This is a genomic window from Halomarina oriensis (genome assembly GCF_009791395.1).
GTDB classification, from domain to species: Archaea; Halobacteriota; Halobacteria; order Halobacteriales; family Haloarculaceae; genus Halomarina; species Halomarina oriensis.
Genome location: NZ_WSZK01000015.1, coordinates 54,714 through 277,410, shown reverse-complemented (window position 1 = coordinate 277,410; position 222,697 = coordinate 54,714). Strand labels below are relative to the sequence as shown.

Genomic DNA, 222,697 nt, shown 5'->3' with positions numbered 1-222,697 from the left:
TGCGCCCGAACGTCGAGTTCGGTGACCGGCGGGGCCGTCGAGGAGTCGAACGAACCGGTCGGCGAGGGCGTCGCCGGGCGTCTCGGCGTCGATGGTCGCCGCGAGCGGGTCGGTGTGGTCGGTCGTCCGAGCGAGGAGACCGACCTGCCAGCCCTCGCGGGCGAACGCCCGAGCGAGCGCGTCGCCCAGTCGTGGGCCGACGACGGTCGAGCGGGTGTCTTTTTGCTCGGACCGCGAGAACGGCCGGTATGAAGTCGACCGACGGGAGTGAGGCGGCCAAGCGGCGGGCCGCCGAGGCGGCCACGAAGGAGGTAGTCGACGGCATGGTCGTCGGCCTCGGCACCGGGAGCACGACGGCGTACGCTATCCGCGAACTGGGCCGTGCGGTCGACGCCGGCCTGGACGTTCGTGGCATCCCCACCTCGTACCAGTCGCGGTCGCTCGCACGCGAGGTGGGTATCCCGCTGACGACGCTCGACGACGCGACACCGGACGTCGCAATCGACGGGGCCGACCAGTTCGCGGCGGGCGACCTGGTCAAGGGAGGCGGTGCGGCCCACGCCCGCGAGAAGGTGGTCGACGCGAGCGCCGACCGCCTTCTCGTCGTCGCCGACGAGTCGAAACGCGCCGCCCGACTCGACCACCCGGTTCCCGTCGAGGTACTCCCGGACGCTGCCCCGACCGTCGAGGCGGCGGTTCGTGACCTCGGCGGGGACCCGACGCTTCGGGTGGCGACGCGGAAGGACGGCCCCGTCGTCACCGACAACGGCAACGTCGTGCTCGACTGCGCGTTCGGGGCCGTCGACAGCCCCACGGACCTCGCCGGAGGACTGTCGGCGGTTCCGGGCTGTGTCGAACACGGCCTGTTCGTCGGCCTCGCCGACGCCGTCTACGTGGGCGGGGCCGACGAGGAGGTCACCGTCGAGCGGTACTGACCGTCGCGTCGTCCGGGACGGCGATGGCTCTGGGCGGCGGAATAAATGGAGAAAGCTGGTCCGTGAACCGACTTACAGGTCGCGGGGCTGGACCGTCTTGCGGTCGTTCTCGGAGGCGCGTCGGGCTGCGTCGTCGAGCAGCTCCTGCACTTCCTCGTCGAGTGCGTCGTAGAAGTCCGACGCCACGTTCATCTCATCGAGCGCATCCTTGACGGCCGCTTTGACGATTAGGTCTGCCATGCAGTCGGCCGTTCTCGGAGGTCCGTTATAAACTTTCCCAAATATGGGGCCTCTCGCCGGTGCTCCCCGCTTTGTACAGGTTCGATAGAAATGATAGAAACTGATTCGCATGTGAAGTACGATATTTCTTGTGGCCGAGAGTCGAATTCGACGGGTTCGTTGCTCTCGCGCGCGCAGGCGGTGGTATGCGTGACATCCTCGACGCGGTCGCCGCGGGAGACCTGTCGGCGGCCCAAGCGGAAGCACGACTGCGCGGGTACGCGACCACCGACTCGGGTCGGTTCGACGCGGCCCGTGAGCGACGGACCGGTGTCCCCGAGGCGATTCTCGTCGACGGGAAGACGCCGACCGAGGCCGCCGACCTCGCCGCCACGGCCGTCGAGACGACCGGTCGGGCGCTGTGTACCCGCGTCGACTCGGCCAGCGCCGACGCGATTCGGGCTCACATCGACGAGACGCACCCCGATGCGTCGGTCTGCGACGACCGACGCGCCCGGACGCTCGTCGCCCACGCGCCGGCGTTCGAGCGCCCCGCCCTGGACGCCGACGTGGGAGTCGTCGCGGCTGGGACCGCGGACGCGCCGTCGCCGGCGAGGCGGCCGTGACGCTCGAAGAGATGGGCGTGCGGGTCCACCGCGTCTCGGACGTGGGGGTCGCGGGCCTCCACCGGTTGCTCGACGTGCTCGACGACCTCCGGGAGTTCGACGTGCTGGTCGTCGCCGCCGGCCGCGAAGGGGCGCTCCCGACGGTGCTCGCGGGGTTGGTGGACCTCCCGCTCATCGCACTGCCGGTCGCCTCGGGGTACGGCCACGGCGGTGACGGAGAGGCAGCACTCTCGGGGATGCTCCAGTCGTGTGCGCCGGTCACCGTCGTCAACGTCGACGCCGGCTACGCAGCGGGGGTACAGGCGGGGCTGATCGCCCGCCGACTCGACGCGGCCCGGACCGATGACTGACCATTCTTGTCGCCGAAAAGTCAACTGAATACAAGAAGACTATATGAGTCTCGGGCGGCAACTACTCGTGCCGGCATTCCAGCCGGCGTACCATGGCCAAGTGCGACCACTGCAACGCGCACGTCTCGGAGCGCTTTGCGCGAGTATTCGCCGACCAAACCGGTCGAATACACGCCTGCCCGAGCTGTTCGGCGAACGCAGGCATCGCAGAAGTCTCTCGAGACCGCGCACGTGAAAACTGATGGCGACGGACCATCGAACCGTGGTGTGACCACCACGTGAAGCCCTTTGCAGTGACCTGACGCGCGTGACCCACTACGTCTACATCCTGCGGTGTGGCGACGACTCGCTCTACACCGGTTACAGCACCGACGTCGAGCGTCGCCTCCGCGAACACCGCCAAGGGACTGGCGCGAAGTACACCCGCGGGCGCGGGCCCCTCGAACTCGTCTACGTCGAGACCTACGGGTCGCAGTCGGCGGCGATGTCCCGTGAGTACGAGATAAAACAGTTCTCGCGCGTGCACAAGGAGCGACTGCTGGACGGTGCCGACGGTGCCGGCGAGGACGACTCGGCCCCCCAGTGACCGGTTCCGGCCGTACCCTCAGTCGTCGGCGTTCGCCCGTGCCGTGGCGGCCGCCCGCATCTCCGCTTCCTCCGCGACGACGCGACCGAGTTTCTCCACCCGGTCGGCGAGGTTCGGGTCGACGAACGCCCCGTCGTCGTCGAACTCGCGGGACGCCCCGCGGATGCCGACCTGGTGGGGAACCACCCAGCCGTGGACGCCGCGGACGGTGCTACGCATGTGTTCGAGCGTCGCGCCGTAGGAGCCACCGCCCGCCGTCGCCAGCAGACCGACGACGGTGTCCCTGTACTCGTCGAAGCTACAGTAGTCGTGGAAGTTGCGGAACGTCGAGGAGTACGACCCGTGGTAGACCGGCGACCCGAGGACGACGCCGTCGGCCTCGCGGACGAGTCGTGTCAGTTCCTCGCTGTCGCCCTGTTCGTCGATGCTCGGGTGGTACAGCGGGAGGTCGACGTCTCCGAGGTGGAGCAGTTCCGTCTCGGCCCCGGCGTCCTCTGCGGCCGCGAGGGCGTGTTCGAGCGCGAGTCGTGTGGTGCTAGCCTCGCGGCGACTGCCGCTGACGGCGACGACACGTACCATTTACCGTCGATACGCGAGCGCGACGCAAAACGCCGTCGCACTGTGGCAGGTGGGTTTTTGCGACGGGACGGCGAGTGGCCGATATGGACGCCATCTCCTTCGGCACCGACGGCTGGCGCGCGACCCTCGACACCTTCACCGAGGACCGCGTCCGCATCGTCGCGCAGGCCGTCGCCGACCACCTCCGGGCGGCCGAGGCGGGTGAGACGGTCGCCGTCGGCTACGACGCCCGCGAACACTCGCGTGGGTTCGCCGACGCCGTGAGCGAGACGCTCGCCGCCAACGGCTTCGAGGTGCTGCTCTCCGAACGCGACTGCCCGACGCCCGTCCTCGCGTGGACGGTCAAGGACCGCCGACTGGCGGGCGGCGTGATGATAACGGCCAGCCACAACCCGCCGGAGTACAACGGCATCAAGTTCCTCCCCGGCGACGGCGCACCCGCGACGCCCGACGTGACCGACGACGTGGTGAGCCGACTCGCCGAACCGACGGCGACCGAACAGCGTGGCACCGTCCGCGAGGACACGTTCACCACGAGTTACGGCCAGCACGCACTGGCGTTCTCGGGGGCGGACCTCGACGGTCTGCACGTCGCCTACGACGCGATGCACGGCAGCGGCCGCGACGTGACCGACCGTCTACTCGACGCGGCGGGCGCGTCCGTCGAGAGCCTCCGGACCGACCTCGACCCGGCGTTCGGCGGTGGATCGCCGGAACCGAGCGCCGCGAAACTCGGTGACCTCGTGAGTGCGGTCACGTCGGGCGACGCCGAGTTGGGGTTCGCCAACGACGGCGACGCCGACCGGATGGCCGTCGTCACGCCCCAGCGGGGATATCTCGACCCGAACCTGCTGTTCGCCGTCCTCTACGACTACCTGCTCGAATCGGGGTCGGGAGCGGCCGTCCGCACCGTCTCGACGACGGCGCTCATCGACCGCATCGCCGCGGACCACGGCGAGGAGGCCGTCGAGGTCCCCGTCGGGTTCAAGTGGGTCGCCCGGGGGATGGCCGACGCCGACGCGCTCTGTGGCGGCGAGGAGTCCGGCGGGTTCGGCATCACCGAGCACCTCCGGAACAAGGACGGCGTCTGTCTCGCGCTCGTCGTCGCGCAGGCCCACGCCGAGCGCCCGCTCGACGAGCGCGCGGACGCCATCGAAGCGGAGTACGGCGAGATCCACCAGGGTCGGGTCAGCGTCGACTGCCCCGACGACCGGAAGGCGGCCGTGCTCGACTCGCTGGACGGTGACCTCCCCGACACCGTCGCCGGCCAAGCGGTCGACCGGGTCGGCACGAAAGACGGGTTCAAGATATTCCTCGCGGACGGCACGTGGCTCCTGATTCGCCCGAGCGGGACCGAACCGAAACTCCGGGTCTACGCGGAGGCGAACGACGGTGAGCGCGTCGACGAACTCCTCGTGGCCGGCCGAACACTGCTCGAACCGCGTATCTGAGCCGGCTCAGGCCAGCACTCCCCAGACGACGACTGCAACGCCGAAGGCGACGAGAAACCCGCCCATCGTTCGGGCCGTGCGTCGCTGGTCGCGCGCTGCTGAGTCGGGGTCGGACTGCCAGCGTTCGGCTGACGCCCAGCTTCGCGCCTGCATCGGGTTCCGAGCGGACCACACCCCTCCAGCGACACTCACCAGTCCCACGAGCACCCAGAGCAGTTGCATCGCTCGGCGCTTGGACCGGTCTCGTTTTAGTCTTGCGTGTCCTCGGCAGCGTTCGCCGACTCCTCAGCGCCCGACCCGCAGTTCTCCCCAGCGCCGCCCCTCGTCCAGTTCGTCCACGTCGAACCCCAGCGCCTCGTAGAACGGTTCCACCTCGGCGCGGAACTCGGCCGTCAGGCGGTCACAGCCCGTCTCCTCGACACAGCCCTCGACGAGCGCCCGTCCGATGCCCCGACCCCGACGCTGGTGGGTCACGGCGACGGCCTCGACGTGTCGTCGGTCCGGCCGAACCTCCTCGGGACGCGGCGCGACACCCTCGCGGTCGGGCGTGTCGAGGAGGAGGGCACCGACGACCCGCTCCGACGAGTCCTCCCGCTCGCCGACCACCGCGACCCACACCGCCCCCCGCTCGATGCGCTCGCGGACGGTGGCGGCGTCCACCTCCAGCAGCGCACCCTCCAGGACGCGCATCGCCGGGACGTGGTCGTCGGGAGTCGCGCGACGGACCGGCACGTCCTCGCGCACGCTACCCACCCTTGATGAGTCGCAACACCCGCACCTCGCTGGCCTCGACCGGTGCGTCCTCGGGGACGGGGCGGCCGTCGACCAGCACCGTCGCCTCGTGGGGGCTGAGGTCGACGGCGGCGACGAGGTCGCCGTAGGTCGGGTCGGGGAGGTCGACCTCGTGGGCGTCCTCGCCGACGACGTGGACGGTGACGTGCATGGACGTGTTCGGGAGAGCGGCGATTTCAGGCTGTCGCGTTCGAGCCGTTCGGCCCGGAGGCGTCGCGCCGAGGTCCCGGCGAACCCGCTCTCGCGGTAGTTAAGTGAGGCGCGAGACTGGTGTGACTATGAGCGAGAGCGAGGCGGCCGAGGGAGACTCCCGCCCACGCGGGCGCGAGGTGTGGATAGAGAAGTACCGTCCGCAGACGCTCGACGACGTGTTCGGCCAGGAGCACATCGTCGAGCGACTGGAGAGCTACATCGCCAAGGACGACCTGCCGCACCTGCTGTTCGCGGGGCCGGCCGGCGTCGGGAAGACGACGTGTGCGACGGCCATCGCCAAGGAGGTGTACGGCGACGAGTGGCGCGAGAACTTCCTCGAACTCAACGCTTCGGACGAACGCGGTATCGACGTGGTCCGCGACCGCATCAAGAACTTCGCGCGGGTCTCGTTCGGCGGCTTCGACTACCGCGTCATCTTCCTCGACGAGGCCGACGCACTCACGAGCGACGCCCAGTCCGCGCTGCGCCGGACGATGGAGCAGTTCTCGAACAACACCCGCTTCATCCTCTCGTGTAACTACTCCTCGCAGATCATCGACCCCATCCAGTCGCGGTGTGCGGTGTTCCGGTTCGCGCCGTTGTCGGACGACGCCGTCGAGGACCAGATTCGGGCCATCGCGGCCAACGAGGGTATCGAGGTCACCGACGACGGCGTCGACGCGCTCGTCTACGCCGCCGCCGGCGACATGCGAAAGGCCATCAACGGCCTCCAGGCCGCCAGCACGACCGGCGACACCGTCGACGAGGAGGCCGTCTACGCCATCACCTCGACCGCCCGTCCGGAGACGGTCCAGGAGATGGTCCGCAAGGCGCTGGACGGCGACTTCACCGCCGCCCGGTCGCAGTTGGACACTCTCATCACCGAGGAGGGTATCGCCGGCGGGGACATCATCGACCAGCTCCACCGCTCGGTGTGGGAGTTCGGACTGGCGGACCGCGAGGCGGTGCGCGTGATGGACCGCATCGGCGAGGCGGACTACCGCATCACCGTCGGCGCGAACGAGCAGGTCCAGTTGGAGGCGCTGTTGGCGTCGTTGGCGCTGGAACCCGAGGAGTAGTCGGCGCAACGGTTTTTGCTCCGTGTACACGTACACATGTCCTCGAAGAACATCTCGCTCCGTGAGGACGCCTACGAGCGACTCGCCGCGCAGAAACGCGAGGGAGAGAGCTTCAGCGACGTCGTTCTTCGACTGACTGCCGACGACCCCGGCGACTTCTCGAACCTCGTCGGCGCGGACGTCACGCTGGCACTTTCTCCGGAGGAGGTCCCCGATGGTCGAACCGACGCCGACGAGCGACGAGAGCGGCGACTCCGTGAACGTATCGAGAGGCACCGTGACTGAGTTCCTCCTCGATACGAGCGTTCTCGTCGACCTCATCTACGAGGACGAGCAAGCCGTGCGAGGACACGCAGATATCGCCGGGGACGCGGCGACAACCACCACGAGCGTCTACGAACTGGCGAAGTTCTTCGAGGAAGCGCCCGAACTCCTCGCTCGGAAGACCGTGTTCGACCTCTCACCGGCGGACGCGGCCGAAGCGGGCCGACTGTATCGTGAACTCCACGACCGGGGAGCGTTGCTGAGCGAGGTGGACACCCTCATCGCGGGGTCCGCACTGAACCGGAACCTGACGCTCGTCACTCGTGACGACGACTTCGAACGAGTGTCGGCACTCGACCTCGAACTGTTCTGAGCGCCGACCACTGTTCCTCAGTTCAACTGCCAGAACCCGTAGCTGAGGTACGTGGCGAAGCTCACCCACGCGAGGTACGGCACCAGCAAGAGCGCCGCTCGGCGGTCGATACGCCAGAACGCCGTCGCGGTGGTCCCGATGAAGAACAACAGGACGAGGATGACGGCGAGTGCGGGGAGGATGGCCTCCGCGCCGAAGAAGACGAACGACCACGCGAAGTTGAGCGCGAGCTGGACCCCGAACAGTCCGAGTGCGACCTGCTGTGACCGTCCGCTCCCTTCACGCCAGACGAGCCACGCGGCGGCCCCCATCAGCGCGTACAGTGTCGTCCAGACGGGGCCGAACACCCAGTTCGGCGGTGCGAGTTCCGGTTGGTTCAGCGTCGCGTACCACGACTCGACGCCCGTCGCGGTGAACAGCGCGCCGGTGATGCCGACGAGTTCACAGAGCAAGACGGCGGCTCCGAGCGTCAGCAGCGGTCGCTCGCGGGGAAGTCGTGACTGGCTGGCGGTCTCCATGCACAGAACTACGCGAGGCAGGACCAAATCGTTTCTCGCGCCCACACCGGGTCGAACGAGACGACGCGGCGAGCCGGGTGGGTCGCCCGACTACAGTCGTCGTTCGAAGATGGTGCCCGAAGAGCCGACGGTGACGTCCGGGAACTCCCCGCCGAGCGCGACGCCGCCGAGCGTGACGGCGGCGGGCGTCTCTTCCCGTTCCCAACCGTCCCACGTCCGGCGGTAGACGCGACCGCTCCCGCCCACGGCGAGGGCGTTCTCCCTGTCGCGGACGAGCGCGGTGAACCCGCCGTCGGCCACGTCGAGGCGGGTCCAAACCGCCCCGTTGTACCGCAGGATGGAGCCGTCGCCGCCCGCGACGGAGATGTCCTCGGTGCTCCCCGCGCCGACGCCGTAGAGGCCGACGGTGCCTCCCGGGATTCCGACGGTCGACCACGACTCGCCGCCGTCGGTGGTCTCGTACACCTTCGCGTTGGTGTCGACGAAGTACGCCGTCGAGGCGTCGAGCGCGGTGCCGCCCTTGATGGACGACCCGCCACCGGGCTTCTGCACGTCGCTCCAGGTGACGACGCCGGCGCTGTTGGTGCCCTTCAGCACCTCGCCGGAGCCGTTGGCGAGGTAGAGCGTCTCCGCCCCCGCCGGCCCCGCGACGGCGACCGACTCCCACGTCGAGGTCTTGCCCTTCGGCGCGGAGTAGTCGCTGATCGTCCCGGTCGACGTGTCGTAGCGCCCGACCGCCCCCGACGCACCGGCGAACCAGACGTTGCCGCCGTCGCTGGACGCGTCGGCGCAGGTGAGTGCGAACGTGTTGCCGCCGCCGGGGAACGTCGTCACGACGGTCCACCCGCTGTCGCGGCGGGCGAGCACCTCGCCACCGCCGCTGACGGCGTAGGGGCCGTCCGCGCCGATGGCCGCGCCGTTGAGACCGTTGCCGGTCGGCGAGGTGACCTCGGTCCACCCGGCCGCCGAGAGTTGCCCGACGCTCTGGGACTCGTCGTTCACCTCGATGGCGAGGGCGGCGGCATCGCCGCTCGTGACGACGAAGTCGGTGATGGTCCCCGAGAACCGGTAGCTGTCTTCGAGGTTGACACCGCCGACGCTGCCCTCGACGGTACTGCCGGAGACGCTGTCGTCGCCGTCGGCGCGGTCGGCTTTCTGAACGACGCCGTCGACTTCGACCCGGTAGCTCACGTCGCTGCCGTCGGTACTCGAAATCGTCAGGATGTCGCTCGGCGTCGCGGTGTAGTCGCCGCGTTCGAGGATGGTCCCCGACGAGCCGACAGCCACGTCCGGGTACGTTCCCGTGGTGCCGAGCGAGACGCCCGCGAGCGTCGCGGTCACGGGCGTCTCGACGGGTTCCCAGCCGTCGAGCGACAGTTCCCAGACGGTGCCGCCCGCCCCGCAGGTCAGACCGTCGGGTCCGTCGAGCGAGACGTCGCCGAGTTGGTTCCCACCGGCGTAGAGCTTCGTCCAGACCGCACCGTTGTACCGGAACAACGACCCGTCGCCGCCCGCCGCGACGACGTCGTCCGTCGCGGTGGCGTCCACACCGTAGAGACCGACCGACCCACCGTCGATGCCGACGACGGTGAACGAGTCGCCGCCGTTCGTGGTCTCGTACACCTTCGCGTTGGTGTCGACGGCGTAGCCCGTCGTGCTGTCGACGAACGTCACGGCTTTCATCGAGGAGCCACCACCGGGTTTGAACGCCGTCCCCCAGTTCATGCCACCCGCGCTGGTCTTGGTCCCCTTCAGGTACTCCCCGGAGCCGTTGACGAGGTGGACCGTCTCGGAGCCTGCCGCGCCCGTGACCGCGAGGTCCTCCCACGTCGACGTCTTGCCGCCCGGTGCGGAGTAGTCGGTCACCTGCTCGTCGACGACGTCGTACTGGCCGACGACGCCCGACCCGCCACAGAACCAGACGTTCCGACCGTCGTCGCTGACCGCCGCGCCGGTCAGCGGGTTCGACGCCGTCGTCGGCCCGGATTCGAGGACGAACTCCCAGCCGTCGGCCCGCCGAGCGAGGACCTCGCCCCCGTTACCGACCGCGTAGGGGCCTTCGACGGTCTGGACGACCCCATTGAGCGTCTGGCCCGTCGGCGAGGCCGCTTCGGTCCACGGTTCGCTGGCGAGTTGCGAGAGGCTCGACTCGCTCCCGTTGACCGTGACGGTGAGTGCCGCCGGGTCGCCGCTGGTCACTTCGAGGTCGACGATCTCCCCGGAGTAGTCGTACGTGTCGGTGTCGCCGCTCGTGAGCGTCCCCGTCACGGTGTCGACGCTGAACCGACTCGTGCGGTTGGTGACGGTGTCACTCGACTCCACGTCGCCGGCCTGCTCGACGGCACCGTCGACGTCGAGGCGGTACTCCAGCGAGGAATCGGCCGAGAGCGAGACGGTGTTCGGCAGGTCGGCGGTGTACTCACCGCGTTCGACGATGGTGCCCGAATCCCCGACGGCGACCTGCGGGTACTGTCCCGAGTCCCCCGTGGCGACCCCGCGGAGCGTGTTCGTCGTCGGCGTCTCCACGCGATCCCACTTGTTCTTCTTGCGGTCGTAGACGTAGCCGCCTGTCCCACAGCCGAGACCACCCTCCGCGCCCGTCCGGTAGACCGCGAGGACGGTCTCTTCACCGACGTTCTTCCGTTTCCACCCCTTGCCGTCGCCGTCGTTGAGGCGGTAGATGGTGCCGTTGCCACCGGCGACGTCGATGTCACCCTCGTTGCGGACGGCCACGTCGTTCAGGTTGACGCTCGCGCCGTTGATGCCGACCGTCGTCCACGTCCGCCCGCCGTCCTCGGTGCGGTACACCTTCCCCGTCGTGTCAGAGACGTAGCCGGCGTCGTCGGTCCAGAAGTCGATGCCCGGTGCGCTCGACCCGCCACCGGGTTTGACGACGTCCCCCCAGTCCATGCCCCCCGCGCTAGTCTTCGTCCCGGCGAGGAACTCGCCCGACCCGTTGACGAGGTAGACCGTCTCGCTGCCGGCGTCACCGCGGACGGCGACGTTGAGCCACGTCGACGTCTTGCCCATCGGGGCGGAGTAGTCGGTGAGTTGCTCGTCGACGACGTCGTACTGGCCGACGACGCCCGACCCGCCACAGAACCAGACGTTCCGACCGTCGTCGGTCACGTCACAGCCACGGAGCGGGTTCGACTCGACGGTCGGCCCGCGTTCGAGCACCGGTTGCCAGCCGTCCTTTCGTCGGGAGAGCACCAGTCCGCCCGCACCGACGGCGTACGGTCCCTCGCTGGTCATCGCGGCGTCGTACAGCGTCACCCCTACCCCCGACTCGACGACCTGCCACCCGTTTGCCGCCGCCTCGACGGGGTTCACGAGCGTCGCCCCCGCCGCCGCGACGCCTGTCAGCTTCAAGAACGTCCGCCGAGTCTCCCGTGTCTTCTGAGACATTGGGCAGAAAACACCGGATTCACGTTTAAACGTGTGGCATGGATTGGTAAAAACAAAATATGTTTACTGATGACTTTCGTCGAACTTCTCGAATCGGGAGTGACACGACTGCTTCACTGATGGGGGTCGCTGACCACCACGCGAGTCGAAGCGTTCGGGGGTTCGGAACAGTTTTACCCGCCGCTCGGCCAAAACAGGGGTAATGAGCGAACTCGACGAGGAGTACCAGCTTTCGTACTTCGAGGAGGAGGGGTTCACCCGCCAGGAGTGTTCGTCCTGTGGTGCCCACTTCTGGAGTCGTGTCTCCCGTGAGACGTGCGGTGAGCCACCGTGTGCGCAGTACGCGTTCATCGGCGAACCCGCGTTCGACGAGCAGTACACGCTCGAAGAGATGCGCGAGGCGTTCCTCTCGTTTTTCGAGGACCACGACCACCAGCGCATCGACCCGTACCCGGTCGCTGCGAACCGCTGGCGGGACGACGTGCTCCTAACGCAGGCGTCTATCTACGACTTCCAGCCGCTGGTCACCTCGGGTCAGACCCCGCCACCCGCGAACCCGTTGACCATCTCCCAGCCCTGTATCCGGATGCAGGACATCGACAACGTCGGGAAGACGGGCCGTCACACGATGGCCTTCGAGATGATGGCCCACCACGCGTTCAACGCCCGCGAGGACTTGGAGGACCCCGAGCAGTACGCCTACGAGGGAGAGGTCTACTGGAAGGACGAGACGGTCCAGTACTGCGACGAGTTCTTCGAGTCGATGGGTGCGGACATCGAGGACATCGTCTACATCGAGGACCCGTGGGTCGGCGGCGGCAACGCCGGTCCTGCCATCGAGGTCATCTATCGCGGTGCCGAACTCGCCACGCTCGTCTTCATGTCGATGGAGCAGGACCCCGACGGCGAGTACGAGATGAAAGACGGCAACCGCTACTCGCCGATGGACACCTACATCGTCGACACCGGCTACGGTCTCGAACGGTGGACCTGGATGAGCCAGGGGACGCCGACGGTGTACGAGGCGGTCTACCCCGAGATGACCGCGTTCCTCAAGGAGAACGCCGGCGTCGAGTTGAGCGACGAGGACGCCGAACTCGTCCACGAGGCTGCCAAACTCGCGGGTAACCTCGACATCGACGAGGCCGAGGACATGATGGCGGCCCGCGCGGACATCGCCGCCGAACTCGGTGTCGAGCGGGCGTACCTCGAACAGTTGATGGAGCCACTGGAGACCATCTACGCCATCGCCGACCACTCGCGGACGCTGGCGTACATGCTCGGTGACGGCATCGTCCCCTCCAGCGCCGGAACGGGCTATCTCGCCCGCCTCGTGCTTCGTCGGACCAAGCGCCTCGTCGACGACGTGGGCGTGGACGCGCCGCTCGACGAACTCGTCGACATGCAGGCCGAACGACTGGGCTACGAGAACCGCGACACCGTCCGTGACATGGTCCGCACCGAGATGGAGAAGTACCGCGAGACGCTCGAACGCGGCGGTCGTCGCGTCCAGCAACTCGCCGACGAGTACGCCGAGCGCGACGAGGAGATCCCCTTAGAGGAGGTCGTCGAACTGTACGACTCCCACGGCATCCAGCCGGACATGGTCGAGGAGATCGCCGCAGAGCGTGGCGCGTCGGTGACGATTCCCGACGACTTCTACGGACAGGTCGCGGCCCGCCACGGCGGCGGTGACCTCGCGCAGGTCGCAGACGAGACGGACGAACGGGTCGCCGACCTCCCGGACACCGAGCGCCTGTTCTACGACGACCCCGACGGCTCGGAGTTCGAGGCGGTCGTCCTCGACGTCATCGAGCGCGAGGCGGGCTACGACGTCGTGCTCGACCAGACGATGTTCTACCCCGAAGGCGGTGGCCAACCCGCCGACCACGGGACGCTGTCGAGCGACGACACGACCGTCGACGTCGTCGACACGCAGGCCGAGAACGGCGTGGTCCTCCACCGCGTCGAGGAGTCCATCGGGAAGGGGGAGTTCGTCACCGGGCGTCTCGACACGACCCGTCGCCGTCGGCTGATGGCCCACCACACTGCGACCCACGTCGTCGGCTACGCGGCCCGGCAGGTGCTCGGCACGCACATCCGCCAGGCCGGTGCGCAGAAGGGCGTCGACTCCTCGCGTATCGACGTCCAGCACTACGAGCGTCTCGCCCGCGAGGACGTGAAAGCGATCGAGCGGGTCGCAAACCGGGTCGTCACCGAGAACACCAGCGTCACGCAGGAGTGGCCCGACCGCCACGACGCCGAGGCCGAGTACGGCTTCGACCTCTACCAGGGTGGTATCCCACCGGGGACGAACATCCGCCTCATCCACGTCGGCGACGACGTGCAGGCCTGCGCCGGGACGCACGTCACGCGCACGGGCGACATCGGGACGATCAAGATACTCTCGACCGAGCGCATCCAGGACGGTGTCGAGCGAATCACGTTCGCCGCGGGCGAGGCCGCCATCGAGGCGACCCAGCGGACCGAGGACTCGCTGTACGCCGCCGCCGAGGCCCTCGACGTCTCGCCCGCGGAGGTACCCGACACCGCCGAGCGGTTCTTCGAGGAGTGGAAGGCTCGCGGCAAGGAGATAGAGGACCTGACCACCGAACTCGCGGAGGCACGTGCCGCGGCGAGCGAGGGCACGGAGGTGGACCTCGGCGACGTGACCGCCGTCGTCCAGCGCCTCGACGTCGGTGACGACGAACTGCGGGCGACGGCACACGCGCTGGCCGAGGACGGCAAGGTCGCCGTCGTCGCGTCCGGCGTGGAGAACGCTCGGTTCGTCGTCGCCGTCCCCGACGGCGTCGGCGTCAACGCCGGTGAGGTCGTCGGCGAACTGGCCGGTCGCGTCGGTGGTGGCGGCGGTGGTGCGCCCGACTTCGCGGACGGTGGCGGACCGGACGTCGACGCGCTGGACGACGCCCTCGAAGCCGCGCCGGCCATCCTCGAACAGAAACTCGACGCCTGACGGCGTCGGCTCTCGCCTCTTCCGTCCCGTCGTCTCGCTCACTCGCACGGCGAACGTAACGCCGAAAGCACCGCCTCACGCACTGTCCGGTATGCCAGTCGTCGAACGCGAGGACGCGAGGCTGTACTACGAAGTCGGTGAGAGCGGGGCCGCTGCCTCGGAGAGCGAGGCTGTCCCGGACGCCGGACCGGTCGTGTTCGTCGGTGAGGCGGGCTACGCCGCCTGGCAGTGGTCGTGGCAGTACGCGGCGGTCGCCGGTCCGTTCGAGGCCGTCGTCACCGACCTCCGGGGGAGCGGTCGCTCCGAGACGACGGCCGAGTCGTTCGACGTGGCGACGCTCGCGGCCGACCTCGCCGCAGTGCTCGCCGACCACGGCGCACGGCGGGTCCACCTCGTCGGTGCCGGACTCGGTGCGATGGTCGCCCTGGAGTGTGCCCGCGAGTCGGGGCGTGTCCGGAGTCTCGTCGTCTTCGGGTCGGCGCTCTCCGGTGACGCCTTCGACGAGGGGATGCTGTCGGTGCTCGGGAACCGTGGTCCCGACTCGCTCGCGCCGTGTTTCTCCGAGGCGTTCTTCGAGCGCCAGCGTGAGGTCGTCGTGGGCGTCGAGAAGTGGCGCGACGACGACGCTCCCGACGCGGTCCGGGACGCGCAGGTCGCCGCGCTCCGAGCGTACGACTGCGACACGCCGTACGAACTGACGCTCCCGACGCTGGTCTGTCACGGCGCGGCCGACCCGGTCGTCCCGCAGGAGGCGGGTCGTGCCCTCGCCGACGCCCTGCCGAACGGGGAGTTCGTCTCGTTACCGGGTCGGCACCTCGCGCACGTCGAGTCCTCGCGGGTCGCCAACGACGAACTCGTCGGGTTCCTCGGACGGTGACCGCCCCACGGGTCCGTCCATCGGTCCTCGTAGCGGTCGACGACGTGAGGCGCTCACACACGATCCGAGACGGTCCGGTACGTTTTCGTCCACCGACATCCTATTGAAAGAGACTGTGCCGAACCGGTGTTATACGGATATTTCTGACAGTATCCTCGAACATAACGGGCTGCAGTCTGGCGATTTGCTGCTCGGCTCGGCTCGAACTGATAGCGGGGCGATAATCTCTCTCAGTCGACGTGTAACTAACAGTCGATATGTTGTGCGACGAAGTGCATGGACTCGGAAACCATCACAGGTGGGTCGTCCCGACCCGCTATCCCAGAGGTGTATCGATGAGGCGGCTACTCGCCGTACTCATGACCGCGCTGTTGGTCACGTCGGCCGCGGGGGCCGCGATGGTCATCGGCGCACCCGCGATGCAGGACGACGACGACCTGTCGTTCGACGAGGTCGACGACGGTATCCTGCTGACCGGTATCGCATCGGACAGTGAAGACGGTCTCTCACAGATGCGTGTTCGGAGCACGCTCGACGAGGACGTGACGCTCAGCTACCGCGTGGCCGGCTCCGACGAGACCGGCACCGTCACCGCGAAGGCTGGTCAGGATACGTTCTTCAACGTCGAGACGAGCGGTCCGACGACGGTCGTGCTGATGTACGACGGTCAGAACGTCGAGACGAAGAACGCCAACACGCAGAGCGAGAAGGACCTCGGTGAACTGAACGTCGGCACCGTCGACGACGGTATCCTGCTGACGGGTATCTGCTCGGACAGCGAGGACGGTCTCTCGCAGATGCGCGTCCGCAGCAGTCTCGACCAGAACGTCACGCTCGACTACCGCGTGGCTGGCTCCGACGAGACCGGTACGGTCGAAGCCGTCGCCGGTGAGGACGTGTTCTTCAACGTCGAGACGAACGAGGACGGCCCGACGACGGTCGTGCTGATGTACGACGGGCAGAACGTCGAGACGAAGAACGCCAACACGGTCAGCGAGTGTGACCTCGGCGAGGAGAACCCGCCGACGCTCGACGAGGTCAACGACGGCATCCTGCTGACGGGTATCTGCTCGGACAGCGAGGACGGCCTCTCGCAGATGCGCGTCCGCAGTAGCCTCGACCAGAACGTCACGCTCGACTACCGCGTGGCTGGCTCCGACGAGACCGGTACGGTCGAAGCCGTCGCCGGCGAGGACGTGTTCTTCAACGTGAACACGAGCGGTCCGACGACGGTCGTCCTCATGTACGAGGGCGAGAACGTCGAGACGAAGAACGCCAACACGGTCAGCGAGTGTGACCTCGGCGAACCCAACGTGGACACCGAGGACATCACGCTCACCGCCATCTGTACGGACACCGAGGACGACCTGGCGAAGTACCGGGTCACGAACGAGAACGACGTCGCCGTGGACGTCTCCTACGACATCTACGGCACGGACGTGAACGGCACGCTCTCGGTCGACGCGAACTCGACGGCGTTCTTCACCGTCCCGACGGCCGACGACGGGTCGGCGACCGTTCGTCTGTTCTACGAGGACGAACAGATCGACGTGAAGGCCTCGAACACGCAGAGCGACTGCGACCTCGGCATGGAGAACCCTGCCGGTGTCAGCATCGAGTACACCTGCAGCGTCGACGGTGCGGACGCGACCGTCACGAACGACAACGACGTCCCGGTCACCATCGAAGTGACCGGTGACGCGTCGCTGAACCGAACCATCGAAGCCGGCGGCACCGTCTCGTTCGAGAACGTCGCCAACGGCGAGTACAACGTGACGACGCTCGTCGACGGGACGGTCGTCGGTGAGGAGACGGTCGTCATCGACTGCGAAGCGGACGACGGTGACGACGGGATGGACGACGGTGACGACTCCGACGACTCCGACGACGGGATGGACGACGGCGACGACGGCCAGGACGACGGTCAGGACGGCGACGTGGGCGACGGTGAGGACATGCCCGCCTACCAGATCGACGTCGCGGCCGGTGACGTCATCGAGACGCTCGGCGTCGACGGCGACGACGAGGACGACGCGCCCGACTTCTACGGCACGCAGGGTCGCCTGCTCCAGGCCCAGACCGTCCTCGCGGACGGCACGGTCACTGGGAGCCACATGGTGCCCGGTGAGAACGTGACGAAGTCCCTCGCGGGCTGTCACGTCAGCTACACGCCCGTCAGCTACGACGGCGAGAGCGGTGAAGTGACTCTGACGGTCAGCGTCTCGGACGACGCCGACTGTGAGGGTGTCACGCTGACGCTCGCGGGCTACGAACTGCCCGGCGACGACACCACGTTCGTCCGCGCCAACGCGGACGGTCAGGAACTCGTCGCCTACGAGACGGTGACGCTCGACGCCGGTGACTCCGGCACCGTCGTCATCGACCTCGACGGCGAGTCGGAAGCCTGAACGGCGGACAGCGACGATCCGTACTCCCCTTTCTTTCGCGCTCGGCCGACCAGCGACGGCGGTCGCTCGTGGTCGGAACACAACGCACTAACCACGCCGTAGCCTACGCTTACGCGATGGAACGGCCACGTCTCGCGCTGTTGAACGCCGCGTTCGCCGGCGAGAGCACCCGTCGTAACTTCCGTCGGGAACTGGACGCCGACCTGACGGAGTTCTCCCTGCCCGACGGTCAACTCCCGCCCGAATCGCCCGCCGACGGTCCCGTCCCCTACGACGGTGTCGTCGTCACGGGGTCGAAGGCGTCGGCGTACGACGACGAGCAGTGGATTCACGACGCCCGCGAGTGGGTCGCGGCGGCCCACGACCGCGATCTCCCTATCCTCGGGGTCTGTTTCGGCCACCAGTTGCTCGCTAATGCGCTCGGCGGGACCGTCGAGGCGATGGGCGAGCGTGACACCGAGGCCGGCTTCGAAATCGGCTACCGGACCGTCGAGCGAACCGCCGAGACGCCGCTGCTCGCCGGACTGGCCGACGAGTTCACCGTCTTCACCACGCACGGCGACGTGGTCGCCGAACTGCCACCGGGGGCCGAGGTGTTCGCCGAGAACGAGTACGGCGTCCACGGCTTCCGGGTCGGCCACGCCTTCGGGGTCCAGTTCCACCCCGAGTACGACGAGGCGACCGCCCGCGAGGTGACCGAGGGCAAGGGGTTCCTCGGCGAGGAACGTATCGAGCGCGTCCTCGCGGGCATCACGTCCGAGAACTACGCCGCGGCCTGTGAGGCGAAACGACTGTTCGAGAACTTCACCGACTACGTGCGCGAGGTTCGAGTCGATGCGGCCGCGGACCCGGGGTGACGCCGCTCAGACCGTCCGGTTCCGAAGCCGACGGAACGTCGGGTAGAGCCACCTGTGCTCGGCGAGGGCGAGCGTCCGCTGGGTCCCGAGGAGGACGACCACGGCCGCGACGATGACGAGGCCGTCTGCGAGCGTCGACAGCAGGCCCAGCGAGACGATGAGTGTCGTCGCACACGCCGGTGCGTGCCGGAGGTCCGTCCAGACCATCAGCGCGACGGTGAGCGCCAGCGAGACGACCCCGGCCCCGGCGAGGGCGAGCGCCGCTCCCGACAGCGGTGGCTGGTCGGTGACGACGACGTGCCCGGCGGCCAGCGCGTGGTACGAGAACAGTCCCGCGCCGACGCCGATGGCGTGCCCGCCGACGAGTCGGTCGGGCCGACACTCCTCGGCGTCGGGTCTGAGCGCGAGGACGTACGCCGACGGGCCGAGACTGGGGAACAGCGCGCTCGCGCCGCTCACCCACGTCAGGACGCCCAGCACGGCGAGTAGACCGGCGGCGAGGACGCTCGTCCGGAACGCTTCCCGGTGGTCACCGGTCCGCTGGTACATACACGGACGACACGCGCGACCGACAAATGCGCGGTGGAACTGGTCGGGTACGAGCGCTTTTACCGACGCAACCCTCAACACGACTATGCTCGACTACGTGGGACTGGAATCGGACCTCGACGCCGAAGAGCGGATGATCCGCGACACCGCACGCGAGTTCGTCGACGACGAGGTGCGCCCGGACGTGGGCCAGCACTGGATAGAGGGCACCTTCCCGACGGACCTCATCGAGGAGATGGGTGAACTGGGCTTCTACGCACCCAATCTGGAGGGCTACGGCCTGCCCGGCGTCTCCGAGACGGCCTACGGCATCCTGATGCAGGAACTCGAAGCGTGTGACTCGGGACTGCGGTCGATGGCGAGCGTCCAGGGTGCGCTCGTGATGTACCCCATTCACGCGTTCGGCAGCGACGAACAGAAAGAGCAGTGGCTGCCGAAACTCGGCACGGGCGAGGCCGTCGGCTGTTTCGGCCTCACCGAACCCGAACACGGGTCGGACCCCTCCGGCATGGCGACCCACGCCGAGGCGGAGGACGAGGGCTACCTGCTCAACGGCTCGAAGACGTGGATCACCAACTCCCCCATCGCCGACGTCGCTATCGTCTGGGCACGCGACCGCTCGGCCGACGACGACCCGGTACGCGGGTTCCTCGTCGAGACCGACCGCGACGGCGTCTCGACGAACAAGATAGACGAGAAGCTGTCGTTGCGAGCCTCAATCACGGGCGAAATCGGGCTGAACGACGTCTACGTCCCCGCGGAGAACGTCCTGCCCGAGGTGTCGGGGATGAAGGGGCCGCTGTCGTGTCTCACGCAGGCGCGCTACGGCATCGCGTGGGGCGCTATCGGCGCGGCGCGTGACTGCTTCGAGACGGCCCGCCAGTACGCCACCGACCGCGAGCAGTTCGGCGGCCCCATCGCACGATTCCAGCTCCAACAGCGGAAACTCGCCGAGATGGCGACCCAGATTACGACCGCCCAACTGCTCGCCTACCGGCTCGCCGAACTGAAAGAGCGCGGCGAGATGACGCCACAGCACGTCTCGATGGCCAAGCGTAACAACGTCCGGATGGCCCGCGACCAGTCGCGCATCGCCCGCGAGATGCTCGGCGGCAACGGCATCACGGCCGACTACTCGCCGATGCGCCACATGGCGAACCTGGAGACGGTCTACACCTACGAGGGCACCCACGACATCCACACGCTCGTCCTCGGGCAGGACCTGACCGGTATCGCCGCGTTCGAATAGTACCGCTTTACGCCTCGGGTCACGCTTCGCGTGACCACTCGACGCAGAAAGCTACGCTAACGAGGTCGGACGCTCGTTCGCTGCGCTCTCTCGTCCGAGAACTCCCTCGCTCCACTCGGGAATGCGGGTTTTCCGGTTCGTTTCTCAGCCCTCGTTGGACGTATCCAGTCCCAGCGCCGCGTTCAACCCACAGAAGCAGGTCACGGCGTTGAACGCGAGTCCCGCACTGGCGAGGAGCGTCAGCGTCGCGAGTCCACGACGTCCGCGCAGAACCGCGCCGAGCGTCGACACGGCCAACACGGTGGCGAGGACGGCGCGTCCGATGCGGTCGATGCCGCCGACGTTACGGTCGAGTCCCATACACGCCCTCCGGACTGCACCCGCAAAAGCCCGACTCCGGGCACGGTTCCAGTCGAAACGACACCCTTTCTCCTCGATAGGTCTCTGGAGCGGACAGTAGCTACGGCCGACCCGACTCCGAACGAGATAAGTGCCGGACGGTCGTCGGTTCGGTCGTCCTTCCGCGGTCGGAGCGGCCGCGCCGGTCAGCCTCCGACCGTGCCCCCCGCGTCAGGGGAATCGACCATGACACGAGACGTCTCCGATGCGCTCGCACAGCACACCGACCAGTTCACCGTCGACCGGCAACTCCACCGCGTCCCACCGCACGTCACGCACGCGGTGACCGTCGAGGGCCGGCGCGCGGTCTGTAAACGCGCGACCCACGAGTCGGGCGACCCCGCGACGGAGGCCGCCGTACTACGGTTCGTCGCCGAACACACCGCTCTCCCGGTTCCCGAAGTCCTGTGGACCGGCGAGGACCACTTCGTCGCGGGGTGGTGTGACGGCCTCCCCGGCCCGGTCCGCGAGGACGAGGCGTGGGCACGCCTCGCCGGTGCCGGGTTGGCCCGACTCCACGACGATACCGCCGGCCGGTTCGACCGATTCGGCTTCCCGGTAGCGACCGGGGTATCCGGCCGGGGGCTCGCACTCGTCGGTGCCGGGGCCTCGTGGCCCGAGACGGCGGCGCTGTTCCTCGACCGTGAACGGCGCTACCTCGTCGAGAACGGCTACGACGAGGCGGCGACCGTCGCCGAGGAAGCGCTCGTCTTCGCCCGCGACCACCCCGAGGTGTTCGAGACGCCTGCCGACCCGGTGTGCTGTCACGGCAACTGGCTCCCCGACCACGTCGGTGTCGACGACGGGCGGGTGACCGGTGTCGTCGACTTCGAGCACGCGCTGGTCGCCCCGCCCGCGTTCGACGTCTGGCGGGTCGCACTCCCCGTGTTCGGTGGCGAGGGCGGACTCGACCACCGCTTCGAGGCGTTCCGCGAAGGCTACGAGTCCGTCCGGCCGCTCGCCGATCGGTTCGAGGAGCGTGCGCCGACGTTCTCGCTGTTGAACTTCGTCTCGTACTTCCGGTCGCTGTATCTCCAGGACCAGCACGACGCAGCGGCGACGGCACGCCACGCCGAGCGCTTCGCCGGGCACGTCCACGCGACGCTGGGGGCCTTGCGCGAGCGGGTGGACTGACTCACTCGACGGACTCGGCGCGTCTGAACCGGCCCCACCGGTCGCGTCGGTCCGCCGCCCACCGGTAGCCGCGTTCGCGGGCCTCGTCGTAGCCGGGGAGACTCCGGAGCGTCCCCACCGCGACGCTCGTCGGGACGTTCGAGCGGGCGAGCGTCTGCTCGATGGCCTCGCCACAGGAGTAGACGGTCCGACCGACGACGAGGTGGGCACACGCCTCCCAGTCGCCGGGGAGGAGCGCCCGCTGGTCGTCGGTGAGGTCGGAGAAGCCGACGGCCTCGACGGGGGCGACGCGGACGGCCCAGCGAGCACACCACGTGCAGAACCCACAGTCGTCGTCGTAGACGATTTTCGGGGTGCGACGGCGGTCGTTCACACCCGTCGTTACGTCCCGGTCGCTCGAAAACCCACCGCCGAGGGCGTCACCGACGGAGCGGCGCGTGGCTCACGGCCCGCTCGTGAACCGTCCGGTCTCGGCCCCACAGCCCTCACAGACGGTCACCAGTGCGTCCTTCTCCTCGGTCGGTTCGATACCCTGTGGGGTCCGCCCGCCGCAGTTCTCACACGCTCGGAGCACCTCCGTCTCGCCCGATTCGGCGGGCGCACCGAGTGCGAGTGCGACGACTCGCTCCTCTCCGCGGTTCCAGCCCTGCTGGTACTCGTTCGGCTCGAAACGGACGGCCTCACCCTCGCGGACGACCGTCTCGCCGTCTTCCGTCTCGAACGTCGCCTCGCCCGAGACGACGAAGAACACCTCCTCCTGGCCGGCGTGGCGGTGGTAGCCGAACGCGAACGACTCGCCGGGCGCGAGTTCGTAGTAGTTGAGCGCCATGTCCTCGGTACCAAGTTCCTCGCCCAGCGGGCGGCGGACGCTCGCGGGACTCATCCACGAGTCTACCTCCTCGGTTCGGACGTGCTTCATACACCGCCCGTCGGAGTGCGCCGGGATAGCGTTTTCCACGACGATGGCCCGGTCGTCCACCCGTCGGGAGTCTCGCTCACTCACTACCGTCCGTTCCCCCCTGCGTCTCGCTCACCACGAGGGCCTTAAGTGTGCTACCGACCAAACGCCGGCAATGGCTATCGACCCGAACTTCGCCGAGTCGCGCGAACGCTCCTCGGTCGGCGACTGGCTGGACATCGACGCCGACTACGACGTCTGGGGGGAGGTCGACCAACCCGAACGGCTGGGTATCCACGGCACGCACGTCGCCGTCGACTTCGACATCTGTGACGGCTCCGGGCCGTGTCTGGAGAACTGCCCCGTCGACGTGTTCGGGTGGGCCGACACGCCCGGTCACCCGACCAGCGACCGGAAGGCCGCGCCCGTCAACGAGAGTCAGTGTATCGACTGCATGCTCTGTGTCGACATCTGCCCCGTCGACGCCATCGACGTGGACGGCTCGCGGGGCTGAGACGGCCGTTCTGCGGTGGCGTCGCTGTGGCGGTTGGGTTGTGGTGGCGTAACGGTTCCGCGGTCTGCGTCGTACCGCGAGCCGTGCGGGACCGTGGTCGCTGTCGCTCCCTGCCTCCCGACTCGTTTCACTCGTCGGGACCGGAGGCCCCGCTGGGAACCGGCGGCTTCACCGCCGGTGACGAGACGCGAAGCGTCGAGCGAGCGGGCCGGCTGAACCTCCGAAGGGAGGTGTCGCCAGAAACCTTCGATTTCTGGCTGCTAACCGGAACGGCTCTGCCGTTCTGATGATGAGAAAGTGCTTTCCGTCCAGGGTCTACCAGGGAGCCGCTGCCGGCCAGTGGCCGGCAGCACGCGACTGCAGCAAAACGTGGGCGTCTATCTATCGAGTCGGTCGGTCTGGAGATCGTCCTTGAGGTCGTCGAGCCACCCGTCGTTTTTCAGTTCGTCCATTCGTCTCCGGAAGTGTGAACCACAGAGGCCGACTTTGACACCGCCGCGCTCGACGGAGATGTCTGCGGGGTCGTCGCAGTAGTGGCACTGCATACGCTCGCTACGAGCGGAAGCTACTGAAGAGTTGCGGGTGGGGGGACTATCGCCGCTGTCGACGGACGGATGTAGTCACAGCGAGACCGCGTTCCGAAAGGCGCGGTACTCGTCGCGGTCGAGGCCGGCTCGGCCGAGCACCTCGTCGTGGGCGTCGCTGCCGCCGGTGACGGTGAGGCCGTACTCCTCGATGGCCCGCTCGACGGGACGCAGGTCGACCTCGCGGCCGTAGTCGTAGTGGTACTCCACGGCGTCGAGACGGTCACAGAGCGCGAGCGCGGCCTCGGGGTCGCCGTAGCGGAGCGGGTGAGCCAGCCCGACCAGTCCACACGCCTCCGAGAGCAGGTCGACGCCACGCTCGAAGGAGGGGACGGCGCGGGCGACGTAACAGGGGCCGTCGTCGCCGATGAGGTGGTCGAACGCGCCCTCGTAGTCGTAGGGGGCGTCGCTCTCGGCGACGGCGCGGGCGACGTGGGGGCGGCCGACGCCGGGCTCGAAGGCGACGTCCAGGTCCACGCCCGTCTCCGCCTCGACGAGTGCGACGGTCTTTCGGGCGCGCTCGATTCGGTCGGCCTGGATGCGGTCGGTCTCCGCTCCGAGCGACGCGGTGTCGGTGACCGCGTAGCCCAGCAGGTCGACCTCCTGGTCGCCCGCGTCGACACGTAGTTCGATACCGTGGACGACGGTGACGCCGTCGACGTGCGTGACCGGTGTGTTCAGGTCCGGATGCGTTCGGTCGTGGTCGGTGACGGCGACGACACGAACGTCGTACTCGCGGGCGGCGGCGACCAGCGTCTCCAGCGTGAACTGCCCGTCGGAGTTCGTGGTGTGGGTGTGGAGGTCTGCGACGACCATACGCCGTGTCGGCGAAGCGGCGTCTTCACGCCACCGACTCGTCGCGCTCGGGACGCATCCGAGGGGTCCGTCCGCACGACGACCTCTAGGTCCTAGTACTATCGACCATGATTTATGGTGAACGTTTATGATGGTCGTCGTGGTGTCCTGGAGTATGCGTCCATTCACAGACGCGACCAACCGCTTCGACGCTCACAGCTATCCGGCGACGGCTCAGGACCTCATCGAGGAGTACGGCGAGATGGTCCTCGACCTCCCGAACGGCTCCGAGACGGTCGCCGAGGCGCTCGCACCGATGGAGGCGACGACGTTCCAGGACGCCGAATCCGCCCGTCTCGCGCTGTACAGTTCGGTGTCCAGCAAGGCTATCGGCCGCCGGTTCTACTCCGACCGCGACCCGACGGTGGTGGGTGAGACCGGTCCCGACCAGGTGAGCTTCTAACTCGGGTCCCGAACGAGCAGTTCGACGGCTCTGGTCGGGGTTCTGCCCGCTCGTCTCGCGTCCCGAGAGCCATCGTCACACTGCGTCGACTCCTCCCGTCGTCACACCACGTGACGACGCACCCGTTCGGCGGCGAGTGTCGACACCACTCGTACGCGATGACTGTCGTTCTGTCGGACCGGCGGCGACGGAGCTATTGTGCAGTGTTAGCAAGGGATAGTATGTCGAGCGGACTGGCCGACTCACGCGAGCGTGGCGGGAGGGTACTGAGCGACCGACTGGAACGGACCGTCGTCGCCTGCGAGTGTGGGTTCACCGACGCCCTGCTCCACGGTGAGTGGCGGGCGAGAGCCGACCGAGCACCACGCTCGGGGCATCTGCGCTACCACCTCACGTGTCCGGACTGTGCGACCGAGACGGTCGTCGAGTTGAACCTGTAGCGTCCCGGTCAGACCCAGCGGACGGCGCCGCTCAGGTCGATAGGCGTGTCGCCGTGTCGGTACGCCTCGACGGAGCCGTTCGGACGCATCCGGTAGACGACGGCGGGGCTGTGCGGGAGCGGCGGTTTCTCCGCGCGGATGGTGTTCCACTGGTCGTCGCGGAACGACGAGCAGTCGATACACAGCAGCGCCTCGGGGTGGGCGTCGAGCTGGTCGTCGGTCTTCGCGTCGGCCGTCGCCCGCAACGCCGCGATAGGCGTGTCGGCGACACGACGGGAGGGTGGTCGAGGACGCGTCACCTCGACGAGCGTGTCGGTACGGCGCGGGAGCTCGTGTCGCGGCACGTCGCGGACGCCGTCGCCGACGACGAAATCCAGCGCGTGGCCGCTCTGCAGGTCGATTTCGGGGACGAACTCGTTGTCCGAGTCGGCGAGCAGTTTCGCGGCGTGGAACTCCGCCATCGCCGCGCTCATCCGCGTGAGGTCGACCCGTGGGCTGGTGCCGAGTTTCCCGGCCATCACCTCCCGGTCGGCGTCGAGCGTGCCGGCGGCGAACAGCGACTCGTAGAACCGCAACACCCGGTCGCGGTCGGCGTCGGGGAACCCCGCGGCGTGGTCACGGAAGAACGACCGCGTGCTCTCGCGGCCGTCCTTCGAGAAGAACACCGGGAGGAAGTACCACGCGAGGTGGCGACGTTCGGCGAGCCAGGGGTCCTGTTCGGCGAGGTCGGCGAGCAGTTCGCGCTGTGCCCACCGGGCGACGCCGTAGGGGGCCTCGTCCCAGCCGACCTTGTCGGTCCGCCAGAGCACCTCGGGGGTCTCGGTGTTGCCGAGCCAGTACGCCTCGGGGCGTTCACCCTCCTCGGTGTACCACGCGAACAGCGCCACGTCGCCGTTGTCCATGTCGAGGCGACCCCCCGAGAACCGGTCGGGCGGCGGCGCACGTGTCGTCCCGAACGTCGCTCCGAACCGTTCGTCGAGCGGCGAGAGGAGCACCTGACGGACCCGCCGCTCGGACCACGCTTCGGTCGACCGACGGAATCGCAGTGGACCTGCCACGTGCGTCGGTTCGCCCGAGGCCGGTTAGCAGTTCCGACACACCCGCCGTACCGGACGCCACCGTTACCACTGGAAGGACTCACTGTCCTCTGATTTCCACAGTCGATGTTTCACGAAATTATCCGTTACATTGATACTCAGTAGTTCGCAAGGGTAGGTATACCATGTCAATGGGAGCCTATGACGAAGACGAACACGAGCGCCGTGAGGCGAAGACGGCGTCGGTCGACGCGGATTTCGACGACGAACGCGTCGAGTATCGCGGCACGCTGGAGTACGACTCCGGCGAATCCGCGGAAGCGTTGCTCGACCAGTTCAAGCGGATGAAGTCCCAGTAACTCGGAGTCGACAGTTCTCACGCCCTCGACCGGTGAGCGACGGCGTCCCTCGCGGCGGGCGCTCGTGTCCCCGACCGGCGTCTCACTCCCTCGCCGTCGCGTTCACACCGGTGTCCGTCGCCTCGTCGACTTCGGCTCTGGTCGTCACGAGCACGGCCGAGAGGCCCGCGACCAGCCAGACGGCCACGACGTGCCCGACGATGACCGCGACGATGACGGTCTGGTCCCGGACGAACGGGACGAGCACGAGCTGGGCCGTCGCGAACCCGACGACCTCGAGGTCGGCCCGCCGGAGGACGCGCGCGGTCCCCTCGTCGAACCGGTAGCGGACCGACCGCCACAGTGCGACGACGGCCGCCCACCACGCGGTGCCGATGCGGTAACAGACGTCCCAGAGGACGAGCAGCGTCAGGTAGACGGCGACGACCGGCGGTTCGGTCCCGAAGAGTCGGTCGACCAGCGACGGCGTCTCGGGCGTGCCGGCCGTGAAGAGATAGGTGACCAGCGCGATGAACGCCAGCACCGCCAGCACCACCTCGATGCTGGAGCCGAACAGCAGTCGCTGGTAGGCGTCGGGGAGCCGTTCGGACCTGACGAGGTCCGAGATGCGGAGCATCTCGACGCTCCCCAGCGTGGCGACGACGACGGCGGCGGTCCCCGCCAGCAACGTCTCGGTCGGGAAGTCGTAGACCCACCAGATCAGGGTGATGCCCACCTGGAAGAGGACGAGCTGGAGGCCGATGGCGAACGGCCGCGAGACGTCGATGCCCGGCAGCGCGGTCACGATGGACTCGTAGACCCACGTCTCGCCGAACTCGAGCCGTCCCATTCAGTCCGCTCCGCGCGGTTCGGCGCGTTCGGTGGCGTGTTCGACGCCGACCCGTTCGTCCCGTCCGAGTGCCCGTCTGACCGCCTCGTCGAACGAGGTGGGCGTCACGTCGACGACGGTCCGGATGCGGGTGTCGTCGACGACCACCGGGTTGCGCATCCCGTCGACCAGCGGGCGGGCGACGCTCATCTCCGCGTCCGTCGTCAGCGCCAGCCAGTACGAGGAGAGCCGTGGGGTGAGCACCGGAACCGGGACGATGAACGGTCGTCGCCCGGTCGTCACCTCCGCGGTTCGCTCGATGAGTTCACGGTAGGTCAGCACCTCCGGCCCGCCGATCTGGTAGGTGTTGTCCGCCGTCGCCTCGCTGGCGAGGACGCCGACGAGGTACGCGACCACGTCGTCGATGGCGATGGGCTGACACTCGGTGTCGACCCACTTCGGCGTCACCATCACGGGGAGGCGCTCGGCCAACTGCCGGACGATTTCGAAACTCGCCGACCCGTCGCCGACGACGATGGCCGCCCGGAGGACGGTGAGGTCGGCCTCGCCCTCGCCGAGGACCCGTTCGACCTCGCGGCGCGACTTGAGGTGCGCCGAGAGGCGGTCGCGGTCGTCGCCGAGACCGCTGAGGTAGACGACCCGCGAGAGGGCCGCCGCGTTCGCGGCGTCGACGAAGTGACGTGCGGCGAGCCGGTCGCGCTCCTCGAACTCCTCGCCGGCCTGCATCGAGTGGACGAGGTAGTACGCCGCCTCCACGTCCGCCAGCGCGTGCTCGAAGCTTCCGACCTCCAGCAGGTCGCCCTGCTTCACCGTGACGCCGTCGGGGGGGGTCGTACTCGCTGGGCGTGCGCACCAGTGTGACCACGTCGTGGCCCGCCTCGACCAGTGCCGGAACGAGGCGACTGCCGACGAACCCGCTCGCTCCAGTGACGAGAACTCGCATACCGGACGTAGGGGCGGCGGCCGCTTACTCCTTGGCCTCCCGGTGGTCGCGGCGACGAACGACGTCCTGTTCGGTGTCGGTCCGCGCGTCCCGTTCAGCCCTGCCGGAACGCGTCGGTCGGGGGGGTGGGCGTCGGTCGCGCGTGGCGGGCGCGGGCGGCCGCCCGGCCCGTCCCTTCGGGGTCGTCGACGGGGTACGACTCACCCGACAGCGGCAGGTCGAAGTAGCTCTCGGCGTCGACCGACGAGAGGTCGGGGTCGGCCGCGAGCGTCAGGAACGTCTCCTCGAAGCCCACCCGCGAGGCTTCGACCTTCAGCCCGTAGGCACGCGACCCCACGGCGTCGGTCTGGCCCGACACCTCGTAGAGCATCCCCGCCGCGTTCGTCCGCGGACAGAGCGCGTCGAGATACGACCCCCACAGCGTCGCGTAGCCGTAGCGCGTCACCGTGTCGAACTCGTCCCACGGCTCGGTGACGGTGGCGAGTCTGTCGGCGACCAGTCTGTTGAGGCTCAGCGAGCGGTCGCTCGTCTCCTTGCCGATGAACGGGTTGACGCTGTCCTCGATGGGCCCTTCACCGTCGTAGAACGGGGCCTGATCGAGGTAGTCCTCGCCGAACGCCGCCATGACGCTCATGATGGAGGGTTCGAGCGGGTCGGTGTCGGGGACGGAGGGGATGCCCTGGTGGTGGTGGGTGATGGCGTAGTCCGGGTCCGCTCGGAGGAACGACTCGGTCACGGCGCGCACCTCCGGGGCCAGTCGGAGTCCGCTCGACCGGAGCGTGTAGCCCTCGTAGGGCAGGTCGAGTCGGTACTGGCCGTCGCCTCCGGTCCAGTACTCCTCGGGGAAGAACTCGCGGGGCGCGTTGCCCTTCCCGTGGCCCTTCTTCTCGCCCTTGCCGTTCCCCTTTCCGTGGCCTTTCCCACCGCTGTTGCCCGGTGTGCGACCCAGGTCGTCGAGGATGTTGAAGTCGCGGTTCATGTCGTAGCCGAGCGGCGGGTCCGGCGCGGGCAACTCGTCGGTGCCGCTCTCGGCGTAGTGGTAGTACGGTTCGTACCGCGAATCGTCCTCGTCCCACCTCTGGGTGTTCTGACGACGGGTGATACGGTCGAAGTCGCCGTCCTCGTCCGCGTCCCAGCCGAACATCGCGCCGTCGGGGTTGACGCGCGGGACGACGGTGATGGTGAGGTTCCGCAGGACGTCCTCGTAGCGGTCGGGTTCGGCGACTATCTGCTGGAGCAGTTTGACGATGGCGTCCGTCCCGGCCGGTTCGTCGCCGTGAATCTGCGTGATGAGGTGGACGTTCGTCTCCCCCTCACCCACGGTGACCTCCCACAGCGGGTCACGGAGGCCCGCCGACCGGCCGATGCGCCGGAGGGAGACGAGGTGGCTGGTGCGGTTCAGCAGTCGAAGCTGCTGGGAGAGCTGTCGGTTCGTGAGGTAGGCGTTCGGGTTCGGTATCTCGGCGTCTCGAGCGCTGACGACCGGAACTCCGGCGGCCGCCACCGCGAGTCCGGTCGTCGTGAGGAACTGTCGTCGTTTCATATGTTAGTCGTCACCACTGTTCGTGGAGACGACCACAGTTCTCACCTCTCCGCAATCAACCTACTTATACTACGGGATACGTGAAATTAATCTCCCTCGTCCGAACTCCGCGACAGTTGTAACTGTGTTGATAGTGGGCCGGTCGCGTCGTCACCGAGTCGCGTTCGTGTCGCCGTCGTCCCCCCGTCCGTCGTCCGGGCCGCCGGGGAGTGGGAGGCGTGCGGTCTCGTTCCACGTCCGCTGGTCGACGACGACCAACTCGCTGTGGCCGGCGACGTAGAGGTGGTCGCCGATGTAGACGGCGCGTCGCGGCCGGTCGACGTCGACGTCCGCGACCCGGTCGAGCGAGTAGTCGAACACGTGCCCGCCGTGTTCGGTGGGGAGGAAGAACACCTCCTTGCGGGCGTCGAGCAGGAACGCGTGGTGGTTGTGGGCGGCCGCCGACCAGCGGGCGTCGAGCACGCGTTCGTGAGCGATGGTCGGGTCGGTGGGGTCCCTGGAGTCGAAGACGACGAGTTTGACGCGGCCGTCCTCCTGGCCGACGCCGAGCACCTGGTCGTCACCGAGCGGGTGGAGGTACGTCGAGACGCCGGGCAGTTTCAACGCCCCCTCGACGGTCGGATTCCGTGGGTCCGAGAGGTCGAGCACGTGGTACGGGTCGACCTGCCGGAACGTGACGACGTAGCCGCGGTCACCGTCGAACCGGACGCTGTAGATGCGTTCGTTCACACCCATGCCGGTCACCTCGCCGGTCCGCTCCAGGGTCTCGCTGTCGAGGACGTAGAGGTCGTTCTCGGTCTCGACGTCGCTCCACGGAGCGACGCTCCCCCCGACCGTCGTGGCGACGCGGAGGTGGCCGTCGTGTTCGCCGATAGCGAACTGGTCGAGCGGTTCTCCCGGCACCGACCCGGTCGCCTCCACGGAGAGGTCGTCGGTCGAGACGCGGACGAGGTGGGTGGTCGTCAGCGAGCGTTTCCGGTCGTCGAGGAACTGCTCGTAGCCCTCGGCGATGGCTCGCTGTTTCGTGTGGCGGATCTCGGGTGAGAGGCCGCGGAGCCAGCCGTCGAGGGTGGCCTGCACCTCGACGGCGCGGGCCTGCGGCGAAAGGTCGTAGCCCTCGACCGTCTCCAGTCGGTCGACGACGGGGGCGGGCAGTTCCGAACGCCCGTCGGCCAGCAGGTACTCCAGCATCGCCTCGCGCCCGTCGGTCCGTTCGGTGTAGGTGACGTAGAGCGCGTCGTGGGTCATCGAGACGACCGACCGGTAGGAGCCGACGAACGAGACGCGCTCGCCGATGGCTCCCTCGTGTGGGTCGAGCGTGGTCACGGTGTAGGTGGTGTCGACGGGCATCGGGGCACGCGGGTGGAGCACGTCCGTGCAGGCCACGTCCGCCCCCTCGACGGGTTCGACGGGACACGCCTGCGGTGCCGTCGAGAGCACGAGGAACAGTCGCCCCTCGGTCATTCGGCTGGTCCGGACCTGGGCGTCGAGCGCCCGTTCCCACGCCTGCGTGGGGTTCTCCGGGTCGCTCACGTCGTAGCCCGCGACGCGTTGGTGGCCGACGACGACGAGCGTCTCCCCGACCAGGAACAGTCGGCCGCCCTCGGGGACGTTGGCGACGTGGGCCGGCGAGTCCGCGGGCAACGCGGCGACGACCTGCGTCGCGTCGCCGCGCGTCCCGCTGTAGTAGATGTACCTGCCGTCCGTCTCGATGACGTCCGCCTCGTCGATGCCCTCGACCTGGACGTTCGTCGAGGAGTGGGCGGGCGCGCCGGCGCTGGCGGCACCGTCCGCCTCGGCACGGGGGGCGCTCGCACTGGCGCTCTCGGTCAGCTCGGCCCCGGCGGCAGTGTCGACGACCGCACCGTCGCCGCCCCCGGCGACGCCACCGACCCCGACACCGTAGTAGCCGCCCCGACTCCTCCCGTCGGCGAGGTAGGCGGCGTAAGAGTCGTCCGAGTCGGAGGTGACCAGCGAGAGCGGTTCGTCGGTGTCCGTCCCCGGTTCGGGAGCGGTCAGCGAGTCGGTCAGTGCGGGGCCGACGACAGCCGTCACGCCGGCCGTCGCCACGACCAGCGCGGCGACCAGGACGACGGTGATGGAGGTACGCATACCACCGACCACGTGGTGTGATACCGTACCGGTTCCGTAGTCTCAAACGGCGGTTTGAGGCCGGCTCGACCGACGAGAGACGTGTCGGGGCCGTCCGTCGAACCAGAGGGAAAGGGGAGGTCGGTGCGCCGAGGGGACACCGACGGGAGGAGGAGACGGCACGGGGACCGTCGGAGAGGGGAAGACCCGCCGAGGGAAGACGGGCCGACTCCGGGGAGTCGCTCGCAGCCAGGCGGTTCCGCCGCCCGGCGACGGGCGACCACGGGGACCGGTCGCGGCCGGGACCGGCTGAGGGGACTGGGCGGCTCGTCCGGCGGACGACCGGCAACTACGGCTACACGGGCTACTGATAAACTGCTGACGGAGGTTCAAACGCGTGTTTGACCGACCACTCATACCGGCGCGGTGTCTGCTGTCCGTATGGGCAAGCAGACGTGTGACGGCTGTGGTCGACGCGTGCGGGTCGCCGGTGGCATCGCCAACCTCTGGTCGTTCGACCCCGGCCCGAGCGAGGGGCTGGCGCTGGAACTGGCCGACGGTTCGGAGTGGTTCCTCTGTTTCGACTGTATCGACCGCCTCCCCGACGACCGGGACGTGACCGCGGGCGACGTCGAGGCGCTCGCGGGAGAGTGACCCGACGACCCCGTCGGGCCACCCGTTCCGTGACCGATGCGATTATTCCCGTCGCGTCGCAGGACCGACCGTGAAGCCGTCCCGCATCGTCGAGGAGTTCCCCGCGCCCTCGTTTCGCGGTACGCAGGAGCGAGCGCTCGCGGACATCCGTGCGGCGTTCGAGGCGGGCAACGACGTGGTCCTCGTCCGTGCGCCGACCGGGAGCGGGAAGTCACTGCTCGCCCGCGCCATCGCCGGGTGTGCCCGCCGTGCGGGCGAGGACGACGCCGCCAAACCGGTCGGGGCGTACTACACCACGCCGCAGGTCTCCCAGTTGGACGACGCGCGGCGACGACCTGCTGGACGACCTCTCGGTGGTCCGCGGGAAGGGCAACTACTCGTGTCTCCTGCCGGGCGAGACGACGACGGCCGTCGACCAGGCCCCGTGTGCCCGCGAACGGGGGTTCGACTGCCCGGTCAAACACCGCTGTCCGTACTTCTCGGACCGGGACATCGCCTCCAACCGGGACATCGCGGCGATGACGCTCGCGTACTTCATGCAGATGGCCGGGTCGGAGGTGTTCGGCCAGCGTGACGTCGTCGTGATAGACGAGGCCCACGGCCTCGCGGAGTGGGCCGAGATGTACGCGACCATCGAACTCGGCCCGGCGACGGTGCCGATGTGGGAGACGAAACCGGCCCCCGAAATCGAGGACACCGAGGACGCCGCCACGTACGCCGACGGCCTCGTGACGGTCTGCAAGCGGCGTCAGACCGAACTCCGGAGTCAGGTCGAACTGAGCGAGGAGGAGGTCGCCGAGCGGGACCGCATCGCCGAACTCGTCCGCGAACTCCAGTGGTTCGTTGAGGACGCGCGTGACCCCGAGAGCGCGACGACGTGGGTCGTCGACCAGCACGACGGGGCGGGGTCGAAAGTCGTCGTCAAACCGATGGACCCCGAGCGCTACCTGAAACACACCGTCTGGGACCGTGGCACGAAGTTCGCGCTCCTGTCGGCGACCATCCTGAACAAGGACGCCTTCTGTCGCTCGTCGGGCCTGGACCCCTCGCGGGTCGCGCTGGTCGACGTCGAACACACGTTCCCGGTCGAGAACCGACCGCTCTACGACACGACACAGGGGAAGATGACTTACGACCACCGCGAGGAGACGCTTCCCAACATCGCCCGACTCGTCGTCCGTCTCATGCAGCGCCACCCCGACGAGAAGGGACTCGTCCACGCCCACTCCTACGCCATCGCCGAGGAGTTGGTGCGACTGCTCAACGACTTCGGCGTCGGTGACCGGGTACGGACCCACGACGCCGCGGGACGGGACGCGGCGCTCGACTCGTGGAAACGCTCGGACGGCGCGGACCTGTTCGTCTCGGTCAAGATGGAGGAGGCCCTGGACCTGAACTACGACCTCGCTCGCTGGCAGGTGCTCTGTAAAGCGCCGTACCCCAACACGCGGGACTCGCGGGTCGCTCAGCGCCTCGAAGACGGCCAGTGGGCGTGGTACTACCGCGCGGCCCTGCGAACCGTCATCCAGGCGTGCGGTCGCGTGGTGCGCGCGCCCGACGACAGTGGGGCGACGTACCTCGCGGACTCGTCGTTGCTGGACCTGTTCGAGCGTGCCAGGAGCGACATGCCGCCGTGGTTCGCCGAGCAGGTCGACCTGATGAGCGAACCGACCCTGCCGGCGTTCGACCCGGCGGCAGCCGTCGGCGACGACGGTGGTGACGGCGGGTCGGGCGGCGGTCGTCGCAACCGCTCGCGCTCCCGACAACGGTCGCTCGACGACCACCCGCTGGGCGACGTCTGGCAGTAGCGGTCTCTCACCGACGAACGGTCGCACTCAGGCGGCCGTGGTGAGGCGCTCCGGGTCGTAGTGGAGGTCCGCCCAGTACGTCTCGTCGCGGTAGCGGACGAGGTACTCGGCGTCGACCGTCCCCTCGCGGCCGTGGGAGTCGACGGGCGACTCCTCGCGGAACCGGTCGAGCAGCGACTCGAACCCGGCCGACTCGCTGTCGCTGCTGTAGCCGTCCTCGACGGCCGTCTCGACGACGTCCCGTTCGGCCGACGAGAGGTCGTCGAGGACGAACCGGTGGTCGGTACGGACGCGGTCGAGCAGCGCCTCGCGGTCCGCGGCGATTTCGGTCGCCTCGTAGCGATAGACGGTCAGGGTCGTCGGGTCGGTCTCGACGGCCGTCGGATAGGCCGTCCCGTCGTAGCGAACCGCCTCGTACCCGCCGTCGACGAGTACCGACCGCTCGCGCTCGGTCTCGGTGTAGGTTCCACCGACGCCGACGTCGTAGCCCTCGTCCTCGCGGCGCTCGGTTCGGGGCGGGAACAGTCCGGAGAGCAGCGAGCGGTCGCGCTCGGAGAGGGCCTCGTAGGCGACGGTTCGGCGGCCGCTCGCGTCGCCGTCGTAGTCGACCTCGACCGTGACCGCGGTTCCCGGTCGTTCGCCCGTCTCCGCCCACGAGACGGCGTAGAACGACGACTCGTACTCGACGGGCAGGTCCCGGTGGAAGGGTGGGTGACGCCCGACCCGCGTCGCCGTCCCGTCGGCGACGGTTTCGGCGACGAGTTCGCGGTCACGGTCGCTCAGTTCGTCACCGCCGGCGCTGACCCGGTCGAGCAGTTCGGCGTCCGTGACGGCCGTCATCCGGAGGGAGGAGGCGGGGCGGGAACACCCGGCGAGGGCACCGACGAGGAGGGTCGCGCCGGTCGCGAGGAAGGTCCGTCTGCGCATGTCGGGTCGAACCTGTCGCTCGGTATGAGTCTTCTGGTGGCCGACCGCGAGAGGCGCTACAGCAGGCTGATGAACCCGACGATGCTGGACGAGAGCATCAGCAGCGCCATCAGCAGCGCGAAGAGACGAGCACGGTCCATACCGTCGCAAGCGGACGAACGTTCAAACCGGTTTCGACGCCGGAGTAAGAGTTTTGTGTACGTCAGTCATTAGCACGCACATGGACGTAGACCCGTTCGTCAGGTTCGACGAAGCGGTGGAGGAGCGACTCGCCACGATTCGCGGTCGGGAACGCGTCGAGGACCCGGAGACGGAGCCGTAGCGAATCGAGGTGTCGGCGAGTCGAGAAGGGGGACTCCAGTGCGGCCGGCGAGTTCGTTCTGCCGGCCGCGAAACCAGCGACCGGAGAGCTACTGCGTCGCGTCCTCGGGAAGGACGTGGAGACCGGCTCGGCTCTTGAACACGGTCACGGTGTCGGCGTCGGTGTCGAGATAGGAGGGCCGTGCGACGGTCTTCGTCTCGAACGTGTCGGGGTCGAGCACCTGCACCGCGTGGTCGTCCTCGACGGCGACGAGCGTGGTCTCCCGGCCGTCCGAGACGTGGCCGAGTCGCCGCGCGTCGGGGGCGACGCCCTCCTCGCTGGACGCCTCGTAGTGCTCGCCGGTGGTGAGGTAGTCGCCCTTGAGGTTGCCGTGGGCCGAGCGAACGAGGACGGGGTCGTCGCCGTCGGGTTCGACGATGGTCCCGGCGGGGTAGGGGGGAAGGCGGACGGCGTAGGTCACCCGGTACACCTCGTTGCCGTCCTCGTCCTCGGTGACGAGGGTGCGGGAGTCGGTGATTGACCCGCCGAACCGGCGGCGGACACGCTCGGCGATGGCCCGACCCATCTGACTCGTCGAGATTTTGATGTCGACACCCTCCTTGCCCTCGTCGATCTTCGAGATGAACGCGTTGCGGTCGCCCTTCTCCTCGCGTCTCTCGATGTACTCCTCGGCCATCTGGATGGACTGCTTGACCTCCTCGTCGGTCGGGTTGCGTTCTGCGGCCCGGACCTGGACGACGGAGGCGAAGTAGTCGCCGGCGATGCGCGAACAGCGGGTACAGGTCTCCCGAGCGAACCGGACCTGGACCTCGGCGTCCTCCTCCTGGACCGTCCCGCGAACGAGTCCCGAGAAGTGACAGTGCATCACGATGGTGTTCTGGTCGACCTGTTCGGGGTCGACGAGCCACGACACCTCCTCGGCGTCGACGTGGACGCCCAGCGCCTCGCGGGTCTCCTCGACGGCGACGTCGGTGTAGTCCTCCGCGCCGATGTCGACCCAGCGGTTGCCCCGGTAGACGGCACCACAGCGGGCACAGATGCGAACACGCAGTTCGTCGTCGACGTCGACGAGGTCGAAGTTCTCGAAGTAGCACGCGTCACAGAGGTTCGCGTCCCGACCGGTCGGGTTGCCGGGACGGGGGCCCGTCTCCTCGACGGGGTCGCCACAGCTCGGGCAGAACTCGCCCGACGTACGTGAACTCATTGCCGGGAGTAGCGCGTTCGGACGGTTAACTCCCGCGTCACGTGGTCGCGGCGACTCGGCCGGCACGGGACCGGTGGGCCCGCTCGCGTCGTCGCGTCCACCGTCGCCGAACCGCCGGAACCATGTGGGGTGTGCGCGTGGCTCTGGCATGGACAGGGACGTCGATACGTTCGGGTCGCGTCGGTCGACCGTCTACGCCACGAACGGCGTGGTCGCAACGAGTCAGCCGTTAGCTGCACAGGCCGGCGTGCGAGTGCTTGAGGAGGGCGGGAACGCCTTCGACGCCGCCGTCGCCACGGCCGCCGCACTGAACGTCACCGAACCGACCTCCACGGGACTCGGCGGGGACGTGTTCGCGCTGTATCGTACCGCCGACGGCGAGGTGGGCGGGATGCGCTCGTGTGGCGGTGCGCCACGCGAGGCGACCCGGCAGAAGGTCCGCGAGGCCGTCGCCAGCGAGGCCGACGACACCGCCCCGGAAGACGCCGAGATGCCGTTCACCGGGCCGCACACCGTCACGGTGCCGGGGACCGCCCGTGGGTGGGAGGCGACCGTCGACCGCTTCGGGAACCGGACGCTCGCCGAGGCGCTCGAACCGGCTATCCGGTACGCCACCGAGGGCTATCCGGTCAGCGAGGTCATCGCCAGCCACTGGACCGGCGCGGAAGAACTGTTCGAGTCGGACCACGCTCGGGACGCCTACCTCGTCGACGGCGAACGAGCACCGGAGGCGGGCGAGGTGACGACGCTCGACCGACTCGGGGCCTCGATGCGAGCCATCGCCGAGGAGGGTGCGGACGTGGTCTACGAGGGCCGAATCGGTGAGGCCATCGTCGAGGAGGTCCAGCGCGAGGGCGGCTTTCTGACGATGGACGACCTCCGAGCGTTCGAACCGGAGTTCGTCGACCCCGTCTCGACCACCTACAACGGCGCCGAGGTGTTCGAACTCCCGCCGAACAACCAGGGACTCATCGCGCTCGAAGCGCTGAACATCGCCAGCGAGTTGGACGCCGCCGAGATGGAGGGCGTAGAGCGCTACCACCGTTTCGCCGAGGCGACGAAACGGGCGTTCCACGACGGCCACCGCTACATCACCGACCCGGCGTACGAGGAGATGCCGCCGCTCGCTTCGAAGGAGTGGGCGAAGAAGCGTGCCGCGGACGTGACCGACGAGTCGAGCGACGTCTCGTTCGGCGTGCCCGACTCCCACGCCGAGGACGCCGACACCGTCCTGTTGTGTGTCGCCGACGACGAGGGCAACGTCGTCTCCTACATCAACTCCCGGTTCGCCGGGTTCGGCTCCGGCCTCGTGGCGGGTGACACCGGCATCGCCCTCCAGAACCGCGGGGCGTCGTTCTCGCTGGACGACGACCACCCGAACCGACTGGAACCGGAGAAACGTCCGTTCCACACGTTGATTCCGGGCCTGCTGAAGTTCGACGAGGACGACTGGGCCGCCTTCGGCGTGATGGGCGGGTTCATGCAGCCACAGGGTCACCTCCAGGTCGTCACGAACGTCGTCGACGAGGGGATGACGCCACAGGAGGCACTCGACGCTCCACGCTGGCGATACCGGGAGTCCGGGCGACTCGCGGTGGAGACACGGGTCCCCGGCGAGATACAGAACGGGTTAGTCCGCCGGGGCCACGACGTGCAGGTACTCCCACCGGTGCTGTTCGGGGGGGCACAGTTCGCCCGGAACCGGGACGGCGTCCTGTCGGCCGCGACCGAGCCACGCAAGGACGGGAACGCGACCGGATTCTAACCAGAACCGCCGTTTCTGATAATTACTGATTCGTGGTCCGTATCGGCAGCTCGTTGTCCGGCTGTGATAGAATCTCCGAGGTGGCTGATGGTTGTTAAATGAGATGAAAGTTGGTTTTTATCAATCGAAGGGTATATGTGGGGCCAACAGTTTGTGTGACCAATGCCATCTGGTAACGAGGAATCCGATGGTGTCAGGCAGGTTTGGCTCCCAAACCGTCGCAACATGCTCAAGATGCTCGGCATCGGCGGTGCCGCGGCACTCGCAGGCTGTTCCAGCGGCGACCCCAACGACGGGGACTCGACTGGCACTCCAGCACAGACCGAAGACACCAACACCGACAGCACGGAGGGCGACAGTCCCGACACGTCCGAGGCGCCTCAGACCACGACGACGACGGAGGCCTCCCGTGAGGTCAGCGGCGACTACGTCACCGGGCGTGGGACCGACGCTGTCTCGCTGAACCTGCTCGGTGCGGCCGCCGCGGACGGCGAGTCCGGCGACCGAATCGGTTCGATTCTGGACGGCGCGTACGGTGTCACCCCCGACCTCGAAGTGTTCCCGCTCTGGGCGGACATCTCGACGGAGGACGGCAAGACGTACACCGTCGAACTCCGCGACAACCTCCAGTGGGGTGGCGACTACGGCCAGATGACGGCCGAGGACTGGGTCTACATGATTCAGGAGGTCTTCCAGGCGGAGGACAACTGGACGGGCTACCCCAACCAGAGCGACTGGCAGCGCCAGGACGAGTGGATTCCCGTCGAGCAGACCGGTGAGTTGACCTTCGAGATTCAGCTTCCGCAGGTCGACCCGGCGTTCCCGCTCAAACCCGTCATGTGGGGCCAGACGGCGATGCCGAAGGGCCTCATCGAGAAGTACCGTGGCGACAGCGACGGCGAGGGCCTCGCACAGGACGAGGACGTCCAGACGATGGCCTACGCCGGCAACCTCGGTCCGTACTCCCTCGAAAGCTGGGAGCGCGAGTCCCAGTTCGTCGGGACGCGCAACGAGGACTACTACATGCGCGAGGCCGAGAACGTGCCCGAAGCGTGGCAGGGTGCCCCGTACTTCAACAGCTACACGTTCCAGGTCATCCCCGAGCAGAGCACCCGACTCAGTGCGCTCCGGACGGGCGAGATCACGTCGACTGGCATCCCGACGACGCAGGTCCAGCAGTTCGAGCAGGAGGAGAGCGTCGAGATCAACGTCGCCCCGCAGGCGTACATGACCTCGATGATCTACAACCAGCGGGTCAACGGCAACTTCTACGAGGTCTTCCGACAGAAGGAGTCCCGTCAGGCGCTCGCTCGCGCGGTCAACAAAGAGACCATCGCCAACGACATCCTGAGCGGCTACGCGACCATCGCGCACACCTTCCAGCCGAAGTTCTCGAAGTGGTACTCGGACGAGACGGTCGTCCAGACCGGTGTCGGCGACGAGTACGGCGCGGAGCTCGCCCGCGAGATGCTCGAACCGACCCTCGAAGGGACGTCGTACTCCTACGACGGCGACCGCATCGTCGACGGCAACGGCGAGCAGGTGACGCTCAACCTCGTCTACGCACAGGGGAGCGACACCACCGAGGACATGAACCGCTTCATCGCCCAGGAGTACGACAAGATCGGTCTCAACGTCGAACTCCAGGGCCTCCAGTTCAACTCGATGCTGGAGAACTACGTCTCCAACAGTCCGTCCAACAACCCGGACTTCAGCGGTGAACCGGAGTACGCGGCCGGCCCGTACAACGGCGGCAACCGCGACCAGTCGGTCAGTCCGGAGCAGTGGGACATCATGACCGGTATCGTGTTCAACACGTACCCGCGGACCCCCTCGCAGACGCGCGACTTCGTCATCAAGCAGGGCGGTATCAACTACTACGGCTACGAACCGGAAGCCGACTTCGCGAGCCTCTACGAGGAGGCCTCCACGGCCGTCGACGAGTCGACGCGCCAGGAGATCTACGCGGAGATCTTCGGGCTGGAGTCCGAGGAACAGCCGTTCAACTTCCTCAACATGGGCGTCGCCATCGGCGGGTACCAGAACAACGTTCAGGGCCCCAAACCCGAGTTCGGTAGCGGGTGGGACTCGAACATCTGGTACTTCCAGCAGGGCTGAACGGCGGCCCACACCCGTATCGGCTGACGAGCACCAATCTACATATTTACTGACATCAAGGAATGAGGTGGTACGTTATTCGGCGTGTCGCGTGGGCGGCAGTGGTCGCGTTCGTCATCCTGACGATCACGTTCCTGTTCCTCGAGATCACGCCAGACCAGCAGGTAGCACAGCTACAGTTCCAGGCCGCACAGAGCGGCGGCGACCCGGAGGCCGCGCTCGATGCGTACGAGCAGCGCCGAGGACTGAACCAACCACTCTGGGACCGGTACACGGAGTACGTGACGAACTACGTCCAGGGTAACTGGGGCTGGTCCGACACTCGTTCGGAGCCGGTGCTCGACGCCATCGTCGCGTCGCTCCCGTACTCCATCATGTACTCCGCACCGTCCATCGTCATCTCGACGGTCGTAGGGATGGGTATCGGGCTCTACTCGGCGCTCAACCAGTACACGAAGACCGACTACGCCGCGACGTTCGTGGCGTTCTTCGGTATCAGTATCCCGAACTTCTGGTTCGGTATCATGCTGTTGCTCATCTTCGGTGAGACGCTGGGCTGGTTCCCGATCATCTTCCAGACCTCCATCGCGGACACACAGACGTTCTCGTTGGCGAACCTTCGACAGCTGTTCTTGCCCATCGTCGTCCTCTCGACGGGGGCCATCGCGGGTAACATGCGCTACGCCCGTGCCGAGGCGCTGGAGTACGTCCGTGCGGAGTTCGTCAAGACCGCTCGCGCGAAGGGTGCGACCGGGTGGCGGATGCTCTCCCGACACATCCTGCGGCCGACGCTCGTGCCGCTGTCGACGCTGCTGGTCGGCGACCTGCTGGGACTGCTCCTGGCGTCGTCGCTGCTCGTCGAGGTGGTGTTCGGGATTCCCGGCGTCGGCCGGTTGAGCTACGACGCCATCATCAACCAGGACACCGACCTCGTGCTGGGGACGGTGTTCATCCCGGTGTTCATCTCCGTCGTCGGCAACCTGCTCCAGGACATCGCCTACACGGTGCTGGACCCGCGTATCAGCTACGGTGACCGATGATGGCGGCGGACACCGACAACACACGACGGGGTTCGAGCCGATTCGAGGACATCGACTGGAACGAGGTCGAACAGCGCTCGGGTAGTCGACCGCTGCTGACGACCATCAAGCTCGGGTCGTTCGCCCTGTTCGGCCTCCTCGCGCTGTACGACGCCATCCGGAACGGACCGTTCGCGGAGTGGCTACTAGAGTACATCAGCGGCGGTCCGCAGGCCGAGTACACGGTCCTCGGCATCGAGGTTGCGACCGGTGCGCCCACGTTCGACTTCGGGTCGTTCGTCTGGGACGTCACGGGCGTCGACTGGCTGTTCGTGGCGACGCTGATGGTGATGTTCTGGTACGCCGTGGTGCCGCTCGCGCGGAACCCGCGGATGACCCGGTACTACTGGCGGCAGTTCCGCAAGAACCGTGCCGCGGTCATCAGCATGGTCTACCTCGTCGTCATCTTCCTGGTGGGGACCATCGTGCCGCTGTTCATCAGCGTCCCGACGTCGAACTTCCAGGCACAACTCCTGCCGCCGGTGTTCACCACCGTCAGCACGGCGGCCGGCGGCGACTGTCTCGTGCAGGTCACCGACAGCGTCTGTCGGGGGACGATGGCGCACCCGCTGGGGACGACCCGCGACGGGCGTGACATCCTGAAACTCGTCATCTTCGGGATGCGCGTCTCGATGCAGATCGGCCTCATCGCCACGCTGATGAACATCGTCATCGCGACGGCCATCGGCGCGTCGGCGGCGTACATGGGCGGGTGGGTCGACGAACTGCTGATGCGCTACGTCGACATCCAGTTGACGTTCCCGCAGTTCTTCCTGTTCCTCCTGCTCTCGTACCTCTTCGAGCCCAGTCTGTTCTTGCTCATCATGATCTTCGGGCTGTTCGGCTGGGGTGGTATCTCGCGTATCGTGCGTTCGGAGGCGCTCCAGCGGACCGAAGAGGAGTACTTCAAGGCGGCACAGAGCGCGGGCGCGAGTCCGCTGTACGTCGTGCGTCGACACGTCGTCCCGAACGTCTCGAACAGCATCATCACCGCAGCGACGCTCGCCATCCCGGGGCTCATCCTCGCGGAGGCGGCGTTCGCGTTCCTCGGCCTGAGCGACCCGACGATTCCGTCGTGGGGGACGACCATCTCGGCCGGGCGAAACTACCTCGGTACGGCGTGGTGGGTGGCGACGATTCCAGGGCTGTTCCTGTTTTTCACCATCCTCGCGTTCAACTTCATCGGCGACGCGCTCCGAGACGCGCTCGACCCACGACAAGAGTGATTTCACATGAGTGACCCACTGATATCCGTCAAGAACCTCCACACGCAGTTCCACACGGACGACGGAACCGTCCGCGCGGTCGACGGCATCGACGTCGACGTCAGCCGTGGCGAGACGGTCTGTATCGTCGGCGAGTCCGGCAGCGGCAAGACCGTCACCAGCGAGTCGATCACGAAGATCCTCCAGATGCCCCCCGGTGACATCCCCATCGGGGAGGTCCAGTTCCGCGACGTCGAGTCGGTCCGCGAACTCGCCGACCAGTTCCCCAAACGGGTGTTCGACGTCCACGAGGACGACGCTCCCGGGACGGCGGGGACCGACGTGCCGCCGGAGGAGGACCGTCCCGGCGACGAGAAGCACTTCGTCATCGTCGAGGAGCGCTCGGGAGACCGGATCTCCCGTGGCTACATCGACATGGTTCGAGCGCCCGACAACGCGCTCCGGAAGATCCGTGGCGGCGACATCGCCCACATCTTCCAGAACCCACAGAGCGCACTCAACCCGGTCTACACCGTCGGGTGGCAGATCGTCGAGGCCGTCCAGCTTCACAGCGACGACGACGACGAGGCGGCCCGCGAGCGGGCCATCGACCTGCTCGACCGTGTCGGTATCCCCGACGCGGCCGCGCGGTTCGACGACTACCCCCACGAGTTCTCCGGCGGGATGAAACAGCGCGTCATCATCGCCATGGCGCTGGCGTCGAACCCCGACGTACTCATCGCCGACGAACCGACGACGGCGCTCGACGTGACCATCCAGGCCCAGATCCTCGACCTCCTCGCGGAGATACAGGAGGACCTCGGGATGGCCATCCTGTTCATCACCCACGACCTCGGGGTCGTCGCCGAGATCGCCGACCGCGTCGTCGTCATGTACGCCGGGAAGGTGATGGAGAGCGGCGAGGTCTTCGACCTCTTCGAGAGTCCGGCCCACCCCTACACGCGGGCACTGCTGGAGTGTCTCCCCGGTCGGGGCGGCGACATGGTCTCCATCGGCGGGTCGCTGCCCAGCGTGACGAACCCACCGGACGGCTGTCGGTTCGCGCCGCGCTGTCCACACGCCGTCGACGACTGCTTCACCGGGGACCAGCCGCCGATGTACTCCGTCGAGGGTGCAGACCAGGAGGTCTCCTGTGTCTTCTACGGCGACGGCTACGACGAGAGCGTCGTCCAGACCGAGTTCGCGGCCGCACAGAACCGGACGGCGCGAACCGACGGTGGACGAACGACCGGCCGTCGTGCTGGGACCGATACAGATGAGTCGGTGCGGTCCGATGGAGGTGACCGATGAGCGCTCGAACACTCCTCGAGGTGAAGGGGCTGAAGAAACACTACCCCATCACACAGGGCGTACTGAAGAAGGAAGTCGGGCGCGTCCGTGCCGTCGACGGCGTCGACTTCAGCGTCTCGCCCGGTGAGACGCTCGGTATCGTCGGCGAGTCGGGGTGTGGGAAGTCGACCGTTGCGACGTCGCTGCTCCGACTCGAAGAGCCGACCGCGGGCGACGTGCTGTTCGAGGGCGAGGACATCACGACGTACGACAAGGCCGAACTCAAACGGTTCCGCCGTCGTGCCCAGATGATCTTCCAGGACCCGACGGCGAGTTTCGACCCGCGGATGTCCATCGGCGAGTCGGTCGGCGAACCACTGCTCATCCACGGTATCTCCGACCGCAACCGTCGACGCGAGATCGTCAAGGACCTGCTCGAACGCGTCGGCCTCTCGGCGGACGACATCGACCGCTACCCCCACGAGTTCTCCGGGGGCCAGAAACAGCGCGTCGCGCTCGCGCGTGCGCTGGTCGTCAACCCCGAACTCATCGTGGCCGACGAGCCGGTGAGTGCGCTCGACGTCTCCATCCAGGCGGACATCCTGAGCCTGATGAACGACATCCAGGCGGAGTTCGACCTCGCCATGCTGTTCATCAGCCACAACCTCGGGGTCATCCGCGAGGTGTGTGACCGCGTCGCCGTGATGTACCTCGGGGAGATCGTCGAAATCGCACCCACCGAGGAGCTGTTCTCGAACCCACAGCATCCGTACACGCGGGCGCTGTTGGGGTCGATTCCACAGCCGGACCCGCGCCAGCGTGGCGAGTCCATCACGCTCTCGGGTGACGTTCCGAGTCCGTCGAACCCGCCCGCTGGCTGTCGGTTCCACACGCGCTGTCCGGACGTCATCCCGCCCGAGGGCTACGAGTTCGAGCAGCGACACTGGCGGTCGGTCCAGGACCTGCGCCAGCGGATGCGCAAGGGACCGCTCGACCTGGAGACGGTCCGGACGGCCCACTCGGACGCGGCCGGGGACGGCCACGTACAGACCGCCGAGGACGGACAGTCCGTCCTCGACGACGAGGGGCTGAAAGCCGGTATCCGCGAGGAGTTCGACATCCCACAACGGCTGTCGGACGACGAGGCCGAGGACGTGCTCGACCGGGCGCTCACCGCGGAGGTGAGCGACGACCACGAGTCGGGTCGTGACCTGCTGGACGAGGAGTTCCAGACGCCGTGTGAACAGACGGCTCCCGAACTCCGGGAGACGAGCGCCGGCTGGGAGGCGGCCTGTCTCCTCCACGACGAACAGCGCCAGCGCGTCGAGCAACCGGCCGACGACTGATACGGCCCGTACCTTTCTTTCGCGTTCCGACCACCGCCCGGCGACGGTGACGTTTAACCCTCCGGTCGCCAATGTTCCCGTATGGAATGGAAACCCGACTGGGGACTGCGTGGGCGGATGGTGCTCACCATGTTCCTGCTCTTCGCCCTCTACATCGCGTTCGTCGGCGCGGTCTCGTACGCCGGTGTCTGGTACGTCCTCCCCGTCGTAGGTGTGTTCCTCGTCGCACAGTTCTTCTTCAGCGACAAACTCGCACTCTACTCGATGGGGGCCAGCGAGGTCAGCGAGGAGGAGTATCCGGAACTGCACGCCATGGTGTCGCGGCTGAGCCAGCAGGCCGACGTCCCCAAGCCGAAGGTCGCGGTGGCGAACTCGCGGGTCCCGAACGCGTTCGCTACGGGCCGGACGCCGAGTAACTCCGCCGTCGCGGTGACGACGGGTATCATGAACACGCTGAACGAGGAGGAGCTAGAGGGCGTGCTCGCCCACGAACTCGCGCACATCAAGAACCGCGACGTGATGGTGATGACCATCGCGTCGTTCCTCTCGACGTGTGCGTTCCTCGTCGTCCGCTTCGGCTGGTGGTTCGGCGGTGGTCGCCGCGAGAACGGTGGCGTCATCGTCGCTATCATCGCCTCGCTGGTCGTCTGGGTGGTCTCGTTCTTCCTCATCCGGGCGCTCAGTCGCTACCGCGAGTTCGCCGCCGACCGTGGCGGGGCGGTCATCACCGGCAACCCCGCGGCGCTCGCCTCGGCCCTGCTGAAGATATCGGGGCAGATGGACAACGTCCCACAGGACGACATGCGCGAGCAGGCGGAGATGAACGCGTTCTTCATCATCCCCATCAAGAGCGGGTTCATCGGACGGGTCTTCAGCACCCACCCGAGCACCGAGAAGCGCGTCGAACGCCTCCGTGCGCTCGAGAAGGAACTGGCCTGACGCGAACTCGCCCGAGTTCGGCGACGGTCCTCTCCTCTCGCTCCCGACCGGCCGGCGAGTCGTGTAGCTCTAAGACACCCCCGGCGCTACCCCGTGTATGGGCATCTTCGACTCCCTCCGTTCGGCGCTGGGTATCAGTGCCGAGGCCGACGCGACGCGGGCGGCCTCCCCGGAGGACCTGTTCGGGATGAGCACGGCGTACATGACCATGGAGGCGGACCTCCGGTACGACTCGACGGGGGAGGCGGCGCTCTGTTTCTCGAACGTCGACTCGACGGCGTTCGCCGAGACGATGGAGGAGGTCGAGGCCATCCTCGACGCCGGGGAGATAGAGACGGGGACGAAAGCCCGGTTCGTCGGCGACAGCCACGGCTACCAGTGGGTCGTCCTCGAGGACGACGACTTCGAGGACCTCGTCACCTCCATCCACTTCGCGGCGGACACGTTCGTCGAGGAGGGGTTCGGGTCGCGCCTGCTCGCCGCGCTGTTCAGTTTCGAGAAGGGGTCGACGGGACCGGGTGCCGGTCCCGGTGACGCCGGGCAGGTCGTCTACTGGGTCTACTCGTTCCGCCGTGGGGCGTACTACCCGTTCGCGCCGACCGGCGGTCACGACCGGGACTCGTCGGTCGAGTTCAAACTGGAGAGCCTCCTCGACGGCGAACTCACCGTCGAAGCGGAGAAAGAGTACTGGTACCCGCTGTGGCCCGAGGGTGACGGCCGACCGTGGGGATGAACGTCGCCCCGTACGACCACGTCCGCGTGACGGGCGACGAGTCGGGGGTCGGTGACGACACGCTCGCGCCAGCCACCTACCGCGTCGTCGGCATCGGCGACGAGCACGTCACGCTCCTCGAAGTCGCCGACACGACGGGCCAGCGGGTCCACACCGGTCGGGTCGAACGCGTCTCCCACGCGGTGTTCGACGCCGCGAAAGCGGTCGACGGGCCGGACTCGGGTGGCCCGCTCGCTCGCGTTCGAAGCGTGGTCGAGGGGTTCGCCCTCACGCTCCGCTACGCACCGCGTCGGATAGCTGGCCGCCCGATACAGACACTGCTCGGTGTCGTGCTGGTCGTCGCCGAAGCCCTCGGTCCCGCAACCGTCGGCGTCTCCGAGTCCGTGCTGACCGTCGCGGGCGTCTTCGGCGTCCTCGCGCTCACCGCGGCCGCGCTGGACATGCCCTGAGCCATCGCGGCCGCCCCGACCCTCTCTCACGGTCTACTTCCACTCGCCGCCACTCTCCGACTGATACGTTCTCGCCTGCGTGACGAATCGCCGCACTATCGTCGGGCGGTTTCACTTTCAGTACGCTGTTAACGAGGGTTTATACCCGGACGGGCGCAAGCCACGTTCATGGCAGGACCAGTAGACCTCGAGAACCTCCCCGGTGTGGGTCCGGCGACAGCGGAGAAGCTCAAGGAGAACGGCTACGACTCGTATCAGGGTATCGCCGTCGCCTCCCCCGGTGAGCTGTCGAACACGGCCGACGTCGGCGAGTCGACCGCCCACGACATCATCCAGGCCGCCCGCGAGGCCGCCGACATCGGCGGGTTCGAGACCGGGTCACAGGTGCTCCAGCGCCGCGAGCGCATCGGGAAACTCGAGTGGCTCATCCCGGAGATCGACGAGATGCTCGGCGGCGGCGTCGAGACGCAGTCCATCACCGAAGTGTACGGCGAGTTCGGGTCCGGCAAGTCCCAGATCACCCACCAGCTCTCGGTGAACGTCCAGCTCCCACCGGAGCAGGGCGGGCTGGGTGGCAGCACCATCTTCATCGACACGGAAGACACGTTCCGGCCCGAGCGCATCGAGGAGATGCTGTTCGGCCTCGACGACGACGTGCTCCAGGCGGCGATGGACGACCGCGAGATCGAGGGGACGCCCGACGACGAGGCGGCCCGCGAGGAGCTTCTCCAGTCGTTCCTCGACAAGATTCACGTCGCAAAGGCGTTCAACTCCAACCACCAGATCCTGCTCGCCGAGAAGGCCCAGGAGATCGCCCGCGACCACGAAGAGGACGAGTACCCCGTCCGTCTGCTCTGTGTCGACTCGCTGACCGCACACTTCCGCGCGGAGTACGTCGGCCGTGGCGAACTCGCTCCCCGTCAGCAGAAACTCAACAAGCACCTCCACGACCTCGACCGCGTCGGGAACCTCTACAACGCGGCCGTCGTCGTCACCAACCAGGTCCAGTCGAACCCCGACGCGTTCTTCGGCGACCCCACGAAGCCCATCGGTGGGAACATCCTGGGCCACAAGTCGACGTTCCGGATGTACCTCCGGAAGTCGAAGGGCAACAAGCGCATCGTCAAACTCGTCGACGCGCCGAACCTCCCCGACGGCGAGGCCGTCATGCGCGTCACCGGCGAGGGGCTGAAACCCGAGTAAGCGTCGCCGCTCCCCATCGGAACCCCCGCCCTCCGCGTTTCTCGTTTCCCTGTTTCGTGTCTCCCACCGGTGCCGACGGTGGCGTAGCGACCGCTGCGTACCGGAACGGACGGTGAGAGAACGGGGGCGGCTACTCCTCGGTCGTCGTCGTGTCGACTTCGAGTTCGCCGGTGTGAATCTTCGCGCCGTCCTGTGCGACGATCTCCGCGAGGACGGCACACTTGATGCGCATCGGTGAGATGTCGACGCCGAGCAGGTCGACGACGTCGTCGCGGTCCATCGCGTCGAGTTCGTCGAGTGTCTTTCCGGGGAGTTCCCGTGTCAGGAGGCTCGCGCTGGCCTGTGAGATGGCACAGCCGTCGCCCTCGAAGGAGACCCGTTCGATGGTCTCACCGTCGTCGTCGAGCCGGACGTGCACCTCGATGGTGTCGCCACACGTCGGGTTCTCGCCTTCGTGGGAGAACGTGGCGTCCGGCAACTCGCCGTAGTTGCGGGGGTTCTTGTAGTGGTCCAGTATCTGCTGCCGATACATGTCCGAGCCGAGTCCCATCGTTGCCGACGCTACGAGAGTCCCGCTGAAAACGGTTCCGGGCGGTCGCTCAGACGCACGTTTCAGTAACGCCGAGATATATCAGTCAGCGAGCGAAACGGTCACTGACTATGACTGTAGGTCCCCGTCACACGACTCGCCCTCACCGACCGATCGCCGTGGAGGGTCGCTGAATGCGCCGGAGAACCGTCCTCGCCGGTCTCGGGTCGCTCGCGGCGCTCGGCACCGTCCCCGGTGGGGCCGTCGCCCGTTCGCAGGACGACGCGTTCGGCCCGGCCGGGCGCGTGGCCGTCACCGGAGCGATGGACACCGCCGTCGGCGACGACGGCGAGACGGTGTACGTCGCCGCCACCGACGGGTTCGCCGTCGTCGACGTCTCCGACCTCGCGTCCCCGACGGTCCTCGCAGAGCGGCGTGACATCCAGGCGGACCACGAGCAGGGGCCGCTCACGGGTGTCTGGGACGTCGAACGCTCCGGGTCGAACGTGCTCGTCGCCGGCCCGGCCGGTGCCGGGGAGACCGAACTCCGCGGCGCGGCGCTGTTCGACGTCTCCACGCCCGACGCGCCCGAACTCGTCTCGTTCCACGAGACCGACCACGCCGTCCACAACGTCGCCCTCGACGGGACGACGGCCTACCTCACCGGTAGCGGCGACGCCAGGGAACCGGTCGTCGTCGTCGAGATGGACGACGGCGGCGACTCGTCGGCGGTGACCGCGTGGTCGCCGGTGGACGCCGACGACCGACTGGCGAACGTCGCCTCGGGCCTCCGGAACTGCCACGACCTGCTGCTCGACGGCGACCGACTGTACGCCTCCTACTGGGAGACGGGAACGTGGGTCCTCGACGTGAGCGACCCGGCCTCGCCGTCGCCCGTCGGGCGCGTCGGCGGCCTCCCTATCGAGAACCTGACGGGCGTCTCCGGCAACGACCGACGACGAGCCATGTTCAACCCGCCGGGGAACGCCCACAACGCCACCGTCAACGGCGACGGCGTGCTCGCGGTGAGTCACGAGGCGTTCGGCGACGGCGTCGAGGGGATGGGTGGCGTCTCGCTGTGGGATATCTCCGACCTGGAGGCGGGACTCGTCGAGGACGGGCCGGGGGTCCCGACGCTGGAGACGAGTCGTCGGCTGACCGTCCTCGCGCCGTCGGCACCGAACCCCGAGGAGGGGCTGACGCTCACGACGGCACACAACTGCACGTTCCGGGGCGACCGACTCTACACCTCGTGGTACACCGACGGTGTCCGGGTGTACGACCTCTCGGACCCCGCAGCGCCGGGGGTGCTCGCGGGGTACGCCGCCCCCACGGAGGCGTCGTTCTTCGATGCCGTGCCGGTCAGCGGCGGGTTCGCCGCACCGAGTATGGGTGTCGCCGGCGCGGACGGCGAGTCGTCCTCACCGGCGGGTCTGTACACGTTCGCCAGTCCCCCGGAGGACGCGTCGACGGACCCGGCGGCGACCCGAACACCGGTGGCGAGCGACCTCTCGGCGTCGCCGCCGACCACGTCCGAGTCGGAGTCGTCGACCGCCGGGAACGGGACGACCGCACCGTCGAGCACCGATGGCTCGACGTCGCCGACCCCGAACGACGCGGCGTCACCACCGACGACGAACGGGAACTCGACCGAGGAGTCGAGCGGGTTCGGGCCGGGGTTCGGTCCGCTGGCGACGCTCGCGGGTGGTACACTGGCGACGTGGCGACTCCTCGCTGCGGACGAACCGGAGGAGTGAGACGGCGGGCGGTCGGGCGTCGTCGCCCGGTCTCGCCGTGACTACGCGAACAGCTGTCTGGCCTCGTCGACGGCGTCGACGAGCACGTCGACCTCCTCGCGGGTGTTGTAGAGGTAGAACGAGGCCCGTGCGGAGGCGGCGACGCCCATCTTCTGGTGGAGCGGCTGGGTGCAGTGGTCGCCGGCGCGGATGGCGACGCCGTAGTCGTTGACGATGGAGGAGAGGTCGTGGGCGTGGACGCCGTCGACGTTGAACGCGACGAGGCCACCACGCTCGTCGCCCGGCGGCCCATAGATTTCGACGTCGTCGAACTCGGTGAGGCGGTCGTAGGCGTACTCGGTGAGCTGTTCCTCGTGGGCCTGGATGCGGTCGAGGCCGACGTCGTCGAGGTAGTCACACGCCGCACCGAGCGCGATGCCGCCGGCGATGTTGGGCGTGCCGGCCTCGAACTTCCAGGGGAGGTCCTCCCAGGTCGAGTCCTCGTAGGTGACCTTCCGAATCATGTCGCCGCCGTAGAGGTACGGCTGCATCTCCTCGAAGACGTGTTCGCGGCCGTAGAGCGCCCCGATGCCCGTGGGACCGCACATCTTGTGCCCCGAGAAGGCGAGGAAGTCCGCACCGAGGTCCGAGACGTCGACCGAGCGATTCGGGACCGACTGGGCGGCGTCGACGAACAGGTAGGCGTCGTGGTCGTGTGCGAGGTCCGCGAGGTCCGCGATGGGGTTGACCGTCCCGAGCGTGTTCGAGACGTGGACGGCGCTGACCATCTGGGTGTCCTCGGTGATCAGCTCCGCGGCGGCGTCCACGTCGAGGTAGCCCTGCTCGTCGACGGGGATGTACCTGACCTCCGCGCCGGTGCGCTTACAGAGCTGTTGCCACGTCACCAGCGAGGCGTGATGTTCCATCTCCGTGAGGACCACCTCGTCGCCGGGGCCGAGTTCCGCGAGGCCCCAGGCGTAGGCGACGAGGTTCATCCCCTCGGTGGTGCCGGGGGTGAAGACGATTTCCTCGCGGCCGCTCGCCCCGACGAACTCCGCGACCCGGTCGTGGGCCTCCTCGTAGGCGACGCTCGCCTCTTGGCTCAGGCTGTGGATGCCGCGGTGGACGTTCGCGTTGTACGAGCGGTAGTAGTCGGCGATGACGTCGACGACGCGGTCGGGTGTCTGGCTGGTCGCCGCGTTGTCGAGGTAGACGAGCGGCGTCTCGTCGCCCGGCCCCTCACCGGGTGTCGTCACGTCGCCACCGACCCGCCGCGAGAGGATGGGGAACTCCTCACGGATGCGCTCGACGTCGAGCGGGGTCGTGTCCTGTGTGCTCATTGCCGGTGTGTCGGTGCCGGGGGAGTAACACACCTTCGGTTAGCGCGGTTCGGAACGAGCGAAGCGAGTGAGAACCGCGCGCAGCGAACGGGGAGCAAAGCGGGACCGAAGGGCCCGCAGGCAGCCAGCAGCGTCGCTGCTGGCGACGAAGCGACCCGTGAGCAGCGCGACGCCGCCAACTAGCGGAGCGCCATCGCTACCGACGTCACACACGAGAGAACGACCGGAGAACGGTTCGATAGTTACATCCGGAGCAACTGGGCGTGTCGCGTCTCGCCGAGGTCGAGGACGGTCGCCTCGTCGACGAACCCGTTCTCGATGGCGAGGTCGACCGCCTCTCGGCCGACGATGTTGGCGACGGCGGCGCGTGCGAGCGCACCGACGACGGCGTCCTCGTCGGCCTCTTCGGCGTCCTCGGCGTAGAACTCTTCCTCGACGGTCAGCGAGAACTCGCCGCTCTCGAACGTCTCGCCGAGCACGTCGGGGTCACACACCGAGACGAGCAGTCCCTCCTGTGTCTCTCGTTCTGTCAGCAGCATCTACTCGACCAGGCGTTGTTCCGCACGTTCGCGTATCTCGTCGGCCTGCTCGGAGAGCCGTTCGGCCTCCTCCTCCTCGCCGAGCTGTTCGAGCGCGGCGGCCTTCTCCTCTAGCACCTCGGGGTTGTCGAACCCGAGACGGATGGCGTTGTCCAGGGAGTCGACGGCCTCCTCGTTGAGGCCGCGTTCGGCGAGGAAGAACCCACGGTTGTACCACGCCTGCCCGAATCGCGGGTCGACCTCGACTGCACGCTCGGCGTGGTCGAGCGCCTGCTCGGTCCGGCCGGCCTCCCACAGCGCGTACGCGAGGTTCGTCTCGGCGGTGGCGGCGTGCTCGGAGTCGTCGTCGAGACGCAGCGCTTCGCGGTACGCGCCGATGGCCTCGTCGTACTCCTCCAGTTCGGCGTGGGCCGCGCCCTTGTTCACCCACGCCTCCTGGGCGATACCGTCGTCGTCGGTGAGCCGGGCGGCGCGTTCGAGCGTCTCGGTCGCCTGCTCGTAGCGCTTGATCTGGATGTACTCCAGGCCCACGTCGACCAGGAGGTCGGTGTCGACGTTCTCGTTGGAGACCTGCCGTTCGTCGAGCATGTCGGTGAGCGCCCGCGAGTCCACGGGGTCGACCTTCGAGAGGTCGACGTCGAGTTCGGGCGGGTCGAGGTCGAACCCCTCGTAGGGGTCGCCGAACCCCTGCCCCTCCGAGTACCGGTGGGGTGGTCGCTCCCCGTCACCCGCGTCCTGCGAATCGCGGTCGGAACCGTCGGTCATGACCGGGTTTGGCGACTGGCAGGGTTAAGGGCTACGCCCCCGAACGTCCCGCCGACCCATGCGTGCGTTCGTCGGCGTCGACTGTGCCCCGGTGAGCGAGGCCGTCGCCGCGGCCCAGGAGCCGTTCCGCGGACTCGACGGTCTCGGACCGACCGACCCCGGCCAGGCCCACGTCACGCTCCAGTTCCTGGGTGACGTCGACGAGACGCTCGCGGAGGCCGCCGACGAGTCGACGGGCGCGGCGAGCGCCACGGACCACGACGGCCCCACCGACGCCGTCCCCGGCCTCGACACGCTCGTTTCGGCGCTCGACTCGGCCGTCGCCGGTTCCGGCGTCTCGCCGTTCGACTGTACGCTCGGGGGCTACGGGACGTTCCCCGAGGGCGACTCCGTCTCGGTGGTCTGGCTGGGCGTCGAGGAGGGCACCGCCGAACTGACGCGCCTCGCTGCGGCCGTCGAGCTAGCCACGACCAGCCTCGGCTTCGCTCCCGACGGCCACGACTTCACCCCACACGTGACGCTCGCCCGGACGGACCACGCCGCCGACAGGGAACAGGTCCGGCGAATCGTCGCCGAGTCCGCTCCCGACTCGGCGCGATTCCGGGTCGACACGGTTCACCTCGTCGAGAGCACGCTCACCCCCGACGGCCCGGTGTACGACTCCGTCGCCCGACTCCCGCTCTGAGCGGTCGTCGCCGCTGAACGGCCGAGCTCGGGGTTTAGGCCCGCCAAAATTATCGAAAGTCTGATACGTTTATGGTCGTCCGCCGCCTACTTCGTTCGTGGTCGAACTCGCCTCCCTCGCGCTCGTCTTCCTCGCCGGACTCGTCACCGCGCTAGCGACGGGTGTCGGGGTGCTGCCGTTCTTCCTCGTCGACTCCGTGTCGGACCGCTGGAACGTCGTGCTGTGGGGGCTGGCGTCGGGTATTATGGTCGCCGCGTCGCTGTTCGGCCTCGTCGGCGAGGGCCTCGCGGAGGCCGAGCCGTGGACGCTGCCCGTCGACCTCGGTCTCTCCGTCGCGGCCCGGACGTGGCTCCCGCTGGTCGTCGGTCTGCTCGCGGGCGTCCTGCTGGTCGTCGTCGCCCACTCGGTCATCGAGGGGGCGGAGGTCGACCCCAAGCAGTACGAGGAGGCCGACTACCGGAAACTCGTGCTCATCCTCGGCGTGCTGACGGTCCACTCCTTTCCCGAGGGTGTCGCCATCGGCGTCTCGTTCGCCGACCTCGGTCTCGGCGAGGGCGGTATCCCGGTTCTCGGTCTCACGGTGCCGCTGCTGGCGGTGTTCATGACTGTCGCCATCTCCGTCCACAACGTCCCCGAGGGACTGGCCATCTCCATCCCGTTGCAGGCGATGGGCGTCTCGCGCTGGCGGATGGTGTGGTGGGCGATATTCTCCAGTCTACCACAGCCAATCGGTGCGGTCGTCGCGTTCTACTTCGTCCGTGTCGCACGGGAGTTCCTCCCGGTGGGCTTCGGGTTCGCCGCGGGGGCGATGATATACCTCGTCCTCTCGGAGTTCGTCCCCGAGGCGCTGGACGTCGGCGAAGGGTTGCCGTCGCGGGGCTACCCGGAACTCGCCGCTGGCGTCACGGCAGGGGTGCTGTTGATGGTCCCACTGACGTTGGTGTGAGGTCGTCACACGCTCCGTCGAGTCCTCCCGGACCGTGAGCGCGTTCGGGCGTCGTCGGTCGGTTCTGCCCCCGTCGCGGGCGGTCGACGACACGCCGAACAAAGGAACAACCATTTATGCACGCCGGCGGAACTCCCTGCCAGTATGAGCAAGAAGTCCAAGGCCAAGAAGAAGCGCTTGGCCAAGCTGGAGCGTCAGAACAGTCGCGTCCCGGCGTGGGTCATCATGAAGACCGACCGCGACACGATGCGAAACCCGAAGCGCCGTCACTGGCGGCGGAGTGACACGGACGAATGAGCGCCAACGACTTCGAGGAGCGCGTCGTCACCGTCCCGCTCCGTGACGTCAAGGCCGAACCGAAGCACAAGCGCGCGGACAAGGCGATGACGCTCGTCCGCGAGCACCTCGCCAAGCAGTTCGCCGTCGAGACGGACGAGGTCCGCCTCGACAGTTCGGTCAACGAGGCCGTCTGGAAGCGTGGTCGGAAGAAACCGCCGAGCAAGCTTCGCGTCCGTGCCGCTCGCTTCGAGGAAGAGGGCGAGCGCATCGTCGAAGTAGAGACGGCATAGGCGTGCTTCGCGCGGCTCTCTTCGGTTCGTCGTACGTCGGCGTCTTCGCGTGTGCGACAGACGACCTGCTACTGGTGAGACCGGACGCCGACGAGGACCTCGTCGACTCGTTCGCCGAGGAACTCGAGGTCACCCCGGTCCCCACGACCATCGGTGGCTCCTCGACCGTCGGCGCACTCGCCGTCGGCAACGAGAACGCCCTGCTGGTCAGCAGTCGCATCGAGGACTACGAACGCGAGCGAATCGAGGACGCGACCGACGTCCCCGTCGAGACGCTCCCCGGTCGTATCAACGCCGCCGGCAACGTCGTCCTCGCCAACGACTACGGCGCGTACGTCCACCCGGACCTCTCTCGGGAGGCCGTCATGACCGTCAAGGACGCGCTTGGCGTGCCCGTCGAGCGCGGTGAGGTCGCCACCGTCCGGACGGTGGGGACGGCCGCCGTGGCGACCGACGACGGCGTGCTCTGTCACCCGAAGGCCGCCGACGGGGAACTCGACTACCTCGAAGAGCTACTGGACGTCCCCGCCGACATCGGCACCATCAACTACGGTGCGCCGCTCGTCGGTTCGGGGCTGGTGGCGAACACCCACGGCTACGTCTGTGGGCAGGAGACGACGGGACCGGAACTCGGTCGCATCGAGGCCGCACTCGGATTCATCGACTGAGACGGCGTCCCACACGTCCTGACCCCGGAAAGGGAACTTTCTTCCCGCTCGCCACCGCATCGTGGCGTATGAGCCAGTTTACTGTGAGCGGCCGGTTCCAGGGCCGCGATGGATGGAAGTCGTTCTCCAAGAGCATCGACGCGATCAACGAGTCGGTCGCTCGCGAGCACACGCTCGCCGAGTTCGGCTCCAAGCACGGCCTGAAGCGTACTCAGGTCGAGATCGGCGACGTGGAGGCCGCAGCATGAGCCTGGGTGGTGGCGGCGGCGGTCAGATGCAGGAGCTGCAACAGCAGATGCAGGCCATCGAGCAGGAGATCGAGTCCCTCGACGAGGAGATCGAGGAGATCCGTCAGGAGAAGACCGGGGTCGACGAGGCCGTCGAAGCCGTCGAGCGCCTCGACTCGGGCGACACCGTGCAGGTCCCGCTGGGCGGTGGCGCGTACGTCCGTGCCGAGGTCGCCGACATCGACGAGATCGTCGTCGAACTGGGTGGCGGCTACGCCGCAGAGCGCGACCAGGCCGGGGCCATCGAGAGCCTCAACCGGCGCAAGGACCTGCTCGACGAGCAGATCGCCGACGTTCAGGAGGAGGTCGCCGAACTCGAAGCCGAGAGCGACCAGCTCGAACAGCAGGCCCAGCAGATGCAACAGCAGCAGATGCAGCAGCTCCAGCAGCAGATGGGCCAGCAGGACGACGGCGACGGCGACGACGAGTAAGCGATGTTCGACGGACTGAAGGAGAAACTCGGCCGGTTCCGCGAGGACGCCGAGGAAGCCGCCGAGGAGGCGGCCGAAGAGGAAGCGCAGGCGGCAGACGGCGCGGCCGACGCTCCGGCCGAGACCGACCCGTCCCCCGAACCGGACGCCGCTGAGGCTGGGAGCGAGTCGGTCGACGACGCTCCGACCGACGAGCGGGCCGTGGCCGACGACCCGGTCACCGACACCGGTTCGGCCGACGGGGGAGCGACCGGCGACTCCGCCGACGCCGACAGCACCGACCAGTCCGTCTCGTCGTCGGAGTCGGGCCCGACCCGTCCGGACGGGCCCGCACAGTCGAGCGAGGACGACCGCGAGAACTTCAAAGCGGGGTTCGGGCAGCGTGCGAAGGCGTTCGCCACCGGTGGCGTCATCATCCGGCCCGAGCATCTCGACGAACCGCTCGAACAGCTGGAGCTGGCGCTCCTCTCCTCGGACGTGGAGATGAGCGTCACCCGGCAGATACTCGAGACCATCCGCGAGGAGGTCGAAGGGACCACACGGGCACAGGTCCAGTCGACCGGACAGGTCGTCGAGTCCGCCCTTCGTGAGGCGCTGGTCGACGTCATCAGCGTCGGCCAGTTCGACTTCGAACAGCGGGTTCGTGACGCGGACAAGCCGATGGTCGTCATCTTCACCGGCGTCAACGGCGTCGGGAAGACGACGAGCATCGCCAAACTCTCGGAGTGGTTCGAGTCGCGTGGACTGTCGTCGGTGCTCGCCAACGGCGACACCTACCGAGCGGGGGCCAACGAACAGCTCCGCGAACACGCCGAGACCCTCGACCGCAAGATCATCACCCACCAGCAGGGCGGCGACCCGGCGGCGGTCATCTACGACGCCGTCGAGTACGCGGAGGCCCACGACGTGGACGTCGTGCTCGGAGACACCGCCGGTCGACTCCACACCTCGAACGACCTGATGGACCAGTTAGAGAAGATCGACCGCGTCGTCGACCCCGACATGACCCTGTTCGTCGACGAGGCCGTCGCCGGGCAGGACGCGACCCAGCGTGCCCGCCAGTTCAACGAGGCGGCCGCCATCGACGGCGCGATTCTGACGAAGGCCGACGCCGACTCCAAGGGCGGGGCGGCCATCTCCATCGCCCACGTCACGGGGAAACCCATCCTCTTTCTGGGGACGGGACAGGGCTACGAGGACCTCGAACGGTTCGACCCCGAGCGCATCGTCGACCGGTTGCTCGGCGAGTAAACCGACACCGGCCTCGTTCGTTCCCGACCGCCGAGCGACCGCTCGGTCACGCCGCCACACCTCACGAGTGCGTCGTGCCGACGTCGACCCGTGTGTCGCCCCGTAGTGCCGCCGGACGACCGATGATTGTGCAGCCCTGTGCGACTTCGATTATCTCCGTCTGCTCTATAGAAGAAATACGAACGTTTATGTAATGAACGAACAGGACTGACGTGTGCAACGACGCACGTTCCTTTCGACGGTTGCGGGGACAGCACTCGGGAGCAAACTCGTGGGGGCCGACGCGGTGGGGCGCGTCGAGGCGGCGACGACGGTTCCGTCGTTGGTGTTCGACTCGACGGCGAGTCTGCTCGACGCCTCGGGCGGGCTGCTAACCGACGACTCGCTGGTCGCGGTGTGGGCGGAGTCGTCGGCGACGAACACGGACGAGGACGGCGACGGGGACGCCGTCTCGTACCCGAGTTCGACGGACGTTCCGCTGGTCGCCGTCGACGGGACCGTCGTCGGCGTCGGCTGTCCGTTCGTCGCGGGGGGCACGAACTGGCAGAACGGCAACGAGGAGTTCCTGCTCAACGTCTGGGACGACCTACTGGGCGGGTCGGGGACGGTCTACTGGGACTCGGGGCACGGCCAGTACTACGACCTCTCGCAGTTCTCGACGTTCGAGGACTACGCCGAGTCGAACGGCTACCTCGTGAAGGGAACCTCGGACCTCGTCGGGAACCTCTCGAACGCCGACGCCGCCGTGGTCACCTCGCCGTCGACGGCGTTCTCGTCGAGCGAACTCGACGCGATGGCGAGTTTCGTCTCCGGCGGGGGCGTTCTCTTCCTCCACGACCAGGCGGACTACTCGAACTACGACGAGACGGCCAACGCCAACGCCGTCGCGCAGGCCGTCGGTGCCGGCTTCCGGTTCAACGACGACCAGGTCGTCGACTCGACGAACAACGCCGGTTCGACGTTCCAGCCGACGACGACGAACTTCAACACCGCGTTCCCCTTTTTCGCCGACCGTGACGGCCTCGAACTGGACAAGTCGAGGACCTACGCCGCACCCGTCACCGACGTCCTCGACGGCGACACGGTGAAGGTCGACCTCGACGGCACCGTCGAGTCCATCCGGGTGCTCGGTATCGACACGCCCGAGAAGTCCGCGAACCAGCAGTACGAGCGGACCCAGGAGTGGGAGGGTATCGAGGACCTGCCGACGCTCGCCGACTACGGCCAGCAGGCGACCGACTACGCGACGGCCCGCCTGTCTGGGGAGACGGTCGACGTCGCCTTCGACCCCGAGGAGCCGACCCGTGACGCGTTCGGCCGTGTCCTGGCGTACCTCTACTACGACGCCGACGGCTCCGGGTCGCGTGACACGCTCTACAACGAGGAGATAGTCACCGACGGCCTCACTCGTGTCTACGACTCGGGCCTCTCGCGGCACGACGCGTTCCGCGCCGAGGAACAGGCCGCCCGCGACGCCGGCCTCGGTCTGTGGGCGGCGTCCGACCCCGCGAGTTCGAGCGAGATTCGCAACCGCGACGTCACCGACCTGTTCTTCCCCACTCCCGCGACGGTACGCACGGACTCGGGTGCGGTCGACGCCTCCCGCGTCCCGGTCAGCGCCGAGTCGACGGCGAGCCAGACCGTCTACAGCGGCGGGCAGTCGTACTCGGGGGACCTGCCGCTGGCGGCCGTCGACGCCGCGGCGAACGTGGCGATGGTCGGGTCGCCGTTCGTCGACGAGTCCTACGAGTCCGCCGAGGGCTACGCCGTCGACACCAGCAGCTACGAGAACTTCGTCTTCCTGACGAACCTGATCGACTCGCTGACCGACCGCACGGGCGACGTCGTCGTCGACGGTGGCCACGGCCAGTTCGGCGCGGACTACGCGCTCTCCGTCGAGGACGCCGCGTACTACAAGCGCTACCTCGAAGGCGTCGGCCTCGGCTTCGAGCAGGTCAACGACGTGGCGAACGCCGACCTCTCCGGGGCGCGGGCGTACGTCGTCACGACGCCACCCGAAGCGTTCACGCGGGCCGAACTCGACGCGCTGACCGCGTTCCGCGACGCCGGCGGTGCGGTCGTCCTGCTCGGCAGCGGGGACGTCTTCTCCGGGCCACGGAGCAACCTCGACGCCGTCGCCAGTGCGCTCGGGTCGGACCTGCGACTCAACGCCGACAGCGTCACCGACGCCTCCAGCAACGTGAACGGCGACTCGTCGGTGCCGGCCACGACGAGTTTCGACGGCTCGTTCCCGCTGTTCTCGGCGTACTCGGACACGAACGACGGCGGCGACACGGGGGGTTCCGGCGACGGCGTCACCGTCACGACGGTCAACTACGACGCCGCCGGCGACGACGGCAGCAACCTGAACGACGAGTACGTCGTCCTCGAGAACACCGGGGGCGCGAGCGTCGACCTCACCGGGTGGACGCTCTCGGACGCCGCCGACCACGTCTACACGTTCCCGACGTTCTCGCTGGATGCGGGTGCGACGGTGACGGTCCACACCGGGAGCGGGAGCGACACCGCGACGGCCCTCTACTGGGGTAACGGCTCGCCGCTCTGGAACAACGGGGGTGACACGGCGACGCTCGCCGACGACACCGGCGCGGTGGTCGACGAGTACACGTACCCCGACGACGAGGGCGGTGACGGTGACTCCGGGTCCGGTGACCTCGCAATCGCCCAGATTCACGAGGACGCGCAGGGTAACGACCGGAACAACATGAACGACGAGTACGTCGTCTTCGAGAACACCGGGACGGCGGCGCTCGACCTGACCGACTGGCAGGTCTCCGACTCGGTCGGCAAGACCTACACCTTCCCGTCGTTCTCGCTCGCGGCGGGTGCGCAGGTGACGCTCCACACCGGCAGCGGGAGCGACACCGCGAGTGACCTCTACTGGTCGGCCAGCGGCCCGGTCTGGAACAACGGCGGCGACACGGTGACCGTCACCGACGACGCGGGGACGACGGTCGTCTCCCGGTCGTACTGAGTCCCGGTCGCGCTCTCGCTCTCCTCTCGACTCGCGGTCTCAGGCGAGTGCCGCGTCACGGAGCAGGTCCGCGACGACGTGTACGTAGACGACGACGGCGTTGTAGACGGCGAGTGCTGGCGAGGACAGCCAGAACAGCACCGTCCGCTCCGCCCACGAGGACGTGCGAGAGCAGTCGCTCTTGATCGATGTCGACGCCCTCGATGTTCGACGAACGCCCACTTCGGGTTCGTCACGGCGTCGACGAGGTGCGACCACCGCCACCGCACGTTTTCCTCCCCGCCGCCGACCGGTCCGTCGCACACGTCGTCTCGCGTCCCCGGCCATCGACGGGTGGGTTCGACGATCCGGCCACTGAGAACCTATCCGCAACGAACGGCGTCGGCCCCCGCTAGTTTTTTGTCGTGGTTTCTCGTGTGCCCTCCTATCCAGACGACACCTGCCGTGACCGAATCCAGCGTGCTCTACGGGACACCGGACCCGACGAGCAACGACGCGGAGACGACCCTCTCGACGCTCCGGGCGGCGCTCGAGGAGCGTACGGTCTCGCCCGTGACGACCGTCGAGGGGTGCCGCGCCGAACTCGACGCCGGCGACGTCGGGGCCGTCGTCGTCACCGACGCGTTCTCGGGGACGACGGCTACCGAACTCCTCGCGCTGGTTCGGGAGACGGACCCGGGGCTCCACACGGTGTGGCTGGCCGCCGACCCGTCGGCCGACGCGGTCGACGCCGCCTACGACGCCGGCGTCACGACCGTCGTCGACCGCCAGAGCGGGTCCGCCGCGCACATCGTCGTGGGGGCGCTCCGGAACGCGCTCGGCGACCCGACGCCGGTCGAGCGGCCGCTTGAGGAGGACCCTCCGGTCGACCCGACGCCCCGTGAGACCACGCCGGCCCACGACTGGTCGGAACACGCGGCCATCCTCGATACCATCAGCGACGGCGTCTACGCGCTCGACAGCGACGAGCGGTTCGTCGCGGTCAACGACGCGTACGCCGAACTCACCGGGTTCAGCCGCGAGGAACTGCTCGGCGAGCGGTCCTCGACGGTGACCGACCGAATCGGTGGGGACGCCATCGACGGCCTCCGGGAGGCGCTCGACGAGACGAGCGACGCCGTCACGTTCGAGGCGGACCTCCCGACCGTCGACGGGCGGGCGGTTCCCATCGAGGCGCGTGTCTCGCCGTTCACCACCGACGCCGGCGACGTCGGCCGGGTGGGAGTCGTCCGGGACGTCTCCGAACGGCGACGGCTCGAACGGGAACTCGACGGCATCCTCGAACGCGTCACGGACGCGTTCTTCGCCATCGACACCGACTGGCGGTTCACCTACGTCAACGAGCGGGCGGCCACGCTCCTCGAACGGCCCGCGTCCGACCTCGTCGGAGCGGTCCTCTGGGAGGCGTTCCCCGAGGCGGTGGGGACGGCGTTCGAGACGGAGTACGAGCGGGCGCGACGTACCGGGGAGTCGGTCACCTTCGAGGAGTACTACCCGCCACTGGAGGCCTGGTTCGAGGTGAACGCGTACCCCTCCGAGACGGGACTGTCCGTGTACTTCCGGGACGTGAGCGACCGGAAGCGTGCGGACCAGCGCCGGGAGGACCGCGTCCGCCAGTTCGAGGCACTCAACGAACGCGCTCAGCGACTCGCGGAGGCGACGACCAGGGAAGCGGTCTGTGAGACGGTCGTCGAGGCGGCGGCGGACGTCCTCGGCCTCCAGCAGTCGTACATCACGCTCTACGACGAGGAGAGCGGCGAACTGACGCTCACCGCCGAGGCCGACGCCACGCTGTCGGGCGCCGCGTCCTCGCTGTTCGCGGACGCGTCGAGCAACCCCGTCTGGGAGGCGTTCATCCAGGGCGAGGAAATCGTCCGACCCGACTTCGACCCGGTGGGCGAGGTCACCGTCGGGAGTCTGGCGGCGTTCCCCCTGGGCGAACACGGGGTCTTCGTGACGCTCTCCCCTCGGCCCGACGCGTTCGAGGAGACCGACCTCCTCGCGGCGGAACTGCTCTGTGCGAACGCTCGCTCGTCGCTCGACCGGGCCGCCCGCGAGGCCGACCTCCGCCAGCAGCGCGACCGCCTCGAAGCGAAGAACGACCGACTCGAACGGGTCAACCGCATCAACCGCGCCATCCGCGAGATAACCAGGGTGCTCGTCCAGGCGGACTCCCACGAGGAGGTCGAACGACTCGTCTGTGAGAAACTGGCGACCATCGACCCGTTCCGGTTCGTCTGGTTCGGTCGTCACGACGGCGCGACCGACGAGGTTCGCCCCGTCGCCTCGGCCGGCGACGGCAAGGGGTATCTGACCGACGTGACGGTGACGGCCGACGACGCGCCGACCGGACGGGGGCCGGCCGGCCGCGCCATCGAGAGCGGGTCGCCGGCCGTCCAGAACAGCATCCTCCGGGCGGCCGAGTTCGAACCGTGGCGCGGGGCAGCGCTCTCGCGTGGGTTCCGGTCGTGTCTCGCGGTCCCGGTCCAGCACCGGGACACCCAGTACGGCATCCTCAGCCTCTACGCCGACACGCCCAACGCGTTCGAGGAGATGGAGGTGACGGTGCTGTCGGAACTCGGCCAGAGCATCGGCTACGCCGTCAACGCCATCGAACGGAAGCAGGCGCTGACCGGCGACCGCTCGGTGGAACTCACCCTCGACCTCCCCGACCTCGACGCGCCGCTGTTCGGGTTCGTCGACGGCAGTGACGGCGAGTTCCACCTGGAGAACGCGGTGCGGCGACTCGACGGCCGGGTCCACCTGTTCTTCACCGCGAGCGGCATCGCTTTCGAGCGAATACGCCCCCACGCCGACGCGTCGCCGACCATCGAGCGGTTGACTCACCTCTCTTCGACCGACGACACCTGCCGGTTCGAGTGTACCGCCCGCGAGTCGACGTTCGTCTCGACGATTTTAGACCGCGGCGCAGTGTTCGAACGCGTCGACGTCGACGACGGCGCGGCGACGGTGACCCTTCGCGTCCCACGGACCACCGACGTCCGCGGCCTCGTGGGGTACCTGGAAGGCCAGTTCGGGCGCGTCGAACTCGTCTCGCGCCACGAGCGCGACGAACCGGTCCGCTCCTCGGAGGCGTTCGAGGGCGAGGTCCGCTCACGACTCACCGACCGCCAGTCCGAGGTGCTCGAAACCGCCTACTCCGCGGGGTTCTTCGAGTGGCCGCGCAAGAGCAACGGCCAGGAGGTGGCCGAACTGCTCGGGGTGACACAGCCGACGGTGAACCGCCACCTCCGTGCGGCCGAGCGGAGCCTGTTCGGACTGCTGTTCGGCGACTGACGCCACCACGAACCGACGTCGAACCTCCGTGTAACTTCTCGGAACGTGATTAGCCGTCCGAATTTACGATAGTTAATTCTTTCACGGCACGACACAATACATCAACTGTGAACTGTTTCGGTCGTGAATTACTACGGTCGAGACAGTATGGACCAGCAGGTGCGAATGGTCGTGGAGTTGGAGCGGTCGAGGGTTCGGCCGAGTGAGGTGGTTGCAGCGGCGCTCGCGCGGGCCAACGGTGTCGATGCGGTCGACCTCGACGTCTGTCTGTTCGAGCACGTCGACCCGAGTGGACTGGACAAACTGTTCGGTGACCTGGGGGGCGACGCGCCGCGGTCGGGCCGGGTGTCGTTCCCGGTCGGGGGCTACCGGGTGACCGTCACACACGACGCCGGCGACGGGGTCACCGCCCGTGTCGAGTCGGTCGGCGAGATACTGGACGAGCGAGCGACCGTCGAGCGAGACGGCGACCGCTGAACCCCCCGACCGAGCGATGCCCATCGACGAGACCGACCTCGACACGCCGGTCGAAATCACGACGACGCTCTACGTCCGACCGACGCCGGAGGGCACCGTCGCTCTGCTGGTCGACCCGACCGAGTCCGACGCCTGGCTGCAGTCGACGCTCGTCGTCGACGTTCGGCGGTGAGCCGGTTCGCTGTCGCTCGGCGGATTCACGAGCACGATGGGAGTCCCGCGAGTGAGCGAAGCGAGTGAGGGGGACTACATCGTGGGAGCGAACGCAGTGAGCGAGCACGATGGGATTCGAACAACGTCGAGACGTGCTCGCTTCGCTGCGCGCGACTCGCCTCGTTCGAATCCCACGTGGTGCGTTCGCGGTTGTTCGCGTCCGCTTACAACACGCTCACGAGCACGATGGGATTCGAACCCATGACCATCGGATTAGAAGTCCGACGCTCTGTCCGACTGAGCTACGTGCCCTATCGGCCGGTCCACGTCGTCGCACAAAAAGCGGTCGGGTTCCCCCCTCGGAACCGATGGGTATTACGGAGCCGTTCCCGTACGGCCGGCAAATGAGAGTCATCGGTACGGTCGGACTGCCGGGGAGCGGGAAGGGCGAGTTCGCCGAAGTCGCTCGTCAACGCGACGTCCCGGTCGTCGTGATGGGCGACGTCATCCGCGCGGAGTGTCGTCGACGCGGCCTCGACCCCGCGGACCACCACGGTGCGGTCGCACAGAAACTACGAGAGGAAGACGGGAAACTCGCCATCGCCGAACGGTCGCTCCCGCTCGTCGAGAAGTCCCTGGCGTGGAACGACACGGTCGTCGTCGACGGCATCCGCTCGGACGTCGAGGCGATGCGGTTCCGCGAGGAGTACGGCGAGGACTTCCTGCTCGTCGGCATCAAAGCCGACTTCGACGACCGCCTCGACCGTGTCGACCTGCGGGCGCGGGACACCAGCGCCGACGACGGCGGGGAGTCGCTGAAGGCCCGCGACGAGCGTGAACTCGGCTTCGGGATGGGGGCGGCGATTCTCCGGGCGGACGTGCTCGTCGACAACGACGGCTCCCTCGAGGCGTTCCACGAGCGAGTCGAAGCCATCCTCGACGGCGATCACGAATGACGGTCTACAGCGTCGACGTGGAAGTTCGCGCACCCGTCGAACCGACCGAGGTGACCGACCGGGTCGCCGACGCGATTCACGAACTGTTCCCGAACGCCGACCTCCGGGAGGAACCGGGCGAACTCGTCGGCGAGGCCCACTCGCTGGACCACTTCTCGGACCTGCTACGCGAGCAGGCCATCCTCGACACCGCCCGGAACACGTTCGAGGACACCCTCGAAGGAGACACGTTCACCTTCCGTCTGAAGAAGCAGGCAGCGTACGTCGGCACGGTCAACTTCGCCGTCGGGAGCGAGGGCGAACTGGGCGACGTCTTCGTCGAGGTGACGGTCCACGACCCCGACGCCGAGACGTACATCGAGTACGTCGCGCCGCCCACCGAGGACGGCGTCCCGATGGACGAACTGGCCGAGCGAGCGGCCCGCGACCCGACGCAGGACGGGGCCGACCGGAACTGATGAGCGACCCGGCCGACCCCGCCGTCCTCTTCGACCTCGACGGGACGCTCCTGCAGTACCCGGCGTACGACACGCTCGTCGCGGCGGCCTTCGAGGACGAACTCGGTCGGACCGACGACCGGTGGGTCACACACTACAGCGAGCGCTTCTTCGCCGCGTTCGGGTCGTTCACGCCCGAACCGTACCGTGTCGCGTTCGTGGAGACCTGCGAGCGGTTCGACTTGGACGCCGACCCGACGGCGCTCGCCGTCACGCTGGTCGACCGGGAGTGTGAACGCTCGTCCGTCCCCGACGGCGTCCGCGGGACGCTCGACACGCTGACCGCCGCCGGCCACCCGCTGGCGGTCTGCTCGAACGGCGTCCGACGCGTCCAGCGGGCGAAACTCGCCGCTCACGACCTGCTCGCCCCGTTCGAGACGGTCGTCACCTCCTACGACGTGGGGGCGCACAAGCCCGCCGCGGACCCCTTCGAGGCGGTCCGGCGGGCCGTCGATGCCGAGACGTACGTGATGGTCGGCGACAGCGACGACGACGTGGAGGGCGCACGAGGGGCCGGGATGACGGCACTCCGTGTGGAGGGGCCGTTCCCGGACGCCGAATCGATTCTCGCCGCTACGGAGTGACGTTAACACTCTTGTCCCCGTGACGATAGCTTCGGTGTATGGTGTCCCGCCGTCAACACGTCGTACAGTCGCTCAGCCTCGCCACGTTCGCTACACTGGCTGGCCTCTTTCTCGACTTCTTCGTCGTCACTCTCCCGATAGTCGGGTTCCTCGTCATCGTCGCATCTCTCCCGTTCGTTACCGAGCGGTTCGGTGAACGGACCGCAACCGCCGTCGCCGCCGGTTCTGTCGGTATCGTCGGCTTGGTCGCGGTGCGGGTCGGCTTTCTCGCCCTCGGGTTCTCGTTGTTCGGAGCGCTCGCCGCGTTCGGTGTCCGGGAAGCAACCGACTCGCTCGTCGCCGGATGGCTGGCGTTCGTGCTCGGTAACTCCCTCGCAGCCGGTTACGAACTCGCCGTCGCAGAGCGCCCGCTGGTCGCCGCCGTCTTCGGTGTGTTCGTCGTACTCGGTGTCCGTGAGTTACTTTCGGCCCGCATCGACTCACCGAGCAAGCCTTCTGCCGACGTCTGAGTCAGTCGACACCGCTGACGAAGATGGCGACCCACTGCCCCCAGTCCCGACTGTCCCGGACCTCCACCGCCGTCACCCACTTCACCCACTGGAAGCCGCGACGGTCGGGGGCGACGAGTCGGAGCGGGAAGCCGTGGCCGTGGGTCAACCGCTCGTCGTCGACGTGCGTGGCGAGGAGCAACTCGCGGGCCTCCTCGACGGGGAACCCGAACCGGTAGCCGGTCACCGAGTGGAACGTCACCCACGTGGCGTCGTCGTTCGTCTCGGCGGCGTCGAGCAGGTCCGCGACCCGGACCCCCCGCCAGTCGCGCTCGACGTACCAGCCGCTGGTGCAGTCGAGCAGCGCTCGCTGGACGGTCGGTGTCGCGCTCGCTTCCTCGCTCGTCAGCGCCGCGTAGTCCGCCCGGAACGGCCGTTCGACGCTGCCGGTGACGTGGAGTCGCCAGTCGTCGGTGTCGACCGGGTCGGGGTCGTCGAGCACCCAACTGGTCACGGGGTAGCGGTTGCCCGACCCGCCTTCGGGTTTCGACCCGGTGAATCGTCGGTCCGCGCCCGCGGTGTCGAGGACGGCCACGACGGCCTGCTGGGCACGCCAGACGAGCGCCCCCGCCAGCGCCAGTCCGGCGTACTGGAGCATCGTCCGTCGGCCCTCCCAGTCCTCGCTGGCGGGCGCACGGGCGCGGGCGAGCACGTGCCAGAGCAGTATCGGGACGACGAGGAGGCCGAGGCCGATGTGGAGGTTGAGCAACGTCCACCCCCAGAGGTCGAGGTTCGCACCGAGCACCCACGCGACGCCCGTCCCGAGGGCGGCCAGCGCGAGGACGGCGAGACCGACCGAGAGCAGGACGCGGCCCGACCCCGACCGGACGCCCGCCGAGACCCGTGGGCGGACGCGCCGGAGTTTCCAGAACAGCAGGACGACGAGCGTCAGTCCGCCCGCGCCGTGGGCGAAGAACACCCAGCCGTCGCGGACGCTCCCGGTGGCGAGGCTCACGACTCCCGAGCAGAGGACGAGCACGAGCACACCGAGGATGCTCCAGTCGACGACGCGCGGGCGGGGTTCGAATCGCACGGCTGTGAGTAGGTGACACGGCGGCTTATGCTCGGCGGCGGGCCGTGCCGTCGCCGGCTTGGCGTTCACTTCGTCCGGGAGTTCCACGCGCCGTCGTAGCGCTCGGTGAGGTCCTCGACGAGGTCCGACAGTTCGTTCGTCCCGAACAGCGCGAGCAACACCGCGCCGACCATGTCGAACACGAGGTCGACGATGGTGTCTTCGAGGCCGTACTGGACGAGGACGGGGTCTGCCCCTACGACGTCGGCGAGTTCACGGGCGGCGAACTCCAGGACCTCCCAGAACACGCCGAGACCGACGGTGAACAGGACGATGAACACGAAGAGGAACCGGTCGGTGAACCGGACGGCGTCGGAGTACTCGTCGAGGGCGCTGACGGCGGCGTAGCCCGCGGCGGCGACCACCGTGGCCGACAGCGTGTGGGTGACGTGGTCCCACCACCACACCTCGCGGTAGAGGCCGGTCATCCCGAGGGTGTGGAGGAAGACGGCCAGCGTCAGCCAGAGCGTGTGCGTCGAGTTCAGCGGGAGCGAGTAGTCGCGTTCGAGCACCGCCGGGAGGAACGTCACGCCGAGGGCGACGACGGCGTTGACGACGATGCCGAGGTTGCCGGCGAGGAGTCCGACGAGCAACAGGACGCCGATAGCGACCTGTAAGAGGCGGCTGATAGCCCGCTGGAGTTCGACTCGTCGCCACTCGGTCGCCATCGAGTGTGGGGTAGGTCGTCTGCGGGCTAAGAGCTATCCCCGTCGATACGGATTTACAGTTCAAGCCCATACGGGCGTCGATGATGGTGATGACCCACGTGCTCGTGGGTATCGTGCTGGGCGTGGTCGCCACGCTGTTCGTTCCGGCGGCCACGCCGGTCGCCGTCCTCGCGGGTGCACTGGGTGGCCTCGCCCCCGACCTCGACCTCTACGTCGGGCATCGCCGAACGCTCCACTTCCCGGTGTACGGGCCGCTCCTCGCCGCCGGAGCGGTCGCCCTCGCGTTCCTCTCACCGTCGGTCGAACTGGTCGCTCTCGCAGTGTTCTTCGCGGCCGTGGGCACGCACGCCGCCATGGACGTCCTCGGTGGCGGCCTCGAACTCAGGCCCTGGCAGGCCACCTCCGAGCGGGCGGTCTACAGCCACTTCCACGGTCGCTGGCTCCGGCCGCGCCGCCTCGTCCCCTACGACGGCGCTCCCGCGGACCTCGCGCTCGCGGCACTGGTCGCGGCCCCCGCGCTGCTGGTCGGCGACGGGCCGGTCGCCCTCGCCGTCGCCGGACTGCTCGCCATCGCCACCGGCTACACGCTGCTCCGTCGTCGCCTCGCGGAGTACTGGGCGCGCCTCGCCCACCTCGTCCCGCCGGCGTTCGTCGAGTACCTGCCCGCCCGGTTCGCGGTAGTCCACCGTACACACGGGTCGCCCCCGAGCGACGACTGAGGGCGGGGACCGGTCGCGCTCCTCCGGCTACCTGCTTCGGCAAGCCGAACGCGGACGACGACTCGCTGTCACCCTCGTGGTATGGCGCTCGACGATATCGACCACCTGAACGACGACCAGAAGGAGTGTCTCGACAACTGTCTGGAGGCGACCCAGGCCTGCGAGTGGTGTGCCGACGAGTGCGCCGGCCACGGCGAGGAGATGGCCGAGTGTATCCGCCTCTGTCGGGACGTCGCCGACGTCGCCAGCACTCACGCCCGGTTCATGGCACGGGACTCGGACTACAGCGGTGACCTCGCGGCGGTCTGTGCGGACGCCTGTGAGGCGTGTGCCGACGAGTGTGAGCGCCACGACCACGACCACTGCCAGACCTGTGCGCGCGTCCTCCGTGAGTGTGCGGAGACGTGTCGCGCGATGGCCTGACCGCGCCGGTCCGACGACGAGCACCGTCCGAACACGGTTCGTCTTTTTGTACCATCACGCCGAACTGAGGGTGTGGACACAGGTGCGTATCGGACGGCGCTTCGGACCGCCGTCGCCGTCGCCCGCGAGGAACAGGTATCGGTGAAAGCGGCGAGCCTCGGCTTCCACGCGTTCAACACGCTCATCCCGCTGGGTCTGTTCCTGGTCGTCGCGCTGTCGCTCGTCGGGGGTCTCGAACAGGCCCTCTCGACGCTCTCCTCGGTGGTGGGCTTCCAGAGCGGGCAGTTGCAGTCGTTGCTCTTCTCGACGACGAGCGCCCAGTCGGGCCGTCTGCGTGCCGTCGTGCTCGCGTTCCTCATCCTCGCCTGGAGCGTCACGCGGACGCTCAACACGACGAACACGGCGTTCGACGAGGTGTACGGCACGCGCGAGCGGGGGTCGTTCCTCCGGCGCGTCGAGGAGGTGGCCATCGCCACGGTGACGACGCCGCTGGCGTTCTCGCTGGGTATCGGCGTCGGCGTCGTGCTGTCACTGCTCGTCCAGGGGACGTTCTGGGCGCTGCTCGCGCCGGTCGTCCTGTTCGTCGCACTGGTCGTCGGCTTCTTCCCGCTGTACTACGTCTTCCCCGGCGTCGACATCTCGCCACGCGAGGCCCTGCCCGGCGCGGTGTTCGCCGCCGGTCTCTGGACGGTTTCGGCGGTGTTCTTCCGCCTGTACGCCACCGTCTCCCAGAGCGTCCACCTCTACGGCGTCGTCGGTGGACTGCTCATCTTCCTCACGTGGCTCTACGTCGGTGGTCTGGCGGTGTTGTTGGGCGTCGTCATCAACGCGGTGCTCGCCGGTCGGGTGGACCCCGACTCGGTGTGGCGGCCGTAGGGCGGACGGACGGGGCCGTCTGGGGCCTCGGTCGCTGTCGCTCCCGCCTCCGACTCGTTTTGTTCGGCCGCCGGACCGAACGGCGAAGCGTGCCGAGCGCCGTGAGTCGGAACGAGCGTAGCGAGCGAGACCACGAGGTTCGAGCGGGGAGGACCCGCCGGCGAGCACGGGGCGGTCCCGTCGTTCAGACGACCACCTGCACGACGGCGAACAGCACGAGCACGCCGAGCACGTCGCAGGTGTTCGTGACGACGGGGATGACCACGTCGTCGGGGTCCAGTTCCAACTGGTAGGCGGCGTAGGCCGTCGTGACGGTGACGAGCACCGCCAGCACCGCGAGGACGGCACCGGAGACGACGGCGACGACGAGCACCGTCGTGAACGTCAGGCCGCTCTCGGTCAGGAGCGACGTGAGGAGCCACGCACCGGCCCCGATGACGGGGAAGACGGTCAGCGACAGCGCGACGGTGGCGATCGCGTTGCCCAGCAGCGTCTCGTCGGCCCCGAACGAGAGCGTCCCGAGGTGGAACGCCGTCGAGAGCCGCGACGCCAGCACGCTCCCGAGGTTTCCCGCAGAGCCGATGGTGACCGGGACGAGTACGAGCAACGACGGGTACTCCAAGAGCGTCTCCTCGAACCCGCCGAGGACGAGGCCGCTGGCGACGGCGACGAGCGTCAACACGAGCAGGATGGGGAGCGTCGCCCGCGTGATGGCCCGGACGGTCCACTCCGTCGCCACGTCAGATCCCTCCGGTGACGAGTTGAACCGACAGCCAGAGGAACAGGACGCCGAAGACGTCGCCCGCAGTCGTGACGATGGGGCCGACGAGCGTGTCGGGGTTCATGCCGCGTCGGAACCCGCCGAACACGACGACGACGACGACGACGGCCAGCACGATACCCGAGAGGAACGCGGCGAGGACGGCGATGCTCGTCAGGGCGAGCAGACTGGTGTGCGGGGCGGCGAGCGCGACGAGCGCTCCCCACGCGACGACGGCGGAGAAGCCGCTGGCGATAACGCCGTTGCCGAGCGCGGCGAGGACGGCCGCGCGGAGTCGTTCGTCGCTCCCACGGAGTCGCGGTTCGACCAGTCCCTGGTGGAGCGCGGTGGCGATGCGTGCGCCGAGCGACCCGTAGACGTTCCCGCGGGTCGCCAGCAGGGCCGGAACGAGTACCAGCAAGCCGGCGACGGCGTCGAACTCGGCGCGCATCCCGCTGAGCGCGACGCCCGCCAGGAGGCCGCCGACGGCGCTCGCGGACAGCGCCGGCAGTCCTTCGCGGTAGGCCTCACGTGCGACGTCGCCGACGGTCATCGGGCGAGTCGATGCGCGCCGGCGACAAAAAGCCGACTGCGGTCGGAACCGCCCGCCGGGACGGGTCGACGAACCGCTCGGGACGATTCGTCAGCCGAAGCAATCGACGCACCGACCACGGAACGACACCGATTTTGTAACCGACACGAACCGTGTCGTATGACGAGTCAGGTCGCTCTCCTCGACGGGAGGGCGCGATGAACTTCCTCCTGACGAACGACGACGGGGTCGAGAGCCCCGGTCTGGCCGCTCTCCGTGCCGCCCTCTCGACGCTCGGCGAGGTGACGGTGGTCGCTCCCGCCACCGACCGGAGCGGCGTCGGCCGTGCCCGCTCGCGGACCGTCGCCGTCTCCGACCGGGAGGACGCCGTCGCGGTCACGGGGACGCCCGCCGACTGTGTCGCCTACGGTCTCCGTGGACTGGACCGGGAGTTCGACCTCGTCGTCTCCGGGTGCAACCACGGCCCGAACGTCGGCGCGTACGTTCTCGGCCGGTCGGGGACGGTCGGTGCCGCGATGGAGGCCGGGTTCCTCGGCGTCCCCGCCGTCGCCGTCTCGGCGTACCACCCCGAGGAGTTCTTCCCGCACCCGCCGCAGGCGTTCGACTTCTCCGGGCCGGCCGACGTGGCCCGCCGGTTGGTCGAACGGGCCTGCGAGGCCGACGTGTTCGAGGGCGTCGACGTGCTCAACCTGAACGCCCCGACGGGCCGCCCCGAGACGATGCCGACGATGCGCGTCACCCGACCCTCCGCCGACTACGACACGACCGTCGAGGCCGACGGCGACGCCCACCACCTCGTCGACACGTTCTGGGCGAGCGCCGACGGCCGCGAGGAGGCGTATCCGGACCTCGACGCCCACGGCGACACCTACCCCGTCGACAGCGACCGGCACGCCATCGTCGAGGGGGCGGTCAGCGTCTCGCCGCTCTCCGGTCCCCACACCGTCGAGGATTCGTCGGTCCTCGCGGACGTGGTGGCGGTGCTCAACGGCGCGTGAAAGCCGGGGACGGTGCGGTCCTTGGTGGACAACGGCGAGTACGCTCGGGGAAACGACGCTCGACGGAAGCACTGGAGCGCGGGAAACGGACGAAGGGCGCAACGGAGAGCATCGACCCGGGCGTACGAGGGCTTCTGCGGCGTTCGGTACTACCGTCACACCGCTGTCGTGGCCCCGCTACAGTAGAACCTCAGTCGCCGAACGGCGGCATCCCGCCCATCCCGCCGCCACCGCCGCCCTGCTGTTCCATCCGTTTCATCATGCGCTGCATGTCGCCGTCGCCCATCCCCTGGAACTGTTTGATCATCCGCTCCATCATCTGGTGCTGTTCGAGCAGTTCCTGGATGCGCTCGGTGCTCTTGCCCGACCCGCGGGCGATGCGTTCGGTGCGTTCGGCGCCGACGACGCGTGGGTTCTCCAACTCCTCTTCGGTCATCGAGTCCATGATGACCTCGAAGTCGAGCATCCGCGACTTCGTGACGTCCATCGCGTCGTCGGGCAACTGGTCCATGAGGCCGCCGCCGAAGCCCGGAATCATGTCCATCACCTGTTCGAGCGGGCCCATGTTGTTCATCGCCTGCATCTGCTTGCGCATGTCGTACAGGGTGAAGTTGCCCTGCATCATGTCCTCGGGGTCCCAGTCGTCCTCGCCGTCGGTGGTCTGCATGGCCCGCTCGACGCGCTCGGCCAACTGCTTGAGGTCGCCCATCCCGAGCAGTCGGGAGATGAAGCCGTTGGGCTCGAAGCGCTCGATGTCTTGGACGGTCTCACCGGTCCCGAGGAACGCGATAGAGGAGTCCGTCTCGTTGATGGCGGCGAGCGCACCACCACCCTGTGCCGTCCCGTCGAGTTTCGTGATGACGACGCCGTCGATACCGACCGCGTCACCGAACGCGCGGGCCTGGTCTTTCGCGCCCTGCCCGATGGCGGCGTCGAGGACGAGCAGGTTGCGGTCGGGGGCCGCGAACCCCTCGATCTCTTTCAGTTCCTCGATGAGTTCCTCGTTCAGGCCGGAGCGCCCGGAGGTGTCGACGATGCGGACGTCGGCGTCTGCGGTCTCCTCGAACCCCTTGCGAACGATTTCGACGGGGTCCTCCTCGTCGGGGTCGCCGTAGAAGTCGACCTCCGCGCGTTCACACATCTGGCGGGACTGCTCGTACGCGCCGGGTCGGAACGTGTCGGTCTGGATGACCGCGGGGCGGAGGCCCTTCGTCGAGAACCACCACGCCATCTTCGCGGCGCTGGTGGTCTTCCCCGACCCCTGAAGCCCCGCGAGGAGGATGGTCTGGGATTCGAGCGGGAGGTCGGTGGAGTCGCCGACCAGTGCGACCATCTCCTCGTAGACGATCTTGAGGACGTGGTCGCGGGCCGTCGTGCCGGCGGGTGGTTCCTCCTCGAGCGCTCGCTCCCGAATCGAGTCCGAGAGGTCCTGCACCAGCGCGATGTCCACGTCGGCCTCGATGAGCGAACGTTGTATCTCCTTGACCACCGCGGCGACGTCCTCCTCCGAGAGGCGGGATTTGCCCTGAAGCTGGTTCAGGGTGCCCCGGAGAGAGCTACCGAGATTGTCGAGTACCATCGTTGAGCGGAGATACGCGACGACGTCGGTAAAGGCTTTGCTCACCGTAGTGGCGCGTCGACCGGCGAACGATGTCTCGACGGTGAAGGGCCCGTCGAGGACCGCTCGTCGGAGAAGTGTGAGACCGACTGCGTCGGAGTGAACGCGCTCCGTGCCGTCGCTGGGCGACGGGCTATCGGGTCATCCTTCGGCCTTGATGACGACCTCCTCGTCGGTGGGGGTGAGGTCCTGCACCGTCTCGAGGTCCCTCGTGTCGACGTAGACGCCGATGGCGACGGCGTCACCCGGTCCCAGCGTGACCCAGTACGAACCGGGGTCGTTGTTCACAGCCGTCTCGTCGTCGTCCGCCGAGAACGGTCCCTCTGCCGAGGGTGAGTACCCGCTGAGCGAGAACCCCTCGTCGGGGTTCTCCAGGACCGGTTCGCCGTCGGTGTCGCCCGTGTAGAAGACGATACGGTCGGAGTGCGTCAGTTCGTCGTCGTCTACGAACACGTTGACGCTCTTGGTCCCGTGGTTCGCTATCTGGAACACCTCGTCGAACCACTGCTGTGCATCGGCGTTCAGACCGGTTCCGGTCACTTCCGCGTTCTCGTCGAAGGTGAGCGTGAGCTGGTCTCCAGGGAGGACGCTCTCGGTGGAGTCGTCGGCGTACTCCCCGTTCTCCAGTGTGTTCGGTGCGGTCAACTGGAGGAACGCGTTCTCGTCGGTCGCTATCTTGAAACTCGCGCCCCGCCGTGCTGCCGTGTGCGTGAACGCGCCGGTACCCATCGCCGCTGCCGCGCCGGCTGCGAGTGAGCCGGCACCGAGTAGGAACTTTCGTCGTTGCATGTGTCTTCTGCCCGCTCGTCGGCGGACGAATCAGACGTTCGGCGCTACCTACGTCGATATACACCGACAGCCCCGCCGACAGAGGACGTGTTCGGTCGGTTCGGGCTCCGATTCGTGGCTCAATACTCGGCCTACGAGTTCGAACGGCCGTCTCTAGCGCTCGGTCACCGCTCGAATAGCGACCCCGTGAACCGAGAAGAGACGGTTTACGGTCGTTCGGACGCACTACCGGTGAAACCAATACGGAGCCATCGAGGATTCGGGCTCGGTATTGACGTTCCGGGAGCCGGCGTGAGTCGGCCTCGGCTGTCAATATCTATACATGTGCGACTCGCCCGGCTCAGACGATGCGTATGACGAGAGCTACCATCGCCGCCCGTGGGGTGGCGGACGACGAGGAACGGCCGTTCGAACGGGAGGCGGTACTCGACGTGTTGAGCAACCGCCGGCGGCGGTACGTCATCCACTACCTGAAGTGGCTGGGTCGGGAGACCGACCTCCGGGACCTCGCCGAACACGTCGCCGCCTGGGAGAACGAGGTCGAGGTGACCCAGTTGGACTACACCGACCGGAAACGTGTCCAGAACGCGCTCCACCAGTTCCACCTGCCGAAGATGAACGACGGCGGGTTCGTGGACTACGACTCCCGGCGCGGAGTCGTGGGACTCTCCCGGCAGACCGCGTCGACGAACTTCTACGTGGACGTACTCCCGCCGTGGACCGTCCCGTGGGGGCTCTACTATCTCGGTCTCTCGGCGCTGTCGTTCGTCTGCTTCGGTGCTGCCGCGGTCGGTCTCCCGCCGTTCACGCTCGTCTCGCCGCTCTCGTGGTCGCTGTTCCTCGGCGTCGTCCTCGCCGTCTCCTCGGTCGGTCACTGCTACGACGACTACTACCGGATGCGACTCGGCGCACGCGAACACCCACCGGAGACCAGAACCTGAGACGACTCTCGACGGGAGCGACGGCGGACGGTCCCGAGAGGGCCGTCCCCGACGCCTGTCGGGACCCGCTCAGGGCTGGGTGAGCGTCACGTCGCCGAAGCCGGCGACGTTCCCGTTGGCCGCACGCTGGACGGCCGCCTCGGCGTCGATGAAGCCAGCCCCGATGTTCGCCGGGTTGTGGCCGTCCACCGCCTCGTACGCGGTCGCTTCGAGCGTGTTCAACACGTCGATGGGTGCGGGCGTTCCGTGGCCCTCCTGCTGGGCGGCGTCGATAAGCAGGGTCGCCGTCCCGCTGACGACCGGACAGGACATGGAGGTGCCCGAGATGGTGGCGTAGTAGAGGTCGGTGTCCCCGCCCTGCACGTTCAGCACGTCCAGCGGCGACATCGTCGAAGTGACCTGGTTGCCCGGCGCGCCGACGCCGTTGCGGTAGAGACCGACCGGTCCGCTGGCGCTCCCCGAATCGTAGTACGCCCGGAGGTTGTCGAGTGCGGTCTCCCGGTCGTAGTTCGCGCCGGTCGACGCCGCACGCCCGCGCGAGGAGAAGTCCGTGACCGCTCGCTGGTCGTCCGTCGCGGCGACCGAGAGCACGTGTGGGGCCTTCGCGTAGTCGTTGAGCGTGTCGTTGCCGGGGCCGCTGTTCCCCGCCGAGAACACCGGCAGGAGACCGGCGTCGAACGTCTCCCACGTCGCGGTCTGGAGCGCCCCGTCGGGGTTGTAGTCGTCCGCGCTGGCCGCGCCGTAGGAGTTCGAGACGACGCTCACCTCGTCGGCGTGGTTCGCCAGCAGGTGGTCGAACGCGGCGGCCGCTTTCAGGATGGAGACCGCCGCCCCCGAGGAGTAGACGGTCAGCGACGCACCGGGGGCCATCCCGGCGTCCTCGCCGTCGGACCGCGTGCCGTCGCCCGCGATGGTGCCGGAGCAGTGGGTCCCGTGGCCGATGTCGTCGGAGTCGAGGCCGCCGACGGGCACCCACAGCGTCGGCTCACCCAGCGGGTTGCCCACCCAGCGGTAGTTGTTCTCGACGGCGTGGTCGAGGTCCGGGTGACTGCCGGCGACGCCGGAGTCGATGACGGCCGTGTGGACCGACGACCCGTCGTAGCCGAGGTCGTTCCGTACGCCGGAGACCCCCGTCACCTCGCGGGCGTCGGCGTTGTGGTAGTCCAACTCGCGGTTGGCCTCGACGTAGCGAACGGCCTCCCACCCGGCCACCTCCTCGATCTGTGGTCCGGTCAACAGCGCGTAGCCGACCGGCAGCACGTCGAGTGCGAGGAAGCCGTCGGTCAGCGAGAGGCGGTCGAGCAGACCCACGTCGGCGTTCGACTCGAAGACGACGAGCGTCTCCTGAAGCGCGTCGCTCGCGGTGTCGAGCGTGTCGTCGACGAGGTCCCCCAACCCGGCGCTCGCCCGGCCGCTCGTGTACGGCAGGGCGACACTCGCCCCGAGTGCGCCCGCCGCCGCCAGCACAGACCGTCTGCTCGCAGTCCGGTCACTCCCGTCGCGGTGCGTGTCATCACGTCCCGTATCGCGTGACATGCGATGGATGACGTACACGTAAGTTAAAAACGAACCGGTATCGGAATAATTCAACCAATGCCGACGAACGAAGAAGCGACTCGCCGGTGGGCCTTGGTCGGCCCGAGTCCGTGACGGTCGTGTCGGCGGGTCGTCTCGTCCGTGTCGACGGACCGCGTGACAATGAGCGTCGGTACTAACATCTCTGGTGTGTCGGGACGTACCACGACCGGGTGGGTCGACGGTTCCGGTCTCCCGGCGTTCAGCGTGGCCGCTCGTCCCCGGTGTCGTCAGCCGTCAGGAACGCCTCGACGAGTTTCCGCTCGGCGATACGGATGTGTTCGTGGAACGTCGGCGTCGAGATGCCAAGTTCCTCTGCCACCTCGCCGCCGGTGTTCGCCCGCGGCGAGTCGAAGAAGCCGAGGTGGTAAGCCGTCGTGAGGACGGTCAGTTGGCGGTCGGTCAACGCGGCCGCCGACTCCACGCCGTCGCTCCGTTCGCGCTCGCGCCGTGCGACCAGTTTCGCACTCGGAAGGCGTTCGCGGACGGCGTCGAGGACGCTCCTGACGTCGGTCCGCTGGGGGAACACCGCGACGAGTCTGAACCCTCCGTCCTCGACGTGGACGCGACTGATGGTCCCGCCGTAGTCCGCGAAGAGACTGCTGAACGAGCCGTCACCGGTCACGCGCACGACGCCGCCGTCGTCGTCGGTTCGGACGACCGAGAGGTCGGTGCCGTCGGGAACCGCCTCGACGACGCCGTCGATGTCGCCGTCGATGCGGTAGAACTGCGAGAGCGACTCGCCGCTCTCGGGGACGGCCCCCCGGAACGACACTGCGGCGTCCACGGTGGTCGCCGCCTGCGGGATGCCGTCGACCTCGTCGACGACCAGTTCCAGTTCGACGACCGTATCGGCGACCAGCGCCCGCCGGCGTTCGGCCGCCCCGATGGCGTAGGCGATGGTCTCCCCGAGTTCGCGGAACACCGCTCGCTCCGTCCCGTCGAAGGCGTCCGAGCGGTCGGCGTAGACACAGAGGACGCCGTAGGTCACCCCCCGGTAGACGAGAGGGACGGCGGCCACCGCCGCCACCTCGTGCCCGCCGAGCGGTTCGACCGTGTCGGTGGCCGACGGGTGTGTCACCTGCATCGACCCCTCGTGGACGGCGACGGTGGCCGCGGCGTCCTCGGCCGTCTGTCGTTCGTCGTCGTCGGTCTCGAACGGCGTGTCGCACTCGCCCGCCCAGGTCCGGGGCACGACCCGGTCGCATCCGGCCTCGTACTCGCCGACCCACGCGAACCGATAGCCCGACTCGGCGGCCAACCGGTCGACCACGGCCCGTTCGACGTCCTCGCGGGTCTGGGCGCGGACGAGGTCCTGGTTGACGTTCCGGATGACCTCGTTGATGCGGTTGAGCGTCTCCAGGGACTCCGCCTGTCGTTCGAGCGTCCGCTCGCGGCGGTAGCGCTCGCTCACGTCGCGCCCGATGCCGGAGACACCGAGGATGTCTCCGTCGGCGTCGGTCAGCGCGGTGCCGGTGAACTCGTAGGGGATGCGCTCGCCGTCTTTCGTCAGGATGTCGCCCTCCTCGGTCGCCCGGCCCTCACCGATGGCACGCTGGATGGCGGTCGCAACCTCGACCACGTCCTCCTCGCTGATGAGGTCGAGCGGGTTCATCTCCGCGAGTTCGGCGTCGGAGTAGCCGGTCACCTCGCGGACGGCGTCGTTCCAGACGAGCAGTCGCATCTCCGTGTCGAACAGGAAGAAGAAGTCCGCCAGCGCGTCCAGCGACTCGTGGACGAGTCGGTCGTAGTCGGTCGGGTCGACGACGTGTCGCACCGCGGCAGCGACGTTCCGCGCGTCCGTCGCCGACCGTTCGGTGAGCGTCACACAGCGGTCGGCACCCGCATCGAGTGCGGCGGCCTGCGCGGACGCTTCCGGGGAGAGCGCGACGACGGGCGTCCGACCCGGCCGACGCCCGCCGATACGGTCCCGGTCGTCGGCGGTCGGTTCCGTTCGGTCGTTCAGTGCGTCCAGTGTCGCCACCACGCAGTCGACGTCACCGTCGCCGTCCACGACGAACTCGCCGTCGGTGAGTCGCGCCACGAGTGCCTCCGACACCGCGCCCCGGACGGCGATGCGGACCTGCCGATTCATCTACCGGTTCTACGAGGGCAAACGCTTGAGGCTTGCGCGTGTCGTCCGGTCGTCCGCTCCCCGGCCCGCAACCGGCGACCGAAGCGTACAGGGCATCCCGGTTCGACCCACGCTACCATGGAGCGATTCGAGGCGTCGGACTATCACGACATCGTGCAGGTGACCGACCCGCGACTCTCGCCGGATGGCGAGCGGGTGGCGTTCGTCCGGAAGGAGCCAACCGACGACGACGAGTACGAGACGACGGTGTACGTCGTCTCGGCCGCCGGCGACGGCCCGCCCCGTCAGTTCACCGCCGAGGAGGGCAGCGACGGCGAACCGCGCTGGTCGCCGTCGGGGGACCGCCTCGCCTTCACGAGCGCACGCGGCGACGCCGACACGCCCCAGTTGTGGGTGCTCCCGACCGACGGCGGTGAGGCCCGGCAGGTGACCGACGTGGTCGGCGGCGTCGGCTCCATCGCGTGGTCGCCCCACGGGGAACACGTCGCGTTCGTCCAACGTGCGACCGCCGAGGAACGCGACAAGGAGTTGGACCTGGACGCGAGCGAGGCCCCCGAGTACGAACGCGAGGCCCCGGACCCGCGGGTCATCGACCGAACCGTCTACCGCGCCGGGACACAGTACTTCGACGGCCTGCGCTCGCATCTCTACACGGTGACGGTGGGCCACGCCGGCGAGGAGTCCGAGGGGGACGTCACCCGCCACACCGACGGCGAGTTCGACTTCTCGGCCCCCGAGTTCGGGGACAGTGACACGCTCTACTACGCGGTCAACCGCGACGAGGACCCCGACGACTCCATCGTCTACGATATCGACGCGCTGGACCTCTCCAGCGGCGAGGCGGAGACACTCGTCCGGACGACGGGGTGGGTGGCGACCATCGCGGCCACCGAAGACGGTCTGGTGGCGTACCCCCGGACGCCCGAGGAGAAGGCCGCCATGCGTCAGACCGAACTGGAGGTAATCGACCGCGAGACGGGCGAGACGGTCACGCCCACCGGCGCACTCGACCGCACCGTCGCGCCCGCCGGGTTCCAGTTCGACGGCGACCTGCTGTACTTCCTGACGCCGGACGAGGGGGCCCTCGTGGCCCGTCGCGCGGCCATCGAGGACGACGCCGACTGCGACGTACTCGTGAGCGAGGGCGAACTCTCGGGGCTGTCCGTGCAGGACGGTCGCGTCGCGTTCACGCGCTCGGAGTGGGACCACCGCGGGGACGTGTTCTCGCTCGTCGATGGGGACACGACGAGACTCAGCGAGGTGAACGCCGACCTGCTCGCCGAGCGTGACGTCCAGGAACCCGAGGAGTTCTGGTTCACGTCTGATGAGAACGACGTGCAGGGCTGGGTGCTGACCCCGCCCGACTACGACCCGGACGAGGAGTACCCGCTCGCCGTCGAGATTCACGGCGGTCCTCACGTCATGTGGTCCACCTCGGGGACGATGTTCCACGAGTTCCAGTTGCTCGCGGCGCGGGGCTACGTCGTCTTCTGGTGCAATCCACGGGGGTCGACGGGCTACGGCGAGGACCACGCGATGGGCATCGACCGGGACTGGGGTGACGTGACGATGCAGGACGTGTTCGCCGGTGCGGACGTCGTCTGCGAGGAGTACGGCGTCGACGAGGACGCCCAGTTCGTCACGGGTGGCTCCTTCGGCGGCTACATGACCGCGTGGATAGTGGGCCACTCCGACCGCTTTGCGGGTGCGGTCGCCCAGCGCGGCGTCTACGACCTCTCGTCGTTCTACGGGTCGACCGACGCGTTCCAACTGATAGAGATGGACTTCTCGACGACGCCGTGGGAGGACCCCGAGTTCCTCTGGGAGCACTCCCCCGTCGCCCACGTCGAGGACGTGACGACGCCGACGCTCGTGATGCACGCCGACGACGACTACCGCGTCCCCGTCAACAACGGCGAGATGCTCTACCTGTTCTTGCGAAAGCAGGGCGTCGACACGCGTCTCGTACGCTACCCGCGCGAGGGCCACGAACTGTCGCGTTCGGGCGAACCGTCGCACGTCGTCGACCGCCTCGAACGCACCGTCCGGTGGTTCGACGGCTACTCCGACCACCACGACGTCGAGCGGGCGCTGGACCGCGGCGACGACGGGCTGAGCAGCGCCGAGGAGTCGGACGCCGAAGACGACGGGGAGTGACGTCCGGCGGTAGACTCACCATGCGCCCGGCCGAACCGTCCGCATGACGCACGTCGCCGTCGACATCGGCGCGCCGGGCGAACGCGAAGCCGAACGTATCTCCAGAGCCATCGTCGAGGAGCGACTCGCCGCGGGGACGCGTCTCTCGGGCGGGCCGAGTCACTACCACTGGGAAGGAACGGTGTACGACGAGGAGTACTGGACGGTCCGGGCGTTCACCGTCGAGGAGCACTTCGAGGCGCTCTGTGACCTCGTTCGGGACCTCCACAGCGACGACCTGCCGGGAATCACCTACTCAGAAATCGGTGGCACCGACGAGTTTCTGGCGTGGATCACCGAGGAGACGCGATAGGCTGGAACCGCGGTCGGGCTACGGACCGTCCTCGCGGCTCCCTGCGGTCACCGCTCGGATTCCCGTGGTTCGGAGTGACCGAAAGGAACGAGAATCTCGCTACTTCCCGAATCCGTCTTCACGGTTCGCTAACACTCACCGCTCAGTAGGCGAGGGTTGAGCGAACCGAAATCCTCGCTCTCCTCACGGCTCACTTCGTTCACCGTTCGGATGTCCCGAGGCGCTCGTTTCACTCGTGCCTCGCTACCCCTCGAACCCGTCCTCGAACCGGAACGTGCCGTTGCGCTGGACCACTTCGCCGTCGACCTCGATGTACGAATCCTCGCTCATGTCGACGATCATGTCGACGTGGACCGCGGACTCGTTGGTCTCCTGTCCCTCCCCCACGCAGGCGTCGTAGGCGCGGCCGACGGCCATGTGGACGGTGTCGCCCATCTTCTCGTCGAACAGCATGTTGTAGGTGAACTGGTCGATGGCGCGGTTCATGCCGATGCCGAGTTCGCCGAGGCGACGCGCCCCCTCGTCGGTGTTGAGGATGTTGTCGAGTACCTCCTCGTTCTTGCCGGCCTCGTACTCGACGATCTCGCCGCCCTCGAAGACGACGCGAACGTCCGTAATCTCGCGGCCCTGCTGGTAGACGGGCTTGTCGAAGAACACCTCGCCCTCGACGCTGTCGGGGACGGGCGCGGTGAACACCTCGCCGCCGGGGAGGTTGGCCTCGCCGAAGTCGTTGAGCGTGTGCATCCCCTCGACGCTCATCGTGACGTCGGTGGTCTCGCCGGAGACGATGCGCACCTCGCTGGCGTCGTCGAGAATCTCGACCATCTCGGCCTGGAACTCGCGGACCTCGTCCCAGTCGCGGTTGATGGCGTCCCAGACGAAGTTCTCGTAGCCGTCGGTGGACATCTCGGCGAGCTGGGCGTTGGCGGCGGCGGGGTACTGCGTGAGACACCAGGTCTTGCCCAGTCGTTCTTCGAGGATGGGCTGGGTGAGCTGGTTGTACGCCTGGTTCGTCTCGGGGTCGACGTCTGCGGTCTGGGTCGCGTTGTCCGAGGCGCGGACGGCGATGTAGACGTCCATCGCCTCGTAGAGCGCCATCACGTGGTCCGGGAAGGCCTCGTCGTCGAACTCGCCGTCGTGGTTACGGAGGTACGCGCGCTTGAAGCGTTCGCCGAGGCGCTCCTGGATGACCAGCGGGTTCGCGCCGACGTCCGCGATGGCCTCGTGAAGCGCCGTCACGAGGTCCTCGCTGACGGGGTGGGCGTCGATGACGACGTTGTCGCCGGCTTCCATCTCGGTGGAGTGCTCGACGACGATCTGTGCGTGTTCCCGAATGCGTGGGTCCATGTGTCGACCTCCTCGGGGGAGTCAAAACGGCTTTCGGAACCGCCGGACCGTCGAGGGTGGCCGTCACGACCCGCCGCCGGACCACGGCGTATTTGCCCACCGGCCCGGTAGCACGGACCATGAGCGAGGAGCGACCCATCGACATGCGGAGTGACACGGTGACCCGACCGAGCGACGCGATGCGCGAGGCCGCACGCGACGCGCCCGTCGGTGACGACGTCTACCGCGAGGACCCGACGGTCAACGACCTCGAATCGCGGGTCGCGGACCTGCTGGGGTTCGAGGCGTCGCTCTACGTCCCCTCGGGGACGATGGGCAACCAGATAGCGGCCCGCGTCCACACCGAGCGCGGCGAGGAGGCCATCGTCGAACGCGAGAGCCACGTCTACAAGTGGGAGTTGGGTGGGTTCGCACAGCACGCGGGGTTGCAGGTTCGCCCCGTCGACGGCGACGACCGCGGTGTGATATCGCCCGCACAGGTCCACGAAGCGTACGTCGAAGCCGACGGACACCGCCCCGGGACGGGACTGGTCTGTCTCGAAGACACCCACAACTCGAAGGGCGGGACGGCCATCGCCCCGACCGATATCGACGCCGTCGCGGACGCGGCCCACGACCTCGGGGTGCCGGTCCACCTCGACGGCGCACGACTCGCCAACGCCTCGGTGGCGCTCGACAGCCCGCTGCATCGACTCACCCACGAGGTCGACTCCACGATGATGTGTCTCTCGAAGGGACTGGGCGCGCCCGTCGGGTCGATGCTCGCCGGGAGCGAGGCGTTCGTCGAGAAGGCTCGGCGGGTGCGCAAACTGTTCGGCGGCGGGATGCGCCAGGCGGGTATCGTCGCCGGGCCGGGACTGCTCGCACTGGAGAACGTCGAGCGACTGGCCGAGGACCACGAACACGCCGCGCTGTTGGCCGAGGGGTTGGAAGCCATCCCCGGCGTCACGCCCTACACGCCGGAGACGAACATCGTGCTGGGAGCGACCGACGACTCCGCCGAGGCGTTCTTAGAGGAGTGTGCGGAGGCGGGCGTGCTCGGTGTCCCGTTCGACGACCACCTCGTCCGGTTCGTCACCCACTGGGACGTCTCGCGCGAGGACGTGGAGACGGCGCTCGACAGACTCCGCGAGCGATAGCCGGGGAGCGACGGGGCGACGTCAGCGACGCTCGTTGACGCCCTCGTTGAACGCCAGGAGGGTCCGGCGGAACATGAAGTAGAGCGCGAGGATGACGGCCATCACGCCGCCCAGGATGATGAGCATCCCCAGACTGACCTCGATGAACATACCTGTGCTCGCACAGTCGTGGCCAAAGGTGTTTCGGGGTCCGCGAGGGGTGTGGCATCCTGTGGCCACCGCCACGGACGGCGAGACGGCGGTTCCGACGCCCATCGACGCCCGCACCGCTTATCGGTCAAACGCCCATTTGAGCCTCGGTCGTGTATAAGCTGTCGGGGCACGTCGTGTCGGATGCAGCTTCGGTCCTCCCCCGGTCCCCGAACCGGACTCAGCCCTCCCTCCCATGCTTTCACCGCTCTCGGAGAGCGGTCACGCTACACCTCGAACCGGGAGAGCTCCGTTCCGTCCGGCTGGACGAGGCGGCCCCGGAGCGGGTCGTGTTCGAGTTCGGCGTGCGCTCGGTGATAGCGGCGCGGTTCGGCGTGGCTGCCGGGGTTCAACACCGGCACGTCGGCGACGGACCGGAAGTCGGGTCGGTGTGAGTGGCCGACGACGACGAGGTCGGCGTTCTCCTGTCTCCCGTAGAGTGCCAGCGACGTGTCGGTGTGTTCGTGGCCGTGGACCATGGCGATACGGAGGTCGCCGAAGTCGACCGTTCGTCGGCGAGGCAGGCGTTCGCGGACGCCCGGTGTGTCGTTGTTCCCGTGGACGCCGTGGAACGACGCTGCCTCCTCCCGGAAGGCGTCGAGGACCGCCTCGGTGTTGAAGTCGCCCGCGTGGAGGACGTGGTCGGCCTCGCGGACGGCGTCGAGCGTACGACCCGTCAGTCGGTGTCCGTCTCGGCCGTGTGTGTCGGAGACCACCGTAATCATACGGCGACTGCGACGGCCCGCTACATCAATCTCCGGTAACTCTTTGCCGTCCCCCCGGAACGGTGAGACGATGGCAAGCAGCAAGTCGGTCGTTCTCGCCGCGCTCATCGCCAACGGGGCGATTGCCGTGATGAAGTTCGGGGGCTACCTCCTCACCCAGAGTCCCTCCATGCTCTCGGAGACGTACCACTCCATCTCCGACACGGGCAACCAGGTGTTCCTCCTGTTCGGCATCCGCTACAGCGGCCGCGAGGCCGACCAGAGCCACCCCTTCGGGTACGGCAAGGCACAGTTCTTCTACTCCTTTCTCGTCGCCGTCCTCCTGTTCGGCATCGCCGGCTGGGAGTCGCTGAAACACGGCTACCACGCCATCATGCACGGTGGCGAGGTGGCGACGGGGAGCGTGACCCTTCCAGTCGTCGGCGCACAGATTCCGAGCGTCTGGGTCAACTACATCGTCCTCACCGGCGCGATTATCTTCGAGACGTGGGCGCTCTACAAGGCGTATCAGGGCCTCTCGAAGCAGATGGTCGAACACGAGTGGGAGACGCTCCGCGAGGCGTTTCGCAAGACCAGCGACGTGACCACCCTCACCGCGTTCACCGAGGACTCCATCGCGCTCGGTGGGGCGGGCATCGCCATGCTGGCTATCTTCCTCTCGCGGTACACGGGCAACCCCGTATACGACGCCATCGGGTCGGTCGTCATCGGCCTGATGCTGATGGGCTTCGCGCTCGCGCTGGCGTGGGAGAACAAGCGGCTGCTCATCGGCGAGTCACTCCCGTCGGACGAGGAGGAGCAGCTTCGCAGTATCATCCGCGAGTGGCAGGGCGTCGAGCACATCGACGAGTTCCGGACGGTCTACTTCGGGCCGGAGGAACTCATCGTCACCGCCGACGTGAGCTTCGACGACAGCCTCGACGTGGAGGGTATCGACGACGCCATCACGGGCATCGAGGACACCATCATCGAGCGCGAACCGCAGGTGCGGAAGGTGTACATCGAACCCGAGGTTTGACCGGGAGTATCGAGTCTCGCTGTACCCCAGTTCGTCGATACAGACCACACGAAGACCCTGCCTGGAATCGTTGTTGAGGCGCCTCCTCGAAAGCCCTCAGCGCGAGTCGTCCCGGTGGGGGGTTTCGAGGTGTTCACACCTTCCTGCCACGACACCCGAACGAGAGAGACCTTCCAAACTGCGAGGGGCGAGGGATTTTAGCGCCGGGCGCACAACTCACTGCCAGTGAGCCAGTCGTCGCCCGAGTACCTCCGATTCTTCCCGTACGGGAGTCCGTACGACCACCAGCGAGAGGCGATGGACTCCATCTCGGGGGCGCTCGACGACGGCCGTGACGTGCTGTTCGAGGGGGCCTGTGGCACGGGCAAGACCCTCGCGGCGCTGGTCCCCGCGCTCGAACACGCCCGGCGGACGGACAAGACGGTGGTCATCACGACGAACGTCCACCAGCAGACCCGCCAGTTCATCGAGGAGGCTCGCGCCATCACCCGCAAAGAACCCATCCGCACCGTCGTCTTCCGAGGCAAGTCCTCGATGTGTCACATCGACGTGGGCTACGAGGAGTGTCAGGCGCTTCGAGATACCACGAAGGAACTCGTGGAGGTCGAACAGGACCGCGCCGAACTGGGCGAGATGAGCGACGAGTTGCTCGACGAAGCCCAGGAGGGCGCGGAGTCGCCCGGTACGGGCGGTGCGGCCGCCGACGAAGCCACCGCCAGCCGACAGGCCGTGATGGACGAGATGACGGCCCTCGAAACCGAACTCGAAGAACTGCGCGAGCAGTCGGTCTGTGAGTACTACCGCAAGAACCTCGTCGCCGACACCGACCCGTTCTACGAGTGGCTGTTCGAGGACGTGCGGACGCCCGACGACATCTACGAACACGCCCACGAGGAGGGGTTCTGTGGCTACGAACTGCTGAAAGAGGGGATGGAGGGCGTCGATCTCGTGGTCTGTAACTACCACCACCTGCTCGACCCGATGATCCGCGAGCAGTTCTTCCGGTGGCTCGGCAGGGACCCCGAGGACGTCGTCGTCGTCTTCGACGAGGCGCACAACGTCGAGGACGCCGCCCGCGACCACGCGACCCGTGCGCTCGCCGAACCGACGCTCGACAGCGCGCTGGCGGAACTCGCAGAGACCGCTGACCCACGCGTCGAACCGGCCGAGAACGTCGTCAGCGCGTTCCGGGAGGCGCTCGTGACCACCTACGAGGAGGCGCTGGCCTACGGCGAACGCGAGGAGGTCGGCGAGGACTGGTACGACCTCTCGATCACCAACGACCGGGGCCGAGACGACCTGACGCTCGCCTTCCTCGACGCCTACACGGGCCAGGGCATCCACGAGGACCTCGACGTGGCGCTGGAACTCGGGAAGGACCTCGACCGGCAGTACCACGAGGCGTACAAGGACGGTGAGACGCGGACCCGCAAGGAGTGTCGCGTCCTCCAGGCGGCGACGTTCGTCGACGACTGGTTGCGCGACTCCGACGAGGAGGGCCAGTACCCCGTCGTCTCCGTGCGGGAACCGGGCCGCTTCGACGCCAACGGAAGCGACGACGATGCCGGGGAACGGGCCGCGGTCGATGCGAACGGAAACGGACAGGCGCAGACCGACGGCGGGACCGCCGAGGACGCCATCTACGGCCGCGCCGAACTGTACACCTGCATCCCGCGTCGTGTCACGGAACCGCTGTTCGACGAACTCCACGCGAGCGTCCTGATGAGCGCGACGCTCCGACCGTTCGACGTGCTCGGCGACGTGCTGGGGCTGTCGGGGGCCGATTTGGGCGAGGCCGGCGACGAGAACGACGACCCGGACACCGACGGGCCGGTCGAGATGGCGTACGGCGCGGTGTTCCCCGAGGAGCGCCGCCGGACGTACGCGGTGGACATCCCGGCGCTGTTCGCCTCGAAACGCGAGGAGCGCGACACGCAGACGCGGGTCGCCTCGGCGCTGGCGGACGCCGTCAAATTCACGCCGGGGAACACGCTCGCGTTCTTCCCCAGCTATCGGGAGGCAGAGCGCTACCACGACCTGCTCGGGACGGCCGGAATCGACGCGACACGCTACCTCGACCGGCCCGGCGAACGCGCCGAGGAGTTGCGCCAGCGGTTCACCGCTGACGACGACGGCGTGCTGTTCACCTCGCTGTGGGGCACCCTCGCCGAGGGGGTGAGCTTCGACGACGACGACGCCCGGACCGTCGTGGTCGTCGGCGTGCCCTACCCCCACCTCGACGACCGGATGAACGCGGTGCAGGACGCCTACGAGACGGCGTTCGACGGGACGGACGTGGGCTGGCAGTACGCCGTCGAGGTGCCGACGGTCCGCAAGACCCGACAGGCGCTCGGGCGGGTCGTGCGCTCGCCGGCGGACTTCGGCGTGCGGATCCTGCTCGACGAGCGCTACACGAAACGCGCTCGCCGCGAGATGAAGAAGTACAGCGTCAAGGAGGCGTTCCCGGCCGAGGAGCGCGTCGAACAGATAGATATCGACCCGTCGAAACTGAAGTTCGCCATGCTCAACTTCTACTCGGATATGGAGGCGTGGGACGGGTCGCCGCCGCGACCGTAGGGGACCGCCGCGACCGGAGCGCCTCGATTAGAGTCCACTACCGCCCGAGCGCCAGTGACGTCACGGGTTCACGCCAGCGGTTCGACCACAGCAGCAGGTCAGAGACCTGCCACTCGACCGGTTCCACCTCGCGCTCACAGAACGACGTACCCGCCCCCGCGTCGCCGCCACGCCCGAGCGTGACGTGCGGGACGTAGTTCTCACTCTCGATGTCGGGAACCGGGTCGAACGACCGACAGAGCCGACGGTGGAGGCGTTCGAGGTCCGGACTCTCGACGCGGAGGTGGACGACGGGGCCGTTCTCGTCGCCGAACGTACCGACGCCCCCGAGTCGTGCGTGGCTGGCCGAGGCTCCCGAGAGCGCCTCCCGCGCCCGTCCAGCCAGTTCCCGGTGGTCGGTCTCGCCCTCGCCGACCCGTTTGACGACCAGCGTGAGCCGGTCGCGCGGTCGACAACCCTCGGGGAGGTCGGCCTGCAGTTCCCGTGCAACCGTCTCGACATCGGCGGGAATCGGGGCGTTCAGACTGTACACCCTCCGAGTGAGTGGACGAACGGACAAGAACGCCCCGAACGTCCGTGTGGGGTGCTCACACGCCAGTGCAGTGCTTGCCGTTCGAGACAGGTTTATGTTGGTCGCGTCGTTTCGGTTTGGTAATGACGACTCACCGCTCTCCCGGCACGCCGGCCGCGGGCGGTGCCCTTCCGCGACGGGTGCGACCGGGCCTCCTGGCCCAGTAACTACATTCTCCCCTCGACCGTCGCCCAGTTTCCAACCGCCCAGCGCCGAGGTTTCGGCGCGTTCGCTGCAATCGCACCCGACACCCGATGTCCAACACCACGAAATCGAAAGTCGCGCTCGCCTTCTCCGGCGGGCTCGACACCACCGTCTGCGTCCCGCTGTTGAAAGAAGAGTACGGCTACGACGAAGTCGTCGGCGTCACCGTCGACGTCGGCCAACCCGCCGAGGAGTTCGACGAGGCCGACGAGACCGCCGAGGCACTCGGCGTCGACACCTTCGTCGTCGACGCGAAAGCCGAGTTCGCGGACCTCTGTTTCGACGCCGTCCGCGCCAACGCCGACTACCAGGGCTACCCGCTCGGGACCGCGCTCGCCCGCCCCGTCATCGCGCAGGCCATCCTCGACGTCGCCATCGAGGAGGGCTGTGACGCCGTCGCCCACGGCTGTACCGGGAAGGGCAACGACCAGTTGCGCTTCGAGGCCGTCTGGCGTGGCTCCGACCTGGAGGTCATCGCGCCAATCCGCGAACTCGGCTTGACCCGTGACTGGGAGGTCGAGTACGCCGCCGAACACGACCTGCCGGTCGACGGCGGGAACGGCGGCGACTGGTCCATCGACACGAACCTCTGGAGTCGCTCGGTCGAGGGCGACGCGCTGGAGGACCCGAACTACGTCCCGCCCGAGGACATCTACGAGTGGACCGCGACTCCTGGAGACGCCGAGACCGAACTCGTCGAACTCACGTTCGAGGAGGGGTATCCAGTCGCGTTGAACGGAGAAGAGATGGACCCTGTCGAACTCACCGAGACGCTCAACGACCTCGCAGGGAAACACGGCGTCGGCCGCACCGACATGATGGAAGACCGCATGCTCGGCCTGAAGGTACGCGAGAACTACGAGCACCCCGCGGCGACCGCACTGCTCACAGCGCACGAGGCACTCGAAGGCCTCGTCCTCACTGCGGAGGAACGCCAGTTCAAACAGCAGGTCGACGCCCAGTGGTCCCAGAAGGCCTACGAGGGCCTCGTGATGGCTCCGCTCGTCGACGCGCTCGAAGGGTTCATCGCCACCACGCAGGAGCGCGTGACGGGCACGGTCACCCTGAAGTTCGAGGGCGGGCAGTGTCGTCCGGTCGGGCGCGACAGCGAGTTCGCCACGTACTCCGAGTCCGCGGCGTCGTTCGACACCGAGACCGTCGACGGCATCGCCCAGGAGGACGCCACGGGCGTCGCGAAGTACCACGGGTTCCAGACGCGTCTGGCGAACAAGGCCAAGGAGGCGACCAAACAGACGACAGAGGCGCTCCCCGACGGTGGCAGTGAACAGTGAGATGACGGGAACGAACGACTCGGACGTGGTCCGCCGCGAGCGCTTCAGCGGCGGCCCCGCTCGGTCGTTCCTCTCGTCGCTCGACGCCGACGTGCGCATCTTCCAGGCCGACCTCGCGGTCGACCGCGCCCACGTCGTCATGCTGGCCGAACAGGACATCGTCACCGACACGGAGGCGGCGACCATCCTCCAGGCGCTCGACGTGGTGGAGGTAGAAGAACACGCCGGTCTCCCCGAGGGCGAGGACATCCACGCGGCCATCGAGACGTCGGTCATCGACCAGGTCGGCCCCGTGGGCGGGAAGATGCACACCGCCCGCTCGCGCAACGACGAGGTGGCGACGTGTATCCGCTACCGCCTGCGCGAGGACCTCGCCGACGCCATCGAGGCGACGCTCGCCTGCCGCGAGGCGTTGCTCGAAGTCGCCACCGAGCACACCGAGACGGTGATGCCCGGCTACACGCACCTCCAGCCAGCCCAGCCAACCACCGTGGCGCACTGGGCGTGTTCGTACCAGCAGGCGCTCGCCCGTGACACGGCACGCCTGTTCGACGCGTACGCCCGTGTCGACCAGTCGCCGCTCGGCGCGGCCGCGTTCGCGGGGACGACGTTCGATATCGACCGCGAGCGCGTCGCCGAACTGCTCGGGTTCGACGGCGTGCTGGACAACGCGACGGACGCCAGCGCGACGCGGGACTTCCTCGTCGAGACGGCGGCGGCACTCGCCACGCTGGCGACGACGCTCTCCGGACTCGCCGAGGACGTCCTCGTCTTCGCCAACAAGGGCCTCGTGGACCTCGCGGACGACTACTCCTCGACCTCCTCGATCATGCCCCAGAAGGTCAACCCCGACACGCTCGAACTCGTGCGGGGGACCGCGGGCGACGCCAGCGCGGGGCTCAACGGCCTGCTGACGACGCTGAAGGGCCTGCCACGCGCGTACAACCGCGACCTGCAACGGGCGACGCCGCACATCTGGGCGAGCGTCGACGCCGTGACGGAGGCGACGGCGGTGGCCGCGGGTGCGGTCGCCACCGCCGACTGGCCCGAGGCGGAACTCGAAGCGGCGGCCGGCGAGGGGTTCTCGACGGCGACGGGTGTCGCCGACCTGCTCGCCGCGTCCGGGATTCCGTTCCGGACGGCTCACGAGGTGCTGGCGCTCGCTGCGGAGGCGGCCGAGGAGGGCGGCACGCCGAGTTTCGACCTCGTGGCCGCGGCCGCCGAGGAGGTGCTCGACGAACCGCTGTCGACGTACGTCTCGGAGGCGGCCGTCAAGACCGCGCTCGACCCCGTCTCGAACGTCGCCGCGCGTGACTCGCTCGGGGGGCCCGCCCCCGAGACGGTCGCCGAACATCTCGACACGGTGTCCGAGGGACTCGCGGACGACGAGACCGCTCTGGAAGACCTCGTGGCGGCGGTCGGCGACGCGAACGACGAACTCCGTGCGGAGGTGACGGCGTATGTCTGACCGGACCGTCCTCGCTCACAGGACCGCTCCGTCCCGAACACCGCGACGGCGGGCCATGCCGCCGGCTTCGGCCGGAACTGAACTACCACACCGATGACACACCGACGACGCATCCGCCGACGAAACCGCTTCCGACGCCGTTAGCGACGGTTCTATAGTTTATTTTCTCTGATAGGTTCGATGGAATTAAGTAGCTGAGCCGCCCAGACGGAGGTACGATGACGACCTGTCCAGAGTGCGGGGCCGACGTGGTCCTGCCCGACGACGTGGAGACCGGCGAGATACTCGACTGCGGGACCTGTGGTGCGGAGTTGGAGGTGCTGTCGACCGACCCCGTCGAGCTCGACGTTGCCCCCGAACTGGAGGAAGACTGGGGGGAGTGACGGTGACACAGGACACACTCCCCGGCACGCTTGCGACCCACGTGAGCGTCGCCGACCGAGCACGTGAGTCGACCCGAAGCGGCGAGACCACCGCAGGGGAGGAGGCGGCGTGAACGTCGGCATCCTCTACTCGCGCATCCGGCGCGACGAGAAGCTGCTGCTCTCGGAACTGCGCGAGCGCGGCCACGAGGTGACGAAAGTCGACGTGCGCGACCAGCAGTTCTCGCTGTCGGACGCGCCCGAGGGACTGACCGACTGCGACGTCGTCGTCGACCGCTGTCTGGCGACGAGTCGGAGCAAGTACGCGACGCGCTTCCTCGACCACTACGACGTGCCCGTCGTCAACAGCGCCGAGACGGCCGCACTCTGTGCGGACAAGGCCGAGACGAGCCTCGCGCTGGAGGCGGCGGGCGTCCCGACGCCCGACACCACGGTGGCGTTCACCACCGACGCCGCCCTCGACGCTATCGAGGGGTACGGCTACCCCTGCGTCCTCAAACCCGTCGTCGGGTCGTGGGGGCGGCTGATGGCGAAACTCGACTCCCGAAGCGCCGCCGAGGCCATCCTCGAACACAAGGCGACGCTCGGCCACTACGAACACAAGGTGTTCTACGTCCAGGAGTTCGTCGAGAAACCCGGCCGCGACATCCGCGTCGTCGCCGCCGACGGCGACCCCATCGCGGGGATGACCCGCTCGTCGGACCACTGGCTCACCAACGCCGCGAAGGGCGCGACGGCAGAACCGTTCGAGGTCGACGACGAGGTGGCGGACCTCGTCGCCCGCGCCAGCGAGGCCGTCGGTGGCGGTCTCCTGGGTGTCGACCTGATGGAGACGGGTGATGGATACACGATTCACGAAGTGAACCACACGGTCGAGTTCAAGGCGCTCGACGACGCCGTCGACGTGGACGTGCCTGCGAAGGTCGTCGACTGGTTGGAGTCGCGCGTCGCCGCGAGTGACGGTGAGGGCGACGACCAGACCGTGGAGGCCACGACGTGACGCTCACCGCGAGCGTCGTCGGGGCCAGCGGGTTCGCCGGCGGCGAACTGCTTCGCCTGCTCGCCGGCCACCCCGAGTTCGACCTCGAACAGGCCACGAGTCGGTCGGCGACGCGCAAGACGGTCGGTCACGCCCACCCCAACCTGCGCGGACTGGACCTGCGCTTTACCGACCCCGCCGACCTCGACTCGGTCGACGTGCTGTTCGCCGCGACGCCCCACGGCGTCTCGATGGAGCGCATCGACGACTTCCGGGACGCCGCCGACACCGTCGTCGACCTCTCTGCTGACTTCCGGTTGAACACCGAAGACCAGTACGACGAGTGGTACGACGGCCACGAGCGTCCCGAACTGCTCGCGGACGCGACGTACGCGCTCCCCGAACTCAACCGCGAGGAGTTGGCCGGCGCGGACCTCATCGCCTCGGGTGGCTGTAACGCCACTGCGACGATGCTCGGTCTGCTCCCGCTCGCGGACGCCGACCTCCTCGGTTCACAGCGCCCCGTCGTGGACGTGAAGGTCGGCTCCTCGGAGGGCGGCGCGGGCGGTGGGGCGGCCGCCTCGCACGCCGAACGCTCCGGTGTGGTGCGGCCGTACGCGCCGACGAGCCACCGCCACGAGGCCGAAATCGAGCAGTTCGTCGGCCGCGTCGCGTTCACCGTCCACGCCGTCGACATGGTGCGCGGCGCGAGCGCGACGTGTCACGTCTTCCCCGACGAACGCGTCACGACGGGTGACCTGTGGGGGGCGTTCCGCGAACGCTACGAGGACGAACCGTTCGTCCGCCTCGTCTCGGGCGGCGGTGGCGTCTATCGCTACCCCGAACCGAAGTCGGTCGCGGGCACGAACTACGCCGAGGTCGGCTTCGAACTCGACCCGAGAAACGGCCGTATCGTCGTGTTCTCGGCCATCGACAACGTGATGAAGGGGTCGGCGGGGCAGGCGGTCCACGCCGCCAACGTCGCACTCGGTATCGAGGAGACGGCCGGTCTCGAATTCCAGGGTCTGCACCCTGTGGGGGCACCGTAACGTGACGGTCGTCGTCAAAATCGGTGGTGCGCGTGCCGTGAACCCCGAGGGCGCGCTGGCCGACGTCGCGGACCTCGTCGAGAGCGGCGAGCGGGTGGTCGTCGTCCACGGCGGTTCGACCGCGGTGGACGACACCCTCGAATCGCTCGGCGAGGACCCGGAGTACGTCGAGACGCCGTCGGGCGTCGTCGGACGGTTCACCGACGAGCGCACGATGGCGGTGTTCTCGATGGTCCTCCCTGGTAAACTCAACACCGACCTCGTCGTCGGCCTCCAGAACGCCGGCGTGAACGCGGTCGGTCTCTCCGGGGTGGACGGTGGCCTGCTCGAAGGCCCCCGGAAGTCCGCCGTACGCGTCGTCGAAGAGGGCAAGCGCAAGATTCGCCGTGGCGACCACTCGGGGACCGTCGAACGGGTCGATTCGGACCTGCTCGACACGCTGCTCGCAGGTGGCTACACGCCCGTCGTGACCGTCCCGATGCTGGCGAAAGATGGAGACCAGTGGCTCGCGGCCAACGCCGACGCCGACCGTGCGGCGGCGGCCGTCGCGGGTGCGCTGGACGCCGACCTCGTCCTCCTGACGGACGTGCCCGGCGTCCTCACGGACCTCGACGACCCCGAGTCGGTCGTCGACGTGGTGGACTCGGCCACCGCGTACGAGACGCTCACCGCCGCCGCCGAGGGGTTCATGACCCGGAAGGTGATGGCCGCGACCGAAGCACTCGAAGATGGCGCGGCGAGCGTCACCATCGGCGATGCGAACGCCGACGCGCCCGTCAGCGGTGCGCTCGACGGCGCGGGGACGACGATTCTCCCTGATGCACTGGTGGACGAGGTGGACGAGTCCGGGACCGTGGAGGCCGGACGGTGAGCAGCTTCGTCTTCTCGGAGAAACCGCTCCGCATCGAGCGTGGCGAGGGCGTCCACCTCTACGACGACTCGGGGACGGCGTTCCTCGACTTCGGAGCCTCCTACGCCGTCACGCCGGCCGGACACTGTCACCCCGACGTGGTCGAGGCGATTCGGGAACAGGCCGGCGAGTTGCTCTACGTCCAGGGGTCGTACCCCGTCGACGTGCGCGACGGCCTCTACGAACGCCTCTCGTCGCTCGGCCCCGGCGACTGCGACCGGGTGTGGCTCTGTAACTCCGGCACCGAAGCGAACGAGGCGGCGCTGAAGTTCGCCCGGAGCGCGACCGGTCGCTCGAAGATAGTCGCCACCACCCGCGGCTTCCACGGCCGGACGATGGGTGCGCTGGCGACGACGTGGAAAGACGAGTACCGCGACCCGTTCGAACCGCTCGCCGGCGGTGTCGAGTTCGTCGAGTACGGCGACAGCGCGGCGATGGCCGAGGCCGTCGACGACGAGACGGCGGGCGTCATCCTCGAACCGATGCAGGGCGAGGGTGGCATCAACCCCGCGCCCGAGGGCTACCTCCAGTCGGTCCGCGAGGCGTGTGACGACCACGGCGCGGCGATGATCCTCGACGAGATACAGACCGGTCTCGGTCGGACGGGGGCGTTCTGGGCGGTCGAACACCACGACGTGACCCCCGACGTCGTCACGACGGCGAAGGGCGTCGCCAGCGGCCTTCCGATGGGTGCGACGCTCTGTCGGGACTGGGTCGCCGAGGATGCCGGCCCACACGGGTCGACGTTCTCGGGCGGTCCCGTCGTCGCCGCCGCCGCGAACGCTACCCTCGACGTGCTGGTCGAGGAGGATTTACCGAATCACGCCGCCGCGATGGGCGACCACCTGCTGACCGAGTTGCAGGCGGCCATCGGCGAGGACGTCCGCGAGGTGCGCGGCGAGGGGTTGATGGTCGGTATCGAGGTCAAGCGCGGTGCGAACCGCCTGCTCCCGAAACTGGCGATGAGCCACCAGTTGCTGGCGCTCCCGGCGGGTCGCTCGGTGTTACGACTCCTCCCACCGCTCGTCGTCGACGAGGAGCACTGCACGCGGGTCGTCGACGCGCTCTCGGAGGTGGTCGGATGACGACCGCGAACGCGACGACGGCGACGGTCTCGGCGCAGGAAGCACGCGACCTGCTGGAGTCGATGGTCGCAACGGCCTCGGTGTCGGGCGACGAGCGCGAAGCGGCGGAACTGCTCGTCGCGTTCTTCGAGGAGCACGGCCGCGAGGCGTGGCTCGACGAGGTCGGTAACGTCCGTGCCCCTGCGGACGATTCGGTGTTGCTCACGTCGCACGTCGACACCGTCCCTGGTGAGATTCCGGTTCGAGTGGAACAGGGCGAGGACGGTCCCGTACTGTGGGGTCGTGGGAGCGTCGACGCGACGGGGCCGCTGGTGGCGATGGCCGTCGCCGCCGTGAACACGGACGTCTCGTTCGTCGGCGTCGTCGGCGAGGAGACGGACTCGCGGGGGGCGCGCCACCTCGTCACCGACCGCGAAGCGCCCGACGCCGTCGTCAACGGCGAACCGTCCGGGTGGAACGGCATCACACTCGGCTATCGGGGCCTCGTGGCGGGACGGTACGTCGCCACCAGCGAGTCGGGCCACACCTCCCGGCCGGAGAACAACGCGATTCAGGACGCCCTCCAGTGGTGGTCGTGCGTCGAGCGCGCGTTCGCGCCAGCGGAGGGCGAGGAGTGGTCACCCGTCTTCGAGCGCGTGACGCCCAAGCCGACGACCGTCGAGGGGGGCACCACCGACGACGGTCTGGCCGTCGAGACGACGATGGCCGTCCAGTTTCGCGTCCCGCCCGCCCTGACGACCGAGGAGGTCCGCGAGCGCGTCGAGCGGGAACTGAACGGCGGGAGCGTCCACTGGCACGACGAGATTCCTCCCGTGATGACCAGTCCCCGGACGGAGGTGGCTCGCGCGTTCCGCGTCGCCATCCGCGAGGCGGGCGGCGACCCCCGTCTCCTGCGGAAGACCGGAACCGCCGACGTGAACCTCTACGCCGAGGCGTGGGACTGCCCGATGGCGACGTACGGCCCCGGCGACTCGGACCTCGACCACGCGCCGGACGAGCGTCTCTCGCTGGCGGAGTTCGACCGCTCGGTGACGGTGCTCGAATCGGTCGCCCGCACCCTCGGAGGTGCCGAATGAGCCTCACGACCGACGAGAGCGGTGACGAGGACGCGGCCGGCCCGCGTCACCTGCTCGACATCGACGACCTCTCGCCCGCGGAGGTGACGGAGATTCTCGACCGCGCGACGTCGCTCAAGACGACCCAGCGGGCGGGCAACACCCACCAGTTCCTCGCCGGTCAGACCCTCGGAATGGTGTTCGAGAAACCGTCGACGCGCACTCGCGTCTCCTTCGAGACGGGGATGACACAGCTCGGCGGGCACGCCGTCTTCCTCGGCCCCGACGACGTCGGCCTCGGCGGCCGCGAACCCGCCAAAGACATCTCGCGGACGCTCTCGCGGTACGTCGACGCCGTGATGGTCCGGACGTTCGACCACGCCAACGTCGTCGAAATCGCGGAGTACGCGACGGTCCCGGTCGTCAACGGCCTCACCGACGCCGCCCACCCCTGTCAGACGCTCGCCGACCTGCTGACCATCCGCGAACGGTTCGGCGACGAGGCACGGGTCGCGTGGGTCGGCGACGGCAACAACGTCGCGCAGTCGTTCGTCGTCGGTGCGGCGCTCGCGGGGTTGGACCTGACCGTGGCGACGCCCGCCGAGTACGGCATCGACGACGCCGTCGTGGAGCGGGCGACCGACCTCGGTGCGACGCCGACGGTGACCGACGACCCCGAAGCGGCCGTCGCGGACGCCGACGTCGTCTACACCGACGTCTGGGTGAGTATGGGTCAGGAGGACCAGCGTGCCGAGAAACTCGCCGTCTTCGAGGACGGCGGGTTCCAACTGAACGAGTCCCTGCTCGCCGGCACCGACGCGGCGGTGATGCACTGTCTCCCCGCCCACCGCGGCGAGGAGGTGACGGACACCGTCATCGAATCGGAGCGCTCGCTCGTCTGGGAGCAAGCCGAGAACCGCCTGCACGCACAGAAGGCGCTGTTGACGTGGCTACTCGACTGAGGAGTGCGGGCCGTAGTCCTCGACGCCGACCCCGTCTCCCTCCCGCCGGTCGAAACGGAGCTCGGTCCGTTACAGGTAGTCGGCGACGGCCACGACAGTTCCGAGCACCGCGCCGTAGGCGACGTGCCAGAGCAGGCTGGGCATTGCGAAGTTCGGGAACGGCGGGTTCGCCGGCGACCCGACCGCGTCCAGCCACACCGGCATCAGCAGGGCGGCGAGGACGACCCACGTGACGACACCCCACGCGACACCACCACCGATGAGGCCACCGACCGACCCGCGAAGGCCCCTCGCGTTCACGATGGCGACGAAGACGAGGCCCAGTACGGCGCCGTGAGAGACGTGGACGATCCACCCCAGCAGTCCGTTCTCGGGCGGCGCGAGCGTGTACAGGCTCGGGATGGCGACCTGGAGGGTCGGCGGGTTCATGAGGCTTATCAGGGCACCCATCACCACCGCGCCGACGATACCGCCGGCGACGCCGGTCACCCATCCGGTGTTCGTTGCTGTGCTGGTCGTCGTGTTGGTCGCTGTCGCTTGACTCATCGCACCAGTGGGGTGACTGCCCGACGGATTAGCGCCACCCCGTGTGCTTGGTTGTGACACACAGACGCACAGACGACTCGGATTTATCCGTGCGGCCGGGACGAACGAACACTGATAGTCGTGGCCGCCGACCGTCCTCTCGATGAGTACTCCGACGACGGTCGAGGCGGGAGAGCACACGACGGACGAACTCCTCGACCGCCTCGAAGCCGGCGAGCGCATCGTCGTCAGCACGACGTTCCTCGGCGACCCGCACGAAGTGACGCTGCGATTCGACGGCGAGACGTACTACTGTGACACGCCGACACGGCTTCACAAGCACACCGCCGCCGACGAGATGCGCCAGTGTATGGTCAACAACGGCTACGCGACCGATACGTAACGTGGCTTTATTCGCCAGTCGCTTCTATCGACCCCTATGGACCCGGACCCGAGTCCGAACCGATTCCGCGAGTTGATGGTGGACGAGGCTCCCCCGTTCGCCGAGGTGCTCGCCTGCGTCTTCGGCATCCAGCGCCACGAGTCCGAGACGTACCTCACGCTACTGGACAACCCCGGCACGACCGTCGCCGAACTCGCCGAGGTGGTCGAGCGCGACCGGTCGAACGTCAACCGGTCGCTGTCGACGCTCCGCGAGAAGGGGCTGGCCGAACGGCGACGACGCCTGCTCGACGGCGGCGGCCACGTCTACCAGTACACCGCGACGCCGCTCGACGAGGCGAAGGTACTGATGCACGAGACGCTCGACGAGTGGTCGGCGTACGTCCACGATCGCATCGACGAGTTCGGCGAGTAGGCTCCGACGCGTCACCGGACCGCCCGGCAGAAGCCGCATCGACCGGCCGCTTTTTGCCCGCGTCGCCCGCAGGAGACCCAATGGCGACACTGGAACTCTCGGAGACGACGCCCGAGGCGGCCGACGACGGCGTCTGGCTGGCCTGTATCGACTGTGGCGAGTCGTTCGCCCCCTTCGACGCGGTGCGCTACACCTGCGACGAGTGCGACGGCCTCCTCGAAGCGCGCTACGAGCACTACCCGACGTTCGCGGACTTCGGCACCGGCGGCGACCACCCCGCCCGCCCGGCTCTCGACGAGTCGACCAGCCTCGGTGTCTGGCGCTACGCGGCCGCCCTCCCGTTCGAGGAGGGCGTCTCGCTCCCGGAGGGCGACACCCCGCTGTACGAGGTGCCGCGACTGGAAGGCGACCTGGGCGTGCGCAACCTCCGCATCAAACACGAGGGGATGAACCCGACGGGCAGTTTCAAGGACCGGGGGATGACCGTCGGCGTTCGCGTCGCTCGGGAACTCGGTGTGGACCGCCTCGCGTGCGCCTCGACCGGGAACACGAGCGCCGCGCTCGCCGCCTACGGCGGTCGAGCGGGGCTGGAAACCCTCGTTCTCCTCCCTTCCGGGAAGGTCGCCGCCGGGAAGGTCGCACAGGCGGCGCTCCACGGTGCACGCATCCTCGAAGTCGACGCCAACTTCGACTCCTGTCTCGACATCGTCCAGAACCTCGCCGCGCGGGGGGAGGCGTACCTGCTCAACTCGCTCAACCCCTTCCGACTGGAGGGACAGAAGACCATCGGCTTCGAGATTCTCGAACGGTTCTACGCGGAGACGGGGCGGTTCCCCGACCGCATCGTCCTGCCGGTCGGCAACGCGGGCAACACCGCCGCGCTCTACAAGGCGTTCCGCGAACTCGTCGAGTCCGGTGCGCTCGCGCCGGGCGACGTCCCGAAGCTCACGGGCGTCCAGGCCGAGGGAGCCGCCCCCATGGTCGAGGCCGTCGAGAACGACGCCGACGAGGTGCGCCGCTGGGAGGCGGTCGAGACCATCGCCACGGCCATCCGCATCGGCAACCCGGTCAACGCGCCGAAGGCGCTGCCGGGCATCCGCGAGACCGGCGGAACCGCGGTGGCCGTCTCGGACGACGAGATAACCGACGCCCAGCGCGCACTCGCCGCCGAAGGTGTCGGCGTCGAACCCGCCAGCGCGGCTAGCGTCGCCGGTCTCCGTCGCCTCCGCGAGGACGGGGTCGTCGACGCGGGCGAGGACGTGGTCTGTCTGACGACGGGCCACCTGCTGAAAGACCCCGACGCGGCGGCGCTCGCCGGGCGGGACCCCGAACCGGTCGCCAACGACACCGACGCGGTGCTCGCACACCTCGACGGCCGTTCGGGGAGCCTCGCGGCACGACTCCGACGTCGCTTGCCGTAGCCGGGGTCGTCACTGACGTTGCAAGCCCTACCCCCTTCCGTGTGTCACGAGTTCTCGAAGGTATGAGCACCGACAGCGACGCCGCGCGGATGGAACTCGAACCGGACGCGCTCCACGAGGACGAGGACGGCCACTGGCTGGAGTGTCCCCGCTGTGGGTCGCCGGCGTACGTCGTCGAAATCCTGCAGGAGGGCCACTGCCGGGGCTACCAGGACGACGCCGAAGCCCGCGAGGACACCGACCGCGAGGTCGGCTGTGACGCCGAGTTGGGACTGGAACTCGTCTGGAACGACGAGGAGTGATCGAGCAGCCGACACCGTCCTCCCGTGAGCGGCCGTGTCGGACTCCCTTCCGGGGTGCGGTCACGACGCCGCGTGGAACCACTCACAGCGACTCTCACTGCATGGCCGACGCTGGCCTCGGCGTCCGGTTTGAACGTTCGGGTGCGCACGTGTCGGGAGGGGGGTCCGGTCCCGGCACGCGGGCGAACCCCTCTCAGCCCTCGTCGTTCAGGTGGAGGTACTGGACCTTGATGATGCGGTCGTCGGCTTCCAGTTCGTCGACGACGTCGGTGGGGACCTCGCTGTCGAGCGAGTAGACGGTCAACGCCTCCCCGCCGATGGTCCCGCGGCCGTTGAACATCCCGGCGATGTTGATGTCGTGGTCGCCGAGGACGGTTCCGATGAGGCCGATGACGCCCGGCTGGTCGTGGTTACGCGCGACGAGCATGTGGCCGTGGGGGATGGCGTCGACGCGGTAGCCGTCGATCTGGACGATACGCGGGTCGTCGCCGGCGAAGAGCGTCCCACAGACGCGTACGTCCTCCTCGCCGTCGGAGACGATGACGCTCACGCGCGACTGGAACACGTCGGACTGGGAGGTCTTCGACTCGGTGACGTCGATGCCACGCTCCTCGGCGATCTGCATCGCGTTGACCGTGTTGACTCGGCTCTGGAGCGGCCGGAAGACGCCGCGGAGTGCGCTGGCGGTGACGAGGTCGACCTCCTCTTCGGCGATGTCGCCGGCGTACTCGACCTCGATGTCGTCGATACGGCCGTCGAAGAGGCCGACGGCGATGCGGCCGGCGGTCTCGGCGAGGTCGATGTACGGGCGGATGCGGGGGAACGCACTCCGGTCGACCGAGGGGGCGTTGAGCGCGTTGACGACCGGTTCCTCCTCGATGGCCGCGACGACCTGGTCGGCGATGCTCGTGGCGACGTTCTCCTGTGCCGCTTCGGTCGACGCGCCGAGGTGGGGCGTGACGACGACGTCCTCGACGTCGAGCAGCGGGGAGTCGGGGTCGAGCGGTTCGTCGGCGAACACGTCGAGCGCCGCGCCCTTGAGGGTCCCGTCGGCGACGGCCGCGGCGAGTGCGGGTTCGTCGACGATGCCGCCGCGAGCGCAGTTGACGAGGTAGCCACCGGCGAGGCGGTCGAGTTCGGCCTCGCCGATGAGGTTCTCCGTCTCGGGGGTCAGCGGCGTGTGGACGGTACAGAAGTCCGCGCGGTCGAGGACCGTCTCCAGGTCGGCCAGTTCCGCGCCCAACTGGTCGGCGCGCGAGGCGCTGATGTAGGGGTCGTAGGCGACGAGGTCCATCCCCACGTTACCGAGTTTCTTGGCGACCTCCTGGCCGACGCGGCCGAGGCCGACGATGCCCAGCGTCTTGCCGTTGAGTTCCGTCCCGAGGAACTCGCCCTTGGCCCACTCGCCGTCGGTGAGGCGGATGTGCGCCTGCGGGATGGAGCGGGCGGCGGCGAACGCCATTGCGACGGTGTGCTCGGCGGCGGCGCGGACGTTCCCCTCGGGGGCGTTGGCGACGACGACGCCGCGGTCGGTGGCGGCGTCGATGTCGATGTTGTCGACGCCGATGCCGGCACGCCCGACGATGACCAGTTCCGGAGCGGCGTCCAGCAGGGCCGCGTCGACCTGGGTCCCCGACCGGACGACCAGCGCGTTCGCGTCGCGTACGAGTCCCTGTAGTCGCTCGCCCTCGGCGTCGTACGCCGTCACCACGTCGAACCCCGCCTCTCCGAGGCGGTCTACCCCCGCGTCGGCGATGGGGTCCGTCACCAGTACCTTCATGCCCCTCACTCACAGGCCCCGAGGATAACCGTTTGCGGCGGCGGCCATCCTTGCACACGCTTGGTTACCACGGACCACGCTCCGCGGTCGCCGGCCGCTCCGTTCTCCGTCGGTTGCGTCACCGGGCGGACGACACCTAATCTGTTAGCCCGTGGTAGTTTATATCAGTAGAAACTACGACGAATCAATGAGCGACGACCCGCCGGCAGTCGCCGAGCACGACCCCGTAGCGGCCGGCCCCTTCGCGCCCGGTGAGGGTGAACTGCTGACGACGCTCGTCACCCTCGTGGAAGCGGAGTGCGGGCGGGGCGATGCGTCGACCCCGCCGCTGGGTGAGACGGTCGACTGGGACGCCCTGGACGGTCTGCTGGACGACGAGACGCGAGCGATGAACATCGCGTCGGTGACGTTCTCGTATCGCGGGCTGCTCGTCAGGGTGACGGGGACCGGCCGAATCGAACTGTACGAGCAGGTCGACTCCCCCACGACGGACTCGACGCCGCCCGACCTCACGTGCGAGGACGTCTCGAACGGGAGGTGAGGACGACGCCCGGGCTCGGACGGTCCGGCGGCCGCGTTCGACAGGAACTGCGTGGACCGTCGGGCGTATGCCCCCTCCATCCGAACGCGGTGTATGCTCGTTGCGTTCGACTTCGACGGCACCCTGTCGGACTCGGAGATGACGGTCCTGCTCGGGCGACGCGTCGGAGCGGCCGAGGAGATGGCCCGCATCACCGAGCGGGCGATGAACGACGAACTCGACTACGCCGAGAGCCTCCGCCAGCGTGTCGCGTTACTGGAGGGTCTCTCGACGGAGAGCGCCGACGGGGCGTTCGGCGACGTCGTGTTGCGCCCGAACGCGGCCGACGTCGTCGCGGCGCTCCGCGAGGCCGGCCACCACGTCGCCATCCTCACTGGCGGGTTCGAGCGCGGTGTCGAGGCCGCCCTCGCCCGCGAGGGAGTCGACGTCGACACCGTCGTCGCCAACCGCGTCCTCGACGCGGACGACACGCTCACCGGCGGGGTCGAGGGCCCGCTCGTCGAGGGGACGAAAGACGACGCGCTTCGCGCCCTCGCCGCGGAGGTGGGCGTCCCGATGGACGAGACGGTCGCCGTCGGCGACGGCGCGAACGACCTGCCGATGCTGGAGGTGGCCGGTCTCGCCGTGGGCTACGACCCGAAACCGGCGGTCGAACCGGCGTGTGACACGGTCGTCACGTCGATGGCCGACCTCCACGACCTGCTGGCCGAGCGGGGACTGCTGTGAGTCGCCCCCCGTCGTTCCGCCGACAGCGGTCCGATACGCTATTCGTCGGGACGGTTCAACGGTGCCTGTGAACCGCCAGTCGTCTCTCCCCGCGTGGGGTGCCGTTCGATGAACTGGGACGCCGACCGAATCCCCGACCAGTCGGGGCGAACCGTCCTCGTCACCGGTGCGAACAGCGGCCTCGGCTTCGAGACCAGCCGTGCGCTCGCGGCCGCGAACGCCCACGTCGTCCTCGCGTGTCGCAGTCTGGACCGCGGCCGTGACGCCCTCGACCGCATCCGCGACGAGACGCCCGACGCCTCGCTCGAACTGCTCGACCTCGACCTGGCGGACCTCGCCTCCGTCCGGTCGTTCGCCGAGCGGTTCGGTCGCCGCCACGACGACCTCGACGTCCTCGTCAACAACGCCGGCATCATGGCGATTCCGCGCCGCGAGACCGCCGACGGCTTCGAGATGCAGTTCGGCGTCAACCACCTCGGCCACTTCGCGCTCACCGGTCTGCTCCTCGACCCGCTGCTCGCGGCCGAGGACGCCCGTGTCGTCACCGTCTCCAGTACCGCCCACACGGGCGGGAAGATGCGCTTCGGCGACCTCCACGGCGAGACCGACTACGGCCCGTGGAGCGCCTACTCACAGAGCAAGCTCGCCAACCTGCTGTTCGCCTACGAACTCCAGCGCCGGTTCGAGGCCACGGACGCCGACGCCAGCAGCGTCGCCGCCCACCCCGGCTACTCCGCGACCGAACTCCAGGCCCGTGGCCCGGAGATGCGTGGCTCTCGCCTCCGGAAGCTGGCGATGGGCCTCCTCAACCGTATCGTCGCACAGGACGCCGAGCAGGGGGCACTCCCACAGCTCTACGCCGCCACCGCGCCCGACGTGGTCGGCGGGGCGTACTACGGCCCGGACGGCTTCATGGAGATGCGCGGCGGGCCGACCCGCGTCGAGTCGACCGACCGTTCGCACGACCGGGACGCCGCCCGCCGCCTCTGGGAGTACTCCGAGAACGCGACCGACGTTAGCTTCGAGTTGGTCCCGACGGAGCAGGACTGAGACGGCCGTCGAGCGCCACCACGGCCACCCGCTGTCCGTCCCGACGGACGCCGCGCGTCTGACGCGTTTTTATCCTCCTCCGTGACGTTCTCCCGAGTATGAATCCCGTCGCGCTCCCCGGTCGCGTCGTCGGGCGTGCCCTCGCGTGGGCCAGCGCGAAGCCGCTCGTCGTCTCCGGTGCGGTGATGGCCATCGCGGCGACGACCGTCCTCTCGATGCGTGTCCGGGAACTGAGCGCTCCCGACGTGACCCTCCGGTCGGTCTCGCCGGCCGTCGTGAGCGCGGTGCTCGTCGCCCATCCCGCGTACGCCGTCGCGGTGCTGGTGGGCGTCGGCGTCGTCGTCTTCTGGCGGTAGTCGTCCAGTCCGCCGGCGAGCGGACCGCGCCGCTCACCCCTGCCCGAAGAGGCTGGCGTGGACCGGCGCGAACCGCGGTCGCTCGTCGGTGGCGTGCTCCGCGCCGTCGTCGCGGACGGACCCGCCTTTCACGCCGTCGCTCAGGAAGTCCCGGAGCGGCGCGTCGAGCGTCTCGGGGTGGGCGAGGAAGGCGTCGTGGCCGTACTCCGAGTCGACGACGTGGTGGGCGACGTCGGTGCCGTTGGCGCGGAACGCTTCGGCGAGGCGTTCGCCCTGCCCGACGGTGAAGTGCCAGTCGCCGGTGTAGGAGAGACAGAGCGCCTCGCCGTCGAACGCGGCGAGCGCGTCGGCCTCGTCGCGGTAGCCCGCCGCGAGGTCGAACTCGTCCATCGCGCGGGTGAGATAGAGGTAGGCGTTGGCGTCGAAGCGCTCGGTGAACCGGTCGGCGTTGTAGTCGAGGTACGACTCGACGTCGCGGTACGGGAAGAACGCCGCGCCGGGGTCACTGGAGAAGTCGGCGCCCTGCCCGGTGTCGCGGGTGGCGCTCCGGCGACCGAACCGGTCGTCCATCGAGTCCTTCGAGAGGTAGGTGACGTGCGCGAGTTGGCGAGCGAGCGCCAGTCCCTCGGTCGGTTCCCGGCCCGTCCCGTAGTAGTCACCCTCCTGCCAGTCGTCGTCCGTGGTGATGGCTCGGCGGGCGATACCGTCGAGCGCGAGCAGTTGCGCGTCGAGGCGTGCGCCGGTGGCGATGGCGACGACCCGTTCGACGCGGTCGGGGTAGCGTCGCGCCCAGTCGAGGACGTTCATCCCGCCGACCGACCCGCCGACGACGGCCGCCAGCGTGTCGATACCGAGGTGGTCGAGGAGTCGGGCCTGCGCCCGCGTCCAGTCGGCGACGGTGACGGGCGGGAAGTCGGTGCCGTAGGGGTCGCCCGTCTCGGGGTTCGTGCTGTTCGGTCCCGACGACCCGTAACACGACCCCGGAACGGTCGCACAGACGACGAACCACTCACGGGTGTCGATGGTCTTGCCGGGGCCGACGACGTCGTGCCACCACGCCGTCGCCTGGTCCGCGGCGGAGGTGTCGTCGCTCGTCTCGGCGTCGGTAGCCGCGGTGCCCGGCGTTCGGGCGACGTTGTGGCTCCCGGTGAGCGCGTGACAGACGAGGACGACGTTCGAGTCGTCGGACGCGCGCTCGCCGTACGTCTCGTAGGTGAGTTCGAGCTCCGGGATGGACTGGCCGCAGTCGAACTCGAAGGAGCCGAGGGCGACGTGCTCGCTCACAGCGCCCCCTCCAGGTCCGCGACGATGTCCTCCGGGTCCTCGATACCGACCGAGAGGCGTACGAGGTCCGGCGTGACGCCGGAGGCGCGCTGTTCGGACTCGGTCAACTGTGCGTGGGTCGTCGACGCGGGGTGGATGACGAGCGTCTTCGCGTCGCCGACGTTCGCGAGGAAGCGGCTCATCTCGACGCCCTCACAGAGGCGCTTGCTCGCCTCGTAGCCGCCGTCGAGACCGAACGCGACGACGCCACCGTAGCCACCGTCGAGGTAGCGCGAGGCGGTGCTGTGCGTCTCGTGGTCTTCGAGGCCGGGGTAGGTGACCCACGCCACGTCGGGGTGGGCGGCCAGCCACTCCGCGACGTGCTGGGCGTTCGCGCAGTGTCGTTCCATCCGGAGGGCGAGCGTCCGGAGGCCCTGCAGGGTGACCCACGCGTCGAACGGCGACTGCTGGTCGCCCAGCGAGCGGGTGGCGCGCTGGCGGGCCGTCTCGACGAACGCACGGTCGCCGTAGCGCTCGGCGAACGAGACGCCGTGGAACGCGGGGTTCTCGCCGCCCACCTCGGGAAACTTCTCGGGGTAGTCGGCCCACGGGAACGACCCGTCCTCGACGAGGACGCCCCCGAGCGTCGTCCCTGCACCGTGAATCCACTTCGTCGTCGACTCCCAGACGAGGTCCGCACCGTGCTCCAGTGGCCGACAGAGCGCGGGCGTGGCGAACGTGTTGTCGACGAACAGGGGGACGCCGTGGTCGTGGGCGACGTCGGCGACGGCGTCGACGTCCGCGGTGACGAGCGAGGGGTTGCCGATGGTCTCCAGGTGGACGTAGGCGGTGTCCTCGTCGATGGCCGCGGCGTACGCGGCGGGGTCGAGCGTGTCGACGAATCGGGCCTCGATGCCGCGCCGACGGGCGGTGTGGCTGAGGTAGGCGTGGGTACCGCCGTAGATGGAGGACGCGGAGACGACGTTGTCGCCCGCGCTGGCGAGGACGAGCGTGGCGGCGTCGAACGCGGCCATACCCGACGCGGTGCACAGCGCCCCCGTACCGTTCTCCAGGTCGGCGAGCCGGCGTTCGAGCGTGGCGACCGTCGGGTTCGAGATACGGCTGTAGACGTCCCCGTCGTCGGCCAGCGCGTACCGGTCGGCGGCGGTGTCGGCGTCGGGGAACTCGTAGGAGGTGGTCTGGTACAGGGGTGTCGCGGCCGCCTCGACCCCCGCCGTGTCACGCCCGCCCGCGTGGACACAGCGGGTCCCGAACCCCCAGCGGGCGGCGGCGTCCCCCGCACCGCCGCTCCCGGTCTCGTCGTGACTCATGTCTATGACGCATACGTCTACGAAAGTAAATAACCGCCAGTTACGGCAACGCTTGCTGTCATGCAGATGGTGCGTCGCCGTCCCGGCGGGTAGTCGAAAGACCGCGGGACTGCCTCAGCCGGTCAGTTCCCCAGCGAACTCGGGTCGACGTCCTCGCCGTTGAGGCGCACCTCGACGTCGCCCTCGTACTCGAAGCTGGTTATCTCCCCGGAGAAGCGGTAGGCGTCACCGCCGCCGTTGAGGAAGCCGCTCGCACTGCTGTCGGAGACCGAGTCCTCGGTCCCCCAGTTCGGGTCGAAGGCGATGTCGCCGCTGACCTCGATGTCGTACGGCGCGAGGTCCTGCGAGCGGAGCAACACGGTGTTGGCGAGTTCGCCACCGCTCGACGAACCCTGCGCTTCGTCGCCACCGTCGTCGGACCCATCGTTCGACGACCCGCTGTCGTCGCTCTCGTTCGCCGAGTCGTCGGCCGACCCGTCGTCGCTGGCGGACGAGGAGTCGCCGCTCGACCCGCCGTCGCTCCCGCCGCTGGCCCCGGTTCCGAGCGAGGCAGCGTCGACACGCTGGCCGTCGAGCAGGACCGTCGGCGAGCCCTCGGTGGTGAACGAGGTGATCTCACCGCTGAACTCGTACTTGTCGGTGCCGCCGGCGAGCACGCCGCTCACCGTCGAGCCGTCGATGCGGTCTTCGCTCCCGAACGACGGGTCGAACGCGACGTCACCGCTGACGGTGAACTCGTAGGGCGACACCGCGCTGTCGGAGAGCTTGAGCGAGTGCATCGTGCCGCCGGAGGAGCCGCCCGAGTCGCTCTCGTCGCCGCCGGCCGACCCACCGTCGCTCGATTCGTCGTCGGACCCGTCGTTCGACGACCCGTCGTCGTCGAACGAGGAGTCGCCGCTCGACCCGCCGTCGCTCCCGCCGTTGGCCCCGCCGCCGAGGGAGTCCGGGTCGACGCGCTGGCCGTCGAGCAGGACCGTCGGCGAGCCCTCGATGGTGAACGAGGTGATCTCGCCGCTGAACTCGTACTTGTCGGTGCCGCCCGCGAGGACGCCTCGACTGGACGACCCGCTGAGGGCGTCTTCGGTCCCGAAGGCGTCGTCGAACGAGAGGTCACCGCTGACGGTGAACTCGTACCGCGAGAGGCTATCGGAGCTCAGCTTGAGCGTCCGCGTCCCGCTCGGGGCGTCGCCACGGCCGTCGTCGCCACCGTCGCTCGATTCGTCGTCGGACCCGTCGTTCGACGACCCGCCGTCGTCGGACGAGGAGCCGTCGTCGCCCGAACTCCCGTCGTCGGTGTCCTCGTCGCCGGTGTCCTCGTCGTCGGACCCGCCGGAGGAACCGCCGGCGCTACCGCCCGCGCCGCTCCCACTGTCGGAGGGGAGCGGACAGCTTCCACTGTTGGAGATGCCCGAGGTGGCCACGCTCGACCCACGCGAGACGACCGCTCGGCCACCGACGTCGATGGTCGAGCGCCGGACCGTACAGCTACTGGCGTTCATCACGACGACACCGTTCCGGGACCCGCCCGTGTCGATACAGCACCCGGAGACGGTCGACCCGTTCCGCTGGTCGATGCCGATGGAGCCGTAGTCCTGACGCGGGTTCGTCCCGTCGTCGGTGAAGCTACAGTTCTCGACGGTGATGGAGCCGGGACCGGGTTCGGCGTAGATCGTGTTGAACCGGGTCGTGTTGCGGAACCGGGAGTCACGGATCGTCACGTCGCTGGCCGACCCGGCGATTCGGAGGAGGCCTCCGGAGTTGTCCGCCGACCGGAGGACGAACTCGCAGTTCTCGACGAGTCCGCCGCTGTAGTCCTGTGCTCCGGACTCCAGCCAGATACCACGGGCGTTGTCGTAGTCCCCGCTGTTCGAGGTGTTGTCCGTGTCGACGACGAACGTCGAGTTCTTGACGTACGACCCGCCCCCGGCGATACGGACCGACGCGATGTCGTTGTTGGCGAAGTAGCAGTTCTCGATGCGAACGTCGCCCGACCCACGGCTGGCGTAGATGCCGTTCTCGCCCGCGTTCTCGACGCGGGAGTTGCGGATGTTCAGCGTCCCCTTGTGGTCCGTCGGGACGAGCATCGCCTGTGTCCCGGAGGGGTAGTTACCGACCGCGCTCTCCCCGACCCGGACGTAGCCGTCGATGGTCGCCTCGCCGCCGCTGTCGTAGACGGCGATGTTCAGCCCACGCTGCTTGTTCCGTGGGTTGTACCCGTCGATCTCGACGTTCCGGATGGTCATGCCGTCGTTCGGCGCGAACGTACACCCGACGCCGGTGTTGCGGTCGTCGGACTGCTGGATGGTGAAGTCGCTGAACAGCCAGTCGCCACCGAACCGAACGACGAGGAACCGGTCGTCGTAGCCGTCCGGGAAGACGAACTGCACGTCCGAGCGGTCGCCGGTCTTCCCGACGATGCCGACGTTCCTGTCGCTGAAGTAGCCGTGTTGCTCCGTGACGAGGTAGTCACCCGCCGGGAACTCGATGAGCGTCCCGCTCCGCCACGCCCGGTCGAGTTTCGAGTCGATCGGTTCGTTCCCGTTCGGGTCCATCCCGAGGTCGTCGACCGCGTCGACGACCCGGTCGAACGAGACGCCGTCTCGCGTCTGTGCGGCCGTAGCCCCCGAGACTCCGACTGCACCGGCCGCCGCTGCCGCCCCGAGCTTCAGATACTGCCGTCGGTCGACCCGACCGAGCAGCCCGTCGTTCACGTCGTTCGATTCGTCCGCTTCATCGGTCGCAGTAGTGTCGCCACTCGCTGGACCGTTACGTCCACTGGTTCGCTCCGACATGTCTCGGGACGACACGGGCCGCGACTAATTTAAATAGATTGTGGTGTCTGTCGCAATATCTGCGAAGACTGTATTGTTGCGAGAACGGTATCCCCCGTCAATTACCTGTTTCAGAAAAAATACGCCGGTGAATTCAATCGTTCGGTAGTGTTCGTTCACAAGTTCAAGCATTTCGTTGCAACCAACGAATGACTGTACGCCGCGGATGTGCTCGGTGAGCGCCGTCGAGCCACCGTTTTGCGCCCGGACTATCTCGCTCGCGTGAGCGTATCCATTCATATCTGAATGGTATCTGCGATCCACCGTCGCCTGCTCGGCTCCCGAATGTCGAAGACGACGCCGTTAGAAGGGCGCAGGCCCTACCCAGTGGCGTGTCCACTCGCCGTGCACGTGTCGTCCTCGCCGCTACCGTCTTCGCCGTGCTGTTCGCGCAGGTACTGCTGTACCCCGGCGTGACGGACCTCGTCGGTGCGCTCGGTGCGACGACCGACCTCGACGCGAGCACGTGGTTCCTCGCCAGCGAGTTCGCCGGGTTCGTCCTCTTCGCGGGCCTCTGGGGGGCGCTCTCGGACCGCCTCGGCCGGCGCATCCCGCTGATAACCGCCGGTGCGCTCGGCGGAGCGGTCGGCTACCTCGTCCTCGCCGCCCTCCCACGGGGAACCGGCTTCGGGACCGTCCTCCTCGTCAGGTTCGTCCAGGGGTCGTTCACCATCGGCGCGTTCTCGCTGGCGATGACGACACTGATGGACCTCGACGGCGGCCACGGCCGCAACATGGGCGCGGCGGGCATCGCCATCGGTCTCGGGACGGCGATGGGCGCTCCGGTCGGTGGTCGCCTGACCGGCGTCGACCCGCTCGCACCCATCGTCGCGGCCGCCCTCCTGCTCGCACTCGCCGGCCTCGTCGTCCTGCTCGTCCGCTCGGACACGCCCCGGCCCGAGACGGGCGACCGTCGGGAGACGCTCCTGGCCGCGTTCGCACTCGTTCGTGACCGTCCCGCCTTCGCCCTCCCGTACGCCTTCGGGTTCATCGACCGCCTCACCGCGGGGTTCTTCGCGCTCGTCGGCACCGTCTACCTCCGCGAGGCGTTCGCGCTCGACGCCGCGACGACGGGCCTCGTGCTGGCGTGTTTCTTCGCGCCGTTCGCCCTGCTCCAGTACCCGATGGGCGTCGTCTCCGACCGTATCGGTCGGCGGATTCCCATCGCGCTCGGCTCGACGCTCTACGGCGTCGTCGTCGTCACCGTGGTGTTCATGCCCACCGTCACACTCGCCGCGCTGGCGCTCGTCGCCACCGGCGTCACGGGCGCGTTCATGGCCCCCGCGACGATGGCGCTCGTGACCGACCTCGCCGGTCCGGACGAGCGAGGCGTCGCCATGGGCGGGTACAACGTCGTCGGGTCGCTGGGCTTCCTCGTCGGCATCGTCGTCGGCGGCGTCCTCGCCAGCGAGTTCGGCTACACCCTCGCGTTCGTCGTCGTCGGTGGCCTCGAAGTCGCGCTGGCGCTGGCGGCGCTCCCGGCGCTCTCACGGCTCGCTCCCGACCCCTCCGGGGCCTCGCGGACGGATGCGGTATGAGAACAGGGATGCTTCGCATCGACCCCGACCTGGCTCGCTTCCCCCGACGGGAAAGGAGCGGTCGCCAGTCGAACCAGTCGGTGTCGTCGACTCGTGTCGCGTTCTCCGACCGCTCTCGGAACCCCGGTGAGCGGCCGGCTTCTCGCGTCGAAAACGACGTCCGGGCTACCCGTTCAGCACGTCCTCGACGGCCGCCACGCCCGCCTCGGGGTCGCAGTCGACGCCGACGTCGCCCAGCGCCTCGCCGACCGTCCGCACGCCGCGGGCGACCTGTTCGGGTGTGAGGTGGCCCATGTTGCTCACCCGGAAGATATCGCCGCCGAGGTGAGCCTGCCCGCCCGAGATGCTGACGTCGCGCTCCGCGACGGCGTCGAAGAACGCCGTCGCGTCGTCGCCACGAATCGCCTCCGGCAGGGCGATGGCGGTGAGCGTGTTCGACAGTTCCGTCGGGCCGTCGGCGTCCGGGAACGCCTCCAGACCGAGCGCGGCGAACCCATCACGAAACGCCTCGGCCTGTCGGCGGTGGCGTTCGATGCGGTCGGACATCCCCTCCTCGTGGATCTCATCGACGGCGACGGCGAGCGCCCGGAACAGCGGGACGGCGCTCGTGAACGGCGTCTGGTGCTGCTCGGCCTTCCGGAGGTGCCACGGCATGTCGGAGTAGAACGGGATGCCCGCGCCGTCGCTGGCTTCCTTCCGCTCGTGAGCGGCCTCGGCCGCACGCTCGGTGACGAAGACGGCGCTGATGCCGGGCGGCGCGGCGAGCGCCTTCTGCCCGTCCGTGATGGCGACGTCGACGTGCCAGTCGTCGATGCGGAACACGTCGCCGCCCACCGAGGTGACGCCGTCGACGGCGAACAGCGTGTCGTACTCCGCGGTCAGTTCGCCGACGGCAGAGACGGGGTTCAGGAGGCCCGTCGACGTCTCGTTGTGGACGACGGTGACGAGCGCCGTCTCGTCGGTGATGGCCGCCTCGACGGCCTCCACGTCGAACGACTGGCCCCACTCGACCTCCACACGGGTGACGGTCGCATAGCGGTCGGCGATGCGGGCGAACCGACGGCCGAACTTCCCGTTGACCAGCGCCACGACCTCGTCGTCGGGACCGACGAGGTTCGAGACGGCCATCTCCATCCCCATCGTCGCCGTCCCGTTGAGGACGAGGGAGGTCCCGTCGCCCGTGGACTCGCCCGAGAGGGTCGAGCGGGTGAATATCTCGTCGAGGCCGTCCTGTGCGCGTTCGTAGATCGCCTCGAACGCCGCCGAGCGATGGGAGACCATCTGGCCGTCCATCGCGGTTCGGACGTCCTCCGAGAGCGGCACCGGGCCCGGATTGAGCAGTAGGAAGTCGTCGTCGGGCATGGTCGGCAGTTGGACGGCCAGCGGATAAACGTCGCCGTCTTCGCAAACCTCGCCTGGGGTTTGGGGAGGCGTTCTCCGCAGTCTGCGTTTCGGAGGGAGAGACAGGAGGTGGTTCTGCCAACACCTCGAAAGCCCCCGTCGTCTCGGGTCGGGGGCCTCGCTGCGCTCCTCGCTCGCTGTGGTGCTTACGTCGTCCCTTCCCCGAGACGACGCAAGCACTGGAGCGAACGGAGTGAGCGAAGCGCGCAGCGAGTTGCAGACAGCGAGAGCACGGGGCTTTCGAGGTGTTCCCGACGGCCGCGCCGGACCCGCCTGTACCCACCGTCCCCCAAACACCCGACCGCGAACAGGCGGACTTTTACCCCCAAATACCAACCCACACGCAATGAGTGCGGACGCTCGGGAGGCTCCCGACAACCCCTACGTGGCGGACCCACCGACGGAGTTCGACCCGGTCGACGACATCGAGGAGGCGACGGCCCGCGAGCAGGCCGAACAGCTCAGGGAGGCCATCCGGTACCACGACGACCGGTACTACCGCGAGGCCGACCCGGTCGTCTCGGACCGGGACTACGACGCCCTGCTCTCGCGGTTGCAGGCCCTCGAAGCGGCGTTCGACCTCGACACGGACGGCTCGCCGACCCAGCGCGTCGGGGGCGAACCGCTCGACGAGTTCGACACCGTCGAGCACGTCGCACCGATGCGCTCCATCGACTCCAGCGGCGACGTCGAGGACGTCCGGGAGTTCGACCGGCGGGTCCACGACAGACTGGGGCTCTCGCAGGCGAGGGGTGACGACGGGAGCGACGACGGTGGGGGCGACGGACAGGCGTCGCTCGACGCCTACGCCGGCGCGAGCGTCGCGTACTTCTGCGAGCCGAAGTTCGACGGCGTGAGCGTCGAAGTCGTCTACGAGGACGGCGAGTTCGTCCGCGCGACGACCCGAGGAGACGGCGAGAAGGGCGACGACATCTCCGCGAACGTCCGGACGATTCGCTCGGTGCCGCTCCGCCTGCGGGGAGACTACCCGGAGTTCCTGGCCGTGCGCGGTGAGATTTTCATGCCCCGCGAGGCGTTCCAGCAGTACAACCGCGAGCGCGTCGAACGCGGTGACGACCCGTTTGCGAACCCGCGCAACGCGACGGCGGGCACCGTGCGACAGTTGGACCCCGCCGTCACCGCCGAGCGCCCGCTGGACTGTTTCTTCTTCGACGTACTCGACTCGACACACCAGTTCGACACCCAGCACGGCCGACAGGACGTGCTGCCGGCGTGGGGGCTGAAGACCAACCACCGGACGGACCTCGTCGACGACATCGAGGGGGCTATCGCCTACCGGAACACGCTGGTCGAGGACCGGGACGACCTCGACTACGAGGTCGACGGCGCGGTGCTCAAGGTCGACGACCTCGACCAGTGTGACCGTCTGGGGAGCACCTCCCGCGCGCCGCGGTGGGCGTACGCCTACAAACTGCCCGCTCGGACCGAGGAGACGACCCTCCGGGACGTCGTCGTGCAGGTCGGCCGGACCGGTCGACTGACACCGGTCGCGCTGCTCGACCCGGTCGACGTCGCGGGCGTGACGGTCTCGCGGGCGAGCCTCCACAACCCCGACCAGATTCGACAGTTGGGCGTCGCCGTCGGCGACCGGGTCCGCATCGAGCGGGCCGGCGACGTCATCCCGTACGTCGCGGAGGTGGTCGAAAAGAACGCCGAGACGGAGCACTTCGCGTTCCCCGACGCCTGTCCGGTCTGTGACTCGCCGGTCGAACACGACGGTCCGCTGGCGTTCTGTACCGGCGGGCTGGGCTGTCCGGCACAGCTCCGGCGGGCCATCGAGCACTACGTCTCGCGCGGTGGGCTGGACATCGAGGGACTGGGCGAGCAGAGACTGGACCGGCTCGTCGAGACGGGGCTCGTCGAGTCCATCCCGGACCTCTACGACCTCGACGTGGCCGACCTCGCCGAACTGGAGGGGTGGGGCGAGCGGAGCGCGGAGAACCTCGTCGCCGAACTGGCGGCCGCCACGGAGCCGCCGCTCGACGACTTCCTGACGGCACTGGGCGTCCCCGAGGTGGGGCCGACGACCGCCCGGTCGCTGGCACGCACCTTCGGCACGCTGGACGCGGTGATGGACGCGACGGAGGAGGACCTCCGCGAGGTGGACGACGTCGGCGAGACGGTCGCCCACGAGATTCGGGAGTTCTTCGCCGCCCCGCGCAACCGGGAGGTCGTCGACGCCCTGCGCGAGCGGGGGGTCTCGCCCGAGACCGTCGACGTCGAGACGGGCGCGGCGCTGGAGGGGTCGACGTTCGTGTTCACGGGGTCGCTGGAGGGGCTGACGCGTGGTGAGGCACAGGACCTCGTCGAACGACACGGCGCGAACGCCACCGCCAGCGTCTCGGGGAACACCGACTACCTCGTCGCGGCCGACGGCGCGGGGCAGTCGAAACTCGACGACGCCGAGGCGAACGACGTCCCCGTCCTCTCACAGGCCGAGTTCGAGGCGCTGCTGGCCGAGGAGTTCGGTATCGACGTCACCGACGAACTCGGTTCGTAGGGCGAACGGGCGACGGACTGCACTCGCCGGACGGGTCGTCACACGGCTTCCAACCGCCGGGGTGGTGTGCCCCGCTCCCGCGAACCGTCCGGTGTCGACGCTCAGGTCACGGCGGCGCTGGCCGCGTGCTCCGAGAAGAAGGTTCGGACGGCCGACGGCTCAGATGTCGACGCTGCGGAACCGCAGGTAGCCGACGGTGACGGGGACCGTCGCCCACAGCACGAGGACGAGGACGGCGAACCAGCCCTCCTGGTAGTACGGCAGGTCGGGCACGGGGCCGTCGTTCAGGAACCGATTGATGCCAGTCAGATACGAACTGAGTGGGCTGAACTGGGCGATGGCCTGGAGGAACTCGGGGTTCGTCTCGGGGAACAGGTGGTCGTCGACGAGGCCGACGAGGAAGCTCCAGAGGAACTGGAACAGGAGGAACGCGCCGAAACTCGCCATGACGGCGACGCTCGTCGAACCGGTCGACGCCGAGATGCCGATACCCAGCGAGACGAACGCCAGCGCGTAGAGCAGCGTGATGGCGAGGTAGACGAGAAACGGCGTCAGTTCGTAGCTCCCGAGGAGCGCGAACGCCACGACGCCGCCGGCGAGGAACCCCGCGAGGATGGCGACGAACACGACGGCGGTTCGACCGATGAGTTTCCCCAGCACCACGTCGGCCCGCGAGTGTGGGAGCGTCAACAGGAGCTTGTGACTGCCCGACTCGCGTTCGCCCGCGATGGCCTTGTAGCCGGTGACCAGCCCGATGAGGGGGACGAGCAGCATCGTCGGGAAGAGCAACGAGACGACGAGCGCCTCGGCGGACGTGACTTCGCCGCCGATGACCTCGACGAGCAGGTACTCCGCGCCGACGATGAACAGGACGAACAGCGCGACGAGCGCCAGCAACCGGCGCGACCGGAGCGCGTCGTTGAAGTCCTTCTTGACGACCGAGCGAACGCCGCTCATCGGCGCTCACTCCGTGGAGGAAAGTACGACTTTCGGACCATACGGCCCGTCTGGACCGTCGGGTGAAAAAGCTACCTCGTGCTCAGAGGTCGGCGTTCCGGAACCGGAGGTAGCCGAGACCGACCGGGACGACGACCCAGGCGACGAGGACGAGGAGGCCGAACCACGGCTCGGTGAACCACGGCGTCGACTGGCCGGTCGCCCCGAGCGAGTCGGCGACGATGCCGTTGGCGTTGCTGAACGCGCTGTTCGGCATGATGACCGAGAGGAACAGCGCCCAGTCGGGGAGGTTCCCGAGCGCCTCCAGCGAGAAGCCGTTGACCGCCCAGACGAGCAGGGTGACGACGATGTCCCAGAGGAACTGGACGACGAGCCAGAAACCGAAGGCGAAGACGGCGGCCCGCGAGGTCGACCCCGTCGCCGTCGACAGACCGAGCGAGATACCGATCCAGGCACACGCGAGGAGGACGGAGAGGCCGGTGAACGTCAGGAAGTCGACGACGCTGAACTCGGCGAACAGCGCGAGGCCGACGACGAGGGCGACGAGGTAGCCGACGAGGATGGCGATGCTGACGACGGCGCTCCGGCCGACGAGTTTTCCGGCGACGACCTCACCACGGGTGTGGGGGAGGCTCAACAGGAGCTTCAGACTGCCCGACTCGCGTTCGCCGGCGATGGTCTTGTAGCCCAGCACGAGGCCGATGACGGGGACGAGGATGCCGGTCGCGGCGCTGAGGAACCCGATGAAGCCGATGCCGGTCGTCTCGCCGAACGCCGAGAAGAACTCGGCGTAGAGGTACGCACCGCCGCCTGCGAAGACGACGAACAGCGCACCGAGTGCCCAGAACCACCGGACTCGGACGGCGTCGCTGAAGTCCTTGCGTGCGACGGCTCCCCAGCTCACCGTCGGGCCTCCGTCTCGGTCGTGTCCTGGGTCGCGGTCGGCGTGGTTCCGTTCCGGAGGCCGTCCCGACCACCCTCGGTGTAGGTGGCGAACAGCTCTTCGAGCGACGCCTTCTCGGTGGCGAAGTCACGCACCTCACAGCCGTTCTCCTCGATGGCTTCGAGGATCCTCGTCTTCGAGGCGTCGCTGATGACGACGACGATGCTGGTGCCGTCGACGCTCACCTCGCTGACGCCGGGGACGTCGCGGACGGCCTCGACGGCGGGTTCGGTCGGTTCGTCGACGGTGACGGTGAGCGTCGACCCGGAGCCGATGTTCGCCCGCAGGTTCTCCATGGAGTCCTCGGCGACGAGTTCGCCGTTGTGGAGGATACCGACGCGGTCACAGATGGCCTCGACCTGTTCGAGGATGTGGCTGGAGAAGAAGACGGTCGTCCCACGGTCGTTCTCCTGCTGGATGATACGGCGCATCTCGCGGGCACCGTTCGGGTCCAGCCCCGTCGACGGCTCGTCGAGGATGAGCAGGTCGGGGTCGCCGACGAGCGCCATCGCCAGCACGAGGCGCTGGGCCATCCCCTTCGAGTAGCCACCGGCCTTGCGGTCGGCGGCTTCGCTGATACCGACACGGTTCAGTAGGTCCTCGGGACGCTCGCCCGTCTCCTTCGAGTCGATGGCGAACTGGACGTGCTGGCGACCGGTCAGCCGTTCGTAGACGTGGTAGGCGTCCGGGAGGACGCCGACGCGCCGTCGAACGGCCTTCGAGTCGGCCTGTGCGTCCATCCCCAGCACCGTCGCCGACCCTTCGGTGGGCCGGATGAAGTCCAGCAGGATGTTGATAGTGGTCGACTTCCCCGCCCCGTTGGGGCCGAGGAAGCCGTAGATTTCCCCCTCCTTGACGGTGAGGTTCAGGTCCTGGAGAGCCGTGACGCCGCCACCGAACCGCTTCGTGACGCCGTCGACATCTATCGCGGGCATACGCGCCAGATTTGTGAAGCTCTCGTGATAATCGTTGCTACTCCGAGAACCGTTGACACCCGTACGACGGCCAGTGTCGGTGTCCGATGGACAGGTCCGGGAGTCGTCCGGGTGCCGTCCCGTTCAGAGGGTGTCGCCGGGGTCGTGGCGCTCGCGGACCCGGTCGACCTCCTCGGCGTACCGTTCCCGGCGCTCCTCGTCGTCGACGGATTCGAGGTCCGCCGGGTCGGCGTCGGTGGCCGCCGTCACGCCCTGGCTCGAGAGGAGGTGTGCCGAGCGTTCGTGGCGCTGGTAGCGCTCCCCGTCGGGCGTCGCGTAGACGAGTGTCACGAGGTTCCGGTCGTCGTAGTCGCGTTCGACGAGCCACACCCGGACCGTCCCCGTGGCCGATTCCGCCGCCTCCCGCTCGCCGTCGTCCTCGGTCATGGTTCGGAGTACCTCCGGGGACGGTTTGTAGCTGTGGCTTCCTCCGCCGCCGCTCACAGCAGGTCCCCCTCGCGGGCGAGCAACAGCGGCAGGAGCGTCCACGCGGTCCGTGGCCCCTCGCCGTTCAGTGCGCGGTCGAGCGCCTCCTCGACCGGCACGCGGTGGACGTCGACGAACTCCGAGTCGTCGAGGTCCTGTCCCACCCGTCTCAGTCCGTCGGCGAAGACGGCCCCACGCGTCGACCGAAGCCACGCCACGGGGTAGTGTTCGGCCAGCACCTCGACGTGCTCGGCCTCGTACCCGGTCTCCTCGCGGAGTTCGCGTCGGCCGGCCGCCGCCAGCGACTCCTCGCGTTCGGCGCTCCCGACGGGACACGTCAGGACCGTCTCCCGGAGTCGGGGTCGGTACTCCTCGACGAACAGCACGTCGCCCTCGTGGCGGGCGACGATGGCCACCGAAGCGCGGTGTTCGACCCAGCCGGCCCCCGCCCGCTCGCCGTCGGGTCGCGTGAGTCGGTCGTAGCCGACCGTGGTCCCGCCGACGCCGAGCGAGCGTGAGGACTCGACGACCCAGTCGCCGACTCCTCCCGGTTCGCCGGGGGCTTCCTCGTCCATACCCGGCGTGAGGGGTGCGTCGCGCAAATCGGTTCGGCCCGGAGGAGCCACCGACCGCCACCGCACACGGTACGCTCTTACCCCTTCGGCCCGTGCCTCGAAACGGATGGACGGGACCGCGGTGCGCACACGTGCCGGTGCCCTCCCACGGGAACCGGGCGTCTATCAGTTCCTCGACGACGACGGGACGGTCCTCTACGTCGGCAAAGCCGTCGAGCTACGCGACCGGGTGCGCTCCTACGCGGACCCGCGCTCGGCCCGGATTCGCCGGATGGTCGAGCGCGCCGCGAGCGTCGACTTCGCGGTGACCGACACCGAGACGCAGGCGCTGTTGCTGGAGGCGAACCTCATCAAACGCCACCAGCCACGCTACAACGTCCGGCTGAAAGACGACAAGTCCTACCCGCTGGTCCAGCTCACCGACCACGAGTTCCCCCGCATCGAGGTGACCCGCGACCCGAACGACTCGGCGACGGTCTACGGCCCCTACACCGACAAGGGCCGCGTCGACGTCGTCGTCAAGGCCCTCAGAGAGACCTACGGCGTGCGGGGCTGTTCGGACCACAAGTTCAGCGGCCGGTCTCGTCCGTGTCTCGACTACGACATCGGTCTCTGTACCGCCCCCTGCACGGGCGAAATCGGCGAGAGCGACTACCTCGCGGACGTGGAGTCCGTCACTCGGTTCTTCGAGGGCGAGACCGGCGTCCTCGCCGACCCGCTCCGTCGCGCGATGGAGGAGGCCGCCGACGAGGAGAACTTCGAGCGGGCGGCGAACCTGCGGGACAGACTGGAGGCGGTCGAGGCGTTCCACGGCGGCGCGAGCGCGGCGGTCAGCGGGCCGAGCGGCGGCGAGCGCACCGTCGACGTCCTCGGCGTCGCCGTCGAGGGCGACCGGGCGACCGTCGCCCGCCTCCGGAGCGAGCGCGGGCAACTCGTGGACCGAGAACGGCACGTGATGGACGCCCCGGACGCCGACGAGGCCGTGGCGAGCGTCCTCAGCGCGTTCGTCCCGCAGTACTACGCCGAGCGGGAGCTACCCGACGCGCTCCTCCTCCCCGAACGTCCCGACGGGACCGAGGTGACCGACTGGCTGGAGCGCGAAGGCGTCGCCGTCCGGATTCCGGGCGCAGGCCGGGAGGCCACCCTCGTCGACCTCGCGCTCAAGAACGCCCGTCGGAGCGTCGGGATGCGCGACGAGGCCCGTGACCTCCGAGACGCACTGCGCGGGAGCTTCCCGGACCTCGGTGCCGTCGAGCGCATCGAGGGGTTCGACGTGAGCCACGCCCAGGGGAAGGCCGTCGTCGGCTCCGACGTGACGTTCGTCGGCGGTTCGCCCGAGAAGGCCGACTACCGCCGCAAACGCCTCGAAGACGTCAACGACGACTACGCGAACATGTACGACCTGGTCCACTGGCGGGCGACCCGTGCGGTGGAGGGTCGTGACGGCGAGCAGGCACGCGACGACAGACCCGACCCCGACCTGTTGCTCGTCGACGGCGGCCGGGGACAACTCGACGCGGCCCGCGAGGCGCTCGCCGACGCCGGGTGGGACGTCCCCGCCGTGGGCCTCGCCAAGCGCGAGGAGCGCGTCGTCACGCCCGACGGCGAACAGCGCTGGCCGAGCGACGCCGCTCACCTCCACCTGCTTCAACGGGTGCGCGACGAGGCCCACCGCTTCGCCGTCCAGTACCACCAGCACGTCCGCGACGAGGTGAAGACCGTCCTCGACGACGTCCCCGGTGTCGGCCCGGAGACGCGCCAGCGCTTGCTCAGGAGGTTCGGCAGCGTCGAGAACGTCCGGTCGGCGAGCCACGACGACCTGACGAGCGTCCCCGGCGTCGGCGAGAAGACGGCCGAGACGTTGAGAAAACGGTTGTAGCCGGGTCGGCAGGCGGCGCAGAACGTCGCGTGGGCGTGCCGCGGTCGGTCCTACGCTCCCGGCACGCCCAGCGCCGAGAACCCGATGACGCCGAGCGCGGCGAGGACGTAGAGGATACCGACGACGACGAGCCACGCGACGAGACCGATACCCGCCGCCGTGAGCCAGCCGCCCTCGTAGCGCCAGTTGATGAGTCCAACCCACGCGAGGAGCGACAGGAGCGGGCCGAGAACCGGTATCCAGTCGAAGACGAACGCGACGACGGCCCAGACGACGGCACCCAACAGGGCGGTCACCGCCGCACGACGGTAGCCCGTGTCGCTGTCGACGACGAGGCGTGCGCCGAGGCGGATACCGACGGTCCCGACCAGCAGGTTCACGAGGAAGACGAACAACGCCCCCACGAGCGACTCGTCCCCGGCGTCGACCTGCAAGACGAGCGGTTCGACCATCTCAGTCTCCCCCCAGCTTCCAGTCGACGACGATGGTCAGCGTCTCCGAGTCGCTCCCCAGCAGTCGGGACTTCTCCTCGACGCTCACCGTGCAGTCGACCGTCGACGCCGGGTTCAGTTCCACTCGTTTGTTACCGACGTTCACCGTCGTCCTGTCGTCGTGCTCGAACTCCTCCGCCACTCCTCTGAGGTAGTTCGCCAGTTCCTCGCGCGTCATCTCGGTCGTGTGTTTCGTGGTTTCTGCCATTGTCTATCGTCCGACGGCGGCGGGCCTGGCGTCAGCGCCCGTCCGTCACACCGGAAGCAGGCGGGCCAGCGAAGGGAGTCTGTCCCTGCACATCACTGCCGACTCGCGGACGAGTCGTCTCCCGGCCCGTCCCCCGACGCGATCGCCACCCACGGACTACTCCTCGCGGCCGCTCACCGGACTCCGTCGAATACCCGTGTCAGCGTCTCTCGGTCCGCATCGTCCCGGACCGGCCGTCGTCGACCCGGTCGACACCGCGTCCGGAGTGACCGGCTCGCTTATAAACCCGTCCATGGGCCGTCACGGGCTGTCCGCTCCGTCTCCGTTCGGCCGGTCTCGATACTGACGACCGCCCCGTCGTGGAGGGAGTCGGCACCTCGTGGTGCCGAAATCACCAGGAGGGTTACAGCCGGCAGTATAACTCGGTCGGTCGCGTGGAAGCGTTATGAGCACCATCGCGGAGATCGAGGTGCCGGCGACCGAGTTCGCGCTGTGGGAGACGTTCGAGGCGGTTCCGTCCGCGATGTTCGAACCCGTGAAGATCGTCGCTCGGGACAAGAGCACGGCCATCCCGTACGTCTGGGCGCTCGGTGCCGACCGGGAGGGTCTCGAAGCGGCGTTCGAGGCCGACGGCTCCGTCGGGTCGTTCGAACTCCTCGAAGACCTCGACGGCGAGTTCTTCTACCGGATGGAGTGGGTGTACAAGATTCGAGCGCTCGCACAGATGCTCGTCGAGGGGGAGTCGACGATTCTCAGCGCTCGCGGGCGGGACGGGCGCTGGGAGTTCCGCCTCCTCTTTCCGACGCGGGACTCGCTGTCGGCGACCTACGACTTCTGTACGGCGTCGAACTTCGCGGTCGAGGTGAACAACATCTACGAGATGGAAGGGACACGGAGCGGCCGGTTCGGCCTCTCGACCGAGCAGTACGAGGCGCTCGTGCTGGCGCTCGACCGCGGCTACTACGACATCCCCCGGCGCATCGACATCGAAGGTATCGCCGAGGAACTCGGCATCTCGCATCAGGCGGCCTCCGAACGGCTCCGGCGGGGCCACAAGACGTTCATCTCGAACGGGCTGAACTGGGGACGGACCGCCGGTGACGGCGTGCTGTCGGAGTAGCTTCTCGGAACATCGCGCGTCGGGGTGAGACGCTGGGACGGCGCGTCACCGGGGACGTTCGTGTCGAGGTCGGCGTTCAGGGTACCTTCACGTAGTGATAGCCCGCCGCCTGCAGTTTCACGACCGTTCCGACGCCCGAACTCCCGAGTTCGACGCCGTCGACGAGCGTCTCCGGGGGGAGGTCACGGCTCGCCAGCGAGTTCGAGCACGCGACGAACCGCACGTCGTCGGTGATTCCCCGAATCTCGTCGGCGTGTGGTGCGTTCTCGGCGACGGCCCGGACCGCTTCGCCGTTGAACACGACGGCGAGTTCGTCGACGGTGACGGTGTCGTCGGCCAGCAGGTTCCGCGCGTTGGCGAGGGCGTGGCCGTGGTCGGCGCCGTCGCCGCTCGAACAGTGGAACACGACGTTCATGTGGTCGGTAGGGGACGCGAGGACTTCGCGTCGCCGGTGGTATCGGTGTCGCGCCCACGAAACGCTTAGGTGTATGTCACCGATAGTCAACGTATGAGTGGGTCCCGCGACAGCGTCTTCTACAAACTCGGCCAGGCGGTGGGCGAGGGGGAGACGAACCAGGGTCGAGCCTCCAGCGGCCGCTCGGGTCGCTCCGCCGGGTCCTCGACCCGCGACTACAACCTCGGCACCGGGTACGGGGCCGGCGGCGACCGACCGGTGCCGCGCTGGAGCAGGTACCTGTTCGTCGTCGCCGGCGCCGTCCTCGCGCTGGGGTTCACCGGCATGCTACCGGTCTCGTCGCTGGCAGCCGTCGGCATCGCCCTCACGCTCGCCGTGCTCGCGCTCTTCGTCGACTCCATCGAACTCGTCCAGGCGTACGAGAACCGCGCCCTGACGGTGTTCGGCGCGAACAAGGGCCTCCTCGACCCCGGTCTGCACTTCGTCCCGCCGCTCATCTCCCGCACCTACGCGTTCGACATGCGGACCGAGACGCTCGACGTCCCGACCCAGGAGGCCATCACGCGCGACAACTCGCCGGTCACCGCCGACGCCGTCGTCTACGTCCGCGTCGTCGACGCCGAACGTGCGTTCCTCGAAGTGGACGACTACCGGCGGGCGACGTCGTACCTCGCCCAGACGACGCTCCGGGCGGCCATCGGCGACATGGCGCTCGACGAGACGCTCTCGCGGCGTGAGGACATCAACGACTTCATCCGCCAGGAGTTACAGGAGCCGACCGACCGCTGGGGCGTCGAAGTCGAGGCCGTCGAGGTCCGCGAGGTGATGCCCAGCGCCGTAGTCGTGAACGCGATGGAACAGCAGTCGAGCGCCGAGCGTCACCGCCGGGCGATGATTCTGGAGGCACAGGGTGAACGCGTCAGCGCCGTCGAACGTGCCGAGGGGGAGAAGACGTCGAACATCATCCGTGCGCAGGGGGAGAAGCAGGCACAGGTCCTCGAAGCGCAGGGTGACGCCATCTCGACGGTCCTCCGTGCGAAGAGCGCGGAGTCGATGGGCGAACGGGCCATCATCGACAAGGGCTTCGACACGCTCAGCGACATCGGCAAGTCGCCCTCGACGACGTACGTCCTGCCCCAGGAACTCACGTCGCTACTCGGGCGCTACGGCAAGCACCTCTCGGGGACCGACCACGGCGTGCCGGCGACCCTCGACACCAACGACTTCGACAGCGAGACACGCGAGATGCTCGGTCTGGACGACATCACCGACATCGCCGCGGGCGTCGAGAGCGACGTCGAGATGACGAGTATCGAGATCGAGGAGGCGGTCGACGAGGCCGTCGAGGGGGCGGAACCCGACCCCGAGTCGAACTGAGTCGCGGACTACCCCTCCGCGAGGTCCCGTCGTCTGCGGGACCGTTGTTCGAGCGCTCGGTCTCTGAGCGCACGCTGGCGCTCGTCGGGACAGTCGAGTGTCGGCACGGGCGTCGGCGTCTCCTCGTCGTCTAGCGCGACGAAGGTGAAAAACGAGGTGGCGGTGTCGCGGCGTTCGTCCGCTGCGGGTCGCTCCGCCCGGACGGTCACGCGCACGTCCATGCTCGCGCGGCCCGTCTCGAAGACGTAGCCCTCGACGGTGACGACGTCGCCGAGCGTGATGGGCGCGAGGAAGTCGACGTGGTCCATCGACGCCGTGACGACCTGTCGACGGGCGAACCGCCGTGACGCGATGGCTCCACAGATGTCCATCCAGTGCAGCACCGACCCGCCGAGCGCCCGCCCGAGGTTGTTCGTGTGGTTGGGCATCAGAATCTCGCTCATCTCGGTGTAGGAGTCGACGAGTGTGGCGGTCTCGGGTACCGGCGCGAGGGTCGTGGCCTCGCTCACCATTCGAGGGATCCTCCGCTCTGGTACTCGGTGACTTTCGTCTCGAAGAAGTTCTTCTCCTTGTTGAGGTCGACGGACTCCGATAGCCACGGGAACGGGTTCTCCGTCCCGTACTGCTCGGGCAGGTCGAGCTGTCCGAGGCGGCGGTCGGCGACGTACTCGACGTACTCCTCGAAGCTCTCGGGGTGCATTCCCATCACGTCGGGTGGGCACGCCTCGCGGGCGTAGCCCCGTTCGAGGTCGACGGCGTCGGTGACGAGGGAGACGACCTCCTCGCCGAACTCGGGGCTCCACGCGTCGGGGTGTTCGGCGCGAATCTGCCCGACGAGGTCGACACCGAAGTTGACGTGCAGCGACTCGTCGCGCATGATGTACTCGAACTGCTCGCCGACGCCGACCATCTTCCCCTGGCGTTTGAGCGCGAGCATCATCGCGAACCCGGCGTAGAAGAACACGCCCTCCATCACCACGTAGAAGCCGACGAGGTCACGGAGCAGTTCGCGCACGTCGGCGGTTGAGTCGACGGTGAACGACGGGTCGTCGACTGCACGGGTCAGGTCGACGACGAAGTCGTCTTTCGCCTCGATGGCGGGGATGCGGTCGTACATCCCGTAGAGGTACTCCGGGTCGAACCCCAGCGAGTCACAGCAGTAGATGAACGTGTCCGTGTGGATGGCCTCCTCGTAGGCCTGTCTGAGGAGGTACTGGCGACACTCCGGGGCGGTGACGTGGTCGTAGACGGCGAGGACGACGTTGTTCGCGGTGAGCGACTCGGCCGTCGAGAAGAACCCGAGGTTCCACTCGACGAGGCGGCGTTCGGCGTCGGTGAGCGCGTCGCCCGTCCACTGGTCGACGTCGTCACCCATCGGTATCTCCTCGGGCGTCCAGTTGTTGGCGACGCCGGCCTGGTAGTACTCGCGGGCCCAGTCGTAGTCGATGGGCAGTATCTTGTTCGGGTCGTGGGTTCCGTCGGTGTCGAGAATCGGCATCAGTGATGTGGGTGTGCAGTGTGGTCGTCGGGCGATTCGTCTCGTCGGTCGCTACTGGCAGGCGTCGCAGGTCGGGTCCTCGACGCTCGGCAGGTCACGGGACGGGTCGGTCTCGCCGGTCCCGTCAGTCCCGTCTGTGGCCGTGTCCTCTCCGTCGTCACCTCGGTCCCGGAACTGTGTCCCGTCGTACTCCGAGAGGTCGAGCGTCGACTTCTCCACCTGACTCGCGCCGAGCGTTCGCAGGTAGTAGGTCGTCTTCAGCCCCGACTCCCACGCGCGCTGGTAGACGTCGTCGAGGACGCTCCCGTCGGTGCCGGGGAAGAAGACGTTGAGCGACTGGCTCTGGTCTATCCAGACGCCGCGCTGGGCGGCGACTCGAATCTGGTGGCGTGGGTCTATCTCGAACGCGCCCCGGTGGCGTTCTCGAACCGACTCGGGAACGTCGGTTATCTCCTGAACCGACCCGTCGTGGTACTTCAGGCGGTCGACCATCCCGTCGTCCCAGAGGCCCTCGCGTTTCAGGTCCGCGACGAGGCGCTCGTTGAGCATCGTGAACTCGCCGGACATGTTCGACTTGACGTAGAGGTTGGAGTAGCGCGGTTCGACCGAGGGCGTCGTCCCGGCGATGGTCGAGATGGTCGCCGTCGGTGCGACGGCCATCGTGTTGGAGTTGCGCATCCCGTGGGTGGCGACGTGTTCGCGGACCGTCGACCAGTCGAGTGACTCCTCGGGGTCGACGGCCACCGACTCGCCGCGTTCGCGTTCGAGCAGGTCGATGGTGTCCTGCGGGAAGACGTCGCGGTCCCACTTCGACCCCGCGTAGCTCTCGTAGGTGCCGCGTTCGCGGGCCAGTCGAGCGGAGTTCAGAATCGCGTGATACGCGACGCGCTCCTGCAGGTCGCCCGCGAGTTCGACCGCCGCCTCGCTGGCCATCGGGACGCCGAGGGCGGTGAGCGCGTCGTGGAACCCCATCACGCCGAGACCGACGGGCCGGTGGCGCAGGTTCGAGCGCTCGGCCTTCTCGCTGGGGTAGAAGTTCAGATCGACGACGTTGTCGAGCAGTCGCATCGCCGTCTCGACGGTGTCGGCGAGACGCGCTCGGTCGAGCGTCGCCGCGCGGTCACCGACCGTGGCGTCTGCCGCCTCGTCCGCGCCGGAGTCCACGACGTGCCGCGAGAGGTTGACCGACCCGAGGTTGCAGACCGCCGTCTCCTCGGCCGACGTGTTGAGCGTAATCTCCGTACAGAGGTTCGACGAGCGGACGACGCCCGCGTGGTCCTGTGGCGAGCGGACGTTACAGGGGTCCTTGAACGTGAGCCACGGGTGGCCCGTCTCGAACAGGCGGGTGAGGGTCCTCCGCCAGAGGTCGGCGGCGTCGACCCGCTCGAACTGCTCGATGTCGCCCGCGTCGGCCTGCGCTTCGTACTCCTCGTAGCGTTCGACGAACGCGCTGCCGTACGTCTCGTGGAGGTCGGGCACCTCGTCGGGTGAGAACAGCGTCCACTGGCCGCCCTCACGGACGCGCTGGACGAACAGGTCCGGAATCCACGCCGCGGTGTTCATGTCGTGGGTGCGGCGGCGTTCGTCGCCCGTGTTGCGTCGCAGGTCGAGGAACGCCGGGAAGTCGAGGTGCCAGCACGCCAGGTAGGCACAGGCCGCCCCGCGACGTTTCCCCGAGCGGTTGATGGCCGCCGTCACGTCGTTCGAAATCTTCAGGAACGGGACGACGCCGGTGGAGTCGACCCCGGTCGACTCGATGGTCGCGCCGGTCGCCCGCACGGGCGTCCAGTCGGTGCCGAGACCGCCGGACCACTTCGAGAGGTTGGCGTGTTCGCCGTAGGCGTCGAAGATGGCGTCGAGGTCGTCCGGGACCGTCGTCAGGTAACACGAGGAGAGCTGAGCGTGGCTCGTCCCGGCGTGGAACAGTGTCGGCGTCGAGGGGACGAACCGGAGACGGGCCATCGTCTCGTAGAACTCGATAGCACGGCCGGTTCTGTCGTCCTCGTTCAGCGCGAGTCCCATCGCGACCCGCATCCAGAACACCTGCGGGAGTTCGGTGGGTTCGTCGTCGACGCGGAGGAAGTACCGCTGGACGAGCGTCTCCATCGCCACGTAGCCCAGTCGCTCGTCCAGTTCGGGACGGAGCGCGTCGGCCAGCGCGTCGAGGTCGAACTCGGTCATCCGTCCGTCGAGCCTCCCCGCCTCGACGCCGTTCGTGAGGCTGTCGCGGAACGACTCGCGGTAGGCGTCGGCGAACGCGGCGTCGTCCTCGGGGACGGTTCCGAGCAGCCGACGGTAGTACCGCCACCGGGCGACCCGCGCCGCCACGCGCTCGTAGGCCGGGTCGCGCTCGATGCGGGCGCTGGCGGCGTCGACGATGGCGTCGTCTCTCGTCCGGGCGTCCGCGTCGCGCGGGAGGCTCCGTTCGACCGTCTCGACGAGTTCGTCCGTCGCCGCCTCGTCGACGACCTGCTCGTAGCCGGTGCGTGCGCGCTCGACGACCGAGCGCAGTCCGTCGTGGTCACTGGTTCGTTGACTCATTGGTAGTGTCGCCACTCGCCGTCTCCGGCCGTCTCTCGACCGACGACGGCAGTTTGCGCTGTCTGGTCACTACCGTGGTCTCTCCATAAAGTTTGCCAAGCGAGCTTGGAATAGCTAAAACAAATTTGTTTTACGACCGCCTGGAGTTGCGACGCGTCGACGACCACGCCGCTGTTGGCCACGGATTGATACACCGACCGGGTGACCCTCCCCGAGACTGGCATGAACGAGCAGCAGCACATCGCGGTCGACTTCGACGCTACGCTCACGCAGGGCGAGGAGGACGACCGGACGACCGGACGGCCGGACGACCGAGGCTCCGGCCCCCGACGAGGAGATGGTCCACTGGGTCGACGAGCAGTACGACGCGGGCCACACCATCATCGTCTGGACCGCCCGGCCGTGGGACGCGGCCAATCAGACGGTTGCCCGCCTCACCGAGTGGGGCGTCGAGTGGCACGGCATCCGGATGGAGAAGGGCTACGCGGACATGTCCGTCGACGACAAGGGGACGACGCCCCGCGAGCAACTGCTCGACGGGGACTACGACGGCGACAGCGAGGGGTCTGACGACCCCTCGGGCAACCGGACTGCGTCCGGTGACGGCGAACTCGACGTGAACGAACGCGACGGGCCGGACGGCGGGGTGACCGTCGACGGCGAGACGTCGGCCGGTGACTCCGAAGTAGAAGCGAGCGCGGAGTCGGACGGGGCGGTACCCGGCGAGGACTGAGCACGTCGCACTGCGTCGCCCGGAGCGTCGCTCAGAACTCTTCTGCGGGTGCCGGGACGCCCTCCTCCTCGCGGTCGAGTTCGTACGCCTCGCTGACCGTCCGGATGCGGTCGCGGATGTCGGCGGCGAGTTCGAACTCCAGGTTGGAGGCGGCCTCGTTCATCCGGCGTTCGAGGTCCGCGACGTACTCCTCGGCCTCCTCGGCGCTGTCGGGGTCGACGTCGGCGACGTTCTTCGTGTCGGTCTTGCTCCCCGGCAGGTTCGTCTCGCCGACGTCCTTCTCGATGGTCGTCGGCGTGTAGCCGTGGTCTTCGTTGAACTGCTGTTGAATCTCACGACGGCGCTGGGTCTCGTCGATGGCGGCGGCCATCGCGTCGGTGGTGTCGTCGGCGTAGAGGACGACTTCGCCGTTGACGTTTCGCGCCGCACGCCCCATCGTCTGGACGAGCGTGGTCTCCGAGCGGAGGAACCCCTGCTGGTCGGCGTCGAGGATGGCGACGAGGCTCACCTCGGGGATGTCCAGCCCCTCCCGGAGCAGGTTGATGCCGACGAGCACGTCGAACTCGCCGAGACGGAGGCCTCTGACCAACTCGTGGCGCTCCAGCGTGTCCGTCTCGTCGTGCATGTACTCGACGGCCACGCCCGACTCTTCGAGGTACTCGGTCAGGTCCTCGGCCATCCGTTTGGTGAGTGTCGTGACGAGGACGCGTTCGTCGCGTTCGATGCGCTCGTCGATGCGGTCGAGCAGGTCCTCGACCTGCCCCTCGGCGGGTGAGATGTCGACCTTCGGGTCGACGAGGTGCGTCGGGCGGACGATCTGTTCGACGATCTGCTCGCTCTGTTCGCGTTCGTAGTCGCCCGGCGTCGCCGAGACGTAGAGCAGGTTGTCGGTCTTCTCCTCGAACTCCTCGAAGCTGAGCGGGCGGTTGTCGTACGCCGTCGGCAGGCGGAAGCCGTTGCCGACCAGCGAGTCCTTGCGGGACTTATCGCCCGCGAGTTGCCCCTTCACCTGCGGGAGCGTGACGTGTGACTCGTCGACGACGGTGAGGAAGTCGTCGGGGAAGTAATCGAGCAGCGTGTACGGGGCGTCCCCCGGCTGTCGGTCGTCGAGGTGGACGGAGTAGTTCTCGATGCCCGAGCAGTAGCCCGTCTCGCGCATCATCTCGACGTCGAACGTCGTGCGCTCCTCGATGCGCTGGGCGGCGAGCAGGTCGCCCGAGCGCTCGAAGTAGCTCACGCGCTCGTGCATCAGGTCCTCTATCTCGGCGATGGCCTCCTCCATGCGCGCTTCGGGCAGCGAGTAGTGCTCCGCCGGGTGGACGAGGACGGCCTCCTGCTCGCCTTTCGCCTCGCCTTCGAGCGGGTCTATCTTCTGCATCCGGTCTATCTCGTCGCCCCAGAACTCCACGCGGACGGCGTAGCGACCGTACATCGGGTACACCTCGACGGTGTCGCCGCGAACCCGGAACGTGCCCTGCGTGAAGTCCACGTCGTTGCGCTCGTAGTTCAGGTCGACGAGCCGTTTCAGGAGTTCGTCGCGGTCGATGGACTGGTCGGCTTCGAGGCGCAGCGCCATGTCCTCGTACGTGTGCGGGTCACCGAGACCGTAGATGGCCGACACGGAGGCGACGACGATGACGTCGTCACGCGTCAGCAGCGACCGGGTCGCGGAGTGGCGTAGCCGGTCGATCTCGTCGTTGATGGAGGCGTCCTTGTCGATGTAGGTGTCCGTCTGCTCGACGTACGCCTCGGGCTGGTAGTAGTCGTAGTAGCTGACGAAGTACTCGACGGCGTTGTCGGGAAACAGGTTCCGGAACTCGTCGTAGAGCTGTGCGGCGAGCGTCTTGTTGTGCGCGATGACGAGCGTGGGCTGTTGAATCTCCTCGACGACCCACGAGACGGTGTTGGTCTTCCCCGACCCCGTCACCCCCAGCAGCGTCTGTTCGCTCATCCCCTGTCGGTAGCCGTCGGCCAACTGCTCGATGGCTTCCGGCTGGTCACCGGCGGGGTCGAACGGTGCCTCGACACGGAACGGTCGGTCCTTCCCCGGCCGGTCTGGCTGCAACGGAGACCCAGCGTCACTCATTGTCCGATGGTGGAGTCGCGCGTACTTGAGGCGCACGCCAGCGGAGTGGACGTGTGGGTGGGGTGGTGCTAGCTGCAGAGTGTGGGTCTCACGTCCCAAACTCAGCCGGGCCTATACGAGAGTATGCCACGAGACGGACAGTCCCAATTGTAACCTCTCTGACTAGTTTATACCGACAGGTAGCGTACCCCGCCCGTCATGCCATCGACCGACAGCCATCAGACCGGTGAAACAAACGACGAGACAAGTACTGCGACGGACTCGACGGGTGGTGTGGTCCGCCGAACGGTACTGAAAACCAGCGCAGTCGTGCTCGGAGCGCTCATGTTGAACGCACCAGCGGCAGCGACTCAGTCCCGCTCCGAGAACGAACCAACGGGGAGAAACGAGGTGGACGAACCCGAAGGATTCAGCGTCGAACTGCTCGCGCCTCATGCGGCGTTCCCGGACAGCGTCGCTGCAGGGTTCTTGGTGGACTACGAAGAGAGCGACCTGGGACCCATCACGTCGCTGCTTCCGTTCGACGCGTCGAGCGTCGTTCTCGCAAAAGTGACCTGGCAGCCGGGCGGGACGTCCGGGTGGCACACCCACCCCGGACCGGTTATCGTGACCATCACCGAGGGAGAACTCGAACTCATCAACGAGCGTGACTGCGTTGCTCGGACCTACACAGCAGGGCAGGCGTTCATCGACCCCGGACAGGGAAACGTCCACATCGCAGCAAACTCAAGCACCACCGAGCAGGCCGTCGCGTACGCGACGTTCCTCGGCGTGCCCGACGGGAAACCGGCGACGATATGGGTCGAACCGGTCGAGTGCTGACGGCTCGGCGCTAAACGCCGTGTTACACACGCGGCACGCGTCTATCGAACCACGTTCACACGCTCGACCGACGACTTCAGTACAACGAGTCGTACCGCGAGCGAACGGAGTTCCCGCGAACGAAGCGAGCGGGAGCACGGAAGACGAGCGGAGCGAGTCCTCCGGAGTGAGCGAGCGGGGTGACGACCGAGCGGAGCGCTCGGGGAGCGCGAAGTGAGGGAGGAATCCTTTTGGTCCCATTGTGAGACGCGGAGCGTCTCACAGGCTCCCAGAAGCTTCGTCACCGGCGGCGAAGCCGCCGGTTGCCAGCGGGACTACGTCCCGCGCGCTTGCTGGGAGAGCTTTTACCCTGTCGGGGTCGCTGTGCGACCCCGGCGCGGGCATAAAAGGTCGTTTTAGACCGCGCGGCGCTCTTTCGCCTTCGGCCGGAGGTTCTTGTAGCCGCACTTGCGGCACTTCGTCGCCTCGGGGGAGTTGCGGGCGTTACAGCGCATGCAGATCATCTTGTTCAGCATCCGCGCTTCTGCTTCCTCGAAACTGGCCATGTGCGATTCTCTTGACGGGCGCGGTTAAGGATTGCGAGTGCTGGCTAGGTGGTGTCGATGGGGTCGTTTCACCGAGACTGGTGTCGTGACCGCCTCGGAAGCCCCCGGACGCTCGACGGCTGTGACTCGCTGCGCGCTTCGTTCGCGCTGCTCACTCCAGTGCTTGCTTCGTCTCGCTCGCCGAGCGCCCGGCCCCTTCCAGTCCCACCCGTGGTCCGTGCGGTCGGTCGGCCCACACCAAACGGTAAGCCTGCGCCACCCGACGAACGGGTATGTCGCTGTACGATTCGGTGGCGGACCTGTCGCTGGTCGTCGAGGACCACGAACGAACGACCCAAGAGCGTGCCACTTCCTCGGGGTTCGACCGGATGTCGACGACCGTCGCGCTGTCGGGGGCGGGCGAGACGGGGAAAGGCGAGGACGTCACTTACGACACCGAGGACCACGAGCGACTGGTGGGCCACGACCTCGACCTCGCCGGCGAGTACACGCTCTCGGGGTTCTCCGAGTACCTCGACGACGTCGAGTTGTTCCCCGAACCGGCGGAACGCGAGGCGTCGTACCACTACCGCCGCTGGGGGTTCGAGAGCGCGGCGCTCGACCTGGCGCTCCGGCAGGCCGACACCGACCTGGCGAGCGTGCTCGACCACGAGCACGACTCGCTCCGGTTCGTCGTCTCGACGCGACTCGGCGACGACCCGAGCACGGACCGCCTGGACGACATCCTCGACGTCTACCCCGACACCGAGTTCAAACTCGACCCGACCAGCGAGTGGGACGACGCGCTGGTCGCCGACCTGGCGGACTACCCGGTGCGCATCCTCGACCTGAAGGGCCAGTACCACGGAACCACGGTCGACCAGGACCCCGACCCGGCGCTGTACGAACGTGTCGTCGAGGGCTTTTCCGACGCCGTCGTCGAGGACCCGGCGCTGACCGACGAGACCCGACCCATCGTCGAGGGGGCCGCGGAGCGCATCTCGTGGGACGCGCCCATCACGAGCGTCGAGACCATCGAGGACCTCCCGTTCGAGCCGTCGTGGCTCAACGTCAAACCGTCGCGGTTCGGCACCGTCGAGTCCCTCCTGGACAGCATCGAGTACGCCCGTGACCGCGGGACGTCGCTCTACGGCGGCGGGCAGTTCGAACTCGACGTGGGGCGTGGGCAGATTCAGCGTCTCGCGTCGGTGTTCTACCCCGAGACGCCCAACGACGTCGCACCGAGCGACTACAACGACCCGGACGTCCCCACGGGACTGCCGACCAGTCCGCTCACGCTCGCGGGGACTCGCGGGTTCCGCTGACGCGCCGGCGAACGTTTACGTTCCTGTGACTGTCACGTCCGTTCGTGCGCCTCGTCGTACGGTCCTCGCTCGTGCTCCGCGACGGCCGCGGTCCGTTCCTGTTCGCCGTCGTGCTCCTCGGTACGGGGTGTTCGTTCGTCGGCCTCGGACCGACGCTCCCGGTGGCCGTGAGCGACCTCCTCGCGCTGGCTATCGTCGTCTCCGGGGTCGGGTTCGGTGGGTTCGTGACGACGACGCCGGCCCTCGCCGAGCGCCACGCTGCGAGCGGCCGCTACCGGGTGACCGCCGACGCGGGCCGTCTCACCGGGGACGCGAGCGGGGCCGACGAACCCTCAGAGTAGCTTAATATCTCCGACCGCGTAGCCTTGGTATGAGTTCTCGTACCGAATCAGATGCGTCCCTCCGTATGGAACCCCTCGTCGACGAGGTGAGCCGGTGGCCCGGCGTGACGGTCGAACCGGGTCGGAGCGGCGGCCGGGTGTTCTCGCTCGGCAGTCGTGAGGTCGGGGCGGCGACGTTCGGCGGCCGGGTGGCCGTGACGTTCGGCCGTCTCCTCCACGAACCGCTCGTGGACGCTCGCTGGACGACCCCGGACCCGTTGACGCCGGCCTCCGGGCGGACGGTGTTCCGCGTCCACAGTGACATGGAGGTCGAGCGCGCCCGGTCGTTGCTCCGTCTCTCGTATCTCTACCACGCGCTCTCTCGACCGAACACCCCGGAAGGACGGGCAGCACTCGACGCGCTCGAACTGGAGTCCGACCTCGACAGTCTCTCGCCGCCGTGGGTCGTCCGCGAGCGGTTGACGAAACTCGCCACGAGCGAGTCGTAGTCACCGACTCACTCCTCGCCCGCGTCGAGGTACTCCTGCTGGACGGCGACCACTTCCTCGGAGTTCGCACAGTCGGCGTAGCGCTCCAGTGGCTCCGCGTTGAGTTCGAGGAAGGTGTGGCCCCAGCGGAACTTCGAGAGGATGGCCTCGGCCTGGTCGCGTTCGCCGAGGATGCAGAGTGCGCCGGCGAACGCCTCGACGGTGTTCAACTGGAACGGCGTCCCGTAGTTGACGGGGTTGGCCGCGACGAGGAAGGGCAGCGCGCGGTGGCGACCACGGAGGTCGAACGCCTCGCGCTCGGCGGTCTCCCACGAGCAGTCGAGCGCCACGAGCGCCTCGAAGCCCGGTTCGTCTGCCGTGGGGGCGGCGTCCCCCGGTGCGAGCGCCTGCTCGGCGAACGGGTTGAGCACGATACCGGTCGGTGTCGCGCGTGCCGAGCGGTGTAGCTCCGCGAGGTCGAAGCGCGCGAGCTTTCGGGCCGAACACTTCTTCGGGTCGTCGTCGCCCTCGTACCGGACGTGCAGGTCCACACGACGAGTTACCGACGGTGTGAGAAAAACACGCCGTTCGCCGGTCGGCCGGGTCGCGGTCACGAGCGTTTTTGCGACCGGCCGTCGACACGCTCCGTATGGACCCCTCCACGCTCGCCCGGTCGTACTACCGCGCCATCGACGACGCCGCGGACGCCACGGACGACGCGCTCGGCGACCTGCTCGCGCCCGCGTTCGTCCACGACCGGCCGGACCGGACCATCGAGGGCCGCGACCGGTTCGTCCGGTTCATGCGCGAGGAGCGTCCGGCGACCGACACTACGCACGAACTCGATGCGGTGTACGTTCGAGACGACTCGCCGAGCGACGCGGACGACTCCGGGGACGTGCGCGAGGTGGCCGTCCGGGGGCGACTCCTGCGAGCGGACGGGAGCGAGTGGTTCGGGTTCGTCGACGTGTTCGCCGTCGCCGACGGACGAGTGACGCGGCTGACGACGTACACACACTGACGGGGCTCCGACAGGTGGACGGACCGTCCCGACCGGCCTCCGCGAGGCCCTCCGTCAGGCCCGAGTCGGCCGCGGTCCGAGAACGTAGTTGAGCGTCGTGCCGACCAGCAGTAGGATGCCGGCGAAGTAGAGGAAGGTGACGAACAGCAACACCGCACCGAGGAAGCCGTAGGCGGCGTACTTCCCGGAGCCGGCGAGGTACGCCTGGAAGACGAACTGGAGGACGAGCCAACCGACGGCGGCGACGGCCGCGCCCGGGAGCGCTCGTCGGACCGTCATGTCCGTCTCCGGAAGGACGTAGTACAGCGGCAGGAGACCGACGGTGAGGCCCACGAGCAGCGCCAGCGCGCCGAGGAGGTTCGGGTACGGGACCATCTCTAGGACGCCCCCGCGAAGCACCACACCGACCGCGATCATCAGGCCGACGGCGAACACGACCCCGACCAGCGTGACGAGGCCGTCCGTGACCTGGTCGACCAGTGATGGGTCGTCGACGGTCGCGTATATCTCCGCGAACGCGACGTCGAGTCCCCGGACGACCTTGATGGCGCTCCAGACGACCAGGAGGAATCCGACGATACCCGCACCGGTTCGTCCCGCACCGGCCGACAGCGCCTGCTGGACGACCTCCTCGCCGCTTCCCGAGAGGAACGACCCCACCTGCTCGACGACGAGCGAGGTGAACGCCTCGCCGCCGACGATGGAGCCGAGTATCAGGAACAGGACGACCAGCGGAATCGCCGAGGCGAACGCGTAGTAGGCGAAGCCGGCCGCGAGCAGGGTCAGGTTGCGGTCCTGGGCGACCGAGACGACCGACTTCACCGTGGACGTCGTGTTCATCACTGTCAGCACTCGACGCCCGCGAGCCACAAACCGCTGGTCCCTGCGACGTGAGCGACTCCGCTCCGGTAGCGTGACTGTCACGTCCTCCGTCTAGTCGGGTCGAAGGGGTTCAGACCGCGGAGCGAGGACCGACTACTCGCGGTCGCCGCTCCCCAGTGCGCTCTCGCCGACCGGGTCGTGACCCTCGATGGTCTCCTGACCGCCCACGTACGGTCTGAGGGCCTCGGGCACTGTCACGGTGCCGTCGTCGTTCTGGTAGTACTCCAGGATGGCGACCATCACGCGCGGCAGGGCGAGGCCCGACCCGTTGAGCGTGTGGAGGTACTCCGCGCTCTCGTGACGCTCGGGACGGTACCGGATGCCCGCACGTCGGGCCTGGAAGTCCTCGAAGTTCGACACCGACGAGACTTCGAGCCACCGGCCGCCCTCCTCGGGGCCGTCGTCCTCGTCGTTGCCGGGTGCCCACACCTCGACGTCGTACTTCTTCGCCTGCGTGAACCCGAGGTCGCCCGTACACATCTCCAGGATGCGGTAGGGCAGACCGAGCTCCCTGAGGACCTCCTCGGCGTCGTCGAGCAGGCCCTCGAACGCCTCGTAGCTCTCGTCGGGCCGGACGAACTGGACCATCTCCACCTTGTTGAACTGGTGGACGCGGACGATGCCTCTGGTCTCGGTGCCGTGTTCGCCCGCCTCACGCCGGAAGTTCGGCGAGTACGCCTGGTGTTTCAGCGGCAGGTCGTCGTCGAGCAGTATCTCGTCGCGGTACATGTTCGTCACCGACACCTCCGCCGTCGGACAGAGCCAGAGGTCCGAGTCGTCGTACGCCTCGGTGTTCGCCCCGCCCAGTCGGTAGGCGTCGTCGACGAACTTCGGGAACTGGCCCGTTCCGGTCATCGACCGCGAGTTGACCGGGATGGGTGGGAAGACGTCGACGTAGCCCTGTTCGCGGTGGACGTCGAGGAAGAACTGGACGAGCGCGTGTTCGAGGCGCGCACCGTCGCCCTTCAGGAAGTAGAAGCCGCCGCCGCTGACCTTCGCGCCACGCTCGAAGTCCAGCACGTCGAGGTCCTCGCCGATATCGTAGTGGGGGACCACGTCGTCGGGCAGTTCGCGCAGGTCGTCGAACCCCTCGCGCCGGCGTTCGACGTTCTCGGCTTCGGTCTGTCCGACCGGCACGTCCTCGTGGGGAACCATCGGCAGTTCGAGCAGCGCGGCTTCGAGTTCGCCTTCGAGTTCGTCGGCGCGCTCTTCGACCGTCTCCAGTTCGTCTTTCAGTTCGCTCGACCGGTCGATGGCCTCCTGGGCCGCCTCCTCCTCGCCGTCGCGTTTGAGTGTCCCGATGCGCTGGCTGACCTCGTTGCGTTCGTGTCGCAGGTCGTCACCACGGGCCTTGAGCGAGCGCCACTCCTCGTCGACGTCGAGGACGTGGTCGAGGTCGACGTCCGTGACGCCCTTGTTCTGGAGGGCGTCACGGACGACCTCCGGGTTCTCCCGGACGAACTGTCTGCTGAGCATACTCGCCGGTTCCGCCGGTCCGGCCAAAGGCGTGTCGCATCTGTGGTTCGGGGTCGCAGTGGGGTTGGGGGCGTCCGACTCGTCGTCTCGCTCGGGCCCGACGTAGCGTCCAAGCGCTGGACCCGACCGATTTTTCACTGCCTCCGACGCACCTCCGGACATGGCAATCGGTGACCTCGTCGAAGTCGAGACGGGCAGTTGCGAGGACCTCCACTTCCTCGACGTGGGGATGTACGACACCCCCGAGTACGGTGGCGTCTACGTCCTCGACGCCGAGCGACCGGCCGTCGTCGAGACGGGACTGGGGACCCGCGCCGCGGACATCCTCGACGCGATGGCACGGGTCGGCATCGCCCCCGAGGACCTCGACGTCGTCGCGGTCACCCACGTCCACCTCGACCACGCGGGCGGTGCGGGCCACCTCGCACGGGCCTGCGAGAACGCCGAGGTGGTCGTCCACGAGACGGGGGCACCGCACCTCGCCGACCCCTCACGGTTGGTCGAGGGGACGAAGGCGGCCGTCGAAGACCAGTGGCAGTACTACGACGACCCCATCCCGGTGCCCCACGAGCGCATCCGGGAGGTGACCGACGGTGACGTCGTCGACCTGGGCGACCACGAACTGCGCGTCCACCACGCGCCGGGCCACGCCCCCCACCAGGTCGTCTTCGAGGACCCCGCCAACGACGCCGTCTTCGCCGCCGACGCGGCGGGCATCTACGTCCCGCAGTTGGACGACGTCGTCCAGACCACCCCGCCCGCGCAGTTCCACTTCGAGAGGGCGCTCACGGACGTCGACCTGCTCCGCGAACTGGCCCCCGAGACGCTGCTGTTCACGCACTTCGGGTCGGCCGAGACCGACGGACTGCTCGACCGGTACGAGGCGGTCCTGTCGGAGTGGGTCGCCGACGTCGAGGCCGCGCGCGAGGAACTGGGCGACGACGAGGCGGTCATCGAACGGTTCCAGCGCGAGACCGAGATGGGCGACGTCTGGAGCGAGCGGAAGGCACGCGCCGAGACGCGCCTGAACACGCGCGGCGTGCTCGGCTACCTCGACTACCGCGACCGCGACGATTGACCGGCGTCCATCTCCCGTGCAACGTCAACCGAACCGAGCGAGAGCTGGACGAACGTCCGTTCTGTCGCTGGTGGTGGTCGGAAAGCGCTCGACGGAACCGGTGGGGGTTTAGTGGTCGGGGACGACGCTGACGGCGAGGACCCGAAACAGTGGCCAGTGAACTCATCCCCCTCGTCGCCGGTATCATCGCCCTCGGCGTGGTCTCGCAGATACTCGGAGACCGCTTCAGGACACCGAGTATCATCTTCCTCATCGCCGCCGGCCTGCTGCTGGGGCCGGTCTCGGGCTTCTTCCTCCCCGAACCTATCGTCTCGCAGGCGACGTTCGGTGAGTCGCTGTCGGCCATCGTCGGTCTCTCGGTCGCCATCATCGTCTTCGAGGGGGCGTTCCACCTCAAGATAGACAAACTGCGGGAAGCGCCGGCCGAGACCATCCGTCTCGTCACCGTCGGCGCGGTCATCGCGCTGGTCGGGACGGCTATCGTCGTGAAACTGGCGCTCCCTGCGGAGTGGGACGTCGCCTTCCTCATCGGGGCGTTGCTCGTCGCCACCGGGCCGACGGTCATCGCGCCGATTCTGGAGGTCGTCCCGGCCCGTGACCGGGTCGAGGCGGCCCTGGAGACGGAGGGTATCGTCAACGACGTCACGGCGGCCATCATCGCCGTCGTCGTCTTCGAGGTGGTCATCGGCCACACCGGTGAGAGTGGCCTCGTCGCAGGGTTCGTCGAGCGTCTCGGTATCGGCATGCTCGTCGGCGTCGTCGTCGCGGGCGGGCTCTACTACGCCATCCGGTACGTCGACCTCTCGCCACAGAGCGCTCCGCAGAACGCCCGCCTGCTCGTGCTCGCCGGTGCGCTCGTCTCCTACGGCGCGGCCGACTACTTCGCCACCGAGGCGGGCCTGCCAGCCGTCGCGACCGCAGGCATCCTGCTGGGCAACGCCGACCTCCCGTACGAAGAGGACATCACCGACTTCAAAGGCGACATCACGCTCATCGTGTTGTCGTTCGTGTTCATCGCGCTGGCGGCGTTGCTCCAGCCTCAGGAGGTCATCGACCTGGGCATCGGTGGCATCATCGTCGTCGTGGTCGTCGCAGTGGTCATCCGGCCGCTGCTGGTGTTCGTCTCGCTGTTCGGCGACCGGTTCACGACCGGTGAGAAGCTGTTCATGAGCTTCGTCGGGCCACGCGGTATCATCCCGGCGTCCGTGGCGACGCTGTTCGCCGTCGAACTCCGTGCGGAAGCCGCCGGCATCCGGGCCGGCGACATCGCCGGGACGGCGGCGGAGGCGGCGGCACTCGACAGCGCCGCCACGCTGCTCGTCGGCACCGTCTTTCTGGTCATCATGGCGACGGTCGTGTTCGAGGCCGGCCTCGCCCGCTACATCGCGGAGTACCTCGACATCATCCCTATGCGCGCAATCATCATCGGAGGCGGCACCGTGGGCCGTGCGCTCGCGGACCGTCTCGAAGACCGTGGAGAGAACGTCGTCATCGTCGAAGAGACCGTCGAGATACTCGAACTCGCTCGCAACGAGGGGCACACCGTCATGCAGGGTGACGGCACCGACATCGACGTGTTACAGTCGGCCGGGGCCGGGAAGGCCAGCACGCTCGTCGCCGCCACCGGCGACGACGACGTGAACCTGCTGGTCTCACAGCTCGCGGACTCCCGGTTCGACATCGAAACCATCGTCTCGCGGGTCAACAACGCGAACAACGTCGACGCGTTCGAGGACCTCGGCGTCCGGACCGTCGCCCCGACGACGGCGACGGCCCAGGCCATCGACAACCTCATCGAACGCCCGGCGCTGGCGAAGTGGACCTCCGGTATCGGCGAGAACGGCGACGTCCAGGAGGTCGAGGTCACCTCCGAGGACCTCGTGGGCCGGTCGGTCCGCGAGGTCGGTCCCGAACTGCCCGGTGGGTGTCTCATCACGCTCGTCGCTCGGGACGGCGAGGTGCAGGTCCCCAACGCGGACTTCGTCCTCGACCGTGGCGACCGTATCACCATCATCGGCGACCGCGAGTCGGTCCGCGAGGCGATGGTGTTCTGTCACCCCGAGTGACTCGTCTCGCGTCCTGTATCGCAGTTCTTCGCCGTTCCGACACGCCCTTGGCCGAACCGCCCGAGCGACGGGTATGAGCCTCGTCGACGCCTTCTTCGACTCCATCCCGTTCGCCAACCACCTCGGCATCGAACTCGACGAGGTGGGTGACGGACGTGCCGTGGGTCACGTCGACCTGCAGGAAGAACACTCCTCGAACCCGGGCAGCATGATCGCCCACGGTGGCGTCGCGTACTCGCTGGCCGATACCATCGGTGGGGCCGCCGTCGTGGACCTCAACGAGACGGTGACACCGACCATCGACATGCGCATCGACTACCTCGCACCGGCGACGGGCGAGCGGTTGGTCGCCGAGGCCGAAGTGACGCGCAATGGGAACAGCGTCGCCACCGTCACCGTCGACATCGAGGACGGGTCGGACACGCACGTCGCCACCGCTCGGGGTGTCTACAAGACGGGCGGCGTCAGCGGCGAGACGCCGTGGACGGCCGGGCAAGAGCGGTAGGCCGTCGCTCAGTTCGCCGAATCGAGTATCGACTGGTAGAGTCGCGCCTCGCGGTCCGCGAGTCGTCGAATCTCGCCCGCCGCCTCGTCGATGCCGTCGCGCAGTTCTCGGTCCTCGTCCGCTTCGCTCGCCTGTTTCAGTGTTTCGCCGACGGCCGTCCACTCCTCGGCGATGGCGGCCATCTCCTCGGTGACGTCGTCGCCGAACGGGTGGTCGACGGCCCGGAAGAAGTCACGCTGGAGGCCACGGAACGCGCCGCCGCCCGTCCCACGTCGCTCGACGTTCTGGTAGGCGAACCGGACGGTCCACGCGGGGTCGGGAAGCTGCATCCACGACGCCATGTCCGAGACGAGGCGCTGGATGCCCGCGAGGCCGTGGACGCCGACCGTTCCGGGGTCGTAGCGGCCCGTCCCCGGTCGGAGCATCGAGCGGGCCATCTCGACGGTGGCCTCCTCGACGGCGGTGTCGAGGTCCGCACCGAGTTCGGGGTCGGTGACGACGACGTAACGGTTCTGCAACGGGACCATCGCCCGGGAGTTCATCGCCCCACGGAGGTCCGCGACCGGAACCCGCTGGGGGTCGTCGAACTCGCTGTCCGAGAGGATTGCCTCACCCTCGTCGTACCCGACGACGAGCAGCGAGTGAGGCGCGAAGTGGGTCTCCGTGTCGAAGTAGGGGAGGTCGTAGATATCCGTGAAGACGAGAACGGGGTGGCCCTCGTCGATGCGTTCACGGACGTCGGTCCACGTCTCGTCCCAGTCCGCACCCTCGCGTTCGACGTGTGGTATCTCCAGCGTGTGGAAGAACGCGCGTTCGAGGGAGACGGGTCGGCCGAAGAACGCCCGGTGTGGCGAGTCGTCGAGTTCGAAGAAGGTGAAGCCGAGACCGGAGGCGAGGCCGAAACAGGTCTCCTCGTCGAGGCCCCAGTCGTAGTAGCGTGCGAGGTTCGACAGCGACGTCGAGCCACAGTGGCGGCCCGTCGCGTGGTCGTAGCCCAAGCGTTCCATGTCCGAGGCTGTCGGGGGCGGCCGATAACCGTTCCGTCCTGCTACCGGCCGACGAGCAGTTCACCACTGCCGACAGCGCTATATTAGCAGCTGCTAATATTAGCAGTAGCTAAAATGAACTCTCAAACTCCGGTCACCGACGAGACGGGTGAGGCGTGCTGTTCGATGCCGGTCGACGTCGCAGAGGACACCGTCGCGACCGACGTGGCACTGCTCTCGGCGATGGGGAACGACACGCGCTACGAGGCGTTGCGCATCGTGGCGAGCGCATCGGACGGCGTCTGTGTCTGTGAACTCCAGCCAGCACTCGGCGTGAGTCAGGGCGCGGTCAGTCAGGCGCTCTCCCGACTGCACAGCGCCGGGTTGGTCTCTCGGCGAAAGGAGGGCCGCTGGCGCTACTACAGCGTCACCCCCGTCGCGGTACGACTGCTCGACACGCTCGACGACGTTCGAGGTGGCGACGATGAGTGACCCCGACGGAGCAGTCCGGAGCGCGGCCGACCAGCGCCGTCTCGTCCGCGAGCGCTACGCCGGTATCGCTGCCGAAGGGAGCGGTGGTGGCTGTTGTGCCGACGGCTGTGAGTGCGGATGCGACTCGTCGAGCGCCGACGAGCAGTCGCGAGCGGTCGGGTACGACGACGAGGCCCTCGATTCGGTCGTCGAAGGGGCGAACCTCGGACTCGGCTGTGGCAACCCCACGGCTATCGCGAACCTGAACGCGGGCGAGACGGTCCTCGACCTCGGGTCCGGTGCGGGGTTCGACTGCTTCCTCGCCGCGCAGGCGGTCGGTCCGACCGGGCGCGTCCTCGGCGTCGACATGACGCCCGAGATGGTCGAGAAAGCCCGCGAGAACGCGAGACGGAACGACGCCGAGACCGTCGAGTTCCGGCTCGGCGAAATCGAACACCTGCCGGTCGCCGACGAGGCAGTCGACGTCGTCGTCTCGAACTGCGTCGTCAACCTCTCACCCGACAAAGAACGGGTGTTCGCCGAGGCGTTCCGCGTCCTCCGGCCCGGTGGCCGGGTCGCCATCTCGGACGTCGTCCAGACCGCGCCGTTCCCCGACGACGTGCGCGAGGACCCCGAGGCGCTGGCTGCCTGCGTCTCGGGTGCGGCGACCGTCGCCGACCTCGAAGAGATGCTCGACACGGTCGGATTCGAAGCCGTCGCTATCGCTCCGAAAGACGAGAGCGCCTCGTTCATCCGCGAGTGGAACGACTCGCGAGACCTGAGCGAGTTCCTCGTCTCGTCGGCCATCGAGGCGCGAAAGCCGCGCAGATAGCCGTCGCTCAACGCTCCTGCCACGTCGCACTAAAAAATCTGGTTGGTGAGTCTTACCGGCTGAACTCGATGGCCATTCCCTGTCCGAAGCCGACGCACTCCGTGGCGATGCCGCGTTCGGCGTCGCGCTTGATCATCTCGTGGACGAGCGTGACGGGCAGGCGAGCACCGGTCGCACCGAGCGGGTGGCCGAGCGCGATGGCCCCGCCATTGACGTTGAACTTCTCGTCGTCGATACCGAGTTCGCGCTGGCAGTAGAGACACTGGCTGGCGAACGCCTCGTTCAGTTCGACGAGACCGTAGTCCTCGATTGTTCGACCCGAGCGTTCGAGCAGGTCCTCGACGGCGGGGACGGGACCGATGCCCATCACTTCCGGTTCGACACCGGCGACGCTGTTGTTGCCGATTTCGGCGAGCACGTCGAGGTCGTTGTCTTCGGCGAACGCCTTCGAGGTGACGAGTAGCGCGCTCGCACCGTCGGTAATCTGCGAGGCGTTGCCGGGCGTGACACTGCCCTCCGACTTGAAGACGGTCGGGAGTTCGCCCATCTTCTCGCGGCTCACGTCGTGGCGGATACCCTCGTCCTCGCTGACGGTGCCCTCGTCGGTCTCGATGGGGATGATTTCGTCGCCGAAGCGACCGGACGTGGTCGCCTCGCTGGCGCGCTGGTGGCTGCGGAACGCGTAGTCGTCCTGGTCCTCACGCGAGACGTCGTAGCGTTCTGCGACCTCTTCGGCGGTCATGCCCATCTGGAGCGCGGCGAGGTTGTAGTCCTCGTTCATCCGGAGGTGAATCTCGTTGTTCGCGCCCATCTTGGTGCGGGACATGTTCTCGACGCCGCCGGCGATGATGGCCTCGCGCTGGCCCGCGCGAACGGCGTCGGCCGCGCTGACGACGGCCTGTGCCGAGGAGGCACACCAGCGGTTGATGGTCGTGCCGGGGACGGACTCGCCGAGGTCCGACAGCAGCGCGACGATGCGCGCCATGTTGTTGCCCTGCTCGCCGCGCTGCTGTGCACAGCCGAGCATCAGGTCGTCGATGTCCTCGCCCGACAGACCGGTGTCGGCCAGAATCTCGTTGACGAGCGGAATCGTCAGGTCCTCGCTTCGTACGTCGGCGAACGCGCCGCCTTCCTTTCCGAAGGGGGTTCGGTACGCCCGGACGACGACGGGTGTCGTGTCGGCCATACCGGATGCAGGTGAGTCGCACACTTAAATTGCGGCAGAACGCCGCTCGCGGTTCTCGGAGTTTACCCACGGACGGCGACACGATCGGTCGGTTCGGCGGCGTCCCGCGACCGACGGCGGGCAGTAGAAGGATTCTTGCCGCGGTGCCTGAAACCCGTTGGCATGACCGACACGCCCTCCGCCGTCCGCCGGGCGACGACGCCACCGAGGGGTGGTCGCTGACCGATGGCGACGGACTCGCCGACCACGCGGGCGACCCGAGCGGGTCGCGTCCGGGCCACGCTCGACCGTCTCCCCGGTGGCACCACACTGCTCGCCGTCCTCGCTATCACGGCGGTGGGCCTGCTCGCCCGTCTCGTCGCGCTCGGCGACCGCATCGCACACCAGGACGAGGCACGGGTCGCCTACTGGATTCTCAGGTACACCGAGACCGGCGCGTTCGAGTACCGCGCCATCATCCACGGGCCGTTCCTGCCCATCGTCAACCGCTGGGTGTTCTCGGCGCTCGGCCCCTCCGACTTCTCCGCGCGACTCGTCGTCGCGCTCGTCGGGGCGTCGATGCCGCTGGCGGCGCTGCTGTTCCGCTCGCGGCTCCGTGACTCGGAAGTGGTCGCGCTGGCCCTGCTACTGGCGTTCAACCCGCTCCTGTTGTACTACTCGCGGTTCATGCGCAGTGACGTCCTCGTCGCGGCGTTCATGCTCGTCTCGCTCGGCGGCCTCGTCCGGGCGTACGACACCCGCCACCGCCGCTGGCTGGCCGTCGCCGTCGTCACCGCCGCCCTCGCGCTGAGCGCGAAGGAGAACGCACTGCTGTACCCGATGTGCTGGCTGGGGGCGGGGGTCTTCGTCCTCGACACCAGTCTCGTTCGGAACCGGGGCCGGGGGGTCCCCGCCCGCGAGACACTGGCGGGGTACGTCCACCGCGCCACCGGGGCCGAGACGTACGAACGGTCGAGGGACCGACTCGGCCTCCAGGGGGTCGGCTGGACGCTCACGGCCGTCGGACTGGCCGTCCTGTTTTTCGCGGTCGTCGTGTTCTTCTACGCGCCACGGGGTGGCGGCTACGGCGACCCCTACAGCGCCGGTGGACTGGACCTCTACGCGTCTCTCGGGTCGCTCCTCGCGGGCGACCCGTCGCCGTTTCTCGCGGTCGTCGAGGAGTCCACGGTCGGAGCCTGGGAGGAGTTCAACCGGTGGGTGACCGACCGTGAACACTCCTATCTCGAGTATCTCGGCCACTACCTGAAGACGATGGGCGTCGGTGCGCTGGCCGTCTCCGTGCTGGCGCTCGTCGGGGTCGCCGCCGACCGCTACGGCGAGTCGGGACCGCGGGCGCTCGTCACGCTCGGGTTCTTCTGGGGCCTGTTCTCGGTCGCGGGCTACCCCATCGTCACCGACATCAAAGCGCCGTGGGCGGCCGTCCACGCCGTCGTCGGCCTCGTCTTCCCCGCCGCCGTCGGTCTGGCGGTCCTGTATCGGTGGGGCGTCGACGCGTTCCGGACCGACGACCGGACCGGGGTGGCGCTCGCTGCCGTCGTCTTGCTCCTGGTCACCGCGCAGGTCGGCTACGCCGTCGGAACGACCGTCTACTTCACCGACCACACCGCAGACGACGACCAGCTCGTCCAGTACGCCCAGTCCTCGACGCCGGAACTGAAGACGCTCCTCGAAGGAGAGGTCGCCGACGTCTCCCGCGAGAACCGTGGGACGGACATCCTCTACTTCGGCGACGAGTTCTACACCGGCAACGAGTCGAAGGCCGACCACCCGTACCGGACGGGCAACTGGTTCGACCGCCTGCCGATGGCGTGGTACATCGAACAACAGCAGTACGAGACCCGTGCCCCCGGCGAACCGGAGGTTCGGGTCGACAGTCGGATTCGTGCGAGCGACGTTCAGCGGACTGCTCCCGAACGGCTCCCGCCCGTCGTCGTCACGCTCGCCGACCGACCGGGCAACGACGGGGGGGAACGCCTCGGACATCGAGCCGTATCTTGACGGCTACGAGAAACACACCTTCGAGCGCTACGGCTGGTCCAGCGAGTTCGTCGTCTTCGTCCGCGAGGACTGGCGGCAGTACGCCAGTGTCGAGTCGCGGGTGTTCGACGCACTCGACCCCGACGGTGGTAACCAGTCGGTCGCTCCGGCCCGAGTCGGCCGATAGACCACGCCGGTGTCGTCGACCGGCCGCGTGACCGCGCCGGCACGACCGCTCTCCGACGGTCTTATCACGCTCAAGCCGTAACTCTCCGGGAAATGACCGCCCCGGCGCTCGACGTCGTCGAACTGCTGTTGACAGCGCACGTCTACAGCGAGAACCGCAATCTCGACCCGGGCGACCTCCCCCCCGCGTATCGCCGCGCCTTCTGGAGCGCCGACGCGACCCCCGACGAGTCCTCCGGCCGCCCCGCGCCGGGTGGCATCGAACGGCCTCTCTCGACCACCGAGACGGCCGTCGCCGAGGCGACCGACCTCGCCCACCCCTGGGATGCCGTCTCGGACCTGATGTTCACCGAACGCACGGAGTTCTCCGGCGAAATCGGCTTCACCGACGTCGGGATGGCCCGAAAGTGGTTCGCCGAGCGGGCCGACGCCGAACGGCTGCTGGCGAACCCGACGCTCGCCCAGTTCTTCGAGGACGACGTCGAGGACGTCGACTACGAGGTCGCTCGCGCGAACAACCGCCCGGTCCACGCCGACCGGATCTGGATCGACAGCCTCCTCGACCAGATGTTCGACGAGGACGACGAGGAGATGCTCGACCTCGTGGAGGTCCGCGCCCCCGAGGAGGTCGAGATGACGCTCAACGACCTCGTGCTCACCGACGACCAGATGGGCGAGATCGGCAAGATCGTCAAAGCCATCGAGCACCGCGACTACCTCGCGCAGATCGGCCTCCGGGAGATCGGGAAACTGCTGTTCGTCGGCCCGCCCGGCACCGGGAAGACGAGTATCGCCCGCGCGCTGGCCCACGAACTCGACCTGCCGTTCGTCGAGGTGAAACTGTCGATGATAACGAGTCAGTACCTCGGCGAGACGGCCAAGAACGTCGACAAGGCGTTCATGGTCGCCAAACGGCTCTCGCCGTGTATCTTCTTCATGGACGAGTTCGACTTCGTGGCGAAGACGCGCTCGTCGGACGAACACGCCGCCATCAAGCGTGCGGTCAACACGCTCCTGAAGTCCATCGACGAGATCTCGCTCATCCGCGACGAGGTGTTGCTCATCGGGGCGACCAACCACCCGAACCAACTCGACTCGGCGGCCTGGCGGCGCTTCGACGAGATCGTCAACTTCCCCAAACCGGACGACGGGATGCGCTCGGACATCCTCCGGGTCATCACCCGGCAGATGGACATCGTGGACTTCGACCCCGACGCCCTCGCGGCCGAGACCGAGGGGCTGACGGGGAGCGACCTCCGACTCGTCCTCCGGGAGGCCGTCCTCGAAGCGCTCACCGAGGAGCGCACCACGCTCACCCAGCAGGACCTGCTGGACGCCGTCGAGGACTTCGAGGAGCGCGACAACCTGAAGAACCTCGACATGATGGACGACAGCGACGAACTCATCGCGGGCAACGGCCGCGATGCGGCCGGTGACGAGGACAAAGACGAGGACGACCACGACCACGGTGACGCCGACCACGCACACACCGACCACGACCACGCGCACGCCGACCACGGCCACGACTGACCCGTGGAGGTCACGCTGCTCGGCACCGGCGACACGACGGGGACGCCGACCGCCGGGTGTGGCTGTGACACCTGCGAGGCGGCCCGGCAGCGAGGCGTCGAGCGCTCGCGGTTCTCGGTCCACGTCCACAACGAGCGCACCGGCGAGTCGCTGCTGGTGGACTGCTCGCCGGACTTCCGCCACCAGTTCCTCGGCGAGGACGTCCCGCTCCCGGACGAGGCCGTCGTCAGCCACATCCACTTCGACCACCTCGACGGTCTGGGGAACGCCTACCGTCTGCTCGACTCGTTCCCGGTGTACGCCGCCGACGAGACCGACCCCGAGACCGGCGAGAGCGTCGCCGAGACGGTCCGGAGCAAGTTCGACTACCTCGACCGGGTGACGGTCCACCCGCAGACGCCGTTCGAGGCCTTCGAGTCCTGCGGGTTCGAGGTGACGCTGGTCCCCGTCGACCACCCGCCGCTGGTCTGTTACGGACTGACGGTCCGGGACCCGGAGACGGGAGCGACGCTGGCGCTGTCCGGTGACTCCTCGTACGCGATTCCCGACGACTCGCGGGCGGCACTCGCGGACGCCGACCTCCTGCTGGTCGACGGCATCGTCCCCGCTCGTCTCTGTGAGTACCACCCGCTCGGCGGCACCCACGAGGCCGACGACGGCACCCCACGGACGTTCGGGACGAAGCACATGACGTTCGAGGGTGCGCGGGCGCTGGCCGACGACCTGAACGCCGCCGACTACCGCATCGTCCACGTCTCGCACTTCCCGACGCCCGAGGAGGCGTTCGCCGAGGACGTCGCCGTCGACGGCGAGCGGTACACCCTCTGAGTTCGCCCGGCGACTCTCACCCCGTAGCGCCGACGGGTCGGCCGAAACGGACCTTAGCCGTGCCCACGAGTGAGGGGTATGGAGTACAGCTACTACCACCGTCGGCTCAACACCGACGCCGTCGGTCGGTACGACGTGACGCCGCTGTTCGCCGACCCGGGCGTGTTCGACAACCTCGTGACGGACGTCGGCCGCCCCGCGCCCGGCGACTGCACCCACGTCGCCGGCGTCGAAGCGCTCGGACTCGTGCTCGGCGCGGCCGTCGCCCGTGACCTCGGCTGTGGGTTCGTCCCGGTCCGGAAAGGCGGGAAGTTCCCGCTGCGCGACGAGGACCTCCACCGTCGCCAGCTCACCGACTACTCCGGCCGGACCAAGACGCTCGAACTCGCACGCGAACTGGTCGGTGAGGGTGACCGCGTCTTCGTCGTCGACGACTGGATAGAGACGGGGGCCCAGATGTGGGCGGCGGCCCACCTCGTCGAGGACGCCGGCGCGTCCGTCGCGGGGGTCAGCGTCCTCCGCGCCCACCGCGACGAACGGACCCGCGACCTCTTCGAGCGCTACGACGTCTCCTCTATCGGGTAGTGCCGTGAGGGGGCTCGTCGTCAGCGAAAGCGGTCGAGTCCCGACTGCCGGCGGACCACGCCCCGTGGGTTCCGGACCCACGGCGACGTCGCCGCTCGGAACGCGTCGAGGTCCACGTCACGCGTGCCGTCGGCACAGTCACAGGCGTGGCCCGGCCCGACGACACGTTCCTCGCGGGTACAGTACGGAATCGGCCCGACGCCGCCGAGTTCGAGACAGTCGACGTGCGGACAGTCGATGACCGGCACCCGCCAGCCCTTGCCGTAGGCGCGTTCGGCGACCCGGCGACGGAGACGGGCCTTCTCGGTGGCGTCGACCACCTCGACGTGCGTCTCCGTCCGGGATTCGCCGACGACCTCGACACCCGACTCCTCGGGAGCGAGCGGCGTGGCCTCGCGGACCACCTCGTAGCTACCGTCCTCGGGGTCGACGCGCCAGACGCCCACCTCCTCGGGGATGCGGTTGAGATGCGCACCGGTGACGTACGTGGCCGTCGCCAGGACGACTTCGTCGAGCAGGCCGAGCGAGACGTCCTTTCGCAACTGGGTCTCCAGGTCGCCGGGCCGCGAGAGGTCGGGTTTGTTCTCGACGCCGAGGAGTCGCCCGAACCAGTCGTCGGGGTATCGCGTCGTCTGGCGGACGTACTCGCGTGCGCCGCGCCGTTCCCGTTCGAAGAAGCCCGCGTCGACGGCCGCTTCGACCACCTCGCGGGCGTACTCGGGGTGGTAGTCGGCGAGCGCGTCGCGCCAGTAGCGCGCCCGGCCGGTTCCGACGTCGGCCTCGATGGCCGCCGCGGGGATGGTCGCGTCGGTGATACGGGTCCGCTCGGCGAACGCCGGGCCGGGTTCGACGAGTACGGTGTCGACGATGCGTCGGCTTCGCGTGCCGGTTCCGAGCTGGCGACTCACGAGGTGGCCGTCGCTCTCCAGTCGGGCACAGAGGCGCATCTCGAAGCCGAACTCGCGCACGCTCGGGGTTGGCGAGCGGGGGAGAAAAACGTCCGGTTCGCCACGCGGTCGGGCGCTCAGTACCGCTCCAGCACCGAACTCACCACCCACACCACGGCCATCGGGATGAGCAGCGGCAACAACACGACGACGGTGTACACTGCGACGATGCCGAGCGGCGTGGTCACGAGCAGCCACGCCAGCGCACCGACCGCGACCAGTGCACCGAGTGCGAGCACCAGCGCCGCGACTGGCACGTCGAGTCTCGGGAGTCGATACCCCACAGCGGGTTCCTGACCGGCCGTCTCGCCACCGGTCGTCCGTTCGACGGAAGTTCCCAGCACGGGTGGACGGACGCGACACGGGAGAAAAAGTGTTAGCAGAAATACAGTTAGGTTGGCGAACCAACTGAAGAACGTTTCAGTCCGGTTCCGGAAGCGACCGCTGGTCTCCCGGTGGTCGGTCACTCTTCGGTGACTGGAATCTCCTCGCCCGGCAGGTCGTCCTCGCCGCGGTCCACCACGTCGGTGACCTCCGTGAGGAGCAACGTCGCCAGTGCTCGCAGTGGTGGCATACCCGATTCTCGAAGACCGCCGTGAAAGGCGTTGTGGCGGTGTCTGACGGCCGTTCGACGGCCGTCGCACTCACTCACGAGAGGGGACCTGTCGGGAGGAGAGACTCACTGCTCGTCCGTTCGGTGTGACTCGGGTCGTCCGTTCGCGGTGTTCGAGGTCGGACGTGGGCGGGTCCTACGGACCCGCTGGCTCCACGGTCCGACCGGGGCCACGCTCGTCGCTCACTGACGCTCGCTCCTCACGTGAATCGCGTGAGACTCACTGTGTTCGTCGCACCGATTCTGGGTCGCTCCCCAGAACAGCAGTTTTAAATCCTTCACCGGACGACTTCCCCCTATTACTCTCGATATGACAGGGAACAACCGACAACCGGAGGTGAACATCGGTCTGGTCGGCCACGTCGACCACGGCAAGACGACGCTGGTGCAGGCGCTCAGCGGCGAGTGGACCGACCAGCACTCCGAGGAGATGAAACGCGGAATCTCCATCCGCCTCGGGTACGCGGACGCGACGTTCCGTCGGTGCCCTGGTATGGACGAGCCAGAGTGCTACACGGTCGACGAAGAGTGTGACAACGGGGAGCAAAGCGAGCGCGTCCGCACCGTCTCGTTCGTCGACGCACCGGGCCACGAGACGCTGATGGCGACGATGCTCTCGGGGGCGTCGATGATGGACGGTGCGGTGCTCATCATCGCGGCGAACGAACCCGTCCCGCAGGCACAGACCGCAGAACACCTGATGGCGCTCGACATCATCGGCATCGAGAACATCGTCATCGCCCAGAACAAGGTCGACCTGGTCGACGGCCAGCGGGCACGCGACAACTACGAGGAGATTCAGGAGTTCGTCGCGGGCACCGTCGCCGAGGACGCGCCCGTGGTCCCCATCTCGGCCCAGCAGGAGGTCAACATGGACCTGCTGATGCAGGCCATCGAGGAGGCGATTCCGACCCCCGAGCGCGACCCGGACGCCGACGCGCGGATGCAGGTCGCCCGCTCGTTCGACATCAACCGCCCCGGCACGACGTTCGAGAACCTGATGGGCGGCGTGCTCGGCGGCAGTCTCGTCGAGGGGCGTCTGGAGAAGGGCGACGACCTCGAACTCCGTCCCGGCCGCCGCATCGAGGAGGGGGGGCAGGCCGAGTACCACGAGATTCGGACGAGCGTTCGCTCGCTGCAGGCGGGCGGCAACATCGTCGACGAGGTCGGACCGGGCGGACTGCTCGGCGTCGGGACGGGTCTCGACCCGTCGCTGACGAAAGGTGACGCGCTGGCGGGACAGGTCGCCGGACCGCCCGGCAGTCTCCCGCCGACGTGGGACTCGTTCACGATGGAGGTCGAACTGCTCGACCGCCTCGTCGGTGGCGAGGACATCGAGGAGATATCGACCGGCGAACCGCTGATGCTCACCGTCGGGACGTCCACGACGGTGGGTGCGGTGACGAGCGCCCGCGACGACGAGGCCGAGGTGAACCTCAAACGCCCCGTCTGCGCCGAGGAGGGCGCGAAGATAGCGATCAACCGCCGCGTCGGGACGCGCTGGCGACTCATCGGCGTCGGGACGCTCACCGGATAGGAATGCACGTCGCCATGGACACCAGCGCGTTGATGATGCCGGTCGAGTGCGACGTTCGCGTCTTCGACGAACTCGACCGAATCCTCGGTGCCGGGGTGTACGACCTCGTGACGCCGCGTGCGGTGGTCCGTGAACTCGAAAAGCTCGCAGACGGCAACGGGACGGAGGCGACGGCCGCGTCGGTCGGCCGTGACCTCGCCGAGCGGTGTACCGTCGTCGAGACGGACGCCGACTACGCCGACGACGCGCTGGTCGAACTGGCCGAGCGCGGGACGGCGGACTACGTGGTCACGAGAGACGGGCCCCTGCGTGACCGTCTTCCCGGCAAGGCAATCGGTATAAGGGGCCACAACCAACTCGCAATCAACTGAACATGTACAAGAGGGTCACACTCCGCGACACGGTCGAGGTGCCGCCACGGTTCCTCGCAGACGTGTCCGACCAGCTCGTGAAGGAACTGCTCCAGGACAAACTCGAAGGCCGGATGGACGAACAGGTCGGCTCCGTCGTCTCGGTGGTCGACGTCGTCGACATCGGTGACGGCTCGGTCCTCCCCGGGAAGCCGGGCGTCTACTACCAGGCCGAGTTCGACGCCATCACGTTCGACCCGGACATGCAGGAGGTCATCGACGGCGAGGTCGTCGAAGTGGTCAACTTCGGGGCGTTCGTCGGTATCGGTCCCGTCGACGGTTTGCTCCACGTCTCGCAGATCTCCGACGAGTACCTCGCGTTCGACGAGGAGGGCCAGCAGTTGGCCTCCCGCGAGTCCAACCAGACGCTCGGTGTCGGCGACGCCGTCCGCGCCCGCATCGTCACCAAGTCCATCGACGAGCGCAACCCGCGCGACTCGAAGATCGGTCTGACGGCGAAACAGCCCGGACTGGGCAAACACGGCTGGCTCCAGAAGAAACGCGAGCAGGAAGCCACGGCGGGTGAGTGACGATGGCGACCCGACTCGTCTGTCGTGAGTGCCACCGCGTCCAGGACGCCGGCGAGGAGCAGTCCTGTGTCGTCTGTGGCTCCACGTCGCTGACCGAGGACTGGGCGGGCTACGTCGTCATCGCCCACCCCGAGCAATCGGAGATCGCCCAGGAGATGGAGGTCACCGAACCCGGTGCGTACGCGCTGAAGGTCCGGTGATGACGACACACGCCGCCGCCCGCGCCGAGCGACGGCCGAGCGACGAGGTGGCGTGACGATGCTCGAACTCTCCGAGGAACTCCGCGCCGAGTTGAAGGACCCGGTGGGGCCGCTCTACACCGACCCCGCGGCACTGCTGGCCGACGCCGGCCGACCGCTCGTCGCGGTGGGCGACGTCGTCACGACCCACCTGCTCCGGGAGACGACGCCCGACGTCGCACTCGTCGACGGCCTGACGAAGCGAACGGAACTCCCTGACGACGAGCGCGTCGACACCGACGCGTTCGACAGCGTCGTCCACGTCGAGAACCCCGCGGCGACCCTCTCGCGGGACCTGTTGGTCGCGCTCGCGGACGCGCTGGCGTCCGACGAGTCCACGGTTCTCCTCGTCGAGGGCGAGGAGGACCTGGCGGCCGTGCCGGCCATCGCCGTCGCGCCCGACGGCGCGAGCGTCGTCTACGGCCAACCCGACGAGGGGATGGTCCACGTTCGCGTCGACGACGAGACGCGCGCGGCGATGCGCGAGTTCCTCGCGCGGATGGAGGGCGACGGTGACGGCGCGAACGAGGCACTCGGCATCGAGTGACCCCCGAGCGACGAAACAGTTAAGACGCCGCGCTGCGAATTATTACACGTAGAAAAGAGACGAAACGAAATCGGTGAGTTCTTCTATCAGTTCTCGCTACCTCCAGCGACGGCGTTCCTCACAGTCGGTGCGGGTCACCACCTCCCCGCTCGACGGGGGAGCGACCGTCGTTCTCATGGACGAACTCACCGACCCCGAGTCCCTCCGAGACCGTGACGACGTCGAGTACGTCGAGAACCCGCCGGAGGTCCACCAGCACCATCACGACGCCTACGACGACATCGCGGGATACGTCGTCGTCGGCGTCACCGACCCCGAGGGACGACTCCTCGTGCTCGAACACGACGACGCACCGTACCCTCACCTCTGTTTCACCGAAGTGGACCACGACGAGGAGTACGTCGAAGCGGCCCGGGGTATCGTCACGACGGCGACGGGCGTCGACGCGACCGGCGACGACGTGCTTCGCGTCCGTCGCTCCACGTACCGTGCCGAAGACGGCAGGGAGACGAGCGGGTACGACGTGGTGTTCACCGCGTCGCCGGTCGAGACCACCGAAATCGACCCCGAGGCGGGCCACGACTGGACCGCGTCGTGGCGCGACCCGACTACCATCGACCTACCCGCGGGCGAGGACAACGACGTGGTGAACGACGTCCGACTGTTCCTGTAGGACCGGGCGGTGGGTCGCGGAGCACCCGCCGCGGCCGGCTTTCCGACTCGAAATCCTTTTAGCCGCGACGAGAGCATTGTCGTACAACGTAACCATGGAAATCAACGTCATCTCGGAGGAGGGCAACCCGATGTTGCACCGCTCCGACGTGCGGTTCGAGGTCGTCCACGACGAGGCGACCCCCTCGCGTCTCTCGGTGCGTGACTCGCTCGCCGCGAAACTGAACAAGGACGCCGACGAGGTCGTCATCCACGAACTCGACACGAAGTTCGGCATGCGCAAGACCGTCGGCTACGCGAAGGTCTACGAGACGGCCGACGCCGCCCGCGACGTCGAACAGGAGTACATGCTCGAACGCAACAAGATCGGCATGGACGAGGAAGCCGATCCCGAGGCGGAGGAGGCCTGAGATGGCGCGCAACGAGTACTACTCCGACGACGGCACGACCGAGAAGGAGATGTGTCCGCGCTGTGGCGACACCTTCCTCGCCGAGCACTCCGACCGCGTCCACTGCGGGAAGTGTGGCTACACCGAGTGGCACACGGACGACGAGTAAGGTAGCGTGCGCGTCCTCGGTATCGAAGGCACGGCGTGGGCGGCGAGCGCCGCCGTACACGACACCGAGGCCGGCGACACACGGATTTTCACCGACGCCTACCTGCCCGAGAGCGGCGGCATTCACCCACGCGAGGCCGCCGAGCACATGCGCGGGGCGATTCCCACGCAGGTCGCCACAGCGCTCGACTACGCCCGCGAGACGACCCCCGAGAACCGGCCGAGCGACGACCCGCCGGTCGACGCCGTCGCGTTCTCGCGTGGTCCGGGTCTCGGCCCCTGTCTCAGAATCGTCGCCACCGCCGCACGGACCGTCGCTCAGCGCCTCGACGTGCCACTGGTCGGCGTCAACCACATGCTCGCGCACCTCGAAATCGGGCGGGCCTCGGCCGGGTTCGACTCGCCGGTCTGTCTGAACGCCAGCGGCGCGAACGCCCACCTGCTGGGCTACCACGGCGGGCGCTACCGGATGCTCGGGGAGACGATGGACACCGGCGTCGGCAACGCCATCGACAAGTTCACGCGCCACCTCGACTGGTCTCACCCCGGCGGGCCGAAGGTCGAGGCTGCTGCCGAAGACGGCGCGTACGTCGACCTGCCGTACGTCGTCACGGGGATGGAGTTCTCGTTTTCGGGTATCATGTCCGCGGCGAAACAGGCCGTCGACGACGGTGTCCCCGTCGAGGACGTCTGTTTCTCGTTGCAGGAACACGTCTTCGGGATGCTCACGGAAGTCGCCGAGCGCGCGCTGTCGCTGACCGGCAGCGACGAACTCGTCCTCGGTGGTGGCGTCGGGCAGAACGCCCGTCTCCGGGAGATGCTCGCCGAGATGTGCGACCAGCGCGGCGCGTCGTTCCACGCGCCCGAACCGCGCTTCCTGCGGGACAACGCCGGGATGATAGCGGTGCTCGGCGCACGGATGGCGGCCGCGGGTGACACCGTCGCCGTCGAGGAGAGCGCGGTACGCCCCAACTGGCGACCGAACGACGTGCCCGTGACGTGGCGCGACGGTGAGGACGTCTCGCGGGCCGCCACCCCGCGCGAGGGGCCGACTCAGCGCGGCGCGGAGGCGACCGTCTCGCTCGGCGAGCGGGTCGTGAAACGCCGCGAGGCGAAGTCCTACCGGCATCCCGACCTCGACGCGCGACTCCGTCGGGAGCGGACCCGTGCGGAGGCCCGACTGCTCCACGACGCGCGGAAACTCGGCGTCTCGACGCCCGTGGTCCACGACGTCGACCAGCGCGAGGCGACCATCACGATGGAGCGCGTCGGCGCGAGCGACCTCGCCGGACGACTCGACCCCGACCTCGTGGCGACCGTCGGTCGGCATCTCGCCACGCTCCACGGTGCCGGCGTCGTCCACGGCGACCCGACGACGCGGAACGTCCGGGTCCCCGACGCGACCGGCCGCGCTCTCGGCGGAGGTAGCGAGCGGACGTGGCTGGTCGACTTCGGACTCGGCTATCACTCCGACGACGTGGAGGACTACGCGATGGACTGTCACGTCTTCGAGGGGTCGGTCGTCGGGACGGCCGACGACCCCGCCCCCCTCGTCGACGCCTTCGAGGCGGCGTACCGCGAGACGGGCGACCCGTCGGTCGTCGAGCAGTTGCGCGACATCGAAGGGCGCGGCCGGTACCAGTGAGGACAGGCGAGCGCTCGGTGACCGGTTCACCACGTGGCGGTGTTTCGGAGCGGGCCGAACTCAGTCGGTGTAGCCGAGGGACTCGCCACCCTCGCCGCTGGTCGACGCGTCCGCACCGAAGCACTGCTGGAGGTCACCGACCGTCTCGACGACCAGCGAGGGCTGGACCTCGCTGGTGGCGACGTCGGTGCGGGTCGCATCGCCGGTGAGGACACAGACCGAGTGACAGCCGAGTCGGTCGGCCAGTCGAATCTCCGTCTCCAGTCGGTCACCGACGACGAGCACGTCCTCGAGGGCGTAGCCACCGTCGCTCAGGACGGGGTCGACCATCGTGGGGTCGGGCTTGCCGAAGACGCGGGTCGGCGGTTCGTCGGCGGCCGTCTCGACGAGCGCGCCGATGGCACCGCAGTCCGGGATGAACCCCTCGGCGGTCGGACAGACCGTGTCGCCGTGGGCCAGCAGGAACTCCGCGCCGTCGCGGACGGCGAGCGTCGCTCGCCGGACCTTCTCGTAGGTGAGGTCGGTGTCGAAGCCGACGACGACGTAGTCGGGGTCGGTCGAATCGACGCCGATGCCGTGGTCGGCGAGCGCCCCGCGCATCGCGTCGGTACCGACGACGTACGTCTCGGTGGCGTCCCGCCGTTCGAGGTAGGCGATGACGCCGTCGGTCGAGAGGACGACGTCCTCGGGGCGGGCGTCGATACCGAGCGTGGTGAGCTTCTCCGCGTAGTCGTCTTTCCACGCCGAGGAGTTGTTCGAGAGGAACCGGACGTCGATTCCGCGCCGTCGCAGCGTCTCGACGACCGTCGCCGCCCCCTCGACCAGTGTGTCGTCGAGGTAGATGGTGCCGTCGAGGTCGAAGAACACGACCTCGTAATCGTCGAGGGCGACGTCGCCGAAGGTGCGGTCCGCGACCTGCAGGTCGTCACCGTCGTCGACCTCGACCCAGTCCGCACCACCGATAGAGGCCGGTTCGACGGGGAACTCCCCGAGCAGGTCGTCGATGGCCACCTCCGTCCACGCGTCGTACGCGCCGTCGAGGACGCGGTCGGCTCTGGCGAACAGCCGCGCCGAGAAGGCCTCGGAGAAGCGATAGAGGTCGATGGACGTGGCGTGCGCGTCCGACCGCGCGACGTCCTTGGCGATGTGGTCGACGTGGCCCGACTCGTCGGTGGTGACCTTCATCGCCTCCTCGTCGTAGGTGGTCTCGTCGCACGCGATGGCGCTCTCGCCGTCGCTCGCCAGCAGTCGCTCGACGACGACGGGGTCGAAGACGACGTCCCCGTTGCTCAACAGGAACGGTTCGCCCGCGAGTCGGTCGGCGAGCAGCGCCAGCGAGTAGAGGTTGTTCGTGTTGGCGTAGCGGTCGTTCTCGACGACGGAGACCGTGAGGTCCTCGCGCTCCTCGGCGACGGACACACAGCACGCTCGCGTCCGGTCGGGGAGGTAGCCCGCGACGACGGTCACCTCCTCGATACCCGCGTCGGCGTACGCGTGTAGCTGATGGGCGAGAATCGGCCGCCCCGCGACCGGGATACACCCCTTGGGAAGACTCAACGTGATCGGTCGTAGCCGCGACCCGATGCCCGCGGCGAGGATGACGGCGTGGTTCATGTGGTCTCGACTCCGACCGAAAGAACCTGCCGGCGTCCTTAGTCGTATGGCCTGCTAAACACGTTCGTATGACACGACGGAAAGACTCTCTGTCGTGCGATTAGCTCTTCAGTTATCAGCTTCGTGACTGTCGGGTCGTGGTCGGACGTCGGTGGCGACAGCGGGGTCGTCGACCATGATGCCGTCGACGCCGGCGGCGTGGAGTTCGCTCGCCTGTTCTGTGGTCTCGACGGTCCAGACGTTGACCGCCCGCCCGTCGTCGTGAGCGCGTCCCACGAGGTCGACCGGTTCGAACGGGCCGGAGACGTACGGTTCGTTGAACAGCGAGGTGCCGTAGATCATGTTCCACGGTGCGTGGACGGCCTCGCAGTCGTAGCGGTCGGCGACGGCGAACCCGTCGGCGATGGAGTCGTGGAACACGTTCGCCAGCGGGACCGTCGGGTCGCGCTCCCGGACCGCGGCGAGCGCACCCTCGAAGAACGACGAGCACAGGAGGTCGTGCCCGTGGTCGTCCGCGACGGCGAGGACGCGGTCGACGGCCGGTCGCCAGCGGCCGCGTTCGCGGTCGGCCTCCTCGGCCGCGAGCGGTCCCGTCGGGCCGGGGTCGACGCCCGGATGTTTCAGTTCGACGTTGACCCGAACGTCCGAGGGGACGGCCGCGAACGCCTCGTCGAGCAGCGGAATCGGTTCGCCACTGCCGAGGACCTCCAGGTCCCGGAGCGTCGCCAGCGGCGTCTCCCAGACCGACTGCCCCGCCAGGGTGGCCGGCGGGTCGGTCAGGCGGTCGAGGGTCGCGTCGTGGAACACGACGGGGTGGCCCTCGGCCGACGGCATCACGTCGAGTTCCACCGTCGTCGGCCGGGTGGCCCCGCCGGCGGCCGTCGCACGTTCGAGTGCGCCGACCGTGTTCTCGGGGTACCGGTCGGCGAACCCGCGGTGTGCGATGACGTCGACTCCTCCGGTCGCGGCCCCGGTGACTGACTGCGTGACTGCGGTCCGACGACCCTCTTGCATGCGGCCTCCCCTTACTTGCTTGGAATATTAAACTTCACGTTGTCCTGTACGTACGACTACGTTTTCCAGTGACGGGTTCGTGTGAGGTACGGAGTGTTACCGAACTCCGGTACGGGCCGCGTCGACCGCCTCGAACACCGTCGCGGCCGGGTCGTCGCCGGTGTCGGTCAGGAACGCCTCGCGGAGCGCACGCCGGTGTACCGCGGCCGGGTCGTCGCCGTCGAGCGCCCGTGCCAGCGCGTCCACGAGTGCGTCGTCGTCGGTCACGAGCGGACCGGGGACGAACGACTCGTAGTCGACGTAGAACCCGCGCTCCTCGCGGTAGGCGTCGAGGTCCGGCGCGTAGAACACCATCGGTCGGTCGAGCAGCAGGTAGTCGACGCACACCGACGAGTAGTCGGTCACCAGCACGTCGACGTGCGGGAGCATCGTCGAGAGGTCGTCGACACCGTCGAGCGCCGTCACGTGTTCGAGGTCGGCCGGGAGCGTCACCGACTCGAAGGGGTGGGGCTTGACGACCAGTCGTGCGCCGCGGGCCGCCAGCAGTCGGTCGAGCGCCGCGAAGTCGACCCGGTCGGCGAGGTCGGCCCCACGTTCCCGGAACGTCGGGAGGTACCAGACCAGCGGTCCACGCTCGGCGAGGGCGGCGACTCGTTCGGCAGTCGCGTCCGCTCGGGGCGGGTCACCGACCAGCGGTTCGTAGCGAGGGTACGGGAGGACGTGGACGCACGTTCGGGGGACGCCGAGTCCCGTCGCCGTCGAGTGGACGGCCAGCGGCGACGGGGAGACCACGACGTCGAGGGCGTCGGCGAGTCGCCGATGGAGACGACGGACGACCCACGGTTCCTCGCCGAGTTCGGCGTCGAACCCGACGGTCTTCAGCGGGACGCCGTGCCAGCAGTTCACGACGAACGCCCCGCCGGTCAGCGGCAGCGAGACGTCGCGCAGGCTGTGGGTGACGACGACCGTCCCCGCACGCACCGCCAGCCAGCGGCCGCGCAGCGACCGACTGTGGTACGCTTCGTAGCCCGATGCCCGTACCGTCTCGACGGTCTCCGGGTCCGCCGAGAGCCATACCGCCCGGACGCCGGGGCGGTCGGCCGCCTCCTCGAAGAGATAGCGGGCGTTGTCGACGAACCCCGACCCGAATCGCGCGCCGAACACCCAGTACGACCCCTCGCGGCCGACCACGCTGGTCAGCCGAGCGGTCGCCAGGTGTGCGAGCGTTCCGAGCAGGAGGCGGAGTGCGTTTCGCCAGCGGTCGCGTCGGGTCACCACGCCCACACGACACGGACCGGGCGGTTAAATCGGTCGTCGGCCGCGACGTGAGCGACGTGGCAAACGGTTTAACGTCGCCCGCCGTAGCGCTCGCCATGGCAGATAGGTCACAGACCGGTGAGATATTCGGCGTCCCGTACAACTTCGAGCGACCCAGTGTCGGACGGATGTTCTCCTCGTACTGGCAGCCCGACGACGGGATGCTCGTCGAGAAGCCGTTCGGCATCGGCTACACGCTCAACCTCGCCAACTGGCGCTCGTGGGTCGTCCTCGCCGTCGCCGGCGTCCTCCTCTACACCGAGCGCCGCGGCGACGACGAGATGCCCGAGGACGACCCCGTCGAAGTCATCGTCGACTGAACCACTCGCCCGGCCAGCCTCGCCCGCCCCCGACACGCCCTCCGGCGCAGGCAGTATCGACGCCGCTTTTCACGCCGCGCTCCGAGCACGGGTATGATCAGCTACGTGACGACCAACGACGGGAAGGTCCGGGAAGCCCGCGAGTATCTGGCCGACGTCCGGGCGGTCGACTTCGACTACACCGAGATTCAGGCCGCCGAACTCGGCCCGATCGCGGCCCACGGCGCACGCGAGGCGTTCGCCCACGTCGGCGGACCGGTGCTCGTCGACGACGCCGGTCTGTTCGTCGACGGCTTCGACGGCTTCCCCGGCCCGTACTCCGCCTACGTCGAGCACACGCTCGGTGTCGACCGGGTCGGCGACATCGCCCGACGGCGGGCCGAGGAGACCGGCGAGACACCGCGTGCGCAGTTCCGCTGTGTCCTCGCGTACTGCGACGGCGAGGGGTTCGCCGCGACGCCCGACGCCGTCGACTACGGCGACCGACGCGGGCACGACCTGTCGGCCGAGGACCGTGGGACCGCGAGCACCACGGACTCCATCGACGCGGGCGACGTCCCGGTCAAACTGTTCGCCGGCGTCGTCCGCGGGCGCATCGTCGAACCGCGCGGCGAGGGCGGGTTCGGCTACGACCCCGTCTTCGAACACGACGGGTCGACGCTCGCGGAGATGAGCGCCGCCGAGAAGAACGCTATCTCGCATCGCGGCCGCGCGCTGGCGACGTTCGCGGAGTTCTACGCCGAGCGCTGACCGCGGGGTGAACCGGACGCCGCCACCACGGCCGCCACGGCGTCCTGCCCCCGCGACCGTCCGGTGAGTCACCCTCCCCGTCGACTGACGGTCGGACGGCCGACTACTCGCGCGGGTCGCGGTCCGGTCCCGGATACGGCCCGTCGAACAGTCCCGGATAGACCGACTCGGGGTCGAACAGCGCGGCGAACGCGGCCGGAGCCTTGACGCTCGTCTCGACGAGGCCGCGGATGGTCGCGCCGGCCTTCGCGCTCTGCAGGCCGTCGTCCAGCGTCAGGAGGTGTGCGGCGTCGCCGTGGAGCGCCGAGGCGACCGCGGGGTGGTCGCCCGCCGGGTGGTCGACCGGGACGCGCAGGGCCGTGACGCGCGCTCGCCAGTCCGCGGCGAGCGTCGCGTCCGCGAGGGCGGCGACGACCGCTTCGGCGTCGTCGAGCAGGTGGTCGCTCGCCACGAGGTCGACCCACGAGTGACTCCGGACGAGGTCCAGTGCGTCACGGGACGCCCCGCCGACCAGCAGGTCCGCCGCCAGCACGTCCGCGTCGGCGACGACGCGGGTGGCGTGGACGCTCTCGGGTGTCCCGTCGCTCCCGCTCTCGTCGTCGCCCTCACTCATCGCCGTTCCGTCGCTCGCGGAGTCGTTCACGAACCGACTCCTCGCTCACGTCGACCGTCGCCGCTCGCTCGAACAGTGCTGTCCACGTCTCCATACGGACGCTCCGGTCGCGTGTGGAAAAGCCGCTCCGGTCGCGTGTGGAACGGCCACTCCGGTCGTCACGGGTCAGTCGTCGCTCGGGGTGGTCGTAACCTCGGCCCGTCCCCCCCCGGACACGCGTCCACAGCAGGTAGACGACGACACCGAGGACGAAGCCGACGCCGACCGAGACCAGTGCGCCGACGACGCCCACCGCGACGGCGAGCCACGACCGTTCGGCCAGCGCGACCCGGCCCAGTTGGAGGGCGACGACGCCGACGAGCACGCCGAGCAACGGCATCGGGAAGCCCGTCCAGAGACCGGCGACGAGCGCGGCCAGCACGTAGAGTACGCCGAGGAGGACGTTCGCCCACTGCGTCCGAGCGCCGAAGGCGTACTTCCCCGCGAGGCCGCCCGACCCGTGACACATCGGGAGCCCACCGAACGGAATCGCGGCGAGCGTCATCGTCCCCATGCTCGTCGCCAGGTCGTCGCTGGCCACCTCTCGGTCGAACAGGTCCGAACAGAGCAGCGAGGTGGCGACGGCGGCGTTCCCGACGGTCATCGCCAACTGGCCGGCCGTCCCCGAGAGCGCGTCTACCGAGAGGCTGGGGACGACGGCCGCGCCGAGCGTCGGGAGGGCCGGAGCGGGCACCCCACCGTTGAGCACCGCGAGGACGACGCCGACACCGAGGACGGCCAGTGCCGCCGCCCGTGGCGCGACGAGTGCGACGACGCCGGCGACCAACAGGCCGAGCACGGCCAGCGACAGGTCACCGACCGCCAGCGAGAGGCCCGATTCGAGCAGGACGAGTGCGACGGCCAACTGCACGCCACGGACCACGGGCCGGCCGACGTAGCGTTCGACCCGCGAGAGCGTGCCCGTCCGCCCGGCGACGAGCAGGACGCCCCCCGCCAGCAGGCCCGCCGCGAGGAACTCGCCGTAGCTCAGCGCCCCCGCGATGGCCAACCCGGTCAGCGCCTTCATCGGTTCGACGGAGAGGGGAAGTCCGTAGCGGACGCCCCAGACCACCTGGAAGACGCCGAAGCCGAGCAGGAGCGTCCCGAGATTCGCCGGGGTGAGCGCCGCGAGGGCGACGACCAGCGGCAACACCGTCACGGAGTCGCCGAGCGCGCCCGTCACGTCGCCAGCGGGGAACGGCAGGCGGTTGCGGAGGGTCGTGACGGACGACGTCGCCATACTTCGCGGAAGGGGCGCTCGCGGTTGTATCTTGTCGGAAATCGGAACCGTTCACGGGAGCCCGCCGACGAAACCAGCCGTGGTTACGACAGGTCTCTCGGTCGGTCAGTAGACGAGTTCGCCGGCGACGAACTTCGCGGCGCGCTCGTCGGCGGGGTCCTCGAACACGCGCTCTCTCGGGCCGTGTTCGATACACTCCCCGCCGAGCAGGACGGCGACGCTGTCGGCGACCCGCCGGGCCTGCTGCATGTCGTGGGTCGCCAGCACGACGGCGATGCCACGGTCGCTGGCCCGTTCGACGGCCGCCTCGATGAGCGCCGTGTTCCGCGGGTCGAGGTTCGAGGTGGGTTCGTCGAGCAGGAGGACGTCGGGGTCGGTGGCCAGCGCCCGGGCGAACGCGACGCGCTGGGCCTCGCCCGCGGAGAGCGACCGGGCGTGGCGGTCACGCGCCCACAGCATGCCGACGGCGTCGAGGGCGTCGACCACCGACGACGGGGTCGGCCGCTCGCCGAGGACGCGCTCCGCGGAGAGACCGGGCGTACGGCCGAGTTCCCGACGGACGACGTCCCGTCCCCACCGGTGCAGTCGGTCGGGCCACGACCGGCGGACCGTCAGGCCGTAGGCGGCGTTGTACTCGACGCTCGCCGAGAACAGCGACCGGTCCTGGAACACCATCCCGACGCGCCGTCTGAGCCGTCGCCGGTCCTCTCGACTCTCCTCCCAGGGGTCCTGCTCGTCGATGCGGACCCGTCCCGAGACGGGCGGGTCGAACAGCGCGAGCGTCCGCAGCAGCGTCGTCTTCCCGGTCCCCGAGGGGCCGATGAGCGCCAGCACCTCGCCGTGGTCGGCCGCGAGCGTCACGTCCTCGACGACGGTCTCGGAGTAGCCGTAGGTGAGGCTCTCGGCGGCGATACCGGTCATCGGGTGTTCCCCCGGTCGCGGACGAGCGACCCCAGCGCGTTCACGGCCAGTGCGAGCACGAGCAGGACGACGCCGAGCGCGATGCCGAGTTCGTAGTTGCCCTGCCGGGACTCGACGGTGATGGCCGTCGTCAGCGTCCGGGTGAACGAGACGCGCGCCCCGCCGCCGGTAGCGATGGCGATGTTGCCGCCGACGATGAGCACCGACCCCACCTCGCTCACCGCCCGCCCGAACCCGGCGAGGACGGCCGTGACGACGCCGTAGCGTGCCTCGCGGACGACGGCCACCGAGACGTCGACTCCGGTCCCGCCGGCGGCGAACGCGGCGTCACGGATGGAGTCGTCGACGCCCTCGATGGCCGACAGCGTGACGCTCGTGACGACGGGCGTCGCCAGGATGACCTGCGAGATGATCATCGCCGTCGGCGTGAACAGCAGTTCGACCCCGCCGAAGTCGAACGCGACGGTGGTCCCCGGAATCCCGAGGGTGAACCCGCCGCCGATGGGTCCCTGGTTCGACAGCAACAGGAGGACGGCGAGGCCGACGACGACGCTGGGAAAGCCCATCCCCGTGTTGACGACGGCGACGGCCGCCCGCTTGCCGGGGAACTCCCTGAACCCGAGGACACCGGCGAGGACGATACTGATGAGTGTCGCTACACCGACGGCCGTGAGGCTCACCCGCAGCGTCACGAGGACGATGCTGATGAGGTACTGCGTGCCGAACTCCTCGAAGATACCGGCCTGGAACACGACTCGTCAGTTCGTGGGGGCCGTCAGAAGTCCTCCGGAACGGCCGTGTCGACCCAGTGGTGGAACCGGGCGGCCGCCATCGACTCGGTGGAGCCGTCCCAGTCCTGTGGGACGTACTGGCCGAACTGTGGCTCCTCCGAGAGCGCGTTCGGGAAGAACAGCTGTGAGCCGTTGGCGGTGTACTCCTCGATGGCGCTCTGCCCCTGCGGACTGGTGAGGAAGCCGACGTACGCCATCGCGGCCTGGTAGTTGACGTTGTCGTGGACCGCGGGGTTGACCGGGATGACGCCGTAGGGGTTCCGGAGGATGGCTGGGCCGTCCTTGAGCGGCCCCTGGACGTGGATGACGAGGTCGATGTTATCCTGCTGGGAGAGGTACGTGCCGCGGTCGGCGAGCGTGTACGCGCCCGACTGGCTGGCCTGGTTGAGCGTGTCGCCCATCCCCTGGCCGCTCTCGCGGTACCACGACCCGCTCGGTTCGACGCCCGCCTCCTCCCAGACGATGAGTTCCTTCTTGTTCGTCCCGGAGTCGTCGCCCCGCGAGAGGAACGTCGCCTCCTGCTCGGCGATGGTGGCGAACGCCTCCGTCGCGCTGCTCATCCCGTCGATACCCGCAGGGTCGTCTTCCGGCCCGACGACGACGAAGTCGTTGAACATCACGTCACGACGGTTGACGCCCGCGCCGTCGCTGATGAACTGCCCCTCGGCGTTGCGAGCGTGGACGAGGATGCAGTCGGCGTCGCCCGCCCGGCCCGTCTCGATGGCCGCGCCCGTCCCCTGGGAGATGACCCGCACGGTGATGCCGTACATGTCCTGGAACACCGGGTTCAGAGCGTCGAGCAGTCCCGTGTCGTACGTACTCGTCGTCGTCGCCAGCACGAGTTCGCCGTCACCGACCGCCCCACCACCGCTCTGCGTGTCGCTACTCCCGCCACCGCTCTCGTTTCCCGACCCGTCGCCGGTGCCGTTCTCGCCCTCGTCGCCACCGTCCCCGCCGAGACAGCCGGCGAGGACCAGTGCGCTCCCCGCGCCGGCAGCCTGTAGCAGTCGTCGTCGTGTCGCCCCCCAGTCGCGGGGTTGCTCGTCGCTCATGATACGAACCGTTCTCTCACCACGGGTATAACGATTGCGCCGTCAGCGGGTTTTTGCCCCCTCGCCCGCGACGTGGTGCATGGACGCAGGGTTCGACGCACGGTTGCGTGAGGGCGGGGCGACGTTCGACGAGCGTGACGCGACCCTGCTGCGGACGGTCGACGCCGAGGGGTCGCTCAACGCCGCGGCGACCGCACTCGGCCGGTCGTACGCCCGCGCACACGAACGGCTCACGGACCTCGAAACCGCGTTCGGTCCGCTGGTCGAGCGCCAGCGAGGCGGGGCCGGCGGCGGCGGGAGTCGACTCACGCCGAACGGCCACCGACTGCTCGCCCGCTTCGACCGCCTCCGAACGACGCTCTCGGGGACGACGACGGTCGAAGAGACCGTCCTGTCGGGTCGTATCGTCGACCGTGACGGCGAACTCGCCACCGTCGAGACACCCGCCGGAACGCTCCGTGCACTCGCCCCCGAGGCCGAGGCCGTGCAGGTCGCCGTCCGGGCGGACGCCGTCACGCTCCACGCGCCCGACGACGCCCCACCGTCTCGGGGAACGAGCGCGCGAAACCGCTTCTCGGGTACCGTCGTCCGGGTCGACCGCGGCGCGTCGGTCGCACTCGTCACCGTCGAACTGGACGGGGAGCGTCGAGACGACGACGCGAACGCGGACGAGGACGACCCGACGCTGGCCGCGCTGGTCACCGTCGACAGCGTCGAGCGTCTCGGACTCGCCTCCGGAACGCCCGTCGTCGCCACGCTCAAAGCGACGGCGACGCGAGCGACCCCCGCGCCGGACCTGTGAGTTCGCGCCGTCCGTCCCTCCTGGCGGGGACGCTCAGACCAGCGTCAGCGCGTCGTCGACCAGTTCGGTGAGCTCCTCGCGGACCGCGACCGACACGTCGTCGAACGGGGCCCGCGGGTGGCCCGCGGGCGCGCCACGGTCCCGCATCGCGGCCTTCAGCCCCGGCACGCCGTAGGTGTCGGTGACGGCGACGTTCAGTTCGACCAGTTCCGCTCCCAACTCGCGGGCGTTCTCGCCGTACTCGCGGTGGGTATCGTACACCTCGCTCGCCGCCTCGGGGACGACGTTCGCCAGCGCGAGGATGCCGCCGTCGCCCCCCCGCGTCGAGCGCCGGCGCGTAGACGCTCCCGCTCCCGACGAGCAGGTCGAACTCCGCCGGCGTTCGCCGACGAAGTCGCTGGAACGTCCCGACGTCGCCGCTCGAATCCTTCATCCCGGCGACGTTCGGGTGTTCGGCGAGCGTCTCGACCGTCTCGGGAGCGAGCGCCACGTCCGTGAACTTCGGCACGCTGTAGAGGTAGACGGGAATCGGACTCTCGTCCGCGACGGCCTCGTAGTACCGCTGGAGGGCGGCCTGGTCGTGGTCGTAGAAGAACGGTGTGACGACGAGTGCGGCGTCCGCGCCGGCGGCGGCGGCCCGCTCCGTCTGGTCGGCCGTCGCGGCCCGTCCGGGGTGTCCCGTCCCGGCGAGGACGGGGACGCTGGCTGCCGCACAGACCAGTTCCGTCACCCGAGCGCGTTCGTCCGGGCTCATGAGCGGTGCCTCGCTCGTCGACCCACAGGGGACGAGGAAGTCGACACCGCGTGCCTCCAGCCACTCCACGACGTCGCCCACCGCCGTCTCGTCGACCGTGCCGTCCTCCTCGAAGGGGGTCACCAGCGGAACGCCTGTCCCGTGCATACGCTCGCCTCGGGGGCCGGTCGCTTCAATCTCCCCCCGACCCCTCGACGGGTGACGCGACGCCGCGAGCGTGAGTCACGTGAGCCGAACAGACTGCGGCATACGCGCGTCTGACGCGGATTTAAGTCCCAACCGATACATCCCCGAACCGGGCGCGCGCTGCGGTCTCGTCCCCATCCTCCCCACCGCGCGCCCGGCGTTTCGAGGGCACACAGGCGTCCGTCGGCGTGTCTCGGGCACACGCCGGCACTCCCCCACTTCCACCTTCGACACCGGTCCCCGAGCGACGTGGCCGTCCTCAGAGGGCCGCTTCGCCGCTCAACTGCGCTCGCACCGAGGCGACCAGGTCGGGTTCCGCGATGAACGCGATCTCGTCGCCGACGCCGATTTCGGTCTGGGGCAGCGGGATGGTCATCGGTTCGTTCGCGCTCCCGTGGGCGTAGATGAGCACCCCGTCGGGCACCTCGACCTCGACGACGCGCTGGCCCACCACGTCGGCGTCCGCCCCGACGACGACGCTCGCCGCCGAGAGGCTCTCGGTGAGGTCTCCGAGCACGTCGAAGTCACCGCCGAGCAGTGCGGTCTTCGCTCCGGCCGCGCCGAGTCGTTCGGGGTAGATGACCTCGTCGACCTCCGCGGCGTACTTCTCGTAGATGTCGGCGTGGTAGTCGTCGTCGATGCGCATCACGGTCCGGCAGTCGTAGGCGTCGCCGATGACACACGCGCTGAGGTTGGTGTTCAGGTCGCCGGTGAGGCCGCCGAGCGCGTCGGCCGTCTCCAGTCCCGCCTCCCGGAGCGTCTCCTCGTCGTCTCCCTCGCCGAAGAACGCGTCGAACCCCGCTGACTCGGCGCGCTCGACCTTCTCGGGGTCGTTGTCGACGATGGTGACGTCGTGGCCCTCCGAGCCGAGGATGTCCGCGGTCCGAATCCCGACACGGCCGTAGCCAGCGATGACGAACTTCATGCGTCTCTCTCCCACGGCGGTCGTAAAAAGGATAGCCCCGAGAACGGGGTCGGGTTCGCGTGCCGTCTCGGAGTCGCTCCGCTCACACGCCGGACCGACCCGACGGTTTATCTCCGACTCGGTCGTGTGTGGTCCCATGTCAGGGGCGACGACGGTGCGAGAGGTTCTCCTCGACAGCTCCGACCAGCGGGCCTGCCGGACGGTCTGGGAGGCGGTCCAGCAGGACACGCTCGACACGGCGGCGAGCGTGGACCTCGTGGAGACGCTCCGAGTCTGTAGCGGTGATCTCTGTCTCGTCGGCCACGACGGCCTCGCGGACGTCTACGTCCGCCACGACCCGAACCGCGGGTTCGAACGACTCACCATCTGGCCGCCGTGGAACGTCACCGACTACGACGGCGGTGGCTCCCGAAGCGAGTTCGTGTCGTTACTCGACTCCCTCACGGCCCCCGAACTGCTGACGGTCGCCGACTCGCCGTTCGCTCACGGCGGCGTTCTGTCGAGTCTGCCGGGGTTAGGGTGGCCGTGAGATTCGAGACAGAGAACCTATCGGTTCTCGGTCGAGAAACTCTCTCTGCAAGTAGGACCCGACCGGAGCGTCCTCCCGGCGGACCTCACCGGACTCCTCCTCGTCCTGCTGACGCTCGCCGTCGTCGTCTACGTCGTCCACCGAACGAGTCGGCCAGTTCAGCGATGGCTGTCGGTGGCTGACGACCGGTACGGTGTGCCTGGCCGCCTCGCCGTCGTCCTCGTGGTCACACAGGTCACGTGGTTCGCCGTCGGGACGGGCATGCTCGTCGTAGTCTTCCTCCCGAGCGGGTGGATAGTGCTGGATAGCTACAGAGTCGCTCTTCTGCCTGCGATGCTCGTCGCCTACGGCGTGGTGTTCCCGAGAAGTCGACTCCTCCGGCGATAGGGGCCGACAGTCGAACGCGACCCGTCCTCAGCGACCGGCCCACTGCATGCCGGTGCCCTCCAGGTCCGTCCCTTCGACCGACGAGCGCAGCGAGTCCATCCCGTCGTCGCGGTCGACACCGAAGTTCTGCTCGTACAGTTCCTCGACGCGTTCGGCCTCGCCGGGCGTCAGCGGCGGCGTCTCGCTGGCGGCCGCCCACTCCTCGATGTCCTCGCGGGTGCGGAACGTCGGCGTCACCGACGCCACCTCGTCGTGGCTCAGGAGCCACTGGATGGCCGCCTGTGCCATCGTGCGCTCGCCGTCGTTCTCGGCCCCCGTCCGGGAGTCGGTCGACCCGTGCTCGGTGCGACGTTCGAGGAATCGGAGGTTCTCCAGTTTCTCCCACCCCGTCTCGTACCAGGCGTCGGGGCGGAACCCGCGGTGGTCCCCCTCTTCGAGTTCGGTGTCGGGCCGGACCTGCTCGTTGAGCAGGCCCGACGAGTGCGGGACGCGAGCGACGAGGCTCGTGTCGGCGTCGCTCTCGCGGATGGTCTCGATGAAGTGCTGTCCGGGCACCTGCTCGAAGAGGTTGAAGACGGTCTGGACGGCGTCGAAGTCGTGTTCGACCGCGGCGTCACCTTCGGCGAGCCAGCCGATGGAGGGACCGAGCGCCCAGCCGACGGCGTCGACCCTGCCCTCCTCGCGCAGTTCGTCGAGCAGTTCGAGTACCTCCTCGTCAACCTCGCCGACGTTCGCGTTGTGCAACTGGAGGACGTCGACGTAGTCGGTGTCGAGTCGGTCCAGCGACTTCTCGAACGCCTCGCGGAGGTAGTCGGCGTCCATCTCCTTCGGGAGTTCGCCGTGGCCGGCCTGCGGGTTGTTGTAGAAGTCGTAGCCGACCTTCGTGGCGATGGTCACCTCGTCGCGGACGTCCGCCAGCGCCTCGCCGACGAGTTCCTCGGAGCGACCGTGGCCGTAGACGTCGCCCGTGTCGAAGTAGGTGATGCCCTGGTCGAGTGCAAACCGGAGCATCTCCTTCGCGTCGTCCTCGGAACGGTCACCCCACCAGTCGGTGCCGACGACCCACGCGCCGAACCCGACCTCACTGACCTCGACGCCCGAGTCGCCGAGTGTGCGGTAGTGCATGGACGAGCCTAGCGGACTGAAGGACTTATGGGGTGCGGTTGCGGTCCGTCCTCGGTGTCGCCGGGGGTCGTCGGTCACGTGTCACAGGCCCGGCCGTGACGCGGCCGACGGGGCTACCGGCGGCAGTCTCGAGCGGTGTTGTGTGATTCGTGCAACAGAAACCCCTATGCCCGCACCGTCCCAACTCGGTCCCATGACGAAACGGCACGTCTCACTGCCGCCGGACGCCGAAGCGGGGTTGCAGGCGTTCCTGAGCGAAGTGGACGAGCGACTGTCGGGTCCCGAGGACACGTGTGACGTAGTTCGTGACGTGCTCGTCGACCTCTACGGTGACCGCGAGGCCTGGGAGCGCTGGCAGGCGGGCGAGGACGTCTCGCCCGCCGAGCGCGTCCGCCTCCAGGGCTACGACCCCTGCAACGCCACCGTCGAGGCCGAGTACTACGCCGAGAAGGACGAACAGCGGTTCAAGCGCTCGAAACACCTCCAGTGGCTCTGGCGACAGTTCGACGCGACGCCGATGGCCGACAACGTCGACTTCGCGCTGAAGTTCCGCCAGATGCTCGCCGACCACCTGTTCGAGGAGGCCGGCGAGAACCTCCGCCTGTTCAAGGGTATCACCTTCTCGTACGGTCACAACATCACCGTCGGCGACAACACGGTCGTCCACGACGACGTCCACCTCGACGACCGGGGTCGCCTCGACGTCGGGTCGCGCGTCTCGCTGTCGGACGGCGTCCACCTCTACAGCCACGACCACGACATCGTCGACCAGACCGAGGTGAGCAACTTCCACACCGTCGTCGAGGACGACGCGCGGGTCACCTACGACGCGATGGTCCGCGCCGGCTGTCGGGTCGGCGAGAACAGCGTCGTCGGCGCACGGGCCGTGGTGCAGGGCGACGTTCCGGCCCACCACGTCGCCGTCGGGATGCCCGCCCGGTCCATCTCCGTCAAGCCCGGCTTCGAGGACGTCGCGGACCCGGTGCCCGAGGACGGGAAACTCATCAACCACCAGGGCGACCGAGAGATACCGTACGACCTGCCCGACGACCTCGACGTCTTCGACGAGTTCGGCCGTGGCGTCGGTGCTCCCGTCGACCCGCACAGTCCCGCGACCGACCGACGTCCACGGTAGTCGGACGTCCCGTCGGTCGTTTCTCGCTCGACACACACGACGAACGACCTTTTGCCCGTTCGGCCCAACGAACGGTATGGACAGGCGAACCTTCCTCCGGGTCGTCGGTACGGGCGCTCTCGGAACCGTCACCGGTGTCGCTGGCTGTCTCCAGTCAGACCCGCCGACCGCCGAGGGCGGCACCGCGACCACCACGGCCGACGACGGTCAGCGGGTCGTCGCCGAGACGGTCGCCAGCGACCTCGAAGTGCCGTGGGGGGTCGCGTGGCCCGGCGACGACCCCGCCGACCTGTTTCTCACCGAACGGCCGGGGCGCGTCGTCCACCTCGCCGACGGCGAGACGACGGTGGTCGCCGAACCCGAGGGCACCGGTACGCGCGGCGAGGGCGGTCTGATGGGCCTCGCTTTCCACCCCGACGACGCGTCGGTCGCGTTCACCGTCCAGACGTACGAGGACGGCGGGACGAAGAACCGCGTGCTCCGCCACGCCGTCGACGACGACTGGGCGAGCGAGCCGATGTTCGAGGACATCCCCGGCGCACGATACCACGACGGCGGTCGACTGCTCGTCCACGACGACACGCTGTACGTCACCGCGGGCGACGCCACCGACGCGGACCTCGCACAGGACCCCGAGACGCTCAACGGGTCGGTTCTCGGACTCACCTTCGACGGCGAACCGCATCCGGAGAACCCCGACGTGGGCCACCCCGCCGTGTTCACCTACGGCCACCGGAACCCGCAGGGACTGGCGGTCGGTGCGGACGGCGAGTCGCTCTACCAGACCGAACACGGCCCGGACACCGACGACGAGGTCAACCGACTCCGCGCCGGCGAGAACTACGGCTGGCCGGTCGTCCGCGGGGTCGAGTCCGGTGAGGACGACCGGTTCGTCCCCGCGCTGTCGAGCTACACCCCCACCATCGCCCCCGGCGGACTCGCCCGGTACCCCGACGACGGTGGCGTCACCGCGTGGCAGGGTGACTTCTTCTTCGGGACGCTCTCGGGGACGCACCTCCACCGGGTTCGACTGGACGGGAGCGACGACGTCACCCTCGACGAACGACTGTTCGACGGCGAGTTCGGTCGCCTCCGGACGACCATCGTCGGTCCGGACGGCCACCTCTACGCGACGACGAGCAACCGCGACGGGCGGGGCAGTCCGGGCGACGGCGACGACCGACTGCTCCGGTTTCGCCCCGAGGGGGAGTGATGAGCGACGAGTCACCTGCCGACCGCGACCGACGGGCGGTCGCCATCAACGTCGCCGCGAACACCAATCAACCGGGCTTTCGCGGCCCCGTCTTCCCCGACGGCACGTTCGAGTACGTCCCGATACCCGAGACGAAACCGACCCGAGAGGCGGTTCCGACCTACGCCGACCTCGACGTCGAGACGGACGTGAGCAGTGTCGCCGACACGCCGATGCACTTCGACCCGGAGTTCCCCGAAGCCGGCGGCGAGCGCTACACCTACGGCGACGAACACGGCGTGAAGGCCCGGCCGCTCTCGGAACTCCGACGGGGTGACTGGCTGTTCTTCTACGCGACACTGAGCCAGCAGGGCGACCCGGCGTGGTGGCAGTCGCCGCGCTGGGGGGCGTACCTCGTCGGCGCGATGTGTCTCGCCCGCGACGCGGTGACGGGCGAGGAGTATCGCGGGATGGCGGAGACGGAACGCGCCCCCTTCCGGACGAACGCGCACGTCCGCCGCGAGCAGTTCGACGCGGACGTCCTGATTCTCGGCGACGAGGAGCGCTCACGGCTGTTCGACCGCGCAGTACCGCTCTCCGGGCAGGACGCCGGAACCGACGCGAACCGTCTCGTCACGGACCTGTCGAGCGATTCGGGGAAGGGGCCGTGGTGGCGACGGCCGATGCGATTCGACGCGAGCGAGACCGACGAACTCCGGCGAATCGTCGGCGAGCGCGACCTCGACTCGTGTTTCTGAGCGTGGAGAACGCCCCACGCCGTCGCGTGGCTCGACGCACGTCCCCGAGGATATAATCTGTCACAGCAGGGCTAAGACGGTTTCCAGCCAACGTCTCCCGTCCAGTCTACTGGCCGCCCGTCTGGGCAGTGATACCGATGGAATACGCAACCCGAACTCCCAGTGAGTCGCTCGTCTCCGAACTCCGTGCCGCCGTCGACGGCGACGTCGTCACGCCGTCCGACGCGGCGTACGAGGAGGCGTGCTCGCTCTGGAACGGGGCGGTCGAGAAGCGCCCCGCGCTCGTCGTCCGCGCCGTCAGCACCGACGACGTCTCGACGGCCGTCACGTTCGCCCGCGAACAGGGCCTCCCGCTCGGCGTTCGTGGCGGCGGTCACCACGTCACCGGGAGCGCCCTCGTCGACGACGGCCTCGTCGTCGACCTGAGCGGGATGACGGGGGTGAGCATCGACCCCGACGCGCGGGTCGCCCGCGTCGGTCCGGGCGCTCGCGTGAGCGACGTCCTCGACCCCGCTCAGGAGTACGGTCTCGCGCCTATCGTCGGCTCTGCGGCCCAGAACGGCATCGCGGGGTCGACGCTCGGCGGCGGCATCGGCTGGCTTCGCCGTGCCCACGGCCTCGGCGTCGACCACCTCCGGGCGGTCGAACTCGTCACCGTCGAGGGGACCGTCCTCCGCGCCAGTCCCGAGGAGAACCCCGACCTGTTCTGGGGAGTTCGCGGCGGTGGCCCCAACTTCGGCGTCGTGACGGCCTTCGAGTTCGACCTCGTGGAGGTCGGTCCCGAGGTGATGATCGCACAGGTCGTCTACCCGGCCGACGCCGCAGACGACGTCCTCCGACGGTTCCGCGAGTGGAGCGAGGACGCTCCACGCGAGGCGACGACGCTCGTCGTCGTCATGCACGTGCCGCCGCTCGCCATGGTCCCGCCGGAGGCACACGGCGCGCCGGTCGTCATGGTCTTCAGCGTCTACGCCGGAGCGGTCGAGGACGGCGAACGCGCGCTCGCGCCGCTCCGCGAACTCGGCGAGCCACTGATGGACATGAGCGGACCGATGCCGCTCGCAGCGGTCCACGAGGTCGCTCGTGACCTGTTCCCGGACGGCCGCCGGTACGCCTGGCACTCGCTGTACGCGGACGACCTCTCCGAGGACGTCGTCGACGTCGTGACCGACGCGTTCGCCGACGCACCGTCTCTGGAGTCGGAACTGGGTATCTGGCACCTCGGCGGCGCGATACGTGACGTCGACGAGGACGGGACCGCCTTCGGCTACCGCGACGCCGAGTTCATGATCACCGTCGACGCGGCGTGGGACGACCCCGAGGCCGACACCGAGAACCGTGCGTGGGCCGAACGTCACTGGGAGGCGCTCGGACCGCACTGCGTCGACGGGTCCTACCCCGGTTTCCCCGGCCCCGTCGACGCCGAGGAGCGTGGCCGGATGGCCTACGGCGAGAACTACGACCGCCTCGCCGCCCTGAAGGCGACGTACGACCCCGAGAACCTGCTCCGGAGCAACGTCAACGTCGAACCGGCCGGCGACCGCTGAGCGCCGGCCGCGACCACCCCCGGTCGTTCTCCGGTCACCGTCGGGTCCGCTCCGGCGTCGAGTGCCGCCGAAGCCGGCGTCAGTCGTCGGATTCGGCGAGTTCCGTCGGCGGGTCGCTCGTGGACCGACCCGCCACGCCGCGGTTCGTCGCTGGCCGCGTCCGGTCGAGTCCGTCGACGGAGAGCACCTCGCCCGGCCAGCCGTCCTCGTGGGCCGGGGCGAACGACACCCGCCCGACGGCTTCGAGCGCTCGGAAGGCGTGGTGGCTCCGGCCGGCGGTGTACAGGCGGTCGAACTGCTCCGGCGAGAGCATCCCGAGGTGGCCCAACTGCCCGCTCGCTCGCGTGTCGGTCCGGGTCCGGTAGCGCCGGTAGACCGGGCGGAGGACGCCCGCGAGCGGCGACCGGGCGAGCGCACTCCTGACACGGGTGACCGTCGCGGTGACGCGACTGTCGGTCACCTGGTTTCGCTCGGCGGCGTCACGGCCGACGTCCGCGACGTCCGCGTACAGCGTCTCGACGTACTCCGTGTAGTGGCGCTTGTCGAGGCGGTCGTCCACCGGAAGCGCGCCCCACGCGGCGGCCACCATCGGGTCCCACAGCGGGAACCACCAGTCGAGACCGCAGTCCTCGTAGATACGGCCGTCGCTACAGAGGAACTTCGCCTGTCGTTCCTGCCACTCCCAGGCGCTGTAGACGCTCGTGGGGTCCTCGGGTTCACAGACGCCGTCGACGACGCCGCGGACTCGCGTCCGGAACGCTCGTTCCAACTCGTCGTCGTGTGCCCACTGGACGTAGTGCTGGTCGAGGACGGCGTCGACGGCGTCGGCGACGGTGGCGTCAGCGACGAGGAGCGACCGGGGGAGGTGGCCGGCGATTCCGGCGACGGTCTGTCCGGGGACGACGACCGAATCGGCCGGTAGCCACCCCTCGTCACGGAGTCGACGGACCGCCGGCCACGCGCTCAGGTTCGGGATGGCGTCGAAGTCGTCGGCCCGTTCGTAGTAGGCCGCCCGGTCCGCGGAGTTGAACCACTCGAACCAGTCGTCGGCAGTGTACTCGACGTGTCGCCACGGCAGGTCGAGGGCGTCGGCGACGTCTTCGGCGACGCGCACGTCGGCGCTCCCCGCCTGTCCGTAGGTGAACGTCCGGACGTCCTCGGCTCCGAGTCGGACGAGCATCGCGGCGACGAGGCGGGAGTCGTAGCCGCCGCTCAACGGGACGGCGATGGGCCGCCCGTCAGCGACGGCGAGGCAGCGCTCGAACGCCGTCACCATCGCGTCGTCCAGCGTTGCGAGTCGTTCGCCGGTGGTCGCCTCCGGCGCGTCGGGGGCCGCACCCGGCGAGTAGGTCCAGTGGTGCTCGGTCCGCACGCGGCCGGTGGCCTCCACCGGCGTGGTCGTGTCGAGTTCGAGCAGTTCCCCCGCTCGGAGCGTCCTGATGCCCCGATAGAGCGTCTCGTCGCCGGTCACGTAGGTGGCGGTCAGGTACTCCGCCTCCGCGACGCCGTCCACGGCGGGAGTGCCGAGTCGCTCGCGGAGCAGTCGCGCGCTGTCGGAGACGAGACCGAGGTCGGGTGCGTAGAACAGCGGGACGCTCCGGACGTGGTCGGTCGCGGCGTAGACCGTCCCGTCGACGACCCGGACGACGGCGTAGAACCCGTCGAGTCGCTCGACGGTCCGCCGGAACGCTGTGGCGGTGTCGACGGCCGCGACCCGGCCGGCGAGCGCCGCCGCGTCGACGGGGTCGCCGTCGACGAACGCCGTGCCACGGACGGCGGTGTCGTCCTGCTCGACCCACCGTTCCGGTCGGGCGAGGGAGACGAATTCGTTCATGAGACTGTCTCGACGACCAGGTAGTTCAGTACTCGTCTACTACCGACGGTTATCCACCGGATACGAGCGACCGGTACCGGCTAAGGCGACGGGGTGCGTCCGGGTCGTATGGCTCCGACCTCACTCGACGCCGAGGCCGCGACGATGGCGACCCCGTGGTCGCCGCGACTGCTCGCGGAACTGAACGGCCAGCACGTCAAACTCGCGCGGATGGAGGGGGCGTTCGACTGGCACGCACACCCCGAGGCCGACGAACTGTTCCTCGTCGTCGAGGGGGAGATTCGCGTCGAGTTCCGTGACGGGGCCGTCGAACTGACCGAGGACGACCTCCACGTCGTCCCGGCGGGCGTCGAACACCGCCCGGTCGCCGACGAGACGGCGTTCGTCCTCCTCTTCGAACCGGCGGGAACGCGGAACACCGGCGACCGGGTGACGGACCGGACTACCGAGGTCGAACGACGCTGACGGGGACGTGTCGGTGTCGGCCGCCCGAACACTCAAGGCGACGGTAACGTTCTGTACTGTCGACAGATGTCCTCCACGACACTGTTCGTCAGGTACGTACTGGGGTACGGCGGGGTGCTCACGCTCGCCCTCGTCGGTGTCGCACTCGGGACGACGATACCGCTCGGCAACCTCGCGTTCGGCGTCTCGCTGTTCGCGGCGGCACCGGCGCTGTTCGTCCTCGGTGGGTTCGACAACTCCGTCCACGCCGCCGAGGACGCCGGTTCCATCGGGGCCAGTCCGGGGCGAGCGATGGAACACACCGAGGACACGGACGTCTCGGACTTCCCACGGGCGGCCCTCGCGGCGCTGGTCCTCGGGAGCGCCGCGGCGGGGACGTGGGCGCTGACCTTCGCCGGCGTCGCCTGAACGAACGCATCGCCGCCGGGGAGCGCGAGCGAACCGCTCCGACCACGACACCGACCACCACACCCTTCCGTGACACGCGAGGGGTATCCGACGCTGCCACCGTGTAACGTGTAAGCTCAGCAATACGAACATGAATGTGAGTTAACATCTTTCTAACGGGCGACGTGTCGGGGCAGCCGTCGGTGAAGTCGGTGGGACAGTCATCGTTGCGACCGTCTCACCGCCTTGACAGTCCATAACAAATATCAGACGGGTGGTAGCTATCGGTCATGTTGGGTTCGGACACAGCAATCGACGGCGGGAAGAACGTACAGGCCGACATCCAGACGATTCACCAGTTGACGGGGTTCCAGCGTGACCTCCTCTACTGTATCGTCGGTCTGGACAGACCCTCGGGGCAGAGGATTCGGGAGACGCTCGAAGAACAGACCGGCCGCGAGATCACCCACGGACGGCTGTACCCGAACCTCGACACGCTCGTCAACCGGGGGCTGGTGTCGAAAGGCGAGATCGACCGCCGGACGAACTACTACACCATCTCGGACGCCGGCACCGACGCGCTCCGCTCGTACCACGAGTGGGGGTCCGGCCGACTCTCCTGAAGCCACGGCCACGCTCGTGGCTCCGTGCTCCGCTCACCGACGCTTCTCCGACCCGCCCGACCGACGCCGCCGCGAGCGCGCTCAGTGGCCCTCGAACTCCGGCGGACGCTTCTCGGCGAAGGCGGCGACCCCTTCGTCGAAGTCGTCGGTCCGCGCCGCACGGACCATCCCCTCGGTCTCGGCGGCGAGTTGTGTCTCCAGGTCGTTCGCCGTGCTCTCGGTCAGTAACCGCTGGGTCCGGCCGAGTGCGACCGTCGGGCCCTCGGCGACCTCGCTCGCTATCTCGTCGAGTCGGTCGGCGAACGCGTCGTCGGCGACGGCTTCGGTCGCCAACCCCAGGTCGACGGCCGCTTCGGTCCCGATGCGCTCGTTCAACAGCGCGATACGCTTGGCCTGTCTGAGCCCGACGACCCGCGGGAGGAAGTACGTCGACGAGCCGTCGCCGGTCGCGCCGATGCCGGGGTAGCCGAACTGGAAGTACGCCTCCTCGCTGGCGAGCACGTAGTCGCCGAGGATGGCGAAGCTGAACCCCGCACCCACCGCGGGACCGTTGACACCGGTGAGGACCGGGACGTCGGCCTCGACGAGGTGGTAGACCGCGTCGTGGAGGAGCGACGCCCCTTTCCGAATCTCGGCGGCGGCGTCCGGACTCACGAACGTCCCGACGTCACCACCCGCACAGAACACCCCGTCGGACCCCGTGAGGACGAAACACCGGACCGGTTCCTCGTGGAGTCGCACGGCGAGGTCGAGGAACTCCTCGGTCATCGTCCCGTTGAGCGCGTTCATCTTCGACGTACTGTGAATCTCGGCACGCAGGACGCCGTCCTCGAACGTCGTCACGAAGTTCTCGTAGTCGGGTTCGGCCATGGCCGTGGGTCGGCCAGTGAGGACAAAAGCGTTCGTTCGCGGAGGAACCTCCCGCTCGGGCGTCGGCGTGCCGTGCTCAGCGTGCGCGGGTCACTCCGGCCGCGCGAACGCCGGGTCGAACATCTGGGCGGAGGTCGGCGCGGGGTCACCCTCGGTGACGTTGTAGCCCGAGAAGTCCTCGACACCCGCCTCACGGAGTATCTCCTCGTCGTAGACGGCGTGTCCCGAGAACTCGGTCGGGTCACGGCGGAGCAGTTCGAGGACGGTGTCGGCGAGGATGTCCGGCGTCCGCCAGTCCGCCTCGGTCCCGAGGCCGAAGTACCGCGTCGCGCGGGTGTCGAGCGCCGTCACCGGCCAGAACGCGTTGGCGGCGACGCCGTCGTTCTGCAACTCGCTGGCCAGCGACAGCGTGACGAACGTCATCCCCATCTTCGCCCAGGCGTAGGCGGCCTTGCCGGGCGCGCTCGTCATCTCGACGGGCGGAGCGTTCGTCAGGATGTGGCCGCCACCGATCTCCTTCAGGTGCGGGATGAACGCCCGCGAGGTGACGTACGTCCCACGCACGTTGACGTCGGTCATCAGGTCGAACCGGTTGGCGGGCATCTCCTCGACCGACGCGATCTGGATGGCGCTGGCGTTGTTGACGAGGATATCCACCTCGTCGAAGACGTCGATAGCCTCGTCGACGGCGGCGTGAATCCGGTCGGTGTCGCGCAGGTCCAACTGGATGGCGTGGGCGTCGACACCGCGCTCCTCGCACTCCTCGGCGGTCTCGTGGATGGTCCCTTCGAGGTCGGTGTCGCTGTCGTCGACGGTCTTGCCCGTCGAGACGACGTTACAGCCGGCGTCGGCGAGCGACAGCGCGATGGACTTGCCGACACCGCGGGTGCTCCCGGTGATGAACGCCGTTCGACCGCTCAGGTCGGGGGGTTGGAAACTCATACCACACCGGTCGCACAGGGGTCACAATAACGTTCCCCTCTCGGGAGGCCCGCTCGCCGGCGTCTACCGCCCTTCGAACTCGGGGTCGCGCCCCTCGATTCGCGCACTGAACCCCTCGTGGTGGTCGTGGGTGTCGTACAGCGGCGCGGAGAGAGAGGCCTCCACGTCGAGGCCGGCGTCGAGCGGGACTTCGAAGGCGTGGCCGAACGCTCGCAACGCCCGCTCCATCCCGAGTGGCGCGTTCTCCGTGAGTCCGTCGGCGAACTCGCGGGCCCGCTCGTCCACCGCGTCGTCGGGCACGACCTCGGTGACCAGTCCCATCCGGTCGGCCTCTTCCGGGTCGACGTACTCCCCGGTCAGGACGAGTTCCTTCGCTCGCGCCAGTCCGACCAGCCGCGGGAGTCGCTGTGTCGAGCCACCGCTGGGAAACACCCCCAGTTTCACCTCGACGACGCCGTACTTCGCGTCCTCGCCCAGGATGCGGAAGTCCGCCGGGAGGGTCAACTCGAACCCGCCCGCCACCCCCGCTCGTTTGATACCCGCGACCACCGGTTTCCTGAGGGCGTCGAGACGCTCGAACAGTGCACGGAGGTCCCCGCCGATCTCCTCGTGACTCGTCGCGTCGCTGTCGCGCATCATCTCTAAGTCCATCCCGGCACAGAAGACCGGCCCCTCGCCGAGCAGGGTGACGGCCCGAACCTCGTCCCGTTCGGCCACCCAGTCGAACGCCTCGGTCAGCGCGGCGACGACCGGCCGGTTCATCGCGTTTCGCTTCTCCGGGCGGTCGATGAGCACGTCCGCCCGGTGGCCATCGACGTCGACGTGTGCCTGTCCGTTCTCGGCGGTGAACGTCTCGTGTGACATACGCTAGCGCTCGCAGGACGGCGTGAAAAGTCCGCTGACGACCGGTCGACGTGTGACGTGGTCCGACCGCACCGGCGCGTTCTCGTCGCCACTGCCGAGTTCGTTCGCAGCACGCGCCGTCCGGGAGTCGAACCTCGCTCGCTTCCTGCGGTCGCTCGCTGGTTCCTCCCCGTGACTGACTTCGTCCTCACCGTCGTTCGGACAGAACTGCGCCGTCCGGGAATTGAACCCGGGCTATTGGCTTGGGAAGCCAATGTCCTACCACTGGACCAACGGCGCTCCCGTGGTCGCACCGAGCCTCGCGGTTCCTTCGGAACTGCTCGCCGACGGTGCGCTACACATCAGTTCTCTATCGTCCCACTTGAACGTAGCGACTCCCCGTGGTCGACGTGAGAGCGGGAGCCTCCACAGTTCGGCCTCCGAAGGGGGTGGTACTCCTGGACGAACGGTCGGAAATCCCCCGCGACAGGGCAGCTATTAGTCCCCAGGACTCCTGGGAACCGACATGAGCGACGCCGTCGCCCGACCGAAGGAACTACCCATCGACCTCTCGCTCTCCGACGACGAACTCGACGCCCACCGAGCGCACATCACGGCGTTCGTCGAGGCTGTCGTCGAGGACGCCGGCGCGGACGGTGCGGTCATCGGCCTCTCGGGTGGTATCGACTCGACGCTGACCGCCCACCTCGCCGTCGAAGCCCTCGGCGAGGACGCGGTCCACGGCCTCGTGATGCCGAGCGACGTCAACACCGAGGGGAACATGAGCGACGCCGAACGGGTCGCCGAGATGCTCGACATCGACTACGACGTGGTCGACATCGAACCCATCGTCGACGCGTTCGTCGACGCCTACCCCGAAGGCGTGGACGACCGGATGGCACTCGGGAACGTTCGGGTCCGGACGCGCGGCGTCCTCAACTACTTCGTCGCCAACGCCGAGTCCCGCATCGTCCTCGGGACGGGCAACCGCTCGGAGACGTTGACGGGCTACTACACGAAGTACGGCGACCAGGCCGTCGACTGCAACCCCATCGGCAACCTCTACAAGCGACAGGTCCGCCAGCTCGCCGCCCACGTCGGCGTTCCCGAGGACCTCGTCGAGAAGCCACCCAGCGCGGAGATGTGGGTCGGACAGACCGACGAGGAGGAGATGGGGCTGAGCTACGACCTGCTCGACGCCGTCCTCGTCCTCCACGTCGACGGGCCGCTCTCGACGTCCGCGACGGCGAGCACCCTGGACGTCGACGAGTCGGTCGTCGAGCGGGTGGACGAACTCTACGCCAGGAGCGAGCACAAGCGTCACATGCCACCCGCACCCGACGCGCTGTCGCTCTGAGTCGCTACGGGGCGAGCGACCCCACCACGACCCACCGTGCGGTACGGTACCTCACCTGAGCAACCGTTTTATACACCGCATCGCCTCGGTCGGTGTATGCGCCGTCTCGCTCCGGTCGCCCGTGTGGGCTCGCGGTCCCCGAGCGGCGGCCTCGTCTCCTCGTAGCTGGTGCTGGGGTCCGACGTGACGACCACCGGACCTCGCGCGAACCGTCTCCGACCACCCAGCCACCAGCACACCATGTCCGACACCGACGACAGTCACGCCAGTACCGACGAGACGACCAGTTCCGACAGGACCACCGACCGGAACCTCACCGACCGTATCGCGCACCTCGACTCGCTCCACGGGGAGGGGACGGAACTCGTCACCGTCTCCGTGCCGCCGGGGAAGTCGCTGCGGACCGTCCGTGCACGTATCGCCGACGAGTACGCGAGCGCCGAGCACATCCGGTCGAAACGAACCCGCGAGCGCGTCCAGCGAGCGCTCGACCGCGTCCAGCGGACGCTCCGCGCGTACGACGGGACGCCCGAAAACGGCCTCGTCGCCTACGCCGGCGTCGTCGACGGCGACCTCCACTCGTTCGTCTTCGACGACCTGCCCCGTCCCGTCGCCGAGTCGACCTACCGCTGTGCGGACCGGTTCGACGTGGGACCGCTCGAAACGGTCGTCGCTCCCGAGGCGACGTTCGGTCTGGTCGTCGTCGAACGAGGCGGCGCGGCCGTCGGCCGACTCGTCGGCGAGCGGGTCGTCCCCGTCTGGACCGGCGACAGTCGCGTCATGGGCAAGACCCGCGCCGGCGGGCAGTCCGCCCAGCGGTTCGCCCGCGAACGCGAGCGCCAGACCCAGGAGTTCTTCGAGCGCGTCGCTCGCGTCGCCGCCGACGCCTTCCTCGGGGAGGCCCCCGTCGCGGGCCTCGTCGTCGGCGGGACGCTGACGACGGCCGACCGGTTCGTCGCCGACGGCCACCTCGACCACCGCCTCCGCGAGCGACTGCTCGGGACCTACCCGGTCGAGTACGCCACCGAGCAGGGCCTCGACCGCCTCGTCGAGCAGGCGAGCGAGCAGTTGCTCGACGCCGAGCAGCGCGCAGCACGCGACCGTCTCGACCGGTTCTACGCCGGTCTCCGGGACGACGGCGCGGTCACGTACGGTGAGGGCGACGTGGAACGGGCGACCGAGTTCGGGGCCGTCGACACGCTGCTCGTCGCGTCGACGGTGGCCCGCGAGACACGGGAGCGACTCGATTCCGCAGTCGAGGAGCGCGGCGGCGAGACGGTCCTCGTCGCGGCCGACACCGAACGTGGCGCGGGGTTCGCCGACACCTTCGGCGTCGGCGCGCTGTTGCGGTTCCCGGTGGACTGAGGTCGCCGTCTGGACACCGGTTCAGCGGTCGACGCGCACGCCCCGCACGTCGAGTGCGTCGAGCACCAGCGGAACGTCGCAGTCGAGCACCCCGTCGACGGTGAGGCGTGCGTCGTAGGGGTACTCGTGGCTGGTCGCCATCTCGCGGAACCCCGCTTCGAGGCTCCGAAGCGTCACACGTTCGACGTGCTCGGTGGCTCCGGCGGCGTAGAGGGCGTGGGACGCGCCGACGCCCTCGCCCACCAGCGCCACCGAGTCGGTTCCGGTCGCCTCGCGCAGGAGTTCGACCGCTCGGAGCACGTCGAAGACGCGCATCCCGAACAGCGAGTCGTCGAGCAGGAGGGCGTCGTAGGCGAGTTTGAACTCCGTTCCGTAGATACCGTTCTCGTGGTCGACCCAGTTCGGGATGGGAATCGGTCGGTCGGCGACGGCCCCGACGCCGCGCGGGTCGACCACGAGGACGGTGCCGTACGCGGCGGCCAGTTCGGCGACGTCGTCGCTTCGCTCGGGGAGCTCCGCCGTGCCGTCCTCGAAACAGACCACGGCGGGACGCCGTGCCGTCGCGTCCGGGTCCGAAGCCAGTAGCCCTGTGACGACGATGTCGGGGTCCCGCTCGGTCCGGAACCAGACGTACTCGACGGTGAGTCCGTCGCCCTCGTCGGTCCGGGTCCGCCGCGGGCGGAGGTCGGCAGCGGCCCGGTCGAGGTCGAACTGCTCGCGGACGCGGCGACGAACCACGGTCGGGTCGACCGCCTCGCCGGCGTCACTCTCACCGTCGGTCGCCTCGGGGGATTCCGTCGACGCTCGTGACGCCAGGTCCTCCCGTAACAGGTCGTCGACCGTCCGTTCGTCCGGGAAGGCCGCTCGAACGCTCCCCGCGGGTGTCGCGTGGAGCGCCGCGCCGTCGACGACGTCGTGGTCCGCACACGAGACGTACTCGCCGTCTCCGAGGCGGGCACAGAACCACTCGAAGACGGGTTCGCTGAGGTCGTAGACCGAGCAGTGTGGCTCGTCTGCGACGTGGAGCCTGACGTTCCCGGCTGCGTCGAACGAGTCGTAAGCTCGTCGTGTCCGCTCGACCGCCTCGTGAACGCCCTCGACTGGGAAGTACTGGTCGGAGGCGGCGGCCCCGACGAAGAGCGGTATCGGCGCGAACGCGGCGAGGAAATCAGCATAGTCGATACCGGCCGTAATCGCCCCCGTGAGGTGCTGTTCGGCGTCGATTCGTTTGCCGGTTCGTAGCCACTCCTCGCGCGTCGTGACCGAGCAACACGGGGCGGCCACGGCGGGCCGGCCGTCGACGAGACAGAGATACTGCGTCTGGAGGCCGCCCCCGGAGGTGCCCGTGACGCCGAGTCGGTCACTGTCCACGTCGTCCCGCTCCGCGAGCACGTCCAGTGCACAGCGTGCGTCGTGGACGAACACCTGTGCGACGTTCGCGCCGGCGTAGCGCCACTGCTGGCCGGCGTAGCAGTGCTCGAACACGCCCCCACCACCACCGACGACGCGTTCGCCGGTGTCGGGGTCGTGGTACTGTTCGCGCTCACCCTGTCCGACCGGGTCCACGGCGAGGACGACGAACCCGTTGGTGACGAGTTCGATGCAGGCCCGCTGGTTGAGCGGGTCGATCTTCGCCGCCCCGACGTGACCGCAGCAGAAGAGCACGCCCGGGTGCGGCCCCTCTCCGTCGGGGACGTAACAGTTGGCCGTCACGTGGAACCCGGGACGGCTCTCGAACGTGAGGCAGTCGACGCGATGACCGTCGCGTTCCAGCGACGCCGTGACGGTCACGTCGGCGTCGGCCGGTCGGTCCGGGAGGCCGCCGATGGTGTCGAGGAACCACTCCCGGACGTGCTCACGGTGGCTCTCGACCGCCCCACGGGTGTCGAGGGGCCGTCGCTCGTCGTGTGTCCGCTCGAACTGCCGCCGTGCTCGCTCCCGGAGGTAGCTTCTCGTCTGGTCCGCGACGTCGTAGTGACCGTCGACCGCCGGCCCGAACCCGTCCATCGTTCGTCTCGCTCGTCATGCCCTCACGACAAAAACTCCGGCACTCCTCGGAGGCGGCCCGGTCTCCGGCCGTCGACGTCGGTTTCCCGCTCAGTCCCGTTGCAGTGCGTCCGCGTTCCGGGCGACGAGGTCGGCGAAGGCGTCGCGCTCGGCCCGCTCGCGGTCCTCGTCGCTCCGGGTCGCCCGCACGAGCGGCTTCAACCGACCGAGCGCGGTGTGGTCGGCGACGGCCAGTTCCGCGGCGACGGTGGCGGGGTCGTCGACGATTCGGGAGACGAGACCCATCCGCAGCGCCTCCTCCGCGTCGACGGTGCGCCCCGAGAGTGCGATATCCATCGCGTTGCCCTCGCCGACGACGCGTGGCAGTCGGGCGGTGCCGCCCCACGCGCCGAACAGACCGAAGGTGACGCCCGTCTCCGCGAACGTCGCCTCCGGGGTGGCCACCCGGAGGTCACACGCGAGTGCGAGTTCGACACCACCGCCGCGGGCCGCGCCGTCGACGCCCGCGACGACGACTGCGGCGGAGTCGGCGACGGCGCGAGCGACGCGCTGGCCGTGGGCGGCGAACTCGCAGGCGGCGTCCGTCTCGCCAGCCTCCGTCGCGGCGGCGACGTCCGAGACGGCGTCCAGGTCCGCGCCAGCACAGAACGCGCTGCCCGCCCCGTGGAGGTGGACGACCGGCGTGGGTGGGTCGACGACGGCGGCTTCGAGCGCGTCGAGGGTGTCGGGGGTGAGCGCGTTCCGTCGCTCGGGTCGGTCGAGCGTCACCGTCCGGACGTCGTCGGTGTCGTCGATGTGAAGCACGAGCGTCGCTGGCACGCGGTTTCCAAAGGTCTTTGCGTGTTCCGCGGCTAGTTCCGAGCGATGGAGGACGCCGCCGCCGTCCGTCGGGCCGCGCGTGCGTCGGTCGACGATATCGAGCCCGAACGGCTCAGAGCCGACCTGCGTGCGGTCATCGACGACGGCTCGATGGTCCCTGGAGTGGTGACGGTCCACGTCGCTCGGGCGTACGACGTCGAGGGCGACGCCGTCTACGACCACGCCGCCGGCGTCCAGTTGATCTACGACGGCCTCGGACTCACCCGTCGACTCGCCGCACAGGAGCCGTGGCTCACCGATGACCGCGAGACCGGCGACATGCACGTCCTCGCGGCCAACGCGCTCGTCGCTCGCGGGTTCTACCTCCTCGCTCGCACCGAGGCGGCCGACGCTGCGGTCGAGGTGGTCCAGGCGTTCGGCCGCGACGAGACCGAGCGCCGCGAACGAGGCACGGACGCGCCGACCCTCGAAGCCGACGTACTGGACCTCGCGGTCGTCGCCGGTGCGGCCGTCGGCGGGACGGCCCCGACGGCCGACCTGCGAGCGCTCGCCGGCGAACTGGCGGAGTCGCTCGCGGCCCCGTTCCCGCCGGTCAGAGCACTCGACGACCACGACGTCACCGAACGCGTGCGACGTGATACCGGTGCGTTCGCGGACCTCTGAATCGAAACGCCTAAAGTCGAGTCGTCGCACTCTCGAAACGCACACGACGTGCCTGGGTAGCTTAGCGGTAAAGCGCGTCCTTGGTAAGGACGAGAGCCCGGGTTCAAATCCCGGCCTAGGCTTCTTCGGAACTCCTCACGACGAGCGGCGACTCCCCCTCGCAGCGAGCGATGGGCGCTGGTCTTCAGGCCGTTCTGGCCGGTCTTCTGTGAGGTCTCACGCGGTATCCGGTGGTGTGTGACTCACGTCAACGCGAGGACGAGGAAGAACGCCAGCACCACCTCGTTGACGACCCAGGAGTTGTCGTTCATCCAGTCTCGAACGGTCGGGAGCCGTGTTTCGGCTCGCTCTCCCAACGCGAGCACCGACAGACCGGGCAGTGCGAGCAACAGGAGGGTGAGCGCGACGAACCCCGCCGCGTCCAGCAGCGGCAGGTCGTTCGAGGCGAGGTACGACCCGACGGCGACGGAGGTGAGGACGTCCGTCGGGAAGACGCCCAGCAGGAGGAAGCCGAGTCTGAACGCGAACCGTGGCGTCGCTCGGCCGAGTCGTCCCATCCACTTCGGTGGTTCGGCTTCCTCGCGGGTGCGGTAGGTGTGCGCCATCGCACCCAGTATCGCCACGACGACGACCGCCATCACGACGGGCGTCGAGCCCTGCTCTCGCACGCCGAACCCACCGAGCAGGTACGCGACGGTCACGACGGCGCTGATGGACAGCGACGCACCGAAGACGTAGGCGAACGAGGTGCGCCGCCACTGCTCGCTCGTGGCGAGGAAGACGGCACTGAGTATCTGGGGGCCGGCGACCATCACGATGGCTAGCGGGAGGACGGCTGCGACGCTCACGACCGTCCTCCGTCGCCGCCGGGAACCGTCCGTCGCGGTGCCGTCCTCTCCCGTCGGCTTCCGAGCGCCCACCGGGTCTCGCGTGTCCCCGTCTCGCGTATCACGTCTCCCCTACGGCGGCGACAAAAATCAACTCGTTGACGTCTCTCTCGCTCAGCAGTCGAGCCGCGAGAGACGTGTACGGAGGCCGTCGAGCAGGTCGTCCTCGCGGCTCTCGTCGGCGAACCACCACGCCTGCTGGCAGTAGAAGACGACTTCGTAGACCGCACGGCGCGTCTCGAACCCCGGAGCCAGTCCGGCCCGGTCGCGGTAGCGGTCGAGGAAGGGGTCGCCGGCCGTCTCCGTCCACAGGACGTAGCTCACCTCGGCTTCGGGGTGGCCGTAGTAGCACGCCGGGTCGAGGAACGCCGCGACTCGGTCGCCGTCGACGACGAGGTTCTCGAACCAGACGTCGCCGTGGAGGAGTGCGGGCGATGCGGGGTCGTCGAGCAGGTCGGGGAGTCGGTCGCCGAGTCGTCGCAGTCGGTCGAGGAGGGTCGAGGAGAACGCCACCTCCGTGGCCGCGAGCGTGGCGTAGTAGCGGAGGCGGTGGTCGCGGACGAACGCCGGCCACGAGTCGGTCCAGGGGTTCGGTTTCGGGAGCGGGCCGGCGGTCGTCTCGAACGGGAAGCCGAACGCGTCGGCGGTCTCCCGGTGGAGCGCCGCGAGGTGGTCGGCGAGGTCACGCTCGACGGTCGGTGTGATGGGGTCCGTACCGTCGACGAACGAGAGGACGAGCAGGTCGTCGCTCGCGGCGAGCACGTCGGGGACCGGGAGCGTGCCGTTCGCCGCGAGGTGGCGGAGCATCCGGGCCTCGACGGTCAGCGGGGTCGGTGCGGTCTTGGCGACGACGCGGCGGCCGTCGGCGAGCGAGAGTCGGTAGGCCCGGCCCGTGACGCCACCGACCAGCGGCGCGACGGCGGTGACGTCGCTTCCCAGCGTCGTCGCAAGCGCGTCACGCCACGCTCGGGGATCGTCGCGGTCGGCCGGGGGGTACACGTCGTCGGGCATCCGGGCGTCGGTTCTCGCCGACGCCGCCCATCAGTTTCGGTGTCGACCCGCCCGGTGTCGGGAGTCGGGAGTCGGAGGGGTCTCAGCAGTCGACGCGGTCGGCGACGGTGTGTCCACGGTCGGTCAGGCCGACGGCGTCGTCGTCACGACGGACGAGGTCCGCGTCTTCGAGTTTCGGGAGGTGGACGTGGTGGAGGCGGATGTCGGCGTGCTGTGGGTCGCCGTCGTCGTCGGTGATGGCGACACGCAGGTCCTCGACGGCCACGCGGTCGGTGTCGGCGAGCACTCCGAGCAGGGTCCGGCGCTCGTCGTCGGCCACCAGTCGATAGATACGGTCGGTCTCCGGCGACGCGCGTGCCATCGACGTCCCTGCCATTCGTCGTCGCAGTCCGTTCTCTGCCATGCTGGCCGTACGTTCGACCGGACCTGCGTGAGTGCAGTGCCACGACTGTCGGAGGTACTTCAACTGCGAGCCACGGTATCGTGGTGTTCACTGCTGAACCGCCGTCACGGCGGTCGAACCACGTCGTTCGCCGGCCGGTCACTCGCTCTCCGGTTCGTACAGCACGCCGAGGAGTTTGCGTTCGGCGGCTCGGAGGTGCTGGGTGAACGTGCTCGCGGAGATGTCGAGCAGGTCGGCCACCTCCTGGCCGGAGTGGCGTCGCGGGCGCTCGAAGTAGCCGGCCTGGTACGCGGCTTCGAGCGTCGTCGCCTGTCGTTCGGTGAGTCGGTCGTCGAGTTCCGCTCGGAAGGCGTTCCGCGACTTGAGCGGCCGGTCACGTTCGCGGCGGGCGACGAGTCGGACTCCCGTAGCGACCCGCGAGAGGGTGTCGACGATACCTCGGACGTCGGCGCGTTCGGCCACGTCGACGAGGAGGGCGGTCTCCTCGCCGTCGGTGTAGAGGTCACGGACGGTCGCACCGCTCTCGACGAGTACCGGGACGAGCGTGTCGTCGTCGACGAGCACCTCCAGCAGGACGGCGTCGTCGACGGTGCCCGCGACGCTGGCGTGCTGAACCGTCTCGACGGACTCGGCGGCGACCAGCGCCGTCTCGTCGTCACAGCCCTCGACGGTCACCGAGAGGACGAACGTCCCGTCGGGTCGGCCCACGACGCCGTCGAGGACGACGTGACTCCCCGTCGCGCCGGCGAGCGCCGTGAACGGGGGTGCGTCCTCGACGGTCAACTCCAACTCGACGACGGCGTCGCTCACCAGTGCCCGCTTGCGTTCGGTCGCGGCGATGGCGTAGCCGACCGTCTCGCCCAGTTCCCTGAGGACGGCCCGTTCCTCCTCGTCGAACGCGTTCGGGCGGTCGGCGTAGATGTTGAGCACGCCGTACAGCGTCTCGCCGGAGACCAGTGGGACGGCGGCCGAGGAGCGGTAGCCACGTTCGAGCGCGTCCGCCCGCCACGGTGCGAAGTCGGGGTCCGCGTCGATGCGCTGGGCGACGCTCACCTCGCGGGTCCGGACGGCGCGGCCGGCCGGGCCGCGTCCGGTGTCGGCGTCGTCGACGGTGATGTCGATGTCGTCCAGATAGCCCGCCTCGACGCCGGCCGACGCGCGCGGGACGACCCGTCCGTCGACGCCGCTCCGGTCGCCGACCCACGCGAACCGGTAGGTCTCGGAGTCGGCGAGTCGGTCACAGACGCGCTGTTCGATGGTCTCGCGGCTCTCGGCGTCGACGAGCGACCGGAGTACCCCACGGATGACGCCGTTGATGCGGTCGAGTCGTTCGAGTTCGTCGCGCTGGCGTTCGAGCAACGCCTCGCGCTCGGTCCGCTCGGAGATGTCCCGTCCGATGCCGGTGAGGCCGACCACGTCGCCGTCGGCGTCGGTGACGGGTGCGCCCGTGAACTCGTAGGGGAGTTCCTCGCCGTCGCTGGTGAGCAGGTGGGACTCGACGGTGACGGACTCGCCCTCGTCGACGACCGCCGCGATGGCGGCCATGATACGGTCGTGGTCGCGTTCGGGGACGAACTCGAAGGCGGTCGTCCCCGCAATCTCCTCGTCGGTGTAGCCGGTGACGGCGTTCACCCGGTCGTTCCAGCGGAGTATCTCGCCGCCCTCGCCGACGGTGTAGAGGACGTCCGGGAGGCCGTCGAGGATGCTCTCGACGAACGCCCGTTCGTCCTCCAGGTCGTGCTCGTGGCGCTTGCGCTCCTCGATGTCTCGGAGGATGGCCAGTAGACGCCGTTCGCCGTCGATGGTGGCGAGTTTGAGCTGAATCTCGACCCACAGGACCGCCCCGGCGGCGGTCCGTGCACGGGCCTCGAACCGCTGTGGCTCGCCGTCGACGGCGTCGGCGATGTGGGTCCGTGCGCGCTCGCGTCCGGTCTCGTCGGCGGCGATGGTGATGTCCGCGAGCGAGCGGTCGAGGAGCGTCTCGCGGTCGTAACCGAGCATCTCGCAGAACCGCTGGTTCACGTCGTCGACCATCCCCGTCTCCGGGTGGTAGACGACGAGGCCGGCGTCGACCTTCTCGAACACCTCGCGGTAGTTGGTCTTCGCGCGACTCTCGGCGACCGCCGCCCGGACCCGGTCGGCGAGGCGTTCGTGACGAGCGACGTCGGCCGAGCGTCTGAGGTGGTCGGTCACGCCCGCGGAGACGGCCTCGTCGACCTCGCGGGGGGTCGCCTCCGAGAAGAGAATGACCGGGAGCGTCGGCCGGCGCTGGTGGATGCGGTCGACCAGCGCCGGGGCCGTCCCGTCCGGGAGGTCGTACCGACAGACGACGCAGTCGACGTCGTTGAGCACCACGAGGAGCGACTCGGCGTCGGGAATCGACCGGGCGTCGATGTCACCGGCGAGTTCGAGTCCGTTGACGACCAACTCGGCGAACGTCGAGTCGTCGTCGACGTACGCCACTTCGACGGTCGAGCGGGGACCTCCCAGCCGTGGCGCGGTGTCCATCTCGCCGTTCTCTCGCATTGTCTCAGCGCTACGCAGTCACCCGATTAAATGGCTCCGGCCGTCGTGACGGTCACCCGACCGGTATACTCCCTCGGTGTGCGTACTAGGGCGTAATAGGCAATAATAGACTATTATCATTATCAATCATAACAGTTTTTACCCGGAATGTGGCAGGGATGGATACGTCGCGTGGAGCGGCCACGCGTAGACCAAGCCATGAAGGATTCACAGGACAAGGTTGCGAGTCGGGTGCGAAGCACCGAATCGAGCATCAGAGACGTCGACAACACGGCGGGCCGGGAGTTCCGCGAACTGCTGAACGACGAACCGTACGTCTTCGCACCGGGACTGTATCACGCGCTGGACGCTCGCCTCGCGGAGATGGCCGGGCACGACGCCGTCTACATGAGCGGCTACTCGACCGTGCTGGGGCAGTTCGGGTTCCCGGACCTGGAGATGGTCACCATGACCGAGATGGTCGAGAACGCAAAGCGCATCGTCGAGGCGACGAACCTCCCCGTGGTCGCGGACTGTGACACCGGGTACGGCGGCGTCCACAACGTCCGCCGGGCCGTCCGCGAGTACGAGAAGGCCGGCGTCGCCGCCGTCCACATCGAAGACCAGACGTCGCCCAAGCGCTGTGGGCACATCGCGGGCAAGCGAATCGTCTCGCGTGACGAGGCCGTCTCGCGCTTTTCGGCCGCCGTCGACGCCAAGCAGAGCGAGGACACGGTCATCATCGCCCGGACGGACGCCTACGGGTCGTCGAACGGCGACTGGGAGGAGCACCTCGAACGCGGCCGCCTGTACGCCGACGCGGGCGTCGACCTCGTCTGGCCGGAGATGCCCGACCCCTCCCGGGAGGACGCCGTCAACTACGCCGAGACGCTCCACGAGACCCACCCCGATATCGACCTGGCGTTCAACTACTCCTCCAGTTTCGCCTGGAGCGAGGAGGAGGACCCGCTCACGTTCGCGGAACTGGGTGACCTCGGCTACAAGTACATCTTCGTGACGCTGTACGCCCTGCACTCCGGTGCGCACGCGGTCTACGAGGACATGAAGAACGTCGCCGAGAACGCCGAACAGGGTCAGATGGACCTCGAAGGCCGCTACCTCGGCCACGAGACCGAGAGCCACCACCAGCTCTCCTTTGTCCCGCGCTACCAGGACATCGAGGCGCAGTTCGACCCCGAGGCCAGCGAGCGCATGGAGAAGTCCGCCGGCTTCAGCGAGGACCGCTCGGAGCCGCTGACCTCGAACTCGAACGACGACGACTGAACGATACGCGGCCAGTACTGCCCTTACTTCAATGCCTATTCCAGTTCCCCACAGAGTCGATTACACATGACCGAGCGTAGACACCAGCGAAAGTTCGTGCGGACGTTCTTCACCTCGCCGACCGCGTTGCAGGGCGAGGAGGACTCCGCGAAGATGATTCGACGTGCAGCCCAACTCCGCGGCCTGCAAGCGCCCGACGTCTGGGTGCCGGACAACGAGGACGCCACCGCCCCCTCGATGCGCGACGAGGGCGCACGGAACATCGTCGAGGTGGTCGCCGAACACGGCGCGGAGTTCCCCGGCGAGATCCACCCACGAATCGTCTGGCACCGTGACAGCCCCGCGACGCGCTATCAGGGCTTCCAGCACATGCTCGACATCGCCGACCCCGAGAACGGTGCGGGCGAGCACATCGACGGCTTCGTCATCCCCGAGGTCGGCGACATCGACGACTGGAAGAAGGCCGACGAGTTCTTCACCATCGTCGAGACCGAACACGGCCTCGAAGAGGGGTCGCTGAAGATGTCGGTCATCGTCGAGAGCGGCGAAGCCGAACTCGCCATGGGGAAACTCCGCGACGAGATGGGGAAGGCCACGAACAACCTCGAACGACTGTTCTTGCTCGTCGACGGCGAGGTCGACTACACCAAGGACATGCGCGGGATGACCCCGACCGGGAAGCTCCCGCCGTGGCCCGAACTCCGCCACAACACCTCCCGTGGCGCGAGTGCGACCGGCTGTATCGCCGTCGACGGCCCGTTCGACGACATCCGCGACGTCGAGGGCTACCGCGAGCGCATGACCGAGAACCACGCCAAGGGGATGCTCGGCATCTGGTCGCTCACCCCGGGGCAGGTCGTCGAAGCGAACACCCACCCGCTCCCGCCCAAAGAGGGCAGTTGGCACCTCACCGTCGGCGACCAGCAGGCCGACCTGACCGACGAGGACGGCGTGCAGGTCTACGAGGGTGACCGCCTCTCGCTCGAAGAGAGCGGCGGCGAGTACACGCTCCGCACCCCGAGCGGCGAGCAGACGCTCGACGAGGACGACCTGCGCGAGGAACTGCTCGGCATGGCCGAGTACGTCCCGAGTATGGACGACATCGTCGACTCCATGGAGGAGTTCGAGGCCGCCCGCGACGCCGGCACCGGTGCCATCGCCATGGAGCAGGCGGCGACCATCCGCATCGACGACGTCGAGGTCGACATCTCGAACGACCGCATGTGGGACGAGGCGACCTACCAGGCCGCGATGACGCCCATCGCGCTGTTCCAAGACGTCTACGAGAACCGCCCCGACCAGCACGAGGAACTCGCCGAGCTGTACGGGGAAAGCGTCGTGGAGCGCGCGTCGAACGTCGGGAAGTAAACGAACCGTCTCGGTAGTCGATTCCTTCGGTTTATTCTACCATCGTCAGCCGTGGTGCAGCCGTTAGACCCGTGCCGGGAGTCTAACGACACAACTCCTGCCAGATTGGGTGCATACCGTCTACCGGTCTGCTTCATACCGAGGGTGTATCTTGCACCTGACCCCTGTCGGCATCTCTTTTATCCTGCCTAATTTTGCGCGATAGGAACCCGATGATGAATAGTGGCGAAAGCCTAACTTTCTCTGACTACTAGACGTACTCTGATTTCCGGCATCGGCATCGGTATATACTGATGGCGTAGTAGAGCAGTTTGTTGAACGTTCAATCAACATGGCGTTGAAACTCCGTTCGACAGAAAACCGACAATGGCAATTACGAAATGGGTAGCAGATGAGATGCCCGACCTGAACGGCAAGACGGCGATCGTCACGGGAGCGAACAGCGGTCTCGGCTACGAGATCACCAAGGCACTCGCGGCCAAGGGCGCACACGTCGTCATGGCGTGCCGAAGTATGGACCGAGCGCGTGACGCTGAGTCGAGAATCGAGCGGACTGTCGATGACCCGTCCCTGTCGATCATGGAACTCGACCTCGCCGATCTCTCGTCCGTTCGGGAGTTCGCGTCGGCGTTCGAATCGGAGTACGACAGACTCGACATCCTCGTCAACAACGCCGGCGTCTCGATGCCGCCATACTCGACGACAGCGGACGGCTTCGAGTTACAGATCGGAGTGAACTTCCTCGGCCACTTCGCGCTCACTGGCCATCTCCTCGATACGATCACCGCAACATCCGGCGCACGGATCGTCTCGCTGAGCAGCGGTGGGGCCCATCTGGGGAGTATCGACCTCGGGAGTTTCCGTGGCGACGAACAATCGTACAGTCGATGGAGCGCGTACACACAGAGCAAGCTTGCGATGAGCCAGTTCGCGGTCGAACTCCAGCGTCGATTTAACCGCGATGGGAACGATACGAAGTCGTTCGCGGCACATCCCGGTTGGTCGGACACGAACCTCCCGCGACACTCCCCCGTCGCCATCCCCGATTTCGTGTTGAATCGAGTCTCGATGCCCGCCGAACAGGGCGCACTGCCGACGCTCTACGCGGCGACCGACCCGGAGGCGATCGGTGGGGCCCACTACGGTCCCGACGGATTTCTCGAGATGTCGGGCTATCCGGAACTCGCAACGCTCCCCTCCGGAGTGAAAGACAGACAGACGGCAAAGCGGCTCTGGACGGCCGCCGAAGAACTAACTGGCGTTCGATACCCCTCTGAGAACGCTGACACGACGACTGTCTCCGAACCAGCCGAAGCCTGAGTATATCGAACGGTGGTCGGTAATCACGGCACCATATCCGGACGTAGATGAGACTGATACGCTTGACCGACGACATGACCGACAACTATCGATTCGACGGAGGAGAAAAACCATGACGAAGGCGACGAAACAGCGCATCATTGAGGCGGCGTTCGACGCACTGGCTACTCACGGCTATGCGGACCTCTCGATCAAGGCCATCGGCGAGGAACTGGGCCAAAGCCCCTCGCTCATCTACTATCACTTCGAGGACAAGGACGACCTGATATTGGCACTCCTCGATTTTCACATCGAGGGGTTCACCGAACAGTATATCGAAGGCTCGACGGCCGATCCGGAAACGAAGCTCAGACAGCTGGTAGAGAAATTCCTCCCGGAAGAGGTGTCTGCCGATGAGTTGGAGTTACTCTCTGTCTACGCCGAGCTACGGGCACAGGCTGCTCGCAACGACGAGTACCGTGAAAAGGTCACTTGGATAGATGACCTCCTCGTCGAGACTGTCGCTACCTTCATCGACGAAGGAATCGAGAGCGGGCAGTTTCAGGTGGTCGAGTCCGATGTCGTGGCAGAGCACATCGTTGCGTTGTTGTTGCATGGACAGTACGCTCGGGCGACAACCGATCGAGAGGATACGGTTCCTGTCCTTCGAACGGTCGTTGACGATCTCATCAGCAGAGACCTGCTTGGTGCCACCAGCTGATACGTTACAGTGACATTGGAACCTCTCATCTATGCCATGACAGGTAAAGTATCTGGACTTTCGGTCGACAAGCTGGAGGGTGTAATCCGACTCTGCGGTCGACACCGACGTCACGGCGGAGCGGTCTGAACGCTGCTCGAGATCGTCGCCAGTGGTTTTTGCCGGGCTGTGGAGCAGGCGAGATGAGCAGGAGTAAGGGGTTTGTGAAAGCGTCTCTCGCAACTACACGGGTTGCACGGCGAGAAGAGCACTATTCCGACGCCAAACAGATCGCGCTAATTAGCGCGATCGCTGTGTAAGATACGCGCTCTGTATACTGCACGCCAAAACTGGAAGAAATACGAGAGATCGAATTCCCTGACGATAGACCCACGCTCTCTGTCTATCGATGCCGGCAAGCGACGAACCGGCTTCGATTCGGTGCAGCCGACGAGTCGGTGAACGTCGTTCCCGGAATCGCTCTCGAACGAGTTCACCGTTCGCCGGGCAGATGCCTTCGAGTGTTCGGTCAGAACTATGACCGAGTACGAGCAGTGTCACGCATGCGACGACCGAACGCGGTTTTCCGACCCGTCGAGCGATATGCGGACGCCGTCTCTCCCAGAACTCACGGTGTCGTCGCCCTCGTCTCGTTCTGCACCTTCGTCGGGGTGATCGCTCTGGGATTCGTCCCGGTGACACGCCGAATCGAGACGTCCGGGTACTCCACCTCGGAGTTACAGGACGCGACGACCCGAACGGAGGTGGACACGATACTGCTGGCGCTGGAGCCGGTCGTGGACTCCGTGATGCTCCTGTCGGCTCTCGACTACCTCTTCGTTCTGGCCGGACTGTTCCTGTTCTTCTCGCTCCACTCGCTCGCCCTGAACACGCTGGAAGGCCACGCCAAACTGGCTCTGGTCCCGAAGGTCGGGATGGTCGTGACCGTCTTCTCTCGACTCTTCGACTCCCTGGAGAACCTCTGGGTCGTCCTGATCTACACGAACCCCGACGACTACGCGACCATCCTCATCGACCTGATGAACGCCTCCGAAACGGTGAAGTGGGCACTCGTCGGGGTCGAGTATCCAACGCTTGGACTGGCCATCGTCCTTGCACTGGTGGTCCGGTTCACGTCACTGTTCGATGGGCACTCCGTACGCCTACGGTGAGGAGTTCGGACCCCCGTCGCTGACACGACCGGAGGTGACGGACCCACGCGCTGCCTCTGACGACCGAACCCTTCCGTCACTCCTCGCGCCCACTCCATCCACAACACCCATTATCGCCAGCCCGAAGCGTGTGGTATGCCATCGCTCGTCGTCCACGTCGCGCTCGCGGGTCTCGTCGGGGCGGCGCTCCTCGGGCACCGGTTCGACCGGCGGTCGATCCTGCTGATCCTCGCGGTCCCCATCGTCCCCGACCTCGACGCCTTCGGCGGCTTTCTCGTCCCCGGCACCCACCGCGCGCTGTTGCACACGCTGTTGATTCCCCTGACCGGAGCACTCCTGCTCTACTACGACACCCGGCGTCGAGAGGAGTCGTGGGTCCGTGGTCGCTACGGGGGGCGTGGCGTCCACGTCGCGTGGGTCGCTATCGTCGTCTACGTCTTCGCCGGCATCGGCCCCGACCTGTTCACGACGTTCGGTGCGAACCCGTTCTACCCGCTGCACGACCAGTTCTACGTCATCACGGGTCGACTCCAGTACTCGACGACCGTCGGGTGGGAACAGACGTTCGTCGAACTGAACCCCGGTGCGGAGTCCGGGGCGGACGCGTCCGGTGGCGGTGGTGGGAGTCCGGCGGTCGACGCCGGTCAGCGCGGGTCGACGAAGGAGGTCCACGTCAACACCGGCATCGACCCGAGTCGGGGGAGAGAACCCGCGGACGTCGAGCGCATCTTCCCCATCGCCCAGACCGGGTGGCAACTCCTGCTCGTGCTCACCTCCGCGGCGGTGCTGACCGGGACGTTCGTCGAGCGGCGACTCACCCGGCGGGACTGACTCGCCGGCGATCACACACGACTCCGAGCCGTCGGTCGAGTCGCTCCCCCGCCGGGACCGAACCGGCTTTGCGCCGGCCGGGAGTGGCACGCTCATGACCGACACGACGGTTCGGAGCTACGACCACGAGGGCGACTGGCCGGGGCTGTGGGACCTCAAAGCGGCCTTCGAGCGCGAACTCGGCGGGGCGAACGAGGCGAAAGCCGAGACCTACGACGCGAAACTCACCGAGGAGTATCGTGCGGGCTACCGTGGCTGGGTCGGGGACTGCGTCTCGCGGGACCCCGACTGCATCACGGTGGTCGAGGCCGAGGGTGACCTCGTGGGGTACGTCTTCGTCCTCCCGGCCGACCTCGCGTACATCTGGGACGCCGCCGTGCTCAACGAACTGTTCCTCGCGCCCGACCACCGGGGGAGCGGTCTGGCCACGGACCTGCTCGACCGGGCGGTCGCGCACGCTCGGAGCCAGCGACTCCCGCTGGACCGACTCGTCCTCGACGTGGACCCGAAGAACGGCCGGGCAGCACGCGTCTACGAACGCTACGGCTTCGAGCCGTGGGGCGAGATGGTCGCCTACGACCTCGACTGAGCCGGTGTCGACTGACCGGTCTCCTCCGAGCGGACGAGTCCGACGACCGCACCGGCGACCGACCCGACGACGAGCGGGTACGCGAACCCGGCGAGCAACAGTGCGGAGACGAGTGCGGGGGCCGCGCGGACGTCGCCGCCGAGCGAGTGCGCGGTGAGGAGCGCGAAGACGGCGGTCACGAGGAGGTAGCCGACGACCGCGCCCGCGCCACCGACTGCACCGGAGCCGGCGTCACGAGCGCCGGAGACGGCGACGGCCACCGCGACGACTACGAGGAGCACCACGACCGGGACGAGGTAGAGCAGCGCCGCGCTGCCTCCCTCGCTCTCGGCGATGAGGTCGTAGGTCTGCGTGCCGCCGGGGAGTCCGGTGATGCGCAGGACGACCGTGTGGGCGTTGAGGTAGAGCCACCCGACGGCCTTCCAGGTCGGAATCTCGTTTCCGCCGACGACCCCGACGAACGTGTTGAGGTCCGACAGCGCCCGTTCGACCTGCCGGGACGCCGCGAGGTGGGTCAGAGCGTACCCGAGTAGCCACGCGACCGCACCGCCGACGCCGCCGCTCACGACGGTCGATACCAGCGACCGGTCCGACGAGTGTGTGGACATAGCCGACGCGAAGCAATCCCGACGTATCAGCGTGGTGGCTACGTGTCGCCCCGGTGACGGTGCCACGGTGCCACGATTCGAGGGTCCCGTGACGTCCGCTCGACCGGTCGTTACGACTCCACGCCGAACCGGACGCCGTGGTCCTCGCCGACGGCCGCACGCCACTCCTCGCGGGCGACGGAGTAGCGGACGTGGTCGAGGACGCCCCCGCCGTGCCCGACGGCGGCGTGGCGGAACGTGCCCTCGCGTCGGCCGCCGAAGCGGTCGACGTACTTCTCGATGGCCCGGCGCGAGGCGTCGTTCGCGGGGTCGTGGGTCACCGCGACGACGTCCAGGTCGAGACGGTCGAACGCCAGCGCGAGCAGCGCACCCGCCCGTTCGCCGGAGTAGCCACGACCCCACAGCGGCGGTTTGAGCCAGAGACCGAGCGTACCGAGACGGCGCTCCCAGTCGACCGTGAGACCCGTCGCACCGCCGAACTCGCCCGCGTTCGCCTCCCCGTCGCGCGGTCGGACGACGTACGTCGCCACCTCGCCCTCGGCCCACTGCGACTCGACCATCGTGACGAAGTCGCGGGTCACCTTCGGCGTCTCGTGGGGGTCCCACGTCAGGTGTCGCGTCACCTCGTCGATGCCCGGCGCGTCGGTCCGAGCGTGGTCGTACAGGTCCCACAGGTCGTCGCTCGTCAGCCGTTCGAGTCTGAGCCGTTCGGTTTCGACGGAGTGAGGGAAGAGGGTCATGCTCGAGTCGACGGCCGACCGGAGAAAAAGCGTTCGGCGACCGTGAGAGGTCGTGCCGTACGGGAGTCGGTCAGTGTTCGAGTGGTGCCGACAGCCTCACGAGCACGTCGAGGTTGTGTGCGACGTAGGCCAACTCACCTGCCGCCAGCGTGTCGCGGCGGGCGGTGAGCCACGCGCTCAGTACCCCGTTCTCGACGGGGTCGAACCCCGTCAGCGCCTCCTCGACGGTGTCGAGGATGGCGGCGAGGAACCGTGTCTCACCCTCGTGGTACGGTGGGTGGACGTGCCAGTCGCTCGGCGCGACGGCCAGCGTGTCGCAGTCCGACCGGGAGAGGGCGGCCAGCAGTCGGCGGCCCCCCGCCGGCGACCCGTCGCGGGCGGTCATGTGGTCGTGGTACCAGCCGAGGACTCGCTCGTCGTCGGGCCGTGGCGGCGAGAACAGCGTGACACCGTCGAACGTCACCGGCGCGTAGAGCAGGCCACCAGGGGCGAGCGTCGCCAGCGCGTCCAGCGCCCGGTCGCCGTCGAGCAGGTCCAGGACGGCGGCGGCGACACAGGCGTCGTACCGTCGGTCCGTCCCGTCCGCGAACGCGAGCAGGTCGTCCGCGACGAACGTCGTCTCGACGGGCACGTCGGCGAGTCGTTCGCGGGCCGTCGCCACGAGGGCGGCGTCCGCGTCGAGGAGCGTGTAGCGCGTCCCTGCGGGCACCAGGTCCCACTCCTGCAGGCGGTCGAGCATCGTCCCGACGCCGCCGCCCACGTCGAGCAGTCGCGGTTCGGCCGGGAGGCCGTCGACGAACCGTTCGAGGGTGGCCCGGTCGATAGCCCGGTCGTCGACGCCGCGTTTGGCGAGCAGGTAGCCGACGGGAGGCCCGCCGGCGGTCACGGCGACACCTCTTCGGCCGGTCGGTCGCGTGGCGGTGTGTCCCCGGCCGCGACCCGTTCGAGCACCGTCCGGAACGTCGCCATCCGGTCGTCCCACGACGGCGCGGTCTCGAACGTCCCGCGGGCGACGACGCCCATCCGCGCCAGTCGCTCGCGGTCGGTCGCCAGCGTGTCGAGGCGGGCGGCGAGCGACTCCGGGTCGTCCGGGTCGACGAGGAAGCCGTCCGCGCCGTCGGTGACGAACTCCGGTGGGCCGCCGGCGGTGGTAGCGAGAGCGGGGAGACCGAACCCCATCGCCTCCAGCGCGGCGATGCCGAACGGTTCGTAGCGCGAGGGGAGTGCGAAGACGTGCGCGCGCCGCAGGTGGCCGGCGACGGTCCCGTCCTCGACTCGACCCGTCAGCGTCACTCGGTCGGAGACGCCCCGCCGAGCGGCCGATTGTCGCACCGCGCGGACGAACGCGGGGTCGCCCGTCGTGTCTCCCATCGCGGTGAGTCGCCAGTCGGTGTCGAGACGGGCCAGTGCGGCGACGAGCGTGTCCAGTCCCTTCCGTGGGACGACGCTACCGAGCGTGGCGACCCGCAGCGGACCCTCGTGAGCACGTCGCCGAATCGCCGCCGCGTCGACGCTGGTCGGTGCGAAGCGGTCGCCAGCGGGCGGAACGACGCTCGTCGGTCGGTCCGCGAGGTCGGTGACGGCTCGCCGTGTCGCGTCGCTCGTCGCCACGACGTGGTCCACGTGGCCGAGATACCGGCGTTCGAGCAGGCGGGCGCTCCGGCGGTGCGGGTCGCTCGGGTCGGCCCCTCGCAGGAGGTGGACGAGGGCGACGCGTGGGACGTCCGGCGCGACGCCGACCAGCGACGGGTGGGCGAGTTCGTCCTCGACGAGGACGTCGAACGGGCGGGCGAGCGCCCGGCGGAGGCGTGGACGGAGGGAGTCGACGACGCGACGCCGGTAGCCGCCGGTCGGCAGCGAGACGACGGTGACGCGGTCACCCGCCTCGTGGAGGTGCGAGACGAGTCGCCGGTCGTAGCAGTACCCCCCCGAGACGGTGTCGAGCGACCCCGGAACGACGAGACCGACGTGCATCAGTCCGTCCGGCGCTCCGTCGCGTCGTCCTCTGGTCTACCGTCGCCGAAGGGGGCGTGGTAGGCGACGCTCGCCACGTCGTCCTCCTCGACGGTGACGACCAGTTCCTCGACGCCAGGGGCGTCGAGAGCTTCGACCAGCGCCTCGTGGACCCGTCGTGCGAGCAGTTCGACGCTCGGGTTGCGGTCGAGGAACCCCGCGCGGTCGTTGAGCGTCGTGTCGCGGTAGTCGTCGGCGACGGCCGCCAGCGCCGCTCGCGCGTCGTCGATGTCGAGCAGGTAGTCGTGCTCGCCGAGCGTGGGCCCGCGGAACTCGGCGTGGGCCGTGAACTGGTGGGCGTGCAGGTCACCCTCGGGGCCGGGGTCGGGGACCGTCAGGACGTGCTGGGCGACGAACGCTTCCGTCACCGTGACCGTGTACATACCGCTCGTTACGTCGCTCGCGGTATCAACCCCCAGTCGTCGACCCGACAGTCGCCGTCCGGATCGTCGACCGGCGACTCGTCGATGCTCGCGGCTCAGTCGTGAGTCAGGAGTACGCCGACCGCCTCCTCGGGGCGCTCGTCGAGCAGGCGGTACGCCCGCGGTGCGTCCGAGACGGGGATTCGGTGGGTGAGCAGGCGGTCGACGGGGAGGCTCCGAATCGCGTCCCACGCGGCACTCCAGCGTCGTTCGCGGTCCCAGCGCCCACGCAGGTCGGGGGCGATGGTGCTGACCTGGCTGCTCCGTATCTCGATGCGGTCGCGGTGGAACGACCCGCCGAGCGCGAGGTTCGCGCGCTTGGTGCCGTACCACGACCCGACGAGGACACGTCCGCCGTAGCCCGTCGCGTCGATGGCCTCGTCCAGCGCGTCGGGGTCGCCGCTCACCTCGACGGCGAGGTCCACCCCCTCGGGGAACCGCTCGGCGAGCGTCCCGTCGACGGGTGCCTCGACGGTCTCGCTCGCGCCGAAGCGCTCCGCGAGCGCCCGGCGCTGCCCGTAGCAGTCGGCGGCGACCACCGTCGTCAGTGCCGTCTCTGCGAGGAGGCCGGTCGTCAGGAGGCCGACGACCCCCTGTCCGAACACGACGATGCGCTCGCCGACACGGGGTGTGGCGTCGAGCGCGAACGTGAGCGCCGTCTCTACACTGGCGAGGAGGGCCGCCTCGTCGCTCGGCACGTCCTCGGGGACGGGTACCACGTCGTCGACGGGGGCAACGACGTGCTCGCCGTGGGGGGCGTAGGCGAACACCCGACGGTCGAGCCACTTCGAGTCGACGCCGTCGCCGACGGCCTCGACGCGGCCGACGGTGGCGTAGCCGTACGACAGCGGGTACGAGCGGTCCCCGTCGAGCGCGCCCAGCGTCTCGCCGTCCTCGGTCGGAACGGTCCCGCGGTAGACGAGCAGTTCGGTGCCGGGACTGACCGCCGACACCGCGGCGCGGACCAGCACCTCGCCGGTGTCGGGCGTCGGTGTCGGGCGGTCCTCGACCCGAACCTCGGACGGGGCGACGAAGCGGACGCGACGACTCATCGACCACCTCGGTCGGAGTCGGTCCCCGGCGACGGCATCCGCCGCTCGACGGCGGGCGACCACAGCGAGTACGGCCCCGTCCCCAGTGCGAGGACGACGAGCGCCCCCGCCAGCACGGCGAGGTTCGCGGGGTTCGGTGCGCCGGCGACGACGGCCACGAGCATGTTCACGACGAGCGGTACCGCGAGCAGTCGGCCCGCGACACCGAGGCCGACGCCGACCAGCGCGGCGAGTTCGACGGCCGCCGAGAGGGCGACGAGGAGGCCGGGAGCGGGCAGACCGAGGCTCTCGAAGAAGGCGACCTGCCCGCCGTAGTCCAGCACCTTCCCCACCGCCGGCCCGGCGAGGACCACTACCACCACCGCACGGGCGAGCAGCGAGAGGGCGCTGCGAGCGGCGACGTTCATACCGGCCGTTGGGCCGCCGACTGCTTAACGTCCCGACTCGTGACGGCCCGGTAGTCCAGAGAGAACCCGACGACGAACGGCGTCATCGCCACGGTGGCGACGAGCGTCGTCACGGGCGGGCCGACGACGGGAGCGAGCGCGGCCGCCGTCACGACCATCTGGAGCGCCGCCAGCGGCCGCCGGACGCGACTCGGCGGGAGCGTCCCGACGTGGAGTCCGCGGCGACGACGCCACCACAGTCCAGCGACGTAGCAGTACCGGGCCGCGCCGACGGCGAGAAACCAGACGGGGAGCGTCCCGAGCGCGACACCGAGGCCGCCCGCGACGAGCAGTCCGGCGGCGTCGACGGCCGTGTCGAGGCGCGTCCCGAGCACGGAGGTCCGGTCGCGGGCACGGGCGACCGGACCGTCCAGAACGTCGAGGAGCACGACGCTTCCGTACAGGAGCGCCGGGAGCCAGCCGGGATTCGGGACGGCGAACAGTCCCGCGAGTACCGCGAGGAGCAGTCCTCGCCCCGTCGTCAGCGCGTTGGCGAGTCCGAACGTCGCGTAGCGGGCGGGGGGCAGCGCGCTCCCCTCGCCGGCGTCGACCGGTCGGTTCCGGTCGAGGAGGAGACGGACGTAGGCGAGCAGTGCGACGGCGACCACGCCGGCGAGCAGCGCCCACCACAGGCCCGTCGAGTCCGTCATCCGCTGGGCGACGAGCGTGGCCCCGAGCACGAGCGCGAGGAGTGCGACCCCGACCCACGCCAGCCACGTTCGACGGACACGGTCGGGGACCGACGGCCGGCGGTCGACCTCGCTCACGGCCGACACACCCAGCAGTCGCCGTACGGGTCGACGGCGTAGCCGAACGCGACGAGTTCGGCGCGGAGTTCGCGGTCGGTGCCGTGTGGTTCGACGACGACCAGCGGTCGGTGCTCGCGGAGCGTCCGTTCGGCCCCGCGGAGTGCCGCGAGTTCCGCACCCTCGACGTCGAGTTTCAGTGCGTCCGGTGGTGGGAGGTCGTCGACCAGCGTGTCGAGGCGAGCGACCCGTCTGTCGACGCGTTCGACGACCCGCGCCCCCCACCGGGTCGCCGCCGTCTCGTCGAACGCCGACCCTTTCGGGGCCGACGAGCGGTAGAACGTCGCCGTCCCGTCGCGGTCACCGAGGCCACAGTCGTGGACCGTCACCCGCGACTCGACGCCGGTCGCCGACCGGTTCGCCCGGAGGCGCTCGGCGGCGACGGGGTCGGGTTCGACCGCGTGGACGGTTCGGCCGGCCGCCGCCAGCGGGAGGGCGTACTCGCCGACGTGTGCGCCGGCGTCGACGACGACGGCGTCGTCGGGCAGCGTCCCGAGCGCCGCCAGTCCGGAGTCGTCGCCGTGGCTGTTCCACGGTTCGTAGCTCCGATACGGGCCGGCGACGGTGCGTTTCGTCGTCGCCACCCCGTAGGCGTAGTTCAGCGACGCCGCCCGGTGGTACAGGCCGAGGCCGGTTCGGCGTGCTCGGTCGGTCGACCGCCGGGTGAGTGAGACGGACACTGAGACAGACACGGGCGGCAGGCTGTTCGGTGTTTCGCCGAACTGTCGTGTCCGGGAGGACGCGGCAGCCGACGCTGACGGCCGGCGCTCCGAAACCATTACCCGCCGCTCCGACCACGAGACGGTAATGGCTGACTGGACGGAGACGTACCGGCCGACGACGCTGGCGGAGGTCCGGGGGAACGACAAGGCCCGCAAGGCGCTCCACCAGTGGGCGAAGTCGTGGGACGACCACCGGCAGGCGGTCATCGTCCACGGGTCGCCGGGCGTCGGCAAGACCAGCGCCGCTCACGCGCTCGCCAACGACATGGGCTGGCCGACCATCGAACTGAACGCGAGCGACCAGCGCACGAAAGCCGACATCGAGCAGTACGCCGGCGGTGCGGCGATGAACCGGTCGCTCTCGGGGACGGGTCGCCAACTCATCATCCTCGACGAGGCGGACAACATCCACGGCAACGCCGACCGGGGCGGGTCGGGGGCCATCACGAAACTCGTCAAGGAGGCCGAACAGCCGATGGTGCTCATCGCCAACGAGTTCTACGACATGTCCAACGGCCTCCGGAACGCCTGTGAGGACATCGAGTTCCGCGACGTCTCGGTGCGCTCTATCGTCCCCGTCCTCCGGGACATCTGCCGGAAGGAGGACCTCCAGTACGAACCCGACGCGCTCGACGCTATCGCGGAGGCGAACTCGGGGGACCTGCGCGGGGCGGTCAAGGACCTGCAAGCGACCGCCGAGGGCCGCGAGAAGGTCCGCAAGGAGGACGTGACGGCGGGCGGCCGCGACAAGACGGAGGGCATCTTCCAGTTGCTCGACGCGGTGTTCAAAGAGGAGGACGCCGAGGGCGCACTGAAGTTCTCCTACGACGTCGACGAGACGCCCGACGACATGGTGAACTGGATCGAGGACAACCTCCCGAAAGACTACCACGGCACCGAACTCGCCGACGCCTACGGCTTCCTCGCCAACGCCGACCGCTGGCTGGGTCGGGTCCGGGCGACGCAGAACTACTCCTACTGGCGCTACGCGAGCGACAACATGACCGCCGGCGTCGCCGCCGCACGCTCCGGACAGAAAGGCGGGTGGACACGCTACGGCCCACCGAGCTACTGGCGCAAACTCGGCAGTTCGCGCGCCTCGCGGGACAAACGCGACTACGTCGCTCGACACATCGCCGAGACGGGCGGGATGTCGATGGCCAGCGCCCGCAAGCAGGTGCTGCCGTACCTCGAAGTGATGACCCACCACTGCAAGAACCGCGAGTTGACGGTGCGGATGGCCGCGGCCTACGAGCTGGAGGCGAAACACGTCGCGTTCGTCACCGGCAGTGGCGAGGACACGAACAAGGTCCAGTCCATCGTCGAGGACGCCCAGCAGTTACGCGAGGAGGCGGCCGTCGAGCACTCCGACGGCGCGTTCGCGGGCGGTGAGTTCGACGACGAGGACGCCGAGGCGGAACTGGACGAAGCGACGAACGACGACGCGAACGCGACCGATACCGAATCGGAAGACCCGGACGGAGAGGAGAGCGGCGACCAGCAGTCGGGGCTGGCCGACTTCTACTGACGGCACACGTCGTCGAGGGCGTCGGTCGGACGGACGATACATGCTGGCTGGCGGACGCCTGGCGACGGACTGTGTCGCGAGTGTACCGCTGTTCGAGCGGCCGAGCCGAGGTAGTCCACGCGAACGTCAATCGGGCGGGTGAGAGTTGCTCAAAGGGATGCCTGCACCGTTATGTGAACGGCTCTCGTATAGGAGGAGATGACGAACAGCGAGCAGAAACGAGACGGCCGAGCGGACGACGAAGAGCGACGCCAGCCAGAGCGGAGACGAGAGAAGGTACGTGATTACGCCGATGAAGACCAGCCGATGCCTGGCGACCCAGAAGGGCGACTTGGTGACCTGGACGAGGCACTCGAAACGCAGGCGTATCCGACCACGACGACGGAGTTGGTCGAGACCTACGGCGACTACGAAGTCGAGACCCAAGACGGGGTGAAACCCCTCGGAGAAGTCCTCGCTTCGACGGACGATCAGACGTTCGCCTCCGCCGACGACGTTCGAAGTCGGGTTCTGGGCCTGATACACCGCTGAAGAGGGAAACAGAACCGAACAGAGCGGCTACGACATATGTCACATATCGGAACGGTCGCGCGACGGTCGCCAGTCTCTCGATGGTAGCGACGCCAGAGCGACCGCGAGGCACGCAGGGACAGTTAACCACCACCCCTACGAACCGCGACCATGCGCGCCGCAGTCGTCCGGGAGTACGGCGAACCGCTCGAAATCGAGGAGCGCGACCGACCGACCGCACCTCCGGACGGGGTCGTCGTCGAGGTGGAAGCCTGCGGCATCTGTCGCTCGGACTGGCACGCGTGGCAGGGTCACGGCGACTGGGTGGACGACCGCGTGCCACGAGGGCAGGTGCTCGGCCACGAACCCGCCGGACACGTCGTCGACGTCGGCGCGGACGTCCAGACCATCGCGGAGGGCGACCGAGTGGCCGTCCCGTTCTGCCTCGGTGACGGCACCTGTTCGTACTGTCACTCGGGCCGAGGCAACGTCTGCCCGAACGGCACGGCACTGGGCTTCGAGGCCGACGCACCGGGCGCGTTCGCGGAGTTCGTCGCCGTCCCCGCCGCGGACTACAACCTCGTTCCGTTACCCGAGAGCGTCTCTCCGACGGCGATGGCCGCCCTCGGCTGTCGCTACGTCACCGCGTTCCACGCGCTCGAACACCGCGCGGCCATCGGTGCGGGCGAGTGGCTGGCGGTCCATGGCTGTGGCGGCGTCGGTCTCTCCGCGGTGCAGGTCGCCCGCGCACTGGGTGCTCGGGTCGTCGCCATCGACGTGCGCGAGGCACCGCTGGCGAAAGCCCGTGAGTTGGGTGCGGACGCGACGGTCGACGCGAGCACGGTGGAGGACACCGCAACGGCCGTCCGCGAGGCGACCGACGGTGGCGCACACGTCGCGATGGACGCCCTCGGCAGCCGAACCACCGCTCGTGACGCCATCGCCGGCCTCCGGAGAGCGGGTCGCTACCTCCAAGTGGGGTTGACCGGCGACGACGACCACGGTGAGATTCCCCTGCCGACCGACGCCATCGCCGGTCGCGAACTGTCGATACTCGGCGCACGAGGGATGCCGCCGACCCGCTACGACGAGGTGCTGTCGCTCGTGGCGGGTGACCGACTGGACCCCGGCGCGCTGGTCACGAGGGAGGTGCCGCTGGACGACGTTCCGGAACGACTCGCGGCGATGACCGACTTCGAGACGGTCGGCGTCGAAGTCGTCACCGAGTTCTGAGTCCCCTCAGCGCCCGTCGCGGACGCCGAGACCCGGAATCGCCACCCGGTTCTCGACCCAGCCCATGAACAGGGTGGCCGAGAGGACGAGCGCCAGATAGAACAGCGCGAGCATCCCGTAGATGTTCAGGTAGGCGAACGTGTCGCTGGCGATGATGCGCCCCGACTCGAACAGTTCGACGACGGTGATGAACGCCGCCAGCGAGGAGTACTTGATGAGGTAGATGAGTTCGTTCGTCCACCCCGGAATCGCGTAGCGAAGACCCTGTGGCAAGACGACGTGGCGGATGCCCTCGGTCCGTGAGAGGCCGATGGCGCGTGCCGCCGTCAACTGGCCGGACTCGACCGATTCGAGTGCGGCACGGATGTACTCGGCTTGATACGCCGCGGAGTTGACCGTGAACCCCACGATAGCGACCCAGACGGCCGCCGAGGGGAGCACGCCGAACGTGAACCCCCGGAAGTACTGTGAGAGGTTCAGCCCGAAGTAGAGGACGAACAGTTGGGCGAGCAGCGGCGTCCCCCGGAGCAGTTCGATGTAGCCCAGCGACAGTCCGCGGGTGACGGGGCCGCCGTAGACGCGAGCGACGCTCAGCGGGACGGCGATGACCAGACCGAACAGGATACCCGTGACGGTGAGGACGACGGTGAGCCACGCGCCCTCCGCGAGTTCGGGCAGGTACTCGACGCCGAACGCGACGAACCCCGCGAGGTCGGAGAAGAGAAACCAGACCCCGGCGACGAAGTCGAGGACGGGAGCGAGCGCCCCACCGGTCTGTTGCATGACGAGGCCGTCGTTGCGAAAGCCGGTGGCCAGTCCCTCGAAGAACGTCGCCGGGAAGAACGGCTCCTTGCTGCCGAGCCAGATGGCGACCCAGCGGACGACCAGCCAGCACCAGAACAGCGCACCGACGGCGAGGCCGAGGGACCGACCGGCGGGTAGCTGGCGGCCCGCGTTCGAGAGCGCCTGCCGAGCCGTCGACCGCTCCCCGCTCATCGGCGCATCACGTCCATCGCGCTCAGGCCTCCTCGGAGATGGTCGTCAACCGGGCGAGGAACTCCCTCGTCCGGTCGCGCTCGGGACTGTCGAACAGCTGTTCCGGTGGCCCTCGTTCGACGATCTTCCCCTCGTCGAGGAACATCAGCGACGACGCGGCCCGGCGAGCGAACCCCATCTCGTGGGTGACGACGAGCATCGTCATCCCGCCGTCGGCGAGGTCACGCATCACCTCCAGCACCTCCCCGACGAGTTCGGGGTCGAGCGCGCTCGTCGGCTCGTCGAACAGGAGCAGTTCGGGGTCCATCGCCAGCGCGCGAGCGATGCCGACGCGCTGTTTCTGCCCCCCCGAGAGCTCCGCCGGGTAGGAGGCGGCCTGCGGGGCCAGTCCGACCCGTTCGAGCTGGCTCATCGCCTTGTCCTCGGCGTCGCCCTTGCTCATGTCGAGGACCTTCCGCAGGCCGAGGGTGACGTTCTCCAGCGCCGTGAGGTGGGCGAACAGGTTGATGTCCTGGAACACCATCCCGACGCGCCGTCGGAGTTCGTTCTCGTTCATCGCCATCACCGACTCGCCGTCGAGGGAGATGGTCCCGCCCTGGAACTCGGTGAGACGGTTGACACAGCGGAGCATCGTCGACTTCCCGGACCCGGAGGGGCCGATGATGACCTCCACGTCGCGTCTGTCGAGGTCGAAGTCGATGCCACGGAGCACCGTCTCGTCGCCGTAGGACTTCTGGAGGTTCTCGACGCGGAGCAGCGGGTCGCCCGCCGAACGGCCGTCCTCTGCCGTACTCGACGGCTCGCTCACGTCTCCCCGGCCGTCGGTTCGTTCGCTCATCCCTCACCTCCGGGGATGGCGTAGTACTCTCCGAGGTAATCCAGCGTGCGGTTGGTGACGAACGTCATGATGAAATACAGGATGCTGATGAACAGGATGACCTCGAGGACGGCCGTCGTCGACTCGACGAACAGGTCGTAGCTGCGTTTGAGCAGTTCGGCCAGCCCGATGGCGAACGCGACGGAGGTGTCCTTGAGGACGATCGTGAACTCGTTCTGGAAGCCCGGAATCGACCGGCGGAGCGCCTGTGGCATGATGACGTGGCGGATGGCCTGGAGCTTGCTCATGCCCACCGAGCGGGCGGCCTCCATCTGCCCGCCGCTGACGCTCTGGAGTGCCCCGCGGAATATCTGCGCCTGGTACGCCGCCGACCGGAGGCCGAGACCGACCGTCGCGGCGGCGAAGGCGCTCAAGCCGATGTCGAACGACCCGATACCGGGGAGCCACATGCCGAACTCGCCGCTCGGGAACGGGATGGGGGCGACGAAGAACATGAACACGAGGATGACCACGATGGGAATCGCCCGGAGGACGACGCCGACGGTCGAGACGAGTCGCTTGAGCGGCCCGCTGCCGTATACCTCGATGGCCCCCATCGGGAAGCCCGCGAGGAAGCCGAGCAGGATGCTCGTCGCCGTCAGGACGATGGTGACGCCGAGGCCCCCCGCCAGGTAGTCCCAGTTCCGGACGACGAACTGCCAGTCCGGCGGGAGCCACTCCAGCGGGAGCGCCTGGGCGGCGATGGGGTCGAAGACGAGCGGAGACGCCGACGAGAGGACCATCTACGACTCGGTGCTCGTGGACTCGGTCCCCGCAGACTCGTTGCCCCCCGACTCGGTCGTCGTCGACTCGCTGCTGAACCACTCGTTGCGGAGCTCTTCGTAGGTGCCGTCCTCTTCGACGGTCGCCAGTCCCTCGTTGAGCGCGCTCTGGATGTCGCCCGCGTCCTGCCGGATGCCGAACCCGTACTCCTCGCCGGTCTCGTAGGTGAACGCCACCTCGACGTCGCGCTCGCTGGCGAACGTCTCGGCGACCGGTTTGTCGATGACGATGGCGTCGATGTTGCCGTTCTCCAGGTCCTGCACCGCGAGCGTGTAGTTGCCGTAGCCGTTGTAGTTCGACTCCGAGAGGTCGCCCGTCTCGATGAGTTCGCTCCGGATGACGCCTTCGCCGGTCGTCCCGGTCTGGGCACCGATGGGACGGCCCGCGAGGTCACCGAGTTCCGTGGGCTGGAAGTCACCGTCCGCACGGACGAGGATGGACTGGTCGGCCTCGTAGTAGGCGTCGGTGAACGCGATGGTCTGTCTGCGCTCCTCGGTGATGGTCATCGCCGCGGCGATGACGTCGATGTCGCCGCCGGTGAGTGCGGGGATGAGCGAGTCGAACTCGAACTCCGACCAGCGGTCGAACGTGTAGCCCGGTGCGGCCTCGACGACCGCTTCGAGCAGTTCGACGTCGAAGCCGGTCAGTTCGCCGTCCTGTTTGATCTCGAACGGCGGGAACCCCGGCGCGGTGCCGGCGACGATGGCCTGCTCCTCGCCGTCCCCACTGCCCGAGTCGTTGCCCATCGAGTCGTTGCCGTCACCGTCGCCACCGCCGGCGGTGTCGTTCTCGGCGTCGGGTTCACCGAGACAGCCAGCGAGTGCGGCGACCGACCCCGATCCGACGGCGGTGAGGTACGCACGGCGGTCTATCGACGATTTGTCGCTCATACCTTCCCTTGCGTCGGATTTCGGTTTTAAGCTTGCGGCGAGAACGGGCAGGTTTTGCGTTCAGTCGTCCGACGGGACGCCGCGACTCCGCCCGCGTCCGGCGTCGGCGTTCCTGACCAGCCACCAGCCGAGGAGAGCGAGTCCCAGTGCGAGCGCCGTCGCGGTCAGCGAGAGGTACTGGCCCGTCACGCCGTACACCTGTCGCCCGACGACGAGCAGGCCGAACAGGAGCGCCGAACAGCCGAGGGCCGGCAGGCGGAGGCGAGCGGTCGTGCCCGCCCGTCCGGCCCAGACGACCAGCGCCAGCGCCCCGGCGAACGCGGCCTGTCCGACGGCGTAGTACGCTACCTGCATCGGCGGGGTGTAGGCGACGAACGTCCGCGGGTTGAGAGCGACCATCGCGCCGATGGTGACGGGCAACGCGAGCGTCGTCAGTCGGAGGCGGCGGGTCGTCACACCGCTCTCACGTACCCACAGCGCCGCGAGGACGACGCCCGCGAAGATGGTCGTCGCCGTCACGAAGTGGGCGGTGAGGACGGCCCACTCGTACTGCGTGACGGTGAGCGCACCCAGAACGATCTGGGCCGGCAGGAACAGCGTCGCCAGCGCCAGTGCGCCCTTCGTCTTCCGACCGGCCGCGCCGCGGAACGCTTCGACCGTCGTTCCGAGGATGACGAACCCGGTCACCATGGCGACGAGGCGGTGGAACCACTCGATGAAACTCGGCCAGTTCGCCGGGAACAGGCCGAACACCGCGCCGTCACACAGCGGCCACCGCGCGTTGCACGTCAGGCCCGCACCCGCCGCGGCCGTGTAGACGCCGAGGAGGACCAGCACGAACGTCAGACCGGCCGAGAGGGCGGTGAGGGTCCGAAACCGTGACTCCATACTTCGATCTGCGGACCGGACGCACTTACCCCCACCGTTCGCGGGATGGGGCACGGTGACGATTCACACATCTCGGCCGTCCCTCGGATAGCTTTTTGCTCCCGCCTGTCGCGGATGCGGGTATGGGCATCGACGAGGACTCTCTGGAGTACCACCGGCAGGACCCGCCGGGGAAGCTAGAGATCAACACGACCAAACCGACCAACACACAGCGTGACCTCTCGCTGGCGTACTCGCCGGGAGTAGCCGCGCCGTGTCTCGAAATCGCCGACGACCCCGACGAGGCGTACAGCTACACCGCGAAGGGCAACCTCGTGGGCGTCGTCTCGAACGGCTCTGCGGTGCTGGGCCTCGGGAACATCGGCGCGCAGGCGTCGAAACCCGTCATGGAGGGGAAGGGCGTGCTGTTCAAGCGCTTCGCCGACATCGACGTGTTCGACATCGAGTTGGACCAGCAGGACCCCGCGGACATCGTCACGTCGGTGAAGGCGATGGAGCCGACGTTCGGCGGCGTCAACCTCGAAGACATCAAAGCGCCCGAGTGCTTCGAAATCGAGGAGCGCCTGCGCGAGGAGATGTCGATTCCCGTCTTCCACGACGACCAGCACGGCACCGCCATCATCTCCGGGGCCGCCCTGTTGAACGCCGCCGACGTCGTCGGCAAGGACCTCGCGGACCTCGACATCGTCTTCTCGGGGGCGGGGGCGTCGGCCATCGCCACCGCCCGGTTCTACGTCTCGCTCGGCGCGAAGACCGAGAACATCACGATGTGTGACTCCTCGGGCATCATCACCCAGGAGCGCGCCGACGACGGCGACGTCAACGAGTTCAAACAGGAGTTCGCCCGCGACACGCAGGAAGGGACGCTCTCGGACGCGATGGCCGACGCGGACGTGTTCGTCGGTCTCTCCGTCGGCGGTCTCGTCTCTCAGGAGATGGTCCGGTCGATGGCCGAGGACCCGATCATCTTCGCCATGGCGAACCCGGACCCCGAGATCAGCTACGAGGACGCCAAGGCGGCCCGCGACGACACCGTCATCATGGCGACGGGGCGCTCTGACTACCCGAATCAGGTCAACAACGTGCTCGGGTTCCCATTCATCTTCCGCGGCGCACTCGACGTGCGTGCGACCGAAATCAACGAGGCGATGAAGGTGGCGGCCGCCGAAGCGCTCGCTGACCTCGCCCGGCAGGACGTCCCCGACGCCGTCGTCAAGGCGTACGGCGACCAGCCACTCCAGTTCGGTCCCGAGTACATCATCCCGAAACCGCTCGACCCGCGCGTGCTGTTCCAGGTGGCACCCGCCGTCGCCCGCGCCGCCGAGGAGTCCGGTGCGGCCCGCAAGGAACTCGACATGGACCGCTACGTCGAGCGCCTCGAAGCGCGTCTCGGGAAGTCCCGCGAGATGATGCGCGTCGTCCTCAACAAGGCCAAATCCGACCCCAAGCGCGTCGTCCTCGCGGAGGGGGAAGACGAGAAGATGATTCGCGCCGCCGCGCAGGTCATCGAACAGGGCATCGCCCACCCCATCCTGCTCGGTGACCGCGACGTCATCGAGGCGACCGCCGACGCCCTCGGGCTGGAGTTCGACGACAGCCTCGACATCGTCGACCCCGAGGAGGCCGACCTGGAGTGCTACGCCGACCGGCTCCACGAACTCCGCAAGCGCAAGGGGGTCACGCGGCGTGAGGCCTCGGAACTCATCGAGGACGGCAACTACCTCGCCAGCGTCATGGTCGAGATGGGTGACGCCGACGCGATGCTCACCGGCCTGATGCACCACTACCCGTCGGCGCTCCGCCCGCCGTTGCAGGTCATCGGCACCGCGCCGGACGCCGACTACGCCGCCGGGGTCTACCTGCTGACGTTCAAGAACAACGTCGTGTTCTGTGCGGACGCGACGGTCAATCAGGACCCCGACGAGGCGGTGCTCGCCGAAGTGACGAAACAGACCGCGAAACTCGCCGGTCGGTTCAACGTCGAGCCACGGGCGGCGCTGCTGTCGTACTCGGACTTCGGCAGCGTCGACAACGAGGGTACCCGCAAGCCACGCAACGCGGCGCGCCAACTCCGTTCGGACCCCGAAGTGGACTTCCCGGTCGACGGGGAGATGCAGGCCGACACCGCCGTCGTCGAGGAGATGCTCAACGGGACGTACTCCTTCAGCGACCTCGACGAACCGGCGAACGTGCTGGTCTTCCCGAACCTCGAAGCGGGCAACATCGGTTACAAACTCCTCCAGCGTCTCGGCGGTGCGGAGGCCATCGGCCCGATGCTCGTCGGCATGGACCGGCCCGTCCACGTCCTCCAGCGTGGCGACGAGGTCAAGGACATCGTCAACCTCGCCGGCGTCGCCGTCGTCGACGCTCAGGAGCGC

The 222,697-nt window shown here is 68.4% G+C and carries 223 protein-coding genes, 3 tRNA genes and 4 pseudogenes (1 of these 230 running past the window's edge); 131 read left to right on the top strand and 99 right to left on the bottom strand.

Annotation, left to right across the window (positions count from 1 at the left end; all coding sequences use genetic code 11):
* The first annotated feature begins 21 nt into the window (after positions 1-21).
* Together GQS65_RS07980 and rpiA are read left to right on the top strand one after the other, a co-directional pair.
* Positions 22-252 carry a hypothetical protein gene (locus tag GQS65_RS07980; RefSeq protein ID WP_158204108.1) on the top strand — a complete coding sequence of 77 codons (231 nt, stop codon included), beginning with the start codon at positions 22-24 and terminating at the stop codon, positions 250-252.
* A complete protein-coding gene (gene rpiA, locus GQS65_RS07975; protein ID WP_158204107.1) occupies positions 249-935 on the top strand; it encodes a ribose-5-phosphate isomerase RpiA in 687 nt (228 codons plus the stop codon). Before GQS65_RS07980 ends, rpiA begins: the two co-directional genes overlap by 4 nt.
* Before the next feature lie 72 nt (positions 936-1,007).
* Here the strand turns inward: rpiA and GQS65_RS07970 are convergent, their stop codons facing one another.
* Complete coding sequence (locus GQS65_RS07970) at positions 1,008-1,175, bottom strand: DUF1931 domain-containing protein (RefSeq protein ID WP_158204106.1); 168 nt, start codon at positions 1,173-1,175, stop codon at positions 1,008-1,010.
* Between the two features lie 185 nt (positions 1,176-1,360).
* On the opposite strand from GQS65_RS07970, the pseudogene larB reads away from it, so the two are divergent.
* From larB to GQS65_RS07960, 3 genes and pseudogenes are all read left to right on the top strand, one after another.
* A pseudogene (gene larB, locus GQS65_RS07965) lies at positions 1,361-2,130 on the top strand (nickel pincer cofactor biosynthesis protein LarB).
* 92 nt (positions 2,131-2,222) lie between these two features.
* A complete protein-coding gene (locus GQS65_RS22280) occupies positions 2,223-2,372 on the top strand; it encodes a DUF7563 family protein (protein WP_449271789.1) in 150 nt (49 codons plus the stop codon).
* Positions 2,373-2,437: 65 nt separating this feature from the next.
* The gene (locus tag GQS65_RS07960) at positions 2,438-2,716 is read left to right on the top strand and encodes a GIY-YIG nuclease family protein (protein ID WP_368279960.1); all 279 of its coding nucleotides are present in this window, start codon (positions 2,438-2,440) and stop codon (positions 2,714-2,716) included.
* An 18-nt stretch (positions 2,717-2,734) separates the two neighbouring features.
* On the opposite strand, the gene GQS65_RS07955 is transcribed toward GQS65_RS07960, so the two are convergent.
* On the bottom strand, positions 2,735-3,295 hold the full coding sequence (locus tag GQS65_RS07955; RefSeq protein WP_158204105.1) for an NADPH-dependent FMN reductase: 561 nt from the start codon (positions 3,293-3,295) through the stop codon (positions 2,735-2,737).
* 83 nt (positions 3,296-3,378) lie between these two features.
* Between GQS65_RS07955 and GQS65_RS07950 the strand changes: the two genes are divergently transcribed.
* On the top strand, positions 3,379-4,746 hold the full coding sequence (locus tag GQS65_RS07950; protein WP_158204104.1) for a phosphoglucomutase/phosphomannomutase family protein: 1,368 nt from the start codon (positions 3,379-3,381) through the stop codon (positions 4,744-4,746).
* A gap of 6 nt (positions 4,747-4,752) precedes the next feature.
* Here GQS65_RS07950 and GQS65_RS07945 read toward each other — a convergent pair whose 3' ends face one another.
* The 3 genes from GQS65_RS07945 to samp2 all read right to left on the bottom strand — a co-directional run bounded on the left by GQS65_RS07945 (position 4,753) and on the right by samp2 (position 5,689).
* Complete coding sequence (locus tag GQS65_RS07945; protein WP_158204103.1) at positions 4,753-4,968, bottom strand: hypothetical protein; 216 nt, start codon at positions 4,966-4,968, stop codon at positions 4,753-4,755.
* A 63-nt stretch (positions 4,969-5,031) separates the two neighbouring features.
* Complete coding sequence (locus GQS65_RS07940; protein WP_368279958.1) at positions 5,032-5,490, bottom strand: GNAT family N-acetyltransferase; 459 nt, start codon at positions 5,488-5,490, stop codon at positions 5,032-5,034.
* 1 nt (position 5,491) lies between these two features.
* A complete protein-coding gene (gene samp2, locus GQS65_RS07935) occupies positions 5,492-5,689 on the bottom strand; it encodes a ubiquitin-like small modifier protein SAMP2 (protein WP_158204102.1) in 198 nt (65 codons plus the stop codon).
* 127 nt (positions 5,690-5,816) lie between these two features.
* Between samp2 and GQS65_RS07930 the strand changes: the two genes are divergently transcribed.
* The 3 genes from GQS65_RS07930 to GQS65_RS07920 are packed head-to-tail and all read left to right on the top strand — an operon-like array spanning position 5,817 to position 7,446.
* Entirely contained in the window at positions 5,817-6,809 is a 993-nt protein-coding gene (locus GQS65_RS07930; protein WP_158204101.1) for a replication factor C small subunit, read from the top strand.
* 36 nt (positions 6,810-6,845) lie between these two features.
* A complete protein-coding gene (locus tag GQS65_RS07925; RefSeq protein WP_158204100.1) occupies positions 6,846-7,094 on the top strand; it encodes an antitoxin VapB family protein in 249 nt (82 codons plus the stop codon).
* Entirely contained in the window at positions 7,087-7,446 is a 360-nt protein-coding gene (locus tag GQS65_RS07920; protein ID WP_158204099.1) for a type II toxin-antitoxin system VapC family toxin, read from the top strand. The genes GQS65_RS07925 and GQS65_RS07920 overlap by 8 nt, the downstream gene beginning before the upstream one ends.
* A gap of 17 nt (positions 7,447-7,463) precedes the next feature.
* On the opposite strand, the gene GQS65_RS07915 is transcribed toward GQS65_RS07920, so the two are convergent.
* The gene (locus GQS65_RS07915) at positions 7,464-7,964 is read right to left on the bottom strand and encodes a TspO/MBR family protein (RefSeq protein ID WP_158204098.1); all 501 of its coding nucleotides are present in this window, start codon (positions 7,962-7,964) and stop codon (positions 7,464-7,466) included.
* Positions 7,965-8,054: 90 nt separating this feature from the next.
* Complete coding sequence (locus GQS65_RS07910; protein ID WP_158204097.1) at positions 8,055-11,372, bottom strand: twin-arginine translocation signal domain-containing protein; 3,318 nt, start codon at positions 11,370-11,372, stop codon at positions 8,055-8,057.
* 202 nt (positions 11,373-11,574) lie between these two features.
* Between GQS65_RS07910 and alaS the strand changes: the two genes are divergently transcribed.
* From alaS to GQS65_RS07890, 4 genes are all read left to right on the top strand, one after another.
* Entirely contained in the window at positions 11,575-14,346 is a 2,772-nt protein-coding gene (alaS, locus tag GQS65_RS07905; RefSeq protein WP_158204096.1) for an alanine--tRNA ligase, read from the top strand.
* Between the two features lie 91 nt (positions 14,347-14,437).
* Positions 14,438-15,223, top strand: a complete 786-nt coding sequence (locus tag GQS65_RS07900) for an alpha/beta fold hydrolase (RefSeq protein ID WP_158204095.1) — start codon at positions 14,438-14,440, stop codon at positions 15,221-15,223.
* A gap of 359 nt (positions 15,224-15,582) precedes the next feature.
* Positions 15,583-17,631, top strand: coding sequence for a hypothetical protein (locus GQS65_RS07895; protein WP_158204094.1), 2,049 nt, complete (start codon positions 15,583-15,585; stop codon positions 17,629-17,631).
* Positions 17,632-17,747: 116 nt separating this feature from the next.
* Entirely contained in the window at positions 17,748-18,488 is a 741-nt protein-coding gene (locus GQS65_RS07890; RefSeq protein WP_158204093.1) for a type 1 glutamine amidotransferase, read from the top strand.
* A 6-nt stretch (positions 18,489-18,494) separates the two neighbouring features.
* Here the strand turns inward: GQS65_RS07890 and GQS65_RS07885 are convergent, their stop codons facing one another.
* Positions 18,495-19,037: an HPP family protein gene (locus GQS65_RS07885; RefSeq protein WP_158204092.1), complete on the bottom strand. Its 543-nt coding sequence runs from the start codon at positions 19,035-19,037 to the stop codon at positions 18,495-18,497.
* An 85-nt stretch (positions 19,038-19,122) separates the two neighbouring features.
* On the opposite strand from GQS65_RS07885, the gene GQS65_RS07880 reads away from it, so the two are divergent.
* A complete protein-coding gene (locus GQS65_RS07880) occupies positions 19,123-20,286 on the top strand; it encodes an acyl-CoA dehydrogenase family protein (protein ID WP_158204091.1) in 1,164 nt (387 codons plus the stop codon).
* A 144-nt stretch (positions 20,287-20,430) separates the two neighbouring features.
* On the opposite strand, the gene GQS65_RS07875 is transcribed toward GQS65_RS07880, so the two are convergent.
* Positions 20,431-20,646, bottom strand: a complete 216-nt coding sequence (locus GQS65_RS07875; protein ID WP_158204090.1) for a YgaP family membrane protein — start codon at positions 20,644-20,646, stop codon at positions 20,431-20,433.
* Between the two features lie 225 nt (positions 20,647-20,871).
* Between GQS65_RS07875 and GQS65_RS07870 the strand changes: the two genes are divergently transcribed.
* The gene (locus GQS65_RS07870) at positions 20,872-21,819 is read left to right on the top strand and encodes a phosphotransferase enzyme family protein (RefSeq protein ID WP_158204089.1); all 948 of its coding nucleotides are present in this window, start codon (positions 20,872-20,874) and stop codon (positions 21,817-21,819) included.
* A gap of 1 nt (position 21,820) precedes the next feature.
* Here GQS65_RS07870 and GQS65_RS07865 read toward each other — a convergent pair whose 3' ends face one another.
* Positions 21,821-22,192 (bottom strand): DCC1-like thiol-disulfide oxidoreductase family protein, encoded by a 372-nt coding sequence (locus GQS65_RS07865; RefSeq protein ID WP_368279957.1) that lies wholly within the window; start codon positions 22,190-22,192, stop codon positions 21,821-21,823.
* A 69-nt stretch (positions 22,193-22,261) separates the two neighbouring features.
* Positions 22,262-22,738, bottom strand: coding sequence for a cupin domain-containing protein (locus tag GQS65_RS07860; protein WP_158204088.1), 477 nt, complete (start codon positions 22,736-22,738; stop codon positions 22,262-22,264).
* A 154-nt stretch (positions 22,739-22,892) separates the two neighbouring features.
* Between GQS65_RS07860 and GQS65_RS07855 the strand changes: the two genes are divergently transcribed.
* The gene (locus GQS65_RS07855; RefSeq protein WP_158204087.1) at positions 22,893-23,231 is read left to right on the top strand and encodes a 4Fe-4S dicluster domain-containing protein; all 339 of its coding nucleotides are present in this window, start codon (positions 22,893-22,895) and stop codon (positions 23,229-23,231) included.
* Between the two features lie 377 nt (positions 23,232-23,608).
* On the opposite strand, the gene GQS65_RS21360 is transcribed toward GQS65_RS07855, so the two are convergent.
* Positions 23,609-23,776 (bottom strand): DUF6757 family protein, encoded by a 168-nt coding sequence (locus GQS65_RS21360; protein ID WP_199268421.1) that lies wholly within the window; start codon positions 23,774-23,776, stop codon positions 23,609-23,611.
* Positions 23,777-23,851: 75 nt separating this feature from the next.
* The gene (locus GQS65_RS07850) at positions 23,852-24,631 is read right to left on the bottom strand and encodes a PHP domain-containing protein (protein ID WP_158204086.1); all 780 of its coding nucleotides are present in this window, start codon (positions 24,629-24,631) and stop codon (positions 23,852-23,854) included.
* A 154-nt stretch (positions 24,632-24,785) separates the two neighbouring features.
* Between GQS65_RS07850 and GQS65_RS07845 the strand changes: the two genes are divergently transcribed.
* Both GQS65_RS07845 and GQS65_RS07840 read left to right on the top strand, forming a co-directional pair.
* On the top strand, positions 24,786-25,073 hold the full coding sequence (locus tag GQS65_RS07845) for a DUF5789 family protein (RefSeq protein ID WP_158204085.1): 288 nt from the start codon (positions 24,786-24,788) through the stop codon (positions 25,071-25,073).
* A gap of 221 nt (positions 25,074-25,294) precedes the next feature.
* Entirely contained in the window at positions 25,295-25,513 is a 219-nt protein-coding gene (locus GQS65_RS07840; protein ID WP_158204084.1) for a hypothetical protein, read from the top strand.
* 8 nt (positions 25,514-25,521) lie between these two features.
* Here GQS65_RS07840 and GQS65_RS07835 read toward each other — a convergent pair whose 3' ends face one another.
* Positions 25,522-26,571, bottom strand: coding sequence for a DUF5784 family protein (locus GQS65_RS07835; RefSeq protein ID WP_368279955.1), 1,050 nt, complete (start codon positions 26,569-26,571; stop codon positions 25,522-25,524).
* 164 nt (positions 26,572-26,735) lie between these two features.
* On the opposite strand from GQS65_RS07835, the gene GQS65_RS21355 reads away from it, so the two are divergent.
* Complete coding sequence (locus GQS65_RS21355; RefSeq protein ID WP_233265058.1) at positions 26,736-26,909, top strand: DUF5786 family protein; 174 nt, start codon at positions 26,736-26,738, stop codon at positions 26,907-26,909.
* Positions 26,910-26,991: 82 nt separating this feature from the next.
* Here the strand turns inward: GQS65_RS21355 and GQS65_RS07830 are convergent, their stop codons facing one another.
* The 4 genes and pseudogenes from GQS65_RS07830 to GQS65_RS07815 form a co-directional block, all read right to left on the bottom strand.
* Positions 26,992-27,738, bottom strand: a complete 747-nt coding sequence (locus tag GQS65_RS07830) for a DUF7530 family protein (RefSeq protein WP_158204083.1) — start codon at positions 27,736-27,738, stop codon at positions 26,992-26,994.
* Positions 27,739-28,681, bottom strand: a pseudogene (locus tag GQS65_RS07825) (NAD(P)H-binding protein).
* A gap of 94 nt (positions 28,682-28,775) precedes the next feature.
* Positions 28,776-30,224: a M14 family zinc carboxypeptidase gene (locus tag GQS65_RS07820; protein WP_158204082.1), complete on the bottom strand. Its 1,449-nt coding sequence runs from the start codon at positions 30,222-30,224 to the stop codon at positions 28,776-28,778.
* A gap of 150 nt (positions 30,225-30,374) precedes the next feature.
* The gene (locus GQS65_RS07815; RefSeq protein ID WP_158204081.1) at positions 30,375-32,336 is read right to left on the bottom strand and encodes a beta-propeller domain-containing protein; all 1,962 of its coding nucleotides are present in this window, start codon (positions 32,334-32,336) and stop codon (positions 30,375-30,377) included.
* Between the two features lie 420 nt (positions 32,337-32,756).
* Here GQS65_RS07815 and GQS65_RS07810 point away from each other — a divergent pair, with 420 nt between their 5' ends.
* Both GQS65_RS07810 and GQS65_RS07805 read left to right on the top strand, forming a co-directional pair.
* Positions 32,757-32,969 carry a DUF7561 family protein gene (locus GQS65_RS07810; protein ID WP_158204080.1) on the top strand — a complete coding sequence of 71 codons (213 nt, stop codon included), beginning with the start codon at positions 32,757-32,759 and terminating at the stop codon, positions 32,967-32,969.
* A 70-nt stretch (positions 32,970-33,039) separates the two neighbouring features.
* Positions 33,040-34,777, top strand: a pseudogene (locus GQS65_RS07805) (helicase C-terminal domain-containing protein).
* A gap of 27 nt (positions 34,778-34,804) precedes the next feature.
* On the opposite strand, the gene GQS65_RS07800 reads toward GQS65_RS07805, so the two are convergent.
* A complete protein-coding gene (locus GQS65_RS07800) occupies positions 34,805-35,704 on the bottom strand; it encodes a hypothetical protein (protein ID WP_158204079.1) in 900 nt (299 codons plus the stop codon).
* 410 nt (positions 35,705-36,114) lie between these two features.
* On the bottom strand, positions 36,115-37,230 hold the full coding sequence (locus GQS65_RS07795) for a 60S ribosomal export protein NMD3 (RefSeq protein ID WP_158204078.1): 1,116 nt from the start codon (positions 37,228-37,230) through the stop codon (positions 36,115-36,117).
* Between the two features lie 148 nt (positions 37,231-37,378).
* On the opposite strand from GQS65_RS07795, the gene GQS65_RS07790 reads away from it, so the two are divergent.
* From GQS65_RS07790 to radA, 10 genes are all read left to right on the top strand, one after another.
* Entirely contained in the window at positions 37,379-38,995 is a 1,617-nt protein-coding gene (locus GQS65_RS07790) for a gamma-glutamyltransferase family protein (RefSeq protein WP_158204077.1), read from the top strand.
* A gap of 162 nt (positions 38,996-39,157) precedes the next feature.
* The gene (locus tag GQS65_RS07785; protein ID WP_158204076.1) at positions 39,158-41,113 is read left to right on the top strand and encodes an ABC transporter substrate-binding protein; all 1,956 of its coding nucleotides are present in this window, start codon (positions 39,158-39,160) and stop codon (positions 41,111-41,113) included.
* Between the two features lie 62 nt (positions 41,114-41,175).
* Positions 41,176-42,153, top strand: a complete 978-nt coding sequence (locus GQS65_RS07780; protein WP_158204075.1) for an ABC transporter permease — start codon at positions 41,176-41,178, stop codon at positions 42,151-42,153.
* Entirely contained in the window at positions 42,153-43,418 is a 1,266-nt protein-coding gene (locus GQS65_RS07775) for an ABC transporter permease (RefSeq protein ID WP_158204074.1), read from the top strand. Before GQS65_RS07780 ends, GQS65_RS07775 begins: the two co-directional genes overlap by 1 nt.
* A 6-nt stretch (positions 43,419-43,424) precedes the next feature.
* A complete protein-coding gene (locus GQS65_RS07770) occupies positions 43,425-44,708 on the top strand; it encodes an ABC transporter ATP-binding protein (protein ID WP_158204073.1) in 1,284 nt (427 codons plus the stop codon).
* The gene (locus tag GQS65_RS07765; protein WP_158204072.1) at positions 44,705-46,033 is read left to right on the top strand and encodes an ABC transporter ATP-binding protein; all 1,329 of its coding nucleotides are present in this window, start codon (positions 44,705-44,707) and stop codon (positions 46,031-46,033) included. The genes GQS65_RS07770 and GQS65_RS07765 overlap by 4 nt, the downstream gene beginning before the upstream one ends.
* Before the next feature lie 81 nt (positions 46,034-46,114).
* Complete coding sequence (gene htpX / locus GQS65_RS07760) at positions 46,115-46,972, top strand: zinc metalloprotease HtpX (RefSeq protein ID WP_158204071.1); 858 nt, start codon at positions 46,115-46,117, stop codon at positions 46,970-46,972.
* 97 nt (positions 46,973-47,069) lie between these two features.
* A complete protein-coding gene (pspAB, locus tag GQS65_RS07755; protein WP_158204070.1) occupies positions 47,070-47,705 on the top strand; it encodes a PspA-associated protein PspAB in 636 nt (211 codons plus the stop codon).
* The gene (locus GQS65_RS07750; protein ID WP_158204069.1) at positions 47,702-48,154 is read left to right on the top strand and encodes a hypothetical protein; all 453 of its coding nucleotides are present in this window, start codon (positions 47,702-47,704) and stop codon (positions 48,152-48,154) included. Before pspAB ends, GQS65_RS07750 begins: the two co-directional genes overlap by 4 nt.
* 168 nt (positions 48,155-48,322) lie before the next feature.
* Positions 48,323-49,357, top strand: a complete 1,035-nt coding sequence (gene radA, locus GQS65_RS07745) for a DNA repair and recombination protein RadA (RefSeq protein WP_158204068.1) — start codon at positions 48,323-48,325, stop codon at positions 49,355-49,357.
* Between the two features lie 130 nt (positions 49,358-49,487).
* Here the strand turns inward: radA and sufU are convergent, their stop codons facing one another.
* Positions 49,488-49,907 (bottom strand): Fe-S cluster assembly sulfur transfer protein SufU, encoded by a 420-nt coding sequence (gene sufU / locus GQS65_RS07740; RefSeq protein WP_158204067.1) that lies wholly within the window; start codon positions 49,905-49,907, stop codon positions 49,488-49,490.
* A 173-nt stretch (positions 49,908-50,080) separates the two neighbouring features.
* Here sufU and GQS65_RS07735 point away from each other — a divergent pair, with 173 nt between their 5' ends.
* A complete protein-coding gene (locus tag GQS65_RS07735) occupies positions 50,081-51,643 on the top strand; it encodes a hypothetical protein (protein WP_158204066.1) in 1,563 nt (520 codons plus the stop codon).
* Between the two features lie 41 nt (positions 51,644-51,684).
* Here GQS65_RS07735 and GQS65_RS07730 read toward each other — a convergent pair whose 3' ends face one another.
* The 3 genes from GQS65_RS07730 to GQS65_RS07720 form a co-directional block, all read right to left on the bottom strand.
* Positions 51,685-52,962 carry an aminotransferase class V-fold PLP-dependent enzyme gene (locus GQS65_RS07730; protein WP_158204065.1) on the bottom strand — a complete coding sequence of 426 codons (1,278 nt, stop codon included), beginning with the start codon at positions 52,960-52,962 and terminating at the stop codon, positions 51,685-51,687.
* 242 nt (positions 52,963-53,204) lie between these two features.
* Complete coding sequence (locus GQS65_RS07725; protein ID WP_158204064.1) at positions 53,205-53,501, bottom strand: DUF424 domain-containing protein; 297 nt, start codon at positions 53,499-53,501, stop codon at positions 53,205-53,207.
* Complete coding sequence (locus tag GQS65_RS07720; protein WP_158204063.1) at positions 53,502-54,266, bottom strand: tetratricopeptide repeat protein; 765 nt, start codon at positions 54,264-54,266, stop codon at positions 53,502-53,504.
* A gap of 58 nt (positions 54,267-54,324) precedes the next feature.
* Here GQS65_RS07720 and thpR point away from each other — a divergent pair, with 58 nt between their 5' ends.
* The 12 genes from thpR to GQS65_RS07655 all read left to right on the top strand — a co-directional run bounded on the left by thpR (position 54,325) and on the right by GQS65_RS07655 (position 66,044).
* Positions 54,325-54,951: an RNA 2',3'-cyclic phosphodiesterase gene (gene thpR / locus GQS65_RS07715; RefSeq protein ID WP_158204062.1), complete on the top strand. Its 627-nt coding sequence runs from the start codon at positions 54,325-54,327 to the stop codon at positions 54,949-54,951.
* A gap of 97 nt (positions 54,952-55,048) precedes the next feature.
* Complete coding sequence (locus tag GQS65_RS07710) at positions 55,049-55,897, top strand: ZIP family metal transporter (protein ID WP_368279951.1); 849 nt, start codon at positions 55,049-55,051, stop codon at positions 55,895-55,897.
* A 144-nt stretch (positions 55,898-56,041) separates the two neighbouring features.
* The gene (locus GQS65_RS07705; RefSeq protein ID WP_158204061.1) at positions 56,042-56,194 is read left to right on the top strand and encodes a 50S ribosomal protein L39e; all 153 of its coding nucleotides are present in this window, start codon (positions 56,042-56,044) and stop codon (positions 56,192-56,194) included.
* Entirely contained in the window at positions 56,191-56,466 is a 276-nt protein-coding gene (locus GQS65_RS07700) for a 50S ribosomal protein L31e (RefSeq protein WP_158204060.1), read from the top strand. Before GQS65_RS07705 ends, GQS65_RS07700 begins: the two co-directional genes overlap by 4 nt.
* Positions 56,467-56,468: 2 nt before the next feature.
* On the top strand, positions 56,469-57,134 hold the full coding sequence (locus tag GQS65_RS07695) for a translation initiation factor IF-6 (RefSeq protein WP_368279949.1): 666 nt from the start codon (positions 56,469-56,471) through the stop codon (positions 57,132-57,134).
* A 68-nt stretch (positions 57,135-57,202) separates the two neighbouring features.
* A complete protein-coding gene (rpl18a, locus tag GQS65_RS07690; protein ID WP_158204059.1) occupies positions 57,203-57,382 on the top strand; it encodes a 50S ribosomal protein L18Ae in 180 nt (59 codons plus the stop codon).
* Positions 57,379-57,852, top strand: a complete 474-nt coding sequence (gene pfdA / locus GQS65_RS07685) for a prefoldin subunit alpha (RefSeq protein WP_158204058.1) — start codon at positions 57,379-57,381, stop codon at positions 57,850-57,852. The genes rpl18a and pfdA overlap by 4 nt, the downstream gene beginning before the upstream one ends.
* A 3-nt stretch (positions 57,853-57,855) precedes the next feature.
* Positions 57,856-59,103, top strand: coding sequence for a signal recognition particle-docking protein FtsY (gene ftsY / locus GQS65_RS07680; protein ID WP_158204057.1), 1,248 nt, complete (start codon positions 57,856-57,858; stop codon positions 59,101-59,103).
* A 214-nt stretch (positions 59,104-59,317) separates the two neighbouring features.
* Positions 59,318-62,098: a lamin tail domain-containing protein gene (locus GQS65_RS21610; protein WP_368279948.1), complete on the top strand. Its 2,781-nt coding sequence runs from the start codon at positions 59,318-59,320 to the stop codon at positions 62,096-62,098.
* Between the two features lie 444 nt (positions 62,099-62,542).
* The gene (locus tag GQS65_RS07665; protein ID WP_158204056.1) at positions 62,543-65,395 is read left to right on the top strand and encodes a bacterio-opsin activator domain-containing protein; all 2,853 of its coding nucleotides are present in this window, start codon (positions 62,543-62,545) and stop codon (positions 65,393-65,395) included.
* A 147-nt stretch (positions 65,396-65,542) separates the two neighbouring features.
* On the top strand, positions 65,543-65,872 hold the full coding sequence (locus GQS65_RS07660; protein WP_158204055.1) for a HalOD1 output domain-containing protein: 330 nt from the start codon (positions 65,543-65,545) through the stop codon (positions 65,870-65,872).
* 16 nt (positions 65,873-65,888) lie between these two features.
* Positions 65,889-66,044, top strand: coding sequence for a hypothetical protein (locus GQS65_RS07655; RefSeq protein ID WP_158204054.1), 156 nt, complete (start codon positions 65,889-65,891; stop codon positions 66,042-66,044).
* A gap of 219 nt (positions 66,045-66,263) precedes the next feature.
* Here the strand turns inward: GQS65_RS07655 and GQS65_RS07650 are convergent.
* A tRNA-Arg gene (locus GQS65_RS07650) sits at positions 66,264-66,337 on the bottom strand.
* Between the two features lie 92 nt (positions 66,338-66,429).
* Between GQS65_RS07650 and GQS65_RS07645 the strand changes: the two genes are divergently transcribed.
* Genes GQS65_RS07645 through GQS65_RS07630 form a run of 4 tightly spaced genes read left to right on the top strand, consistent with a single transcriptional unit; the run spans position 66,430 to position 68,571 of the window.
* Complete coding sequence (locus GQS65_RS07645; protein ID WP_158204053.1) at positions 66,430-66,981, top strand: AAA family ATPase; 552 nt, start codon at positions 66,430-66,432, stop codon at positions 66,979-66,981.
* Positions 66,978-67,439, top strand: coding sequence for an RNA-binding domain-containing protein (locus tag GQS65_RS07640; protein ID WP_158204052.1), 462 nt, complete (start codon positions 66,978-66,980; stop codon positions 67,437-67,439). The genes GQS65_RS07645 and GQS65_RS07640 overlap by 4 nt, the downstream gene beginning before the upstream one ends.
* Positions 67,439-68,062, top strand: a complete 624-nt coding sequence (locus GQS65_RS07635) for an HAD family hydrolase (protein WP_158204051.1) — start codon at positions 67,439-67,441, stop codon at positions 68,060-68,062. Before GQS65_RS07640 ends, GQS65_RS07635 begins: the two co-directional genes overlap by 1 nt.
* 38 nt (positions 68,063-68,100) lie before the next feature.
* Positions 68,101-68,571 carry a hypothetical protein gene (locus tag GQS65_RS07630; protein ID WP_158204050.1) on the top strand — a complete coding sequence of 157 codons (471 nt, stop codon included), beginning with the start codon at positions 68,101-68,103 and terminating at the stop codon, positions 68,569-68,571.
* 1 nt (position 68,572) lies between these two features.
* Here GQS65_RS07630 and GQS65_RS07625 read toward each other — a convergent pair whose 3' ends face one another.
* On the bottom strand, positions 68,573-69,643 hold the full coding sequence (locus tag GQS65_RS07625; protein ID WP_368279946.1) for a molybdopterin-dependent oxidoreductase: 1,071 nt from the start codon (positions 69,641-69,643) through the stop codon (positions 68,573-68,575).
* Between the two features lie 65 nt (positions 69,644-69,708).
* Positions 69,709-70,350, bottom strand: a complete 642-nt coding sequence (locus GQS65_RS07620) for a hypothetical protein (RefSeq protein ID WP_158204049.1) — start codon at positions 70,348-70,350, stop codon at positions 69,709-69,711.
* Positions 70,351-70,430: 80 nt separating this feature from the next.
* Between GQS65_RS07620 and GQS65_RS07615 the strand changes: the two genes are divergently transcribed.
* The 3 genes from GQS65_RS07615 (at position 70,431) to GQS65_RS07605 (ending at position 72,368) form a co-directional block, all read left to right on the top strand.
* Positions 70,431-71,069, top strand: a complete 639-nt coding sequence (locus tag GQS65_RS07615; RefSeq protein ID WP_199268420.1) for a metal-dependent hydrolase — start codon at positions 70,431-70,433, stop codon at positions 71,067-71,069.
* Between the two features lie 81 nt (positions 71,070-71,150).
* Positions 71,151-71,492 carry a four-helix bundle copper-binding protein gene (locus GQS65_RS07610; protein WP_158204048.1) on the top strand — a complete coding sequence of 114 codons (342 nt, stop codon included), beginning with the start codon at positions 71,151-71,153 and terminating at the stop codon, positions 71,490-71,492.
* A 72-nt stretch (positions 71,493-71,564) separates the two neighbouring features.
* The gene (locus GQS65_RS07605; protein WP_368279945.1) at positions 71,565-72,368 is read left to right on the top strand and encodes a YhjD/YihY/BrkB family envelope integrity protein; all 804 of its coding nucleotides are present in this window, start codon (positions 71,565-71,567) and stop codon (positions 72,366-72,368) included.
* A gap of 184 nt (positions 72,369-72,552) precedes the next feature.
* On the opposite strand, the gene GQS65_RS07600 is transcribed toward GQS65_RS07605, so the two are convergent.
* Together GQS65_RS07600 and GQS65_RS07595 are read right to left on the bottom strand one after the other, a co-directional pair.
* Entirely contained in the window at positions 72,553-73,107 is a 555-nt protein-coding gene (locus GQS65_RS07600) for a magnesium transporter (protein ID WP_368279944.1), read from the bottom strand.
* Position 73,108: 1 nt separating this feature from the next.
* Positions 73,109-73,681 carry a magnesium transporter gene (locus tag GQS65_RS07595; protein WP_158204047.1) on the bottom strand — a complete coding sequence of 191 codons (573 nt, stop codon included), beginning with the start codon at positions 73,679-73,681 and terminating at the stop codon, positions 73,109-73,111.
* 197 nt (positions 73,682-73,878) lie between these two features.
* Here GQS65_RS07595 and surE point away from each other — a divergent pair, with 197 nt between their 5' ends.
* A complete protein-coding gene (gene surE / locus GQS65_RS07590; protein ID WP_158204046.1) occupies positions 73,879-74,679 on the top strand; it encodes a 5'/3'-nucleotidase SurE in 801 nt (266 codons plus the stop codon).
* A 190-nt stretch (positions 74,680-74,869) separates the two neighbouring features.
* On the opposite strand, the gene GQS65_RS07585 is transcribed toward surE, so the two are convergent.
* Positions 74,870-76,258, bottom strand: coding sequence for a signal recognition particle protein Srp54 (locus GQS65_RS07585; protein ID WP_158204045.1), 1,389 nt, complete (start codon positions 76,256-76,258; stop codon positions 74,870-74,872).
* 180 nt (positions 76,259-76,438) lie between these two features.
* Positions 76,439-77,086: a hypothetical protein gene (locus GQS65_RS07580; protein WP_158204044.1), complete on the bottom strand. Its 648-nt coding sequence runs from the start codon at positions 77,084-77,086 to the stop codon at positions 76,439-76,441.
* Between the two features lie 347 nt (positions 77,087-77,433).
* On the opposite strand from GQS65_RS07580, the gene GQS65_RS07575 reads away from it, so the two are divergent.
* A complete protein-coding gene (locus GQS65_RS07575; RefSeq protein ID WP_158204043.1) occupies positions 77,434-78,027 on the top strand; it encodes a DUF7344 domain-containing protein in 594 nt (197 codons plus the stop codon).
* A 69-nt stretch (positions 78,028-78,096) separates the two neighbouring features.
* On the opposite strand, the gene GQS65_RS07570 is transcribed toward GQS65_RS07575, so the two are convergent.
* Positions 78,097-79,563 carry a S8 family serine peptidase gene (locus GQS65_RS07570; RefSeq protein ID WP_158204042.1) on the bottom strand — a complete coding sequence of 489 codons (1,467 nt, stop codon included), beginning with the start codon at positions 79,561-79,563 and terminating at the stop codon, positions 78,097-78,099.
* A gap of 241 nt (positions 79,564-79,804) precedes the next feature.
* Positions 79,805-81,697 (bottom strand): bacterio-opsin activator domain-containing protein, encoded by a 1,893-nt coding sequence (locus GQS65_RS07565; RefSeq protein ID WP_158204041.1) that lies wholly within the window; start codon positions 81,695-81,697, stop codon positions 79,805-79,807.
* Between the two features lie 117 nt (positions 81,698-81,814).
* Between GQS65_RS07565 and GQS65_RS07560 the strand changes: the two genes are divergently transcribed.
* Together GQS65_RS07560 and cutA are read left to right on the top strand one after the other, a co-directional pair.
* Positions 81,815-83,854 (top strand): S9 family peptidase, encoded by a 2,040-nt coding sequence (locus tag GQS65_RS07560; RefSeq protein ID WP_158204040.1) that lies wholly within the window; start codon positions 81,815-81,817, stop codon positions 83,852-83,854.
* A gap of 43 nt (positions 83,855-83,897) precedes the next feature.
* Positions 83,898-84,206 (top strand): divalent-cation tolerance protein CutA, encoded by a 309-nt coding sequence (cutA, locus tag GQS65_RS07555; RefSeq protein WP_158204039.1) that lies wholly within the window; start codon positions 83,898-83,900, stop codon positions 84,204-84,206.
* A gap of 243 nt (positions 84,207-84,449) precedes the next feature.
* Here cutA and GQS65_RS07550 read toward each other — a convergent pair whose 3' ends face one another.
* Positions 84,450-85,553, bottom strand: a complete 1,104-nt coding sequence (locus GQS65_RS07550) for an aminopeptidase (RefSeq protein ID WP_158204038.1) — start codon at positions 85,551-85,553, stop codon at positions 84,450-84,452.
* Between the two features lie 119 nt (positions 85,554-85,672).
* Between GQS65_RS07550 and GQS65_RS07545 the strand changes: the two genes are divergently transcribed.
* Positions 85,673-86,692 carry a threonine aldolase family protein gene (locus GQS65_RS07545; protein WP_158204037.1) on the top strand — a complete coding sequence of 340 codons (1,020 nt, stop codon included), beginning with the start codon at positions 85,673-85,675 and terminating at the stop codon, positions 86,690-86,692.
* A gap of 21 nt (positions 86,693-86,713) precedes the next feature.
* Here the strand turns inward: GQS65_RS07545 and GQS65_RS21875 are convergent, their stop codons facing one another.
* Positions 86,714-86,842, bottom strand: a complete 129-nt coding sequence (locus GQS65_RS21875; protein ID WP_267902895.1) for a hypothetical protein — start codon at positions 86,840-86,842, stop codon at positions 86,714-86,716.
* 266 nt (positions 86,843-87,108) lie between these two features.
* Positions 87,109-87,606, bottom strand: a complete 498-nt coding sequence (locus tag GQS65_RS07540) for a metallophosphoesterase (RefSeq protein ID WP_158204036.1) — start codon at positions 87,604-87,606, stop codon at positions 87,109-87,111.
* Positions 87,607-87,676: 70 nt separating this feature from the next.
* Between GQS65_RS07540 and GQS65_RS07535 the strand changes: the two genes are divergently transcribed.
* Both GQS65_RS07535 and GQS65_RS07530 read left to right on the top strand, forming a co-directional pair.
* Complete coding sequence (locus GQS65_RS07535; protein ID WP_158204035.1) at positions 87,677-88,624, top strand: cation diffusion facilitator family transporter; 948 nt, start codon at positions 87,677-87,679, stop codon at positions 88,622-88,624.
* 225 nt (positions 88,625-88,849) lie between these two features.
* A complete protein-coding gene (locus tag GQS65_RS07530; RefSeq protein WP_368279942.1) occupies positions 88,850-91,201 on the top strand; it encodes a helicase C-terminal domain-containing protein in 2,352 nt (783 codons plus the stop codon).
* 37 nt (positions 91,202-91,238) lie between these two features.
* Here the strand turns inward: GQS65_RS07530 and GQS65_RS07525 are convergent, their stop codons facing one another.
* Positions 91,239-91,733, bottom strand: coding sequence for a 2'-5' RNA ligase family protein (locus tag GQS65_RS07525; RefSeq protein WP_158204034.1), 495 nt, complete (start codon positions 91,731-91,733; stop codon positions 91,239-91,241).
* Between the two features lie 293 nt (positions 91,734-92,026).
* Between GQS65_RS07525 and GQS65_RS07520 the strand changes: the two genes are divergently transcribed.
* The 9 genes from GQS65_RS07520 to argF all read left to right on the top strand — a co-directional run bounded on the left by GQS65_RS07520 (position 92,027) and on the right by argF (position 101,159).
* Positions 92,027-93,268 carry an argininosuccinate synthase gene (locus GQS65_RS07520; RefSeq protein ID WP_158204033.1) on the top strand — a complete coding sequence of 414 codons (1,242 nt, stop codon included), beginning with the start codon at positions 92,027-92,029 and terminating at the stop codon, positions 93,266-93,268.
* 1 nt (position 93,269) lies between these two features.
* The gene (gene argH / locus GQS65_RS07515; protein ID WP_158204032.1) at positions 93,270-94,736 is read left to right on the top strand and encodes an argininosuccinate lyase; all 1,467 of its coding nucleotides are present in this window, start codon (positions 93,270-93,272) and stop codon (positions 94,734-94,736) included.
* Between the two features lie 218 nt (positions 94,737-94,954).
* On the top strand, positions 94,955-95,119 hold the full coding sequence (gene lysW / locus GQS65_RS07510) for a lysine biosynthesis protein LysW (protein ID WP_158204031.1): 165 nt from the start codon (positions 94,955-94,957) through the stop codon (positions 95,117-95,119).
* Positions 95,120-95,228: 109 nt separating this feature from the next.
* Positions 95,229-96,119, top strand: coding sequence for a lysine biosynthesis protein LysX (lysX, locus tag GQS65_RS07505; RefSeq protein WP_368279941.1), 891 nt, complete (start codon positions 95,229-95,231; stop codon positions 96,117-96,119).
* Entirely contained in the window at positions 96,116-97,147 is a 1,032-nt protein-coding gene (gene argC, locus GQS65_RS07500) for an N-acetyl-gamma-glutamyl-phosphate reductase (protein WP_368279940.1), read from the top strand. Before lysX ends, argC begins: the two co-directional genes overlap by 4 nt.
* Before the next feature lies 1 nt (position 97,148).
* Positions 97,149-98,018: an acetylglutamate/acetylaminoadipate kinase gene (locus tag GQS65_RS07495; protein WP_368279939.1), complete on the top strand. Its 870-nt coding sequence runs from the start codon at positions 97,149-97,151 to the stop codon at positions 98,016-98,018.
* Complete coding sequence (locus tag GQS65_RS07490; RefSeq protein WP_368279938.1) at positions 98,015-99,142, top strand: aminotransferase class III-fold pyridoxal phosphate-dependent enzyme; 1,128 nt, start codon at positions 98,015-98,017, stop codon at positions 99,140-99,142. The genes GQS65_RS07495 and GQS65_RS07490 overlap by 4 nt, the downstream gene beginning before the upstream one ends.
* Positions 99,139-100,218, top strand: coding sequence for a [LysW]-lysine hydrolase (locus tag GQS65_RS07485; RefSeq protein WP_158204030.1), 1,080 nt, complete (start codon positions 99,139-99,141; stop codon positions 100,216-100,218). The genes GQS65_RS07490 and GQS65_RS07485 overlap by 4 nt, the downstream gene beginning before the upstream one ends.
* Entirely contained in the window at positions 100,215-101,159 is a 945-nt protein-coding gene (gene argF, locus GQS65_RS07480) for an ornithine carbamoyltransferase (RefSeq protein WP_158204029.1), read from the top strand. The genes GQS65_RS07485 and argF overlap by 4 nt, the downstream gene beginning before the upstream one ends.
* Before the next feature lie 69 nt (positions 101,160-101,228).
* Here argF and GQS65_RS07475 read toward each other — a convergent pair whose 3' ends face one another.
* On the bottom strand, positions 101,229-101,705 hold the full coding sequence (locus tag GQS65_RS07475) for a DUF6789 family protein (protein WP_158204028.1): 477 nt from the start codon (positions 101,703-101,705) through the stop codon (positions 101,229-101,231).
* 142 nt (positions 101,706-101,847) lie between these two features.
* Here GQS65_RS07475 and GQS65_RS07470 point away from each other — a divergent pair, with 142 nt between their 5' ends.
* The 4 genes from GQS65_RS07470 (at position 101,848) to GQS65_RS07455 (ending at position 104,224) form a co-directional block, all read left to right on the top strand.
* The gene (locus tag GQS65_RS07470; RefSeq protein ID WP_158204027.1) at positions 101,848-102,087 is read left to right on the top strand and encodes a hypothetical protein; all 240 of its coding nucleotides are present in this window, start codon (positions 101,848-101,850) and stop codon (positions 102,085-102,087) included.
* Between the two features lie 36 nt (positions 102,088-102,123).
* Positions 102,124-102,501 carry a helix-turn-helix domain-containing protein gene (locus tag GQS65_RS07465; protein WP_158204026.1) on the top strand — a complete coding sequence of 126 codons (378 nt, stop codon included), beginning with the start codon at positions 102,124-102,126 and terminating at the stop codon, positions 102,499-102,501.
* 80 nt (positions 102,502-102,581) lie between these two features.
* A complete protein-coding gene (gene thrC / locus GQS65_RS07460) occupies positions 102,582-103,922 on the top strand; it encodes a threonine synthase (protein ID WP_158204025.1) in 1,341 nt (446 codons plus the stop codon).
* Between the two features lie 62 nt (positions 103,923-103,984).
* The gene (locus tag GQS65_RS07455) at positions 103,985-104,224 is read left to right on the top strand and encodes a hypothetical protein (RefSeq protein WP_158204024.1); all 240 of its coding nucleotides are present in this window, start codon (positions 103,985-103,987) and stop codon (positions 104,222-104,224) included.
* Positions 104,225-104,417: 193 nt separating this feature from the next.
* Here GQS65_RS07455 and serA read toward each other — a convergent pair whose 3' ends face one another.
* A complete protein-coding gene (serA, locus tag GQS65_RS07450) occupies positions 104,418-106,004 on the bottom strand; it encodes a phosphoglycerate dehydrogenase (protein ID WP_158204023.1) in 1,587 nt (528 codons plus the stop codon).
* A 187-nt stretch (positions 106,005-106,191) separates the two neighbouring features.
* Between serA and GQS65_RS07445 the strand changes: the two genes are divergently transcribed.
* The 4 genes from GQS65_RS07445 (at position 106,192) to GQS65_RS07430 (ending at position 108,677) form a co-directional block, all read left to right on the top strand.
* Positions 106,192-106,545 (top strand): HalOD1 output domain-containing protein, encoded by a 354-nt coding sequence (locus GQS65_RS07445; protein WP_158204022.1) that lies wholly within the window; start codon positions 106,192-106,194, stop codon positions 106,543-106,545.
* A 93-nt stretch (positions 106,546-106,638) separates the two neighbouring features.
* Positions 106,639-107,271: a phosphoserine phosphatase SerB gene (gene serB / locus GQS65_RS07440; protein ID WP_158204021.1), complete on the top strand. Its 633-nt coding sequence runs from the start codon at positions 106,639-106,641 to the stop codon at positions 107,269-107,271.
* A gap of 108 nt (positions 107,272-107,379) precedes the next feature.
* Complete coding sequence (locus GQS65_RS07435; protein ID WP_158204020.1) at positions 107,380-108,321, top strand: oxidoreductase; 942 nt, start codon at positions 107,380-107,382, stop codon at positions 108,319-108,321.
* 98 nt (positions 108,322-108,419) lie between these two features.
* Positions 108,420-108,677, top strand: a complete 258-nt coding sequence (locus GQS65_RS07430) for a hypothetical protein (RefSeq protein WP_158204019.1) — start codon at positions 108,420-108,422, stop codon at positions 108,675-108,677.
* A gap of 33 nt (positions 108,678-108,710) precedes the next feature.
* On the opposite strand, the gene metX is transcribed toward GQS65_RS07430, so the two are convergent.
* The 3 genes from metX to GQS65_RS07415 form a co-directional block, all read right to left on the bottom strand.
* On the bottom strand, positions 108,711-109,961 hold the full coding sequence (gene metX / locus GQS65_RS07425) for a homoserine O-acetyltransferase MetX (RefSeq protein WP_368279935.1): 1,251 nt from the start codon (positions 109,959-109,961) through the stop codon (positions 108,711-108,713).
* Entirely contained in the window at positions 109,958-111,271 is a 1,314-nt protein-coding gene (locus GQS65_RS07420) for an O-acetylhomoserine aminocarboxypropyltransferase/cysteine synthase family protein (RefSeq protein WP_158204018.1), read from the bottom strand. Before GQS65_RS07420 ends, metX begins: the two co-directional genes overlap by 4 nt.
* A gap of 122 nt (positions 111,272-111,393) precedes the next feature.
* Positions 111,394-113,982: a right-handed parallel beta-helix repeat-containing protein gene (locus GQS65_RS07415; RefSeq protein ID WP_158204017.1), complete on the bottom strand. Its 2,589-nt coding sequence runs from the start codon at positions 113,980-113,982 to the stop codon at positions 111,394-111,396.
* 452 nt (positions 113,983-114,434) lie between these two features.
* On the opposite strand from GQS65_RS07415, the gene GQS65_RS07410 reads away from it, so the two are divergent.
* A complete protein-coding gene (locus GQS65_RS07410; RefSeq protein WP_368279933.1) occupies positions 114,435-115,640 on the top strand; it encodes an MFS transporter in 1,206 nt (401 codons plus the stop codon).
* A gap of 165 nt (positions 115,641-115,805) precedes the next feature.
* On the opposite strand, the gene GQS65_RS07405 is transcribed toward GQS65_RS07410, so the two are convergent.
* Entirely contained in the window at positions 115,806-117,002 is a 1,197-nt protein-coding gene (locus tag GQS65_RS07405; protein WP_158204016.1) for a pyridoxal-phosphate-dependent aminotransferase family protein, read from the bottom strand.
* A gap of 385 nt (positions 117,003-117,387) precedes the next feature.
* Between GQS65_RS07405 and ligA the strand changes: the two genes are divergently transcribed.
* Positions 117,388-119,562 (top strand): NAD-dependent DNA ligase LigA, encoded by a 2,175-nt coding sequence (gene ligA, locus GQS65_RS07400; protein ID WP_158204015.1) that lies wholly within the window; start codon positions 117,388-117,390, stop codon positions 119,560-119,562.
* Positions 119,563-119,721: 159 nt separating this feature from the next.
* Here ligA and GQS65_RS07395 read toward each other — a convergent pair whose 3' ends face one another.
* The 5 genes from GQS65_RS07395 to GQS65_RS07375 all read right to left on the bottom strand — a co-directional run bounded on the left by GQS65_RS07395 (position 119,722) and on the right by GQS65_RS07375 (position 123,437).
* On the bottom strand, positions 119,722-120,519 hold the full coding sequence (locus tag GQS65_RS07395; protein ID WP_158204014.1) for an ABC transporter permease subunit: 798 nt from the start codon (positions 120,517-120,519) through the stop codon (positions 119,722-119,724).
* 82 nt (positions 120,520-120,601) lie between these two features.
* The gene (locus GQS65_RS07390) at positions 120,602-121,423 is read right to left on the bottom strand and encodes an ABC transporter permease subunit (protein WP_158204013.1); all 822 of its coding nucleotides are present in this window, start codon (positions 121,421-121,423) and stop codon (positions 120,602-120,604) included.
* The gene (locus GQS65_RS07385) at positions 121,420-122,397 is read right to left on the bottom strand and encodes an ABC transporter ATP-binding protein (protein ID WP_158204012.1); all 978 of its coding nucleotides are present in this window, start codon (positions 122,395-122,397) and stop codon (positions 121,420-121,422) included. Before GQS65_RS07385 ends, GQS65_RS07390 begins: the two co-directional genes overlap by 4 nt.
* A 123-nt stretch (positions 122,398-122,520) precedes the next feature.
* On the bottom strand, positions 122,521-122,823 hold the full coding sequence (locus tag GQS65_RS07380; protein WP_158204011.1) for a hypothetical protein: 303 nt from the start codon (positions 122,821-122,823) through the stop codon (positions 122,521-122,523).
* A gap of 53 nt (positions 122,824-122,876) precedes the next feature.
* Positions 122,877-123,437: an NUDIX hydrolase gene (locus GQS65_RS07375; protein WP_158204010.1), complete on the bottom strand. Its 561-nt coding sequence runs from the start codon at positions 123,435-123,437 to the stop codon at positions 122,877-122,879.
* A 106-nt stretch (positions 123,438-123,543) separates the two neighbouring features.
* On the opposite strand from GQS65_RS07375, the gene GQS65_RS07370 reads away from it, so the two are divergent.
* Positions 123,544-125,316 carry an excinuclease ABC subunit C gene (locus GQS65_RS07370; RefSeq protein WP_158204009.1) on the top strand — a complete coding sequence of 591 codons (1,773 nt, stop codon included), beginning with the start codon at positions 123,544-123,546 and terminating at the stop codon, positions 125,314-125,316.
* A 50-nt stretch (positions 125,317-125,366) separates the two neighbouring features.
* Here GQS65_RS07370 and GQS65_RS07365 read toward each other — a convergent pair whose 3' ends face one another.
* Positions 125,367-125,768, bottom strand: a complete 402-nt coding sequence (locus tag GQS65_RS07365; protein ID WP_158204008.1) for a hypothetical protein — start codon at positions 125,766-125,768, stop codon at positions 125,367-125,369.
* Position 125,769: 1 nt separating this feature from the next.
* On the bottom strand, positions 125,770-126,015 hold the full coding sequence (locus GQS65_RS07360) for an amphi-Trp domain-containing protein (protein ID WP_158204007.1): 246 nt from the start codon (positions 126,013-126,015) through the stop codon (positions 125,770-125,772).
* 445 nt (positions 126,016-126,460) lie between these two features.
* Here GQS65_RS07360 and GQS65_RS07355 point away from each other — a divergent pair, with 445 nt between their 5' ends.
* Positions 126,461-127,135, top strand: a complete 675-nt coding sequence (locus GQS65_RS07355) for a helix-turn-helix domain-containing protein (RefSeq protein ID WP_158204006.1) — start codon at positions 126,461-126,463, stop codon at positions 127,133-127,135.
* Between the two features lie 76 nt (positions 127,136-127,211).
* Here GQS65_RS07355 and GQS65_RS07350 read toward each other — a convergent pair whose 3' ends face one another.
* Complete coding sequence (locus GQS65_RS07350; RefSeq protein WP_158204005.1) at positions 127,212-127,550, bottom strand: DsrE family protein; 339 nt, start codon at positions 127,548-127,550, stop codon at positions 127,212-127,214.
* 93 nt (positions 127,551-127,643) lie between these two features.
* On the opposite strand from GQS65_RS07350, the gene GQS65_RS07345 reads away from it, so the two are divergent.
* Entirely contained in the window at positions 127,644-128,927 is a 1,284-nt protein-coding gene (locus tag GQS65_RS07345; RefSeq protein ID WP_158204004.1) for an SPFH domain-containing protein, read from the top strand.
* Positions 128,928-128,935: 8 nt separating this feature from the next.
* Here GQS65_RS07345 and GQS65_RS07340 read toward each other — a convergent pair whose 3' ends face one another.
* The 3 genes from GQS65_RS07340 to GQS65_RS07330 are packed head-to-tail and all read right to left on the bottom strand — an operon-like array spanning position 128,936 to position 132,966.
* Complete coding sequence (locus GQS65_RS07340; protein WP_199268419.1) at positions 128,936-129,439, bottom strand: acyl-CoA thioesterase; 504 nt, start codon at positions 129,437-129,439, stop codon at positions 128,936-128,938.
* Positions 129,433-130,425, bottom strand: coding sequence for a ribonucleotide-diphosphate reductase subunit beta (locus GQS65_RS07335; RefSeq protein WP_158204003.1), 993 nt, complete (start codon positions 130,423-130,425; stop codon positions 129,433-129,435). The genes GQS65_RS07340 and GQS65_RS07335 overlap by 7 nt, the downstream gene beginning before the upstream one ends.
* 51 nt (positions 130,426-130,476) lie before the next feature.
* Complete coding sequence (locus tag GQS65_RS07330) at positions 130,477-132,966, bottom strand: ribonucleoside-diphosphate reductase subunit alpha (RefSeq protein WP_158204002.1); 2,490 nt, start codon at positions 132,964-132,966, stop codon at positions 130,477-130,479.
* A gap of 337 nt (positions 132,967-133,303) precedes the next feature.
* Between GQS65_RS07330 and GQS65_RS21350 the strand changes: the two genes are divergently transcribed.
* Positions 133,304-133,699 (top strand): hypothetical protein, encoded by a 396-nt coding sequence (locus tag GQS65_RS21350; protein WP_199268418.1) that lies wholly within the window; start codon positions 133,304-133,306, stop codon positions 133,697-133,699.
* 31 nt (positions 133,700-133,730) lie between these two features.
* Here the strand turns inward: GQS65_RS21350 and uvrB are convergent, their stop codons facing one another.
* Positions 133,731-135,785: an excinuclease ABC subunit UvrB gene (gene uvrB / locus GQS65_RS07320; protein ID WP_158204001.1), complete on the bottom strand. Its 2,055-nt coding sequence runs from the start codon at positions 135,783-135,785 to the stop codon at positions 133,731-133,733.
* Positions 135,786-136,175: 390 nt separating this feature from the next.
* On the opposite strand from uvrB, the gene GQS65_RS07315 reads away from it, so the two are divergent.
* Positions 136,176-136,607, top strand: coding sequence for a cupin domain-containing protein (locus GQS65_RS07315; protein WP_199268417.1), 432 nt, complete (start codon positions 136,176-136,178; stop codon positions 136,605-136,607).
* A gap of 395 nt (positions 136,608-137,002) precedes the next feature.
* Here the strand turns inward: GQS65_RS07315 and GQS65_RS07310 are convergent, their stop codons facing one another.
* Positions 137,003-137,152, bottom strand: coding sequence for a 50S ribosomal protein L40e (locus tag GQS65_RS07310; protein WP_158203999.1), 150 nt, complete (start codon positions 137,150-137,152; stop codon positions 137,003-137,005).
* Between the two features lie 272 nt (positions 137,153-137,424).
* Between GQS65_RS07310 and GQS65_RS07305 the strand changes: the two genes are divergently transcribed.
* The 3 genes from GQS65_RS07305 to GQS65_RS07295 all read left to right on the top strand — a co-directional run bounded on the left by GQS65_RS07305 (position 137,425) and on the right by GQS65_RS07295 (position 139,285).
* Entirely contained in the window at positions 137,425-138,456 is a 1,032-nt protein-coding gene (locus tag GQS65_RS07305; protein WP_158203998.1) for a hypothetical protein, read from the top strand.
* Positions 138,457-138,500: 44 nt separating this feature from the next.
* On the top strand, positions 138,501-138,797 hold the full coding sequence (locus GQS65_RS07300) for a hypothetical protein (RefSeq protein WP_158203997.1): 297 nt from the start codon (positions 138,501-138,503) through the stop codon (positions 138,795-138,797).
* Positions 138,798-138,862: 65 nt separating this feature from the next.
* Positions 138,863-139,285 (top strand): luciferase domain-containing protein, encoded by a 423-nt coding sequence (locus tag GQS65_RS07295; RefSeq protein WP_158203996.1) that lies wholly within the window; start codon positions 138,863-138,865, stop codon positions 139,283-139,285.
* A gap of 8 nt (positions 139,286-139,293) precedes the next feature.
* Here GQS65_RS07295 and GQS65_RS07290 read toward each other — a convergent pair whose 3' ends face one another.
* Positions 139,294-139,815 (bottom strand): DUF367 family protein, encoded by a 522-nt coding sequence (locus GQS65_RS07290; RefSeq protein ID WP_368279931.1) that lies wholly within the window; start codon positions 139,813-139,815, stop codon positions 139,294-139,296.
* Positions 139,816-139,913: 98 nt separating this feature from the next.
* Here GQS65_RS07290 and GQS65_RS07285 point away from each other — a divergent pair, with 98 nt between their 5' ends.
* A complete protein-coding gene (locus GQS65_RS07285; protein ID WP_158203995.1) occupies positions 139,914-140,285 on the top strand; it encodes a nuclear transport factor 2 family protein in 372 nt (123 codons plus the stop codon).
* Positions 140,286-140,339: 54 nt separating this feature from the next.
* On the opposite strand, the gene GQS65_RS07280 is transcribed toward GQS65_RS07285, so the two are convergent.
* Both GQS65_RS07280 and serS read right to left on the bottom strand, forming a co-directional pair.
* Positions 140,340-141,125 carry a YihY/virulence factor BrkB family protein gene (locus tag GQS65_RS07280; RefSeq protein ID WP_158203994.1) on the bottom strand — a complete coding sequence of 262 codons (786 nt, stop codon included), beginning with the start codon at positions 141,123-141,125 and terminating at the stop codon, positions 140,340-140,342.
* Between the two features lie 135 nt (positions 141,126-141,260).
* Complete coding sequence (serS, locus tag GQS65_RS07275) at positions 141,261-142,643, bottom strand: serine--tRNA ligase (protein ID WP_158203993.1); 1,383 nt, start codon at positions 142,641-142,643, stop codon at positions 141,261-141,263.
* Positions 142,644-142,803: 160 nt separating this feature from the next.
* On the opposite strand from serS, the gene GQS65_RS07270 reads away from it, so the two are divergent.
* The 3 genes from GQS65_RS07270 (at position 142,804) to GQS65_RS07260 (ending at position 146,292) form a co-directional block, all read left to right on the top strand.
* Positions 142,804-143,721: an MBL fold metallo-hydrolase gene (locus GQS65_RS07270; RefSeq protein WP_158203992.1), complete on the top strand. Its 918-nt coding sequence runs from the start codon at positions 142,804-142,806 to the stop codon at positions 143,719-143,721.
* Between the two features lie 149 nt (positions 143,722-143,870).
* Positions 143,871-145,787 carry a cation:proton antiporter domain-containing protein gene (locus tag GQS65_RS07265; RefSeq protein WP_368279930.1) on the top strand — a complete coding sequence of 639 codons (1,917 nt, stop codon included), beginning with the start codon at positions 143,871-143,873 and terminating at the stop codon, positions 145,785-145,787.
* Between the two features lie 73 nt (positions 145,788-145,860).
* Positions 145,861-146,292, top strand: a complete 432-nt coding sequence (locus GQS65_RS07260; RefSeq protein ID WP_158203991.1) for a PaaI family thioesterase — start codon at positions 145,861-145,863, stop codon at positions 146,290-146,292.
* 8 nt (positions 146,293-146,300) lie between these two features.
* Here the strand turns inward: GQS65_RS07260 and GQS65_RS07255 are convergent, their stop codons facing one another.
* Complete coding sequence (locus tag GQS65_RS07255) at positions 146,301-147,299, bottom strand: BtrH N-terminal domain-containing protein (RefSeq protein WP_158203990.1); 999 nt, start codon at positions 147,297-147,299, stop codon at positions 146,301-146,303.
* 114 nt (positions 147,300-147,413) lie between these two features.
* Between GQS65_RS07255 and GQS65_RS07250 the strand changes: the two genes are divergently transcribed.
* Both GQS65_RS07250 and arsM read left to right on the top strand, forming a co-directional pair.
* Entirely contained in the window at positions 147,414-147,770 is a 357-nt protein-coding gene (locus GQS65_RS07250; RefSeq protein ID WP_158203989.1) for an ArsR/SmtB family transcription factor, read from the top strand.
* Entirely contained in the window at positions 147,763-148,581 is an 819-nt protein-coding gene (arsM, locus tag GQS65_RS07245; RefSeq protein ID WP_158203988.1) for an arsenite methyltransferase, read from the top strand. The genes GQS65_RS07250 and arsM overlap by 8 nt, the downstream gene beginning before the upstream one ends.
* Before the next feature lie 52 nt (positions 148,582-148,633).
* On the opposite strand, the gene GQS65_RS07240 is transcribed toward arsM, so the two are convergent.
* The gene (locus GQS65_RS07240) at positions 148,634-149,767 is read right to left on the bottom strand and encodes a thiolase family protein (protein ID WP_158203987.1); all 1,134 of its coding nucleotides are present in this window, start codon (positions 149,765-149,767) and stop codon (positions 148,634-148,636) included.
* 225 nt (positions 149,768-149,992) lie between these two features.
* Between GQS65_RS07240 and GQS65_RS07235 the strand changes: the two genes are divergently transcribed.
* The 4 genes from GQS65_RS07235 (at position 149,993) to GQS65_RS07220 (ending at position 154,873) form a co-directional block, all read left to right on the top strand.
* Complete coding sequence (locus GQS65_RS07235) at positions 149,993-151,765, top strand: flippase activity-associated protein Agl23 (RefSeq protein WP_158203986.1); 1,773 nt, start codon at positions 149,993-149,995, stop codon at positions 151,763-151,765.
* Between the two features lie 258 nt (positions 151,766-152,023).
* Positions 152,024-153,460 (top strand): ATP-binding protein, encoded by a 1,437-nt coding sequence (locus GQS65_RS07230; RefSeq protein ID WP_158203985.1) that lies wholly within the window; start codon positions 152,024-152,026, stop codon positions 153,458-153,460.
* A 3-nt stretch (positions 153,461-153,463) separates the two neighbouring features.
* Entirely contained in the window at positions 153,464-154,288 is an 825-nt protein-coding gene (locus GQS65_RS07225; protein WP_368279928.1) for an MBL fold metallo-hydrolase, read from the top strand.
* A 78-nt stretch (positions 154,289-154,366) separates the two neighbouring features.
* Entirely contained in the window at positions 154,367-154,873 is a 507-nt protein-coding gene (locus tag GQS65_RS07220; protein WP_158203984.1) for a phosphoribosyltransferase family protein, read from the top strand.
* 20 nt (positions 154,874-154,893) lie between these two features.
* On the opposite strand, the gene GQS65_RS07215 is transcribed toward GQS65_RS07220, so the two are convergent.
* The gene (locus GQS65_RS07215; RefSeq protein ID WP_368279925.1) at positions 154,894-155,841 is read right to left on the bottom strand and encodes a DUF5787 family protein; all 948 of its coding nucleotides are present in this window, start codon (positions 155,839-155,841) and stop codon (positions 154,894-154,896) included.
* Between the two features lie 56 nt (positions 155,842-155,897).
* Positions 155,898-156,164, bottom strand: a complete 267-nt coding sequence (locus GQS65_RS07210; RefSeq protein WP_158203983.1) for a hypothetical protein — start codon at positions 156,162-156,164, stop codon at positions 155,898-155,900.
* A 579-nt stretch (positions 156,165-156,743) separates the two neighbouring features.
* Here GQS65_RS07210 and GQS65_RS07205 point away from each other — a divergent pair.
* From GQS65_RS07205 to GQS65_RS07165, 9 genes are all read left to right on the top strand, one after another.
* Positions 156,744-157,970 (top strand): translation initiation factor IF-2 subunit gamma, encoded by a 1,227-nt coding sequence (locus GQS65_RS07205; RefSeq protein WP_158203982.1) that lies wholly within the window; start codon positions 156,744-156,746, stop codon positions 157,968-157,970.
* 14 nt (positions 157,971-157,984) lie between these two features.
* Positions 157,985-158,341: a twitching motility protein PilT gene (locus tag GQS65_RS07200; RefSeq protein WP_158204619.1), complete on the top strand. Its 357-nt coding sequence runs from the start codon at positions 157,985-157,987 to the stop codon at positions 158,339-158,341.
* Between the two features lie 2 nt (positions 158,342-158,343).
* The gene (locus tag GQS65_RS07195) at positions 158,344-158,910 is read left to right on the top strand and encodes a DNA-directed RNA polymerase (RefSeq protein ID WP_158203981.1); all 567 of its coding nucleotides are present in this window, start codon (positions 158,344-158,346) and stop codon (positions 158,908-158,910) included.
* 2 nt (positions 158,911-158,912) lie between these two features.
* A complete protein-coding gene (gene spt4, locus GQS65_RS07190; protein WP_158203980.1) occupies positions 158,913-159,110 on the top strand; it encodes a transcription elongation factor subunit Spt4 in 198 nt (65 codons plus the stop codon).
* Between the two features lie 58 nt (positions 159,111-159,168).
* A complete protein-coding gene (locus tag GQS65_RS07185; RefSeq protein ID WP_158203979.1) occupies positions 159,169-159,696 on the top strand; it encodes a GTP-dependent dephospho-CoA kinase family protein in 528 nt (175 codons plus the stop codon).
* Positions 159,697-159,769: 73 nt separating this feature from the next.
* Positions 159,770-160,369: a hypothetical protein gene (locus tag GQS65_RS07180; protein ID WP_368279924.1), complete on the top strand. Its 600-nt coding sequence runs from the start codon at positions 159,770-159,772 to the stop codon at positions 160,367-160,369.
* 94 nt (positions 160,370-160,463) lie between these two features.
* Complete coding sequence (locus tag GQS65_RS07175; RefSeq protein ID WP_158203978.1) at positions 160,464-160,778, top strand: 30S ribosomal protein S24e; 315 nt, start codon at positions 160,464-160,466, stop codon at positions 160,776-160,778.
* 1 nt (position 160,779) lies between these two features.
* The gene (locus tag GQS65_RS07170) at positions 160,780-160,926 is read left to right on the top strand and encodes a 30S ribosomal protein S27ae (protein WP_158203977.1); all 147 of its coding nucleotides are present in this window, start codon (positions 160,780-160,782) and stop codon (positions 160,924-160,926) included.
* 6 nt (positions 160,927-160,932) lie between these two features.
* Positions 160,933-162,570 carry a bifunctional N(6)-L-threonylcarbamoyladenine synthase/serine/threonine protein kinase gene (locus GQS65_RS07165; RefSeq protein WP_368279922.1) on the top strand — a complete coding sequence of 546 codons (1,638 nt, stop codon included), beginning with the start codon at positions 160,933-160,935 and terminating at the stop codon, positions 162,568-162,570.
* 60 nt (positions 162,571-162,630) lie between these two features.
* Here the strand turns inward: GQS65_RS07165 and GQS65_RS07160 are convergent, their stop codons facing one another.
* The 3 genes from GQS65_RS07160 to GQS65_RS07150 all read right to left on the bottom strand — a co-directional run bounded on the left by GQS65_RS07160 (position 162,631) and on the right by GQS65_RS07150 (position 166,473).
* Positions 162,631-164,184, bottom strand: coding sequence for an HAD-IIA family hydrolase (locus GQS65_RS07160; RefSeq protein ID WP_158203976.1), 1,554 nt, complete (start codon positions 164,182-164,184; stop codon positions 162,631-162,633).
* Between the two features lie 108 nt (positions 164,185-164,292).
* Positions 164,293-165,198 (bottom strand): glycerophosphodiester phosphodiesterase, encoded by a 906-nt coding sequence (locus tag GQS65_RS07155; protein WP_158203975.1) that lies wholly within the window; start codon positions 165,196-165,198, stop codon positions 164,293-164,295.
* 96 nt (positions 165,199-165,294) lie between these two features.
* Complete coding sequence (locus GQS65_RS07150; protein ID WP_158203974.1) at positions 165,295-166,473, bottom strand: CDP-glycerol glycerophosphotransferase family protein; 1,179 nt, start codon at positions 166,471-166,473, stop codon at positions 165,295-165,297.
* Positions 166,474-166,571: 98 nt separating this feature from the next.
* Between GQS65_RS07150 and GQS65_RS07145 the strand changes: the two genes are divergently transcribed.
* Both GQS65_RS07145 and GQS65_RS07140 read left to right on the top strand, forming a co-directional pair.
* Complete coding sequence (locus GQS65_RS07145) at positions 166,572-166,835, top strand: DUF5808 domain-containing protein (RefSeq protein ID WP_158203973.1); 264 nt, start codon at positions 166,572-166,574, stop codon at positions 166,833-166,835.
* A 93-nt stretch (positions 166,836-166,928) separates the two neighbouring features.
* The gene (locus tag GQS65_RS07140) at positions 166,929-167,585 is read left to right on the top strand and encodes a non-canonical purine NTP pyrophosphatase (RefSeq protein WP_158203972.1); all 657 of its coding nucleotides are present in this window, start codon (positions 166,929-166,931) and stop codon (positions 167,583-167,585) included.
* A gap of 103 nt (positions 167,586-167,688) precedes the next feature.
* Here the strand turns inward: GQS65_RS07140 and GQS65_RS07135 are convergent, their stop codons facing one another.
* From GQS65_RS07135 to GQS65_RS07115, 5 genes are all read right to left on the bottom strand, one after another.
* Complete coding sequence (locus tag GQS65_RS07135; protein ID WP_158204617.1) at positions 167,689-168,198, bottom strand: DUF7384 family protein; 510 nt, start codon at positions 168,196-168,198, stop codon at positions 167,689-167,691.
* Complete coding sequence (locus GQS65_RS07130; protein WP_158203971.1) at positions 168,191-169,477, bottom strand: putative sulfate/molybdate transporter; 1,287 nt, start codon at positions 169,475-169,477, stop codon at positions 168,191-168,193. Before GQS65_RS07130 ends, GQS65_RS07135 begins: the two co-directional genes overlap by 8 nt.
* A gap of 105 nt (positions 169,478-169,582) precedes the next feature.
* Positions 169,583-170,398 (bottom strand): ATP-binding cassette domain-containing protein, encoded by an 816-nt coding sequence (locus GQS65_RS07125; protein WP_158203970.1) that lies wholly within the window; start codon positions 170,396-170,398, stop codon positions 169,583-169,585.
* Positions 170,395-171,150: an ABC transporter permease gene (locus tag GQS65_RS07120; RefSeq protein ID WP_368279920.1), complete on the bottom strand. Its 756-nt coding sequence runs from the start codon at positions 171,148-171,150 to the stop codon at positions 170,395-170,397. Before GQS65_RS07120 ends, GQS65_RS07125 begins: the two co-directional genes overlap by 4 nt.
* A gap of 23 nt (positions 171,151-171,173) precedes the next feature.
* A complete protein-coding gene (locus GQS65_RS07115) occupies positions 171,174-172,241 on the bottom strand; it encodes a substrate-binding domain-containing protein (RefSeq protein WP_158203969.1) in 1,068 nt (355 codons plus the stop codon).
* A 79-nt stretch (positions 172,242-172,320) separates the two neighbouring features.
* On the opposite strand from GQS65_RS07115, the gene GQS65_RS07110 reads away from it, so the two are divergent.
* Positions 172,321-173,043 carry a TOBE domain-containing protein gene (locus tag GQS65_RS07110; RefSeq protein WP_158203968.1) on the top strand — a complete coding sequence of 241 codons (723 nt, stop codon included), beginning with the start codon at positions 172,321-172,323 and terminating at the stop codon, positions 173,041-173,043.
* Positions 173,044-173,076: 33 nt separating this feature from the next.
* Here GQS65_RS07110 and GQS65_RS22225 read toward each other — a convergent pair.
* Positions 173,077-173,944: pseudogene (locus tag GQS65_RS22225) on the bottom strand (dihydrodipicolinate synthase family protein).
* 298 nt (positions 173,945-174,242) lie between these two features.
* Positions 174,243-174,908, bottom strand: coding sequence for a potassium channel family protein (locus GQS65_RS07100; RefSeq protein ID WP_158203967.1), 666 nt, complete (start codon positions 174,906-174,908; stop codon positions 174,243-174,245).
* Between the two features lie 136 nt (positions 174,909-175,044).
* Between GQS65_RS07100 and GQS65_RS07095 the strand changes: the two genes are divergently transcribed.
* Both GQS65_RS07095 and GQS65_RS07090 read left to right on the top strand, forming a co-directional pair.
* Positions 175,045-175,437, top strand: a complete 393-nt coding sequence (locus tag GQS65_RS07095; RefSeq protein WP_158203966.1) for a hypothetical protein — start codon at positions 175,045-175,047, stop codon at positions 175,435-175,437.
* A gap of 174 nt (positions 175,438-175,611) precedes the next feature.
* Positions 175,612-175,824 carry a hypothetical protein gene (locus tag GQS65_RS07090; RefSeq protein WP_158203965.1) on the top strand — a complete coding sequence of 71 codons (213 nt, stop codon included), beginning with the start codon at positions 175,612-175,614 and terminating at the stop codon, positions 175,822-175,824.
* Between the two features lie 27 nt (positions 175,825-175,851).
* On the opposite strand, the gene GQS65_RS07085 is transcribed toward GQS65_RS07090, so the two are convergent.
* Positions 175,852-176,949, bottom strand: coding sequence for an aldo/keto reductase (locus GQS65_RS07085; RefSeq protein WP_158203964.1), 1,098 nt, complete (start codon positions 176,947-176,949; stop codon positions 175,852-175,854).
* Positions 176,950-177,142: 193 nt separating this feature from the next.
* On the opposite strand from GQS65_RS07085, the gene GQS65_RS07080 reads away from it, so the two are divergent.
* The 4 genes from GQS65_RS07080 to GQS65_RS07065 all read left to right on the top strand — a co-directional run bounded on the left by GQS65_RS07080 (position 177,143) and on the right by GQS65_RS07065 (position 181,581).
* A complete protein-coding gene (locus GQS65_RS07080; protein ID WP_158203963.1) occupies positions 177,143-178,084 on the top strand; it encodes an acyltransferase in 942 nt (313 codons plus the stop codon).
* Between the two features lie 76 nt (positions 178,085-178,160).
* A complete protein-coding gene (locus GQS65_RS07075) occupies positions 178,161-179,297 on the top strand; it encodes a PQQ-dependent sugar dehydrogenase (protein WP_158203962.1) in 1,137 nt (378 codons plus the stop codon).
* A complete protein-coding gene (locus GQS65_RS07070) occupies positions 179,297-180,034 on the top strand; it encodes an Nmad3 family putative nucleotide modification protein (protein ID WP_158203961.1) in 738 nt (245 codons plus the stop codon). Before GQS65_RS07075 ends, GQS65_RS07070 begins: the two co-directional genes overlap by 1 nt.
* 137 nt (positions 180,035-180,171) lie before the next feature.
* On the top strand, positions 180,172-181,581 hold the full coding sequence (locus tag GQS65_RS07065) for an FAD-binding oxidoreductase (protein ID WP_158203960.1): 1,410 nt from the start codon (positions 180,172-180,174) through the stop codon (positions 181,579-181,581).
* Between the two features lie 79 nt (positions 181,582-181,660).
* On the opposite strand, the gene GQS65_RS07060 is transcribed toward GQS65_RS07065, so the two are convergent.
* Positions 181,661-183,415 carry an asparagine synthase C-terminal domain-containing protein gene (locus GQS65_RS07060; RefSeq protein WP_158203959.1) on the bottom strand — a complete coding sequence of 585 codons (1,755 nt, stop codon included), beginning with the start codon at positions 183,413-183,415 and terminating at the stop codon, positions 181,661-181,663.
* A gap of 108 nt (positions 183,416-183,523) precedes the next feature.
* On the opposite strand from GQS65_RS07060, the gene GQS65_RS07055 reads away from it, so the two are divergent.
* The 3 genes from GQS65_RS07055 to GQS65_RS07045 all read left to right on the top strand — a co-directional run bounded on the left by GQS65_RS07055 (position 183,524) and on the right by GQS65_RS07045 (position 184,890).
* Positions 183,524-183,880: a cupin domain-containing protein gene (locus GQS65_RS07055; protein WP_158203958.1), complete on the top strand. Its 357-nt coding sequence runs from the start codon at positions 183,524-183,526 to the stop codon at positions 183,878-183,880.
* Between the two features lie 66 nt (positions 183,881-183,946).
* Positions 183,947-184,288: a hypothetical protein gene (locus GQS65_RS07050; protein WP_158203957.1), complete on the top strand. Its 342-nt coding sequence runs from the start codon at positions 183,947-183,949 to the stop codon at positions 184,286-184,288.
* Between the two features lie 329 nt (positions 184,289-184,617).
* Complete coding sequence (locus GQS65_RS07045) at positions 184,618-184,890, top strand: helix-turn-helix transcriptional regulator (RefSeq protein ID WP_368280063.1); 273 nt, start codon at positions 184,618-184,620, stop codon at positions 184,888-184,890.
* Positions 184,891-184,971: 81 nt separating this feature from the next.
* Here GQS65_RS07045 and GQS65_RS07040 read toward each other — a convergent pair whose 3' ends face one another.
* The 4 genes from GQS65_RS07040 to GQS65_RS07025 all read right to left on the bottom strand — a co-directional run bounded on the left by GQS65_RS07040 (position 184,972) and on the right by GQS65_RS07025 (position 187,845).
* The gene (locus GQS65_RS07040; RefSeq protein WP_158203955.1) at positions 184,972-185,760 is read right to left on the bottom strand and encodes an enoyl-CoA hydratase/isomerase family protein; all 789 of its coding nucleotides are present in this window, start codon (positions 185,758-185,760) and stop codon (positions 184,972-184,974) included.
* Positions 185,761-185,850: 90 nt separating this feature from the next.
* The gene (locus GQS65_RS07035; protein ID WP_158203954.1) at positions 185,851-186,702 is read right to left on the bottom strand and encodes an SDR family oxidoreductase; all 852 of its coding nucleotides are present in this window, start codon (positions 186,700-186,702) and stop codon (positions 185,851-185,853) included.
* Positions 186,703-186,765: 63 nt separating this feature from the next.
* Entirely contained in the window at positions 186,766-187,566 is an 801-nt protein-coding gene (locus GQS65_RS07030; protein ID WP_158203953.1) for an enoyl-CoA hydratase/isomerase family protein, read from the bottom strand.
* Between the two features lie 208 nt (positions 187,567-187,774).
* Positions 187,775-187,845: transfer RNA gene (locus GQS65_RS07025), tRNA-Gly, on the bottom strand.
* 226 nt (positions 187,846-188,071) lie between these two features.
* On the opposite strand from GQS65_RS07025, the gene GQS65_RS07020 reads away from it, so the two are divergent.
* Positions 188,072-188,902, top strand: coding sequence for an NAD+ synthase (locus GQS65_RS07020; protein WP_158203952.1), 831 nt, complete (start codon positions 188,072-188,074; stop codon positions 188,900-188,902).
* Between the two features lie 240 nt (positions 188,903-189,142).
* Entirely contained in the window at positions 189,143-190,267 is a 1,125-nt protein-coding gene (gene prf1 / locus GQS65_RS07015) for a peptide chain release factor aRF-1 (RefSeq protein WP_158203951.1), read from the top strand.
* 21 nt (positions 190,268-190,288) lie between these two features.
* Here the strand turns inward: prf1 and GQS65_RS07010 are convergent, their stop codons facing one another.
* Both GQS65_RS07010 and GQS65_RS07005 read right to left on the bottom strand, forming a co-directional pair.
* A complete protein-coding gene (locus GQS65_RS07010; protein WP_158203950.1) occupies positions 190,289-192,274 on the bottom strand; it encodes an alpha/beta hydrolase family protein in 1,986 nt (661 codons plus the stop codon).
* Between the two features lie 90 nt (positions 192,275-192,364).
* The gene (locus tag GQS65_RS07005) at positions 192,365-193,078 is read right to left on the bottom strand and encodes an enoyl-CoA hydratase-related protein (protein WP_368279918.1); all 714 of its coding nucleotides are present in this window, start codon (positions 193,076-193,078) and stop codon (positions 192,365-192,367) included.
* 60 nt (positions 193,079-193,138) lie between these two features.
* On the opposite strand from GQS65_RS07005, the gene GQS65_RS07000 reads away from it, so the two are divergent.
* A complete protein-coding gene (locus GQS65_RS07000) occupies positions 193,139-193,756 on the top strand; it encodes a DUF7114 family protein (RefSeq protein WP_158203949.1) in 618 nt (205 codons plus the stop codon).
* 50 nt (positions 193,757-193,806) lie between these two features.
* A tRNA-Thr gene (locus tag GQS65_RS06995) sits at positions 193,807-193,878 on the top strand.
* A gap of 120 nt (positions 193,879-193,998) precedes the next feature.
* Here GQS65_RS06995 and GQS65_RS06990 read toward each other — a convergent pair.
* From GQS65_RS06990 to GQS65_RS06975, 4 genes are all read right to left on the bottom strand, one after another.
* Positions 193,999-194,604 carry a GAP family protein gene (locus GQS65_RS06990; RefSeq protein ID WP_368279917.1) on the bottom strand — a complete coding sequence of 202 codons (606 nt, stop codon included), beginning with the start codon at positions 194,602-194,604 and terminating at the stop codon, positions 193,999-194,001.
* 153 nt (positions 194,605-194,757) lie between these two features.
* Positions 194,758-195,654, bottom strand: a complete 897-nt coding sequence (locus GQS65_RS06985) for a fructosamine kinase family protein (RefSeq protein ID WP_158203948.1) — start codon at positions 195,652-195,654, stop codon at positions 194,758-194,760.
* 82 nt (positions 195,655-195,736) lie between these two features.
* The gene (locus GQS65_RS06980) at positions 195,737-196,030 is read right to left on the bottom strand and encodes a DUF7344 domain-containing protein (RefSeq protein WP_158203947.1); all 294 of its coding nucleotides are present in this window, start codon (positions 196,028-196,030) and stop codon (positions 195,737-195,739) included.
* Positions 196,031-196,195: 165 nt separating this feature from the next.
* The gene (locus tag GQS65_RS06975) at positions 196,196-198,583 is read right to left on the bottom strand and encodes a PAS domain S-box protein (RefSeq protein ID WP_158203946.1); all 2,388 of its coding nucleotides are present in this window, start codon (positions 198,581-198,583) and stop codon (positions 196,196-196,198) included.
* 198 nt (positions 198,584-198,781) lie between these two features.
* Here GQS65_RS06975 and aceA point away from each other — a divergent pair, with 198 nt between their 5' ends.
* The 7 genes from aceA to GQS65_RS06940 all read left to right on the top strand — a co-directional run bounded on the left by aceA (position 198,782) and on the right by GQS65_RS06940 (position 205,805).
* Positions 198,782-199,846, top strand: a complete 1,065-nt coding sequence (gene aceA / locus GQS65_RS06970) for an isocitrate lyase (RefSeq protein ID WP_158203945.1) — start codon at positions 198,782-198,784, stop codon at positions 199,844-199,846.
* Positions 199,847-199,912: 66 nt separating this feature from the next.
* Positions 199,913-201,214: a malate synthase AceB gene (aceB, locus tag GQS65_RS06965; RefSeq protein WP_158203944.1), complete on the top strand. Its 1,302-nt coding sequence runs from the start codon at positions 199,913-199,915 to the stop codon at positions 201,212-201,214.
* Between the two features lie 366 nt (positions 201,215-201,580).
* Positions 201,581-202,534 carry an oxidoreductase gene (locus GQS65_RS06960; RefSeq protein WP_158203943.1) on the top strand — a complete coding sequence of 318 codons (954 nt, stop codon included), beginning with the start codon at positions 201,581-201,583 and terminating at the stop codon, positions 202,532-202,534.
* Positions 202,535-202,646: 112 nt separating this feature from the next.
* Complete coding sequence (locus GQS65_RS06955) at positions 202,647-203,234, top strand: TetR/AcrR family transcriptional regulator (RefSeq protein WP_158203942.1); 588 nt, start codon at positions 202,647-202,649, stop codon at positions 203,232-203,234.
* A gap of 674 nt (positions 203,235-203,908) precedes the next feature.
* Positions 203,909-204,385, top strand: a complete 477-nt coding sequence (locus GQS65_RS06950; RefSeq protein WP_368279913.1) for a hypothetical protein — start codon at positions 203,909-203,911, stop codon at positions 204,383-204,385.
* A 135-nt stretch (positions 204,386-204,520) separates the two neighbouring features.
* Positions 204,521-205,216, top strand: coding sequence for a metal-dependent hydrolase (locus GQS65_RS06945; protein WP_158203940.1), 696 nt, complete (start codon positions 204,521-204,523; stop codon positions 205,214-205,216).
* 94 nt (positions 205,217-205,310) lie between these two features.
* Positions 205,311-205,805: a GNAT family N-acetyltransferase gene (locus GQS65_RS06940; RefSeq protein WP_158203939.1), complete on the top strand. Its 495-nt coding sequence runs from the start codon at positions 205,311-205,313 to the stop codon at positions 205,803-205,805.
* Here GQS65_RS06940 and GQS65_RS06935 read toward each other — a convergent pair.
* The 9 genes from GQS65_RS06935 to GQS65_RS06895 all read right to left on the bottom strand — a co-directional run bounded on the left by GQS65_RS06935 (position 205,790) and on the right by GQS65_RS06895 (position 212,572).
* The gene (locus tag GQS65_RS06935; protein WP_158203938.1) at positions 205,790-206,413 is read right to left on the bottom strand and encodes a transporter; all 624 of its coding nucleotides are present in this window, start codon (positions 206,411-206,413) and stop codon (positions 205,790-205,792) included. The two genes, GQS65_RS06940 and GQS65_RS06935, sit on opposite strands and share 16 nt — an antisense overlap.
* 110 nt (positions 206,414-206,523) lie before the next feature.
* Entirely contained in the window at positions 206,524-207,153 is a 630-nt protein-coding gene (locus GQS65_RS06930) for a GNAT family N-acetyltransferase (RefSeq protein ID WP_158203937.1), read from the bottom strand.
* Positions 207,154-207,223: 70 nt separating this feature from the next.
* Positions 207,224-208,039 (bottom strand): class I SAM-dependent methyltransferase, encoded by an 816-nt coding sequence (locus tag GQS65_RS06925; RefSeq protein ID WP_158203936.1) that lies wholly within the window; start codon positions 208,037-208,039, stop codon positions 207,224-207,226.
* Positions 208,036-209,127 carry a glycosyltransferase family 4 protein gene (locus GQS65_RS06920; protein WP_158203935.1) on the bottom strand — a complete coding sequence of 364 codons (1,092 nt, stop codon included), beginning with the start codon at positions 209,125-209,127 and terminating at the stop codon, positions 208,036-208,038. The genes GQS65_RS06925 and GQS65_RS06920 overlap by 4 nt, the downstream gene beginning before the upstream one ends.
* Positions 209,127-209,549 (bottom strand): 6-pyruvoyl trahydropterin synthase family protein, encoded by a 423-nt coding sequence (locus GQS65_RS06915; protein WP_158203934.1) that lies wholly within the window; start codon positions 209,547-209,549, stop codon positions 209,127-209,129. The genes GQS65_RS06920 and GQS65_RS06915 overlap by 1 nt, the downstream gene beginning before the upstream one ends.
* A gap of 95 nt (positions 209,550-209,644) precedes the next feature.
* Positions 209,645-210,640 (bottom strand): zinc-binding dehydrogenase, encoded by a 996-nt coding sequence (locus GQS65_RS06910; RefSeq protein WP_158203933.1) that lies wholly within the window; start codon positions 210,638-210,640, stop codon positions 209,645-209,647.
* Positions 210,637-211,047, bottom strand: a complete 411-nt coding sequence (locus GQS65_RS06905; protein ID WP_158203932.1) for a DoxX family protein — start codon at positions 211,045-211,047, stop codon at positions 210,637-210,639. Before GQS65_RS06905 ends, GQS65_RS06910 begins: the two co-directional genes overlap by 4 nt.
* On the bottom strand, positions 211,044-211,853 hold the full coding sequence (locus tag GQS65_RS06900; protein ID WP_158203931.1) for a CDP-alcohol phosphatidyltransferase family protein: 810 nt from the start codon (positions 211,851-211,853) through the stop codon (positions 211,044-211,046). The genes GQS65_RS06905 and GQS65_RS06900 overlap by 4 nt, the downstream gene beginning before the upstream one ends.
* A complete protein-coding gene (locus GQS65_RS06895; protein WP_199268415.1) occupies positions 211,850-212,572 on the bottom strand; it encodes an FkbM family methyltransferase in 723 nt (240 codons plus the stop codon). The genes GQS65_RS06900 and GQS65_RS06895 overlap by 4 nt, the downstream gene beginning before the upstream one ends.
* A gap of 127 nt (positions 212,573-212,699) precedes the next feature.
* On the opposite strand from GQS65_RS06895, the gene GQS65_RS06890 reads away from it, so the two are divergent.
* The 3 genes from GQS65_RS06890 (at position 212,700) to GQS65_RS06880 (ending at position 215,885) form a co-directional block, all read left to right on the top strand.
* The gene (locus GQS65_RS06890; RefSeq protein WP_158203929.1) at positions 212,700-214,142 is read left to right on the top strand and encodes a replication factor C large subunit; all 1,443 of its coding nucleotides are present in this window, start codon (positions 212,700-212,702) and stop codon (positions 214,140-214,142) included.
* 198 nt (positions 214,143-214,340) lie between these two features.
* Positions 214,341-214,673: a DUF5789 family protein gene (locus GQS65_RS06885; protein ID WP_158203928.1), complete on the top strand. Its 333-nt coding sequence runs from the start codon at positions 214,341-214,343 to the stop codon at positions 214,671-214,673.
* Between the two features lie 150 nt (positions 214,674-214,823).
* Positions 214,824-215,885 (top strand): zinc-dependent alcohol dehydrogenase family protein, encoded by a 1,062-nt coding sequence (locus GQS65_RS06880; RefSeq protein ID WP_158203927.1) that lies wholly within the window; start codon positions 214,824-214,826, stop codon positions 215,883-215,885.
* A 6-nt stretch (positions 215,886-215,891) separates the two neighbouring features.
* Here GQS65_RS06880 and GQS65_RS06875 read toward each other — a convergent pair whose 3' ends face one another.
* From GQS65_RS06875 to GQS65_RS06855, 5 genes are read right to left on the bottom strand one after another with little or no spacing between them, the layout of a single operon-like run.
* Entirely contained in the window at positions 215,892-216,881 is a 990-nt protein-coding gene (locus GQS65_RS06875) for an amino acid ABC transporter permease (protein ID WP_158203926.1), read from the bottom strand.
* A 22-nt stretch (positions 216,882-216,903) separates the two neighbouring features.
* Positions 216,904-217,719 (bottom strand): amino acid ABC transporter ATP-binding protein, encoded by an 816-nt coding sequence (locus GQS65_RS06870; RefSeq protein WP_158203925.1) that lies wholly within the window; start codon positions 217,717-217,719, stop codon positions 216,904-216,906.
* Entirely contained in the window at positions 217,716-218,501 is a 786-nt protein-coding gene (locus tag GQS65_RS06865) for an amino acid ABC transporter permease (RefSeq protein WP_158203924.1), read from the bottom strand. Before GQS65_RS06865 ends, GQS65_RS06870 begins: the two co-directional genes overlap by 4 nt.
* Positions 218,502-219,431 (bottom strand): transporter substrate-binding domain-containing protein, encoded by a 930-nt coding sequence (locus tag GQS65_RS06860; protein WP_158203923.1) that lies wholly within the window; start codon positions 219,429-219,431, stop codon positions 218,502-218,504.
* Positions 219,432-219,491: 60 nt separating this feature from the next.
* Positions 219,492-220,319 (bottom strand): COX15/CtaA family protein, encoded by an 828-nt coding sequence (locus tag GQS65_RS06855; protein ID WP_158203922.1) that lies wholly within the window; start codon positions 220,317-220,319, stop codon positions 219,492-219,494.
* A 122-nt stretch (positions 220,320-220,441) separates the two neighbouring features.
* Here GQS65_RS06855 and GQS65_RS06850 point away from each other — a divergent pair, with 122 nt between their 5' ends.
* Positions 220,442-222,697 carry the 5' portion of an NADP-dependent malic enzyme gene (locus GQS65_RS06850; protein WP_158203921.1) on the top strand. It continues 15 nt past the right edge of the window, so 2,256 of the gene's 2,271 nt are visible here — the first part of the coding sequence; it begins with the start codon at positions 220,442-220,444; its stop codon lies off the right edge, out of view.

Coding starts and splice junctions, on each gene's coding strand:
- GQS65_RS07080 (WP_158203963.1), top strand. CDS start 177,143: ATGACGAAACGGCACGTCTCACTGCCGCCGGACGCCGAAGCGGGGTTG.
- GQS65_RS07535 (WP_158204035.1), top strand. CDS start 87,677: ATGGCAAGCAGCAAGTCGGTCGTTCTCGCCGCGCTCATCGCCAACGGG.
- GQS65_RS06980 (WP_158203947.1), bottom strand. CDS start 196,030: ATGGCAGGGACGTCGATGGCACGCGCGTCGCCGGAGACCGACCGTATC.
- pfdA (WP_158204058.1), top strand. CDS start 57,379: ATGAGCCTGGGTGGTGGCGGCGGCGGTCAGATGCAGGAGCTGCAACAG.
- GQS65_RS07235 (WP_158203986.1), top strand. CDS start 149,993: ATGGCGACGGACTCGCCGACCACGCGGGCGACCCGAGCGGGTCGCGTC.
- GQS65_RS07970 (WP_158204106.1), bottom strand. CDS start 1,175: ATGGCAGACCTAATCGTCAAAGCGGCCGTCAAGGATGCGCTCGATGAG.
- GQS65_RS06855 (WP_158203922.1), bottom strand. CDS start 220,319: ATGGAGTCACGGTTTCGGACCCTCACCGCCCTCTCGGCCGGTCTGACG.
- GQS65_RS07175 (WP_158203978.1), top strand. CDS start 160,464: ATGGAAATCAACGTCATCTCGGAGGAGGGCAACCCGATGTTGCACCGC.
- GQS65_RS21355 (WP_233265058.1), top strand. CDS start 26,736: ATGTCAATGGGAGCCTATGACGAAGACGAACACGAGCGCCGTGAGGCG.
- GQS65_RS07115 (WP_158203969.1), bottom strand. CDS start 172,241: ATGAGCGACGAGCAACCCCGCGACTGGGGGGCGACACGACGACGACTG.
- GQS65_RS07720 (WP_158204063.1), bottom strand. CDS start 54,266: ATGACCGACGGTTCCGACCGCGATTCGCAGGACGCGGGTGACGGGGAG.
- GQS65_RS07420 (WP_158204018.1), bottom strand. CDS start 111,271: ATGAGTCACGACGAGACCGGGAGCGGCGGTGCGGGGGACGCCGCCGCC.
- GQS65_RS07645 (WP_158204053.1), top strand. CDS start 66,430: ATGAGAGTCATCGGTACGGTCGGACTGCCGGGGAGCGGGAAGGGCGAG.
- GQS65_RS07850 (WP_158204086.1), bottom strand. CDS start 24,631: ATGGTCGTCGCAGACCTCCACACCCACACCACGAACTCCGACGGGCAG.
- GQS65_RS07795 (WP_158204078.1), bottom strand. CDS start 37,230: ATGAGTTCACGTACGTCGGGCGAGTTCTGCCCGAGCTGTGGCGACCCC.
- GQS65_RS07255 (WP_158203990.1), bottom strand. CDS start 147,299: ATGGAACGCTTGGGCTACGACCACGCGACGGGCCGCCACTGTGGCTCG.
- serS (WP_158203993.1), bottom strand. CDS start 142,643: ATGCTCAGCAGACAGTTCGTCCGGGAGAACCCGGAGGTCGTCCGTGAC.
- argF (WP_158204029.1), top strand. CDS start 100,215: ATGAGCCTCACGACCGACGAGAGCGGTGACGAGGACGCGGCCGGCCCG.
- GQS65_RS06930 (WP_158203937.1), bottom strand. CDS start 207,153: ATGACCCTCTTCCCTCACTCCGTCGAAACCGAACGGCTCAGACTCGAA.
- GQS65_RS07470 (WP_158204027.1), top strand. CDS start 101,848: ATGAGTACTCCGACGACGGTCGAGGCGGGAGAGCACACGACGGACGAA.
- GQS65_RS07230 (WP_158203985.1), top strand. CDS start 152,024: ATGACCGCCCCGGCGCTCGACGTCGTCGAACTGCTGTTGACAGCGCAC.
- GQS65_RS07845 (WP_158204085.1), top strand. CDS start 24,786: ATGCGTCCATTCACAGACGCGACCAACCGCTTCGACGCTCACAGCTAT.
- spt4 (WP_158203980.1), top strand. CDS start 158,913: ATGGCGACCCGACTCGTCTGTCGTGAGTGCCACCGCGTCCAGGACGCC.
- GQS65_RS07140 (WP_158203972.1), top strand. CDS start 166,929: ATGATCAGCTACGTGACGACCAACGACGGGAAGGTCCGGGAAGCCCGC.
- GQS65_RS07770 (WP_158204073.1), top strand. CDS start 43,425: ATGAGTGACCCACTGATATCCGTCAAGAACCTCCACACGCAGTTCCAC.
- GQS65_RS07465 (WP_158204026.1), top strand. CDS start 102,124: ATGGACCCGGACCCGAGTCCGAACCGATTCCGCGAGTTGATGGTGGAC.
- GQS65_RS07945 (WP_158204103.1), bottom strand. CDS start 4,968: ATGCAACTGCTCTGGGTGCTCGTGGGACTGGTGAGTGTCGCTGGAGGG.
- GQS65_RS07270 (WP_158203992.1), top strand. CDS start 142,804: ATGGCAATCGGTGACCTCGTCGAAGTCGAGACGGGCAGTTGCGAGGAC.
- GQS65_RS07580 (WP_158204044.1), bottom strand. CDS start 77,086: ATGCAACGACGAAAGTTCCTACTCGGTGCCGGCTCACTCGCAGCCGGC.
- GQS65_RS07655 (WP_158204054.1), top strand. CDS start 65,889: ATGCCCATCGACGAGACCGACCTCGACACGCCGGTCGAAATCACGACG.
- GQS65_RS07445 (WP_158204022.1), top strand. CDS start 106,192: ATGAGCGACGACCCGCCGGCAGTCGCCGAGCACGACCCCGTAGCGGCC.
- GQS65_RS06940 (WP_158203939.1), top strand. CDS start 205,311: ATGACCGACACGACGGTTCGGAGCTACGACCACGAGGGCGACTGGCCG.
- GQS65_RS06860 (WP_158203923.1), bottom strand. CDS start 219,431: ATGAGCGACAAATCGTCGATAGACCGCCGTGCGTACCTCACCGCCGTC.
- thrC (WP_158204025.1), top strand. CDS start 102,582: ATGGCGACACTGGAACTCTCGGAGACGACGCCCGAGGCGGCCGACGAC.
- GQS65_RS07185 (WP_158203979.1), top strand. CDS start 159,169: ATGCTCGAACTCTCCGAGGAACTCCGCGCCGAGTTGAAGGACCCGGTG.
- GQS65_RS07550 (WP_158204038.1), bottom strand. CDS start 85,553: ATGGACCCACGCATTCGGGAACACGCACAGATCGTCGTCGAGCACTCC.
- GQS65_RS07750 (WP_158204069.1), top strand. CDS start 47,702: ATGAACGTCGCCCCGTACGACCACGTCCGCGTGACGGGCGACGAGTCG.
- GQS65_RS07065 (WP_158203960.1), top strand. CDS start 180,172: ATGGAATACGCAACCCGAACTCCCAGTGAGTCGCTCGTCTCCGAACTC.
- GQS65_RS07780 (WP_158204075.1), top strand. CDS start 41,176: ATGAGGTGGTACGTTATTCGGCGTGTCGCGTGGGCGGCAGTGGTCGCG.
- GQS65_RS07540 (WP_158204036.1), bottom strand. CDS start 87,606: ATGATTACGGTGGTCTCCGACACACACGGCCGAGACGGACACCGACTG.
- GQS65_RS07955 (WP_158204105.1), bottom strand. CDS start 3,295: ATGGTACGTGTCGTCGCCGTCAGCGGCAGTCGCCGCGAGGCTAGCACC.
- GQS65_RS07455 (WP_158204024.1), top strand. CDS start 103,985: ATGAGCACCGACAGCGACGCCGCGCGGATGGAACTCGAACCGGACGCG.
- GQS65_RS07730 (WP_158204065.1), bottom strand. CDS start 52,962: ATGAGCACACAGGACACGACCCCGCTCGACGTCGAGCGCATCCGTGAG.
- GQS65_RS07545 (WP_158204037.1), top strand. CDS start 85,673: ATGAGCGAGGAGCGACCCATCGACATGCGGAGTGACACGGTGACCCGA.
- GQS65_RS07100 (WP_158203967.1), bottom strand. CDS start 174,908: ATGAAGTTCGTCATCGCTGGCTACGGCCGTGTCGGGATTCGGACCGCG.
- GQS65_RS07630 (WP_158204050.1), top strand. CDS start 68,101: ATGGTGTCCCGCCGTCAACACGTCGTACAGTCGCTCAGCCTCGCCACG.
- GQS65_RS07875 (WP_158204090.1), bottom strand. CDS start 20,646: ATGGGACTCGACCGTAACGTCGGCGGCATCGACCGCATCGGACGCGCC.
- GQS65_RS21875 (WP_267902895.1), bottom strand. CDS start 86,842: ATGTTCATCGAGGTCAGTCTGGGGATGCTCATCATCCTGGGCGGCGTG.
- GQS65_RS07765 (WP_158204072.1), top strand. CDS start 44,705: ATGAGCGCTCGAACACTCCTCGAGGTGAAGGGGCTGAAGAAACACTAC.
- GQS65_RS06955 (WP_158203942.1), top strand. CDS start 202,647: ATGACGAAGGCGACGAAACAGCGCATCATTGAGGCGGCGTTCGACGCA.
- GQS65_RS07405 (WP_158204016.1), bottom strand. CDS start 117,002: ATGCCCGACGACGACTTCCTACTGCTCAATCCGGGCCCGGTGCCGCTC.
- GQS65_RS07310 (WP_158203999.1), bottom strand. CDS start 137,152: ATGGCCAGTTTCGAGGAAGCAGAAGCGCGGATGCTGAACAAGATGATC.
- GQS65_RS06920 (WP_158203935.1), bottom strand. CDS start 209,127: ATGCACGTCGGTCTCGTCGTTCCGGGGTCGCTCGACACCGTCTCGGGG.
- GQS65_RS07200 (WP_158204619.1), top strand. CDS start 157,985: ATGGACACCAGCGCGTTGATGATGCCGGTCGAGTGCGACGTTCGCGTC.
- GQS65_RS07085 (WP_158203964.1), bottom strand. CDS start 176,949: ATGCACTACCGCACACTCGGCGACTCGGGCGTCGAGGTCAGTGAGGTC.
- samp2 (WP_158204102.1), bottom strand. CDS start 5,689: ATGCACGTCACCGTCCACGTCGTCGGCGAGGACGCCCACGAGGTCGAC.
- GQS65_RS07350 (WP_158204005.1), bottom strand. CDS start 127,550: ATGAACGTCGTGTTCCACTGTTCGAGCGGCGACGGCGCCGACCACGGC.
- GQS65_RS07570 (WP_158204042.1), bottom strand. CDS start 79,563: ATGTCACGCGATACGGGACGTGATGACACGCACCGCGACGGGAGTGAC.
- GQS65_RS07790 (WP_158204077.1), top strand. CDS start 37,379: ATGGACAGGGACGTCGATACGTTCGGGTCGCGTCGGTCGACCGTCTAC.
- rpiA (WP_158204107.1), top strand. CDS start 249: ATGAAGTCGACCGACGGGAGTGAGGCGGCCAAGCGGCGGGCCGCCGAG.
- GQS65_RS07335 (WP_158204003.1), bottom strand. CDS start 130,425: ATGCCGATTCTCGACACCGACGGAACCCACGACCCGAACAAGATACTG.
- GQS65_RS22280 (WP_449271789.1), top strand. CDS start 2,223: ATGGCCAAGTGCGACCACTGCAACGCGCACGTCTCGGAGCGCTTTGCG.
- GQS65_RS06985 (WP_158203948.1), bottom strand. CDS start 195,654: ATGCCCGACGACGTGTACCCCCCGGCCGACCGCGACGATCCCCGAGCG.
- GQS65_RS07385 (WP_158204012.1), bottom strand. CDS start 122,397: ATGCCCGCGATAGATGTCGACGGCGTCACGAAGCGGTTCGGTGGCGGC.
- GQS65_RS07220 (WP_158203984.1), top strand. CDS start 154,367: ATGGAGTACAGCTACTACCACCGTCGGCTCAACACCGACGCCGTCGGT.
- GQS65_RS07020 (WP_158203952.1), top strand. CDS start 188,072: ATGAGCGACGCCGTCGCCCGACCGAAGGAACTACCCATCGACCTCTCG.
- GQS65_RS07705 (WP_158204061.1), top strand. CDS start 56,042: ATGAGCAAGAAGTCCAAGGCCAAGAAGAAGCGCTTGGCCAAGCTGGAG.
- GQS65_RS07620 (WP_158204049.1), bottom strand. CDS start 70,350: ATGGCGACCGAGTGGCGACGAGTCGAACTCCAGCGGGCTATCAGCCGC.
- GQS65_RS07375 (WP_158204010.1), bottom strand. CDS start 123,437: ATGGACGAGGAAGCCCCCGGCGAACCGGGAGGAGTCGGCGACTGGGTC.
- pspAB (WP_158204070.1), top strand. CDS start 47,070: ATGGGCATCTTCGACTCCCTCCGTTCGGCGCTGGGTATCAGTGCCGAG.
- GQS65_RS07160 (WP_158203976.1), bottom strand. CDS start 164,184: ATGAACCACGCCGTCATCCTCGCCGCGGGCATCGGGTCGCGGCTACGA.
- GQS65_RS07285 (WP_158203995.1), top strand. CDS start 139,914: ATGGACCCCTCCACGCTCGCCCGGTCGTACTACCGCGCCATCGACGAC.
- GQS65_RS07560 (WP_158204040.1), top strand. CDS start 81,815: ATGGAGCGATTCGAGGCGTCGGACTATCACGACATCGTGCAGGTGACC.
- GQS65_RS06885 (WP_158203928.1), top strand. CDS start 214,341: ATGACGAACAGCGAGCAGAAACGAGACGGCCGAGCGGACGACGAAGAG.
- uvrB (WP_158204001.1), bottom strand. CDS start 135,785: ATGAGTGACGCTGGGTCTCCGTTGCAGCCAGACCGGCCGGGGAAGGAC.
- lysW (WP_158204031.1), top strand. CDS start 94,955: ATGACGACCTGTCCAGAGTGCGGGGCCGACGTGGTCCTGCCCGACGAC.
- rpl18a (WP_158204059.1), top strand. CDS start 57,203: ATGAGCCAGTTTACTGTGAGCGGCCGGTTCCAGGGCCGCGATGGATGG.
- GQS65_RS07130 (WP_158203971.1), bottom strand. CDS start 169,477: ATGGCGACGTCGTCCGTCACGACCCTCCGCAACCGCCTGCCGTTCCCC.
- GQS65_RS07575 (WP_158204043.1), top strand. CDS start 77,434: ATGCGTATGACGAGAGCTACCATCGCCGCCCGTGGGGTGGCGGACGAC.
- GQS65_RS07010 (WP_158203950.1), bottom strand. CDS start 192,274: ATGGACGGGTTCGGGCCGGCGGTCGACGGTCACTACGACGTCGCGGAC.
- GQS65_RS06975 (WP_158203946.1), bottom strand. CDS start 198,583: ATGCGAGAGAACGGCGAGATGGACACCGCGCCACGGCTGGGAGGTCCC.
- GQS65_RS07885 (WP_158204092.1), bottom strand. CDS start 19,037: ATGTACCAGCGGACCGGTGACCACCGGGAAGCGTTCCGGACGAGCGTC.
- prf1 (WP_158203951.1), top strand. CDS start 189,143: ATGTCCGACACCGACGACAGTCACGCCAGTACCGACGAGACGACCAGT.
- GQS65_RS07075 (WP_158203962.1), top strand. CDS start 178,161: ATGGACAGGCGAACCTTCCTCCGGGTCGTCGGTACGGGCGCTCTCGGA.
- arsM (WP_158203988.1), top strand. CDS start 147,763: ATGAGTGACCCCGACGGAGCAGTCCGGAGCGCGGCCGACCAGCGCCGT.
- GQS65_RS07030 (WP_158203953.1), bottom strand. CDS start 187,566: ATGTCACACGAGACGTTCACCGCCGAGAACGGACAGGCACACGTCGAC.
- GQS65_RS07430 (WP_158204019.1), top strand. CDS start 108,420: ATGAATCCCGTCGCGCTCCCCGGTCGCGTCGTCGGGCGTGCCCTCGCG.
- GQS65_RS06910 (WP_158203933.1), bottom strand. CDS start 210,640: ATGAGTCGTCGCGTCCGCTTCGTCGCCCCGTCCGAGGTTCGGGTCGAG.
- GQS65_RS07205 (WP_158203982.1), top strand. CDS start 156,744: ATGACAGGGAACAACCGACAACCGGAGGTGAACATCGGTCTGGTCGGC.
- GQS65_RS07895 (WP_158204094.1), top strand. CDS start 15,583: ATGACCGCGCTGTTGGTCACGTCGGCCGCGGGGGCCGCGATGGTCATC.
- aceB (WP_158203944.1), top strand. CDS start 199,913: ATGACCGAGCGTAGACACCAGCGAAAGTTCGTGCGGACGTTCTTCACC.
- GQS65_RS06870 (WP_158203925.1), bottom strand. CDS start 217,719: ATGAGCGAACGAACCGACGGCCGGGGAGACGTGAGCGAGCCGTCGAGT.
- GQS65_RS07125 (WP_158203970.1), bottom strand. CDS start 170,398: ATGACCGGTATCGCCGCCGAGAGCCTCACCTACGGCTACTCCGAGACC.
- GQS65_RS07095 (WP_158203966.1), top strand. CDS start 175,045: ATGTCAGGGGCGACGACGGTGCGAGAGGTTCTCCTCGACAGCTCCGAC.
- GQS65_RS06880 (WP_158203927.1), top strand. CDS start 214,824: ATGCGCGCCGCAGTCGTCCGGGAGTACGGCGAACCGCTCGAAATCGAG.
- GQS65_RS07240 (WP_158203987.1), bottom strand. CDS start 149,767: ATGGCCGACACGACACCCGTCGTCGTCCGGGCGTACCGAACCCCCTTC.
- GQS65_RS07055 (WP_158203958.1), top strand. CDS start 183,524: ATGGCTCCGACCTCACTCGACGCCGAGGCCGCGACGATGGCGACCCCG.
- GQS65_RS07145 (WP_158203973.1), top strand. CDS start 166,572: ATGGCAGATAGGTCACAGACCGGTGAGATATTCGGCGTCCCGTACAAC.
- GQS65_RS07395 (WP_158204014.1), bottom strand. CDS start 120,519: ATGAGCGGCGTTCGCTCGGTCGTCAAGAAGGACTTCAACGACGCGCTC.
- GQS65_RS07595 (WP_158204047.1), bottom strand. CDS start 73,681: ATGACCGTCGGCGACGTCGCACGTGAGGCCTACCGCGAAGGACTGCCG.
- GQS65_RS07725 (WP_158204064.1), bottom strand. CDS start 53,501: ATGCTGCTGACAGAACGAGAGACACAGGAGGGACTGCTCGTCTCGGTG.
- GQS65_RS07060 (WP_158203959.1), bottom strand. CDS start 183,415: ATGAACGAATTCGTCTCCCTCGCCCGACCGGAACGGTGGGTCGAGCAG.
- htpX (WP_158204071.1), top strand. CDS start 46,115: ATGGAATGGAAACCCGACTGGGGACTGCGTGGGCGGATGGTGCTCACC.
- GQS65_RS07355 (WP_158204006.1), top strand. CDS start 126,461: ATGAGCACCATCGCGGAGATCGAGGTGCCGGCGACCGAGTTCGCGCTG.
- GQS65_RS07900 (WP_158204095.1), top strand. CDS start 14,438: ATGCCAGTCGTCGAACGCGAGGACGCGAGGCTGTACTACGAAGTCGGT.
- GQS65_RS06890 (WP_158203929.1), top strand. CDS start 212,700: ATGGCTGACTGGACGGAGACGTACCGGCCGACGACGCTGGCGGAGGTC.
- GQS65_RS06875 (WP_158203926.1), bottom strand. CDS start 216,881: ATGAGCGGGGAGCGGTCGACGGCTCGGCAGGCGCTCTCGAACGCGGGC.
- GQS65_RS07195 (WP_158203981.1), top strand. CDS start 158,344: ATGTACAAGAGGGTCACACTCCGCGACACGGTCGAGGTGCCGCCACGG.
- GQS65_RS07820 (WP_158204082.1), bottom strand. CDS start 30,224: ATGAAACGACGACAGTTCCTCACGACGACCGGACTCGCGGTGGCGGCC.
- GQS65_RS07435 (WP_158204020.1), top strand. CDS start 107,380: ATGAACTGGGACGCCGACCGAATCCCCGACCAGTCGGGGCGAACCGTC.
- ftsY (WP_158204057.1), top strand. CDS start 57,856: ATGTTCGACGGACTGAAGGAGAAACTCGGCCGGTTCCGCGAGGACGCC.
- GQS65_RS07815 (WP_158204081.1), bottom strand. CDS start 32,336: ATGCGTACCTCCATCACCGTCGTCCTGGTCGCCGCGCTGGTCGTGGCG.
- GQS65_RS07040 (WP_158203955.1), bottom strand. CDS start 185,760: ATGGCCGAACCCGACTACGAGAACTTCGTGACGACGTTCGAGGACGGC.
- GQS65_RS07360 (WP_158204007.1), bottom strand. CDS start 126,015: ATGGCAGAAACCACGAAACACACGACCGAGATGACGCGCGAGGAACTG.
- surE (WP_158204046.1), top strand. CDS start 73,879: ATGAACTTCCTCCTGACGAACGACGACGGGGTCGAGAGCCCCGGTCTG.
- argH (WP_158204032.1), top strand. CDS start 93,270: ATGACGGGAACGAACGACTCGGACGTGGTCCGCCGCGAGCGCTTCAGC.
- GQS65_RS07485 (WP_158204030.1), top strand. CDS start 99,139: ATGACGACCGCGAACGCGACGACGGCGACGGTCTCGGCGCAGGAAGCA.
- GQS65_RS07615 (WP_199268420.1), top strand. CDS start 70,431: ATGATGGTGATGACCCACGTGCTCGTGGGTATCGTGCTGGGCGTGGTC.
- thpR (WP_158204062.1), top strand. CDS start 54,325: ATGCGTGCGTTCGTCGGCGTCGACTGTGCCCCGGTGAGCGAGGCCGTC.
- GQS65_RS07170 (WP_158203977.1), top strand. CDS start 160,780: ATGGCGCGCAACGAGTACTACTCCGACGACGGCACGACCGAGAAGGAG.
- GQS65_RS07660 (WP_158204055.1), top strand. CDS start 65,543: ATGGACCAGCAGGTGCGAATGGTCGTGGAGTTGGAGCGGTCGAGGGTT.
- GQS65_RS06935 (WP_158203938.1), bottom strand. CDS start 206,413: ATGTCCACACACTCGTCGGACCGGTCGCTGGTATCGACCGTCGTGAGC.
- GQS65_RS07050 (WP_158203957.1), top strand. CDS start 183,947: ATGTCCTCCACGACACTGTTCGTCAGGTACGTACTGGGGTACGGCGGG.
- GQS65_RS07565 (WP_158204041.1), bottom strand. CDS start 81,697: ATGAATCGGCAGGTCCGCATCGCCGTCCGGGGCGCGGTGTCGGAGGCA.
- serA (WP_158204023.1), bottom strand. CDS start 106,004: ATGAAGGTACTGGTGACGGACCCCATCGCCGACGCGGGGGTAGACCGC.
- GQS65_RS07640 (WP_158204052.1), top strand. CDS start 66,978: ATGACGGTCTACAGCGTCGACGTGGAAGTTCGCGCACCCGTCGAACCG.
- GQS65_RS07380 (WP_158204011.1), bottom strand. CDS start 122,823: ATGACCGAGGACGACGGCGAGCGGGAGGCGGCGGAATCGGCCACGGGG.
- GQS65_RS07365 (WP_158204008.1), bottom strand. CDS start 125,768: ATGGTCGAACCGCTCGTCTTGCAGGTCGACGCCGGGGACGAGTCGCTC.
- GQS65_RS07880 (WP_158204091.1), top strand. CDS start 19,123: ATGCTCGACTACGTGGGACTGGAATCGGACCTCGACGCCGAAGAGCGG.
- serB (WP_158204021.1), top strand. CDS start 106,639: ATGCTCGTTGCGTTCGACTTCGACGGCACCCTGTCGGACTCGGAGATG.
- GQS65_RS07035 (WP_158203954.1), bottom strand. CDS start 186,702: ATGAGTTTCCAACCCCCCGACCTGAGCGGTCGAACGGCGTTCATCACC.
- GQS65_RS07930 (WP_158204101.1), top strand. CDS start 5,817: ATGAGCGAGAGCGAGGCGGCCGAGGGAGACTCCCGCCCACGCGGGCGC.
- GQS65_RS07785 (WP_158204076.1), top strand. CDS start 39,158: ATGCCATCTGGTAACGAGGAATCCGATGGTGTCAGGCAGGTTTGGCTC.
- GQS65_RS07260 (WP_158203991.1), top strand. CDS start 145,861: ATGAGCCTCGTCGACGCCTTCTTCGACTCCATCCCGTTCGCCAACCAC.
- GQS65_RS07870 (WP_158204089.1), top strand. CDS start 20,872: ATGACACGAGACGTCTCCGATGCGCTCGCACAGCACACCGACCAGTTC.
- GQS65_RS06865 (WP_158203924.1), bottom strand. CDS start 218,501: ATGGTCCTCTCGTCGGCGTCTCCGCTCGTCTTCGACCCCATCGCCGCC.
- GQS65_RS07830 (WP_158204083.1), bottom strand. CDS start 27,738: ATGGGACGGCTCGAGTTCGGCGAGACGTGGGTCTACGAGTCCATCGTG.
- GQS65_RS07810 (WP_158204080.1), top strand. CDS start 32,757: ATGGGCAAGCAGACGTGTGACGGCTGTGGTCGACGCGTGCGGGTCGCC.
- GQS65_RS07735 (WP_158204066.1), top strand. CDS start 50,081: ATGCGCCGGAGAACCGTCCTCGCCGGTCTCGGGTCGCTCGCGGCGCTC.
- aceA (WP_158203945.1), top strand. CDS start 198,782: ATGAAGGATTCACAGGACAAGGTTGCGAGTCGGGTGCGAAGCACCGAA.
- GQS65_RS07635 (WP_158204051.1), top strand. CDS start 67,439: ATGAGCGACCCGGCCGACCCCGCCGTCCTCTTCGACCTCGACGGGACG.
- cutA (WP_158204039.1), top strand. CDS start 83,898: ATGACGCACGTCGCCGTCGACATCGGCGCGCCGGGCGAACGCGAAGCC.
- GQS65_RS21350 (WP_199268418.1), top strand. CDS start 133,304: ATGGTCCACTGGGTCGACGAGCAGTACGACGCGGGCCACACCATCATC.
- GQS65_RS07295 (WP_158203996.1), top strand. CDS start 138,863: ATGGAACCCCTCGTCGACGAGGTGAGCCGGTGGCCCGGCGTGACGGTC.
- GQS65_RS07475 (WP_158204028.1), bottom strand. CDS start 101,705: ATGAGTCAAGCGACAGCGACCAACACGACGACCAGCACAGCAACGAAC.
- GQS65_RS07925 (WP_158204100.1), top strand. CDS start 6,846: ATGTCCTCGAAGAACATCTCGCTCCGTGAGGACGCCTACGAGCGACTC.
- GQS65_RS07370 (WP_158204009.1), top strand. CDS start 123,544: ATGGACGGGACCGCGGTGCGCACACGTGCCGGTGCCCTCCCACGGGAA.
- GQS65_RS07855 (WP_158204087.1), top strand. CDS start 22,893: ATGGCTATCGACCCGAACTTCGCCGAGTCGCGCGAACGCTCCTCGGTC.
- GQS65_RS07915 (WP_158204098.1), bottom strand. CDS start 7,964: ATGGAGACCGCCAGCCAGTCACGACTTCCCCGCGAGCGACCGCTGCTG.
- GQS65_RS07840 (WP_158204084.1), top strand. CDS start 25,295: ATGTCGAGCGGACTGGCCGACTCACGCGAGCGTGGCGGGAGGGTACTG.
- GQS65_RS07345 (WP_158204004.1), top strand. CDS start 127,644: ATGAGTGGGTCCCGCGACAGCGTCTTCTACAAACTCGGCCAGGCGGTG.
- GQS65_RS07700 (WP_158204060.1), top strand. CDS start 56,191: ATGAGCGCCAACGACTTCGAGGAGCGCGTCGTCACCGTCCCGCTCCGT.
- GQS65_RS07520 (WP_158204033.1), top strand. CDS start 92,027: ATGTCCAACACCACGAAATCGAAAGTCGCGCTCGCCTTCTCCGGCGGG.
- GQS65_RS07000 (WP_158203949.1), top strand. CDS start 193,139: ATGGAGGACGCCGCCGCCGTCCGTCGGGCCGCGCGTGCGTCGGTCGAC.
- ligA (WP_158204015.1), top strand. CDS start 117,388: ATGAGTGCGGACGCTCGGGAGGCTCCCGACAACCCCTACGTGGCGGAC.
- GQS65_RS07305 (WP_158203998.1), top strand. CDS start 137,425: ATGTCGCTGTACGATTCGGTGGCGGACCTGTCGCTGGTCGTCGAGGAC.
- GQS65_RS07800 (WP_158204079.1), bottom strand. CDS start 35,704: ATGCGCAGACGGACCTTCCTCGCGACCGGCGCGACCCTCCTCGTCGGT.
- GQS65_RS06945 (WP_158203940.1), top strand. CDS start 204,521: ATGCCATCGCTCGTCGTCCACGTCGCGCTCGCGGGTCTCGTCGGGGCG.
- GQS65_RS07910 (WP_158204097.1), bottom strand. CDS start 11,372: ATGTCTCAGAAGACACGGGAGACTCGGCGGACGTTCTTGAAGCTGACA.
- GQS65_RS06905 (WP_158203932.1), bottom strand. CDS start 211,047: ATGAACGTCGCCGCTCGCAGCGCCCTCTCGCTGCTCGCCCGTGCGGTG.
- GQS65_RS07340 (WP_199268419.1), bottom strand. CDS start 129,439: ATGGTGAGCGAGGCCACGACCCTCGCGCCGGTACCCGAGACCGCCACA.
- radA (WP_158204068.1), top strand. CDS start 48,323: ATGGCAGGACCAGTAGACCTCGAGAACCTCCCCGGTGTGGGTCCGGCG.
- GQS65_RS07330 (WP_158204002.1), bottom strand. CDS start 132,966: ATGAGTCAACGAACCAGTGACCACGACGGACTGCGCTCGGTCGTCGAG.
- GQS65_RS07110 (WP_158203968.1), top strand. CDS start 172,321: ATGGACGCAGGGTTCGACGCACGGTTGCGTGAGGGCGGGGCGACGTTC.
- GQS65_RS06915 (WP_158203934.1), bottom strand. CDS start 209,549: ATGTACACGGTCACGGTGACGGAAGCGTTCGTCGCCCAGCACGTCCTG.
- GQS65_RS07860 (WP_158204088.1), bottom strand. CDS start 22,738: ATGAAGCACGTCCGAACCGAGGAGGTAGACTCGTGGATGAGTCCCGCG.
- GQS65_RS07775 (WP_158204074.1), top strand. CDS start 42,153: ATGGCGGCGGACACCGACAACACACGACGGGGTTCGAGCCGATTCGAG.
- GQS65_RS07070 (WP_158203961.1), top strand. CDS start 179,297: ATGAGCGACGAGTCACCTGCCGACCGCGACCGACGGGCGGTCGCCATC.
- GQS65_RS07155 (WP_158203975.1), bottom strand. CDS start 165,198: ATGCAAGAGGGTCGTCGGACCGCAGTCACGCAGTCAGTCACCGGGGCC.
- GQS65_RS21360 (WP_199268421.1), bottom strand. CDS start 23,776: ATGCAGTGCCACTACTGCGACGACCCCGCAGACATCTCCGTCGAGCGC.
- GQS65_RS06960 (WP_158203943.1), top strand. CDS start 201,581: ATGGCAATTACGAAATGGGTAGCAGATGAGATGCCCGACCTGAACGGC.
- GQS65_RS07250 (WP_158203989.1), top strand. CDS start 147,414: ATGAACTCTCAAACTCCGGTCACCGACGAGACGGGTGAGGCGTGCTGT.
- sufU (WP_158204067.1), bottom strand. CDS start 49,907: ATGGGACTCGGCTCGGACATGTATCGGCAGCAGATACTGGACCACTAC.
- GQS65_RS07950 (WP_158204104.1), top strand. CDS start 3,379: ATGGACGCCATCTCCTTCGGCACCGACGGCTGGCGCGCGACCCTCGAC.
- GQS65_RS07135 (WP_158204617.1), bottom strand. CDS start 168,198: ATGAGTGAGGGCGACGACGAGAGCGGGAGCGACGGGACACCCGAGAGC.
- GQS65_RS07890 (WP_158204093.1), top strand. CDS start 17,748: ATGGAACGGCCACGTCTCGCGCTGTTGAACGCCGCGTTCGCCGGCGAG.
- GQS65_RS07610 (WP_158204048.1), top strand. CDS start 71,151: ATGGCGCTCGACGATATCGACCACCTGAACGACGACCAGAAGGAGTGT.
- alaS (WP_158204096.1), top strand. CDS start 11,575: ATGAGCGAACTCGACGAGGAGTACCAGCTTTCGTACTTCGAGGAGGAG.
- GQS65_RS07585 (WP_158204045.1), bottom strand. CDS start 76,258: ATGGTACTCGACAATCTCGGTAGCTCTCTCCGGGGCACCCTGAACCAG.
- GQS65_RS07280 (WP_158203994.1), bottom strand. CDS start 141,125: ATGAACACGACGTCCACGGTGAAGTCGGTCGTCTCGGTCGCCCAGGAC.